General features: G+C 64.5%; 221 protein-coding genes, 2 tRNA genes, 3 pseudogenes and 1 riboswitch (2 of these 227 only partly in view). Of the genes and pseudogenes, 112 read left to right on the top strand and 114 right to left on the bottom strand.

Annotated features, from left to right (window positions below; genetic code table 11):
• Positions 1–672, top strand: the 3' portion of a protein-coding gene (locus IVA87_RS06935; RefSeq protein ID WP_247303123.1) for a thermonuclease family protein. Its footprint begins 117 nt before the window's first position; the window shows 672 of its 789 coding nt (coding positions 118–789); its start codon lies off the left edge, out of view; it ends in the stop codon at positions 670–672.
• Positions 673–890: 218 nt separating this feature from the next.
• Here IVA87_RS06935 and cyoD read toward each other — a convergent pair whose 3' ends face one another.
• From cyoD to IVA87_RS06915, 4 genes are read right to left on the bottom strand one after another with little or no spacing between them, the layout of a single operon-like run.
• A complete protein-coding gene (gene cyoD / locus IVA87_RS06930; protein ID WP_247303125.1) occupies positions 891–1,280 on the bottom strand; it encodes a cytochrome o ubiquinol oxidase subunit IV in 390 nt (129 codons plus the stop codon).
• Positions 1,277–1,918 (bottom strand): cytochrome (ubi)quinol oxidase subunit III, encoded by a 642-nt coding sequence (locus IVA87_RS06925; RefSeq protein ID WP_247303127.1) that lies wholly within the window; start codon positions 1,916–1,918, stop codon positions 1,277–1,279. Before IVA87_RS06925 ends, cyoD begins: the two co-directional genes overlap by 4 nt.
• Entirely contained in the window at positions 1,918–3,918 is a 2,001-nt protein-coding gene (cyoB, locus tag IVA87_RS06920; RefSeq protein WP_247333060.1) for a cytochrome o ubiquinol oxidase subunit I, read from the bottom strand. Before cyoB ends, IVA87_RS06925 begins: the two co-directional genes overlap by 1 nt.
• Positions 3,908–4,741, bottom strand: coding sequence for a cytochrome ubiquinol oxidase subunit II (locus IVA87_RS06915; RefSeq protein WP_247303131.1), 834 nt, complete (start codon positions 4,739–4,741; stop codon positions 3,908–3,910). The genes cyoB and IVA87_RS06915 overlap by 11 nt, the downstream gene beginning before the upstream one ends.
• Positions 4,742–4,996: 255 nt before the next feature.
• On the opposite strand from IVA87_RS06915, the gene IVA87_RS06910 reads away from it, so the two are divergent.
• Positions 4,997–5,797, top strand: a complete 801-nt coding sequence (locus IVA87_RS06910) for an SDR family NAD(P)-dependent oxidoreductase (RefSeq protein WP_247303133.1) — start codon at positions 4,997–4,999, stop codon at positions 5,795–5,797.
• A gap of 183 nt (positions 5,798–5,980) precedes the next feature.
• Here the strand turns inward: IVA87_RS06910 and IVA87_RS06905 are convergent, their stop codons facing one another.
• Positions 5,981–7,318 carry a sorbosone dehydrogenase family protein gene (locus IVA87_RS06905; RefSeq protein WP_247303135.1) on the bottom strand — a complete coding sequence of 446 codons (1,338 nt, stop codon included), beginning with the start codon at positions 7,316–7,318 and terminating at the stop codon, positions 5,981–5,983.
• Between the two features lie 230 nt (positions 7,319–7,548).
• Between IVA87_RS06905 and IVA87_RS06900 the strand changes: the two genes are divergently transcribed.
• Both IVA87_RS06900 and IVA87_RS06895 read left to right on the top strand, forming a co-directional pair.
• A complete protein-coding gene (locus IVA87_RS06900; protein ID WP_247303136.1) occupies positions 7,549–8,751 on the top strand; it encodes a urate hydroxylase PuuD in 1,203 nt (400 codons plus the stop codon).
• A 144-nt stretch (positions 8,752–8,895) separates the two neighbouring features.
• Entirely contained in the window at positions 8,896–9,753 is an 858-nt protein-coding gene (locus IVA87_RS06895; RefSeq protein WP_247303138.1) for a VOC family protein, read from the top strand.
• A gap of 142 nt (positions 9,754–9,895) precedes the next feature.
• Here IVA87_RS06895 and IVA87_RS06890 read toward each other — a convergent pair whose 3' ends face one another.
• Positions 9,896–10,930 (bottom strand): L,D-transpeptidase family protein, encoded by a 1,035-nt coding sequence (locus IVA87_RS06890; protein ID WP_247303141.1) that lies wholly within the window; start codon positions 10,928–10,930, stop codon positions 9,896–9,898.
• 182 nt (positions 10,931–11,112) lie between these two features.
• Between IVA87_RS06890 and IVA87_RS06885 the strand changes: the two genes are divergently transcribed.
• Entirely contained in the window at positions 11,113–12,075 is a 963-nt protein-coding gene (locus IVA87_RS06885; RefSeq protein WP_247303143.1) for a lytic transglycosylase domain-containing protein, read from the top strand.
• A 50-nt stretch (positions 12,076–12,125) separates the two neighbouring features.
• Here the strand turns inward: IVA87_RS06885 and IVA87_RS06880 are convergent, their stop codons facing one another.
• Positions 12,126–13,250, bottom strand: a complete 1,125-nt coding sequence (locus tag IVA87_RS06880) for a DUF1236 domain-containing protein (protein ID WP_247333059.1) — start codon at positions 13,248–13,250, stop codon at positions 12,126–12,128.
• Positions 13,251–13,353: 103 nt separating this feature from the next.
• Here IVA87_RS06880 and IVA87_RS06875 point away from each other — a divergent pair, with 103 nt between their 5' ends.
• Positions 13,354–13,815, top strand: coding sequence for an NUDIX domain-containing protein (locus IVA87_RS06875; protein WP_247303146.1), 462 nt, complete (start codon positions 13,354–13,356; stop codon positions 13,813–13,815).
• 42 nt (positions 13,816–13,857) lie between these two features.
• Here IVA87_RS06875 and IVA87_RS06870 read toward each other — a convergent pair whose 3' ends face one another.
• Entirely contained in the window at positions 13,858–14,832 is a 975-nt protein-coding gene (locus IVA87_RS06870) for a tripartite tricarboxylate transporter substrate binding protein (protein ID WP_247333058.1), read from the bottom strand.
• A gap of 154 nt (positions 14,833–14,986) precedes the next feature.
• On the opposite strand from IVA87_RS06870, the gene IVA87_RS06865 reads away from it, so the two are divergent.
• The 5 genes from IVA87_RS06865 (at position 14,987) to IVA87_RS06850 (ending at position 17,327) form a co-directional block, all read left to right on the top strand.
• On the top strand, positions 14,987–15,196 hold the full coding sequence (locus tag IVA87_RS06865; RefSeq protein WP_247333057.1) for a hypothetical protein: 210 nt from the start codon (positions 14,987–14,989) through the stop codon (positions 15,194–15,196).
• 81 nt (positions 15,197–15,277) lie between these two features.
• A complete protein-coding gene (locus IVA87_RS06860) occupies positions 15,278–15,925 on the top strand; it encodes a hypothetical protein (protein WP_247303154.1) in 648 nt (215 codons plus the stop codon).
• Positions 15,922–16,191, top strand: coding sequence for an HGGxSTG domain-containing protein (locus IVA87_RS35225; protein WP_346658340.1), 270 nt, complete (start codon positions 15,922–15,924; stop codon positions 16,189–16,191). The genes IVA87_RS06860 and IVA87_RS35225 overlap by 4 nt, the downstream gene beginning before the upstream one ends.
• A gap of 184 nt (positions 16,192–16,375) precedes the next feature.
• Positions 16,376–16,816, top strand: a complete 441-nt coding sequence (locus tag IVA87_RS06855) for a CBS domain-containing protein (protein WP_247333056.1) — start codon at positions 16,376–16,378, stop codon at positions 16,814–16,816.
• A 130-nt stretch (positions 16,817–16,946) separates the two neighbouring features.
• The gene (locus tag IVA87_RS06850; RefSeq protein WP_247333055.1) at positions 16,947–17,327 is read left to right on the top strand and encodes an avidin/streptavidin family protein; all 381 of its coding nucleotides are present in this window, start codon (positions 16,947–16,949) and stop codon (positions 17,325–17,327) included.
• 159 nt (positions 17,328–17,486) lie between these two features.
• Here IVA87_RS06850 and IVA87_RS06845 read toward each other — a convergent pair whose 3' ends face one another.
• The 3 genes from IVA87_RS06845 to IVA87_RS06835 form a co-directional block, all read right to left on the bottom strand.
• A complete protein-coding gene (locus IVA87_RS06845; RefSeq protein WP_247279223.1) occupies positions 17,487–17,666 on the bottom strand; it encodes a hypothetical protein in 180 nt (59 codons plus the stop codon).
• Between the two features lie 178 nt (positions 17,667–17,844).
• Positions 17,845–18,069 (bottom strand): DUF3606 domain-containing protein, encoded by a 225-nt coding sequence (locus IVA87_RS06840; RefSeq protein WP_247303160.1) that lies wholly within the window; start codon positions 18,067–18,069, stop codon positions 17,845–17,847.
• A gap of 161 nt (positions 18,070–18,230) precedes the next feature.
• Positions 18,231–19,661 carry a TAXI family TRAP transporter solute-binding subunit gene (locus IVA87_RS06835; RefSeq protein ID WP_247303163.1) on the bottom strand — a complete coding sequence of 477 codons (1,431 nt, stop codon included), beginning with the start codon at positions 19,659–19,661 and terminating at the stop codon, positions 18,231–18,233.
• Positions 19,662–19,963: 302 nt separating this feature from the next.
• Here IVA87_RS06835 and IVA87_RS06830 point away from each other — a divergent pair, with 302 nt between their 5' ends.
• The 4 genes from IVA87_RS06830 to IVA87_RS06815 all read left to right on the top strand — a co-directional run bounded on the left by IVA87_RS06830 (position 19,964) and on the right by IVA87_RS06815 (position 25,023).
• Positions 19,964–21,211 (top strand): MFS transporter, encoded by a 1,248-nt coding sequence (locus IVA87_RS06830; protein ID WP_247303165.1) that lies wholly within the window; start codon positions 19,964–19,966, stop codon positions 21,209–21,211.
• A 33-nt stretch (positions 21,212–21,244) separates the two neighbouring features.
• Positions 21,245–22,438 (top strand): M20/M25/M40 family metallo-hydrolase, encoded by a 1,194-nt coding sequence (locus tag IVA87_RS06825; RefSeq protein ID WP_247303167.1) that lies wholly within the window; start codon positions 21,245–21,247, stop codon positions 22,436–22,438.
• 74 nt (positions 22,439–22,512) lie between these two features.
• A complete protein-coding gene (locus IVA87_RS06820; protein ID WP_247303169.1) occupies positions 22,513–23,601 on the top strand; it encodes a mandelate racemase/muconate lactonizing enzyme family protein in 1,089 nt (362 codons plus the stop codon).
• A 273-nt stretch (positions 23,602–23,874) separates the two neighbouring features.
• Positions 23,875–25,023: an amidohydrolase gene (locus IVA87_RS06815; protein ID WP_247333054.1), complete on the top strand. Its 1,149-nt coding sequence runs from the start codon at positions 23,875–23,877 to the stop codon at positions 25,021–25,023.
• Between the two features lie 12 nt (positions 25,024–25,035).
• On the opposite strand, the gene IVA87_RS06810 is transcribed toward IVA87_RS06815, so the two are convergent.
• A complete protein-coding gene (locus IVA87_RS06810; RefSeq protein WP_247279216.1) occupies positions 25,036–25,254 on the bottom strand; it encodes a hypothetical protein in 219 nt (72 codons plus the stop codon).
• Positions 25,255–25,345: 91 nt separating this feature from the next.
• Between IVA87_RS06810 and IVA87_RS06805 the strand changes: the two genes are divergently transcribed.
• Positions 25,346–26,068: a DUF72 domain-containing protein gene (locus tag IVA87_RS06805; protein WP_247303174.1), complete on the top strand. Its 723-nt coding sequence runs from the start codon at positions 25,346–25,348 to the stop codon at positions 26,066–26,068.
• A 51-nt stretch (positions 26,069–26,119) separates the two neighbouring features.
• Here the strand turns inward: IVA87_RS06805 and IVA87_RS06800 are convergent, their stop codons facing one another.
• From IVA87_RS06800 to IVA87_RS06790, 3 genes are all read right to left on the bottom strand, one after another.
• Positions 26,120–26,299 carry a hypothetical protein gene (locus tag IVA87_RS06800; RefSeq protein ID WP_247279214.1) on the bottom strand — a complete coding sequence of 60 codons (180 nt, stop codon included), beginning with the start codon at positions 26,297–26,299 and terminating at the stop codon, positions 26,120–26,122.
• The gene (locus tag IVA87_RS06795; protein WP_247303396.1) at positions 26,296–26,520 is read right to left on the bottom strand and encodes a hypothetical protein; all 225 of its coding nucleotides are present in this window, start codon (positions 26,518–26,520) and stop codon (positions 26,296–26,298) included. Before IVA87_RS06795 ends, IVA87_RS06800 begins: the two co-directional genes overlap by 4 nt.
• 282 nt (positions 26,521–26,802) lie before the next feature.
• A complete protein-coding gene (locus tag IVA87_RS06790) occupies positions 26,803–27,990 on the bottom strand; it encodes a CoA transferase (RefSeq protein ID WP_247303176.1) in 1,188 nt (395 codons plus the stop codon).
• Positions 27,991–28,238: 248 nt separating this feature from the next.
• On the opposite strand from IVA87_RS06790, the gene IVA87_RS06785 reads away from it, so the two are divergent.
• Complete coding sequence (locus IVA87_RS06785) at positions 28,239–28,514, top strand: hypothetical protein (RefSeq protein ID WP_247303177.1); 276 nt, start codon at positions 28,239–28,241, stop codon at positions 28,512–28,514.
• Between the two features lie 245 nt (positions 28,515–28,759).
• Positions 28,760–30,601: an ATP-dependent zinc metalloprotease FtsH gene (gene ftsH, locus IVA87_RS06780; RefSeq protein ID WP_247303178.1), complete on the top strand. Its 1,842-nt coding sequence runs from the start codon at positions 28,760–28,762 to the stop codon at positions 30,599–30,601.
• 20 nt (positions 30,602–30,621) lie between these two features.
• Here ftsH and IVA87_RS06775 read toward each other — a convergent pair whose 3' ends face one another.
• Positions 30,622–30,855: a hypothetical protein gene (locus tag IVA87_RS06775; protein ID WP_247303179.1), complete on the bottom strand. Its 234-nt coding sequence runs from the start codon at positions 30,853–30,855 to the stop codon at positions 30,622–30,624.
• Between the two features lie 465 nt (positions 30,856–31,320).
• On the opposite strand from IVA87_RS06775, the gene rpoH reads away from it, so the two are divergent.
• Positions 31,321–32,208 carry an RNA polymerase sigma factor RpoH gene (gene rpoH, locus IVA87_RS06770; RefSeq protein ID WP_247303180.1) on the top strand — a complete coding sequence of 296 codons (888 nt, stop codon included), beginning with the start codon at positions 31,321–31,323 and terminating at the stop codon, positions 32,206–32,208.
• Between the two features lie 347 nt (positions 32,209–32,555).
• Here rpoH and IVA87_RS06765 read toward each other — a convergent pair whose 3' ends face one another.
• The 3 genes from IVA87_RS06765 to groES all read right to left on the bottom strand — a co-directional run bounded on the left by IVA87_RS06765 (position 32,556) and on the right by groES (position 34,950).
• The gene (locus IVA87_RS06765) at positions 32,556–32,891 is read right to left on the bottom strand and encodes a hypothetical protein (RefSeq protein ID WP_247333053.1); all 336 of its coding nucleotides are present in this window, start codon (positions 32,889–32,891) and stop codon (positions 32,556–32,558) included.
• 88 nt (positions 32,892–32,979) lie between these two features.
• On the bottom strand, positions 32,980–34,599 hold the full coding sequence (gene groL / locus IVA87_RS06760) for a chaperonin GroEL (RefSeq protein ID WP_247303182.1): 1,620 nt from the start codon (positions 34,597–34,599) through the stop codon (positions 32,980–32,982).
• 36 nt (positions 34,600–34,635) lie between these two features.
• Positions 34,636–34,950 (bottom strand): co-chaperone GroES, encoded by a 315-nt coding sequence (groES, locus tag IVA87_RS06755; protein WP_247279209.1) that lies wholly within the window; start codon positions 34,948–34,950, stop codon positions 34,636–34,638.
• A 280-nt stretch (positions 34,951–35,230) separates the two neighbouring features.
• Here groES and IVA87_RS35290 point away from each other — a divergent pair.
• Positions 35,231–36,117: pseudogene (locus tag IVA87_RS35290) on the top strand (hypothetical protein).
• Between the two features lie 185 nt (positions 36,118–36,302).
• On the opposite strand, the gene IVA87_RS06740 reads toward IVA87_RS35290, so the two are convergent.
• Genes IVA87_RS06740 through IVA87_RS06720 form a run of 5 tightly spaced genes read right to left on the bottom strand, consistent with a single transcriptional unit; the run spans position 36,303 to position 40,367 of the window.
• Positions 36,303–36,959: a hypothetical protein gene (locus IVA87_RS06740; RefSeq protein ID WP_247303185.1), complete on the bottom strand. Its 657-nt coding sequence runs from the start codon at positions 36,957–36,959 to the stop codon at positions 36,303–36,305.
• A gap of 15 nt (positions 36,960–36,974) precedes the next feature.
• Positions 36,975–37,472: a type II 3-dehydroquinate dehydratase gene (locus IVA87_RS06735; protein ID WP_247303186.1), complete on the bottom strand. Its 498-nt coding sequence runs from the start codon at positions 37,470–37,472 to the stop codon at positions 36,975–36,977.
• A gap of 27 nt (positions 37,473–37,499) precedes the next feature.
• Positions 37,500–38,780 carry a TRAP transporter large permease subunit gene (locus IVA87_RS06730; RefSeq protein WP_247333049.1) on the bottom strand — a complete coding sequence of 427 codons (1,281 nt, stop codon included), beginning with the start codon at positions 38,778–38,780 and terminating at the stop codon, positions 37,500–37,502.
• Positions 38,781–38,814: 34 nt separating this feature from the next.
• Positions 38,815–39,330: a TRAP transporter small permease gene (locus tag IVA87_RS06725; RefSeq protein ID WP_247303188.1), complete on the bottom strand. Its 516-nt coding sequence runs from the start codon at positions 39,328–39,330 to the stop codon at positions 38,815–38,817.
• 20 nt (positions 39,331–39,350) lie between these two features.
• The gene (locus IVA87_RS06720) at positions 39,351–40,367 is read right to left on the bottom strand and encodes a TRAP transporter substrate-binding protein (protein ID WP_247333047.1); all 1,017 of its coding nucleotides are present in this window, start codon (positions 40,365–40,367) and stop codon (positions 39,351–39,353) included.
• Between the two features lie 143 nt (positions 40,368–40,510).
• On the opposite strand from IVA87_RS06720, the gene IVA87_RS06715 reads away from it, so the two are divergent.
• Both IVA87_RS06715 and IVA87_RS06710 read left to right on the top strand, forming a co-directional pair.
• Entirely contained in the window at positions 40,511–41,179 is a 669-nt protein-coding gene (locus tag IVA87_RS06715; RefSeq protein WP_247303190.1) for a GntR family transcriptional regulator, read from the top strand.
• Positions 41,080–41,916, top strand: a pseudogene (locus IVA87_RS06710) (SMP-30/gluconolactonase/LRE family protein); the annotation flags it as partial. The gene IVA87_RS06715 and the pseudogene IVA87_RS06710, both read left to right, overlap by 100 nt.
• A gap of 205 nt (positions 41,917–42,121) precedes the next feature.
• On the opposite strand, the gene IVA87_RS06705 reads toward IVA87_RS06710, so the two are convergent.
• Positions 42,122–42,196: transfer RNA gene (locus tag IVA87_RS06705), tRNA-Gln, on the bottom strand.
• A 271-nt stretch (positions 42,197–42,467) separates the two neighbouring features.
• Between IVA87_RS06705 and IVA87_RS06700 the strand changes: the two genes are divergently transcribed.
• From IVA87_RS06700 to IVA87_RS06660, 9 genes are all read left to right on the top strand, one after another.
• On the top strand, positions 42,468–44,246 hold the full coding sequence (locus IVA87_RS06700; RefSeq protein ID WP_247303191.1) for an acyl-CoA dehydrogenase: 1,779 nt from the start codon (positions 42,468–42,470) through the stop codon (positions 44,244–44,246).
• Between the two features lie 544 nt (positions 44,247–44,790).
• Complete coding sequence (locus tag IVA87_RS06695; RefSeq protein WP_247303192.1) at positions 44,791–45,549, top strand: enoyl-CoA hydratase-related protein; 759 nt, start codon at positions 44,791–44,793, stop codon at positions 45,547–45,549.
• Positions 45,550–45,810: 261 nt separating this feature from the next.
• Positions 45,811–47,466 (top strand): bifunctional metallophosphatase/5'-nucleotidase, encoded by a 1,656-nt coding sequence (locus tag IVA87_RS06690; RefSeq protein ID WP_247303193.1) that lies wholly within the window; start codon positions 45,811–45,813, stop codon positions 47,464–47,466.
• Positions 47,467–47,602: 136 nt separating this feature from the next.
• Positions 47,603–48,532, top strand: a complete 930-nt coding sequence (locus IVA87_RS06685) for a histone deacetylase family protein (protein WP_247303194.1) — start codon at positions 47,603–47,605, stop codon at positions 48,530–48,532.
• A gap of 73 nt (positions 48,533–48,605) precedes the next feature.
• Positions 48,606–48,857: an exodeoxyribonuclease VII small subunit gene (locus tag IVA87_RS06680; protein ID WP_008551229.1), complete on the top strand. Its 252-nt coding sequence runs from the start codon at positions 48,606–48,608 to the stop codon at positions 48,855–48,857.
• A 590-nt stretch (positions 48,858–49,447) separates the two neighbouring features.
• Positions 49,448–51,376, top strand: a complete 1,929-nt coding sequence (gene dxs, locus IVA87_RS06675; protein ID WP_247279195.1) for a 1-deoxy-D-xylulose-5-phosphate synthase — start codon at positions 49,448–49,450, stop codon at positions 51,374–51,376.
• Positions 51,377–51,555: 179 nt separating this feature from the next.
• Positions 51,556–52,110 carry a nucleoside 2-deoxyribosyltransferase gene (locus IVA87_RS06670; protein WP_247303195.1) on the top strand — a complete coding sequence of 185 codons (555 nt, stop codon included), beginning with the start codon at positions 51,556–51,558 and terminating at the stop codon, positions 52,108–52,110.
• 28 nt (positions 52,111–52,138) lie between these two features.
• Positions 52,139–52,873 (top strand): TlyA family RNA methyltransferase, encoded by a 735-nt coding sequence (locus tag IVA87_RS06665; protein ID WP_247303196.1) that lies wholly within the window; start codon positions 52,139–52,141, stop codon positions 52,871–52,873.
• On the top strand, positions 52,866–54,113 hold the full coding sequence (locus IVA87_RS06660; protein ID WP_247303198.1) for a methyltransferase: 1,248 nt from the start codon (positions 52,866–52,868) through the stop codon (positions 54,111–54,113). The genes IVA87_RS06665 and IVA87_RS06660 overlap by 8 nt, the downstream gene beginning before the upstream one ends.
• Before the next feature lie 93 nt (positions 54,114–54,206).
• On the opposite strand, the gene IVA87_RS06655 is transcribed toward IVA87_RS06660, so the two are convergent.
• Entirely contained in the window at positions 54,207–54,806 is a 600-nt protein-coding gene (locus tag IVA87_RS06655; protein ID WP_247303200.1) for a hypothetical protein, read from the bottom strand.
• Between the two features lie 108 nt (positions 54,807–54,914).
• Between IVA87_RS06655 and IVA87_RS35090 the strand changes: the two genes are divergently transcribed.
• Positions 54,915–55,082 (top strand): nucleotidyltransferase domain-containing protein, encoded by a 168-nt coding sequence (locus tag IVA87_RS35090; RefSeq protein ID WP_247303202.1) that lies wholly within the window; start codon positions 54,915–54,917, stop codon positions 55,080–55,082.
• Positions 55,083–55,124: 42 nt separating this feature from the next.
• On the opposite strand, the gene IVA87_RS06650 is transcribed toward IVA87_RS35090, so the two are convergent.
• Entirely contained in the window at positions 55,125–55,760 is a 636-nt protein-coding gene (locus tag IVA87_RS06650) for a hypothetical protein (RefSeq protein ID WP_247303204.1), read from the bottom strand.
• Between the two features lie 179 nt (positions 55,761–55,939).
• Positions 55,940–56,803: a DUF1194 domain-containing protein gene (locus tag IVA87_RS06645; protein WP_247303206.1), complete on the bottom strand. Its 864-nt coding sequence runs from the start codon at positions 56,801–56,803 to the stop codon at positions 55,940–55,942.
• 273 nt (positions 56,804–57,076) lie between these two features.
• A riboswitch (Fluoride riboswitch) is annotated at positions 57,077–57,154 on the top strand.
• 115 nt (positions 57,155–57,269) lie between these two features.
• Here IVA87_RS06645 and IVA87_RS06640 point away from each other — a divergent pair.
• The 6 genes from IVA87_RS06640 (at position 57,270) to IVA87_RS06615 (ending at position 60,851) form a co-directional block, all read left to right on the top strand.
• Positions 57,270–58,475: an MFS transporter gene (locus IVA87_RS06640; RefSeq protein ID WP_247303207.1), complete on the top strand. Its 1,206-nt coding sequence runs from the start codon at positions 57,270–57,272 to the stop codon at positions 58,473–58,475.
• A 19-nt stretch (positions 58,476–58,494) separates the two neighbouring features.
• Positions 58,495–58,884, top strand: a complete 390-nt coding sequence (gene crcB / locus IVA87_RS06635; RefSeq protein ID WP_247303210.1) for a fluoride efflux transporter CrcB — start codon at positions 58,495–58,497, stop codon at positions 58,882–58,884.
• Positions 58,885–58,890: 6 nt separating this feature from the next.
• Complete coding sequence (gene crcB / locus IVA87_RS06630) at positions 58,891–59,319, top strand: fluoride efflux transporter CrcB (RefSeq protein WP_247333044.1); 429 nt, start codon at positions 58,891–58,893, stop codon at positions 59,317–59,319.
• A gap of 2 nt (positions 59,320–59,321) precedes the next feature.
• Entirely contained in the window at positions 59,322–59,663 is a 342-nt protein-coding gene (locus IVA87_RS06625; RefSeq protein ID WP_247303213.1) for a DUF190 domain-containing protein, read from the top strand.
• A gap of 43 nt (positions 59,664–59,706) precedes the next feature.
• Positions 59,707–60,012, top strand: a complete 306-nt coding sequence (gene clpS, locus IVA87_RS06620; protein WP_057753578.1) for an ATP-dependent Clp protease adapter ClpS — start codon at positions 59,707–59,709, stop codon at positions 60,010–60,012.
• A 77-nt stretch (positions 60,013–60,089) separates the two neighbouring features.
• A complete protein-coding gene (locus IVA87_RS06615) occupies positions 60,090–60,851 on the top strand; it encodes a hypothetical protein (protein WP_247303215.1) in 762 nt (253 codons plus the stop codon).
• 120 nt (positions 60,852–60,971) lie between these two features.
• Here the strand turns inward: IVA87_RS06615 and IVA87_RS06610 are convergent, their stop codons facing one another.
• The 4 genes from IVA87_RS06610 to fabI form a co-directional block, all read right to left on the bottom strand.
• Positions 60,972–62,162 (bottom strand): adenylate/guanylate cyclase domain-containing protein, encoded by a 1,191-nt coding sequence (locus IVA87_RS06610; protein ID WP_247303216.1) that lies wholly within the window; start codon positions 62,160–62,162, stop codon positions 60,972–60,974.
• Between the two features lie 112 nt (positions 62,163–62,274).
• On the bottom strand, positions 62,275–63,363 hold the full coding sequence (gene aroC / locus IVA87_RS06605; protein ID WP_247303217.1) for a chorismate synthase: 1,089 nt from the start codon (positions 63,361–63,363) through the stop codon (positions 62,275–62,277).
• 176 nt (positions 63,364–63,539) lie between these two features.
• Positions 63,540–64,139 carry a histidine phosphatase family protein gene (locus IVA87_RS06600; RefSeq protein ID WP_247303218.1) on the bottom strand — a complete coding sequence of 200 codons (600 nt, stop codon included), beginning with the start codon at positions 64,137–64,139 and terminating at the stop codon, positions 63,540–63,542.
• A gap of 12 nt (positions 64,140–64,151) precedes the next feature.
• Positions 64,152–64,967 (bottom strand): enoyl-ACP reductase FabI, encoded by an 816-nt coding sequence (fabI, locus tag IVA87_RS06595; protein WP_247303219.1) that lies wholly within the window; start codon positions 64,965–64,967, stop codon positions 64,152–64,154.
• A gap of 170 nt (positions 64,968–65,137) precedes the next feature.
• On the opposite strand from fabI, the gene IVA87_RS06590 reads away from it, so the two are divergent.
• Complete coding sequence (locus IVA87_RS06590) at positions 65,138–65,626, top strand: RNA polymerase sigma factor (protein WP_247303220.1); 489 nt, start codon at positions 65,138–65,140, stop codon at positions 65,624–65,626.
• Between the two features lie 103 nt (positions 65,627–65,729).
• On the top strand, positions 65,730–66,500 hold the full coding sequence (locus IVA87_RS06585) for an anti-sigma factor (protein WP_247333042.1): 771 nt from the start codon (positions 65,730–65,732) through the stop codon (positions 66,498–66,500).
• A gap of 378 nt (positions 66,501–66,878) precedes the next feature.
• Here IVA87_RS06585 and IVA87_RS06580 read toward each other — a convergent pair whose 3' ends face one another.
• Positions 66,879–67,841: a J domain-containing protein gene (locus IVA87_RS06580; RefSeq protein WP_247303222.1), complete on the bottom strand. Its 963-nt coding sequence runs from the start codon at positions 67,839–67,841 to the stop codon at positions 66,879–66,881.
• A gap of 186 nt (positions 67,842–68,027) precedes the next feature.
• Positions 68,028–68,435 carry an RT0821/Lpp0805 family surface protein gene (locus IVA87_RS06575; RefSeq protein WP_247303223.1) on the bottom strand — a complete coding sequence of 136 codons (408 nt, stop codon included), beginning with the start codon at positions 68,433–68,435 and terminating at the stop codon, positions 68,028–68,030.
• Between the two features lie 113 nt (positions 68,436–68,548).
• Here IVA87_RS06575 and pdxH point away from each other — a divergent pair, with 113 nt between their 5' ends.
• Positions 68,549–69,190, top strand: a complete 642-nt coding sequence (pdxH, locus tag IVA87_RS06570; RefSeq protein ID WP_247333039.1) for a pyridoxamine 5'-phosphate oxidase — start codon at positions 68,549–68,551, stop codon at positions 69,188–69,190.
• Positions 69,191–69,225: 35 nt separating this feature from the next.
• Entirely contained in the window at positions 69,226–69,978 is a 753-nt protein-coding gene (locus IVA87_RS06565) for an SDR family oxidoreductase (protein ID WP_247303227.1), read from the top strand.
• Positions 69,979–70,074: 96 nt separating this feature from the next.
• On the opposite strand, the gene IVA87_RS06560 is transcribed toward IVA87_RS06565, so the two are convergent.
• Together IVA87_RS06560 and IVA87_RS06555 are read right to left on the bottom strand one after the other, a co-directional pair.
• Positions 70,075–70,293: a hypothetical protein gene (locus tag IVA87_RS06560; protein ID WP_247279174.1), complete on the bottom strand. Its 219-nt coding sequence runs from the start codon at positions 70,291–70,293 to the stop codon at positions 70,075–70,077.
• Between the two features lie 290 nt (positions 70,294–70,583).
• Positions 70,584–71,561: a magnesium transporter CorA family protein gene (locus IVA87_RS06555; protein ID WP_247333038.1), complete on the bottom strand. Its 978-nt coding sequence runs from the start codon at positions 71,559–71,561 to the stop codon at positions 70,584–70,586.
• A 341-nt stretch (positions 71,562–71,902) separates the two neighbouring features.
• Between IVA87_RS06555 and IVA87_RS06550 the strand changes: the two genes are divergently transcribed.
• On the top strand, positions 71,903–72,589 hold the full coding sequence (locus IVA87_RS06550) for a L,D-transpeptidase (protein WP_247303231.1): 687 nt from the start codon (positions 71,903–71,905) through the stop codon (positions 72,587–72,589).
• On the opposite strand, the gene IVA87_RS06545 is transcribed toward IVA87_RS06550, so the two are convergent.
• Positions 72,480–73,700, bottom strand: coding sequence for an extensin family protein (locus tag IVA87_RS06545; RefSeq protein WP_247333037.1), 1,221 nt, complete (start codon positions 73,698–73,700; stop codon positions 72,480–72,482). The two genes, IVA87_RS06550 and IVA87_RS06545, sit on opposite strands and share 110 nt — an antisense overlap.
• A gap of 65 nt (positions 73,701–73,765) precedes the next feature.
• On the opposite strand from IVA87_RS06545, the gene IVA87_RS06540 reads away from it, so the two are divergent.
• Both IVA87_RS06540 and IVA87_RS06535 read left to right on the top strand, forming a co-directional pair.
• The gene (locus IVA87_RS06540; RefSeq protein WP_247303235.1) at positions 73,766–75,394 is read left to right on the top strand and encodes a fatty-acid--CoA ligase; all 1,629 of its coding nucleotides are present in this window, start codon (positions 73,766–73,768) and stop codon (positions 75,392–75,394) included.
• Between the two features lie 204 nt (positions 75,395–75,598).
• Positions 75,599–76,453 (top strand): DUF1499 domain-containing protein, encoded by an 855-nt coding sequence (locus tag IVA87_RS06535; protein WP_247303236.1) that lies wholly within the window; start codon positions 75,599–75,601, stop codon positions 76,451–76,453.
• Positions 76,454–76,524: 71 nt separating this feature from the next.
• On the opposite strand, the gene IVA87_RS06530 is transcribed toward IVA87_RS06535, so the two are convergent.
• From IVA87_RS06530 to IVA87_RS06515, 4 genes are all read right to left on the bottom strand, one after another.
• Positions 76,525–77,442, bottom strand: coding sequence for an MBL fold metallo-hydrolase (locus tag IVA87_RS06530; RefSeq protein ID WP_247333036.1), 918 nt, complete (start codon positions 77,440–77,442; stop codon positions 76,525–76,527).
• A 180-nt stretch (positions 77,443–77,622) separates the two neighbouring features.
• Positions 77,623–78,837, bottom strand: a complete 1,215-nt coding sequence (locus IVA87_RS06525) for an acyl-CoA dehydrogenase (protein ID WP_247303240.1) — start codon at positions 78,835–78,837, stop codon at positions 77,623–77,625.
• A gap of 189 nt (positions 78,838–79,026) precedes the next feature.
• Positions 79,027–80,103, bottom strand: a complete 1,077-nt coding sequence (gene ribB / locus IVA87_RS06520; RefSeq protein WP_247303242.1) for a 3,4-dihydroxy-2-butanone-4-phosphate synthase — start codon at positions 80,101–80,103, stop codon at positions 79,027–79,029.
• Between the two features lie 171 nt (positions 80,104–80,274).
• Entirely contained in the window at positions 80,275–82,005 is a 1,731-nt protein-coding gene (locus tag IVA87_RS06515) for a cation:proton antiporter (protein WP_247333035.1), read from the bottom strand.
• Positions 82,006–82,072: 67 nt separating this feature from the next.
• Here IVA87_RS06515 and IVA87_RS06510 point away from each other — a divergent pair, with 67 nt between their 5' ends.
• The 4 genes from IVA87_RS06510 to IVA87_RS06495 all read left to right on the top strand — a co-directional run bounded on the left by IVA87_RS06510 (position 82,073) and on the right by IVA87_RS06495 (position 84,962).
• Positions 82,073–82,600, top strand: coding sequence for a DUF3124 domain-containing protein (locus IVA87_RS06510; protein WP_247303246.1), 528 nt, complete (start codon positions 82,073–82,075; stop codon positions 82,598–82,600).
• A 52-nt stretch (positions 82,601–82,652) separates the two neighbouring features.
• Positions 82,653–83,885, top strand: a complete 1,233-nt coding sequence (locus IVA87_RS06505) for a PLP-dependent aminotransferase family protein (protein WP_247303248.1) — start codon at positions 82,653–82,655, stop codon at positions 83,883–83,885.
• Positions 83,886–84,189: 304 nt separating this feature from the next.
• The gene (locus tag IVA87_RS06500; protein WP_247303250.1) at positions 84,190–84,642 is read left to right on the top strand and encodes a hypothetical protein; all 453 of its coding nucleotides are present in this window, start codon (positions 84,190–84,192) and stop codon (positions 84,640–84,642) included.
• An 86-nt stretch (positions 84,643–84,728) separates the two neighbouring features.
• Positions 84,729–84,962 carry a hypothetical protein gene (locus IVA87_RS06495; protein WP_247303252.1) on the top strand — a complete coding sequence of 78 codons (234 nt, stop codon included), beginning with the start codon at positions 84,729–84,731 and terminating at the stop codon, positions 84,960–84,962.
• Between the two features lie 66 nt (positions 84,963–85,028).
• Here the strand turns inward: IVA87_RS06495 and IVA87_RS06490 are convergent, their stop codons facing one another.
• The 7 genes from IVA87_RS06490 to IVA87_RS06460 form a co-directional block, all read right to left on the bottom strand.
• The gene (locus tag IVA87_RS06490; protein WP_247303254.1) at positions 85,029–85,847 is read right to left on the bottom strand and encodes an aldo/keto reductase; all 819 of its coding nucleotides are present in this window, start codon (positions 85,845–85,847) and stop codon (positions 85,029–85,031) included.
• Between the two features lie 133 nt (positions 85,848–85,980).
• Complete coding sequence (locus IVA87_RS06485; RefSeq protein ID WP_247333034.1) at positions 85,981–87,555, bottom strand: alkaline phosphatase D family protein; 1,575 nt, start codon at positions 87,553–87,555, stop codon at positions 85,981–85,983.
• 190 nt (positions 87,556–87,745) lie between these two features.
• A complete protein-coding gene (locus IVA87_RS06480) occupies positions 87,746–88,165 on the bottom strand; it encodes a hypothetical protein (protein ID WP_247333033.1) in 420 nt (139 codons plus the stop codon).
• Positions 88,166–88,269: 104 nt separating this feature from the next.
• Positions 88,270–89,271 carry a nitronate monooxygenase family protein gene (locus tag IVA87_RS06475; protein WP_247303260.1) on the bottom strand — a complete coding sequence of 334 codons (1,002 nt, stop codon included), beginning with the start codon at positions 89,269–89,271 and terminating at the stop codon, positions 88,270–88,272.
• A gap of 94 nt (positions 89,272–89,365) precedes the next feature.
• Complete coding sequence (locus tag IVA87_RS06470; protein ID WP_247303261.1) at positions 89,366–90,985, bottom strand: DHA2 family efflux MFS transporter permease subunit; 1,620 nt, start codon at positions 90,983–90,985, stop codon at positions 89,366–89,368.
• Positions 90,982–92,136 (bottom strand): HlyD family secretion protein, encoded by a 1,155-nt coding sequence (locus IVA87_RS06465; protein ID WP_247303262.1) that lies wholly within the window; start codon positions 92,134–92,136, stop codon positions 90,982–90,984. Before IVA87_RS06465 ends, IVA87_RS06470 begins: the two co-directional genes overlap by 4 nt.
• A 362-nt stretch (positions 92,137–92,498) precedes the next feature.
• Positions 92,499–92,873 (bottom strand): PRC-barrel domain-containing protein, encoded by a 375-nt coding sequence (locus IVA87_RS06460; RefSeq protein WP_247333031.1) that lies wholly within the window; start codon positions 92,871–92,873, stop codon positions 92,499–92,501.
• Positions 92,874–93,017: 144 nt separating this feature from the next.
• Between IVA87_RS06460 and IVA87_RS06455 the strand changes: the two genes are divergently transcribed.
• The 8 genes and pseudogenes from IVA87_RS06455 (at position 93,018) to IVA87_RS06425 (ending at position 98,214) form a co-directional block, all read left to right on the top strand.
• Positions 93,018–94,805 carry a thiamine pyrophosphate-requiring protein gene (locus IVA87_RS06455; protein ID WP_247303265.1) on the top strand — a complete coding sequence of 596 codons (1,788 nt, stop codon included), beginning with the start codon at positions 93,018–93,020 and terminating at the stop codon, positions 94,803–94,805.
• Positions 94,806–94,813: 8 nt separating this feature from the next.
• A complete protein-coding gene (locus IVA87_RS06450) occupies positions 94,814–95,041 on the top strand; it encodes a hypothetical protein (protein WP_247333030.1) in 228 nt (75 codons plus the stop codon).
• An 86-nt stretch (positions 95,042–95,127) separates the two neighbouring features.
• The gene (locus IVA87_RS06445; RefSeq protein WP_247279153.1) at positions 95,128–95,679 is read left to right on the top strand and encodes a DUF4142 domain-containing protein; all 552 of its coding nucleotides are present in this window, start codon (positions 95,128–95,130) and stop codon (positions 95,677–95,679) included.
• 162 nt (positions 95,680–95,841) lie between these two features.
• Positions 95,842–96,234 (top strand): annotated as a pseudogene (locus IVA87_RS35285) (hypothetical protein); the annotation flags it as partial.
• A 77-nt stretch (positions 96,235–96,311) separates the two neighbouring features.
• The gene (locus tag IVA87_RS06440; protein WP_247303267.1) at positions 96,312–96,899 is read left to right on the top strand and encodes a phosphatase PAP2 family protein; all 588 of its coding nucleotides are present in this window, start codon (positions 96,312–96,314) and stop codon (positions 96,897–96,899) included.
• On the top strand, positions 96,896–97,243 hold the full coding sequence (locus IVA87_RS06435; protein ID WP_247303268.1) for a DUF3147 family protein: 348 nt from the start codon (positions 96,896–96,898) through the stop codon (positions 97,241–97,243). The genes IVA87_RS06440 and IVA87_RS06435 overlap by 4 nt, the downstream gene beginning before the upstream one ends.
• Positions 97,243–97,728, top strand: coding sequence for a DUF3147 family protein (locus IVA87_RS06430; protein WP_247333029.1), 486 nt, complete (start codon positions 97,243–97,245; stop codon positions 97,726–97,728). The genes IVA87_RS06435 and IVA87_RS06430 overlap by 1 nt, the downstream gene beginning before the upstream one ends.
• 237 nt (positions 97,729–97,965) lie before the next feature.
• The gene (locus IVA87_RS06425) at positions 97,966–98,214 is read left to right on the top strand and encodes a hypothetical protein (RefSeq protein WP_247303273.1); all 249 of its coding nucleotides are present in this window, start codon (positions 97,966–97,968) and stop codon (positions 98,212–98,214) included.
• A gap of 134 nt (positions 98,215–98,348) precedes the next feature.
• On the opposite strand, the gene IVA87_RS06420 is transcribed toward IVA87_RS06425, so the two are convergent.
• The 3 genes from IVA87_RS06420 to IVA87_RS06415 all read right to left on the bottom strand — a co-directional run bounded on the left by IVA87_RS06420 (position 98,349) and on the right by IVA87_RS06415 (position 99,077).
• Positions 98,349–98,552 (bottom strand): hypothetical protein, encoded by a 204-nt coding sequence (locus tag IVA87_RS06420; RefSeq protein WP_247303275.1) that lies wholly within the window; start codon positions 98,550–98,552, stop codon positions 98,349–98,351.
• A gap of 79 nt (positions 98,553–98,631) precedes the next feature.
• Positions 98,632–98,763, bottom strand: a complete 132-nt coding sequence (locus IVA87_RS35085) for a hypothetical protein (RefSeq protein ID WP_256466455.1) — start codon at positions 98,761–98,763, stop codon at positions 98,632–98,634.
• 119 nt (positions 98,764–98,882) lie between these two features.
• The gene (locus IVA87_RS06415; protein WP_247303277.1) at positions 98,883–99,077 is read right to left on the bottom strand and encodes a hypothetical protein; all 195 of its coding nucleotides are present in this window, start codon (positions 99,075–99,077) and stop codon (positions 98,883–98,885) included.
• A gap of 94 nt (positions 99,078–99,171) precedes the next feature.
• Here IVA87_RS06415 and IVA87_RS06410 point away from each other — a divergent pair, with 94 nt between their 5' ends.
• Positions 99,172–99,684, top strand: a complete 513-nt coding sequence (locus IVA87_RS06410; protein ID WP_247303279.1) for a DUF4142 domain-containing protein — start codon at positions 99,172–99,174, stop codon at positions 99,682–99,684.
• A 6-nt stretch (positions 99,685–99,690) separates the two neighbouring features.
• Here the strand turns inward: IVA87_RS06410 and IVA87_RS06405 are convergent, their stop codons facing one another.
• Positions 99,691–99,984 (bottom strand): hypothetical protein, encoded by a 294-nt coding sequence (locus tag IVA87_RS06405; RefSeq protein ID WP_247303281.1) that lies wholly within the window; start codon positions 99,982–99,984, stop codon positions 99,691–99,693.
• Positions 99,985–100,266: 282 nt separating this feature from the next.
• Between IVA87_RS06405 and IVA87_RS06400 the strand changes: the two genes are divergently transcribed.
• A complete protein-coding gene (locus IVA87_RS06400; protein WP_247303283.1) occupies positions 100,267–106,563 on the top strand; it encodes a HAMP domain-containing protein in 6,297 nt (2,098 codons plus the stop codon).
• A gap of 13 nt (positions 106,564–106,576) precedes the next feature.
• On the top strand, positions 106,577–108,064 hold the full coding sequence (locus tag IVA87_RS06395; protein WP_247303284.1) for an HWE histidine kinase domain-containing protein: 1,488 nt from the start codon (positions 106,577–106,579) through the stop codon (positions 108,062–108,064).
• Positions 108,065–108,154: 90 nt separating this feature from the next.
• Here IVA87_RS06395 and IVA87_RS06390 read toward each other — a convergent pair whose 3' ends face one another.
• The gene (locus tag IVA87_RS06390) at positions 108,155–108,376 is read right to left on the bottom strand and encodes a hypothetical protein (RefSeq protein ID WP_247279142.1); all 222 of its coding nucleotides are present in this window, start codon (positions 108,374–108,376) and stop codon (positions 108,155–108,157) included.
• Between the two features lie 140 nt (positions 108,377–108,516).
• Here IVA87_RS06390 and IVA87_RS06385 point away from each other — a divergent pair, with 140 nt between their 5' ends.
• Positions 108,517–108,774, top strand: coding sequence for a hypothetical protein (locus IVA87_RS06385; protein ID WP_247303286.1), 258 nt, complete (start codon positions 108,517–108,519; stop codon positions 108,772–108,774).
• A 94-nt stretch (positions 108,775–108,868) separates the two neighbouring features.
• Positions 108,869–109,111: a hypothetical protein gene (locus IVA87_RS06380; protein WP_247303288.1), complete on the top strand. Its 243-nt coding sequence runs from the start codon at positions 108,869–108,871 to the stop codon at positions 109,109–109,111.
• A 217-nt stretch (positions 109,112–109,328) separates the two neighbouring features.
• On the opposite strand, the gene IVA87_RS06375 is transcribed toward IVA87_RS06380, so the two are convergent.
• Positions 109,329–109,496 carry a hypothetical protein gene (locus IVA87_RS06375; RefSeq protein WP_247303290.1) on the bottom strand — a complete coding sequence of 56 codons (168 nt, stop codon included), beginning with the start codon at positions 109,494–109,496 and terminating at the stop codon, positions 109,329–109,331.
• A 17-nt stretch (positions 109,497–109,513) separates the two neighbouring features.
• Positions 109,514–109,735 (bottom strand): hypothetical protein, encoded by a 222-nt coding sequence (locus IVA87_RS06370; RefSeq protein ID WP_247303292.1) that lies wholly within the window; start codon positions 109,733–109,735, stop codon positions 109,514–109,516.
• A 115-nt stretch (positions 109,736–109,850) separates the two neighbouring features.
• On the opposite strand from IVA87_RS06370, the gene IVA87_RS06365 reads away from it, so the two are divergent.
• Positions 109,851–110,045: a DUF3072 domain-containing protein gene (locus IVA87_RS06365; protein ID WP_247303294.1), complete on the top strand. Its 195-nt coding sequence runs from the start codon at positions 109,851–109,853 to the stop codon at positions 110,043–110,045.
• A gap of 90 nt (positions 110,046–110,135) precedes the next feature.
• A complete protein-coding gene (locus tag IVA87_RS06360) occupies positions 110,136–110,456 on the top strand; it encodes a DUF6496 domain-containing protein (protein WP_247303296.1) in 321 nt (106 codons plus the stop codon).
• A gap of 6 nt (positions 110,457–110,462) precedes the next feature.
• On the opposite strand, the gene IVA87_RS06355 is transcribed toward IVA87_RS06360, so the two are convergent.
• The 11 genes from IVA87_RS06355 to IVA87_RS06305 form a co-directional block, all read right to left on the bottom strand.
• Positions 110,463–110,825 (bottom strand): hypothetical protein, encoded by a 363-nt coding sequence (locus IVA87_RS06355; protein ID WP_247303298.1) that lies wholly within the window; start codon positions 110,823–110,825, stop codon positions 110,463–110,465.
• A 275-nt stretch (positions 110,826–111,100) separates the two neighbouring features.
• Positions 111,101–112,642 carry a Do family serine endopeptidase gene (locus IVA87_RS06350; RefSeq protein ID WP_247333028.1) on the bottom strand — a complete coding sequence of 514 codons (1,542 nt, stop codon included), beginning with the start codon at positions 112,640–112,642 and terminating at the stop codon, positions 111,101–111,103.
• Positions 112,643–112,899: 257 nt separating this feature from the next.
• A complete protein-coding gene (locus tag IVA87_RS06345) occupies positions 112,900–113,112 on the bottom strand; it encodes a hypothetical protein (protein ID WP_247303301.1) in 213 nt (70 codons plus the stop codon).
• A gap of 212 nt (positions 113,113–113,324) precedes the next feature.
• Positions 113,325–114,062 (bottom strand): ribulose-phosphate 3-epimerase, encoded by a 738-nt coding sequence (gene rpe / locus IVA87_RS06340; protein WP_247303303.1) that lies wholly within the window; start codon positions 114,060–114,062, stop codon positions 113,325–113,327.
• On the bottom strand, positions 114,059–114,988 hold the full coding sequence (gene cbbX / locus IVA87_RS06335) for a CbbX protein (RefSeq protein ID WP_247303305.1): 930 nt from the start codon (positions 114,986–114,988) through the stop codon (positions 114,059–114,061). Before cbbX ends, rpe begins: the two co-directional genes overlap by 4 nt.
• Before the next feature lie 98 nt (positions 114,989–115,086).
• Positions 115,087–115,494, bottom strand: coding sequence for a ribulose bisphosphate carboxylase small subunit (locus IVA87_RS06330; RefSeq protein ID WP_247303307.1), 408 nt, complete (start codon positions 115,492–115,494; stop codon positions 115,087–115,089).
• Positions 115,495–115,504: 10 nt separating this feature from the next.
• Complete coding sequence (locus IVA87_RS06325; RefSeq protein WP_247303309.1) at positions 115,505–116,965, bottom strand: form I ribulose bisphosphate carboxylase large subunit; 1,461 nt, start codon at positions 116,963–116,965, stop codon at positions 115,505–115,507.
• 31 nt (positions 116,966–116,996) lie between these two features.
• Positions 116,997–118,082, bottom strand: coding sequence for a class II fructose-bisphosphate aldolase (gene fba, locus IVA87_RS06320; protein WP_247303312.1), 1,086 nt, complete (start codon positions 118,080–118,082; stop codon positions 116,997–116,999).
• Between the two features lie 12 nt (positions 118,083–118,094).
• Entirely contained in the window at positions 118,095–120,113 is a 2,019-nt protein-coding gene (tkt, locus tag IVA87_RS06315) for a transketolase (RefSeq protein ID WP_247333027.1), read from the bottom strand.
• Between the two features lie 26 nt (positions 120,114–120,139).
• Complete coding sequence (locus tag IVA87_RS06310) at positions 120,140–121,015, bottom strand: phosphoribulokinase (RefSeq protein WP_247303316.1); 876 nt, start codon at positions 121,013–121,015, stop codon at positions 120,140–120,142.
• A 12-nt stretch (positions 121,016–121,027) separates the two neighbouring features.
• Positions 121,028–122,065 carry a class 1 fructose-bisphosphatase gene (locus IVA87_RS06305; RefSeq protein WP_247303318.1) on the bottom strand — a complete coding sequence of 346 codons (1,038 nt, stop codon included), beginning with the start codon at positions 122,063–122,065 and terminating at the stop codon, positions 121,028–121,030.
• A 118-nt stretch (positions 122,066–122,183) separates the two neighbouring features.
• Between IVA87_RS06305 and IVA87_RS06300 the strand changes: the two genes are divergently transcribed.
• Positions 122,184–123,161, top strand: coding sequence for a LysR family transcriptional regulator (locus IVA87_RS06300; protein ID WP_247333026.1), 978 nt, complete (start codon positions 122,184–122,186; stop codon positions 123,159–123,161).
• 257 nt (positions 123,162–123,418) lie between these two features.
• Here the strand turns inward: IVA87_RS06300 and IVA87_RS06295 are convergent, their stop codons facing one another.
• The 4 genes from IVA87_RS06295 to IVA87_RS06280 form a co-directional block, all read right to left on the bottom strand.
• Positions 123,419–123,628, bottom strand: coding sequence for a hypothetical protein (locus IVA87_RS06295; protein ID WP_247303322.1), 210 nt, complete (start codon positions 123,626–123,628; stop codon positions 123,419–123,421).
• 138 nt (positions 123,629–123,766) lie between these two features.
• Positions 123,767–124,186, bottom strand: a complete 420-nt coding sequence (locus IVA87_RS06290; RefSeq protein WP_247303323.1) for a DUF4118 domain-containing protein — start codon at positions 124,184–124,186, stop codon at positions 123,767–123,769.
• 138 nt (positions 124,187–124,324) lie between these two features.
• Positions 124,325–125,518, bottom strand: a complete 1,194-nt coding sequence (locus IVA87_RS06285; RefSeq protein ID WP_247333025.1) for an MFS transporter — start codon at positions 125,516–125,518, stop codon at positions 124,325–124,327.
• Between the two features lie 51 nt (positions 125,519–125,569).
• On the bottom strand, positions 125,570–126,187 hold the full coding sequence (locus IVA87_RS06280) for a TetR/AcrR family transcriptional regulator (RefSeq protein WP_346657738.1): 618 nt from the start codon (positions 126,185–126,187) through the stop codon (positions 125,570–125,572).
• A 1,292-nt stretch (positions 126,188–127,479) separates the two neighbouring features.
• Here IVA87_RS06280 and IVA87_RS06275 point away from each other — a divergent pair.
• Both IVA87_RS06275 and IVA87_RS06270 read left to right on the top strand, forming a co-directional pair.
• Positions 127,480–127,704 carry a hypothetical protein gene (locus IVA87_RS06275; RefSeq protein ID WP_247303329.1) on the top strand — a complete coding sequence of 75 codons (225 nt, stop codon included), beginning with the start codon at positions 127,480–127,482 and terminating at the stop codon, positions 127,702–127,704.
• 81 nt (positions 127,705–127,785) lie between these two features.
• Positions 127,786–128,151 (top strand): hypothetical protein, encoded by a 366-nt coding sequence (locus tag IVA87_RS06270; RefSeq protein ID WP_247333024.1) that lies wholly within the window; start codon positions 127,786–127,788, stop codon positions 128,149–128,151.
• A gap of 3 nt (positions 128,152–128,154) precedes the next feature.
• Here IVA87_RS06270 and IVA87_RS06265 read toward each other — a convergent pair whose 3' ends face one another.
• A complete protein-coding gene (locus IVA87_RS06265; RefSeq protein ID WP_247303332.1) occupies positions 128,155–128,403 on the bottom strand; it encodes a hypothetical protein in 249 nt (82 codons plus the stop codon).
• A gap of 308 nt (positions 128,404–128,711) precedes the next feature.
• A tRNA-Pro gene (locus IVA87_RS06260) sits at positions 128,712–128,788 on the bottom strand.
• 74 nt (positions 128,789–128,862) lie between these two features.
• On the opposite strand from IVA87_RS06260, the gene IVA87_RS06255 reads away from it, so the two are divergent.
• The 6 genes from IVA87_RS06255 to IVA87_RS06230 all read left to right on the top strand — a co-directional run bounded on the left by IVA87_RS06255 (position 128,863) and on the right by IVA87_RS06230 (position 134,851).
• Positions 128,863–129,846: an L-threonylcarbamoyladenylate synthase gene (locus IVA87_RS06255; protein ID WP_247303398.1), complete on the top strand. Its 984-nt coding sequence runs from the start codon at positions 128,863–128,865 to the stop codon at positions 129,844–129,846.
• 101 nt (positions 129,847–129,947) lie between these two features.
• A complete protein-coding gene (locus tag IVA87_RS06250; RefSeq protein WP_247303334.1) occupies positions 129,948–131,375 on the top strand; it encodes an FAD-binding oxidoreductase in 1,428 nt (475 codons plus the stop codon).
• Entirely contained in the window at positions 131,372–131,815 is a 444-nt protein-coding gene (locus tag IVA87_RS06245; RefSeq protein WP_247303336.1) for a GNAT family acetyltransferase, read from the top strand. Before IVA87_RS06250 ends, IVA87_RS06245 begins: the two co-directional genes overlap by 4 nt.
• A gap of 9 nt (positions 131,816–131,824) precedes the next feature.
• Positions 131,825–132,406: a GDP-mannose pyrophosphatase gene (locus IVA87_RS06240; protein ID WP_247303338.1), complete on the top strand. Its 582-nt coding sequence runs from the start codon at positions 131,825–131,827 to the stop codon at positions 132,404–132,406.
• Positions 132,407–132,691: 285 nt separating this feature from the next.
• On the top strand, positions 132,692–133,621 hold the full coding sequence (locus IVA87_RS06235; RefSeq protein ID WP_247303340.1) for a glycine reductase: 930 nt from the start codon (positions 132,692–132,694) through the stop codon (positions 133,619–133,621).
• 36 nt (positions 133,622–133,657) lie between these two features.
• Complete coding sequence (locus IVA87_RS06230; RefSeq protein WP_247303342.1) at positions 133,658–134,851, top strand: CoA transferase; 1,194 nt, start codon at positions 133,658–133,660, stop codon at positions 134,849–134,851.
• Between the two features lie 125 nt (positions 134,852–134,976).
• On the opposite strand, the gene IVA87_RS06225 is transcribed toward IVA87_RS06230, so the two are convergent.
• The gene (locus IVA87_RS06225; protein ID WP_247303344.1) at positions 134,977–135,735 is read right to left on the bottom strand and encodes an SOS response-associated peptidase; all 759 of its coding nucleotides are present in this window, start codon (positions 135,733–135,735) and stop codon (positions 134,977–134,979) included.
• Between the two features lie 63 nt (positions 135,736–135,798).
• On the opposite strand from IVA87_RS06225, the gene IVA87_RS06220 reads away from it, so the two are divergent.
• From IVA87_RS06220 to IVA87_RS06205, 4 genes are all read left to right on the top strand, one after another.
• Entirely contained in the window at positions 135,799–136,299 is a 501-nt protein-coding gene (locus IVA87_RS06220) for a hypothetical protein (RefSeq protein WP_247303346.1), read from the top strand.
• A 3-nt stretch (positions 136,300–136,302) separates the two neighbouring features.
• Complete coding sequence (locus IVA87_RS06215) at positions 136,303–136,737, top strand: NUDIX hydrolase (protein ID WP_247303348.1); 435 nt, start codon at positions 136,303–136,305, stop codon at positions 136,735–136,737.
• A gap of 46 nt (positions 136,738–136,783) precedes the next feature.
• Positions 136,784–137,161: a TIGR02301 family protein gene (locus tag IVA87_RS06210; RefSeq protein WP_247303351.1), complete on the top strand. Its 378-nt coding sequence runs from the start codon at positions 136,784–136,786 to the stop codon at positions 137,159–137,161.
• A 180-nt stretch (positions 137,162–137,341) separates the two neighbouring features.
• Positions 137,342–137,608, top strand: coding sequence for a hypothetical protein (locus tag IVA87_RS06205; RefSeq protein WP_247303353.1), 267 nt, complete (start codon positions 137,342–137,344; stop codon positions 137,606–137,608).
• Between the two features lie 175 nt (positions 137,609–137,783).
• Here the strand turns inward: IVA87_RS06205 and IVA87_RS06200 are convergent, their stop codons facing one another.
• From IVA87_RS06200 to IVA87_RS06180, 5 genes are all read right to left on the bottom strand, one after another.
• Positions 137,784–138,098, bottom strand: coding sequence for a cupredoxin family copper-binding protein (locus IVA87_RS06200; RefSeq protein ID WP_247303355.1), 315 nt, complete (start codon positions 138,096–138,098; stop codon positions 137,784–137,786).
• Positions 138,099–138,107: 9 nt separating this feature from the next.
• A complete protein-coding gene (locus tag IVA87_RS06195; protein WP_247303356.1) occupies positions 138,108–138,638 on the bottom strand; it encodes a DUF4142 domain-containing protein in 531 nt (176 codons plus the stop codon).
• 90 nt (positions 138,639–138,728) lie between these two features.
• A complete protein-coding gene (locus tag IVA87_RS06190; protein WP_247303357.1) occupies positions 138,729–139,418 on the bottom strand; it encodes an RNA polymerase sigma factor in 690 nt (229 codons plus the stop codon).
• 107 nt (positions 139,419–139,525) lie between these two features.
• Positions 139,526–140,395, bottom strand: coding sequence for a sulfurtransferase (locus tag IVA87_RS06185; RefSeq protein ID WP_247303358.1), 870 nt, complete (start codon positions 140,393–140,395; stop codon positions 139,526–139,528).
• Positions 140,396–140,564: 169 nt separating this feature from the next.
• Positions 140,565–141,899: a dihydroorotase gene (locus IVA87_RS06180; RefSeq protein WP_247303359.1), complete on the bottom strand. Its 1,335-nt coding sequence runs from the start codon at positions 141,897–141,899 to the stop codon at positions 140,565–140,567.
• Between the two features lie 101 nt (positions 141,900–142,000).
• Here IVA87_RS06180 and IVA87_RS06175 point away from each other — a divergent pair, with 101 nt between their 5' ends.
• The 6 genes from IVA87_RS06175 (at position 142,001) to IVA87_RS06150 (ending at position 148,741) form a co-directional block, all read left to right on the top strand.
• Positions 142,001–142,882: a folate-binding protein gene (locus IVA87_RS06175; RefSeq protein ID WP_247333021.1), complete on the top strand. Its 882-nt coding sequence runs from the start codon at positions 142,001–142,003 to the stop codon at positions 142,880–142,882.
• A complete protein-coding gene (locus IVA87_RS06170) occupies positions 142,879–143,505 on the top strand; it encodes a DNA-3-methyladenine glycosylase I (RefSeq protein ID WP_247303361.1) in 627 nt (208 codons plus the stop codon). Before IVA87_RS06175 ends, IVA87_RS06170 begins: the two co-directional genes overlap by 4 nt.
• Complete coding sequence (locus IVA87_RS06165) at positions 143,502–144,116, top strand: HD family hydrolase (RefSeq protein WP_247303362.1); 615 nt, start codon at positions 143,502–143,504, stop codon at positions 144,114–144,116. Before IVA87_RS06170 ends, IVA87_RS06165 begins: the two co-directional genes overlap by 4 nt.
• Before the next feature lie 180 nt (positions 144,117–144,296).
• Positions 144,297–144,803 carry a protein-tyrosine phosphatase family protein gene (locus tag IVA87_RS06160; RefSeq protein WP_247303364.1) on the top strand — a complete coding sequence of 169 codons (507 nt, stop codon included), beginning with the start codon at positions 144,297–144,299 and terminating at the stop codon, positions 144,801–144,803.
• A gap of 228 nt (positions 144,804–145,031) precedes the next feature.
• Positions 145,032–146,000, top strand: coding sequence for an NAD regulator (locus tag IVA87_RS06155; RefSeq protein WP_247303366.1), 969 nt, complete (start codon positions 145,032–145,034; stop codon positions 145,998–146,000).
• A gap of 47 nt (positions 146,001–146,047) precedes the next feature.
• The gene (locus IVA87_RS06150; RefSeq protein WP_247303368.1) at positions 146,048–148,741 is read left to right on the top strand and encodes a DUF2339 domain-containing protein; all 2,694 of its coding nucleotides are present in this window, start codon (positions 146,048–146,050) and stop codon (positions 148,739–148,741) included.
• A gap of 91 nt (positions 148,742–148,832) precedes the next feature.
• Here the strand turns inward: IVA87_RS06150 and IVA87_RS06145 are convergent, their stop codons facing one another.
• The gene (locus tag IVA87_RS06145) at positions 148,833–150,521 is read right to left on the bottom strand and encodes a methyl-accepting chemotaxis protein (protein ID WP_247303371.1); all 1,689 of its coding nucleotides are present in this window, start codon (positions 150,519–150,521) and stop codon (positions 148,833–148,835) included.
• Between IVA87_RS06145 and IVA87_RS06140 the strand changes: the two genes are divergently transcribed.
• Positions 150,496–150,786, top strand: coding sequence for a hypothetical protein (locus IVA87_RS06140; protein ID WP_247303373.1), 291 nt, complete (start codon positions 150,496–150,498; stop codon positions 150,784–150,786). The two genes, IVA87_RS06145 and IVA87_RS06140, sit on opposite strands and share 26 nt — an antisense overlap.
• Before the next feature lie 81 nt (positions 150,787–150,867).
• Here the strand turns inward: IVA87_RS06140 and IVA87_RS06135 are convergent, their stop codons facing one another.
• From IVA87_RS06135 to IVA87_RS06115, 5 genes are all read right to left on the bottom strand, one after another.
• Positions 150,868–152,610 carry a methyl-accepting chemotaxis protein gene (locus IVA87_RS06135; protein ID WP_247303375.1) on the bottom strand — a complete coding sequence of 581 codons (1,743 nt, stop codon included), beginning with the start codon at positions 152,608–152,610 and terminating at the stop codon, positions 150,868–150,870.
• A gap of 200 nt (positions 152,611–152,810) precedes the next feature.
• Complete coding sequence (locus IVA87_RS06130) at positions 152,811–153,056, bottom strand: hypothetical protein (protein WP_247280305.1); 246 nt, start codon at positions 153,054–153,056, stop codon at positions 152,811–152,813.
• 163 nt (positions 153,057–153,219) lie between these two features.
• Positions 153,220–153,819: a hypothetical protein gene (locus IVA87_RS06125; RefSeq protein ID WP_247303377.1), complete on the bottom strand. Its 600-nt coding sequence runs from the start codon at positions 153,817–153,819 to the stop codon at positions 153,220–153,222.
• A 115-nt stretch (positions 153,820–153,934) separates the two neighbouring features.
• The gene (locus IVA87_RS06120; RefSeq protein WP_247303379.1) at positions 153,935–154,921 is read right to left on the bottom strand and encodes an MDR family oxidoreductase; all 987 of its coding nucleotides are present in this window, start codon (positions 154,919–154,921) and stop codon (positions 153,935–153,937) included.
• 41 nt (positions 154,922–154,962) lie between these two features.
• Positions 154,963–156,216: an MFS transporter gene (locus tag IVA87_RS06115; RefSeq protein WP_247333020.1), complete on the bottom strand. Its 1,254-nt coding sequence runs from the start codon at positions 156,214–156,216 to the stop codon at positions 154,963–154,965.
• A gap of 332 nt (positions 156,217–156,548) precedes the next feature.
• Here IVA87_RS06115 and nadA point away from each other — a divergent pair, with 332 nt between their 5' ends.
• The 3 genes from nadA to nadC all read left to right on the top strand — a co-directional run bounded on the left by nadA (position 156,549) and on the right by nadC (position 160,350).
• Positions 156,549–157,682 (top strand): quinolinate synthase NadA, encoded by a 1,134-nt coding sequence (gene nadA / locus IVA87_RS06110; RefSeq protein ID WP_247303382.1) that lies wholly within the window; start codon positions 156,549–156,551, stop codon positions 157,680–157,682.
• Between the two features lie 171 nt (positions 157,683–157,853).
• Positions 157,854–159,461 carry an L-aspartate oxidase gene (locus IVA87_RS06105; RefSeq protein ID WP_247303384.1) on the top strand — a complete coding sequence of 536 codons (1,608 nt, stop codon included), beginning with the start codon at positions 157,854–157,856 and terminating at the stop codon, positions 159,459–159,461.
• A gap of 10 nt (positions 159,462–159,471) precedes the next feature.
• Entirely contained in the window at positions 159,472–160,350 is an 879-nt protein-coding gene (gene nadC / locus IVA87_RS06100; protein ID WP_247333019.1) for a carboxylating nicotinate-nucleotide diphosphorylase, read from the top strand.
• A gap of 41 nt (positions 160,351–160,391) precedes the next feature.
• Here nadC and IVA87_RS06095 read toward each other — a convergent pair whose 3' ends face one another.
• Positions 160,392–161,840, bottom strand: a complete 1,449-nt coding sequence (locus IVA87_RS06095) for a cell wall hydrolase (protein WP_247303388.1) — start codon at positions 161,838–161,840, stop codon at positions 160,392–160,394.
• Positions 161,841–162,054: 214 nt separating this feature from the next.
• On the opposite strand from IVA87_RS06095, the gene IVA87_RS06090 reads away from it, so the two are divergent.
• Entirely contained in the window at positions 162,055–162,357 is a 303-nt protein-coding gene (locus IVA87_RS06090) for a hypothetical protein (RefSeq protein ID WP_247333018.1), read from the top strand.
• A gap of 75 nt (positions 162,358–162,432) precedes the next feature.
• Here IVA87_RS06090 and ppdK read toward each other — a convergent pair whose 3' ends face one another.
• Both ppdK and IVA87_RS06080 read right to left on the bottom strand, forming a co-directional pair.
• On the bottom strand, positions 162,433–165,348 hold the full coding sequence (gene ppdK / locus IVA87_RS06085) for a pyruvate, phosphate dikinase (RefSeq protein WP_247333017.1): 2,916 nt from the start codon (positions 165,346–165,348) through the stop codon (positions 162,433–162,435).
• A gap of 95 nt (positions 165,349–165,443) precedes the next feature.
• Positions 165,444–165,599 carry a DUF3096 domain-containing protein gene (locus IVA87_RS06080; protein WP_008562090.1) on the bottom strand — a complete coding sequence of 52 codons (156 nt, stop codon included), beginning with the start codon at positions 165,597–165,599 and terminating at the stop codon, positions 165,444–165,446.
• Positions 165,600–165,822: 223 nt separating this feature from the next.
• Between IVA87_RS06080 and IVA87_RS06075 the strand changes: the two genes are divergently transcribed.
• Positions 165,823–166,176, top strand: a complete 354-nt coding sequence (locus IVA87_RS06075; RefSeq protein WP_247279670.1) for a DUF1236 domain-containing protein — start codon at positions 165,823–165,825, stop codon at positions 166,174–166,176.
• 209 nt (positions 166,177–166,385) lie between these two features.
• Here IVA87_RS06075 and glyS read toward each other — a convergent pair whose 3' ends face one another.
• From glyS to IVA87_RS06045, 6 genes are all read right to left on the bottom strand, one after another.
• Positions 166,386–168,497: a glycine--tRNA ligase subunit beta gene (gene glyS / locus IVA87_RS06070; RefSeq protein ID WP_247300859.1), complete on the bottom strand. Its 2,112-nt coding sequence runs from the start codon at positions 168,495–168,497 to the stop codon at positions 166,386–166,388.
• Positions 168,497–169,435, bottom strand: a complete 939-nt coding sequence (locus IVA87_RS06065; RefSeq protein ID WP_247300860.1) for a glycine--tRNA ligase subunit alpha — start codon at positions 169,433–169,435, stop codon at positions 168,497–168,499. The genes glyS and IVA87_RS06065 overlap by 1 nt, the downstream gene beginning before the upstream one ends.
• Positions 169,436–169,627: 192 nt before the next feature.
• A complete protein-coding gene (locus IVA87_RS06060; protein ID WP_247300861.1) occupies positions 169,628–169,819 on the bottom strand; it encodes a hypothetical protein in 192 nt (63 codons plus the stop codon).
• A gap of 105 nt (positions 169,820–169,924) precedes the next feature.
• Positions 169,925–170,833 carry a S49 family peptidase gene (locus IVA87_RS06055; protein WP_247300862.1) on the bottom strand — a complete coding sequence of 303 codons (909 nt, stop codon included), beginning with the start codon at positions 170,831–170,833 and terminating at the stop codon, positions 169,925–169,927.
• A 214-nt stretch (positions 170,834–171,047) separates the two neighbouring features.
• The gene (locus tag IVA87_RS06050) at positions 171,048–171,815 is read right to left on the bottom strand and encodes a methyltransferase (protein ID WP_247333016.1); all 768 of its coding nucleotides are present in this window, start codon (positions 171,813–171,815) and stop codon (positions 171,048–171,050) included.
• On the bottom strand, positions 171,808–172,035 hold the full coding sequence (locus IVA87_RS06045) for a DUF2007 domain-containing protein (RefSeq protein WP_166817884.1): 228 nt from the start codon (positions 172,033–172,035) through the stop codon (positions 171,808–171,810). The genes IVA87_RS06050 and IVA87_RS06045 overlap by 8 nt, the downstream gene beginning before the upstream one ends.
• 132 nt (positions 172,036–172,167) lie before the next feature.
• On the opposite strand from IVA87_RS06045, the gene IVA87_RS06040 reads away from it, so the two are divergent.
• From IVA87_RS06040 to IVA87_RS06020, 5 genes are all read left to right on the top strand, one after another.
• On the top strand, positions 172,168–173,175 hold the full coding sequence (locus IVA87_RS06040; RefSeq protein ID WP_247300864.1) for a polyprenyl synthetase family protein: 1,008 nt from the start codon (positions 172,168–172,170) through the stop codon (positions 173,173–173,175).
• A 374-nt stretch (positions 173,176–173,549) separates the two neighbouring features.
• On the top strand, positions 173,550–174,065 hold the full coding sequence (locus IVA87_RS06035; RefSeq protein WP_247300865.1) for a helix-turn-helix domain-containing protein: 516 nt from the start codon (positions 173,550–173,552) through the stop codon (positions 174,063–174,065).
• Between the two features lies 1 nt (position 174,066).
• Positions 174,067–175,329, top strand: a complete 1,263-nt coding sequence (gene fabF, locus IVA87_RS06030; protein ID WP_247300866.1) for a beta-ketoacyl-ACP synthase II — start codon at positions 174,067–174,069, stop codon at positions 175,327–175,329.
• A gap of 44 nt (positions 175,330–175,373) precedes the next feature.
• Entirely contained in the window at positions 175,374–176,006 is a 633-nt protein-coding gene (locus tag IVA87_RS06025; RefSeq protein WP_247300867.1) for a LysE family translocator, read from the top strand.
• A complete protein-coding gene (locus tag IVA87_RS06020) occupies positions 175,999–176,877 on the top strand; it encodes an alpha/beta hydrolase (protein WP_247300868.1) in 879 nt (292 codons plus the stop codon). The genes IVA87_RS06025 and IVA87_RS06020 overlap by 8 nt, the downstream gene beginning before the upstream one ends.
• Positions 176,878–176,985: 108 nt before the next feature.
• Here IVA87_RS06020 and IVA87_RS06015 read toward each other — a convergent pair whose 3' ends face one another.
• From IVA87_RS06015 to IVA87_RS06005, 3 genes are all read right to left on the bottom strand, one after another.
• Positions 176,986–177,870 carry a 4-(cytidine 5'-diphospho)-2-C-methyl-D-erythritol kinase gene (locus IVA87_RS06015; RefSeq protein WP_247300869.1) on the bottom strand — a complete coding sequence of 295 codons (885 nt, stop codon included), beginning with the start codon at positions 177,868–177,870 and terminating at the stop codon, positions 176,986–176,988.
• A gap of 86 nt (positions 177,871–177,956) precedes the next feature.
• Entirely contained in the window at positions 177,957–179,753 is a 1,797-nt protein-coding gene (locus tag IVA87_RS06010; protein WP_247300870.1) for a tetratricopeptide repeat protein, read from the bottom strand.
• A gap of 325 nt (positions 179,754–180,078) precedes the next feature.
• Positions 180,079–181,740, bottom strand: coding sequence for an electron transfer flavoprotein-ubiquinone oxidoreductase (locus IVA87_RS06005; RefSeq protein WP_247333015.1), 1,662 nt, complete (start codon positions 181,738–181,740; stop codon positions 180,079–180,081).
• A 135-nt stretch (positions 181,741–181,875) separates the two neighbouring features.
• Between IVA87_RS06005 and IVA87_RS06000 the strand changes: the two genes are divergently transcribed.
• Positions 181,876–182,691, top strand: coding sequence for a uracil-DNA glycosylase (locus IVA87_RS06000; protein WP_247333014.1), 816 nt, complete (start codon positions 181,876–181,878; stop codon positions 182,689–182,691).
• A 121-nt stretch (positions 182,692–182,812) separates the two neighbouring features.
• Here IVA87_RS06000 and IVA87_RS05995 read toward each other — a convergent pair whose 3' ends face one another.
• The 4 genes from IVA87_RS05995 to IVA87_RS05980 form a co-directional block, all read right to left on the bottom strand.
• Positions 182,813–184,321 carry a glycosyltransferase family 39 protein gene (locus tag IVA87_RS05995; RefSeq protein WP_247300873.1) on the bottom strand — a complete coding sequence of 503 codons (1,509 nt, stop codon included), beginning with the start codon at positions 184,319–184,321 and terminating at the stop codon, positions 182,813–182,815.
• A gap of 141 nt (positions 184,322–184,462) precedes the next feature.
• Complete coding sequence (locus tag IVA87_RS05990; protein WP_247333012.1) at positions 184,463–185,374, bottom strand: ribonuclease HII; 912 nt, start codon at positions 185,372–185,374, stop codon at positions 184,463–184,465.
• A gap of 77 nt (positions 185,375–185,451) precedes the next feature.
• Entirely contained in the window at positions 185,452–185,907 is a 456-nt protein-coding gene (locus IVA87_RS05985) for a VOC family protein (RefSeq protein WP_247300875.1), read from the bottom strand.
• A 23-nt stretch (positions 185,908–185,930) separates the two neighbouring features.
• Positions 185,931–187,106, bottom strand: coding sequence for a PA0069 family radical SAM protein (locus tag IVA87_RS05980; RefSeq protein ID WP_247300876.1), 1,176 nt, complete (start codon positions 187,104–187,106; stop codon positions 185,931–185,933).
• 208 nt (positions 187,107–187,314) lie between these two features.
• Here IVA87_RS05980 and IVA87_RS05975 point away from each other — a divergent pair, with 208 nt between their 5' ends.
• Together IVA87_RS05975 and IVA87_RS05970 are read left to right on the top strand one after the other, a co-directional pair.
• Positions 187,315–189,729, top strand: coding sequence for a phosphoketolase family protein (locus tag IVA87_RS05975; RefSeq protein ID WP_247333010.1), 2,415 nt, complete (start codon positions 187,315–187,317; stop codon positions 189,727–189,729).
• 4 nt (positions 189,730–189,733) lie between these two features.
• Positions 189,734–190,930 carry an acetate/propionate family kinase gene (locus tag IVA87_RS05970; RefSeq protein WP_247300878.1) on the top strand — a complete coding sequence of 399 codons (1,197 nt, stop codon included), beginning with the start codon at positions 189,734–189,736 and terminating at the stop codon, positions 190,928–190,930.
• A 270-nt stretch (positions 190,931–191,200) separates the two neighbouring features.
• Here IVA87_RS05970 and IVA87_RS05965 read toward each other — a convergent pair whose 3' ends face one another.
• Positions 191,201–192,040 (bottom strand): RMD1 family protein, encoded by an 840-nt coding sequence (locus tag IVA87_RS05965; protein ID WP_247300879.1) that lies wholly within the window; start codon positions 192,038–192,040, stop codon positions 191,201–191,203.
• A 322-nt stretch (positions 192,041–192,362) separates the two neighbouring features.
• Here IVA87_RS05965 and IVA87_RS05960 point away from each other — a divergent pair, with 322 nt between their 5' ends.
• Together IVA87_RS05960 and IVA87_RS05955 are read left to right on the top strand one after the other, a co-directional pair.
• A complete protein-coding gene (locus IVA87_RS05960) occupies positions 192,363–192,938 on the top strand; it encodes a glycosyl transferase (RefSeq protein WP_247300880.1) in 576 nt (191 codons plus the stop codon).
• 62 nt (positions 192,939–193,000) lie between these two features.
• Entirely contained in the window at positions 193,001–193,930 is a 930-nt protein-coding gene (locus tag IVA87_RS05955; protein ID WP_247333008.1) for a helix-turn-helix domain-containing GNAT family N-acetyltransferase, read from the top strand.
• A 186-nt stretch (positions 193,931–194,116) separates the two neighbouring features.
• Here the strand turns inward: IVA87_RS05955 and moaB are convergent, their stop codons facing one another.
• A complete protein-coding gene (moaB, locus tag IVA87_RS05950) occupies positions 194,117–194,680 on the bottom strand; it encodes a molybdenum cofactor biosynthesis protein B (protein ID WP_247300882.1) in 564 nt (187 codons plus the stop codon).
• A 107-nt stretch (positions 194,681–194,787) separates the two neighbouring features.
• Positions 194,788–195,726, bottom strand: a complete 939-nt coding sequence (locus tag IVA87_RS05945) for a neutral zinc metallopeptidase (protein WP_247279644.1) — start codon at positions 195,724–195,726, stop codon at positions 194,788–194,790.
• 419 nt (positions 195,727–196,145) lie between these two features.
• Here IVA87_RS05945 and IVA87_RS05940 point away from each other — a divergent pair, with 419 nt between their 5' ends.
• From IVA87_RS05940 to IVA87_RS05930, 3 genes are all read left to right on the top strand, one after another.
• Complete coding sequence (locus tag IVA87_RS05940; RefSeq protein ID WP_276576803.1) at positions 196,146–197,276, top strand: site-specific DNA-methyltransferase; 1,131 nt, start codon at positions 196,146–196,148, stop codon at positions 197,274–197,276.
• 379 nt (positions 197,277–197,655) lie between these two features.
• On the top strand, positions 197,656–197,793 hold the full coding sequence (locus tag IVA87_RS05935) for a hypothetical protein (protein ID WP_247300884.1): 138 nt from the start codon (positions 197,656–197,658) through the stop codon (positions 197,791–197,793).
• Between the two features lie 130 nt (positions 197,794–197,923).
• Complete coding sequence (locus IVA87_RS05930) at positions 197,924–198,604, top strand: glutathione S-transferase family protein (RefSeq protein ID WP_247300885.1); 681 nt, start codon at positions 197,924–197,926, stop codon at positions 198,602–198,604.
• Positions 198,605–198,656: 52 nt separating this feature from the next.
• On the opposite strand, the gene IVA87_RS05925 is transcribed toward IVA87_RS05930, so the two are convergent.
• From IVA87_RS05925 to IVA87_RS05915, 3 genes are all read right to left on the bottom strand, one after another.
• Positions 198,657–200,666: a HAMP domain-containing methyl-accepting chemotaxis protein gene (locus IVA87_RS05925; protein WP_247300886.1), complete on the bottom strand. Its 2,010-nt coding sequence runs from the start codon at positions 200,664–200,666 to the stop codon at positions 198,657–198,659.
• A 98-nt stretch (positions 200,667–200,764) separates the two neighbouring features.
• A complete protein-coding gene (locus IVA87_RS05920) occupies positions 200,765–201,103 on the bottom strand; it encodes a DUF1127 domain-containing protein (RefSeq protein WP_247333006.1) in 339 nt (112 codons plus the stop codon).
• A 59-nt stretch (positions 201,104–201,162) separates the two neighbouring features.
• On the bottom strand, positions 201,163–201,606 hold the full coding sequence (locus IVA87_RS05915; RefSeq protein ID WP_247300887.1) for a nuclear transport factor 2 family protein: 444 nt from the start codon (positions 201,604–201,606) through the stop codon (positions 201,163–201,165).
• Between the two features lie 91 nt (positions 201,607–201,697).
• Here IVA87_RS05915 and IVA87_RS05910 point away from each other — a divergent pair, with 91 nt between their 5' ends.
• Positions 201,698–202,621 carry a LysR family transcriptional regulator gene (locus IVA87_RS05910; protein WP_247300888.1) on the top strand — a complete coding sequence of 308 codons (924 nt, stop codon included), beginning with the start codon at positions 201,698–201,700 and terminating at the stop codon, positions 202,619–202,621.
• Between the two features lie 89 nt (positions 202,622–202,710).
• On the opposite strand, the gene IVA87_RS05905 is transcribed toward IVA87_RS05910, so the two are convergent.
• Positions 202,711–203,331: a glutathione S-transferase N-terminal domain-containing protein gene (locus IVA87_RS05905; RefSeq protein WP_247333004.1), complete on the bottom strand. Its 621-nt coding sequence runs from the start codon at positions 203,329–203,331 to the stop codon at positions 202,711–202,713.
• 128 nt (positions 203,332–203,459) lie between these two features.
• Between IVA87_RS05905 and IVA87_RS05900 the strand changes: the two genes are divergently transcribed.
• Positions 203,460–204,740 carry a flavin-dependent oxidoreductase gene (locus IVA87_RS05900; RefSeq protein ID WP_247300890.1) on the top strand — a complete coding sequence of 427 codons (1,281 nt, stop codon included), beginning with the start codon at positions 203,460–203,462 and terminating at the stop codon, positions 204,738–204,740.
• A gap of 263 nt (positions 204,741–205,003) precedes the next feature.
• Here the strand turns inward: IVA87_RS05900 and IVA87_RS05895 are convergent, their stop codons facing one another.
• Complete coding sequence (locus tag IVA87_RS05895; protein WP_247300891.1) at positions 205,004–205,423, bottom strand: PaaI family thioesterase; 420 nt, start codon at positions 205,421–205,423, stop codon at positions 205,004–205,006.
• 67 nt (positions 205,424–205,490) lie between these two features.
• Positions 205,491–206,591, bottom strand: coding sequence for an A/G-specific adenine glycosylase (gene mutY, locus IVA87_RS05890; RefSeq protein ID WP_247333063.1), 1,101 nt, complete (start codon positions 206,589–206,591; stop codon positions 205,491–205,493).
• A gap of 161 nt (positions 206,592–206,752) precedes the next feature.
• On the opposite strand from mutY, the gene IVA87_RS05885 reads away from it, so the two are divergent.
• The 8 genes from IVA87_RS05885 to IVA87_RS05850 all read left to right on the top strand — a co-directional run bounded on the left by IVA87_RS05885 (position 206,753) and on the right by IVA87_RS05850 (position 216,471).
• Positions 206,753–207,244, top strand: a complete 492-nt coding sequence (locus tag IVA87_RS05885) for a DciA family protein (RefSeq protein WP_247300892.1) — start codon at positions 206,753–206,755, stop codon at positions 207,242–207,244.
• Between the two features lie 138 nt (positions 207,245–207,382).
• A complete protein-coding gene (locus IVA87_RS05880) occupies positions 207,383–208,039 on the top strand; it encodes a DsbA family protein (RefSeq protein WP_247300893.1) in 657 nt (218 codons plus the stop codon).
• A 215-nt stretch (positions 208,040–208,254) separates the two neighbouring features.
• On the top strand, positions 208,255–211,719 hold the full coding sequence (gene smc / locus IVA87_RS05875) for a chromosome segregation protein SMC (RefSeq protein WP_247300894.1): 3,465 nt from the start codon (positions 208,255–208,257) through the stop codon (positions 211,717–211,719).
• Between the two features lie 130 nt (positions 211,720–211,849).
• On the top strand, positions 211,850–212,830 hold the full coding sequence (locus tag IVA87_RS05870; protein ID WP_247333002.1) for a small ribosomal subunit Rsm22 family protein: 981 nt from the start codon (positions 211,850–211,852) through the stop codon (positions 212,828–212,830).
• Positions 212,831–212,966: 136 nt separating this feature from the next.
• Positions 212,967–213,527 carry a LemA family protein gene (locus IVA87_RS05865; RefSeq protein ID WP_247300896.1) on the top strand — a complete coding sequence of 187 codons (561 nt, stop codon included), beginning with the start codon at positions 212,967–212,969 and terminating at the stop codon, positions 213,525–213,527.
• Between the two features lie 31 nt (positions 213,528–213,558).
• Entirely contained in the window at positions 213,559–214,794 is a 1,236-nt protein-coding gene (locus tag IVA87_RS05860; protein WP_247333000.1) for a M48 family metallopeptidase, read from the top strand.
• Positions 214,795–214,987: 193 nt separating this feature from the next.
• A complete protein-coding gene (locus tag IVA87_RS05855; protein ID WP_247279628.1) occupies positions 214,988–215,740 on the top strand; it encodes a hypothetical protein in 753 nt (250 codons plus the stop codon).
• A gap of 62 nt (positions 215,741–215,802) precedes the next feature.
• A complete protein-coding gene (locus IVA87_RS05850; RefSeq protein WP_247300898.1) occupies positions 215,803–216,471 on the top strand; it encodes a hypothetical protein in 669 nt (222 codons plus the stop codon).
• Positions 216,472–216,492: 21 nt separating this feature from the next.
• On the opposite strand, the gene IVA87_RS05845 is transcribed toward IVA87_RS05850, so the two are convergent.
• The 5 genes from IVA87_RS05845 to petA all read right to left on the bottom strand — a co-directional run.
• Positions 216,493–217,032, bottom strand: a complete 540-nt coding sequence (locus IVA87_RS05845; RefSeq protein ID WP_011085277.1) for an adenine phosphoribosyltransferase — start codon at positions 217,030–217,032, stop codon at positions 216,493–216,495.
• Between the two features lie 116 nt (positions 217,033–217,148).
• On the bottom strand, positions 217,149–219,314 hold the full coding sequence (locus IVA87_RS05840) for an anthranilate synthase component I (RefSeq protein WP_247300899.1): 2,166 nt from the start codon (positions 219,312–219,314) through the stop codon (positions 217,149–217,151).
• A 422-nt stretch (positions 219,315–219,736) separates the two neighbouring features.
• Positions 219,737–220,411 carry a dienelactone hydrolase family protein gene (locus tag IVA87_RS05835; RefSeq protein ID WP_247300900.1) on the bottom strand — a complete coding sequence of 225 codons (675 nt, stop codon included), beginning with the start codon at positions 220,409–220,411 and terminating at the stop codon, positions 219,737–219,739.
• Between the two features lie 176 nt (positions 220,412–220,587).
• Positions 220,588–222,660: a cytochrome b/c1 gene (gene fbcH / locus IVA87_RS05830; protein WP_247300901.1), complete on the bottom strand. Its 2,073-nt coding sequence runs from the start codon at positions 222,658–222,660 to the stop codon at positions 220,588–220,590.
• Between the two features lie 62 nt (positions 222,661–222,722).
• Positions 222,723–223,083, bottom strand: the 3' portion of a protein-coding gene (gene petA, locus IVA87_RS05825; protein WP_011085272.1) for a ubiquinol-cytochrome c reductase iron-sulfur subunit. It continues 170 nt past the right edge of the window; only the last 361 of its 531 coding nucleotides appear in the window; the start codon falls outside the window, past its right edge; it ends in the stop codon at positions 222,723–222,725.

Raw genomic sequence — 223,083 nt, 5'->3', positions numbered from 1 at the left:
GCCCGCGACGGCAACTCCATCCAGCTCGGCGACGTCACCTACCGGCTCGACGGCGTTGATGCGCCCGAACTTGATCAGGTCTGCATCGACGAGCACGCCGATTCCTGGAGCTGCGGCATCGAGGCCCGCGACCAGCTGACGAAACTGATCGGAAAACGGACGGTGCGCTGCGACGACGTCGGACCGGAAAAGAGTTTTGGCAAGCGGCACCGCGCCATCTGCACGGCCGAGGGCGACAAGGCCAGCTTGAACGAGCAGTTGATCAAGCTCGGCTTCGCCCTCGCGCGCGAGCCGATCAAGGCCAACGTCAAACCGGCGGCCACCGAGGCCAAGACGGCGGCCGCTGGGATCTGGAAGGGCTGCTTTGTTGCACCGCAAGATTTCCGCGCCGGCAAGAGGGATGGCGCGCTTCTCGGCGCCGCGTGCCGCCCCGACCGGGACAAGGAAATCCGCGCCGTGCTGTTCCCCGAGGAGCTGACGATGCCGCCGAGTTGCAGCATCAAGGGCAAGCTCGCGGTGCGCGCACGCGTCACCGGCAATATCGGCATCTATCATTTGCGGGGCTGCCCGAGCTATCCGGCGACGACGAAGCCCGACCGCTGGTTCTGCTCGGAGGACGACGCCCAGGCCGCCGGTTTCCGCAAGGCCTATAATTGCCGTCGGCCGAAGTGAACAATTCCTTCACACATCCGTGAGTAGTAGTCCGAGACCGTATTGATCCGGAATTGAAGTCTATCGGGAGTTGCGTCATTCGTATGCGTACGCAAGCGCTTTGCGCGAGCGTTTCCTTTGGCAGCAATCCGGCTTCGGTCCGATTGCCTTGCTCGGGCGTTTCCTCCCTTGACTTGGGCCGCTTGCCATCCAAGCGGCTCTTTCTTTTTGGGCGGGTCCTAAGTCCGCATCTGCATGATGTGGTCCATCGGTGGCATGTTGGCGTTCAGATGCGCCATAATCCAGACCGTTCCTCCGACCACCAGGAAGACAACCAGAAGCCCGAAGGCGAGCGCCAGCACGTTATTGGTGTTGTCCGGACCTGTGGTGATGTGCAGGAAGAACACGAGATGCACGCCCATCTGTGCGATCGCGAGCACGATCAGCGCGACAGGGATCGACGGCTGCCAGACCAGATCCGTACCGGCGATGAAGAACGACGTCGCCGTGAGCAGCAGGGCCAAGACAAGACCGACGACATAACCGAGGATGCGGGTGCCGACACTGTGTTGCTCTTCCTCGCCGGGCGCGAGGTCGTGTTTGACTAACCCATGGGTCTGATCACTCATGGCGCGCTCCCGAGCAGGTAGACCACGGAAAACACCGCGACCCAGATGATGTCGAGCGCGTGCCAGAACAGCGCAAAGCACATCATCCGCCGCAATATGTCGGCGCGAAAGCCCTTGGCGAACACCTGGGCCATCATGGTGAGCAGCCACAGCACTCCGGCCGAGACGTGCAGGCCATGACACCCGACCAGCGAGAAGAACGCGGTCAGGAACGCGCTGCGCGACGGGCCATAGCCACGGGCGACGAGGTCGGCGAATTCGCGGAACTCGATGGCGAGGAATATGAGGCCGAGCACACAGGTCACGGCCATGCCGAGATAGAACCAGAGCCGGTTGCGCACGTCGGCGGCAATGCTGGCCATGCCGCAGGTGAAGCTCGACAGCAACAGGCAGACCGTTTCGATCGCCACGTTCTTCGGCTCGAAGATCTCCGAGCCCTTCGGGCCGCCGGCGGTCTGGCCGGCCAGCACCGCATAGGCCGCAAAGAAGCAGGAGAACATCACGATGTCGGAGAGCAGGAAGATCCAGAAGCCGTAGGCGGTCACGATCCGCTTCGGCGCGGGTCCGGGATGCTCGATGATGAGCCCGATGTGATGTGGATCGGCGTGGGCGCGGCCGGCCGTGGCGGTCATCGACATCAGACTGCCCCCGCCATGCTGACGAGGCTGCGCCGCTCCTCGAGATTGATACGGTCGATGCGGGCGACCTCATCGGCCGGGATGACGTATTCGTCATGGTCGCGCCAGGCGAACACGACGAAGGTCGCGAAGGCACCCAGGCCGCCCAGGATCACCATCCACCAGATGTGCCAGATCAGCGCAAAGCCCATGATGGTGGCGAAGAACGCGCAGACGAAACCGGTGGGAGAATTCCGAGGCATCTCGATGTCCTGATATTCCGGCTCTTCGTGCTCGAGCAGTTGCTGCTTGGCGTGGGCCTTCATCTCCCAATAGGCGTCCTCGCCGCGCACGTCGGGGTGGAACGCGAAATTGAACACCGGCGGCGGCGACGAGGTCGCCCATTCCAGCGAGCGGCCGTCCCAGGGATCGCCGGTGCGGTCACGCAAGGCCTCGCGGTTGCGGATGCTGACCACGATCTGCACGATCTGGCAGATCACGCCGATCGTCAGCACCGCCATGCCCACCGCCGCCACCAGCATCCAGGGCCGCCAGGCCGCGACATCGTAATGCTGCATGCGCCGCGTCATGCCGAGCATGCCGGCGACATAGAGCGGCATGAAGGTGATGAAGAAGCCGAGGAAAGTGAACCAGAACGCAGCCTTGCCCCAGCGTTCGTCGAGGCGGAAACCGAACGCCTTCGGAAACCAATATTCGAAGCCGGCGAAGGCGCCGAACAGCACGCCGCCGATGATGACATTGTGGAAGTGCGCCACCAGGAACATGCTGTTGTGAAGCATGAAGTCGGCCGGCGGCACCGCGAGCAGGACGCCGGTCAATCCGCCGACGATGAACGTCACCATGAAGCCGACCGCCCACAGCATCGGCGTCGCAAAACGGATGCGGCCGCCATACATCGTGAACAGCCAATTGTAAATCTTCACCCCCGTCGGCACCGCGATGATCATGCTGGCGATGCCGAAGATGGCGTTGACGTCGGGGCCGGCACCCATCGTGAAGAAATGATGCAACCACACCATGAAGGAGATGACGCAGATCGCCATGGTCGCGAGCACCATCGAGCGATAGCCGAACAGCGCCTTGCCGGAGAAGGTCGAAACCACCTCGGAGAAGATGCCAAAGGCCGGCAGCACCAGGATGTAGACCTCGGGATGCCCCCAAGCCCAGATCAGGTTCATGAACATCATGACGTTGCCGCCGGCCTCGTTGGTGAAGAAGTGGAAGCCGAGGTAACGGTCGAGCAAGAGCATCGCCAGCGTGGCGGTGAGGATCGGGAACGCGGCGACGATGAGGAGGTTCGAGGCCAGCGTGGTCCAGCAGAACATCGGCATGCGCAGATAGTTCATGCCCTTGGTGCGCAGCTTCAGCACGGTGGTGACGAGATTGATGCCGGCGACCAGCGTGCCGACGCCGGAGATCTGGAGTGACCAGGCGTAATAGTCGACGCCGACCCCGGGCGAGTAGGACAGTTCTGAGAGTGGCGGAAAAGCGAGCCAGCCGGTGCGCGCGAATTCACCGACCACGAGCGAAATATTGACCAGCAGTGCGCCGGTCGCGGTCAGCCAGAACCCGACCGAATTGAGCGTCGGGAACGCGACATCGCGCACGCCGAGTTGGAGCGGCACGATCAGGTTCATCAGCCCGATCACGAACGGCATCGCCACGAAGAAGATCATGATGGTGCCGTGCGCGGAAAAAATCTGGTTGTAGTGCTCGGGCGGGAGATAGCCTTGCGACTGGTAGGCGACCGCCTGCTGGATTCGCATCATGATGGCATCGCTGCCGCCGCGCAGCAGCATCACCGAGGCCAGCAGCACATACATGACGCCGATGCGCTTGTGATCGACGCTGGTGATCCATTCGCTCCAGAGATAGGGCAGATGCCCCCTCACCACGACCCAGGCCAGCACGCCCAGGATGGCAACCAGCACCACCGCGCCGGCGACGAGCGGAATCGGCTGATCGAACGGAATGGCGGACCAATCGAGCTTACCGAGCATCGTGGCCTCCACTGTGCGACCGGCCGGCTTCGGATGCCAGCTCCGGTCCAGGACCCGGCGGAATGTGCTGGGTTGCGATCAGGTCGAACAGGCGCGGATCCTCGAGCCGATAGGTCGGCCGGCTCTTCTCGACCCCCTGCTGCATCAGCTTCTTGTAGCTGTCCGCATTCAGCACGGCATCGGTCTTCGCGGTGGTCGCCACCCAGTCCGGAAAAGCGAGCGGCGAGATCACGTTGACGTCGAACATCATGTCGGGGAAGCCGTCGCCGGAGAAATGCGCCGACAGGCCCTGGAGCCTGCCCTCGTGGTCGGCGCGCAAGTTCAGCTTCGTCACCATGCCGTTCATGGTGTAGATCATGCTGCCGAGTTGCGGGATAAAGAACGTGTTCATCACGCTCGACGACGTCAGCTGGAAATTCAGCTCGGCGCCGGCCGGCACCGTCAGCGTGTTGACGGTGGCGATGCGCTGATCCGGATAGATGAACAGCCATTTCCAGTCGAGCGAGACGGCCTGGATGCGCACCGGGCTGCCGGTGCCCGGCACCGGTGCTGCGGGATCAAGCTGATGCGAGCCAATCCAGGCGACGCCGCCGAGCAGGATGACGGTGAGCGCAGGGATCGCCCACACCACCATCTCGACGCGCCCGGAATAGACGAAGTGGGGCTGGTAACGCGCTTTCGGATTGGACGCGCGAAACCAGAACGCGAAGCCGAGTATCGCGGCGATGGTCGGCACCACGATCACGAGCATGATGAAGACGGAATCGATCAGGATGGTGCTGTTGGCCGCAGCCACAGGCCCTTGCGGATCGAGCAGATTCATCGGCAAGCCACTGGCGGTTGGAAAGCCCCGGGACAGAGCCTAGCGCGGGAAAGGCTCCGCAACAAACGCTGCGACCTCAGAACGGTTCCTGAACCGCTGGGGTCAGCCATGCGCGGTCGGCCGGCCGCAACATGCAATCGCATGTGATGTCAATGACATGAACGCGGGAGCGGCGCCCTTCTCTCCGGTCGAGGCGATTGCTAATCTGCACGAAAATATTGGATCAACAGGATCCGGGCCCGGGAGTAAACCGAGATGCGCTTGAAGGACAAGGTTGCGATCGTCGTCGGCGCGGGGCAGAGCCCGGGCGAGGGCATGGGCAACGGCCGCGCCACTGCGCTCACCTTCGCGCGGGAGGGTGCCAAGGTCCTGTGCGTCGATCATCATGTGGACTCGGCGCAGGAGACGGTCGCGATGATCACGGCGAAGCAGGGCACAGCCGCAGCCTTCAAGGCCGACGTGACCAAAGCCGCCGACATCAAGGCGATGGTCGCGGACGCGCAATCGCGCTGGGGCCGGATCGACGTGCTGCACAACAATGTCGGCGTCAGCCTTGCCGGCGGCGATGCAGAATTGTTGCAACTGACCGAAGAAGCGTTCGACCGCGTCGTCGCCATCAATCTGAAGAGCTGCATTCTCGCCGCGAAAGAGGTGATCCCGATCATGCGCACGCAGAGAGACGGCGCCATCATCAACATCTCCTCGATGGCGGCGATCACGACCTATCCTTACGTCGCCTACAAGGCGACGAAATCGGCGATGATCGCCTTCACCGAACAGCTCGCCTACCAGAATGCCGAATACGGCATCCGCGCCAATGTCATTTTGCCCGGCCTGATGAACACGCCGATGGCCGTCGATACCCGCGCCCGCGAATGGCACAAGACCCGCGCCGAAGTCGAAGCCGAACGCGACAGCAAGGTGCCGCTGCGCAGGAAGATGGGCACCGGATGGGACGTCGCGAATGCCGCGCTGTTCCTGGCTTCAGATGAAGCGAGCTTCATCACCGGCGTGACGCTGCCGGTGGATGGCGGTGCGAGCGTGAGACGGGGGTAGGGTTCTCTGTCACCTTCTCCGCTTGTGGGAGAAGGTGGCGCGAAGCGCCGGATGACGGGTTCTCTCCAATCGCCCAACCGTTCGTGAGGATGGAGACCCCCTCACCCGTCTCGCCGCTTCGCGGCGAGCCACCCTCTCCCACAAGGTCCCACAAGGGGAGAGGGGCAGCGTCACGCGGCGCGCTCAGCGCGAATATGTCACCCGCCAGATCGTGCCGTTGCCATCCTCCGACACCAGCAGCGATCCGTCCTTCGCCACAGCAACGCCAACCGGCCGTCCCCACACTTCAGTGTCGCTCACGACGAACCCCGTGACGAAATCCTCGTACTCGCCCGTCGGCTTGCCGTCCTTCATGCGGATGCGGATCACCTTGTAGCCGGTGCGCTTCGATCTGTTCCAGGAGCCGTGCTCGGCGGCGAAGGCGTCGCCCTGATACTCGGGCGGAAACTGCGTGCCCTGATAGAAGGTCATGCCGAGCGAGGCCGAATGCGGCTGGATCAGCACGTCCGGGACGGTCACCTTGTCCTTGAGGTCCGGCCGCGCGCCGGCGTGGCGCGGGTCTTCATTGTTGCCGATATAGAACCAGGGCCAGCCGTAGAAGCCGCCCTCCTTCACACTGGTCACGTAATCGGGCACGAGATCGTCGCCGAGGCCGTCGCGCTCGTTGGTCGAGCACCAGGGCAGCCCAGTCTGCGGCTGGATCGCAAGACCAACGCAATTGCGCAGGCCCGTGGCGTAGATCTTCCGCTCCTTGCCGTCGGGATTGAAGGCCAGCACGGCGGCGCGCTCCGTCTCGCTGGCCCAGGCAGCGCCAAGCGGTTGCGCTTTCGACCACGCCTCCAATCCACCCGGCGGCGTGCCCATGCCCTCGGCGACGTTGCTGAGCGAGCCAACCGACACCAGCATGCGTTTGTTGTCGGGCGTGAACACGATGTCGCGGGTGGAATGTCCGCCGTCATGCGGCAGGCTTGCCACGATCGTTTCCGCCTTGCCGCGTGCCTTGAGATCGCCGGCCTGGTAGGGAAAGCGAACGACGCTGTCGGTGTTGGCGACATAGACCCATTGCGGGTTGTCACCGCCCGGAAAGAAGGCGATGCCGAACGGCTGCCTCAGGCCGCCGGCAAACACCTCGTTGGTCGCGGCCTTGCCGCCATCGCCCGCGCGCAGCACGCGGATGGTGCCGGCCCGTGTTTCCGCGACGAAGACATCCCCATTTGGCGCGACCCGCACGATGCGCGGCGCGCGCAGGCCTTCGGCGAACAGCTCGATCTTGAATCCGGCCGGGACCTGGAGCGCGGCCTCCGCTGGACGCGACACCACACGCGACGAGCTCGCAACGGAGCGCGTCGCGCCGGGCCTGACCAGATCCTGTGGTCGGATCAACCTGACCGTGCCGGGCTTGTCGGCCCGCCAATCGCCGTAGGCATCCTTGCCCTGCAGCACCGGCTCACCTTGTGCGCTGGTGGCAGCCGCGACCAGCAATCCCGCGAACATCGCAACGGACCATATTCTGTTCTTCACGTCTTCCTCCCGGCCTGCGCGTCTCAAAGGTCAATACGCAAACGATCCGCGAACGTTCTGCGGCAGGTCATGCGCCTGCCAAATCCGACGTCAGTTCATGCCCGCACGATGGGCATCAGCCGCGGCCCATCGTACTGGAAAATGCGGCTGATCGGTGCGACACATTGCTGGGGCGCGACTGCCGGTTGTTCAAAGCTGCGGCATTGGTGTCGCGACCGATTGGGGTGATCATGTGGGGATCCGTCTTATCGGAATGGGCCAGCCTGCTGCTACGCTGGCTGCACGTGGTGGCGGCGATTGCCTGGATCGGCAGTTCCTTCTACTTCATCGCCCTCGACCTCGGCCTCAGGCCCAAGAGCGAGCCACCGGGCGACTTGCCTGACGGCGTGCAGGGCGAAGCCTGGCAGGTCCATGGCGGCGGCTTCTATCGGATCATGAAATATCTGGTCGCACCGAGCCAGATGCCGGACGAGCTGACCTGGTTCAAATGGGAGGCCTACACCACCTGGCTGTCCGGCTTCGCGCTGATGGTGGTGGTGTATTATCTCGAGGCCGATTTGTTCCTGGTCGACAGATCGATCCTCGACCTCACGCCGTTCCACGCCGGCCTGTTCAGCTTCTTCAGCCTCGCGCTGGCGTGGCTGCTTTATGAGGCTGCCTGTCGCACCGGGCTTGCGCGGCGCGAGCTGCCCTTTGCCATCGGCGGCTATCTGTTCCTGGTCGCGCTGACCTACGCCTTCACGCATGTGCTGAGCGGTCGCGGCGCCTTCAACCAGATCGGCGCGATCATTGGCACCATCATGGTCGCCAACGTCTTCGCGCTGATCATCCCGAACCAGAAGAAGATCGTAGCCAGCCTGATCGCTGGACAGGCGCCCGATCCCGGGCTCGGCAAGGCCAGCAAGGAACGCTCGGTCCACAACAATTATCTGACGCTGCCCGTGGTCGTGCTGATGATCAGCAACCACTATCCCCTGCTCTACGCCACGCGCTTCAACTGGATCATCGTCGCGATCATCCTGGCACTCGGCCCGGTGATCCGCCACTTCTTCAACGCGCGGCATGCGGGGCGCAAATCGCCGTGGTGGGTGTGGGGCGTGGCAGCGGTTGGCGTGATCGCGATCCTGTTCCTCTCCGCCGCCGGACCGCGCAACGTCAAGACCAGCGCCCTGCCGGCGCAGCCGACGCTCGCCGATGTCAAGGAGATCGTGATGTCCCGCTGTAGCATGTGCCACGCCGCCGAGCCGGTCTGGGCCGGTATCGTCGCCGCACCGAAAGGGATATTGCTCGACGCGCCCGAGCACATCCATCGCAACATCCGGCTGATCGGCCGCGTCGCGGCTTGGTCCAATGCGATGCCGCCGGGCAACATCACCGAGATGACCAGTGAGGAGCGCGCCATCCTCGCCGCTTACATCGAGCAGGCCCGTTGATGCCGCCGCGCATCGACAGCATTTCGCAGAATGAAATTTCCGCATGTTTCGCTGAATTGAAAATGACTTGACCGTCTATCAGGCGTAGACAGGACCGGCAGCCGCCGGAGCGGCCCAATTCAGCTCGCAATCGGGGAAAGAACAGTGGCCCTCAAGAACGTCATCGGTATCGACCACGCCGTGGTCATGGTGAAGGACCTCGACAAGGCCGCCGAGAACTATCGGCAGCTCGGCTTCACCGTCTCCCCGCGCGGCACCCACAGCGTCCATATGGGCACGGGCAACTACACCATCATGTTCGATCCCGACTATATGGAGCTGCTCGGCGTGCTCGCTACGACCGAGCTCAATGCCCCGGCGCGCGCTTTCCTCGACAAGCACGGCGAAGGCATCGAGCGCATCGCCTTCACCGCGGTCGATTCCGCCGCAGGCGCCGAAGAGATCCGTGCACGGGGCCTGGAGCCGATCGGCCCGACCGATTTCGAACGGCCCGTGACGCTGCCGAATGGCACGGTCTCGGCGGCAAAATTCCGCACCTTCATGTGGCCGACCGTGGAGGCGCCGGGCGGCGTCCGCATCTTCGCCTGCCAGCACAAGACCCGCGAGACGGTGTGGATTCCTGAATTGATGAAGCATGCCAATGCAGCCAGGCGGATCAAGCAGACGCTGATCGCAACGCGCGAGCCCGCGAAAGAAGCTGCGCATCTCGGCCAACTGATCGATCGCGAGCCGAAGGCAGAGGCGGACGGCGCGGTCACCGTGCCCTCCGGCGGCGATCGCGCCGATTTCGTCTATTTGACGCTGGACCAACTCGGCAAGCGCTATCCCGGCGTGCCGCTCGCGGGCCTCTCCGAGCGCGGCGGCGCGGCGCTGGTGCTCATCAGCGGCGACCTCGCGGCAACCGAGAAGGCGCTCGGTTCGGCAGCCATGCGCAGCCGCGACGCGATCTGCGTGCCGCCGGCCAAGGCCAACGGCACCCTGCTCGCCTTCGTTGCCGGCTGATCTGAATCAATTCTTTAACAAGCCTACCGGCAGCCCTGGTATTTCCCGGCTGTTTAGCGTTCAGCGTCCAAGCCAGCCTTCCAGACGGTGCTGCAGCCCCGGCGATGCCGCCGAGATCGCGATCCGCAAGATTTCCGAAAGATCAGTTCGAGGTCCGCCCGCCGGTCGGTCTGCTCCGCTGCTTGGAGGAGGATTCCGTCGGCGCATCGAGGAAGACGACGGGGGTACCGCGCTTCACGTTCTCGCCGAGCACACGAGCGTCCCAATTGGTGAGCCTGATGCAGCCGTGAGACGCGGACTTGCTGACCCTGTCGGGCTCTGCCGTTCCATGAATGCCGTAGCCCTGCGCCGACAGGCCGATCCAGTACGAACCCACCGGATTGTTCGGCCCCGGCTTGATGTCGAACGGCCTTTTGGATTTGACGCTCTTGAACTTGTACTCGGGATTGTAGTGATAGGTCGGCTGCTCGTTGGTGCCGGTTACCTTCAGCGTCCCCGTTGGCGTCGGGCGATCCGGACTGCCGATTGACGCCGGATAGAACGCGATGAGACGACCGGTGTCATCGAACGCCTTCAGTGTTGCGTTGGTCTTGTCGATCTCGACCCGCGCAATGCGCGGAAGCTCCCGTCGCGCCGGAACATTGGCCACGACAATCGTCTCACCGGCTTTGTCGAAGGCCTTTCTTGGATTGAGCGCCTTCAACAGCTCCTCGCTCATGTGGAATTTTTCCGCGAGCCCTTCGAGCGGACTGGTGTAGCTCAGCGCCTGCAGCGACTTCATGTCATCGAGCTTGGCCGGCAGCTTTTTGAGGAACGGCCCCTTCACATCTGCTTCGGTAATCTTGTAGTCGACGACGACAGGACCTTCGCTCGCCGTGCTCAGCCTCTCCCAGAGCTCCGGTGCTATGCCCGTGTCGGATGCGATCCCGTTCTGCTCGGCGAATGCCTTCAGCGCCTTCTGCGCGTTCTCGCCGAACTTGCCGTCGATCTGGCCGGGAGAGAATAGCGCACGATCGAGCAGGATCTGAAGCTTCAACACCGAAGCGTTGATCTTGTCGGTCGCCGGTTGCTTTTCAGGACGCGCAGCATCGTTCACCGCTGCTGCATCGAGATTGCCCGCGAATGCCGGGCAGAGCAACCAGAGCGACATCACCGCGCCAAGCATCCATCGCACCATGATCGCTCGTCCCAGCTCGCAACAGCGATCCGCAAACCCGCGGAGAGTTTCTCTGTGGGAACACCGTAGTAGCACCGACGGAACCCATGAGACCGCAGCTTTGCCGCAATCGCGCGATTAAGAACTCCTTATCGCCGGCGCATCGCTGGCCGCTCACCCCACAGTTCGAGGTTGTCCCAGTAATGCGATTTGTCGTCGCGGCTTGCGCCGCATTTCTGATTCTGATGTGCGATCTCGATCCGTCGGCGTCCCGGCAAACATCAACATTCGACACCACTGTTCTTCAGAACAATCATGCCTCGCCACTTGTTCCGGTGGTCGAGCTCTTCCTTGCCAGCGTGCAGGCGATCGAGCTCGCCAATGCACGCGCGGCCTATGAGGAGAAGAGCGATCCGCCGCGCGCGACCGAAACCGTCGCCGAGGGGCCCGTTTCACCGACAGACCGGTTCTGCCACGCGCTTCGTGAGGCGGCCGAAGCCAGCGGCATTCCGGTGCCGTTCTTCGCGCGTCTCATCTGGCAGGAGAGCCGCTTCAAGTCCAACGAGGTTAGCCACGCCGGCGCGCAGGGCGTCGCGCAATTCATGCCCGAGACCGCCGCCGAGGTCGGGCTCGACGATCCCTTCGATCCCATGAAGGCGCTGCCGGCATCGGCAAAATTCCTGCGCAAGCTCCGTGACGATTTCGGCAATCTGGGCCTCGCGGCCGCCGCCTACAACGCAGGCCCCGGCCGCATCCAGAAGTGGCTTGCAAAGGAGAGCGAGCTGCCGCGCGAGACACGCGACTATGTCCGCATCATCACCGGGACCAGGGCCGACGACTGGACCGAGCGCGCGGAAGCGCTTGCGATCCGGATCGACCTGCCGCGCGAAGCGCCGTGCGAAGGCGTCGGCAGCCTCTCAAAAGCCAAGGATGTCGCCTGGGTTCCGGTCAACCTGACGCCTTCGGTCACGACCATCATTCGCAAGGGCGAACAGCTTGCCGCGCGGCTGACCGCAAACCGCGCCCGCAAGCGGTTCGCGACCTTGCTGCGGAAGAACACTTCGGCTCACGGCAAGGCGCGCAGCATGATTGCAGCGCGCGCGGCCGCAAAGAGCGCGAAGGACCGCGCTATCCGTTTCGCCGCGCGCGAACGAACTTCGGGCTGATGCTCCGATTCGGAAGCCGCTCGATGGAGCGACTTCCGATCGGCGGGAGGCTAGTCGATCTCCTCGATCACGCGACGCTCGCGCGGCTCGATGACGTAGGTCCGCGTGTCACGGTGGAGGTAGCGATATTCCCGCAGGTCCGGCGCATCGCGATAGACGGTGCTCGGAAATTCTTCCACCTCGACGCTCTCAGGAACGCGGTCGCCGACGCGAAACTCGGTGCGTGCCGTGCTGCCGGTGGTCTGCCGTTCGCTCCGTCCTTCGGTGCGGGTCTTCACATGCTTACGGATCGCTTCACGATCGCGATCTGAAAACTTGCTCGCGCTACGCTCGCGCGTGGTCGTCGTCGTTGTTGCGGTGGACTGCCCCGAATATGGCAGCACCGTCACGATCTTGTAGGTCGCCGGATCGACCACGACGATCTGATCCTTCACCAGCGCGAAGCTGTAGCCGCGATATTGCGGCACGATCTCGACGACGTCAGGCGGCAATGTCGAGAGATGCACGTCGCGCGGCACCACGGTGCCGACATTCAGCGAGAAATTCACGTTGGTCAGCGGCCGCACGTTCAGGCGCGAGATTGAGGTACTGATCTTGGTCTCCTGCTGCTTGTTGAGGTTGACGTCGGTCTGGGCGGCCGCCTGTGAATTGGTGCCGGACCGCTCGCCCTGCGCCTGATTGCTGGCTGGCGCATTCGGCGACTGTTGCGCCTGGTTGGCCCCAGATGCCGCGGGCGCCTGCTGAGCCTGATTGGCCGGCGGCGGATTGGACCGATCCTGCGCCTGGTTGGTGTTCGCCGGTGGCGGGTTGGCGCCCTGCTGCGTCGCAGGCTGGTTGCCGGCCGTGTTCGAGCCTGCCGTGCCGCTCTGCGGCCGCGTGGACGTGTCCGTGCTGTTGGCAGCATTGGAGGTCCCGGAACCGGAGTTCGCAGGCCCGGAAGGCGGTGCGCTTGTCTGCGCATTCTGCGCCGAGTGTCCTGTCGGCGGTGATTGCTGCGGTTGCGATGTAGTCGACTGCTTGTCAGCCGCGCCCGATGGCGAGGTGGTGGACGGCGCGGTGGAATTTGATTGGGATTGCGGTGTCTGCTCGGACTTCGTGGTCGTGTTTGGCGATTGCGCAAGAGCGGCGCTCGCCAGCACCAGCCCTAAGGCGGTGGTTGCCAACAGGCGGATCATGGTTCACTCCATTTTATCAAATGAACATTGGCTACCAACTTGTATTACAACCCTCGGTTCCACTTTTTCCCGAGAGACGGACAGACCCCGCCACGGAACTGCGATGCCATCGAAGAGCGCCGGGATCATCGCCTATCGGAAGGGCCGCAGGCTCGAGGTTCTCCTGGTTCATCCCGGAGGCCCGTTCTGGCGCAACAAGGAACTCGGTGCATGGTCGATCCCAAAGGGGGAGTATGCGGACGAAGAAGAGGCGGAAATCGCCGCGCGGCGGGAGTTTGCCGAGGAGCTTGGACTCGAGCTGTCCGTGCCGCTGATCGCGCTTGGAGAGGTCAGGCAGCGCGGCGGCAAACTCGTCACCGCGTTCGCAGCCGAGTTCGACATCGACACGCGCAGCATACATAGCAACACGTTCGAGATGGAATGGCCGCCACGCAGCGGCAAACGGCAGACCTTCCCGGAGGTCGACCGTGCCGAATGGTTCACCCTCGAAGAGGCGCAGGCGAGGATCAACGCAGGACAACGCCCGCTGCTTGATCGGCTGAAGCGACTGGCCGGCGGCGAATAGGGGCCGTGGCGATGACGGCCATTTCAAGCCAAGCAGACTTTCCTATTCCGCCTTGATGTTCGCGGCCGCCACGACGTCGGCGAGCTCCTTGGTCTCCTTCGCGATCTTGGCGGCGTACTCGGTCGGGCTGAGCACACTGACCACGCCTTGCGAGCCGAGCTTATCCTCGACCGCCGGATCCCTGGCAGCAGTGATGATCTCCCGGTGCAGCGTCTCCAGGATCGGCGCGGGTGTCGCCTTCGGCATGAAGAAGCCGACCCAGAACGAGATATCGAAGCCGGGATAGCCGGCTTCCGCAACGGTCGGCACATCAGGCAGCGACGGCAGCCGCTCGGCTGAGGACACCGCGAGGGCGCGCAGCTTGCCGGCCTTCACCAGCGGCACCGCGGAGAGCGGATCGAACACCGCCAGCACCTCCTGAGCGAGCAGGGCGACCTCGGACGCCGAACCTCCGCGATAGGGCACATGGATCATCTTGATGCCGGCCTTCTGGCCGAGCAGCTCCATGGCGAGATGCGCGAGGTTGCCGTTGCCGCCCGAGCCGTAGGCGAGCGCGCCGGGCGCGGCCTTCGCGGCGGCGACGAGATCGGCCAGCGATTTGATGTTCGTCGTCTTGGGATTCTCGGGATTGACGACGAGCACGAGCGGTGCCGAGACCACCGTGGTGAGCGGCGCGAAGTCCTTCTCCGGATCGTAGCGGATATCCCTGAACAGCGTCTTGTTGAGCGTGATCGTGGACGAATTGCAGGCGAGGATGGTGTAGCCGTCCGCGTCCGCGCGCGCGACGCCTTCGGCCGCGATCATGCCGTTGGCGCCGGCGCGGTTCTCGACCACGAAGGGCTGTCCGAGCTTGTTGCTTAAGCGATCGCCGATGATGCGCGCGACGACGTCGACCGGGCCGCCGGCGCTGAAGCCGACCATGATCTTAACCGGCCGCGCCGGATATTTCTGCGCGAGCGCCTGTGTCGTCACGCACAATCCGGCGACAATCGCCAGCAGGCGAAGCGTTCGTTGCATTCGTTCCCTCCCCAGACCTCGTCGCGCCGCTTGTGCATGCTTGTTGGCGCGACGCGCTCGTAGTTCATGATGGGCGGCTCCGCCAAAATTCGCAATCACGTTTGCACGCAGGCATTCCGCCGCGCGGCACGAGAGAGCAGCTCTGCAACGAAAAATGCGAAAACAACCCATGCACAGTAGCGGACCGCTGTCGGAACAAGGGCTTGCGCAGCACGAGCGGAATTTCTGGTATTGCGAAATCGAATTGACTCGTCGGGCAAAACACTGGCAGAATGGCATCATCGCAGCAGCCGTGAGCGTCCAGGCCGTTCCAGCCCCCGGGCACATCGAGCTGGTTGCGCATAAGCCCTTCATCGACATCTGAAAATCGCAATCACCGCGCGCCCAGCGTGACGCGCCTTCGCGCGGCAAGCGCTCGCGCCTCTTCGGCCAAGGGATCCAGGACATGACGACATCTCTCAATTGCACCAGCACGGCACCCGCCGCGGCAACAACGGACCGCGGCAGACCCACGCCTCGCATCAAGCTCACCCGACGGCGCTTGACGATCCAACATCCCGACCCGCAAGCCGGCGAGCGGCTGCTGGCCGAGGCGCTCGGTGCCGTCGATCGCGACGCGCTGCATGGCATCCTCAAGCAATTGCTCAAGGCCAGCGTGATCAACCAAAAGCCGGACGAGGCCAATCTCGCCTTCATGATCTCGATGATGAAGAGCATCGGGCCTAGGGATTCCATCGAAACCATGCTGATGGCGCAGATGGTGTCCGTCCACGTCGCGGCGATGCGCTCCGCCTTTCGCCTCGCCCTCACCGACAATCTTCAGCAGCAGGAAGGCATCACCCGCGCATTGACCCGGTTGGCCCGCACGTTTGCAGCCCAGACCGAGGCGCTCAGCCGCCACCGCAGCAATGGCGAGCGCGCCATCACGGTGCAGAACGTGTCGGTGCAGGACGGCGGCAGCGCTATTGTGGGCAACGTCACCCAGCATGCGAGCGTGATCGTGGCGCAGCCAGGCGCGGCGGAGGCAGAAACGGCGCCGGCACGCGAGGGCGGACAAGACGGACTCGGCGTGGAAAATGACGCGAGCGCATGAGCAGCGAGCACGTCCGCAACACGGATGCAATGCAGTCGAGCCCGCGCTGCGGCGCACGGACGCGCAGCGGCACCGTCTGTCGTGCGCCGGCAATGCACGGCAAGGTCCGCTGCCGCATGCACGGCGGCGCACGGAGATCCGGCGCGCCGAAGGGAAATCAGAATGCGCGGAAGCACGGAATGTTCACAAAGGATAGTGTCGCCGAGCGACGGCAGGTTCAGGTCTTGCTGGATGAAGCATGGAAGCTTCTGAATGACTTAAAGTAAGTTGCAGTGCGCCCCACGCGCCAGATGGTCCGTGGCAGGTCAGTCAAATGCGCTGTCGCTCCCGAGAAACCTGCCATGGGCACGCCATCGCCACGTCATGAATTCGTCGCCTTCGGCGACCTGCTCCCGGAGGAACGACCGCCAGCGATTTTTGTTGGCGGCCTATCAGCGATGGAGGTTTCCAATGAGAGTTAGCGACGCAATGACCCACGACGTGCAGCTTTGCACACCCCAAGACACCATCAGGGAGGCCGCCGAGGCGATGGCGACGCTCAATGTCGGGCTGTTGCCGGTCACCGACGATGACCGCCTGGTCGGCATGATCTCAGATCGCGATATCGCCACGCGAGGTGTCGCGATGGGCTTGGGACCGGATGCGCCGGTCCGTGACGTCATGACGGCAGACGTCAAATATTGTTTCGACGACCAGGACATCGACGAGGTCACCCGCAACATGGCCGACATCCAGGTGCGGCGGCTGCCCGTGCTCAATCGAGACAAGCGGCTGGTCGGCATCATCTCGCTCGGCGACATCGCCGTGTGCAAGCCGGGCGACGGTGCCGCGAAGGCGCTGCATGGGATTTCACAGGCAGGCGGACAGCACGCGGGCGCGATCTCCGGCTGAAGCACCGTCGCGCCTCTCGAGGCGTTCGAAGGGGCAGCAAGATCAGCCAGAGCCGGGCGGCGTCGCGAAGGAAGTGGACAGGCTGCCCGGCTGCGCGCCGAGCCAAATGGACGAGCGTAGGAGAACCGGCATGGGAACCGAGATGGCCTGGGTCGGCAATTGGCGAAATCAATTCGGCTCCATCTTGCGCATCACTGATGATGCGAACGGCCGCATCGAGGGGAATTTCGAGACCGCGCTCGAAGACAGCGGCTTTTACGGGCAAGCGGTGCCGATCACCGGGTTTCACAAGGGCAATTGCATCGCCTTTGTCGCGGTGGGCTCGTCTGCGACGGGCGACCGGGCCGTCTCCTACACCGGACTGTTGCGTCACGGAAAGATGGAGACCGCCTGGGTCGTGATTGCAGACCAAGCGCTGAGCGCCTCCAGCGAGGGCGAGCCGGCGAAGCTGAAAGCGGTGAATTGGTGGCGCGCCGTGACAACGAACGTCGATACATTCGAACGGAGCTAGCGCTCAGCCCCGGATCCGACGATCCTGGCCGACAAATGACCCGACGGTGCCCCAAACGGTGCGCACATGTTCGATCTCGCGCCGAACGATGCACGGCTGCCGCCGCCGCCGCCAAGCCCGATCTCCACGCATCGAGCTAAATCCCCACCAGCGGCAGGGCTAGCGCGGCGTGATCTCATTGACGGCAGCAATCTGCAGCCCAGCCCCGTTCAGCGCTTCAGTGATCTGCTTGGCCAGCAGCTTGGCTTCTTCCGCTCCGATTTGGGCGTCAGGATGTCCCTTGAAGAACGCACAAATCGTCGTGGCTATGATGGTATTCACCTGGTGCGGATCAACCATTTGCTGCACGCGAAATTGCGAACGATTTCACCGGATCGGCGGTGCGTCAGCCTGCAGGACCGAGACCGTCATCGCAAGCCAAAGAACGAAAGAATGGCCGCGATCACAACGACTAGGCCTATGAGGTAAATCAGGCCGTTCATAGCAATTCTCCTTTTTCGACGGGATGACTCGAAATTTATTCGAGGGTCGTGGGCGCGTTCTTGGCATTACACTGCTGAACGGTGAGCTTTTCGAGCTCCACTTCCTTCTCTATGGCTGTTAGAGAGTTGCCGATCTTGTCGACGATCCTGACCAGATCGGTAGCTGAGATGCGAAGCCGCCTGCGTACAGACTTGACCTGCTCTGCGTTCGCAAGATCGAGCGTTGTGCGAATGGGCCGTGGCGGTTTTGAGGACAGCATGAGTAGGTCTCCTGACCGAGGTAAGAGCGACGATGTCTTTTTGGTTCCTGCGTCCGCCGACCGGAAGGCCACTCAAGAAGGGAAGTGAGTACGGCGAGGCGGCGAATGGCAGCCGTCGCAGGCGCCGCGGAGCCCGCTACGACAGGTTCAGATGGCTGCCCTTATCCGCGCGGCGTGACGCCATGGCTTGTTGCCGCGCCGCGAACGGTTTCGAAGCTAGCCCGTTGCAGCGCGGCTCGCCTCTCGGCAATGGCATTGCTCAAGAGGTCGAGCACCAGCCCGAATGCCGCGAGCTCCTCTTCCTCGATAGCACCGTCATCGTAGCACTCGAGCGTCTCGGCGATGATGGCATCGGCCTCACGCTGCAGGGCCAGTAGTTCCTGGTTGGATTCCGCGGTCCGCGCGCTGGAAACCATGGCCAGGATTCTCTTGCGATGGCTGGTGTTATCCTCCCTTTCGTCGCGGTTCAAATAGCGGCGCAACCAGGCGGCGGCCGAGCCGATTCCGGAGAGAAGCAGGAGCCCGAACCAGAAGTAATCGCCATAGCGATCGAGGAAGGTGCGTTCATTGCCGTCAATGACGGCGGCCGCTCCCCGATGTACCTGCAGCTCGGAGTCCTTCTCGAGGTCCGGCTTGGTGATGTGTGCCGCACCGGGGACCTGCCTCGCAATCGCCTGACGAACGGCAAAGAGCTGCCGGAAAAACGCGGCGACCGTCGTTTCGGGCAAGCTCTTTCTCGCCACGATGAGGTGGCTGACGCTGACCGTCTCAACTTTGTCATCCGGCCAAGCCGGATCAGCATTGAAGACGCTGGGCGGAATCTCCTCGGATTCATAGCGGGGGTGCTTCAGGGCGATCGCTTCCGATGTCTCGATGGGGAGAAACTTCGGCTCGCCGCGCACCCGCGCCGTTGCGGCCACCGCATCGGATGTGATCTTGCTGTCGAGGGGCCCGACCGCCATGAATGCATCCAGGGTGAGATCGCGTGCTAGTTCCTCGATTTGGTCAGTGCCAAATTGCGCCACCGCGACCTTGTCCGCCTGTACTCCGGACGCGCTCAGGATGACCCGCAGCAACGCGGCGTTCACCGGGGTCCGCCCGATCACGCCGACACGGCGTCCGGCGAGATCGGCGACTTCCTTGATTTTCGGCGAGGGTTTTCTTTTGGAGTTCTTGCCGGCAAGTCCAGACGGCGCCCATAGCACGACGAAATTCTTACGCACGACTGCAACGGTCTGCGCCTCGGCGGGCATTTCCAGATCGCCGCGGCCGACGGCAAGATCTGCCTTGCCCGCTCCAAGCAGGGCGAGAGACTCCACCGCCCCTTCGGTCTTGATCGGAGCCAGCCTGATCGTTCGGCTTTCGCTGCCGAAGGCATCGGCCATCGCCTGAATTGTTTTGTAGTCGTCGCTGCCCGGCGGTCCAACGGCGATCCGCAGAATGTCCGGCCGTAACGCATAATAGAGTGCACCCGCCGCGACGCCAAAAACAAGAAATCCAACGGCGAGGACCAACAGTAACGAATTGCTCCTTCTCCGCTCTCGGCGGGCCGCGTCGCTGGTCGTCTGACTTGGACTCTCGGACGAAGACATTGCCGCTGCTGCCGCAGATCATGGCGCTTCCTGCCTGGCAGGATACCACGTTTTTCCCGAGTATAACGTCCTGGCGTCCGTCCTGGTTCACAAACCGTCCGCAGCCTGAACGCCTGCCAAGCGCGTCGGCGTGACGGCCGGCGCTCGGCAAGCGCCATACTGATTGCCGGCTGTCTGCACCTGGTCATTTCGCGCGGTGATCCAGAAGCCACATTCCGGAATGAGGGGGTCCCGCTGCCGCCATTGGCGTCCGCCCGACGATCATGTACGCCGATCTGAAACCTTCCAGGGACGGGACGCTCATGACGACCGCTGCCACGGATGACGCGGGAGATGGCACCCGCGCGCTGATCTTCGCGCTGCTCGCGCTCGCCTGCGGGCACATGCTTTCCACGTTGCTGCGCACGATTCCTGCGGTCAGCCTCGACCTGATGGCGGCGGATTTCCATATCGAGCCGCAGGCGCTCGCCAGCCTCACCTCGGTCTATCCTTTCGCTTTTGCCGCGGCGCAGATCCCGGTCGGGGCGGCGATGGACCGCTTCGGTGTGCGCCCCGTTTCGCTCAGCCTGCTCGCGGGTACCGTGATCGGCGCCATCGCGTCGGGGTTTGCGGCCGGACCTGCGAGCTTTGCCGTCGGGCAGGTGCTGCTCGGCGTTGCCACCTCGGGCATGCTGATGTGCCCGATGACGCTGGCGGCCAAGCAATTGTCGGCAAGTCGCTTCGGCCTATGGTCTGGCGCGATCCTCTCGATCGGCAATATCGGCATGCTGTTGTCGTCGAGCCCGCTCGCCTTCGTGGTCGACACTTGGGGCTGGCGCGCCGGGTTCTGGATCTCCGCGGCTGGCGGCGTCGCGGTGGCGCTCGCCGTGGTCGCGCTGGTGCCGCACCAGGCGGCCGAGCACAAGGACGAGTCCTCGCCGCTGTCGCAGATGATCGAGGTGCTCCGGCTCGGACTGTCGCGGCCCCTGCGCGGCCTGATCGCACTGGCGCTGGTGTCGCTGGCGACCTCGCTGGTGCTGCGCGGCCTGTGGGGCGGGCCGTGGCTGATGCAGGTCAAGGACCTGTCGCGGGTCGAAGCCGGCAACCAGCTCGGCGCGTTCACGCTGGCGATGATCGCCGGCCCGCTGTGCATCGGTATGATCGACCGCAGGCTGGGCCGCCGCCGCGCGCTTGTGGCAGGCACGCATATGGTCGGGGCGCTGTTGTTAGCGCTGATGGCGTTGGGGGCACCGCATTACGCGGTCTCCGTGCTGTTCGGCCTTCCGGTGATGCCGCCGCAATACGATCTCGTGCTGTTCGTGCTCATTGGCCTTGCGACCTCTGCGCAGCCGCTGCTGTTCGGCATGTCCCGGCAGCTGGTCGATGCGCAGACAGCGGGCAAGGCGCTCGCAGCCGTGAACCTCGCGTTCTTTCTCGGCGCGGCCTTGATGCAGTCGGTCACCGGTGCGGTGGCGGCGCTCGCCGGGCTGCCGGCGGTGCTGCTGTTCATGGCTGCCATGCTCGCATTCGGCGTGCTGATCTTCTTGGCTTACACCGCGCCAAGCCCATAGGATGACGCGCCCCGCTCGCCAAAGGAATCATTCATGCCTGTCGACACCAAAGCCGCCACCGACCGCCTCATGCGCTTCCTCTCTGTCGAGGGCGTGACGGGACAGGAGGCGGCGATCGGGCGTGAGCTCGCGGCCGCGCTGAGGGAGAGCGGCGTGCCGGCGAAGGCGATCCGGCTCGACGATGCCAACACGCGCATTCCCGTGCCGACCGAGACCGGCAACCTCATCGTCGACCTGCCCGGCCGCGGCGCGCTGCACAACCAGCCACGCATCATGTTCATGACCCACATGGACACCGTGCCGCTCTGCGCCGGCGCCAAGCCGAAGAAATCGGGGCGCAAGATCGTGAACGAGGCCAGGACCGCGCTCGGCGGCGACAATCGCTGCGGCTGCGGCGTGCTGGTGACGCTGGCCGCGGAGCTTGCCAAGCAGAAGCTCGATCATCCGCCGATCACGCTGCTGTTCTGCGTGCGCGAGGAGAGCGGGCTCTACGGCGCGCGCCACGTCAAGCTCGACGAGCTCGGCGCGCCGGTGATGGCATTCAACTATGACGGCGGCTCGGCCTCCAACGTCGTCATCGGCGCGGTCGGCGCCGACCGTTGGACCGTCGAGATCTTCGGCCGCGCCTCGCATGCCGGCGTCGCGCCGGAGCGCGGCATCTCCTCGACGATGATCATGGCGGTCGCACTTGCCGAGGTGAAGGCCGGCGGCTGGTTCGGCAAGGTGGTGAAGGGCAAGCGGCAAGGCACCAGCAATGTCGGTCCCGTCACCGGCGGCGAGGGCCGCCCCGCCGGCGATGCCACCAATGTGGTCACAGACTACGTGCATGTGCGCGGCGAGAGCCGCAGCCACGACGGAAAATTCTTCAAAGAGATCACCAGGTCCTACAAGGCCGCGTTCGAGAAGGCCGCCAAGAAGGTCACCAACGCGCAAGGCAAGTCCGGTCGGGTCAAATTCAAGGCCGAGACCGACTATTATCCGTTCCGCATGAAGGAGAGCCTGCCCGTGGTCAAACGCGCGATCGCGGCGGTGTCCGCGATCGGCGGAACCCCGAACGTCCGCGCCGCCAATGGCGGCCTGGATGCCAACTGGATGGTCCGCCACGGCATTCCGACGGTGACCTTCGGCGCCGGCCAGAACGAGGCGCACACCATCGACGAGTGGATCAATCTTGACGAATACGACCGCGCCTGTGCGCTGGCCGTGCAGCTCGCGACGATGCGGTGAGCTGCCTTGCACGGTGCGCGCTTGCGGGGGCGCGCACATCGCCCTAGCCTGCGTGAAAAGCGCAGGAAGGAAACATGGCACGCATCGCGACGATCGAGACCGGACTGTTCCGGATCCCGCTGCCCGTTACGCTCTCCGATTCCATGCATGGCGAGATGGCGGCGTTCGAGCTGATCACCTGCCGCATCCGCGATGCTGACGGTGCCGAAGGCGTGGGCTACACTTACACGGTCGGACGCAATGGCGGGGCGACTGCGGATATCCTCAAGCGCGAAATTGCACCGCTCATCGAGGGCCGCGAGGCGGAGGACACCGAGGCGATATGGCATCATGTCTGGTGGGCCCTGCACTATGGCGGCCGCGGCGGGCCGGTGGTGCTGGCGCTCTCCGCGCTCGACATCGCGCTGTGGGATCTGAAGGCGCGGCGCGCGAAGCTGCCGCTGTTCCGTCTGCTCGGCGGTTTTGACGCTGCCGTGCCGTGCTATGCCGGCGGCATCGACCTCGATCTTTCCTTGGAGGCGCTGCTCAAGCAGACCGACGGCAATCTCGCCAAGGGATTTCGCGCCATCAAGATGAAGGTCGGCCGGCCCGACCTGAAATCCGACATCGCGCGCGTCTCCGCGATGCGACAACATCTCGGCGACGGTTTTCCGCTGATGGCGGACGCCAATATGAAATGGACCGTCGAGGAGGCCATCCGCGCCGCCCGCGCGCTTCAGCCCTTCGACCTCACCTGGCTCGAGGAGCCGATCATCCCCGATGACGTCGCAGGCCACGCGCGGATCATGCAGGAGGGCTGTGTGCCGATCGCAGCGGGCGAGAATCTGCGTTCGCTGTGGGAGTTCAAGAACTACATCGCCAATGCCGCGGTGTCCTATCCCGAGCCCGACGTCACCAATTGCGGCGGGGTGAGTGCGTTCATGAAGATCGCGCGGCTGGCGGAGGCCTTCAACCTGCCCGTCACCAGCCACGGCGCGCATGACATCACCGTGCATCTGCTCGCGGCCTGCCCGAACCGCTCCTATCTGGAGGCGCATGGTTTCGGGCTCGACGCCTATATCGAGCATCCGCTGGTGCTGAAGGACGGCATGGCACTGGCGCCGGATCGTCCCGGCCACGGCGTCGGTTTTGACTGGAAGGGGCTGGCGAAGCTGGCGGCGTAGGGCACAATCGCGGCCGCGAACGAGGTGCGCTCCCTCTCCCGCTTGCGGGAGAGGGTTGGGGAGACAACCCCCCAGGCGAAAGAACCCTCACCCGGCGCTAAGCGCCGACCTCTCCCGCAAAGGGGAGAGGTGAAGTGGAGCCCGCGCCACGATTGCTCCATCACCAATCATGCCGTTCATCGTTGCTGCACGCGTGCTATTCCCCCCTGCTAGATGCGTGGGTCGCAAATTTCGATATGATGGCGACAACCGACATCACTCAAGAGCCCTGCCTTGACACCCGAGCTGCACCAGAAACTGACCGCGTGGCGCCGCCACCTGCATGCGCATCCCGAATTGTCCCTGCAGGAGAAGGAGACCTCTGCCTTCGTGCAGGACAGGCTCACCGAGCTCGGCATTTCCTTCGTCTCAGGCATTGGCGGCCACGGCATCGTCGCGACGTTGATGCGCGGGCATGCGCAGAGGCGCGTCGGCCTGCGCGCCGACATGGATGCGCTGCCGATCACCGAGGACAGCGGCCTGCCCTACGCCTCAAAAACTCCCGGCGTGATGCATGCCTGCGGCCATGACGGGCATACCGCCTCGCTGCTCGGCGCAGCAGCACTGCTCGCCGCCGACACCGATTGGAGCGGCACGGTGGATTTCATCTTCCAGCCGGCCGAGGAAGGCTTTGGTGGCTCGCGCGCGATGGTCGCGGCCGGGCTGTTCGACCGCTTTCCGATGGAGCGGGTGTTCGGCTTTCACAACTGGCCGGGCCTTGCGGCCGGCACCATCGCGGTGCATGACGGCGTCGTCATGGCCTCGGGCGGGCGCATCACCATCACCATCGAGGGCCATGCCGGACATGCCGGCATGCCGCATCTGACGCGCGATCCGGTGGTGGCGGCCGGCCATCTGATCGTGGCGCTGCAATCGATCACCTCGCGCAGCGTCGATCCGCTCGACACCGCAGTGGTCTCGCTCTGCACCATCGAAGGCGGCACCGCGCCGAACCAGATCGCCGGACGCGTCGTGATCCGCGGCACGCTGCGGTACCATCGCGACGCGGTCAAGGACACCATCCTCGAGGGGATCGAGCGCACCTGCGCCGGGATTGCGACGAGCTTCGGCGTCACGGTCACGCCCGAGATCGTCTGGGGTGTGGGTGTGGTGATCAACACGCCGGCCGAAGCGGAGCTTGCTCGCATCGCCGCGGAGAAGGTGCAGGCTCCCGTGCGGCGCGACCTCGCGCCCAGCATGGCCGGCGAGGACTTTGCATTCTATCTCCAGCAGCGGCCGGGCGCCTTCGTCTGGATCGGCAACGGGGACTTGCGGGACGGTGCGGAGCTGCACGGCCCGCGCTACGATTTCAACGACGCGATCCTCCCCGTCGCATCTGGCTGGATGGCCGAGGTCGCCAAGATGGCGCTGGCGTCGAATTAGGCGCGGGCCTATTCAGGAGATCTCGCGCGGCAGCTTCCAGTCCGGCCGCGGCTCGCAAACCTCTTCCACCCGCTCGACATGATAGCCGGCAGGCAGCAGCCGGCCGCCGCCCTCCTCGTCGGCGACCGGGACGTCGGTCACCAATCCCTCGATCAAGGCGGCCTCCCACACCTCTTTCTCGGTCGGAAAGGGATCCCCGATCTGCTTGTTGCCTTCGAACAGCGCGTACATCGGTTCGGTCCTGCGTTGATCAAGCTCACGAGCAACGTATCGGCCGCGCGGACGTTCCCTCCGGCAAATGGCAACGGATGGCACGTGAAACATGGCGCGCGTTCTGATCGGCACCTCCGGCTGGCACTACGATTCCTGGCGAGGACCGTTCTTTCCCGAAGGCCTGCCGCTGAAGCAGCAGCTTGGCTACTACGCCGGACAGTTCGATACCACCGAGCTGAACGGCGTGTTTTACCGCACGCCGACGCCGGAAGCGGTGAAGGGGTGGCGCGAGCAGACCGGCCGCGATTTCGTGTTCGCCTGGAAGGCGTCGAAATTCATCACGCATTGGAAGCGCCTGTCGGACCGCTCCGTCAACAGCCTCGAGCTGATGGAGGATCGCATCTCACGGCTGGGCGGCAAGGCCGGCCCGATCCTGTTCCAGCTTCCGCCGCAATTCGAGGCGAACGCGGACCGCCTCGCCGCCTTCTTCAAGCTGTTGTCGAGGAAACGGCGCTACAGCTTCGAATTCCGTCATCCGAGCTGGTACCAGCCGCGCATCCTGCGCATGCTGGCCGACGAGAACATCTCGCTGTGCCTGTCGGATCATCACGATGCGCCGGCGCCCTGGAAGCGCACGGCGGATTTCGTCTATGTGCGCGGACACGGGCCGAGCGGGCGCTATCACGGGCACTATACCAAGGCCATGCTGGCGCAATGGGCGCGACGTATCAAATCGTGGAAGCGGCAGGGCTGCGACGTCTATGTTTATTTCGACAATGACCAGAAGAGCGCGGCGCCGGCGGATGCCCGGGCGTTGAAGCAATTGCTGTAGCGCCCGGCCACACTGCGCTGCACCTGATTGTCGCTACACCAGCGTGGGACCTCATGCCGCCGATCGCTGGGGGACACCGTCTTGCAGCGTCTCGAGCAGGCGCTGCTCTCGCTCGATCCGGCTCCGATAGAGCTGGCGCTCGCTTTCGGTCTTCGCGCTGGCCAGCAGCAGGCGATAGTGCTGGATCACCTTCTCGCTGCCGCGGATGAGGAGGTTGCGGACGTCGCTCATCGTTCCGCTCCCATCGCGGCGGAAGCCGATTGCATATTCGGCAGCGTGAACGCGGCGGGAAAAACATCGGCGGCAAGCGCCTCGAGCGCGGCCTGCTCTTCGGCGAGCCGTCGGTCGATGAACTGGCGTTCGATGTCTGAGAGCTTCGTCTTCAGCAGGCGCCGATAGCGCTGGAGGTTGCTTCGGTGCGCACGAATGCGGGCCAGATCCTGGTCGAGCATCATCGTCACTCCTGACGGTCTTTCCACGGTCCTCTTGATTTCGATATATCGAAAGACGGTTCTTCCGGCGTGAAAAATATTCCGGCTTGTCACGCTGTCAAGATGCTCCTTCGCCGCTCCCCGCCTCGTTCCGTTTGTCCGCCGGACGCGAGCGTCCGCGATCGATTTTTTTGCTCCCTCCTTGCAAGACCTTTGCGCCGCTCTAACCGGTTTTTCGCCGCGGAGTGTTCAGTGGCGGGCGTGCTCGCAGCCTTCGGATCGGCTGCGCCCTCCTGTCATGGTCTAGATGACGCCATCTCGCCGAAGCGCCGCGATCGCGGCCCCATCGTAGCCGAGCTCGGTGAGGACGAGATCGGTGTGCTCGCCCAGCGTCGGCGGGCGCGTTGCGATTTCGCCCGGCGTCTCCGACAGCCGCACGGCGGCGCGGGCGGTCGGTGCCGGCTTCGGCAGGCCCGGATAGTCGACGTCCTGCATGAAGCCGGCGGCGCGAATGTGCGGGTGGTCCAGCGCCTGTTGCGGGCTGAGGACAGGTCCGGTCGGAATCATGGCCTGGCCCAGGGTGTCGACCGCCTCCTGCGTGGTGCGCTCGGCGCACCAGCGCGCCATCCGCTCGCTGATGACGGGGCCGTTGTTGCCGCGGCTGATGTCGTCGGCAAAGCGCGGGTCGTTCAGCCACAGCTCCTCCTCGCCCATCAGCCTCGCCCAGCGCTTGAACAGCGGCTGACCCGTGACCTGGCACAGCACCCAGCCGTCCTTGGTGCGGTAGATGTCGGCTGGCGCCGCGGTCTGGCCGAGGTTGCCGGTCGGCACGCGATTGACGTTGATGACGGCCTGCTCGATCAAGGTGGCATTGGTGAAGGACAAAGCGGTTGCGAGCAGCGCGCCCTCGACGATCTGCCCGCACCCGGATTTGCCGCGCTCGATCAGCGCGGCAAGCGTTCCGAACGCGCAGTGCAGCGCCGTGCCGAAATCGACCCAGTTCACCGCGGCCCGATACGGCGGATCGCCTGCGCCGGTCATGTACACCGCCCCCGACATCACCTGCCCCACGCCATCGAAGCCGACCCGGTCGGACCAGGGCCCCGGCCCGCCGAACGCGGTCGCCGTGGTCAGAATGATGTCGGGCTTGATCGTCTGCAACGACGCGTAGTCGAGCTTCATCGCGCGCAGGGTCTGCGGCGGCAGATTGGCGACGACCACGTCCGCGGTGACAACCAGGCGGCGCATCACCTCCTGCCCCTCCTCCTTCATCGGATCGAGCGTGATGCATTTCTTGTTGCGGTTGATCTGGAGAAACAGCGCGCCTTCGCCATCTTCGCCGACCGGTGCCACGAAGCGATCCTCGCTGCCGTCGCGCTTTTCGACGCGAATGACCTCGGCGCCGAATTCGGCCAGCAATGTCGCGCAATAGGGCCCCGCGATATAGCGCCCGAAATCGAGCACGCGGACGCCTTGCAGAACTCCTCCCATCGATCGCTTCCCCCCTGATATTTGCGCTCCAAACTACAGCGGCTGGCCGCCACGGCAAAGGGAGGCCGAGCACGTTCGGCAGTGCGACCAAACGTCGGATCCGCAAAGGAGCAGAAAGCACGAGACTTGAACTCGCCCCGGCCAATCCTAAATTTTGATGCTGCCGGGCCGCGTGTTCGGCAAAACGGAACTCATGCAGAGGATTGGGAAGCCCGCGCTTTCGCGGGCGCGTAGTCGAGGGAAGTCACATGAGAAAGCTTGCTCTTGCAATCGCCGCGGCAGCAACGCTCCTCATCGGAACGGTTGCGCCGGCTTCGGCCCACTGGCGAGGCTATCATCACTGGGGTGGTCCAGGCATCGGTCCGGCCGTCGCGCTCGGCCTGTTCACCGGAGCATTGGCTGCCGCGACTGCACCGCCGGTTTATTATGAGCCGGTCTATGGTCCGCCGGTCTATTATGGACCCCGATACTATCGGACCGTCCGCTATTATCCGGCGGCGTATCCCTATTGGTATCCCTGGTGAGCTGAGATAAGGCCCGGCCTGCAACCGGGCCTTATCGCTATCTTACGTCGCCATGCCTGAACACGCCCCTGCGGATGCGAGTACCTCTCACCGCGAGCGCAGTTGGTCTGCCAGGAACAGATGGCGGCGGGAAAAGTTCTGTCGGTACGATGCAGGTCCGGATGCGTACCGGGCCCAAACGAGCGCGCTAAAAAACGCGCCTCGAGGCTACCCGGCTGCGCAACAATATCGCACCTGGCTTTCGCATGAACAAGAATGTCCGCTTCAATCTTGGGTATGCTGTCGCCGCAATCTTCGCGGTCTTCTTGATCCAGCACCTGATCTCCGCGGCCCACCAGATAGCCGTGATCCCCTTTAGCGAATACCAGCAGCTCCTGCGTCAGGGGAAGGTCGATAGCGTGGGCATCTCCGACCGCACCCTGCAGGGCACGCTGAAGGAGCCGCTGCCGGGCGGCCAGAAACAATTCGTCACCACGCGTGTCGACCAGGACGTTGCGCAGGAGCTGGAGAAATACAACGTCCGTTTCACCGGGCAGATCGAGAGCACGTTCCTGCGCGACCTTTTGTCGTGGGTCATGCCCGTGCTGCTGTTCTTCGGCCTGTGGTGGTACATCGGCCGCCGCATGGCGGAAGGCGGCGGGATCGGCGGCGGATTGATGGCCATCGGCAAGAGCAAGGCCAAGGTCTATGTCGAGTCCAATACCGGGGTCACCTTTGCCGACGTCGCCGGGGTCGACGAAGCCAAGGACGAGCTTCGCGAGGTCGTCGATTTCCTGAAGAACCCGACCGATTATAGCCGCCTCGGCGGCCGCATGCCGAAAGGCGTGCTTCTGGTCGGCCCGCCGGGCACAGGCAAGACCCTGCTGGCCAAGGCCGTCGCCGGCGAGGCCAGAGTGCCATTCTTCTCGATCTCGGGTTCGGAGTTCGTCGAGATGTTCGTCGGCGTCGGCGCCGCGCGTGTGCGGGACCTGTTCCAGCAGGCGCATGAGAAGGCGCCGGCCATCATCTTCATCGACGAGCTCGATGCGCTTGGCCGGGCCCGCGGCATCGGCCCTTTCGCCGGCGGCCATGATGAGAAGGAGCAAACGCTCAACCAGCTGCTCGTCGAGCTCGACGGTTTCGATTCGCGCTCCGGGCTCGTCATCCTCGCCGCCACCAACCGGCCCGAAATCCTCGATCCCGCCTTGCTCCGCGCCGGACGCTTCGACCGGCAGGTGCTGGTCGACCGGCCCGACAAAAAGGGCCGTATAGAGATCCTCAAGGTGCACATGAAGAAAGTGCGGCTGGCGGCAGGCGTCGATGCGGACGCCGTTGCCGCGCTCACCCCGGGTTTCACGGGTGCGGACCTCGCCAATCTGGTCAATGAAGCGGCGCTGCTGGCGACGCGCCGCGCGGCTGATGCGGTGAGCATGAGTGACTTCAACAATGCGGTCGAGCGCATGGTCGCCGGCCTCGAAAAACGCAATCGCCTGCTCAACGCCAAGGAACGCGAGATCGTCGCCTATCACGAGATGGGGCACGCCCTCGTCGCGCTGTCGCTGCCGGGGACGGATCCCGTGCACAAGGTCTCGATCATCCCGCGCGGTGTGGGCGCGCTCGGCTACACCATTCAGCGACCGATCGAAGACCGCTTCCTGATGACCAAGGAGGAGCTGGAGAACAAGATGGCGGTGCTGCTCGGCGGCCGCGCCGCGGAGCTGATCGTGTTCGGACACCTGTCCACCGGTGCGGCCGACGATCTGCGGCGCGTGACCGACATCGCCCGCAGCATGGTGACGCGGTACGGCATGTCCGAGAGACTGGGCAGCGTCGCCTATGAACGCGATCCCGGCAACTTCCTTGCCGGCGCCGACCGTCCCTATCCGGTTCGCGAGCGCGACTATGCGGAAGAAACTGCGGCCGCAGTCGACCGCGAGGTGAAAGCCATTGTCGATCAAGTCTTCCAGCGCACCCAGGGCATCCTGAACACGCGGCGGCCGATCCTGGACCGCGCCGCGAAGAAGCTTTTGGAACGGGAGACACTGGAGCAGAGCGATATCGATGCGCTGATCCACGAAATGCCCAAGGAGGGGCTGCGTGCGATTTGACCTTCATGGCGCAAGACAGCTCAAGTAGGCCGCTTCCGCCTGACCTCTGTTGATAATTCGATCATCTTCCCATTTGGCGGCGAGCCGTTCGAGAGGAGCGGCGAAGGCGAGCCTCCGCTCTTCGGCGCCTCGATCTCTATGCCGGGCTCGGCATGCCTGGCGTGCCATTCGATCAAGAGATGGCCGGCCACCAACATCACGCCGGCGCAGAACAGCGCAAGAGCCGCGCTGACAAGATCACGATAATCATCCATCCCACTAACCAGACATGCGCACCAGGCGAAGGGGGCCAACCGACCTGCCGGGCACGCGAATGGCATTCGCAGAACTCCACCACGTGCGTGGACCAAATTGGAACGAAGGCCTCAGGTTTCAAGAGGCTGTCTGCATCGGAGAAGGGGCAGGCCGCTCCTTTGCCAGTTTCAGCATGCAACATTCAAGTCGGAACCTTCCGCCGATTTTCAAATTCTAAATGCGTCCACCGGCCCGAGAGCGTCTGGGTGCCAAGTTCGGGCTCAGCGAGTGAGGCTGGTGGTGATTCTGACCATCTTGCTCGATTGAGGATTTGGACATGAAACCTGCCTGCGCTACGACCGCGCGGCCCGCCAAAATCGCCGCGCTCCCAGCTCTGCCGCTTTCGGCGCTTCTTCGCCACTCCCACATTGATCAGCAGCGCGCCCCCGATCGGCGCGAACGATGTTCGTGAGGGGGGGTGCGCGATGTTACTTGCCTCATCACTTCCCGCGATCCATTCCGAAGGCGGGCTATCCCGCTACCTAAAGGAGATCCATCGATTTCCGCTGCTCGAAGCGTCGGAAGAAGCCGAATACGCCCGGCGCTTGCGCGATTGCGGCGATCGTGACGCGGCCTATCGGCTGGTGACGAGCCACCTGCGGCTGGCAGCCAAGATTGCGCTGCAGCATCGCCGCTACGGCTTGGCAATCGCCGACCTCATCTCGGAGGCTAACGTCGGACTGATGCTCGCCGTCAAGCGGTTCGATCCGGAGAAAGGCTTCCGGCTTGCGACTTATGCCTCCTGGTGGATCAGGGCATCAGTGCAGGAATTCATCCTGAGATCATGGTCGCTGGTCAAGCTGGGCACCACCGCGGCGCAGAAGAAGCTTTTCTTCAATCTCCGCAAGCTGAAGCGCAGGCTTGGCATGGCCGAGGATGGCGATCTGCGCGCCGACCAGCTCAGATATATCGCCGATAGTCTCGAGGTGAAGGAGGACGACGTGGTCGAGATGAATGGCAGGTTGCGCGGCGACATCTCGCTCAACGTGCCGCTCAGCGTCGAGACAGAAGGCGATGAATGGCAGGATCGTCTCGTGGATCCCTCCCCCGATCCTGAAAGTCTGCTGCTGGAAGCAGCCGATCGTGAACGAAAGAAAGCTGCCCTCACGGACGCCATTGCTGCCCTGTCGCCACGGGAGCGCAGCATCATCGAAGCACGATTTTTGGACGAGCCGCACAAGACGTTGGACGCGCTCGCCGGCAAGTTCGGCATCTCGCGCGAGCGAATCCGCCAGATCGAGCAGCGCGCGTTGCAACGGATCAAGGCGAAGGTCTGCGCGGCCCTGGCCGATCCGACCCTTGCGATACATTAGATGAGCGCGAAACGGATGCTGATCGGCCAAGGCCGATCAGCATCCTCTGCAGATGTCGGGGACGATACGTTCCGCAGAAAAGTCAGCGCTTCTGCGCCCATTCTGGCGCACTTTTTCAGCATTGCTCCGAGACGTTGCAACGGAACTGGTAGCGAGCTGCCGGGCGGGCTCGGCCGAAATCCGCGCCTCTGCGCGCGGAGAGTCCGCCTCTTTGGCCTGAAGCGCATTGAGCATCCCCAACAAGGCAATGGCAGCGATAACGCCTCTCATCTCTGATCATCCTCCTTTCGGTTCGCGGCAGTGAGCGGCCGCGTGACGTCCGGAGCGGCCGGCCGGCCGCTCCGCTGTCAGCTCATGGCAGGCTGTGTTCGGACCCGATCCGGCGGCGCGAGATCGAGCCGGATGCCTGATGGTCCCAGGACCGGCGACAGCAATGTATCCACCTTCATGGTTGCATTGGCCCGCTCCCAATTCTGCCAGGGCATCGTGTCCAGGTACAGGATCGGCGGCAACGCGAGCTGTTCGAAACTGTCTGGCGCGTTCCTGACAGAACCGGGACTTTCGGCGCCGTAGGCCGCAAAGGGCACGAGGGAAAGGCCGGCACCAACGGCCAGCGCGGCGAGGTGCCGCAGCATTGTTCGGGCGTTCTCCGCGCGAGCGGAGAACGTACGATCCTTGATCATCTCATCCTCCTATCGTTCGAAAACAGATTCAATCGATCGTGACAGCTCATGGAGAACGAGCCCGGCCGCTGGGCCGGGCTCGCTCGTCTCAGAAGTCCATCGCGGGAGCGCTTGCCGCTTCCGTCTTCTTCGGCTGGTCGGCGACCAGCGCTTCGGTCGTGATGAGCAGCGAAGCAACCGAGGCCGCGTCCTGCAGGGCCGTGCGCACCACCTTGGCAGGATCGATCACGCCGGCCTGCACCATGTCCTGGTACTCGCCGGTCGCCGCATTGAAGCCCCAAGTGTAGGTCTGGTTCTCGAGGAGCTTGCCGACGATGACGGAGCCGTCCTCGCCTGCATTCTGCACGATCTGACGAGCCGGCACCTGGATTGCGCGACGCACGATATCCACGCCGGCCTTCTGGTCGGCATTGGCGGTGTTGACGCCCTCGAGCGCCTTGAGGGAGCGCAGCAGGGCCACGCCGCCGCCAGGCAGAATGCCCTCCTCGACCGCGGCCCGGGTCGCATGCAGCGCGTCGTCGACGCGGTCCTTGCGTTCCTTCACCTCGACCTCGGTCGCGCCGCCGACGCGGATCACCGCGACGCCGCCGGCGAGTTTGGCCAGCCGCTCCTGGAGCTTCTCGCGGTCGTAATCCGAGGTGGTTTCCTCGATCTGGGTCCTGATCTGCTGGCTTCTCGCCTCGATGTCCTTCTTGGCGCCGGCCCCGTCGACGATCGTGGTGTTCTCCTTGTCAATGACGACCTTCTTGGCGCGGCCCAGCATCTTCACCGAGACGTTCTCCAGCTTGATGCCGAGATCTTCGGAGATCACGGTGCCGCCGGTGAGGATCGCGATGTCCTCCAGCATCGCCTTGCGGCGGTCGCCAAAGCCCGGCGCCTTGACGGCGGCAACCTTCAGACCGCCGCGCAGACGGTTGACGACCAATGTCGCCAGCGCCTCGCCCTCGACCTCCTCTGCGATGATCAGCAGCGGCTTGCCCGATTGCACGACCTGTTCGAGCAGCGGCAGCATCGTCTGCAGGCCCGACAGCTTCTTCTCGTGGATCAGCACATAGGGGTCTTCGAGCTCGACCCGCATCTTCTCCGGATTGGTGACAAAGTAGGGCGAGACGTAGCCGCGATCGAACTGCATGCCCTCGACCACCTCGAGCTCGGTGTGGAGGCTCTTGGCTTCTTCGACCGTGATCACGCCCTCATTGCCGACCTTCTGCATGGCCTCGGCCAGGAAGCGCCCGATCTCGGTATCGCCATTGGCGGAAATGGTGCCGACCTGGGCAATCTCGTCGTTGGAGGTAACCTTCTTGGCGTGCGATTTGAGGTCCGTCACGATGGCATCCACGGCAAGGTCGATGCCGCGCTTGAGATCCATCGGGTTCATCCCGGCGGCGACTGCTTTGGCACCCTCCTTGACGATGGCCTGCGCCAGCACAGTCGCCGTCGTGGTGCCGTCTCCGGCAAGATCATTGGTCTTTGACGCGACCTCGCGCACCATCTGTGCGCCCATATTCTCGAACTTGTCCTCCAGTTCGATCTCCTTGGCGACGGTGACGCCATCCTTGGTGATGCGCGGCGCACCGAACGACTTTTCGATGACGACGTTGCGTCCCTTTGGACCGAGCGTGACCTTCACCGCATTCGCCAGTGTATCGACGCCCCGCAGCATGCGCTCGCGGGCCTCGGTCGCGAACTTCACGTCCTTGGCAGCCATTTTTGCAAACTCCTTTCCGTTCGATGACTGTCAGTGTTACGCCGCCTTCTTCAGCGTGCCGGCCTGTTCGACCACGCCGAGAAGATCGCTTTCCTTCATGATCAAGAGCTCCTCGCCGTCGATCTTGACCTCGGTGCCCGACCATTTGCCGAACAGCACCCGGTCACCGACCTTGACGTCGAGCGGCACGAGCTGGCCTTGCTCGTTACGCGCCCCCGGCCCAGCGGCGATGATCTCGCCCTGCTGCGGCTTCTCCTTGGCGGTGTCGGGAATGATGATGCCGCCGGCGGTCTTCTCCTCGGCATCGATGCGGCGCACGAGCACACGGTCGTGCAACGGGCGGAAATGCATGCACATCCTCCTTGCTAGGTTCAGCGATGTCCAAAATCCGGGTCCGGAACCGGCCCCCGGGCGGCAAACGACCTAGGAACAAAGCGATCTTTGTTCAAGGGGGCTCCGCAAAAATTTTTCCCCCGTCACACGCCGGCGCCTGCTCGCACGGTGCGGCCTGCAGCGACTGGCGACCCCAGCAAGGCTTGGCAATGGACATGATGCCCGTGCGCGAACAATTTCGACTGGCGGAGAAGTTTGCTCTAATATGAACTCCGTGCCCCAGCCAGTGCCCCCATCCATGCCGCAGCCATTCGATCGCTCCAAGGAAGATCTCGGCAACGCGATCCATTTCGAGCACGTCAACATCCAGGTCCCCGATCAGCGCCTCGCCACCCTGTTCTACGTGGCAGGACTCGGGCTGACCCGCGATCCCTATCTGATGGTGTCGGACACCAACATGTGGATCAACGCCGGACGGAGCCAGTTTCATTTGCCGAGCGGCAGGCCGCAGGTGCTGCGCGGCCATGTCGGGCTGGTCATTGCCGGCCGGAGGCGCTGCTCGCGCGGCTGGCTTCGGTCGCCAAAAAGCTAGAGGGCACCGCGTTCACCTTCGCCGAGCGCAACGACCATGTCGAGGCGGTTTGTCCATGGGGCAACCGCTTGCGCTGCTACGAGCCCGACGCCGCGCGCTTCGGGCGCATCGCGCTCGGGATTCCCTATGTCGAGTTCGACGTGCCGGTGGGATCGGCAACCGGCATCTGCGCGTTCTATCCTGAAGTCCTGGGCATGCCCGCCGACTTGCGAAACGGCGAGGGCAAGGTGGCCGCGGTGAAGACGGGCCGCGACCAGCACCTGTTGTTCCGCGAGACCGATCGGCCGCAGCCGGACTATGACGGCCACCATGTCCAGTTCTACATCACCGACTTCTCCGGTCCCTATCGCAAGCTCCTGGCCCGCGATCTGATTTCCCGCGAGGACAATCAATACCAGTACCGGTTTTGCGACATCGTCGACCTCGATAGCGGCAAGCGCCTCTTCACCGTCGAGCACGAGGTGCGCAGCGCGACCCACCCGATGTTCATGCGGCCGATGGTGAATCGCAACCCGGCGCTGACCAACCGGAACTATGCTTACGGACATGACGAGGCGGCCTGGGCGATGGGGCCGGATCAGTATGAGGGATAGGCTAAGCCTGCCGCATCATTGCCCACGGCGTAGCGCCTGCGCAGCAGGCGTACCGTTGCGGCAAGGACAGAATCACGCCGCTGCGCGCGCCGATCGCCACCTCTCCTGAAGGAGACACCACGCGCGCGCCATCGCCTATCCATCCTGGTGTCAGGCCGTTGGTTGCGAACGCCCGCTCGACCGCATCAGCTGAAATCCGCGATACGCGCATCGAGTGCGAAAATGCCTTGGTAAATTTCCGGATTCCCAAGGCGGCCAACGACATCAGGCGCCAGTTCGGCGGCCTTGTGCCAAGCGGCCTGGAGCGCCGTCTCGTCGAGAGCCTCGACCATCAGCAGGCCGGCAAAAATGCCTTCGCTCGTCCGCATACCCTTTTCGACCGTCGGAACTGAGGTCCGATCCTGATCCGTCGCACCGATCTGAACGGCGACCACGTCGTCGCAACCGGCAATGGCATTGGCAAACCCTGCCGGATCGTCCGGAGGCCGGTCGATCCGCAGCACCATCGCGGTGCCGCCTTCGCCGCGTCCGGCGCGAACTGTCACATTGCCCCCGCCGCGAACGAAATTGCCCAGCCGGGGCATGATGCGCCGCGACCAGGGCGTCGGTGAATTGAGGCGCGCCAGATAGGCCGGACCGTCCAGGACGTCAGGCGTTTCGAGCTCGTACAAGATGAAGAAGCGGTTGATATCGGCGCGCAACGCGCGGAAGACACGGCAGGCGAGAAAGCCCCGCGTCGTCACACGTTCCGTCGTATGCTCGCGGGTCAGCCAATGCCGATAATCTGTCAGGTCCTCAGACGCGATATCGCTCCAGATTGCCAGAAATCCCGCGCCGCGCATCCGCTCCTCCCTGCTCTACGCCTTGCTCCTCGGCTTCAAGCCGTGCAATGCAGCCGGAACAACGCCATCGGGCAATCGTCCGAGCCGCTGAACGGCCGCCAGAATGGCGGCGATATAGCCGTAAGGACCAAGCCCGCAGATCACGGCCGTCGACGCGCTGGACGTGATCGAATGCCGGTGCAGCTCATCGCGGGCGTGAATGTTGGAGATGTGCACTTCGATCGTGGGGCCATCGAAGATCTTCAAGGCATCGATCAAAGCAATCGAAGTGAACGAGAACGCCGCCGGGTTCATGATAATCGCATCCGCGTTGCCACGAGCCGATTGGATCAGGCCGACGAGCTCACCTTCGATATTCGATTGATGAAACGACAGCGAGACATCAAGGAGCCCGGCGAGCTCCAGGCAGCTTGCCTCGATTTCGCCAAGCGTCGTTGAGCCATAGATGTGTGGCTCCCTGATGCCGAGGAAATTGAGATTGGGGCCGTTCAGGATCATGATCCGGGTGGCCATGGGGCCGCTCCTTTCGACAGGATGTGACTAGCCACCGAACCATTTTGCCGGCTCCGTGACCAATTGGGGGAAAAGCACCATCAGAAGCAACACGGCGAGTTGCGCGATCAGGAAGGGCCAGACGCCCTTGATGACGTCCTCCATGCTGATCCGCGAGACGCCGCAGACGACGTTCAGCACGACGCCCACTGGCGGCGTTATCAGGCCGATCGCATTGTTGATGATGAACAGCACGCCAAAATAGACTGGATCGATCCCGGCCTGCTTGACGATCGGCATGAGGATCGGCGTCAGGATCAGGATAGTCGGCGCCATATCGAGCGCGGTGCCGACGATGACGACGAGGATCATGATCGCGAGCATCAACAGCGTCGGGCTGCCCATGAACGGGTGCACGAGATCGACGACCTGGGTCGCGATCTCGGCTACCGTGATGAGCCAGGACGAGACCAGCGCTGCCGCGACCAGAAACATCACGATGCTTGTGCTGAGCGCCGCCGAGACCATCACCTCGTAGAGCTGCGAGAGCTTCAGCTCCCGGTAGATGCAGGTGGCGACGAATAACGCATAGACCGCCACCACGACTGCCGCTTCGGTCGGCGTGAAAATGCCGAAACGCAAACCGACGACGATGATGACCGGCAGCATCAGCGCCCAAAATCCGTCGGACACCGCTTTCGCTATCTCACGAAAGGACTTGCGCGGCGGGCTTTCGATGTTCTCGTCACGGGCGACCCACCACCACGCAACACAAAGGCCGAGGCCGAGCAGCAGCCCGGGCACGATGCCGGCGAGAAACAGCTTCGAGATCGACACGCCGCCGGCGACACCGAACAAGACGAAGCCGATGCTCGGTGGGATGACAGGTGCGATGATCCCTCCCGCCGCGACCAGCCCGGCCGCGTACATCTTCTTGTGGCCTGCCGCGACCATCATCGGGACCAGCAGGGCGGCCAGCGCCGCAGCATCCGCCGCCGCCGATCCGGACAGCGAGGCGAGCGCGCAGGATGCCAGGATCGCGACATAGCCGAGCCCGCCCCGCACGTGGCCGACGACCGCGAACGCGATGTCCACGATTCGCCTGGCAAGCCCGCCCTTGTTCATGATTTCGCCGGCAAGCATGAAGAACGGTACCGCCATCAGCGGGAAACTGTCAGCGCCGTTGATGATGTTCTGCGCGACGATCTGGGAGTCGAATATGTCGAGGAAGTGCATCAAGGCGATGCCGCAGACGATCAGCGCAAACGCGATCGGCATGCCCAGCGCCACGGCGCCGAGGAGCGAGACTGTGAAGACGACAATCGTCATGGTGCAATCCGGCCGAGAACAGGGCTTGCGGAGCTCAGCTGTGCCCGTCGCTTTCCTTCACGGCAATGAGGTCTTCGCCGCTCGCCGCGCCGGTGACGACCTGGAAGAGATCGTAAGCGAGAATGGTGGCCGCCGAGACGCCGAAGACGAGCCCGGACGAGTAGAAGAAAAGCCCGACCGAGATACCCGACGCCGGCGCGGTGTCGCCGAAGGTCAGAACGGCTTGCTTCCAGCTTCCGAGCGTCAGCAGCCAATCGGCATAGAGCATCAGGAGGTAGCTGACCACGAAGCAGAGAATCCTGCCTCGCGGCGGCAGCGCACGCACGAGCGTATCGACGCCGAGATGTGCGTGCTGGCGCAGTGCGACGATGGCGCCGAGAAAGGTCAGCCACACCAGGAGCCAGCGCGACAGCTCCTCGGATACCGCGATACCCGAATTGAAGATGTAGCGCAGCACCACGTTGCTGAAAACGAGCACGACCATCGCAGCAAGGCAAACGGCGACCGCTGCCTTCAACACCTCGCAATAAGCGTCGAGGACCTTTGCCATTCGCTTTACCTACCGCCTCGTCACTTGATCGCGCTGCGAATGCGCGCGAGCTCGGCGTTGAAGAGCTTCACCTTGCCCGGATCGTATTCGCTGGAGAACTTCTCGATGACGGGCTTCACCGCCTCCTGCATCCGCGCATATTCCGCCGGCGCGATCTCGTTGAACTGCATGCCCTTGGCCTTCAGCTCGCCGAGCGCCCGATCGGCGGCGAGTTTGGTCTGCTCGCGCTGATACTGGACCGTCTCCGCGTAGGTGTCGCGGAACATCTTCTGCTCCTCGGGCGAGAGCTTGTCCCAGAACTTCTTGCTCACGATGATGATGTTCTGGGTGAACGTGTGGTTGGTCGCCGAGACGTATTTCTGCACCTCGTAGAATTTGTTGGACAGGATGACGCTGTAGGGATTTTCCTGACCGTCGACCGTCTTGTTCTCGAGGGCGGTGTAGAGCTCGCCGAACGCCATCGGCACCGGGTTGGCCTTGAAGGCCTTGAAGGTCTCCAAATAGACCGGGTTCGGAATCACACGCAGCTTCAGGCCGGCGAGATCTTCGAGCTTCGCCACCGGCCCTCTGCTGTTGGTGACGTTGCGGAAGCCCAGCCCCCAATAGCCGAGCGCGATCAGGTCCTTCTCGGGCAGGAGGTCCATCATCGTCTTGCCGAACGGTCCATCGGCAAGTGCGGTCGCCTGGTCGAAGGTGGCGACGCTGAAGGGGAAATCGAACAGGCCAAGATCCTTGACGACGCTGGCGAGCGAGGTGGTCGACGCCGAGAAGATTTCCTGGGTGCCGCCGCGGACGGCCGATTGCTGCTGCAATTCGTTTCCGAGCTGGGACGCGGCAAATTCGCGAATCTTCAGCTTGCCCCCGCTCTTGGCGGCCAGGACCTCGGCAAATTTCTGCACGCCGAGGCTGACGGGGTGGTCGGTGTTGTTGAGGTGCCCCCAGCGCATCGTCCGCTCCTGCACCTGCGCAACCGCAGGTAGCACGGCGAGAACTGCCCCCACCGCGATGACGGCCCAGCCCAGCATTTTCCTCTGCATGCCCACCTCCCTCGATCACGCCGCGATCTGAGGCCGCGGCTTATTGGGGAGCATAAACATAGGGTATTATCGGAGTCAAAGTATGAAATCACTTTCATCATATGAATTTCGAATTATCATATATTTGCATGGGAGACCGGACGATGCCCTTGATTGATAAAGAGGAATCAGCGATCGGCGAGGACTGCTATCGCAGAATCCGAGCTGACATCGTTTTCGGACGGCTGAAGCCAGCCCATCGGCTCAGGCTCGAAGCGCTGCGCGAGAGCTATGGCGTGAGCGTCAGCACGCTGCGCGAGATCCTGAGCCGGCTGGCGGCGGAAGGCTTCGTGGCCGCAGAAGGCAAGCGCGGCTTCGAAGTTGCCGGGGTGTCCGCCGATAATCTGCGCGAGCTCGCCGGCTTGCGGCTTTTGCTGGAGTCGCACGCCATGGCGATCTCTTTCGCCAGCGCCGACGTCGAATGGGAGGGACGCATCGTCTCGGCCCATCACAAGCTCGCCTCGACGGAGCGGCTGATGGACTCGGGGATCGGCGAGCCGGAGCAATGGAAGCGCTATGATGGCGAGTTTCACCAGGCGCTGATCTCGAATTGCGGGTCGCGCCTGCTGATGGAAACGCACAGCCTCGTCTTCGACAAATACTTCCGCTACCAGATGGTGGCTTTCCGCTATCGTGGCGCCGAGCCGGCCGAGCAGCACAGGGCACTGCTGGAATGCGCGCTGAAGCGCGACGCCGAGACGGCGCAGAAGGTGCTCTGCGCGCATGTCAACAACTGTGTTGCCGATGCGCTCGCCAACAGCGCGCTGCGCTGAAGGAGCGCACGGTGACGGCGAGGATCATCGCTGCCGACAAGGTGCAAACCGCGGTGCCGGCCGGCGACGTGCTGGGCGAGACGCCCTTGTGGTGCAGCCGCTTAAACAAGCTGTGGTGGATCGATATCGACCGCCAGCTTCATCAATCGTTCGATCCGTCGACCGGTGCTCACCGGACAACTCGCCACAATTGCCGGTTTCTCGGAAGCCAGGCGCTGGTGTCGGACGGCTCGCACATCCTCGCGCAGGATCTGGGGCTGTTTCGCTACGATGCTGCAAGCCGGCGATCGAGCCGCTTCTGCGAAGTCGAGACGGGACGCGACAATCGGCTCAACGACGGACGGGTCGATGCGCGCGGCCGCCTGTGGATCGGGACGATGGACAATGATCTGCACCGGCCGAACGGCTCGCTCTATCGCGTCGACGGCAGTGCAGCCACGCCGATGTTCGCGGGCGTCATCGTCAGCAACGGAGTTGCGTTTTCGCCGGACAATCGCACGCTCTACTTCACCGATACGCGGCGATACTGCACCTGGCAGTTCGACTTCGACCTTGATGATGGCGTGATCGGCAACAGAAGACTGTTCGCAGACTATACCGCCTCGAAAGAGCGACCGGACGGCGCCTGCGTCGACGTCAATGGCGGGCTCTGGACCGCGTTCTTCTCCGGCGGCCGGATCGTGCGCTATCGGCCGGACGGCCGGATCGACACGATCATTCCCCTCCCCGTGACCAATCCGACATGCGTTTGCTTCGGCGGTCGTGACCTGACCACCATGTTCATCACCACCGCAAGAAAATTCCTCGACCCCATGCAATTGGACCGGGAGTCCGAAGCCGGCCATCTGCTTGCCATTCACGCATCGCGCAGGGACTTGCCGAACACCGGTTCGCCGCTCGTTGATCCACGCAGCGGGGCAGGATCGGATCAAGCGGAGCTTCTGGCTGGGGCGGGAGGGATCGAACCTCCGAATGGCGGAATCAAAATCCGCTGCCTTACCGCTTGGCTACGCCCCAACTGGCGACCGGGGGCCGGCGGAAGAACTGGCTACCGCAGATTCCCTCGGGTCGCAGCCGGTCTATAGGGAGCGGGGCGGCATTTCAACCGCCTGGAGGGGCAAAATACCGCGGCCTGGGAAGACCGGCCGAAGCATCCGTGTCTCGCTCTACTCTATTAAGAGGCCCGACAACCGCCGGGTCCCGCCAGCCAGCGCCATCCCTCCCGGCCATTGAGACCGCCCCCGTTTCATGGGAATACGGCACCAATATTTGTCCACGGGAGTGAGCCATGACCTACCGCGCGCCGATCTCTGACATGCTGCTGTCGCTCAACCACGGCGCGGGCCTCAAGGCCGCCGTGGCGGCCGGCCATTACGGCGATTTCGACGCCGACATTGTCGCGGCCGTGCTGGAGGAAGCGGGGAAGTTCGCGTCCGACGTGCTGGCGCCGCTCAACCGCGTCGGCGACGAGCACGGCATCAAGCTGAGCGAGGGCAAGGTCACGACCGCGCCGGGCTGGCCGGATGCCTACAAGCGTTGGACCGAGGGCGGCTGGAACGCCGTCTCGGGCCCGGAAGGCTTTGGCGGCCAGGGCCTGCCACTCGCGATCAACGCCGCCTGCACCGAGATCTGGAGCGCCGCCAATATCGCCTTCGGCCTCTGCCCGCTGCTGACGGCCTCCGCGATCGAGGCGCTGGAGGCGCATGGCAGCGACGAGCTGAAAAAGATCTATCTCGAGAAGCTCGTCTCCGGCGAATGGACCGGCACGATGCAGCTCACCGAGCCGCAGGCCGGCTCCGACGTTGGCGCGCTGCGCACCCGCGCCGAGCGGCAGGCCGACGGCACCTATCGCATCAAGGGGACGAAGATCTTCATCACCTATGGCGAGCACGACATGACCGACAACATCGTGCATTTCGTGCTCGCGCGCCTGCCTGACGCGCCCGCCGGCACTAAGGGAATCTCGCTGTTCCTCGTGCCGAAGTTCATGGTCAACGAAGACGGCTCGCTGGGGCAGCGCAACGACATCTATGCGAGCGGCGTCGAGCACAAGCTCGGCATCCATGCTTCGCCGACCTGCACCATGACCATGGGCGATCACGGCGGGGCGATCGGTTTCCTGATCGGCGAAGAGAACCAGGGCATGCGCTGCATGTTCACGATGATGAACCAGGCCCGCCTCGGCGTCGGCCTGGAGGGCGTCGGGCTCGCCGATCGCGCCTACCAGCAGGCGCTGTCCTACGCCCAGGAGCGCAAGCAGGGCCGCGCGGTCGGCAACAAGGGCGACGGCGCGGATGCGATCTTCGTCCATCCCGACGTCAAGCGCATGCTGATGCGAATGCGGGCGCAGACCGCCGCCGCGCGCACCATCTGCTATGCGACCGCGGTCGCCATCGACGTGTCCAACCGCGCCAAGGACGCGAAGGTGCGGGCCGATGCGGCCGCACGCGCGGCGCTGCTGACGCCGATCGCCAAGGGTTATTCCACCGACATCGGCAACGAGGTCGCCTATCTCGGCGTGCAGGTTCATGGCGGCATGGGCTTCATCGAGGAGACCGGCGCTGCGCAGCATTATCGCGATTCCCGCATCACCGCGATCTACGAAGGCACCAACGGCATCCAGGCGATCGACCTCGTCATGCGCAAGCTCGCGGCCAATGGCGGCGCCTCGGTATGGACGCTGCTCGACGAGCTCTCGGCCACCGTCAGCCAGGTCGAGGCCTCCAACGATCCCAGCTTCGGCACCACGGGCACCAAGCTGCGCGAGGCGCTGGAGGCGCTGACGCGCACCAGCAAATGGCTTTTGGAGCGGGCTGCGTCCGCACCGAACGAGGCGCTTGCGGGAGCTACGCCCTATTTGCAGCAGTTCGGCGCCACGCTCGGCGGCTGCATGCTGGCCTCCGAAGCGCTCGCCGCCAAGGCCGACGGCATCACGGACGCCGCCCGCTACGTCTCGCTCGCCCGCTTCTTCGCAGAGAACATCACCGTGCAGGCGCCTTCGCTCGAGCGCACGGTGACGGAGAGCGCGGAATCGGTTGCGGCGGCGGATGCGGTGCTGCTGGGGTAGAAGGCGGCGGCTGCTGCCTGCCCCACAACCAATCTGTCCCGGCCTTCGTCGGGACGACACCGCGTTTTTGACGAGGGCCTTCCCTTGGCTCGCGAGTGGCTCGGCGCGACCGCATCGCCACCGGATGGACGTCCGGTCGGCCGATGCCAGCGAGGTCCCGGCGGGCCGACCGATGAACGTCACGACCACCGGCAACACCAGCCGCATCATCGCGAGCGTGACCGCCAGCATCGCGGAACGGAAGCCGATGCTGCCGGTCAGCGACAGCAGCTGCGGCAATCATTGATCGAGCAATCAATCAAAGGAAACGGCACCAGGCCCGATCATGCCCCACAACCAGCAGTTCTTCAAATGAAACATTGTATCCCAATGTTGTAACGCGCGACAGCGCGTAACGAGCGATGCGGCGCGCGGCCTGTGCTGACGACACAAGATCGGTATCGAAAAGCTTGAGCAGCGCATTGGCAGGCCTGCAAGATGATGTAGGCTGACCCTTCGTGAGACACGCCGAAGGCAAGCGCCGCGGCGACCGCAGGGGGCTCTCATGCCGAATGGCAATATCGTCGTCACCGAAGAGCGTGGAACGCGCGTAATCACCCTGCGTCGTCCGAGCAAGAAGAACGCGATCACGCAGCACATGTATCAGGAGATGAGCCGCGCGATCGACACCGCGCAGAACAACCCTGATATCCGCTGCATGATCATCACCGGTGGCTCCGGCGTGTTCACCGCCGGCGACGATATCGAGGATTTCCTGAAGGCCGACGCCTCGCACCCCGAAATGCTGTCGAACGGGGCCAAGTTTCTCTATTCGCTCGCCCTCAATGCCAAGCCGATCATCGCGGCCGTCGACGGCGTCTCGATCGGGATCGGCACCGTGATGCTGTTCCACTGCGACTATGTGCTCGCCTCGAACGCTGCGACCTTCTCCGCGCCCTACATCCATCTCGGGCTCGTCCCGGTCGGCGCGGCCAGCCTGCTGGTGCCGAACACGATGGGCTACCAGCGCGCCTTCGCGATGCTGGTGATGGGGCGGACTTTTTCCGCCGCGGAGGCGCATGCCGCAGGTTTCGTCAACACCGTGGTCTCGCCCGGACACACCGAGGTCGAGGCACGCAAGGTGGCGCGCGAGATCTGCCGGCTGCCGGCCGAGGCGGTCGCGACCTCGCGCAGACTGCTGCGCGCCCCGCCGGAGGAGTTGACCCGCCGCATCGACCAGGAAGCCCATTTGTTCGGCGAGCGGCTCAAGTCGGAAGAGGCGATTGCAGCGTTCAATGGGTTTGCGAACAGGAAGAAGCGGTAGGGCGAGCACTCGGCTGTCACCCTGACCCTGGAGGAGGGTCGCTCGCGCGAAGCGCGGGGCAGGGTGAGCCGCACGAAGACTCTCGCCGGGATACGAACCTCGCCAACACCTCCTCACGGGATGGTCTGTCGCCCCGCCCCGGTTCGCATTTCATGCGAGCCGACCCGCTCCCTCAAGGGGCGGGCGGGAGCGTGCGGCAGGCGCGGTGCTTCAACAAAAGAGTTTCGTGAAATCTTTGTGCGGACCGACTAATCTTGTTCCATGCGATACCCATCCATCCTTGCCGCCCTCGCTCTCGCCAGCACCCTCCCCGCCTCAGCCGAGACCGCAGCCCCGGTCGAGCTGCGCATCCTCGCGATCAACGATTTCCACGGCAATCTGCGGCCTTCGCCAGGGGGCATTCGCATCAATGATCCCGAGGACAAGGCCAGGAAGGTGATGGTGGCGGCCGGCGGCGCCGAATACATGGCGACGCTGGTGAAGCAGCTGCGCGAAGGACACAGGAACACGATCTTCGTCGCCGCAGGCGATCTGATCGGCGCGAGCCCGTTCCTGTCGGCGATGTTTCACGACGAGCCTTCAATCGAGTCGCTCTCGAAGATGGGTCTTGCGATCAGTTCGATCGGCAATCACGAATTCGACGAGGGCAAGGCCGAGCTCTTGCGGATGCAGAACGGCGGCTGCCATCCGGTCGACGGCTGCCAGGGGCCGCATCCCTTCACGGGCGCCAAATTCCACTATCTCGCGGCCTCGACCATCGAGACCGCCACCGGCAACAGCGTGCTGCCGCCGTACGAGATCAGGGAGTTCGACGGCGTTCCCGTCGGCTTCATCGGACTGACGCTGAAGGGCACCGCCGGCATCGTCTCGCCCGCCGGCATCGCCGGTCTCGAATTTCGCGACGAAGCCGAGACAGTCAATGCGCTCGTGCCGCAATTGAAGGCGCGTGGGGTGGAAGCGATCGTCGTGCTGATCCACGAAGGCGGCGAGCCCACCGGCGACTACAACGAATGTCCCGGCATCTCGGGTCCGATCGTCGACATCGTGAAGAAATTCGACCGGGCCGTCGACATCGTCGTCAGCGGCCACACCCACCGCGCCTATGTCTGCGATATCGATGGACGCCTCGTCACCAGCGGCGACAAATACGGCACGCTGGTCACCGCGATCGATCTCAAGCTCGATCCCGCAAGCCGCGACATCGTCAGCGCCAGGGCCGAGAACGTCGTCGTCGCCAATGCCTCGCTTGCGAAAGATCCGGATCAGACCGCGCTGATCGAGGCCTACGACAAGCTGTCGGCGCCAATCGCCAACCGGCCGGCCGGATCGGTGACCCAGACGCTGTCGCGCATTCCGAACGAGGCCGGCGAAAGCGCGCTCGGCGACGTCATTGCCGATGCGCAATTGCTTGCAACCCGCGATGCCAAGGACGGCGGCGCCGTGATCGCGCTCACCAATCCCGGCGGCATCCGCACCGACATCGTTCCCAAGGAGAATGGCGCGATCACGTTCGGCGATGTCTTCGCCAGCCAACCGTTTCGCAACCGCCTCGTCACCATGACGCTCACGGGCCGCCTGCTCAAGGACTTGCTCGAGCAGCAATGGTTGGACCCGAAGCGGCCACGGATCCTCCAGGTGTCGAACGGGTTCAGCTATGCCTGGGATGCGGCGAAGCCATTAGGCGAGCGCGTGATCACCGACAGGATGAGTCTCGGCGGCAGGCCGATCGAACCTGGAAGCGGCTACCGCGTCACCCTCAACGATTACCTCGCCGTCGGCGGCGACGGCTTTACCGTCGCCAAACAGGGCACCGCGCCACAATATGGCGGTTACGACGCGGACGCGCTGTTCGCGTTCTTCCGAGCGCATGGGCCGATTGGACCGCTGCCGCCTACCCGCATCCTGCGCGTGAATTGATCCGGATCGAACGGGACGGCCCGGGACGGCCCATTGCCGTTGCCGCCCAAACGCCTAGATTTGGGTTTTGCATTTGCGTTTTGGCGCCGGATGCGCCAAGCGACGCCAAGAGCCCGCATCCCATGAGGCCGACCTGATGAGCACGCTTCTCCTCTCCCACAAGGCCTGCCTCGACCACGTCACGCCGCCGGGACATCCTGAAAGGCCGGATCGCCTGCGCGCGGTGGAGGAAGCGCTGTCGCACGAGCGTTTCCAGTTTCTGGTGCGCGACCAGGCCCCGGAGGGCGATCTCGATCTGGTCACGCTGTGCCACAACGAGCATTACGTCACCGAGTTGCGCCACATCGCGCCGACCAGCGGCCAAGTCTACATCGACGGCGACACCTCGATGTCGCCGGGCACGTGGGAAGCGGTGATGCGCGGCGTCGGCGGCGCGGTCGCGGCAACCGAAGCCGTGATGACGGGCCAGCATCGCAACGCCTTCGTCGCGGTGCGCCCGCCCGGACATCACGCCGAGATCGGCAAGCCGATGGGCTTCTGCTTCTTCGACAATGTCGCTATCGCGGCGCGCCATGCGCAGCGCAAATACGGCATCAAGCGCGCGGCGATCGTCGATTTCGACGTGCATCACGGCAACGGCACGCAGGACATCTTCTGGTCGGACCCGACCGTGATGTACTGCTCGACGCACCAGATGCCACTGTTCCCGGGTACCGGAGCCAAGAGCGAGCGCGGCGACCACGACACCATCGTCAATGCGCCGCTCGCGTCGGAGGACGGCGGGCCGGAATTCCGTTCCGCGTTCGAGCATTTGATCCTGCCGCAGCTCGAAAAATTCAGCCCCGAGCTGCTCATCATCTCAGCAGGTTTCGACGCGCATTACCGCGACCCGCTCGCCTCGCTGAACCTGCGCGCCGAGGACTATTCCTGGGTGACGCGCAAGCTGATGGACCTCGCCGACAAGACCGCAGGAGGCCGCATTGTTTCGGTGCTCGAGGGCGGCTATGACCTGCAAGGACTGAAAGAATCTGTTACGGCGCATGTCGGTGCCCTGATGGGCGCATGACGCACCCGCCACATTAAGCCCGCAAAAGTCTGCTTTTTCTCATGTGAAGCGAACCGGGCAATCGGAAACGGATATGGCCGAAAATACCCAAATCGACGTCTCCAGGCTCACCTTCGAGCGCGCGATCGAGGAACTCGAAACGATCGTGAAGCGGCTCGAAGACGGCAAGGTGCCGCTCGAGGAATCCGTGACGATCTATGAGCGCGGCGAGGCCCTGAAGCGCCGCTGCGAGGATCTACTGCGGCAGGCCGAGGCGCGCGTCGACAAGATCACCACCGATGCCAGCGGCCAGGCCACCGGCACCGCGCCGCTCGACGTCCAATAAGCCAAAGGCTTCCCCACGGTTTCTGACCCGGTCGGCCCTGTAACAGGGCAGGTTGGAGCGTAGCTGCACCTTTCGTGATCGCACCCTCGCCGTTCCACGAACGTGACGGTTCCAACCGGTGCGGCCGGTACCAGATTCCTACCCTGAGAGACCAAAAAGACCCGATTCTGGCCAAAAAAGCCCGCGAAGGACCCGGCAGGCCCGGAACCCTGCGTCACGGGCCGCAGTTAACCACTCCGGCCCGCCGGTTGCACCTGCATACCCCCAATCGGCCCAGCGGGTTGGCTTTGGCCAAAGGTTTGGTGTAAAGCTGCGCGGAGTGTGGCTTTTTGTAAGCCTTGCGTGGGCATCGATTACCGACGACAAGGGCTTCAAACTGCTAAAGAAATGGGCTGAGACGGGCGAAGCCGATCTAAGTGACAGGGATCACAGAGACTGAACCGGAGCGCACTTAAGCTTACCTAAGCTGAAGACGGGGCCTTGCCCCATGCAGGTGGCTCCGACGGTTTGAGGACTCGCGCTGCGCCGATATTGAGCAAACCCATCGCGCACCGGAATGACCTTCCGGCGCTGACAAATTGGAAATCGCCGTGAACGCATACAGTAAAACGCCGCTTCTCGACACCATCCGGACGCCGGAAGACCTGCGCAAGCTGAAGATCGAGCAGGTTCGCCAGGTCGCCGACGAGCTGCGGCAGGAGACCATCGATGCCGTCTCGGTGACCGGGGGTCACTTCGGCGCGGGTCTCGGCGTCGTCGAACTCACGACCGCGATCCATTACGTCTTCGACACGCCGCGCGACCGGCTGATCTGGGACGTCGGCCATCAGGCCTATCCGCACAAGATCCTCACCGGCCGGCGCGACCGCATCCGCACGCTGCGCACCGGCGGCGGCCTGTCCGGCTTCACCAAGCGCAGCGAGAGCGATTACGATCCGTTCGGCGCGGCGCATTCCTCGACCTCGATCTCGGCCGGCCTCGGCATGGCCGTGGCACGCGATCTCTCCGGCGGCAAGAACAACGTGATCGCCGTGATCGGTGATGGCGCGATGTCGGCGGGCATGGCCTACGAGGCCATGAACAATGCCGGTGCGATGAACTCGCGCCTGATCGTCATCCTCAACGACAACGACATGTCGATCGCGCCGCCGGTCGGCGCCATGAGCGCCTATCTGTCGCGCCTCTACTCCGGCAAGACCTATCGCACGCTGCGCGATGCGGCCAAGCAGATCAACAAGCGCCTGCCCAAGATCATCGCCAACCGCGCCAACCGTGTCGAGGAGTACTCCCGCGGCTTCATGATGGATGGCGGCACGCTGTTCGAGGAGCTCGGCTTCTATTACGTCGGCCCGATCGACGGTCACAATCTCGATCACCTTCTGCCCGTGCTGAAGAACGTGCGCGACATGGAGGAGGGACCGATCCTGGTCCACGTGGTGACGCAGAAGGGCAAGGGCTATGGCCCGGCGGAAGCGTCCGCCGACAAGTACCATGCCGTCGTCAAGTTCGACGTCGCGACCGGCACGCAGGCCAAAGCCAAGCCGAACGCGCCGGCCTACCAGAACGTGTTCGGCCAGAGCCTCGTCAAGGAAGCGCAGAAGGACGACAAGATCGTAGCCATCACCGCGGCCATGCCGTCGGGCACCGGCGTCGACATCTTCAACAAGGCGTTCCCCGACCGCACCTTCGACGTCGGCATCGCCGAGCAGCATGCGGTGACGTTCGCCGCCGGTCTTGCGACCGAAGGCTACAAGCCGTTCTGCGCGATCTACTCGACCTTCCTCCAGCGCGGCTACGACCAGATCGTGCATGACGTCGCAATTCAGAGCCTGCCCGTCCGCTTCGCCATCGACCGCGCAGGCCTGGTCGGCGCCGACGGCGCGACCCATGCCGGCTCGTTCGACAACGCCTATCTCGGCTGCCTGCCAAACATGGTGATCATGGCGGCGGCGGACGAGGCCGAGCTCGTGCATATGGTGGCGACGCAGGTCGCGATCGATGACCGTCCGAGCTCGTTGCGCTATCCGCGCGGCGAAGGCCGCGGCATCGAGATGCCCGAAGTCGGCATTCCGCTCGAAATCGGCAAGGGCCGCATGATCCGCCAGGGCAGCAAGATCGCCCTGCTCTCGTTCGGCACGCGCCTCGCCGAATGCGAGAAGGCGGCCGACGAGCTCGCAGCCCACGGCCTGTCGACCTCGATTGCGGATGCGCGCTTCATGAAGCCGCTCGACACCGAGCTGGTGCTCAAGCTCGCCCGCGACCATGAGATCCTGATCACGATCGAAGAAGGCTCGATCGGCGGCTTTGGCTCGCATGTCGCCCAGTTCCTGACCGATCAGGGCGTGCTGGACACCGGCATGGTCAAGTTCCGCTCGATGGTGCTGCCCGACGTGTTCCTGGATCACGACACGCCCGCCGCGATGTACGCCCGCGCCGGTCTCGACGCCAAGGGCATCGTCGCCAAGGTGTTCGAAGCGCTCGGCAAGGACGTCAAGGCCGAGACGGTCAAGCTGGCTTGATGTTCACCTCTCCCGTTTGCGGGAGCGGTCGACGCGAAGCGTCGCGTGAGGGCTCTTTCCTCTCGGGGGTTCTCGATCGAGGAGACACCCTCTCCCCAGTCCTTCCCCGCAAGCGGGGGAGGGAGCAGAGCACGCCCCGCGGCTCGGGTCTCGATCCATGATTTTCGGGCTTTGATCCCATGAAAATCTATCTTGCAGGCCCCGACGTGTTCCTGCCGGACGCGATCGAGATCGGCCGCCGCAAGATCGATATCTGCACGGCTCACGGTCTCACCGGCCTCTATCCGCTCGACAACGCGATCGACCTCACTGCGCCCGACGCTTCGCGGCAGATCTTTTGTGGCAACGAGGCGATGATGAACGAGGCCGATGCCATCATCGCCAATCTCACCCCGTTCCGCGGCGCAGGCGCCGATCCCGGTACCGTCTACGAACTCGGCTACATGGCCGGGCGGCGTAAATTCTGCCTCGCCTATTCCAATGATGGCGCCGCCTATGCCGACCGCGTCGGCCGTTTTATGGAGGTCGCCTCCGAGGATGGACGGCTGGTCGATGCGCAGGGACTGACGGTCGAGGATTTCGGCCTGGTCGACAACCTCATGATGATCCATGCGCTGGAGCGGCATGGCTGCCCGCTGGTGACGCCGGCCGAGATGCCAATCGATGTCTGGCACGATCTCGCCGCGTTCGAGGCTTGCGTCCGGATGGCGGCTGCGCGATTGATCGCTACATAAGCAGCTCAGTCGTGCCCATGAGAGCGTAATGTCCACTCCCCGCAAGCGCGCGGACGTATTGCTGGTCGAGCGCGGCCTGTTCGAAAGCCGGGCGCGGGCGCGCGCGGCGATCGAGGCCGGGCTGGTCACGGCCGATGACAAGCAGGTGACCAAGCCATCGGAGACGATCGCCGAGGACGCGGTGATCCAGGCCGAGCCGGCCCACCCCTATGTTTCCCGCGGCGGCGTCAAGCTCGCTGGCGCGCTCGAGCATTACCCGATTGAAATCGAGGATCATGTCTGCCTCGACGTCGGCGCCTCCACCGGCGGCTTCACCGAGGTGCTGCTGGCGAACGGGGCCAGCCTGGTGTTCGCCATCGACGTCGGCACCAGCCAGTTGCATCCCTCGCTGCGCGATCATCCCAAGATCGTGTCGATGGAGGAGACCGACATCCGGTCCTACGAAGGCAAGCGCCTGCCGGCGCGGCCCGATATCGTCGTCATCGACGTCAGCTTCATTTCGCTCAAGGCGGTGCTGCCGGTGGCGCTGTCGCTGGCAGCGGCGCCCATGAGCCTGCTGGCGCTGATCAAGCCGCAATTCGAGGCCGACCGGAAGCACAACAAGAAAGGCATCATCCGCGACACCGTCGTGCACCGGGAGATCTGTGACGACATCGCAGCGTTCGCGGCCTCGCTCGGCTGCACCGACATCGATGTGTTTCCGTCATCGATCACGGGGGGTGACGGCAACATCGAATTCTTCCTGGGCGCGCGGCGTGGTTGAGCGCCTGACGATCGATCACGTCGGCCATCGCGGCGACGGCGTCTCGCTGGCGACGGGCGAAGCGATCTATGTGCCCTATACGCTTCGAGGCGAGACCGTCGAGGTCGATCACGCCGCAGGCCATCATCCCGATCGCCGCAAGCTGCTCGCGGTGGACGTCGCAAGCCCCGAGCGCATCGAGCCGTTCTGCCCGCATTTCGGCGTCTGCGGCGGCTGCGCCATCCAGCATTGGGCGGCCGAGCCCTATCGCGCCTGGAAGCGCGGCATCGTGGTCGAGACGCTGGCGCAGGCCGGCGTGGATTGCGAAGTGGCGCCGCTGGTCGATGCGCACGGCGCGGGGCGCAGACGCATCACGCTGCACGGCCGGTTCGGCACGCATGACATCCTCAAGGTCGGCTTCTCCGCGGCGAGCTCGCACGACGTCATTCCGATCCATCGCTGCCCCATCCTTGATCCCGCGCTCGCCGGCGCGCTCGATGCCGCCTGGGCGCTCGCCGAGCCGCTGACGTCCAAGATGCCGGTGACGAAACCGCTCGACATCCAGGTCACCGCCACGGCCAACGGCCTCGATATCGACGTGCGCGGCTCCGGCCCGCTGCCGACGCCGCTGGTCACGGCGCTGTCGCGCGTCGCCGATCAGCACCGCTTGGCACGACTGACGCGGCATGGCGAGCTGGTGCTGCAACGCCTGCCGCCGACGGTGAAGATGGGCCGCGCGGAGGTGACGCTGCCGCCGGGCTCGTTCCTGCAGGCGACGGTCGCGGGCGAAGAGACGCTGGCGGCGCTCGTCGCCGAGCGCGTCGGCAAGGCCAAGGAAGTTCTCGACCTCTTCTGCGGCGTCGGCCCGTTTGCGTTGAGGCTCGCCGAGAAGGCCCGCGTCACTGCCTATGACAGCGACGCCGGCGCGATCGCCGCGCTCGCGAAAGCGGCGCGCACGCCCGGCCTGAAGCCAATCAAAGCCGAGCCACGCGACCTGTTCCGCCGTCCCCTGGTCCCGCCGGAGCTGCGCGACTTCGACGCGGTGGTGTTCGACCCGCCGCGCCAGGGCGCGCAGGCCCAGGCGCTGAAGCTCGCCGCTAGCAAGGTGCCTGTCGTGATCGCCGTGTCCTGCAACGTCGCGACCTTTGCCCGCGATGCGCGACTGCTGATCGACGGCGGCTATCGGCTGGAGGCGGTGGTGCCGGTCGACCAGTTCCGGCACACGCCGCATGTGGAGCTGGTGGCGCGGCTTACGCGCTAAAGCGCAATGAGAGCAGGATGAACCGCCGCGCTTTAGGTTTTGTTTTGAGCATGATCTTTTCGGAAAACGGCTTCGCACTTTCCGGATCATGCTCTAGCGCCGCAGGCCGCCCAAAACCGGCGACTCGCCGGGGAGCATCGAGGAGTTGATGTCGCTGTCCATGCGTCCCGATTGCTGCTGGCTGAAACCGGCGCCGAACGACAGGCTGAGGTTGGGGGTCGGCTTGAACTCGACACCCGCGAACGCACCATAACCGGGCGTGGCGGTGGAGGTCAGCGGCGCCAGCGAGCTGCCGATGCCATTGCCGTACTTCAACGTATCGAAACCGGCGAAGAACGTGACAGGCAAACCACCTGCCGCCTTGGTGGTGTAGCCGAACTGCGTGCTGTCATAGGACAGCGCGCTGAAATTGGCGGCCGAACCAGCCTGGTTGAAGCCGCTCAAACCAAAATTGCCGCGCTCGCTGCCGACGAAGAAACCATTCGCATAGCTGGTGCGCCAAGCCGCATCGCCGGCATTGAAGCTCGAGAAGCTGCCGTAAGTATCGGAGTTCTGGTCCGCACCGTTACCAAGGCCGAAAGGCCCGCCGGGTATCCAATATCTCAGCGGCGCAACCTGCGCATGAACAGGTGCGCCGGTCAGGCAGAGCACTGCGAGAGTTGCAAGAGCACATGAATCTGCGACGTTGAACATTCAGATGACCGTCAAGAGTTTTGCAAATTATACTCGCCGGACCTTACCAATGCCAGCGGAGCGATCCGGCCGACGTCACGGCGCGGGCCTTCCGGAGAGTTGCACCTGATGTTCCTCGATCCCTTGCTCACCCGCCTGACCCCCATTCTTGCGGAGGTACCGGGCGTTCAGGCCGTGGTGCTCGGCGGCTCACGCGCGCGGGGCAGCGTGCATCCCTCCTCCGACTACGACATCGGGCTATGCCGAGCTCGCGGCCGCACGCGCAGGAGGGCTTGAGGGCGTTCGTGGAGCGGCCGCCGAAATGGCGAAAGGCAGCTTTCAGGCCGTCTTGTCGATCGAAGACGAGGAGTCCGCCGGCGGATATTTCGTCACCGGCACCATGAAAGATTTTGTGCCGACCTGATAGATGACCTTGCCATTCTGTCCGTCGTCGGTTGCGATCTGCGCCTGCCCGAACATGATGACGTTCTTGTAGACGGTGCCGGTGCCCTGGCGGGTGACGCCGTCGGTGGTGACGCTGACCTGGGCTTCCTTGCCGTTGACCGAGAGCACCTTGAAGCTCGCGCTCTTGCCGTTATCGCTGGAATAGCCGCCCCAGCTTCCCATGAGGCGGCTGTCGGAAGCCGGCGGTTCCTGCTTCTCGAGATTGGCGCTCTGCTTGCCAGCGCCGCCCGCCGAGAACAACAGCACCATGCTCTTACCGTCCTTGGTGCCGACCGTGACCCCGCCGAAGGTGATCAGCGAGCCATTGACCTCGGCAAAGCCCCGCTCGGTATGCCCGTTATGAGTGTACTCGACCTGCGCCCGGGCACCGCGGATGTTCACGACCTTGAAGCTGACAGGCTGGTTGTTGCCGACCCAATTGCCCTTCCATTCACCGAGCAATTTGCTCTGGTGAAAGACCCGCTCATTGGCGGGCGAAATCTGGCTGGTGCTCGAGGCGACGATGGCCATTGGTCTGCTCGGTGGACGGGTTCGACGAACCCCCGCTCTCGATCGCGCCCGACAGCAGGGTCAAAACAGCAATCGGAAACGAACTGAAGCAGTCGAATTAGGGCCATGTGCCGGTTAACGAGCGGTTAAATTCAACCGTCGGGCGGGATGAGGCGAAAGGTCCCAATCGCCGTGCGCCATTAGCGGCCCCAGCGGTCCGACCAGATCTTCTCGCCGATCATGCAATTGACGCGCGGCTCCTTGTCCGCAACCCGCATCACGGGGCGCTCCGGCGTGCGGCCGGCGACCTCCATCAGCAGCTTGGTGCGGATCGCTTCCTTGAACTTGTCGCGGTCCTTGATCGTGATGACGAAAGAGCCGGGACCGCCGATGACGCAGTCCTCGTAGTAGAAGTCGAGATTGTCGATATCCATGGTCGAATAGGATGGCTCCTTGACCATGATTGGCAGACCGTTGATGACGATGCCCTTCTCGAGCGCGGCATCGCGCGCCACCGTGACCGGGCCGCCATTGTTGTTGGGGCCGTCGCCGGAAACGTCGATCACGCGACGCAAGCCCCGGTAGGGATCCTCGTCGAACAGCGGCATCGCGAACGTGATCGCGCCGGAGATCGAGGTGCGCGAGGCGCGCCGGATCGGCGTCTTCATGATCTCGGCGGCGACCGCATCCGCGGTCTCGGGGCCGTCGATCAGCCGCCAGGGGATGATGATCTTCTGGTCGCTGGAAGCGGCCCACTCGAAATAGGTCACGGCGATGCGGCCGTTCGGACCGAGCTTCAGCGCCTGGAGGAATTCCTTCGACTGGATCGCCTGCGCGTAGCCTTCGCGCTGGATCGCGAGCTCGTCCATGTCCATGGAGTAGGACACGTCGACGGCGAGGATCAGTTCGACGTCGACCGTCTGCGCATCCTTGTCGGCAACCGGCCGCTGCGCCTGATTCTCGGGCAGCTCGAATTTTGGTCCTGGCGCCGCGATGCCCGCGACTTCCCCTCCGGCAAGCACGCCGGCCACCAGTACAGCCCCGATCGAGAACAGCAAGCGCATCGCACCAGTCTCCCGTCGTATGACGCGATGGTGACATGCAATCGCCTTGCCGCAAAGTGCGAAGATCGCTTGCGCTTCACATTCGAGTTAGGATCGGCCCAATTTGCGCAAAGCTGCCGCGCTGTTGCCGCGCTCGCGCCGCCGGAACACGAGCGGTCATATACGCACCGGCACTCCGGGGCGCTTCGCAGAGCCAAGCCCGGATGTAATGATGTGGTGTGTAGGCACACTTCCCCGCCCACTTGTCCGGCGCAATTTCCATGCTAGGCTGGACCCACAGATGGGGATGGAGTCCCCCGACAACCGCCCGGCGGTCGATGATCGTAGTGGGCTGATGACTCCTGCTTGAGGTGGGGCAATCGTTAGGCCTTCGCCTTTGGTGGGAGCATGGACCAACCCGCCGATGGCGGGTTTTTTGTTGCCTGGTGACGAAGGCCAGCAAGCCAGGGCAGGAGAAGGCGAAGACGTGACGACGACGACACCGAATGCCGCGCGCGCCTCACTGCCCAGGGGAATCTGGGTGCTCGGCTTCGTCTCGATGCTGATGGACATCTCCTCCGAGATGATCCATGCGCTGCTGCCGGTCTATCTCGTCACCGTGCTCGGCGCCTCCACGCTCACGGTCGGTTTCATCGAGGGCATTGCCGAGGCGACCGCCTCGATCACGAAAATCTTCTCCGGCGCCCTGTCGGACTGGCTTGGTCGGCGCAAGCTGCTCGCCGCGCTCGGCTATGGGCTAGCCGCTTTCACCAAACCGCTGTTTCCGCTCGCGTCGAGCGTCGGGTGGCTGGTGGCGGCGCGCTTCATCGATCGCGTCGGCAAGGGCATTCGCGGCGCGCCGCGCGATGCCCTGATCGCCGACATCGCTCCCATCGGCCTGCGCGGCGCGAGCTTTGGCCTGCGACAATCGCTCGACACGATCGGTGCCTTCGTCGGGCCGCTCGCGGCCATCGGCCTGATGTGGTGGACGGCGGACAATTTTACGATCGTGTTCTGGGTTGCGGTGCTGCCGGCCTTCCTGTCCTTCGGACTGATCGCACTTGCCGTGCACGAGCCGGCGGATCCGAGCCGGGAGCCTGCGAAGAACCCGCTCAATCTTGCCGCGATGCGGCAGCTCGGATCGGTCTACTGGCGCGTCGTCGCGGTCGGCGTCGTCTTCACGCTCGCGCGCTTCAGCGAGGCCTTCCTGATCCTGCGCGCGCAGAACATCGGGCTCAATGCGATGTGGGTGCCGGCGGTGCTGGTGCTGATGAACGTCGCTTATGCACTGTCGGCCTATCCGGCCGGCGTGCTGTCGGACCGGATCAACCGAACCGGCCTGCTCGCGCTCGGCCTCATCTTCCTTGCCGGGGCCGACCTCGCGCTGGCATTGCTCCCGAGCCTTGCAGGCCTCGCGCTCGGCGTCGTGCTGTGGGGGCTGCATATGGGATTGACGCAAGGCCTGCTCTCGGCCCTCGTCGCCGACGCCGCGCCGCCGAGCCTGCGCGGCACCGCGTTCGGCTATTTCAACCTGTTCACGGGCCTCGCCTTGTTAGCCGCGAGCGTGATCGCCGGCGCGTTGTGGGATGCCTACGGTCCGGCAGGCACGTTTCTGGCAGGGCTCGGCTTTGCGCTGATCTCGCTCGTAGGACTGCTTGCCGTCGGCAACGGTCTGGCAGCGGAGCAAAAATGATGAGGGGGAGCTTTTCGTCGTGCTGAGTGGAGTGCTTGCGATCATGATCGGGAGCGTGCTCGGCGGCTGCGCGCGCTATTTCGTGTCCGGCGCGATCGCGCGGCGGCTGGGCGAGACGTTTCCGTGGGGCACCATGACGATCAACGTCACCGGCGCCTTCCTGATCGGCATTGTTGGCGCGCTCGCGGCCCATCCCGGCTCGGTTTTCGCCACGCCCAACCCTTGGCTGTTCGCGGTGACCGGCTTTCTCGGCTGCTACACCACGGTGTCCTCGTTCAGCCTGCAAACCCTGACGCTGGCGCGGAGCGGCGAGCCAATGCACGCACTCGGCAACGTCGTGTTCTCGGTCGGGCTGTGCCTCGCCGCCGTTAGTTGCGGCTTTCTCCTTGCGGACAGTCTTGGAGGATAGCAGCACATGAGCGTCCCCTCCTCCGCCGATCGCTGGCGTAGCGCGATACTTTACACCTGGGTTGCCGGCGGCAGCATCGTCGGCGGGCTGACGCGTTATCTGGTCGGTCTCGCGCTCGACACCGGGCCGGGCTTTCCCTTCGCCACGCTGTTCATCAACGCGACGGGATCGTTGATCATCGGCTTCTACGCGACGCTGACCGGCCCCGACGGCCGCGTGCTGGCGCGGCCCGAGCACCGACAGTTCGTCATGACCGGGTTCTGCGGCGGCTACACCACGTTCTCCACCTTCAGCCTGGAGACCTTCCGCCTGCTCCACGGCGGCATGAAATACACCGCGCTCGCCTACATTGCCGCGTCCGTGATCTGCTGGCTGGTGTCGGTCTGGATCGGCCATATGATGGCGAGCCGCTATAACGGCTTGACAAGGAGCTGACCATGCAAATCCCCGCTCAGGCAGTTTCGCTCCGGATCTTCATCGGCGAGAGCGACCATTTCGACGGCAAGCCGCTCTATGAAGCGATCGTGATGACGGCGCGCGAGCGGCACCTCGCCGGCGCCACCGTGCTGCGCGGTCCGATGGGCTTCGGCAGGTCGAGCCGGCTGCACACGTCGAAGATCCTGCGACTTTCGGAAGACCTGCCGCTGCTGATCGAGATCGTCGACAGCGAGGACAACATCAACGCATTCCTGCCCATCCTCGATGGCATGATGTCGAGCGGGCTGATCACCTTGGAGAAGGTGCAGGTCCTGCAATATGGTGCGAAGGTCGCGAGCTGATCCCTCCAGCAGGAACCCGAGCCCGCCGTGTCCGGGAGGCGGAATGAACGATACCGTTACCACACCGAAAACCAGGACGAAGACCAAGGTCGAGCGGCCGAAGCTGCACAAGGTCATCCTGATCAACGATGACTACACGCCGCGCGAATTCGTCACGATGGTGCTCAAGGCCGAATTCCGCATGACCGAGGATCAGGCCTACAAGGTGATGATCACCGCGCACAAGCTGGGCGCCTGCGTCGTCGCCGTGTTCACCAAGGACGTCGCCGAGACCAAGGCGACGCGCGCCACCGATGCCGGACGCGCCAAGGGTTATCCGCTGCTGTTCACGACGGAGCCGGAGGAATAGGCGCCGCCTGCCCGCTTCGGGTCAATTTTAGCGATCCGTGCTACCGCAGGTTTAATCTCCTGTGTCACCACCATGCGATGACAGTCACACTGCGCAAACAACTCGAGCTCAAGCCGGCCCGCCCCGAAACCTCGTTCGGTCCGTTCAGGCTGCTGCATGCCCTGCCCTGGCTGATCCTGGCGGCCGCGATGCGTGTGATCGCGTTCGGCGGCGGCGCCGTGGCGTTGCCCGCAATCATCGTTTCCGACATTTCGGTGCTGCTGGCCTTCTTTGCGACGGCGCAACAATCGATCGAGGCGGCGGGTGGCCAATCCTCGCTGGGTGCGCTGACAATGGGCGAGCAGTTCAAGCTTTCCTTCTCGATCCTGTGGCGGATCATGCTCGTGATGATCGCAGCTGCGCTCAGCGCCGCAGCGGCCGGTTACGGAGCTACGTATCATCTCATGGCCGGCCTCGACGGCATGGCGTTCGATCAGTTCACCCATCCCGGACGTTTCTGGAGCGCATGGATCGCCGCGATCGTGCTGCTCATGATCGTGCGTGCCGAGCGCGACGACGGCAGGGTCGCCCTGTTTGCGGCGATCGGCGAATTCGCACGACGCGGGCTGTGGCTCGGCGCCGCCGTCATCGCCCTCGGCGTCATCAACGTGGCTCTCGCCTATGGACAGGAGGCGGTGCGTACCGCGATCTGGAACTTCTGGCAGACCTCGTCCTCGACGCAGTTCACCAAGAACCTGATCTATTTCGTCTTCATCTTCAGCTTCGCCATGCTGCGGCTGTGGATCACCTTGAGGGTGCTGACTCTCGGTCTGAAACAGTCTTATGTTCGCGACAGCTAGAGCCGCCGGCAGCGCCAGCCCTAGAGCGCGATGCGAATAGAACGAATCGTCATCGCGCTTTAGATTGTTGTTGAACATGATCTCTTCGGAAAACCGCTGCGCACCTTTCCGGATCATGCTTTAGGCCATCACCACCGGCGTCTCTTCCGCCAGCCCGTACACGCGCTGCGCCTTGGAAAAGCCCGCGATCGGAAACTCGCCGAGCTCGTGCCAGTGGTGGTGGCAGACATTGGCAAAACCCTCCGAGGCGACGACGGTCCGGCCCAGCCGCCCCGTGATCTTCTCCAGCCGGGCCGCGAGATTGACGGCGGGGCCAATGCAGGTGAAGTCCAGCCGGTTGCCGCCGCCGATATTGCCGTAGAGGATGTTGCCGACGTGCAGCGCGACCCCGAAACGGAAGCGCTCGACGGCATCGCCGACCGGAAACGCGAGCGACTCCACGCTGGCGCGCGCTTCGCGCGCGGCCTCCAGCACGCGCGCGCAGACATGGGCAGCATCGCCGACATATTCGTCGATCGGAAACACCGCGAGCAGGCCGTCGCCCATGAATTTCAGCACCTCGCCGCCATGGCCCCGGATCGCGGTGACCTGGCAATCGAAATAATGGTTGAGGATCGCGACCACCGTCTCGGCCGGCAGCCGGTCCGACAGCGCGGTGAAGCCGCGCAGGTCCGACAGCCAGATCACCGCCTGCATGGTGTCGGTGTGGCCACGGCGAATCTGGCCCCCGAGAATGCGCGCGCCGGCGCGGTTGCCGACATAGGTGTCGAGCAGCATCTCGGCGGTGCGCCGCAGGCTGATGATCTCGCTGACGCGCGCCAGCGGCGCTATGATGGTTCGGATCGCCGCGATGTCGTCGTCGCTGAAGCCGCCGGGATGCTGCGTGATCCAGCTCGTCGCGTGGATGGATCCGTCGAGAAACGGCACCGGCACCGCGATATAGTCGGTCGCGCCTTCGGCACGCATGTCGTCGAGGAACGGAAATCGCTTGCTGTCAGGATCGCTCGCGCGTCCCCTGACCTCCAGCCTCTGCTCGAACACGATGCGGAGCGGGCTGCGGGCGAATTCGGGCGTGTCCAGAATATCGAAATCGACGCTGCCGATTTCGACCTCCTCGCCCTGCCGCCATATGAAGTTGCGACCGAAGATTTCCGGATGCAGCGTGCGGATGAAGATACCGAACCGCCACAGCGGCAGGCCGGCCGCGACCAGACGTTCGCAGAAATCGGCGATCATCTCGGCCGGCTCTTGCGACGTCCAAGCGCCGTCGATCAGCCAGTTGGTAATGCGCTGGAGCTCGGAGCTGTTCATGTCCGCATTTGCGGACGAAGTTGCGGGCCCGTCAAGCTGCGCGGAGAGCTTGTGGTGCGACACGAACGCCGGCGGCGGCGTTCAGCTCTACCGGTCGGGGAGAGGTGAAAAACTAGCGTCCGACTTGGCCGCGATCGCGCAAAAAGTGGTCGGCCAGCACGCAGGCCATCATGGCCTCACCGACGGGGACGGCACGGATGCCGACGCAGGGGTCGTGGCGGCCCTTGGTGAAGATCTCGGTATCAGTGCCCTTGCGGTCGACGGTGAGGCGCGGCTGCAGGATCGACGAGGTCGGCTTCACTGCGAAGCGCACCACCACCGGCTGTCCGGTGGAGATGCCGCCCAGAACGCCGCCGGCATGGTTGGAGAGAAAGCGCGTGCCGTCGTTGCCGGTGCGCATCTCGTCGGCGTTCTCCTCGCCGGTCAATTCGGCCGCGCCAAAGCCGGCGCCGATCTCGACGCCCTTCACGGCGTTGATGGTCATCATCGCGGCGGCCAGATCGGAGTCGAGCTTGGCATAGATCGGCGCGCCAAGGCCTGCCGGCACGCCTTCGGCGACAACCTCGATCACCGCGCCGATCGAGGAGCCGCTCTTGCGGATGCCGTCGAGATAGGTCTCGAAGAAGGCGGCCTTGTCCTTGTCGGGACAGAAGAACGGATTTTTCCCGATCTCGTCCCAGTCCCATTTGGTGCGGTCGATCTTGTGCGGGCCCATCTGCACCAGCGCGCCGCGCACCTTGACGTCGGGCAGCACTTTTCGCGCGATCGCACCGGCGGCAACGCGCGTCGCGGTCTCGCGCGCCGAGGAGCGCCCGCCGCCGCGATAGTCGCGCAGGCCGTACTTCGCCTCATAGGTGAAGTCGGCATGACCAGGCCGAAACTTGTCCTTGATCTCGGAATAGTCCTTCGAGCGCTGGTCGGTGTTCTCGATCAGGAGCCCGATCGGGGTGCCCGTCGTTACCTGCACGCCGGTCTCCGGATGCGCCATCACGCCGGACAGGATCTTCACCTGGTCCGGCTCCTGGCGCTGGGTGGTGAAGCGCGACTGGCCCGGCCGGCGGCGGTCGAGGTCGCCCTGGATGTCGCTCTCGCTGAGCGGGATCATGGGAGGACAGCCGTCGACCACGCAGCCGATCGCCACTCCGTGGCTCTCGCCGAAGGTGGTGACACGGAACATGTGGCCGAAGGTGTTGAAGGACATGCTTGGCTGTCGCCTGTGCTTACTTTTTACATAAACGTTGTATGTCAACGTCGTAGCCCCGAGGGCCACGGCATTCAAGCCTAGTTCCGTCACTCCGGGGCGATGCAGAGCATCGAACCCGGAATCTCGAGATTCCCGGTTCGCCCTTCGGGCGCCCCGGGATGACGAAATCTCGCCTAATAAAACTTCTCCAGCCGGCCGTCGCGGAACACGTAGACGGCGCCCTGCTGGATATAGAGGTCGGCGGCGCTGGCGGGGGTCTCGATGCCCAAAGCCACCATCAGGGCCCGGCAGGTGCCGCCATGGGCGACCGCGACGGTATCGACCAGAAGCGACTCGTACCAATCGAGGACGCGCAGCTGTACGGCCGCATAGGTCTCGCCGCCAGCGGGCGCGACCGTCCATTTGTCGGCGAGGCGCCTTGCATAGACATCAGGATCGGAGGCCTCGCTTTCGGCCAATGTCAGCCCCTCCCACGTGCCGTAGCCGATCTCCCGCAGGCGGTCGTCGAGCGAGTAATCGGCAAGCGGCAATTCAAGCTTGCGGCGGACCAGTTCCATGGTCTGGCGCGCACGCCCGAGCGGGCTCGAGACGTAGGGCAGCGCCGCCTTGTCCTTGCCGTCGCGCCTGAACAGATCGGCCAGAACGTCAGCCGCGTGCGCGGCCTGGCTGCGGCCACGTGCGTTCAGCGGGATGTCCTGGGTGCCCTGAAGCCGCCCGAGCGCGTTCCACTCGGTCTCGCCGTGGCGCAGAAAGTAGATCGTAGGCACGGGCATTGCCGCTGAAAGTTAGTCCTTGCCACCCAGCGAGATATCAGGCGCGTCCGGGCGCTTCATGCCGAGCACGTGATAGCCGGAATCGACGTGGTGAACCTCGCCGGTCACGCCGCGCGACAAGTCGGAGAGGAAATACAGCGCGCTGCCACCGACGTCTTCGGTCGAAACGTTGCGCCGCATCGGCGCGTTGTACTCGTTCCACTTCAGGATATAGCGGAAATCGCCGATGCCGGACGCGGCGAGCGTCTTGATGGGACCTGCCGAGATCGCGTTGACGCGGATGTTTTTCTCGCCGAGATCGGCGGCGAGATAGCGCACGCTGGCTTCCAGCGCGGCCTTGGCCACGCCCATGACGTTGTAATGCGGCATCCATTTCTCGGCACCGTAATAGCTGAGCGTGATGAGCGAGCCGCCGTCCGTCATCAGCTTCTCGGCGCGCTGCGCCACCGCGGTGAACGAGTAGCAGGAGATCAGCATCGACTTCGAAAAATTCTCCTGCGTGGTGTCGACGTAGCGACCGTCGAGCTGCTCGCCATAGGCGATCGCGTGCACCAGGAAGTCGATCTTGCCCCATTTCTCCTTCAGCACCGCGAAGGCGGCGTCGATGGTGGCAGCGTCGGTGACGTCGCAATGGCCGAGCACGAGACCGCCGACCTCCGCGGCGAGCGGCTCGACGCGCTTCTTCAGCGCATCGCCCTGATAGGTGAAGGCGAGCTCGGCACCGGCCGCGCGGCATGCCTTGGCGATGCCCCAGGCGATCGAGCGGTTGTTGGCAACACCGAGGATCACGCCCCGTTTGCCCTGCATCAGACCTGAATTCTGCGCCATTTCTCAACGTCCCATCGAGCGGGTTAAGGTCTGGAGGTACACCAGCCCTCCTTCGCGGTACAGTCCTAATGCACGGCGTTAACGCTGTTTCGAGCGCCGGAATAGCCGTTTCATTCGGGTGTTATGATCGTTGAGGCGCTCGCGCCGGACACTGGGACGTGAAAACCGCAATGAATGCGTTTCGCCAGAGTGTGGAAGCCATGATCCCGGCGTTGCGCCGCTATGCCCGCGCGCTCACGCGCGATGGGGATGCGGCCGACGATCTGGTGCAGGATACGTTGGTGCGCGCGCTGCGCTCCGAGCGCCTGTTCCTCGGAGGCGACGTCAGGAGCTGGCTCTACACGATCCTGACCAACCTCAACAAGAACCGGCGGCGCTCACTGGCGAGGCGGCCGCAATTGATGCCGCTGACCGAAAACAATCCGGACGCCAGCGGGACCGAGGCCGAAGGACGCGATATCGAGAAGGCGCTGGCCACCCTCGTCGAGGAGCAGCGTTCGGTGCTGCTGCTGGTGATGCTGGAGGGCATGAGCTATCGCGAGGTCGCCGACATTCAGGGCGTGCCGATCGGCACCGTGATGTCGCGCCTGGCGCGCGCCCGCGCCCACGTCAAAGCCTCGCTGAACGGCGAGCGCCCGGCGCTCAGGCGGGTGAAATGATGGCAGAGTTGATGCATCGCGTGTTGTCCGCCCACATGCCGATGGAGCGAGCGACATTGAGCCACGAAGAACATTTTGGGCCCCAGAGCCAGAGACAACCGATATGAACGATCGCAAGATCCCGGTGACCGAAGACGAGCTGCACGCCTATGTCGACGGCGAGCTGCCGGCCGAACGTCGCGCCGATGTCGAGGCCTGGCTTGCCGCCAACCCTGGCGAGGCCGAGCGTGTGCAGTCGTGGCGCGCCATGACCGAGATGCTGCACGCCCGCTACGATTCCATCGCCCACGAGCCGGTGCCGGCACGGCTGGAGCTTGAGCGGCTGGAGCGCCGCCCGCGGCAATGGCTCTATGGCGCCGCCGCGGCTGTGCTGGTTGCCTTCGTTGCCGGCGGCACAGCCGGGTGGGTGGCGCATGGCGCCGCCAACGCGCCCTCGACCTTCCAGAGCTTCACGGCCGACGCGCTCGACGCCCACCGCCTCTACGTCGTCGAGGTCCGCCACCCTGTCGAGGTCGGCGGCAACGAGCGTGACCACCTGCAGGCTTGGCTGACACGGCGCTGCGGCTGGACTGTGTTCGCTCCGAACCTGGAGGCGAGCGGGCTGAAGCTCGTCGGCGGCCGGCTCTTGCCGGGCCCGAACGGTCCGGCGTCGTTCCTGATGTATGAAGGCGCCTCCGGCGAGCGGTACACGATCTACGCCGCCAAGACCGAGAACGGCGCGACACAGATGCGCTATGCCAAGACGGATAAGGACGGTGCGCTGTTCTGGGCCGAACGTGGAGTTGGCTACGTCGTCAGCGGCGGTACCGATCGTGACCGGCTGACCAAGGTGGCCCAGGCCGTGTACGACCAAGCCGAGAAGAACGGGAGGTAGACAACCCGAGCAAACGCGTGCCTCGATTCCGTCATTGAAAATTTGGAATCACGACATCGGCGCGTCTCATTATCGCACCGGATGATCACGCGAAAATGCGCAGCGTTCGATCCGCCGATCGACGCGGGCGGCCTCGATTGGGGTTTTTGGTACCGCGCTGGTCCCCCTCTCGAGGCCGCACCTTTTTGTCGGCTGCCCCGCCGGACAGCTGACACGTCTCAAACATCTGCGTCGAAGCGCGACTACGCTTCAGGCGTGGGTTGAGCATCATCCTTTCGGGAAGAGAATGCTCCGATCGTCGAGGCGGGCTCGGATAGCGCCCTGTCGTTCGCGCATAACCTTTTCAAAAAACCGCTGCGCCGTTTTCCGGATCGTGCGTTAGCCGAGTCCGCTCCGTGGATTGTAGCGGTGTTGGTCCCGCCACTTTTCCATCAATGCTTCAAGCTCAGCGTCGTTCCCGTCCGGTAGCATAATCCTGATTGTCACGAAGAGATCCCCGGTTCCACCCGCCTTCGGCAGCCCTTTGCCCTTGAGGCGGAAGGTCCGACCGCTGGAGGTGTTTTTCGGCACCGAGAGCTCCACGGCGTTGCCGAGCGTAGGCACGCGGACCTTGGCGCCGAGCACCGCCTCGTACAGAGTGACCGGCAGATCGATGCGCAAGTCGGCGCCTTCGACCTTAAAGTAGGGGTGGGGCGCGATGTTGATGGTGATCAGGAGATCGCCGGGCGGATGGCCTTGCGCACTTTCGCCCTGCCCCCGCAGCCGGATCTGCTGGCCTTCGGTGACGCCAGCCGGAATCTTGACATTAAGCTCCTTGCCCGTCGGCAGCCGGACGCGCTTCTCGCCGCCCTTGACCGCCTCTTCCAGCGAGACGGACATGGCAACGTTCACGTCGAGATCGAGTCCGATCCCGCCGGTGTCGAAGTCGAACTGGGCCGCCCCAGCCCCAGGGCGCGCGCCACGCATCCCACCCCCGAACATGCTGTTGAGGATATCCTCGAACGCACCGCCGCCAGGGGCGCCACCCGCACCGCCGCTCCGGAATGTATAGCTCTCGAAACCGCCGGGCCCTGCGCGGCCGCGCGGCCCGCCGCCACCCGGAAAGCCCTGGAAGCGCGGCTTGCCCTCGGCGTCGATCTCGCCGCGGTCGAACTGCTTGCGCTTGTCCTCGTCGCCCAGAATCTCGTTGGCCGAATTGATCTCGGCGAAGCGCTCGGCGGCCTTCGGGTCACCCTTGTTGTTGTCGGGATGATGCCTCTTGGCAAGCTTGCGATAGGCGCTCTTGATGGCGGCAGCGCTGGCGCTCCGCGGCACCCCCAAGACCTCATAGGGGTCGCGCATCCGTCACGTCTCCTTCAAGAAATCGAATTGTTCAAAGGGCTCCCTGCCCCACCTGCCAGTCATGTGGGGAGAGAGTGGCATTTTTGCAACTAGGGGCGCGTGCTGACTCTAGATGGTTCGAGCATGATCTTAGCGGAAGACCGGTTCCCACATTCGCGAGGGTGGCCCTTCGCGTCCGGATCATGCTCAGCTCCGCCACGGCTTTAGCGTATGAATCTCCCAACGGCCATGGCTGCTTTGGCAGCCGGCGCCCTGGAGCCAGCTTTCGGTATTGCCGTTGACATAGCTTGCCAGAAAGTCGCGGCACTTGCGGCCGTCTTCGGCGGCATAGGATTGCGCGATCGGGGTGACCGAGCCGCGCGCGCCGGTCTCCGGGTTCTCCCAGTGCTGGCTCGAATCCTTGTCGCCCTTGCTGAGGACGTCCGAGGCAGCGTTGCGGGCGAAGGCGAGATCAGTCTCGGTCGGCGGGGCGTCCTTCGCCGGCCGCGCGATCGATCCAGTCAGGTCGCTGTCGTCGGCCCTGGCATAGGCGCTGCTGTCGTTGCGCGAAAAGCTGCAGCCGCCGGCACCAAGCCCGATCAGAATCAGCGTCATGACGAAGCCGGACGGTCGGATCGTCGATAGGCCAACGCGTCGCCATGCCCTATATAGGGCCGTAGCGGACAACAGCGCGTTTTGGGCCGCGGGACGCAATTCGGACTCCAGACATGACCGACACGACCTCGATGAAACACCAGACACCCTTAACATCCGGTGATTTCACCACCGCCGACGAGCCATTTGCGCTGTTCGAGGCCTGGCTGAACGAGGCGATCAAGAGCGAGCCGAACGATCCGAACGCGATGGCGCTCGCGACCGTGGACGCGGACGGGCTTCCGGACGTGCGCATGGTGCTGATGAAGGGCTTCGATACCGAGGGTTTCGTCTTCTACAGCCACATCGCAAGCCAGAAGGGCCGCGAACTCGCCGCAAATCCTAAGGCAGCATTACTTTTCCACTGGAAGTCACTGCGCCGTCAGGTCCGCATCCGCGGCAACGTGACGCCGGTGACCGACGCCGAGGCCGATGCCTATTTCGCCACCCGCCCCAAGCAGGCGCAGATCGGCGCCTGGGCGAGCAAGCAGTCCGAGCCGCTGGAGAGCCGCTTCGCGTTCGAACAGGCCATCGCAAAAGTCGCGGCCAAATACGTCATCGGCGAGGTGCCGCGGCCGCCGGGCTGGAGCGGCTGGCGCATCGCGCCGATGCGGATCGAGTTTTGGCACGACCGCCCATTCCGCCTACACGACCGCATCGAATTTCGCCGTGACGCGGCCGGTCGACCGTGGTCCAAGACGCGGATGTATCCTTGAGCCTTGTCTCCAGCTTTCCGACCTGAAAGATGTCCATGCCGCATTCATCCAATGTGCCGCGTCGTACGCTGCTCCTGACCGGAGCCAGCCGCGGCATCGGCCACGCCACCGTGATCCGGTTCTCCTCGGCCGGCTGGCGCGTCATCACCTGCTCACGGCATCCTTTCCCGGAAGACTGCCCGTGGGACGCAGGCCCCGAGGACCACATCCAGGTCGACCTCGGCGATCCCCAGGATACCGCGCGCGCGATCACCGAGATCCGGCGCCGGCTCGAGGGCGGCACGCTGCATGCGCTGGTGAACAACGCCGCGATCTCGCCGAAGGGCCCGGACGGCGCGCGGCTCGGTTCGGTCGACACCGACCTCGATACCTGGACGCACGTCTTCAACGTCAACTTTTTCGCGCCGATCAGGATGGCGCGCGGACTCATCGAAGAGCTGAAGGCGGCAAAAGGATCAGTCGTCAACGTCACCTCGATCGCGGGCTCGCGCGTCCATCCCTTCGCCGGCGCCGCCTACGCGACGTCCAAGGCTGCGCTCGCCTCGCTGACGCGCGAGATGGCTTCCGACTTCGGCCGCATCGGCGTGCGCGTCAACGCGATCGCGCCGGGCGAGATCGACACCTCGATCCTGTCACCCGGCACCGAGAAGATCGTCGAGCAGCAGATCCCGATGCACCGGCTCGGCACGCCTGACGAGGTTGCCAAGATCATCTACGTGCTGTGCACGGACACCAGTTCCTACGTCAACGGCGCCGAGATCCACATCAACGGCGGCCAGCACGTGTGATTGCTTTTGCCGATGATTGGGCTGTTAGCTGCTTAGGCAAGCAAGGCGATCCAGACAACGCCGCCGCAAGACCTGGATCGCCCTTCCTTCCGTTCCTCAATCGAGTCGAATCCGACGCGACCTCTCGCGCGGCCGTGGAGCGGCCGCGTTGAATGCTGTCGAGCAGTCGTCGTCGTTCTCGCCGTCGAGCAGCGGAGCACCACAGTGCCGGCACATGCGTGCCGACAATGACGGCGCCTTGCCGCTCGTCACGACCTGTCGATAGTTCGCCAGATCGATAACGTTGCGGGGCGTCGTTATGTGTTTTTCAACCATGGCTGTTCCTCGCGGCTAACACGCTGCTTATCGCAGACAAGTTTCGCGCAAACGTTCAGCCCACCGCTCAAATTTTACCGGAGGAATTGGGGCACAGAGCACAGGTCACCGCACCGCCTCAATCCCGCTCTATTCTGCGACACGATCGACTATGTCTGTGCGACTGGCGTAAGGTCTCGGTAGGGATCTTTGCTTGAGCATGATCTCGGCGCAAACGCGTTCGCGTTTGTCGCGAGGGAAAACCGCCGCACATTTTGCGCTAACGCGGCCCTCCGGGTCGGATCATGCTCCTACAGCCACTTCTTCCACTTGAAGATCCAGTACGGGACGATCGCCGCGATCAACATCATCACCAGCGCCATCGGATAGCCGTGGACCCATTCGAGTTCCGGCATGATCTTGAAATTCATGCCGTAGATCGAGGCGATCAGCGTCGGCGGCATCAGGACGACGGCCATGACCGAGAACAGCTTGATGATGTTGTTCTGCTCGAGATTGACGACGCCGAGCATGGCGTCGAGCACGAAAGTGATCTTGTTGGAGAGATAGGATGCGTGATCGGTCAGCGAGGCCACGTCGCGCTGCATGGTCTTGAGCTGCTCGCGCATATCCTTCGACCATTTCACGCCTTCGACCACTGCGGACAAGAAGGTCACGACGCGGCCGATCGACACCAGGCTCTCGCGAACCTTCGAGGTCAGATCGCCCTTGCGGCCGATCGAGATCAGGATCTGTGAAAATCGCTTGGCCTGTCCGTGGCGCTCGCTCTCGGGCTCGAAGATGTCGTGCGAGACCTGGTCGATCTCGGCGCCGCAGCGCTCCAGAATGTCGGCGCAGCGGTCGATCACCGCGTCCAGGAGTTCCATCAGCACCATCTCGCCGGTGATCGCCGGCGTGCAGGAGCGGGCGAGCTTGGCCTCGACCAGGGCGAACGGCTTTGGCAAGTCATACCGCACCGTCACCAGGCGGTGGTCGCCGAGGATGAAGGTCACTGCCGTGGTCCGGGGCATATCGGTATCGGAGTGGCACATCAGCGTCGCGGTCATGTAGCGCGCGCCGTTCTCGATATAGAGCCGGCTGGAGATCTCGATCTCCTGCATGTCTTCGCGGGTCGGGATCGCGATTCCCGCCAGCCGCTCCACCGCCTTGTCCTCGGCCGCACTCGGGTTGACGAGGTCGATCCAGACCGCGCTCTCAGGCAGCGCAGTGAGATCCTCGATGACGGCCTTCTTGAGGGAGGCCTCGGAGGGAATAAACACCGAAAACATGACAACTCCAGAGAACCTGCGACGGAATGACAGCCACGCCCTTAGCGCGATTCTGACAAGTTCACGATGACAGTCGGATTAACGGAGCGTTGGTATGTGGGGCGGGGCCGCGGCTCAACTGTGGCACGGAATCGACAGTCCCGGGCGCCTTTGCCGCAAAACTCACACAGCACCGTAAAACTTGCGGCAGAAAAGCCACAGCTTGGCTCTTGCAGCGCGGGATAAGGGCTTCTGTGCTGGAATTGTGGCAGATTTCAACCATAATGGGATTAGCGGAATCGAGGAATTTGGGCGCCAAGCTCGGGCCTTCCGCACGGTATTGTTTTGATTGGAACCAAACCATGTCGTCGCTGAAAGTTAAATTTGGGATTTTGGCCGCTGGCCTGATGCTGTCGGGCTGCATGCAGGCTACGCATTTCGAGGCGACGGACACCAAGGCCTTCAAGCCGAAGGACAAGGAACTCCTGGCCAAGGTCAAATACGAGAACACTCCGGTCGCAGAGCCGTTCCGCCGCGCCATCGTCGAGTATCACCGTAAGGAATCGCCGGGCTCGATCGTGGTCGATTCCGACAATCACTACCTCTACTACGTGCTGGAGGGCGGCAAGGCGATCCGCTACGGCATCACCGTCGGTGAAGAAGCCATGGCTTGGTCGGGCATCGCCAAGGTCGGCAGCATGACCGAGTGGCCGGCCTGGCATCCGACCCCCGGCGAGATTTCGCGCCTGGGCGTGCCGACCTATGTCGCGCCGGGACCGGACAATCCGATGGGCTCCCGCGCCATGTATCTCTATTCGGGCGGCAAGGACACGCTGTTCCGCATCCACGGCACCAACCAGCCGGAATATATCGGCGCCTCGATCTCGTCGGGCTGCATCCGCCTGACCAATGAGGACGCGATCGATCTCTACAACCGCGTCAAGGTCGGCACCATCGTCGTGGTCCTCGAGCCGAAGCATGGCGACTCGCCGTATAATTCGCGGCTGGCGCTCGGCAGCAGCCAAACTGGCCAGGCTGGCAGCTACTGATCGGCTTCGATCTCTGACATTCAAAAGCGCCGGTTTCACCGGCGTTTTTTGTTGCCGGCTTGTGCGACCGGGCTTTGCTGCCAGTAGCGGTCGGTTTGTCCGCGGGCGGTTTCTCCGCCCCGTCGCCCGCGTCCTCGTTCGCTTCGGGCTTGGCCGCGACCTCGCGCGGCGGCGCCTCCTCGGGACGTTCCGCCGGCAGCAGCGGGGCGACCTGCGGCAAGGGATCCCAGACGTTCCACTGGCAGATCCGATAGTCATTGCGCCGCTGCGCCAAATCGAGATGGATGTGGTCCTCGTGGTACCAGTCCGAGCCCGGACCGAGCACGGTAGAAAAGCGCGCGCATACGGACTGCAGCACGCGCTCGCGCACCTCGCGCGACATGGTCCGGTCGGTGAGGCCGATCGACTGCCCGTTGGCGAGCTTGATCGCGCGGACGTCGAGCGCATTGGCCTTGCCGTGCTCGGACAGCATCGCGCCGACGACGCGGTTACGGCCGCGGCACTCGAAGCTGTCGAAATTGTCGAGGTCGCTGATGGCAGAGCCGAGGCTCGCGGCCAGTGGCGCCATGTCCTTGCGCACCCAATCGGCGACCGCCGATGCCATGGTGCAACGGAGGATCGCCGCCGGTTTGACCGCCACCTTGCGCTTGTCCGGCAGCACGATGGCCTCCAACCGCACCAGATCCTCGCCGCGGCAGGCGCCGGGGCCGCGGATATCCGGAATGGAGGGCGCGATCGCGATCTCCTCGGTCAGCGCTAGCCGGCAGGCCGAGACCTGCTTCTCGGGCGACGGCGCAGCTTCGGCGGGCTTGTCAGCGCTTGGCTTGTCGGCAGAGGCCTTGTCTTCCGCGTCCGACGCCCCCTCGTCCGCTGCCTTGGGGGCCTCCTCAGGGCGGGGTCGCGGCAATGGAATCTTGGCGGGACGAACGGCTGCGCGCGGCCGTGGTGTACCAAGGCCGAAGATATCCAGCGGCGCAGGAGATTTCCGCGCCTCCGCCCCCTCGGCGAGCACAAGCGACAGCCCGATCGCAGCGGTAAGCATTGCTGCGCCGGCGGACATATAGCCGCGACAAGACCATTTGCGGCGAAAGTCCGGCAGGCTAAAACTCATGACAATTCTTTGGCCCAACGCTGAGAGCGATAACGCGCCCAGCGACTTCTCGGAGGAACGTCAGAATGCTCGGTTTGATGCAAGATTGGCCCCTGCTCTGCCACCGGATCATCGAACACGCTGCCAGGATTCATGGCAAGCAAGAGGTGGTGACGCGCTCGGTCGAAGGACCGATCCATCGCACCAACTACGCCCAAATCCATCAGCGCGCGCTCAAGGTCTCGCAGATGCTGGAGCGCGACGGCATCAAGCTCGGTGCCCGCGTCGCCACGATCGCCTGGAACACCTGGCGCCATCTCGAGGTGTGGTACGGCATCATGGGAATCGGCGCCATCTGCCATACCGTCAATCCTCGCCTTTTCCCCGAGCAGATCGCCTGGATCATCAACCATGCGCAGGACCGCATCGTGGTGACCGACATCACCTTCGTTCCGATCCTGGAGAAGATCGCCGACAAACTTCCGAGCGTGGAACGCTACGTCGTACTCACCGACAAAGCGCATATGCCGGAAACCACGCTGAAGAATGTGGTCGCCTACGAGGACTGGATTGCGCAGGCCGACGGCAAATTCAAATGGAAGGACTTTGACGAGAACACGGCAGCCGCGATGTGCTACACGTCGGGCACGACGGGCGACCCAAAGGGTGTGCTGTATTCGCATCGCTCCAACGTGTTGCACGCGCTGATGGCCAACAATGTCGACGCGCTCGGCACCAGCGCCTCCGAGACGATGCTGCCGGTCGTGCCGCTGTTCCACGCCAACAGCTGGGGCATCGCCTTCTCCGCGCCCTCGCAGGGCACCAAGCTGGTGATGCCCGGCGCCAAGCTCGACGGTGCCTCCGTCTACGAGTTGCTCTCGACCGAGAAGGTGACGCACACGGCCGGCGTGCCTACTGTGTGGCTGATGCTGCTCCAGCACATGAGCGCCAACAACCTGAAGCTGCCGGACCTGAAGATGGTGATCTGCGGCGGCTCGGCGATGCCGCGCTCGATGATCAAGGCCTTCCTCGACATGGGCTCGAACGTCCGCCACGCCTGGGGCATGACCGAGATGAGCCCGATCGGCAGCGTCGCGGCGCTGAAGCCGCCGTTCCAGAACGCGACCGGCGAGGCGCGGCTCGACGTGCTCCAGATGCAGGGCTACGCGCCATTTGGGGTGCAGATGAAGATCACCGACGATGCCGGCAAGGAACTGCCCTGGGACGGCAAGACCTTCGGCCGCCTCAAGGTCGCCGGCCCGGCCGTTGCCAAGGCCTATTACCGGGTCGACGCCAACATCCTCGACGAGGACGGCTTCTTCGACACCGGCGACGTCTCGACCATCGACGAGGACGGCTACATGCGCATTACCGACCGCTCTAAGGACGTGATCAAGTCCGGCGGCGAGTGGATCTCCTCGATCGAGCTCGAAAACCTCGCGGTCGGCCATCCGGCCGTGGCCGAAGCCGCAGTGATCGGCGTGTTCCACCCGAAATGGGACGAGCGGCCGCTCCTGATCGTGCAGCTCAAGCAGGGCCAGCAGGCCACGCGCGAGGACATCCTGAAGTTCATGGACGGCAAGATCGCCAAATGGTGGATGCCCGACGACGTCGCCTTCGTCGACGGCATCCCGCATACCGCGACGGGCAAGATCCTCAAGACGGCGTTGCGCGACCAGTTCAAGGATTACCGCTTCCCGAACGCGGCGGCGTAGGACATTACGCGCGTCATTCCGGGCGGCTCAAAGAGCCGATCCGGAATCTGGAGATTCCGGGTTCGATGCTCCGCATCGCCCCGGAATGGCGGGCCGTAACAGTCCGGTCTCCCTTGAATTTGCCCCCGGGCCATGGTCTCAACGGCGCATCGTCGCGCCAGATCTGGCCGGCACCGCCTTCAGAACCCCGGCAGAGCTCACCCGATGGCCCGCAGGTTTTCCGCTCCCTATCAGTCGGAGCCCGTGTCCAGCCTCGCAAGCTGGGCGCGTAATCTGGCCGTGTTCGCGGTGGTGGCGGTGGTGGTCTCGATCATCATCGTCCGCTTCGACTTCCTGGAGATGAAGCCCGCGCTGATGGCCTTCTTCGGCGGGCTCGCGATCGCCGTCCTCTCGATCCTGTTCGGGCTCGCCGGCTTTGCCGCGATCTGGCAGAACGGCTCGCGCGGCATGGGGCGCATCCTGCTCGCTTTCCTGATCGACGGCGCGATCCTCGCCTATCCGGCCTATCTTGGCCTGCAATACCGCAAGCTGCCGGCGATCCACGACATCACCACCAACCCAATCGACCCGCCGCGCTTCGACGCGCTGGCGCCCGTACGCACCGGCGATGGCACCAACACCGCGGTCTATGCCGGCCTCTATTCGGCTGAGCAGCAACGCCAGTTTTATCCCGACATCGAGCCGATCGAGCTGGAGATCCCGGTGGACCGCGCCTATGCGATCGCGCGTCAGCTCGTCAATAAGCGCAAATGGCTCGTCATCGACGAGCGCGCGCCGCAGCCGCCGCGCCGTATCGGCCGCATCGAGGCAGTCGCGCGCACGCCGATCATGGGGTTCCGCGAGGACGTCTCGATACGGATCGTGCCTGATGGCGATGATTCGCGTGTCGATATCCGCTCTGCCTCGCGTTATTTCGAGAGCGACCTCGGCAGTAACGCTGCCCGCGTCAAGAAATTCATTGATGATCTCAACACCGCCGCCGATGCCGATGCGCTCAAGCCGGTGAAGAAGGCCCCGGTCGCGCCGCCAAAGACGCCGGCGAAGACGGTGAAGAAGTGAAATTGGCGAATGGGGAATAGCGAATAGCGAATGGAGCCGTCCATTCGCCATTCCCCATTCGCTATTCGCCCTCAGGCCATCCGGTACGTGCCGCCGATCACGGGATCGCCGTCCGTCGCAACCACGCCCCGCGCGACCAGGTCCTCCAGGTGCGCCAGCACGGAGTAGCCGGCGGCGGTCGTCAGCCTGGGGTCGATCCCGATATAGATCGCACGCACCATGGTCGGGATGTCAGTCTCGCCCTTGGCGAGGCGATGCAGGATCGAGGCCTCGCGCGCCTTGCGATGACGGATCAGGAAGCGCACGAAGCGCGGGCCGTCCGGAATCTCCGGGCCGTGGCCGGAGAAGTAGAGATCCTCCTCGCGGGACGCGAGACGGTCCAGCGAGTCCATATAGTCGATCATCGAGCCGTCGGGCGGCGCCACGATCGATGTCGACCATCCCATGACGTGATCGCCGACGAAGTTGAATTTCCGCTCGGGCCAGGCAAAGGCGAGATGGTTTGCGGTGTGGCCGGGCGTCGCCACCGCCTCGAGCCGCCAACCGGCGCCTTCGATGACGTCGCCATGGGCGATCCTGACATCGGGCGTGAAATCGCGATCGGCGCCGGATTCCGGATTGTGCTTCTCACTCTCGAAGCGTGGGCGCGAGGCACGGTGCGGGCCTTCGGCATAAACGGGCGCGCTTGTTACCTGCTTGATCCGCGCGGTGTTCGGCGAGTGATCGCGGTGGGTGTGGGTGACGAAGATGTGGCTCACCGTCTCGCCGCGCACGGCCTCCAGCAGCGCCGCCGCATGCGCCTCGTCGTCCGGGCCGGGGTCGATGATGGCGACGTTGCCCTTGCCCACGATGTAGCTGACCGTGCCGGTGAAGGTGAACGGGCTCGGATTGTTGCAGAGCAAGCGCCGCACGCCGGGGCGGACCTCCTCGACGATTCCGGGCGTTAGCGGAAAGTTGCGGTTGAACGGGACGTCGTCATTGTCGGACATGGGACTTCCTGTGCACTGCCGACCCTCGCCGTCATACCCCGCGAAGGGGGTATCCAGTACGCCGCGGCGTCTGTGGCGAAAGGCGCGATCTCTGGAATACTGGATCGCCCGCCCCAGTGCGCAACTGCGCACAAGGCGGGCGATGACAGCTGAGCAAGATAATGGCCACCGAAGACGTGGTTAGAAAAAAGCCTGAATGCCCGTGATCGCGCGGCCCAGGATCAGGGCGTGGACGTCGTGGGTGCCCTCGTAGGTGTTGACCGTCTCGAGATTCTGGACGTGGCGCATCACGTGGTACTCGATCGAGATGCCGTTGCCGCCGTGCATGTCGCGGGCGGTGCGGGCGATGTCGAGCGCCTTGCCGCAATTGTTGCGCTTCATGAGCGAGATCATCTCGGGCGCGAACTTGCCCTCGTCCATCAGGCGGCCGACGCGAAGCGAGCCCTGAAGGCCGAGCGCGATCTCGGTCTCCATGTCGGCGAGCTTCTTCTGCACCAGCTGGGTCGCGGCAAGCGGCTTGCCGAACTGCTTGCGGTCGAGCGTGTACTGGCGGGCGCGGTGCATGCAGTCTTCAGCGGCCCCTAGCGCACCCCAGGAGATACCGTAACGGGCGCGGTTGAGACAGCCGAACGGGCCCTTCAGGCCGGAGACGTTGGGCAGCAGGGCGTCCTCGGGAACCACGACGCCGTCCATCACGATCTCGCCGGTAATTGAGGCGCGAAGCGACAGCTTGCCCCCGATCTTCGGCGCGGAGAGACCCTTCATGCCCTTCTCCAGCACGAAGCCGCGGATCTGGTTGTCGTGCGCCGCCGACTTGGCCCACACCACGAACACATCGGCGATCGGCGCGTTCGAGATCCACATCTTGCTGCCAGTGAGGCGATAGCCGTCCGAAACCTTCTCGGCACGGGTCTTCATGCCGGCGGGGTCGGAGCCGGCGTCGGGCTCGGTCAGGCCGAAGCAGCCGACCCACTCGCCGCTGGCGAGCTTCGGCAGGTATTTCTTGCGCTGGTTCTCGTCGCCATAGGCGTAGATCGGATACATCACCAGCGAGGACTGCACCGAGTTCATCGAGCGATAGCCGGAATCGACCCGCTCGATCTCGCGCGCGACGAGGCCATAGGCGACGTAGCTCGCATTGGCGCAGCCATATTCCTCCGGCAAGGTGATGCCGATCAGGCCGAGTTCACCCATTTCGTTGAAGATCTCGCGGTCCGTCTTCTCTTCGAGATAGGCCTGGGAGACGCGTGGCAGCAGCTTGTCCTGGGCATAGGCGCGAGCGGTGTCGCGCACCATGCGCTCGTCTTCGGTGAGTTGCTCGTCGAGCAGGAACGGATCGTCCCACTGGAATGAAGCCGCAGCCGGCTTGTCCTTGGCCTGAGGGCGCACGCTCATGAAACGTCCTTTCGCGTCTGGTTCCGTCATAAATTGCCGGACAAATTAGAGCGCCGCGGCAACAAGTGCAATTGCATCCTGGTTTCGATCGATGCGAGGCGAAGCATCGAACCCGGAATCTCCTCGCTTCTACGACATCGAGATTCGGCGTCTGGCGCTTTCAGCGCAATCCCGGAATGACACTGCGTGTCAGCTTTCGAGCTGCTCGTTGGCGACGATCTCGATGCCGAAGCCCGACAGGCCTTTGTAGTCGTGCACCGAGGACGTGAGGTGCCGGATCGAAGTGACGCCGAGATCGCGCAGGATCTGCGCGCCGACGCCGACCTCACGCCATTGGCGGTTGCGGTCAGCTTCCGTGGACGACTCGTCCGGCAGCGGCGCCACGGGCACACCGGCTGCGCCGTCGCGCAGGTAGACCAGCACGCCACGGCCGGATTTCTTGAAATGCTCGAGCACCGCCGCCATGCGCTTATGGCCCGTGAAAGTGTCCTTGACGATGTTCGGCTTGTGGAAGCGCGTCAGCACGTTCTTGCCGTCGCCAACGCCATTGTAGACGAAGGCGACGTGGGCGATGGAATCGAACGGCGAGCGGTAGGCATAGCCCTGCAAGGGTCCGATCGGGCTCTCGGTGATGAAGGTCGAGACCCGCTCGATCAGCTTCTCGCGCGCCTGGCGGTAGGCGATCATATCCGCGATGGTGACGTGCTTGAGCTTGTGCTCGGCGGCGAAGCGGGCGACTTGCTCACCCTTCATCACGCTGCCGTCGTCGTTCATGAGCTCGCTGATGACACCCACCGGCGGCAGGCCGGAGAGCTTGCAGAGGTCAACCGCGGCTTCAGTGTGGCCGGAGCGCAGCAGCACGCCGCCGTCCTTGGCAATCAGCGGGAAGATGTGGCCAGGCCGGGCGAAGTCGTTAGCGCCGACATTGGGATTGGCCAGCGCGCGACAGCACGAGGCACGTTCCTCGGCCGAGATGCCGGTGCCGCCATCGGGCTTGTAGTCGATTGAGACCGTGAACGCGGTGGTGTGCGCCGAATCGTTGTGGGCGACCATCGGATCGAGCCGCAGACGGCGCGCGTCCTCGGTGGTCACGGGCGCGCAGACGATGCCGGAGGTATGGCGGATGATGAACGCCATCTTCTCGGCGGTGCAGAGCGAGGCGGCGACGATCAGATCGCCCTCGCCCTCGCGATCCTCATCATCGGTGACGACGACGAGCTCGCCTCGGGCAAAGGCCTGCAAGACTTCCTGGACGCTATCGGGCATTTCCCAATCTCTATCGGTTATAGCCGGGAGGCTTAGCCGGACTTGGGCCGGGGCGCTAGTCTCCCCAGCGCAACCACATATGCCAGGCGGCAGGCCTGCCAGGGTCATTCAGGCTTGCAGCGAAGATATCAAGGATATAGGCGGCGCGCGCCGGAGAGGAAGGCCGGCCGGTCAGGGTAGCACTTCGCGCCGCTCGCCGAGCCGTTGATCGAGCTCGGCGCGCTTGTCGGCCAGAAGGCCAGCCTGGGCGGCTTCGATCACCGTGAACAGCTCGTGGGCGTCGCTGAGCCGGGTCACCGTGACATAGCTGGCGCCGGCCTCGTAGAGTTCGCCGACGTCGGCCAGGAGGTCGGCCGTGGCCACGATCAGGGCGGTGGGGTTGAGCGCGCGGACGTGGCGGACCAGCTTCTCGTTGGTGGCGCCTTTCAGCAGCGAATCCGGCACACTGAGGATGATGATCTCGGACTTGGCGATGCCGGCATGGAGTAGCGTGTCGACATTGCTGATGTCGCCATAGATCACGTGCAGTCCCCGCGAGAGCAGGGTCTGGTACACATTCGGGTTGAAATCGACCACCGTGATCTGCTCCAGCAGCACCGGAGCCTGCCGCTCGATCTCGGCTAGCAACGCGCTCGCCGCACGGAAAAAGCCGAGGATGACGATGCGGCGGGCCTCGCCGTGGCCGCCCTCATGGGCCTCCTCGGCATGGCCACTGCCATGATCGAGGTCGCGCAGGCCAATCCGCTTCAGGGGCCCAATCATCCAGCGGGTGATCTCGTCACTGCGCGTCATCACGAAGGTCGAGAGCACGGCCAGAACCACGAAGGCAAAGGAGGCCGCGTTCGCCGTCTCGGCTGCGATGTGATGGTCGGCGATGCCGGTCTGGATCACCACCAGCGAGAACTCGGAGATCTGGGCGAGGTTGAGGGCCGGCAACAGGCTGGCGCGCAGCCCCTGTTTCATCAGATAAAGCGGAGTAAAGGTGGTCACGAGCCGGCTCACCACGGTAAACGCCGCGATCATCAAAGCGAGCCCGATCACGGAGAGGCCGGGCACGGGGATGGTCATGCCGAGTGCGACGAAGAACAGGGTGATGAAGAAGTCGCGGAGCGTGGTGACCTTGGCCGTGACATCGAGCGCATAGGGAAAGGTCGAAAGCGAGACGCCGGCGATCAGGGCGCCCATCTCGCGCGACAGCGACAGCCGCTCCGCCATCTCGGCGACGAGAAAGCACCAGGCCAGCGCGCCGAGCAGGATCAGCTCGGGCCGCCGGGCGATCTGGTGAAACAGGCGCGGCAGCACGTAGCGGCTGACCAACAGCGCGGCGGCGACCAGCACTGCGACGCGGCCGATCGAGAGCAGGATGACGCTGACTTGCAGATTAGCCAGGCTCGGCTGCACCGCCAGGAACAGGATGGCGAAGATATCCTGGAGCACCAGCACGCCGAGGGTGATACGCCCTGGCAGCGTGTCGAGCTCGCGCTTCTCGTAGAGCACCTTGACGATGATGACGGTGCTCGACAACGCGCAGGCGACACAGAGATAGACAGCATCGAAATGCCCGCTGCCGAGGGACAAGCCAATGCCGACGAAGAACAGGACCCCGAGCAGGCAGCCCCCGAGCAGCTGGCCGGCTGCCGCGAACAGGATCACCTTTCCCGCCCGCACGATCTTCTTCAGGTCGATCTCCAGCCCGATCATGAACAGCATGAAAATCAGGCCGAGCTCGGAGATGACGCTGATCGATTCCTGCGATTTGACCCAGCCGGCGCCGAATGGACCTATGCAGAAACCGGCGATAAGGTAGGCCAGGATCAGGGGCTGCCGGGAGAAATGGGCGAGCAGGCCCAGCATCCAGGCAAACAGAATACAGAGAGTGATGTCGCGAATGAGCTCGTGCATGCCAAATTGGTCCGTTTTGCCGCACCCTAGAGATGGGTCGCGGTGCGGCAAGCGAGCAATTCGTCACATGCGCGAAGGGCTCTTCGCAGCAATGCTGCTATGCCCCCTCGCCTATGCCGTGCCCACCGCCGCGCAATCGAAAATCAGTATCGAACAAAGCTTTGCCGATTCGCTCACCGCGCTGCCGAAGGACGAACTCGCCGTATCCGGCGGGTTCTACGTGCCCGCCTATTCCAGCGTCGCGATGAGCCAGGGCAAGCTGCGTGTCGACTTCTCGGTGACGCTGAGCGTGCACAACGCCTCCGAGACCCAGCCGCTGGTGGTCAAACGCATCGCCTATTTCGACACCGCAGGCAAGCAGGTCGAGAGCTATCTGAAGGCGCCGGTCGCCTTGAGACCGCTCGCCACCGTCTCGATCTTCATTCCGACCGACGACGTACGGGGCGGGACTGGAGCCAATTTTCTCGTCGACTGGGCCGCGCCAAGCGAGATCGCCGAGCCCGTGGTCGAAGCCTTGATGGTTGGCGGCGTCGCCAATGCGCATTACGCTTTCATCAGCCAGGGACGTCCGACCCGGACGGCCGGCAAGAAGTAAGAGAGGCCGGTGCACGCCGACCGCCCCAACAAGAACAAGACGAGGAACGCCCATGACGTCCAGCTTCGATTTCGCACCCCTGTTTCCCGCGGGGCTGCCGGCCCCCTCCGCGCGCTGGACGGGCCTTGCCAAATACAGCTTCGTCGGCGGCAACAACGACTCCGAACAGGTGCCGCTCGAGGGCCTGATCGAGGCGACAAACCTGGCACTACAGCGCGAGGGCCGCTCGCTCGCCACCTATGGGCTGGCGCATGGACCTCAGGGGTATTTGCCCTTGCGCGAATTCCTGGTGACCAAGCTCAAGCGCGATGCCGGCATCACCTGCACGGTCGACGACCTCCTGATCGTCTCCGGCTCGCTTCAGGCGCTCGATCTCGTCAACGCCACGCTGCTAGCGCGCGGCGACACCGTCATTTTCGAGCAGGAGAGCTATCAGGGCTCGCTGACCCGCCTGGCGCGGCTCGGCGTCAACGTGGTGGGCATCCCCCTCGACAAGGACGGCATGCGCATGGACGTGCTGGCCTCCACTCTCGCCGATCTGAAGAGCCGCGGCATCCGGCCGAAATACATCTACACGATTCCGACCGTGCAGAACCCGACCGGCAGCATCATGCCAGAGAGCCGACGCGCCGAGCTGCTGCGCCTGTCATCCGAATACGGCGTGCCGATCTTCGAAGACGATTGCTATGCGGACCTCGTCTGGTCCGGGCAGCGGCCGCCGGCGATCCATGCGATGAGCCGAAACGGCGGCGTGATCCATATCGGCTCGTTCTCGAAATCGATCGCGCCGGCGCTGCGCGTCGGCTTCGTCGTAGCACCCTGGGATGTGATGTCGCGGATGCTGGCGCTGAAGACGGATGCCGGCTCGGGCGCGCTGGAGCAGATGGTGCTCGCGACCTATTGCAAGCCGCACTTCGCGAGCCATGTGCCGGCACTGACGAAAGCGTTGCGCACCAAGCTCGATACGTTGATGGAGGCCCTCAACGAGCAGTTCGGGACGGCGGCCGAGTTCGATGAGCCCAAGGGCGGCATCTTCCTCTGGGTGAAACTGCCCGACCAGGTCGATACGCTCAAACTGTATCAAGCCGCGCTTGCCGCCGGTGTCTCGATCAATCCGGGGCCGGAATGGTCGACCAACAAGAACCATTCCAGCTCACGACTGAGGCTCTGCTTTGCGAGCCCTACGCATCAGCAGATCCGTGAGGGCGTCGCCGTACTGGCCGAGGTTTGCCGCAAGGAATTTGGCGTGCCGGCCCGCAGTGCCAATATCGAGAAGAGGGCCTGATACCAAGCCAGCTGGGGCTGGCTGCCGCGGATGCGGAGGCTAGCCGCAGCAAGAGGACCACCGAGATGTTGCTCTTACCGGCCTCGATCTGGACGACGTAACGCTCAAAAATCCCTTCGCCCGCAAAATTGACGACTTGATTCAGCAGTGGTCTATCCACGTTCGCCTCCGGAAAGTGCATCCTACCCGGAAGCGGCCGGCCTCATTGACGCGGATCCGATTCGCGCGCGATCGGCAGCCAGCGTGGGCGGCCGTGAGCGGGATGCTGTACTTTGAAATTCTTCGAGGCGGGGCTTGCCAGGACATGACGCGTTGCTTGAGCCGCTGGATCGCGGCTGCGCTGCCGTGGGTCGCACTCGTGTCCGCGGCGCATGCCGAGACGCTTGCGGTAAGGGTCGAACAATGGGGCCTGCTCGGCTCTTGGGCGGTCGACTGCGCGGCTCGGCCCGACCGCGACAAGGGCGCACGGTTGACTTACGAGATCACGAAGGACGGCCGGGTGATGTACCGGCGCAATTTCGGCGACGCCAGGGACGAGAACGAGGTGGTCTCCGCCACGGTCGATGCCGAAGGCCTGCTCAATGTGATGGTGTTCTTCCCCTCGCTCCATCAGACGCGCGAATTCGGACTCCTCTTGCAGGAGGATGGCAGCCTGCGCGCGATCTACAATCGCAGCGAGCGCGGCGAGTACACGATCAGAGACGGCAAATACGTCGCGACCGGCGCGCCAACACCGGCGCAGCAACGCTGTGATTAACAGCCGTTCAGAATTCTCCCGCCGTTCCTCCGGAACGTTCGCGTGCATGTACGGTTTAGATGTGCATTCGATTGGAGGAGGACATCATGAAGAAGCGTGGTTATGTGGTTGCAGCTCTCGGCGCGCTCGTGATCGCAGGGCCGACTCTGGCGAGCGCCGAGACGGTGGTGATCAAGCGCGGTCATCATCATCACGGCCCGTACGCTGCCCGCGCCGAATACGGCATGCATCGTGACCACGGCTGGCATCGCGGCTGGCACCATCGCGGCGACAAGGTCGTCGTAATCAAGCGCAGTCATCGCCACCATCACTGGGACTAAAGCGCAACGCAGCATGGAGATGGCCCCTCGCGGGGCCATTTTCTGCGCGTTCGAAAGCACTCGGGGCTAATCCCACGCCGGCGCAAAGCCGGGATTGACGCAGCGCCTGTCCTTCGGCAGTGCGGCGATCTTGTTGCGGTCGGCATCGTCGAGCGTGATCTTCAGGGCATCGAGATTGGCCTGCTGGCTCTCGCGCCGCGACGCCTTCGGGATCGCCACGACGCCGTCTTGATCGAGCAACCATTTCAGCGCCACTTGAGCCGCGGTCGCGTTGTGCTTAACGCCGATCTCGCTCAGCACCGGATCTGTTGCGAAGCGCCCCTGCGCCAGCGGACAATAGGCGACCAGCGGAATCCTCCTGGCACTGAGATAGGCCAACACCTTCGATTGATCGAGCATGGCGTGATATTCGACCTGGTTGCAGGCGATTGGCGCCTTGATGTCCTCGACGGCAATCTTGAGCAGCGCGGTGGTAAAGTTCGCAACGCCGATCGCCCGCGTCCGCCCCTCCTCCTTGAGCTTCATCAGGGTCTCGAACACCGCGCCCCAATTGGCGATTTTCGACGGCCAGTGCACGAGATAGAGGTCGACATGGTCGAGCCTGAGCTTCTTTAGGCTGGCATCGAAAGCGCGACGGATCGCCTCCGGCGCCAGATTCTCGTGCCAGACCTTTGTGGTGATGTGCAGTTCGCCGCGCGGCAGGCGGGAAGCGGCGATGGCCGAGCCGATCGACTCCTCATTGGCGTACATCTCGGCGGTGTCGATGTGGCGATAGCCAATCGACAGGGCGCTCTCGACCGCGGCCCGGCAGGCATCGCCCTGCATGCGGAAGGTGCCGAGGCCGAGCTTGGGCATGCTAATGCCCTGTGTCTGCAGATGGTGCATGAAACAGGCTCCTGACGTAGTTCATCGCGCCAGACGCGCGGTGACAGACTCTTCGGTGATGGAAAGGAAGTGGCAGGAGCAGCGACCATAGCGCGGGAGACGCCGGGCGGCCAATCAAGATCGAGTTAATGGCCTACGAATGCTGAGCCACGACGGCCGGTCGTGCCTGCTGCTGCGGCTGGATATCGACTGACCAGAGATCGCGGTTATCGACGTCCTTCAAGGTCACTCTCATCACACCGCTGCGGCCGTCGATGTCGACCCGGCCGAAGAACTGCAAGCCGAAGCACGGCGCCAGATTCTCGCCCTGCGCAGCGCTACAGCCGTGCTGGTACATTGCGACCGGACCAAACGTGTCATCGAGTTCGCCCGGGCTCCAGGTGCCGGCATGCAGCGGGCCGGAGACGAACTCCCAGAACGGATCGAAGTCCTGGAATTGCGCCTTGTTGGGATCGTAATAGTGCGCGGCGGTGTAGTGCATGTCGGCAGTGAGCCAGACGATGTTGCGGATTCCGGCGCGCTTGATGAACGCCAGCAGATCGGCGATCTCGTGCTCACGCCGGTCGGGCGGCCCATTGCCGAGCGCAACGGCGTCCAGGCTGATCAGGCCGATCGGCAAATCGGCCGCAATCACCTTCCAGGTCGCGCGTGAGGCAGCGAGCTCGCGCTTCAACCAGGCGAGCTGCTCGGTGCCGACGATCCAGCCGCGATGGTCGCATCCCTTGTTCCAGGTGCCATCGCGATAGCTACGCATGTCGATCATGAAAACGTCGAGCAGCGGGCCGTAAGCGATCTTGCGATAGACCCGACCCTGCCGCGCGCCAACGTCGCGGATCGGCACGAAATCGAAGAAGGCGCGGCGGGCGCGCGCGACCAAGAGCGGCGTGCCGTCGTCCTCGTAACCGGCGGCGTCGTAGCTGCCGGTCGGCGACCAGTCGTTGGTGACCTCGTGATCATCCCACTGCGCCAACATCGGCACCTCGGCATGGAAGGCGCGAAAGTGTTCGTCGAGGTGGTTGTATTTGTAATTGCCGCGGAACTGCGCCAGCGTGTGCGCGACCTCGGATTTTTCCTCAGTGACGATGTTGCGCCAAATTCCGCCGTTCGGCAGGTTTTGTTCGGCAGGAATCGTGCAGTCTGCATAGATGTGGTCGCCGGAATGGATGAAGAAATCCGGGCGGTTGTCGAGCATGGTGCGATAGCTGCGATATCCGCCGCGCGAGACGTCGATGCCCCAGCCCTGCCCCGCGGTGTCGCCGGACCACAGGAACGAGATCGACTGGCCCGCAGCCGGCGCGGTGCGGAAATGGCCGACGCGGCTTTCGCCGGCAATCCCGGTCGCGGCGTCGTCTAAGCGGACGCGGTAGAAGATGTCCTGCCCGGGAGGCAGATCGTTCAGCAGTAGTTTTGAGGTGAAATCGGCCTCGGGCAGCGCATCGCCGGAGGCCGACGCGACGATCGCCTTGAAGCTCTCGAGGGTCGAGCACTCCACCCGCATCCGCGCCGCTCGGTCGGCACGCGCCCAGATCACGGCGGAGGCTCCAGAGACATCGCCGGACTGGATGCCGCTCGTGATCTGCGGACGGTCGGCAGCGCGACTGAGATGCGGCTTTGCGAGCGTCCCAAGCGAGGCGACGGCGAGACTGGAGGTTGAATGGACCAAAAATTGCCGCCGGGTCCATGCCCGCGCGGCGCGGAGCGTTGCCATTCAGGAAACCTTCGTCGAATCGCAACGGAAGGTGCCTGCGCTCCTTGACTCTATCCTTACGGTTTCTTGACTTCGCGCCTACGATTTTACGACGCGCGGATGACGGTTTCGACTGGCAAGCGTAACCACGGTGCAGGTGCGCTTCCTCGCCCGCTTGCGGCGGCGAGGTGAAGAGGCAGCAGCGCTGCGACTAACGCTTCCAATTGCAGATGCCGCCGGAGCGGCATGGCCAAGTCTGGATACGCGTGTCCAGCGCCTGTGCGTCGAGCGGATTGCCGTGGCGATGCGAGAGTTTGGTGCGGGCCGTACCGCGCGGCTGAACGCTCCGGCCATGGCCGACCTTGGGCTCGGCCACTTGCACGCGTTCGGCGGCAACCTTCTTCGGCACGTGGATCGGCTCGGCGCGCGCCTGCGCCTCGTTGCCGCCGCGTGCCTCCAAAGCGACCGGCGCGAACTGCGTCTCAGGACCAAGCCGCTTCGGCGACAGCACGGCCTTGGACAGATCGAGACCCAGATATTCGTCAGGCTTGTAGTCGTCAGCACTCGCGAGGCCCGCCGCTGCGAGCACGAGCGCCATCGCAATTGCAAAGGGAACGCTTTTCAGGACCACGAGCACCTCCTGAAATTGATGAAGGGGTAATTTACCCCTATTTAGGAGGCGCCACGCGCAATTCCAGCGGCCAATTGCCGCCGTGGTTAAGAAGTTTGGCGGAGTCAGGCGACTTTTCGCGTCGTCTCCGTCCCATCCAGGAACCCGATCAGGCGGCTGCGGATGATGGTTTCCGCCTCACTCATGATGCGGTCGACGAGCTCCTTGCAGGAGGGAATGTCGTGGATGAGGCCTGCGACCATGCCGCAGCTCCAGGCGCCCGCGTCCATCTGACCGTCCAGCATGATCCTGGGATAGACACCCGCGACCTGGTCGTGAATGTCGTCGATGGTGAGCTTGGTGCCCTTCTCGCGCTCGATCTCGAGCAGGCGGTCGACATTGGCGTTCTTCAGGACGCGCTCGGTATTGCGCAGCGCCCGCATGATCAGGCGGGTGTCGAGTTCGGTGGCGGCGACCAGCGCGTTCTTGACGTTCTGATGCACCGGCGCTTCCTTGGTGGCGATGAAGCGAGTGCCCATGTTCATGCCGGCTGCGCCGAGTGACAACGCCGCGACCAGGCTGCGCCCGTCGGCCATGCCCCCGGAGGCGACGAAGGGAATCTTCAACTCTTCCGCCGCGCGCGGCAGCAGGATCATGTTGGGAACGTCGTCCTCGCCGGGATGGCCGCCGCATTCAAAGCCGTCGACGCTGACGGCGTCGCAGCCGATCCGCTCCGCCTTCAGGGAGTGGCGCACCGAGGTGCATTTGTGGATGACCTTGATGCCGGCCGCCTTCAGCGCCGGCATGTATGCTTCCGGGCTGCGGCCCGCTGTCTCCACCGCTTTGATGCCACCTTCGACGATGGCCGCGATGTATTCCGGATAAGGCGGCGCCGAGAAGGTCGGCAGGAAGGTGAGATTCACGCCGAACGGCTTGTCCGTCATGTCGCGGCAGCGCGCGATCTCCTTGGCCAGCAGCTCGGGCGTCTTCTGCGTAAGCCCGGTGATGATGCCGAGCCCGCCGGCATTGGAGACGGCGGCGGCCAGCTCGGCAAAGCCGACGAAATGCATGCCGCCCTGGATGATCGGGTGCTCGATGCCGAACAGTTCGGTGATCGCGGTCTTCACGTCAGTTTCCTCCCAGGGCTTTGCTTGATGTCAGGTTCAGTCTAGCCGCAGTCTCGTGCCGCGGTCACCCCTTCTCTCTGAACGGGAGAGCCCGTCAGTGCCCCCGCGCCGGCGCGCTCAAATCGATCCTGCGGAGCACGGCTGCGGTGGGGATCATCAGCAGGGCGATAATCGCAAGCGTCCAGAACACGTCGATATAGGCGAGGAGGTCGACCTGCTGCTGCAAGGTCTTGCCAACCCATGCGACCGCCTGCGACGCGGCATCGCTTGCATTGGAGCCCTGCGCTTGGAAGTAACGTGTCATGGCGTCGATGGTCTGCTGGTAGCCGAGATCGGACGGCGCTGCGTGCTCGATCAGGCGGCTCTGGTGGAATTGCTGGCGCTGCGCCAGAATGGTCTGCGCCAGCGCGACACCCATGGAGCCGCCGATATTGCGGGCGACATTGATCAGCGCCGAGGCCTGGTTGGTCCTGTCCGGCGGGATGCCGTCATAGGACGCGGTCGTCACCGGCAGGAACAGGAAGGGGAGACCGAGCGCAAGGAAGATGCGCGACAGCGCAGCGTAGCCGTAGGTGATGTCGCCGGTCAGCCCGGTGAGATGCCACATCGAGAACGCGACGATGGCGGCACCACACATGATGAGATATTTCGGCTGCACGATGCCGACGAGGCGGCCAACCACCGGCATCAGCACCAGCGTCGCGACGCCGCCGGGCGACAACGCGAGACCGGCCAGCATCGCGGTGTAGTTCAGCTCGGTCTGGAGCAGTTGCGGCAGGAGCTGCGTCGTCGAGATCAGCACCGCGCCGGTGCCGAGCATGACGAGGAAGCAGGCGGCGAACTGACGGCGGCCAAGCAGGCGAAGGTCGACGATGGGCTGCTCCCGCGTCAGCTCCCAGGGAATGAGCGAGAGCAGCGAGACGGCCGCGAGCACCGCGAAGACGACGATCATGTTCGATCCGAACCAGTCATTGCGCTGGCCTTCGTCGAGCACGAATTCGAGCGAGCCGAGCCCGATCGCAACGAGGGCGAAACCGACATAGTCGACGCGCAGACCCTTGCTGAGCAGCTTCTCCCTCTCCTCCTCTGCGCCCGACGGCTCTTTGACCAGCGTGCCGACCAGGAACAACGACAGCAATCCCATGGGAACGTTGATCAGGAACACCCAGTGCCAAGTATACGTATCGGTAATCCAGCCGCCGAGCGTCGGCCCGATCACTGGCGCGACCACGACGGCGACGCCGTAGATGGCAAAGGCCTGGCCACGCTTATGCGGTGGGAAGGAATCGGCGAGGATCGCCTGCTCGCTGGTCGCCATGCCGCCGCCACCAAGGCCTTGCAAGATCCGGAACAGTACCAGCGATTGCAAATTCCAGGCGAAGCCGCACAGGAGCGACGCGATCGAGAACGTCGCGACGCACATCATGTAGAAGCGCTTGCGGCCGATCACGGTCGACAGCCAGCCCGAGATCGACAGCACGACGGCGTTGGCGACGAGATAGCTGGTGATGACGTAGGTGCTCTCGTCGATGCCGACCGCGAGCCCGCCGGCAATGTGGCGCAAGGCGACGTTGGCGATGGTGGTGTCGAGCACCTCCATGAAGGTCGCGATCGAGACCACGAAGGCGATCAGATAGGGATTGTGCCCGCCCGCCGCCGACCGCTCCGGCGACCAACCCCCGGCGGACGCGCCGCCTTGCGTGACGTCCGTCATCGCACCCTGGTCCAGGGCACGACCGACATGCCCGGTCCGACCGGCAGATCGGGCGGCCAGTTGTCGACCACGATCTTCACCGGCACACGCTGCACCACCTTGACGTAGTTGCCGGTGGCATTCTCCGCCGGCAGCAGGCTGAACGCGGTGCCTGAGCCCGGCTGCACCGAATCGACGTGGCCGGTCAGCTTGCGGCCGGGATAGGCATCGATGCGCATCTCTACCGGCTGGCCTGGCCGCATGTCGTTGAGCTGTGTTTCTTTATAGTTGGCGACGATCCAGACCTCGTCGGGCACGAACATCATCAGGCTCTGGCCGGCGGTGACGAATGTGCCCTTGGCGGCGGAGAGCTTGACGACGCGACCGGACTGCGCCGCAACGACGCTGGTATATTGCAGGTTCAGCTTGGCCTGATCGAGCTGCGCCTGCGATTGCCCGAGCTGCGCCTTGGCGCCTTCGAGCTGCGCTTGTAGCGATTTGATGCTCAGTTGCGCGGCCGTCACCGCGGTCTTGGCGCGCTCGGTGTTGGCCTGCTGCGCCTGAAGGTCGGAACGGGTCTGTTGCTGGCGCTGCACGGTTCCGGCTCCCTTTTCGACCAGATCCTGGGCGCGCGCGAATTCTTCCTGCGAGAACTGGAGTTGGGCCTCAGCCTGTTCGAGCTGCGCCTGGGCCTGCTTGATCTGCTCCTGCTGGGAGTCGATTTGCGCCCCGACATTGGCGATGTTCGCTTTGGCCGCCGCGACCTGCGCATCGGCTTGATCGATGGCGATGCGATAGTCGCGCTCGTCGAGCTTGGCGAGAAGGTCGCCGGCATTGACGTGCTGGTTGTCCGTGACCGGGATGTCGGTCACGTAACCACCGACCTTCGAAGCCACCGAAAAACTGCGCGCGGCGACGAAAGCGTCGTCGGTGGATTCGTAATGGCGGACCTCAAGCCAATAGAGCAGACCGCCGACGAGCGCCGCGATCAGCACGATGGCGCCGACAGTTGCCAACAGCCAATGCTGGCGAAGCCTCGCGCGCAACGGCGGCGCCGGTTCGCCCGACTGCTCCTTGACGTCGCGGGATTGATCAGGATTCGTTCTCGGAGCTTCCTTCGTCCACTGCGGCTGCTCCGCGGACGGCCCACGCTCCCGGGTTTGAGCATCCACGCTGACCACCTTTTATCGGGACTACCGGTCGCAAGCCAATTGAGCCAAGCTTGCGCGCCGGCAGCCCAACCGCAGCGCCGAAGCATGGTTCCGACTTGCTGGAGCACCGCTGTCATTCGTGAATGCGGTGCTCAGAAAGCGCGGCACCGCCGCGCTGCGCTTCTCGATCGCTCTTACGGAAAGTGGACGTTAGTGCGTCTTGGTCTCGTGCCATTTCTCGAGGTCGGGCTTTACTTTGTCCGATCCCTGCTCTTTTTCCGGATTGCCCTTCCAAGGCTTGTCCGTCTGCCTGTGCGAACCCCAGTCGCTCTCAGTCCGGGGATCATCGGTAGGCCGTTCCTTACTCATCGTATCGTCCTTTGCTACGCGAAGGGAACGCCGTAATAGGCATTGATACCGCGTACGGCAGCATCATCACCCCAGTTCCACTCAGCCTTCTCACCATATTTCGGAGCGCCTTCCAGATCCTTCGCGGTAATCGCGGTAACATAGCCGCCGAGCTCGGTGTCGTATTTCAGGGACTGCCAGGGCAACGGGTAATGATCATTGCCGAGGCCGAGAAATCCGCCGAAGCCAAGCACTGCGTAAGAGACCTTGCCGCTGATCTTGTCGATCATGACGCGTTCGATTGAACCGATCCGGTTTCGATCGGCCCCATAGACCGATGTTCCTTCGACCTTGTCACTTCCGATCAGCCGGCCCATCTCGTTTTGGTCCAGTTCACCCTGATCCAGCATCGTCATTCTCCACTCAGCCATTTGTGAATCAACGGCGCGAGGTCAGCGATCGTTCCGACGCGGTTCCGCAAGAGCCAAGGAACATCGCCGGAAACAACAGGTTCTCTGAGTCTAACCAGGTCCGAACCGAGAGAGCCGCCCGTAATGTCTCAGACCGTCTCAGACTTCATCGTTCAGCGCCTGCATCAATGGGGCGTGCGTCACATCTTCGGTTACCCCGGAGACGGCATTAACGGCGTGTTCGGCGCCATGAACCGGGCTGAAGGCCAGATCGGCTTCGTGCAGGCGCGGCACGAGGAGATGGCGGCATTCATGGCGACCGCCTACGCGAAATTCGCGGGCCAGCTCGGCGTCTGTATCGCGACCTCGGGGCCCGGCGCTTCGCACCTCGTCACCGGTCTCTACGATGCACTGCTGGATCACCAGCCGGTGCTCGCCATCGTCGGCCAGCAGGCGCGCAATGCGCTGGGTGGGAGCTACCAGCAGGAACTTGACCTGGTGTCGATGTTCAAGGACGTCGCCGGCGCCTATGTCGCACAAGCCTCTTCGCCCGCGCAGGTCCGGCACTTGATCGATCGCGCCGTGCGGATCGCCCTGGCGAGACGAGTCCCGACAGCGATCATCCTGCCCAACGACATCCAGGAAGAGCCTTACGAGGACCCGCCCCGTGCGCACGGCACGTTGCATTCTGGCATCGGCTACAGCGCGCCCAGCATCACGCCGCGTGACGCCGATCTCGACCGCGCGGCGGACATCCTCAATGCCGGCAATAAGGTTGCGATGCTCGTCGGGGCCGGCGCGCTTGGCGCCACCGACGAAGTCATCGCGGTCGCCGACCGGCTGTCGGCCGGCTGCGCCAAGGCGCTGCTCGGCAAGGCCGCACTCCCGGACGACCTGCCATGGGTCACCGGCTCGATCGGCCTGCTCGGCACCGAGCCCAGCTACAACATGATGATGGAATGCGATACGCTGCTGATGATAGGCTCCGCCTTTCCTTACGCCGAATTCCTGCCCAAGGAAGGTGCGGCGCGCGGCGTGCAGATCGATATCGATGCCAGCATGATGTCGATCCGTTTTCCGATGGAGGTCGGCCTCGTCGGCGACGCCGCCGAAACATTGCGCGCGCTGCTGCCGCGGCTCGCGCCAAAGAGCGACGGCGCCTGGCGCAAGGCCATCGAGCAGGACGTCGCGACCTGGTGGAAAACGCTGGACGACCGCGCGCATCAGCCCGCCGCGCCCGTCAATCCCCAGCTCGTCGCCTGGGAATTGTCTCCGCGCCTGCCCGACCGCGCCATCATCACCAGCGATTCCGGCTCCTGTGCCAACTGGTTTGCGCGCGATCTGAAGATGCGCCGCGGCATGACGGCCTCGCTTTCTGGCGGCCTCGCCTCGATGGGCGCTGCGGTGCCTTACGCGCTCGCCGCCAAATATGCCAATCCGGACCGGCCGGTGATCGCATTGGTCGGCGACGGCGCCATGCAAATGAACAACATGGCCGAGTTGATCACGGCCGCGAAATACTGGCGCTCTTGGCGAGATCCGCACTTCATCGTCTGCGTCTTCAACAACGAAGACCTCAACCAAGTCACTTGGGAGCAGCGCATCATCAACGGCGATCCCAAGTTCGAAGCCTCGCAGCGCATTCCTGACGTCTCCTATTCACGCTTCGCTGAGCTGATCGGCCTGCGCGGCATCTTCGTCGACAGTCCCCAGCTGCTCGGCTCGGCCTGGGAGCAGGCGCTGGCGAGCGATATGCCTGTCGTTCTGGAAGTGAAAACCGATCCCGAGGTGCCGCCGCTGCCGCCGCACATCACCTTGCAGCAGGCGAAGAATTTTTCGCTCGCCCTGATGAAGGGCGATCCGAACGAAAGCGGGATGATCAAGGGAGCTGCGCGGCAGGTGTTGGAATCGATTCTGCCCGGCAAGCAATGAGGTGAACCATGAGTGACTTCCGCGATGTTCAGCACGGCGTCAATGACCCGGTCGACGGCGTCGACGTGAAGTGGCATTTCAACGACAACCGGACACCGCATGAGCGGGCGCAGCGGCATGCCGACGTGCGCGCCGACGCCACCGCCGCGCCGGCCGAGCCGTTTCTGCCCGAGCGGCTTCGGCGCAAGCCGACCGAGCCCATCAATCCGCGCACTGGGCGTAATCCCACGGACTAGTCGTTAGGAACCTCGGCCCTCGCGGCGTGTTGATCGGCGCAACACGGCGCGGCAGGTGGCCGCGCGACCAATTGGAGAGACGGACCATGAAACGAACCATCGTCGCCATTGCTTGCGTGCTTCTCGCAGGTCCCGCATTGGCCCAATCGCTGGGCGAGAAGACCGGCGTCAATTCGGCACTCGGCGTCGCGCCGGCAACCGCCGACTTCGTCAAGGAGGTCGCCATCAGCGACATGTTCGAGATCGAGTCGGGCAAGCTCGCCGAGCAGAAGGGCAATGCGCAGGAGAAATCGTTCGCCCAGCAGATGGTGACCGATCACACCAAGACCAGCAGCGAACTGAAGGGACTGGTCGGCAACGGCAAGGTCCAGGCGACGCTGCCGACGGCGCTCGACAGTTCGCACCAAAGCAAGCTCGACAAGCTCAAGAGCGCGACCGGCAAGGACTTCAGTTCCGACTACAATTCCTACCAGGTCAGCGCCCATGAGGACGCCGTCTCCCTGTTCGAGCGGTATGCGAAGGGCGGCGATAATGCCGCGTTGAAGGATTGGGCCGGCAAGACGCTGCCGGCGCTCAAGCACCATCTCGACATGGCCAAGGAGCTCGGTAAGGCGCCGAGCGTCGGTCAGTCCAAGTAGGCAGCGGCCGAGGACGGCGGCTCCGCCGGCGTCCTCCTCGTCTGAGCCTCGACGCCATTCTCCGCACGTTGGATCGCAGAATCGCGGAGCGCAGCAAGACAACACCTCGATATCCTGCCGGCACAATGCCACGCCGCGAGCGCAACGCTCGCGGCGGCTTCGCTGGCATCCCCAACGGCGCAAGGAGATGCCCCACAGCCGAGCACGACTCGATCCATCCCGTCAGCCGGTATCCGAAGCCGCCGTTCAAGAAGCACTCGCAGCCCTGGCCGGGCCCTGCCGGCGAGATGGAGCCGCGGCCGGATCATGGCGAGACCAGCTCCTAAGGCTCCGGCCGGCTCAGCCCGCCACAGGTCGCGCCCGGAGCGATCTGAATGCCGCTCCAGGTTGCCGGCGGCGCCACCATGGAGAAGCTGGAAAAGTTCGGCGGCATGACATCGCCCGGTCGTCCCGGTAGCCTGTCGAGCTAGCCTCGATCTACGTGCAGCTTGCCGCGGCAGACGCAGCTATGCGACAGGCCATGTCTACGGCGCCGCGAAGGGCTCTGGACAACCCTGGCAACGACGCCCGCTGGAACCTTCATTGTCATACAGAATTTACAAAACAGTCATGAAGGATAGCTCGCCAGACCGATGGCCCTCGTAGAAGTAAAACCCACTCGGATCGATCAGGCGCTCGCACACGAGATTGCGGACCACACCAATTCGGGGATCGAGCAAACCGCGCAGACTTTGACGTGGGCTGCGGACGAGCACGTGATGCTTGCGCTCGCCGCGGCTGGATGGCTCTACGCGCAGCTTCGACGGCCCGAGGCGCGACCTGCTGCAAATCACGTATTGGCAGTTTCCGTGGCCACTGCAGTGCTCCCGCACCTGCTAAAGTCCGTGTTCGATCAGACAAGACCCGATCGCCTGACGCTGCGCGGCCATTTGCACGGTATCCCTATCTCCGGAAAACCACGTGATGCGTTTCCGTCCGGCCATGCTCTGCACATGGGCGCGCTCGCCTCGGCGGCTGGGCTGCTGGCCCCTGCTCCCCGCCGGCTGGTGCGCTCCCTTGCCGTGGCGCTGTCGTTGACGCGCGTCGCGGTGCTTGCACATTGGGCCAGCGACGTGGTGGCGGGGTTCACCCTCGGGATCGTCGTCGAGCGACTGTTCAGGCCATTTACGTTCGGAAAATCGCAGCGGCAGCGGCATCAAGCCTCGCGAGTAGGATCATGACGGAATATCTCCTGCGCTTCGTCGCGGGCGGCATCATCGTCTCCGCCTTCGCGATCTTCGGAGACATGCTCAAGCCGAAGAGCTTTGCCGGGCTTCTCGGCGCGGCGCCGTCGGTCGCACTCGCCACGCTTGGCATCGCGGTCGTTCAGCACGGCGCTCAATATGCCGCGGCCGAGAGCTGGACCATGATCTACGGCGCTGTTGCCCTCGGCTGCTACAGCCTCGTCGTCTGTCACCTGCTGATGAGATTTCGTCTCGCGGCGCTGCCGGCTACCATCCTCGCATTTGTGGTTTGGCTCGTGGTCGCCTTCGGTCTGCTCGCAGGTTTCGGAGGCGCCGCCTGATGCTGGTCAAGCTGTCATCCTCCACGCTGAAGCAGACGCATTGGTACGAATACGTGGTGCGCTTCGTGCTGGGCGGCCTCGCGACGGTAGCGGCAGGCCTCATCGGCAGCCATTTTGGCCTCGCGATCGGCGGACTATTTCTCGCGCTTCCCGCCATCTTCTGTGCCAGCGCGACGCTGATCGAACGTCATGAGCGCCGCGCCAAGGAAAAAGCCGGATTCAGCGGGCGAAGACGCGGGCAGCAGGCCGCAGCGTTGGACGCTGCGGGCGCGGGCCTCGGAAGTATCGGCCTCGCCGCGTTCGCAGCGGCTTTCTACGCCGTGGTGTCGGCAAGCATCACCGGGGCATTCGCCGCCGCCATCCTGGCCTGGGCCATGGTGGCGGTGTCGGCATGGTGGTTGAGGCGGAAGCTGCGCACCACCTCAAGCCGCCCGCAGCCCGAGCGCGGGGCACGATCAGCGAGAGGCTGGAGTTTCCTGCCGTAGCAGCAGGCAACCGAGCACTCACGTCCTTAATGACCTCTGGGGCTCGGACGACCGGCTTCTGTGCTTTCTACAGAAAGCTTCGTCAGGCGCTGATCCAGCGCGCAGCTGACTTCCATCAAATTATTGTTTTACTGATTTATATTGCCGAATGAATGATTTTTTCTGACTCTTGTGGAACTCCCACTTCGTTCGTCCATTGAGTAATCTACTCAACTTGCTCAATTTGCATGATCGACCATGAACGACCTTCGCGCCGAACGCCTTCAGGTCATGCTCTCCCCGGAAGAGTTGGCCGCTGTTGACGATTTCCGGTTCAAACATCGCATGCCGACGCGAGCGGCAGCCGTCCGCGAACTCCTCAAGTTCGGGCTGGCCGCAGCGGATGTCGATGCGGCAGCCGGCGTGAAGTCGAGCAATTTCGGCGTATTCGGCCGCGGACCCGGCGGACATGTTCAGGGCGAGCCGGACGGCGAGACTAACCCATAGGACGGTCCAAAAACAAACGACCCCGGCACGGGGGTGCCAGGGCCGTCCTTGGAGATTGCTTCCGGCGCACCGGGGGCATGACAACCGGAAGCAATCCGTCGACTCTTCCCGTGGAGATTCGTTCCTCCCGAGAACTAGCCTGTTGCATCTCCTGAATCGTCAGGAATCGCGCCGGCGCCCGGTGTTTTGCCATCGTCGTTCAGCTTGGGATCGCGTGTCGCTTCCCGCGACGGTGAGCCTTTGGGATCGCTCTTGTGCACGGATTGCGCACGCTGCTTGTCACGCGGCTGCTCCTCCGCCCGCTTGTCCTTGACGATTCCGTGGTCGGAATGGGCCATGATCTGCTCTCGCCTCTCTTGATGTTTCGCAGCGGTTACGCGCGGGCACGTCGATTGTTCCGGGCGGGAGCCCCCGACGCTAACTGCGTGCCGCGTGGATCGCAGCCGATGCGTTTTCCAGATGCACCTGCCGCACCGTCGTGACCGTCGCGAAGGCGACCGAAACGCCAAAAGCGAGAATCAGTGAAAGAAGAACCAGACGTGGAGCCATTGCGAAAACCTCCTTCTGGAATCGAAAAGCAACGCGATCGGCTGCTCACGGATGATCCTGGATTGGTCTCCTGCATTCCGTGCGCGGTCTCACACGCGGCTTCACCGGGACGAGAGCGTCTACCTATCCAGCTTTTGAGGGATATGGACCGCCACGGGCGGGATTTCTCCATCGAGCCAATCCTGCTCCCTCGCAAGCGCAATCCAGGCGTCCGCCATGCGCGAATAGCGCTTGTGAGCGGGTTGCCCTTCCGCGCGCTCGGCGAGCTGAAGACAATTGTCGGCGTTGTCCCTGAAAATGTCAGACTGTTTCATACCGAAGACGTGGGGGCGGAACTCTCGGGTCGCAATGCCCTTACCGGATCGTAACGTCCGGGGAACTTCGCATGTCATCCGTCATTGATAATCGATGCGAGTTCTCGCCGCGATAGTCCTGGTGTTCATCAGCACCGCAGCGCCTGCCGATAGCACTGGCGAGCGACAGCTTGGTGACCGCACGCCGAGCGCAACCGACGTCATCAGCGGCCTCTACGCCTTCAGCCGATTCCAGCAGGGTCTGCTTGAGAGCACCGACCTGAAGGGCAACACGGAGGTCAAGAACCTTGCCGCGCTACGCGCCGAAGAAGCGGCCAAGCGCGACAAGGCGCTGAAACAGATCCAGGAGACTATTGGTGCGGAGCCGCGCGTCAGCAAAGCCGCCTCGGCAAGCGCGAGTCTCGTCGAACCCGAAACTTCGGACGGACCAACTTACGTCAGAAGCTTTTATGCCTCGCAGATTCCCGAATATGAAGCGGCCATCAACCTGCTCGAATGCTATCTGAAGGCGCCCGACAACATTGCGCTTGCAGCGTTGGCGCGCGAGCAGCTCCCGACGCTGCGTGCGCAGGTCAAGGCGGCCGAGCGCACCATGGCGGACAAGTAGCCGTCTTTATTTGTCGTTCAGATGATGTTGCTGACTCTCCGGCCGCACGTTGCGGTTGCTCTCCGGCATCCTGTCCCGGCCCGCATCGCCGTTGTCATCCCTGCCGCCCGACGTGGAGGTGCCGCTCCCGCTCGGGTTGGATCGGGTCGCCGTCCCCGTGGTCGACGTATCCGCCTGAGGCGTGGCCGAGCTTGCGGCGGGATCGCCGGTCACGGCCCCTCGGCCGCTGGGCGCCCCGCCCTGGGCGAAGGCCGATCCGGCAAGCAACATGACGACGACCGCGGCCAATCCAGCTTTCATCTGCGCTCTCCCTGTCTTTGCGGGCTAACCGCAGGGCTGCCGCTCCGTTCCGAAAGGCGTGGTGCGCGGGGGCGCTCATCCAGGGTGTCCGCCGAGGGCCGAATTCTCGACTTTCCGTGGAACCGATCCGATTGTTCGCAGTTAATGCTGTTGGGCTGAGCAAAGCAGGTTCCATTTTCGGTGCGCCGCAACCTTGGCGCTTGATTTCGAATTTGGCTGACGCTCTATTTTGACCAAACGCCTCTTGCCATAGATTCGGCCGGCGCCTGCGGGGGAATCAGTATGAGCGACCTCGATCCCGGAACTGCATCACGCTCCGGTCGTCGCGTCCCAAAGCCAAAGACCAACGGTACGTCGGATCCGGATTCCCGGGCGGAATTGCTGCTCGCTTTGCAGGCGATGCGCAGTGGCGATTTCTCCGTGCGGATGAGCGGCGATTATCTCGGCATCGACGGCAAGATCGCCGACACTTTTAACGAAATCATCGCCGCCAATCAGCGCATGGCGCAGCAGCTCGAGCTGGTCGGCCAGGTGGTCGGCCGCGAGGGCAAGACCCGCCAGCGCGTGAAATTCGGCCTCGCATCTGGCTCTTGGGCCGACATGGAAGGGTCCGTCAACACGCTGATCGACGACCTGTTGTGGCCCACCCGTGAGGTGACGCGTGCAGTCGCGGCGGTGGCGCAAGGTGACCTGCTCCAGACCGTCAAGCTCGACGTCGACGGCCGCCCCCTGCGCGGCGAGTTCTTGCAGTCGGCGACCATCGTCAACACCATGATCAAGCAGCTCGGCGTGTTCACCTCCGAGGTGACGCGCGTGGCGCGCGAGGTCGGCACCGAAGGCAAGCTCGGCGGCCAGGCCCAGGTGCCTGAGGTGACCGGCGTCTGGAAGGACCTCACCGAGAGCGTCAACTCGATGGCGAACAACCTGACTAACCAGGTTCGCAACATCGCCGAGGTGACGATCGCGGTCGCCAATGGCGACCTGTCGAAGAAGATCACCGTCGACGTCCGCGGCGAGATCCTCCAGCTCAAGGAAGCCATCAACACGATGGTGGATCAGCTCCGCTCCTTCGCCTCCGAAGTGACGCGCGTGGCGCGCGAGGTCGGCACCGACGGCAAGCTCGGCGGCCAGGCGATCGTGCCCGGCGTCGCCGGCACCTGGAAGGACCTCACCGATAGCGTCAACGCGATGTGCGGTAATCTGACCGCACAGGTGCGCAACATCGCCAATGTGACGACTGCCGTGGCGCGCGGCGACCTGTCGCGCAAGATTACCGTGGATGTGCGCGGCGAGATCCTGGAGCTAAAGGACACCATCAACACCATGGTGGACCAGCTCAATTCGTTTGCCTCCGAAGTGACGCGCGTCGCACGCGAGGTCGGCACCGAAGGCAAGCTCGGCGGCCAGGCCCAGGTGCCAGGCGTCGCCGGCACCTGGAAGGACCTCACCGACAACGTCAACTTCATGGCGTCGAACCTGACCGCGCAGGTCCGCAACATCGCCGATGTCGCCACCGCGATCGCCAGCGGCGACCTGTCGAAGAAGATCACCGTCAACGTCTCGGGCGAGATCCTTCAGCTGAAGGAGACGCTCAACACCATGGTGGATCAGCTCAACGCCTTCGCCGGCGAAGTGACGCGCGTCGCCCGCGAGGTCGGCACCGAGGGGCGGCTCGGCGGTCAGGCCAACGTGCTCGGCGTCGCCGGCACCTGGAAGGACCTGACCGAGAGCGTCAACTCGATGGCCTCGAACCTGACCGCGCAGGTCCGCAACATCGCGGAGGTGACGACGGCGGTCGCCGGCGGCGACCTGTCGAAGAAGATCACCGTGGACGTGCGCGGCGAGATCCTGGAGCTGAAGGACACCATCAACACCATGGTGGACCAGCTCAACGCCTTCGCCGGTGAGGTGACGCGCGTGGCGCGCGAGGTTGGAACCGAAGGCAAGCTCGGCGGCCAGGCCGTCGTGCGCGGCGTCGGCGGCACCTGGAAAGACCTCACCGATAGCGTCAATTCGATGGCCTCGAACCTGACCGGACAGGTCCGCAACATCGCCGAAGTCGCGACCGCGGTGGCGAAGGGGGATTTGTCGAAGAAGATCACCGTGAACGTATCGGGCGAAATCCTTCAGCTGAAGGAAACGCTCAACACCATGGTCGACCAGCTCAACGCCTTCGCCGGCGAAGTGACGCGCGTCGCCCGCGAGGTCGGCACCGACGGCAAGCTCGGCGGCCAGGCCGGCGTGCCCGGCGTCGCCGGCACCTGGAAGGATCTGACCGATTCCGTGAACTCGATGGCGGGCAATTTGACCGCCCAGGTGCGCAACATCGCCGAAGTCGCGACCGCGATCGCCGGCGGCGACCTCTCGCGCAAGATCACCGTCGACGTGCGTGGCGAGATCCTACAGCTCAAGGACACCCTGAACACGATGGTCGACCAGCTCAACCGCTTCGCGGGCGAGGTGACGCGCGTGGCGCGCGAGGTCGGCACCGAAGGCCGCCTAGGTGGTCAGGCCAACGTGCCCGGCGTCGCCGGCACCTGGAAGGACCTCACCGACAGCGTGAACTCGATGGCGGGCAACCTCACGGCCCAGGTCCGCAACATCGCCGAAGTCACCACCGCCGTGGCGCGAGGCGACCTGTCGCGCAAGATCACGGTGGACGTGAAGGGCGAGATCCTCGAGCTGAAGAATACCATCAATACCATGGTGGACCAGCTCAATGGCTTTGCGGGCGAAGTCACGCGCGTGGCTCGCGAGGTCGGCACCGAAGGCAAGCTCGGCGGTCAGGCCGAGGTGCCCGGCGTCGCCGGCACCTGGAAGGACCTGACCGACAACGTCAACTTCATGGCCTCCAACCTGACGGCCCAGGTCCGCAACATCGCCGAGGTCGCGACCGCGATCGCCGGCGGCGACCTCTCGAAGAAGATCACGGTGGATGTGCGCGGCGAAATCCTTCTCTTGAAGGACACGCTGAATACCATGGTCGAGCAGCTCCGCTCCTTCGCCGCCGAAGTCACGCGCGTGGCGCGCGAGGTCGGCACCGAGGGCCGGCTCGGCGGTCAGGCCGTCGTGCCCGGCGTCGGGGGCACCTGGAAGGACCTCACCGACAACGTCAACCTGCTCGCCGCGAACCTCACCACGCAAGTCCGCAACATCGCCGAAGTCACCACGGCGGTCGCGCGCGGCGACCTCTCGCGCAAGATCACGGTCGACGTGAAGGGCGAAATCCTCGAGCTGAAGAACACCATCAACACCATGGTGGACCAGCTCAACGCCTTCGCCGGCGAAGTCACGCGCGTGGCGCGCGAGGTCGGCACCGAAGGCAAGCTCGGCGGCCAGGCGCAGGTGCCCGGCGTCGCCGGCACCTGGAAGGATCTCACCGACACCGTAAACTTCATGGCGGCAAACCTGACCGAGCAGGTCCGCGGCATCGTCAAGGTCGTCACGGCCGTCGCGAACGGCGATCTGAAGCAGAACCTCACCGTGAAATCGAAGGGCGAGGTCGCGGCGCTCGCCGACACCATCAACAACATGACCGAGACGCTCGCAACCTTCGCCGATCAGGTGACGTCGGTGGCGCGCGAGGTCGGCGTCGAGGGGCGCCTCGGCGGCCAGGCCAACGTGCCCGGCGCCGCCGGCACTTGGAAGGACCTGACCGGCAACGTCAACCTGCTCGCGGCCAACCTGACCTCACAGGTGCGCGCGATCGCGGAAGTCGCGACTGCCGTGACCAAAGGCGACCTGACGCGCTCGATCCAGGTCGACGCCCGCGGCGAAGTCGCTGAGCTGAAAGACAACATCAACACGATGATCACGAATCTCCGTCTGACGACGGACGTGAACACCGAGCAGGACTGGCTGAAGACCAACCTCGCGAAATTCACCAACATGCTCCAGGGCCAGCGTGACCTCACCACCGTCGGCCGGCTGCTGCTCACCGAATTGTCGCCACTGGTGAACGCCCATACCGGCGTGATCTACCAGGTCGAGAACGAGAACGATCCGCAGCTCCTGCTGCTCGCTTCTTACGCCAGCGACGGCGTCTATCCCTATCAGCGCGTGCTTCAGTTCGGCGAAGGCCTGATCGGCCAGTGCGCCCTCGACAAGCGGCCGCGCGTGATCGCCGACATTCCGCCCGACGTGGTGCCGATCAACTCGGCGCTGCTTCGTGTCGCGCCGAAGAACCTGGTGGTGCTGCCGGTGCTGTTCGAGAGCCAGGTCAAGGCCGTGATCGAACTTGCTTCGCTGACATCGTTCACGACATCGCAGATGACGTTCCTGGAGCAGCTCACCGACTCCATCGGCATCGTGCTCAACTCGATCGAGGCGACGATGCAGACCGAAGGCCTGCTCAAGCAGTCGCAGCAGCTCGCCGGCGAGCTGCAGACGCAGCAGCGCGAATTGCAGCAGACCAACGACCAGCTCGAACAGAAGGCGCAGCAGCTCGCCGAGCGCAACGTCGAGGTCGAGCGCAAGAACCAGGAGATCGAGCAGGCCCGCCGCGCGCTGGAGGAAAAGGCGACCGAGCTCGCACTGACTTCGAAGTACAAGTCCGAATTCCTCGCCAATATGAGCCACGAGCTGCGCACGCCGCTGAACTCGATCCTGATCCTCGGACAGCAGCTCACCGACAATCCGGACGGCAACCTCTCGGCCAAGCAGGTCGAATTCGCCCGCACCATCCACGGCGCCGGCACCGACCTGCTCAATCTCATCAGCGACATTCTCGATCTGTCCAAGATCGAGTCCGGCACGGTGACGGTCGACGCTGAGGAAATCCTGACCGCGAATCTGCTCGAGACCGTGGGCCGGCCGTTCCGGCACGAGGCGGAAAACCGCAATCTGTCGTTCAAGATCGACATCGATCCGAACCTGCCCCGCAGCATCGTCACCGATTCCAAGCGCCTGCAACAGGTGCTGAAGAACCTGCTGTCCAATGCCTTCAAGTTCACCGCCGAAGGCGAGGTGCGCCTGAAGGTCGCCAGCGCGGTCGGCGGCTGGGGGACGGATCATCCGGTACTGAACTCGGCACCAGCCGTGATCGCCTTCGAGGTGTCCGATACCGGGATCGGCATTCCCCTGGAGAAGCAGAAGCTGATCTTCGAAGCGTTCCAACAAGCTGACGCCGGCACCAGCCGCAAATATGGCGGTACGGGCCTCGGGCTTGCGATCAGCCGCGAGCTTGCAAGCCTGCTCGGCGGCGAAATCCACCTGCGCAGCTCGCCGGGCAAGGGCTCGTCCTTCACGATTTATCTGCCGCTGAAATATTCCGGCCCGACGCTCGCACCGCGTGCTGCGCCCGCGCCACAGCAACACGCCCAGCCGCCAGCGCTACAGCCGGCCGCACCTGACCAGCAGCGCGTCATCGAGCAGCTTCCCGACGACCGACTCAACATCGAGCCGGGCGACACCATCCTCCTGATTGTGGAGGACGATCCGCACTATGCGCGCGTGCTGGTCGATCTCGCCCGCGACAAGGGCTTCAAGGTCCTGGTTGCGGCCCGCGGCGCCGAAGCGCTGGAGCTCGCCAAACAGTACCAGCCGACGGCGGTCTCCCTGGACGTGTTCCTGCCCGACATGCTGGGCTGGACGGTGCTGAGCCAGCTCAAGCACAATCCGCTCACCCGCCACATTCCCGTCCAGATCATCACGCTCGACGAGGACCGCCAGCACGCGCTGGCGCGGGGGGCCTTCTCCTTCGTCAACAAGCCGACGACGACGGAAGGCGTCTCCGCCGCGCTGACGCAGATCAAGGAATATGCGCGGCCGCGGCGCAAACGACTCCTGATAGTCGAGGACAACGAGGCCGAACAACTCTCGATCCGCGAGCTGCTGCACCACGACGACATCGAGATCGTGGTTACCGACACCGGCGCCGGCGCTCTCTCGACGCTGCGCGAGCAGCCTTGCGATTGCGTGGTGCTCGACCTGCGGCTGCCCGACATGAGCGGCTTCGAGGTGCTCGACGAGATCCGCAATGACGAGGCGCTGTCGAACATCCCGGTCGTGGTGTTCACCGGCCGCGAGCTCTCGGCGGAGGAGGATGCAGAACTCCACACCATGGCGCGCAGCATCGTGGTCAAGGGCGTGGAATCGCCGGAGCGCCTGCTCGACGAGACCGCACTGTTCCTGCACCGTGTCATCACGGAACTGCCGGTCGAGAAGCAGCGCATGCTGGAGAAGCTGAACAGTTCCGACGAGGACCTGATCGGCAAGACGGCCCTGCTCGTCGACGACGACGCCCGTAACATCTTCGCGCTGTCGAGCGTGTTGGAACGGCGCGGCATGAAGGTGTTGACGGCCACGACCGGCAGCGAGGCGGTCGCGCTGGTCGAATCCAATCCGGAAATCGCCATCGTGCTGATGGACATCATGATGCCGCAGATGGATGGCTATCAGACCATGGGTGTGATCCGCGAGAACCCGGCCTTCGCGCGATTGCCGATCATCGCGCTGACCGCCAAGGCGATGAAGGGTGATCGGGAGAAATGCCTGGAGGCCGGCGCGTCCGACTATCTCGCCAAACCCGTCAACACCGATCAATTGCTGCTTGCGATCCGCATGTGGCTGCACCGCTGAGTTGGATCCGCGAATGGACCACGAAAAGGTCAACATCCTGCTCGTCGACGACCAGCCGGCCAAGCTGCTCGCCTATGAGGTGATCCTGAAAGATCTCGGCGAGAATCTCGTGATCGCCTCGTCCGGCCGCGAGGCGCTGGAGGTTCTGCTCAAGACCGAGATCGCGGTCATCCTGGTCGACGTCTGCATGCCCGAACTCGACGGCTTCGAGCTCGCCGCGATGATCCGCGAGCATCCGCGCTTCCAGAAGACCGCAATGATCTTCATCTCTGCCATTCAGGTGAGCGACATCGACCGGTTGCGGGGCTACGAGATGGGCGCCGTCGACTACGTTCCGGTGCCTGTCGTGCCGGAGGTGCTGCGCGCCAAGATCAAGGTGTTCGCCGAACTCTATCGTAAGACCCGCGAGCTCGAACGACTGAATCAGGAGCTCGAGGACCGCGTCCGCGCACGCACCGCCGAGCTGGAGAATTCCACCGCCAAGCTTCGCGAGAGCGAGCAGCGGCGCAGCATGGCAATCGCCGCCGGCAAGATGGGGTCTTGGGATTGGGACTGGATCACCGGCGACTGGATGTGGGACGAGGGACAATATCGCATCTTTGGGGTTAGCCCGGAGAGCTTCGAGGTCAACCCGGCCAACGTTCAGGCGCTGTTGCATCCCGATGACGTCGATCAGTTGCGCAAGGCGATCGCCGAGTTCAACAGCGGCACGCGCTCCTATGAAACGGAGTTCCGCATTGTGCGGCCCGATGGTGAGGTACGCTGGTGCGTCGGCACAGCGGCCGCAACGGTCGACCATAGCAGCCGCGTGGTGCGGGTGAGCGGCGTTACGGTGGACATTACCGAACGCAAGCGCGCCGAAGAGCAGCAGAACCTTCTCGCGCGGGAAGTCGATCATCGCGCCAAGAACGCGCTGGCATTGGCGCAATCGATCGTGCGCCTCACCCGTGCCGACGAGGTCAAGGCCTATGTCAATGCCGTCGAGGGACGCATCAATGCGCTCGCGCGCGTGCACACCATCCTGTCGCTGTCGAGCTGGCAGGGAGCCGAGCTCTCCAAGCTGATCGACGAGGAGCTGGCACCCTACTCGCCGAGTGGCCAGATCAGGTTGGCGGGCCCCGAGGTTCAATTGCTGCCGACGACTGCCCAGACACTCGCGCTCGCTCTGCACGAGCTTTTCACCAACTCGGCAAAATATGGCGCGCTTTCGACGCGATCCGGGCGGCTCATGATCGGGTGGCAGGTCGATGACGAGCTCCTCACGCTGACCTGGGAGGAAACTGGCGGCCCGCTCGTCAGGACGCCGAAATCCCGAGGCTTCGGAACGCGGAGCCTGCTCGCGAGCGTCGAGTCCCAGCTCGGCGGACAGGCGAAATTCGATTGGCGCGCTGAGGGACTGTTGTGCCGCCTCGAGGTACCCTTGACACGCAAGCCGGCGGCGACGGCACCGAGCAAATTTGATGCCGCCGCGGCGGCCGAGTTGCAGCGCGCATCCGGTTAGAGCGTTTTCCAGCGAAGTGGTGACCGGTTCGCGTCAAGAAAACGCGTCAAGCCAAGAATCGAGAGCTTCCCTCAATCGGAACGGAGAGCTTTAGCCGGACGCCGTGTTCGTCATGCGCTGCTCCGTCCTTGGGTCGCGCGCGATGCGTCCTTCGAGCCAAGCTTCCGTTCGAGCGAGATCACGCAACGCCTTCGCGTAGCGCCGGGCCGCGCTTCGCTCCGCGCCGCGCGGGAGCTTGCGCGCCTTGCGCAAGATGTCTGCGGCCGCGTTGCGATAGGCCAGCGAGCGGTACAGAAAGACTACCTTGCCCATATCCAATGTCCCGTGTTGATGGCGCTCATGTTCGCAAGCCGGGCATGAACGTCGGATGAAGCTGGCGATGAAAATTCCTTCATCCAGATGGAACCAATGACTATTGCGCGCGTTTGCGGGCCAAATCGGGACATAGTTCCATGCGCGCGAAGAAGTCGTCGGGCCTGGTCTCTCCCACCGGCCTCATCAAGCTGATGACACATGCGATGATGGGTGCAGCCCTCGGCCTCGCCTTCAGCCTCACACTCATTCTGTCCAATCCAGCCGTCGCCAATCTGCTGAGTCATGGCGGAAGCCAAGCCGCTCTTGGGTTCGCTCTCACACTGGGGACGACCTTCGCGATCGGCGCGACGCTCACGGGCATCGTGTTCATCCTGGAAGAGAACAAGCAATCTTGAAGCGCGCGTGACCCTAGGGGAAGCTTTGTCGGGAACTCCTGCGAGGAACGGCAGTTGGCCGCCTGCGTCAATTTAACTCAGGGAGTTCCTCCATATGAAAACAGTCAAGCTCGCCTTCGCCGCAATGTTGGCAACCGGCCTCGCTGCCGCGCCGTTCGCCGCGCAGGCGAAGTCGCACAAGGCCAAACATGGATCCTCAATGTCATCGTCGCAGACCACGGGCGCGAACACCAAGTCCTCCAAGGGTGCCGATCCCTCCGGTCAAGGCGGCTCTGGCCCCGGCTCCGACCAGGGCGGCACGATGACGAACAAGGGTGGCATGAGCAACACCAAGTGAGCTCTGCGCGGTAACGTGAGAGTCCCGCGTTCAGCGCGGGGCCTTCACCAAAGCACGATGACGATTCATCCAGTCCCTCGCGCCATAAAGCGCAATGAGATTGGATGAACCGTCATTGCGCTTCAGATTGTTGTTTGAGCATCATCTTCTCGGAAAACCGCTACTACTTTAGCGCCACAGGTCGGCGCGCTGACCAGCGTATCGCCGCCGGCCCGCTTCACCTCTTCCAGGCATAGCGATCGCCGCATAAAGCCTCGCGCAACATCGCGGTCACGCGCCGGCGCGTCATCACGTCGGACGAAGGAACGTTGCCGCAGATTTCGTCCGGCACGGCCCGCACAGCGCGGCCCGTTAGGTGTCCGAGGGCATCGACAATCGGCAGCATGTCGCTTGCGCGCACGCTTAGTGACCGGCCAACACGCGCGCCGCCTTGTCGACATTCTTCACGGAGCGAAGACGCATCTGGCCGCGGACGTCAGGCAGGACGTCACCGCCCCCAGCCGCCTTCCATTCATCGATCAGCAGGTTGATTTTCCGGCGCAGATCGATCTGCGCCAGAGTTCGTTCGGTGCAGTCGCAATCGCCGTTGACGAGATCGCGCACAGACGCCTCGACCTCGGCCATTTCCAACCTCAAGGCGCTGATTTTACGCCGAATTTCGTTAATTCTGTTGTCCATGGCTTGTTAGAACAAAATAAGAACATATAGTCAAATCATGTTTTCAAACCGGAGGAGCTACATGCAGGTTCAGGCCAAATACGACGCCAGGGTTTTTCTTAGTGAGCAGATGACACGGGCGCAGGGACTGAGATTGAAGCGGCTGAGCGAAGAAGCGTATCAGCCGACACAATATGCGCGGGATCTCTCCTTCGCCGAGGCTGCGCGGCGCATCCAGGTGCTGGAGGCGGAGATCGAACTGGCGAATTCGTTCTAAGGCTGGCTTCACCGCCGGGAACATTGCAGGCGTGCTGTTCGGAACCATGCCGGTGTCCGACGGTTCTTCCTCGGCCAAGGGAGAAAAGGCATGGCACGTAAGGCAAAGAAGCGCCGCTACTCGCGCAGCTCCGGCAGCGATGTCGAAAGCGAGATGCGGCGTTACAAGAAAGGTACCGCGAAGAGCGGACGTGGCGGTCGCGGCGGACGCGTGAAGAGCCGCAAGCAAGCGATTGCGATCGGACTGTCGAAGGCACGCAAGAAGGGCAAGAAAGTCCCGAAGAAGGCCTCCAAGCGGAAGACGTCCAAGAAGAAGACGTCCAAGAAATCTGCCAAGAAATCTTCCAAGAAATCTTCCAAGAAATCTTCCCGGGCATCGTCAAAGCGCAAATCCACCAAGCGGTCGCGCTGACCTCGGTCAGATCATGCTGCCCGGCATGAAGCAGCGGATCGAAATCCCGAACGCAGTCTTCACCGGCCACACCATGGTGCGGCCGGCGCGGTTCGGCTCGGTGATGACGGCTTCATCCGGCACCTCGACCCATTGCCCGTCCAGCCGAACACGGTAATGCCCGTTGTGCGATTCCCAATCGGGATCGGAGACGGCAAAGCCGTCCGCATCCGAGCAGCACGGACCGAGGTGGCTGCGCAGGCTGTCGAACCATGGCTTCAGGGGCGAGTTCGCATAGCGGCCATCGTCGCGCCCGAGCGCGTTTCCTGCCGGCAGGATGAACCACGCGACGAGCAGCGTACTTATCAGCGAGAGCTTCAATCGATCCATGTCGGCACCGATCAAATGCGAACCACCGGCCAGTTCCACAAAGCGGTCGGGGGGTTCGAAGTTCCACGCTCGCAAACCCGATTCACGGCTTCATTGCCGCCGAGCAGATGCGCGGCCAGAAAGTCTGATGGCCGAACACGGCTTTTTCGGACGAACCGGGTCACCCACCCTGCCGTTAACGAGAATGTTATCGGTGGCCCGTGGGGGGTCTTGGATACGAATGCGAAAGGCGGCCGGAAGGCCGCCTTTTTGGATTGAAGCGATCCAAGCTCGCCTTACGCCAGTGGCACCGCGACGAATCGGGTGGCATCCGCGCTTCTGACCTGCAACAGCACGCTGCGCTTGCCGGACGATTTGGCCTGCGCCAGCTCCGAACGGACTTCGGCGACATTGCTGACAGCCTTGCCACCGACATTGAGGATGACGTCTCCGGTCTGGATGCCGCGCTGCGCCGCCGGTCCTTCCGGATCAACCTCCGTGACGACGACACCCTCCCGGCCGGCGCCCTGCACATCGCCGGCGGGAGCCAGACCAAGCCCAAGGCGCGGCGTGCCGGCGCCCGGCGGCACCTTGCCGTCATAGGCCTTGCCCTGCGCCTGCCGTTCGTTCGGCAGCTCGCCGAGCGCCAGCGTCACAGTCTTGCTTTCGCCCTTGTGGAAGACGTCGAGCTTGACTGAGCTGCCGGGCGCCAGGGTGGCGATGGTGCGGGCGAGATCGCGGGAATCCTTGACCGCCGTGCCGTTGACCGCGGTGATAACGTCGCCCGCCTCAATGCCGGCCTTCGCCGCCGGGCTGGCGGGTTGCGGATTGTCGACGATCGCCCCGCGCGCCTCCTTGAGGCCAAGGCTGTCGGCAATATCCGGCGTCACCGGCTGCACCTGCACGCCGAGCCAGCCGCGGGTGACTGCGCCCTTGTCCTTCAATTGCGCCACCACGAGCTTTGCGGTCGTGGCCGGAATATCGAAGCCGATACCGACCGAGCCGCCTGAGGGCGAGAAGATCGCGGTGTTCACGCCGATCACGTTGCCGCTCATATCGAAAGCCGGACCACCCGAATTGCCCTTGTTGATCGGCGCGTCGATCTGGATGAAGTCGTCATAGGGACCATTGCCGATGTCGCGGCCGCTGGCCGAGACGATACCCGCGGTGACGGTGCCGCCGAGGCCGAATGGATTGCCGACCGCAACGACCCAATCGCCGATGCGCGGCTTCTGGTCGGAGAATTTGACGAACGGAAAATCTTTCTTGCCCTCGACCTTGATCAGCGCGAGATCGGTCTTCGGATCTGTGCCGACGACCTTCGCGGTATAGGTCGTGCCGTCGTCCATGGTCACCTGCACGGACTCGGCGTGATCGACGACATGGTTGTTAGTTACGGCATAACCGTCGGCGGAGATGAAGAAGCCGGAGCCTTCGCCCGTGATCATTTGGCGGCGCTGACGCGGCATGCCGTTCATGCCACCCGGAAAGCGGAAACCGAACTGCCGCGAGAACTGGTCGAGCGGCGAGTCTTCGTCCGAATCCATCCGGTTCTGTTGCAGCATCGCGCCCTTGTCGTTGCTCTGGTCAATTCTGACCCGCACCGAGATGACGGCGGGTTTGACCTTGGCCACGAGATCGCCGAAGCCCGGCGGGGTCGCAGCCGTTTCGGCGGCCTGCGCCGGCGCGGCGAAGGAGGTTATCCCGAACGGCAAAGCGCCGGGAGCAGCCGCCAGCACGGCCGCGCCAAGCGCGGCCACGGTGCCGAGCAGCGCGAGCCTGCGCGTTCTCAGGATCTTGCGGGAGGTGGTGATGTCGGAATTGACGCGATCGTTCATGTCGAGATGTCCATGTTGAGCAGCTGTCGCCTTGCGCCCAACATGGTCGTTGCCACCTTACGGCGTCCCGTCCACGCGATTAAATCTTGGCAAAGATTTGGGGACCGGCCAGCGCGGCGAGACGATCAACGAAGACGATGCGGTCTGCGCGAAGCTTCAGCGCCCGATCTGGCAAGACATGTCGGCCGGGCTCTCGATCCGCACGGTCGGCCTGTCGGTCGCCCGCGCCGACATTGAGCCGAGCCGGCCCGCCACCGTCACGCCGCGGCAGGTGACTTCCAGGCCACGGCTTCCGGGGCGTCCTCGCCGCCTTGTGCATTGCACGCGTCGAAATGCGCCTTGAGCTCGACTTCCGCGAGATATTCGAAATGTTCGGCTTGGCCGAGAAGCTCCCAGTTCTGGAGCGGCCTATAGGCTGCCTGCTGACGACAGAGGGACGCGAGCGCCCGGTAGCGACGTACGTTCTCCATGAGACCCTCCCTCGCATTCCCAGGGCTTATTGCCCCGATTTGCGTCAGGCCGATGGCGGTCATGCAAAAGTTTTGCTGCGCCCGCCGCGCGCCAGCCTCGGTTAGTTCTAGCAAATGCGGATGGGAGCCAAAGTTCCAGTCGGCGCGGATTCGCACGCTGAATTCTCGCCGCCCGCCAAGGCAGGCGTAGAGGCGGCGATCGATGACGTAGTCTACCGGACAGGGCCTCCATCGCTTACGCGCATCCGCTGCGCAGACCTGTCTTGCGGCTTTGGAAGCAAGCTGGCGTCGGCGGCGGCGCGAATGGCCGCAATATTGGCCGCGTATTCCGCGGCGCCTTTGCCGCGAAACACCGCGGAACCCGCCACGAGCGTATCGGCGCCCGCGGCAGCCACGGCAGCAGCATTGTCGCGCGTGATACCGCCGTCGACCTCGAGCCGGATCGGCCGGTTGCCAATCATGGTCTTGATCCGTGCGATCTTCGCCAACTGGGAGTCGAGGAAGGACTGGCCGCCGAAGCCGGGATTGACCGTCATCACCAGCACGAGGTCGAGATGATCGAGCACATATTCGATGACACTCTCCGCCGTCGCCGGACACAGACTCACGCCGGCTTTCCTGCCGAGCGCGCGGATCGCCTGAAGCGAACGATCCAGATGCGGGCCGGCTTCTGCGTGCACCGTAATGACGTCCGCACCGGCCTTCGCGAACGCCTCGAGATAAGGATCAACAGGCGCGATCATGAGATGCACGTCGAAGACCTTCTTCGTCAGCGGCCGGATCGCCTTGATGACGTCGGGGCCAAAGCTGATGTTGGGCACGAAGTGTCCGTCCATAACGTCGCAATGGATCCAGTCGGCCCCGGCCGCATCGATCGCCGCGATCTCCTCGCCGAGACGCGCGAAATCCGCCGCCAGAATTGAAGGAGCAATGATCACCTCTCTCGTCATGACCTTGCACTCCGCGCGTCGGCGCCGCCGCTGAAGACGCGGCTCGCCAGGACGTCGATGGGATCGATGGTTTCGAGGTCGGCGATGTCGAGCATGCGGTCGAGATCGGACACCAGACGATCGGCCTGCCGCAGGCGGATACGGTCAACGGCGTTGCGGATCGACCGCGCGTTGGAGAAGAACGGCTGGGTCCGGCGCAGCGCGATGTATTTTTCGAACGCCTCGCGCGCGGCCGCCGAGAAGCGATAACCGCGTTCCTTCAGCATCAGCTCGGCGATGACGAGCAGCTCGGCTTCAGCATAGTCTGGAAATTCGATATGGTGCGCGATGCGCGAGCGGAAGCCGGGATTGGAGGCGAAGAAGCTCGTCATCCGCTCGCCATAGCCGGCGAGGATCACGACCAGGTCTTCGCGCTGGTTCTCCATCACCTGGAGCAGGATCTCGATCGCCTCCTGGCCGTAGTCGCGCTCGTTGTCGGGCCGGTGCAGATAATAGGCCTCGTCGATGAACAGCACGCCGCCCATCGCCTTCTTCAATATTTCCTTGGTCTTCGGAGCGGTGTGGCCGATATACTGGCCGACGAGATCGTCGCGCGTGACCGAGATCACCTGCCCGCGCCGCACGAAGCCGAGGCCATGCAGGATCTTGGCCATGCGCAGCGCTACCGTGGTCTTGCCGGTGCCGGGATTGCCTGTAAACGACATGTGCAGCGTCGGCGGCGCGGAGGCCAATCCCGCCCGCTGCCTGATACGTTCGATCAACAGCAGCGAGGCGATCTGGCGCACGCGGTTCTTCACAGGCTTCAATCCGACCAGCTCCTGCTCGAGCTGTTGCAGCGTGTCGGTGATCCCGGCCGCTTCAGCTTCCTTCCGGAGATCGAAGTTGGTCTCGCTCTGTCCGGTTGTTGCGTGGGGAATATCCAGCATCGGCACCTCGAAGAAAAGAGCTTCGCCGCAAGGAAGCGGCGAAGCAGTGGTCCGCCAAGGAAACGGAGCAGGGAGTGCTCCGCGCGGAGAGGAATTGCTTACACGGACGCCTGAGCGGCCGGCTTTCGTACCGTGGTGTAGCGGATCGCGCGGCCGCCGACCTCGTGCCGCACCAGCTCGAACTCCGCCTCCTGCGGTGGCCGGTTGACGAGGAAGGAGATGCGTACCGATTCCCAGCCATGGCTGGAATCGAAACCGCTGATGCGGATGTAGCGGTCGCCGTACACCCTGCGGCACTCGGCGAGCTCCATCATCACGCCCGCGGCGTCCTGGAGATCGAACATCGGCAGGCCCCACATCTCCCAATAGGTGTTGCGGGGATGCGGATCGTCGGTGAACTCGATGTTCACCGCCCAGCCATTGGCGAGGCAGTACTGCACCTGGCTGTAGATCTGGTCGTCGGTCAGATCGGGCAGGTATGAGAAGCAGCCCTGGGTCAGTTTCATGTGAATCTCCTCAAACGGTTTCCAGCGCCGTCGGCACGAAGTCCGGCGTGTCGGTGGATTGATAGTTGAAGGTGACGTCCTTCCAGACTTCGAGCGCGGCCTTCAGTGGCGTGCAGGTCTCGGCCGCCTTGGCGAGGATCTCCGGCCCTTCGTGGATATAGTCGCGGCCCTCGTTGCGGGCGAGGATCATCGCTTCCAGCGCCACGCGATTGGCGGTCGCGCCGGCTGCAATGCCCATGGGATGGCCGATGGTGCCGCCGCCGAATTGCAGCACGACGTCCTCGCCCAAGAGGTCGAGCAACTGGTGCATCTGCCCGGCATGGATGCCGCCGGAGGCCACCGGCATCATCTTGTTCAGGCTCGCCCAGGATTGGTCGAAGAACAGCCCGTGCTCGAGCTTGGTTGGATTGAAGTCCTCGCGGCAGACGTCGTAGTAGCCGCGCGTTGTGTGGGGGTCGCCTTCGAGCTTGCCAACCACCGTACCGGCATGAATGTGGTCGACGCCGGCAAGCCGCATCCATTTGGCGATGACGCGGAACGACACGCCGTGGCTCTTCTGCCGCGTATAGGTCGAGTGGCCGGCGCGATGCAGATGCAGGATCATGTCGTTGCGCCGCGCCCACTTGGCCATCGACTGAATCGCGGTGTAGCCGATCACGAGGTCGATCATGACGATGCACGACCCGAGCTCTTTGGCGAACTCGGCGCGCTCGTACATGTCCTCCATCGTGCCTGCGGTGACGTTCAGGTAGGTGCCCTTGACCTCGCCGGAGGCCGCCTGCGCACGGTTCACCGCCTCCATGCAGTAGAGGAAACGGTCGCGCCAGTGCATGAAAGGCTGCGAGTTGATGTTCTCGTCGTCCTTGGTGAAGTCGAGCCCGCCCTTCAGCGCCTCGTAGACCACGCGGCCGTAATTGCGGCCCGAAAGCCCGAGCTTCGGCTTCACGGTCGCGCCCAGCAGCGGCCGGCCGAACTTGTCGAGCCGCTCGCGCTCGACCACGATGCCGGTCGCCGGTCCCTGGAACGTCTTCACATAAGCGACCGGGAAGCGCATGTCCTCCAGCCGCAGCGCCTTCAGCGGCTTGAAGCCGAACACGTTGCCGATGATCGAGGCCGAGAGGTTGGCGATCGAGCCCGGCTCGAACAGATCGAGGTCATAGGCGATGTAGGCGAAGTAGGAGCCGGGCGAGCCCGGGACCGGATCGACGCGATAGCATTTCGCGCGATATTTCTCCGCGGCTGTCAACCGATCGGTCCACACCACGGTCCAGGTCGCGGTCGAGGATTCACCGGCGACCGCAGCCGACGCCTCGATCGGGTCGACGCCCTCCTGCGGCGTCACGCGAAACAGCGCGATGACGTCGGTGTCCTTTGGCGTGTAGTCGGGCTCCCAATAGCCCATGCGCTTATATTCCATCACGCCCGAGCGATATCTTTCCTTGCCGCGGACGGTTCCTGCGTGTGCATTCATGACTCTCTCCTGCTCTTCTCTCTCTGAACGACTAGGCTGCGACCGGTTCGCGGGCGTCGATGCGCGGATCAAGTTCGCCGGCGCGATAGCGCCGCGCCATCTCGCTCATCGGAACCACCTTGATCTTGCTCGCGTGGCCAGCCGTGCCGAACTGCTCGAAGCGCTCGCGGCAAAGCTCGCGCATCGCATCCATCGCCGGCTTGAGAAACTTTCGTGGGTCGAATTCGGAGCGCGCCTGCGCGGCGACCTTGCGGAACACCGCGGTCATTGCGAGACGGCAGTCGGTATCGATATTGACCTTGCGCACGCCGCTTCCGATGCCGCGTACGATCTCCTCGACCGGCACGCCCCAGGTCTGCGGCATCTCGCCGCCGAACTGATTGAACATGTCCTGCAGCGGCTGCGGCACCGACGATGAGCCGTGCATGACGAGATGCGTGTTCGGCAACCGGCGATGGATCTCCTCGACTACCCGCATCGCCAGGATGTCACCATCTGGCTTGCGGCTGAACTTGTAGGCGCCGTGCGAGGTGCCCATCGCGATCGCCAGGGCATCGACCTTCGTCGCGCGGACAAAGTCGACGGCTTGGTCCGGATCGGTCAGCAACTGGTCGTGGCCGACCTTGCCCTCGACGCCGTGGCCGTCCTCCTGCTCGCCGCCGCCATGCTCGAGCGAGCCGAGCACGCCGAGCTCACCTTCGACGGAGGCGCCGACCCAGTGGGCGAGATCGACGACGCGGCGGGTGATCGCGACGTTGTATTCGTACTCGGCCGCAGTCTTTGCGTCGGCTTTCAGCGAGCCGTCCATCATCACCGAAGTGAAGCCGTGGGCGATCGCGGAGGCGCAGGTCGCTTCGTCATTGCCGTGGTCCTGGTGCATGCAGAGCGGGATGTCCGGATAGGTCCGCTCCAGCGCGTCGATCATGTGCGAGAGCATGAAATCGCCGGCATAGCTGCGCGCACCGCGCGAGGCCTGGATGATGACCGGTGCGTCGACCTCTGCCGCCGCCTGCATGATCGCGATGCCCTGCTCCATGTTGTTGATGTTGAACGCCGGCACCGCGTAGCCGTGGCTGGCGGCGTGATCGAGCAGTTGTCGAAGGGTGATACGAGCCACGATTAATCCTCCTTATTGTCGCTTGCGAGCGATCGCCCGTCGGGCGGCTTCCGCAATGCTTTGCGGTGTGATGCCGAACTCGCTGTACAGTACGGGCGCCGGCGCCGAGGCGCCGAAGCCGCGCATGCCGACGAACTCGCCCTCGGTGCCGATCCAGCGCGGCCAGTCGCCCGCTACGGCCGCCTCGATCCCGACGCGCGGCGCAGTGCCGAGCACGGTGGCTCGGTAATCGTCCGGTTGTTGCTCGAACAGCGCGAAGCAGGGTGCGGACACGACGGCGGCACGGATGTGCTCGGTCGCGAGCAGGCGCGCCGCCTCCAGCGCGATCGACACTTCCGAGCCGGTTGCGATCAACGTCACATCGCGGCCGCCGTCAGGCGAGACGACGAGATAGGCGCCGCGCGCGACGCGGTTTCTGCCGCGAGCATCGCTGCGGAAGGTCGGCAAGGCCTGACGCGACAGGCACAACACGGACGGACGGCTCTCGGAATTGAGTGCGCAGTCCCAGGCCTCCAGCGTCTCCACCGCGTCGGCGGGACGGAACACCAGAAGGTTCGGAATCACCCGCAGCGCGGCGAGATGCTCGACCGGCTGGTGCGTCGGGCCGTCCTCGCCGAGGCCGATGGAGTCGTGGGTCATCACATGGATGACGCGCAGCCGCATCATGGCCGCAAGACGAATCGCCGGCCGGCTGTAGTCGGAGAAGGCGAGGAAGGTACCGCCATAGGGGATGAAGCCGCCATGCAGCGCGAGGCCATTCATCGCGGCGGCCATGCCGTGCTCGCGAATGCCGTAATGGATGTAATCGCCGGCGAACGTCCCACGCGTGACGGGAGCCTGCACCTTGGCGTGCGTCAGGTTCGAATGCGTCAGGTCGGCCGAGCCGCCGACGAAACCGGGAATCGTCCCGGCGACACCGTCGAGCACCTGTTGCGAGGCCTGTCGCGTCGCGATCTTCGGGCGCTCGCTGGCGAAGCGCTCGCGCAACTTCGCCGCCGCCAGCGCATAGGCGCCCGGCAAGGCGACGGCCTTGCCCTCGATGAACAGGTCGCGCTGCTCTGGCGTCGCACGTTCATAACGATCGAGCCAGGCGAGACGATCCACCTGCCCGCGCTGTCCGATCATCCGCCACGCCTTCAGGATCGGAAGTGGCACCACGAAGGGCTGATAATCCCAGCCCAGCATCCGGCGCGCAGCGGCCGTCTGCTCGGCTCCGAGCGGCGCACCATGCGCCTTCTCAGTGCCCTGGCGGTCCGGCGCGCCATAGCCGATGATGGTGCGGCAGGCGATCAGCGATGGTTTTGTCGTCTCACGCTCTTGCGCAATCGCCTGCGCAACGGCCTCGGGATCGTGGCCGTCAACGCGGCGCACCGACCAGCCGGAGGCGGCGAAGCGCGCAAGCTGGTCGTCGGAGATTGCCAGCGAGGTCGGCCCGTCGATGGAGATTCCGTTGTCGTCAAACAGCACGATCAGGCGGCCGAGCTGGAGATGGCCGGCCAGCGAAATCGCCTCCTGGCTGATACCCTCCATCAGGCAGCCGTCGCCGGCGATCACATAGGTGAAGTGATCGACGAGGCCATCGCCATGCCGCGCATTGGCCATGCGCTCGGCGAGCGCCATGCCGACAGCCGTCGCGATCCCCTGCCCGAGCGGTCCAGTCGTGGTCTCGACCCCCGGCGTGTGGCCGTATTCGGGGTGACCCGGTGTCTTCGAGCCCCATTGCCGGAACGCCTTGATGTCATCGAGGCTGACATCACCGCCGGTCAAATGCAGCAGCGCGTAGAGCAGCATCGAGCCGTGCCCGGCCGACAGCACGAAGCGGTCGCGGTCGGGCCAGTTCGGGTGCGCCGAGTCGAATTTGAGAAAGCGTGAGAACAGCACGGTCGCGACGTCGGCCATACCCATGGGCAGGCCGGGATGGCCGGACTGCGCGGTCTCGATGGCGTCGACCGCGAGGAAGCGGACGGCGTTGGCGAGATCGTTGTGCGTGACTGCCGTAAGGTCGGCTTCGGCATGAACCGAGACGTTCATCGGGCCCTCCCGTTATCGTCGTTGCTTCACTTCAGGTTTCGCTTGCGTTCGATCAGCTGCATGATCAGCGGCGTCAGGATCAGCTGCATCGCGAGATCGAGCTTCGCGCCGGGGCAGACGATCGAATTCGCGCGCGACATCCAGCTTTGCGGCAACATCGACAGCAGGTAGGGGAAGTCGATGCCCCGCGGATTCTTGAAGCGGATCACGACCATCGATTCGTCTGGCGTCGGGATCCAGCGCGCGATGAACGGATTAGAGGTGTCCACCGTCGGCACGCGCTGGAAGTTGATGTCGGTCTCGGTGAATTGCGGGCAGATGTAATGGATGTAATCGGGCATCCGCCGCAGGATGGTGTCGGTGACGGCCTCGGTCGAATAGCCGCGCGCGCTGCGATCGCGGTGCAGCTTCTGGATCCATTCGAGATTGATCACGGGCACGACGCCGATCTTGAGGTCGGCATAGCGCGCGACATTCACCTTGTCAGTAACGACGGCGCCGTGCAGGCCCTCGTAGAACAGCAGGTCCGAATTCTCGGGTAGCCGCTCCCAATCGGTGAAGGTGCCGGGAGGCGCGCCGTGCAACGCGGATTCCTCGGCATCGTGGACATAGTGACGCGTCACCGCCGTGCCGGTCTCGCCATAGTCGCGGAACGCGCGCTCCAGCTCCTCGAACAGGTTGGTCTCGGGGCTGAAATGGCTGAAATGCTTGTTGCCGCGCTCGGCCTCGTTCGCCATCTGCGCGCGCATCTCGGCGCGGTCGTAACGATGGAACGCGTCGCCCTCGATGTAGACGGCGTTGACCTTCTCGCGGAAGAATATCTGCTCGAAGGTCTTCTTGACCGAGGTGGTGCCGGCGCCGGAGGAGCCGGTGATGGAGATAATGGGATGCTTCCTGGACATGGGACGCCTCGCTCAGAGCCGGAAGAATCCGCGCCGCGCGAACAGCGGCGCGGAGACGCTGGCGACCAGCAGCGGATCGCAATGCAATTCCTCGACCCGCCGCACCTCGTTGCTCGAGCCCATCATCAGCGGCACGCGCTGGTGCAGGCTTTGCGCAGACAGCTCGAGGATGCGCTCGCGCCCGGTCGAGGCCGAGCCGCCGGCCTGCTCGATGATCATGGCCATCGGATGCGCTTCGTAGGTCAGGCGCAGGCGGCCGTCGCCATAGCCGGGGCGGGCGTCCGAGGGATAGAGGAACACACCGCCGCGGGTGAGGATGCGATAGGCTTCCGCGACCAGCGAGCCGATCCAGCGCATGTTGAAATCGTGGTTGGCGGGGCCTTCGACACCGGCGAGGCATTCGTCAATGAAAGCGCGCACTGGCGGATCCCAGTGCCGGCGATTGGACGCGTTGATCGCGAACTCGTCGCAAGCCTCGGAGATCTGCACGCCGCTGCGCGCGAGGCGGAAGCAGCCGGACTTGCGGTCGAGGGTGAAGATGTCGACGCCGTCGCCGAGCGTCAGCACCAGCGAGGTCTGTGGACCGTAGGTGACGAAGCCCGCCGCAAGCTGGGCCGAGCCGCGCTGATGGAAGGCGAGTGAGAGATCAACGGGTGCCGGCAGGATCGAGAAGATCGTGCCGACGGTCATGTTGATGTCGATGTTGGAGGAGCCGTCGAGCGGATCGATCGCGACGCAGATGCGGCCGTCACGGTCGACAATCTGGGCCTCGCGCATCTCCTCCGACGCCAGGGCAGCAAGCGGCAGCCTGCTAAGGCAGCGGCGCAGGATCGCATCGGCCTGAACGTCGAGATCGCGCTGGAGGTCGCCGTCGCTGTTGCGGCCCGTGGTCAGGCCCGAGGCGTCGGCGAGATCGCCGGAGGCGATGACATCGGCGATCTGGATCGCCGCTGCCGCGATGGCGTCGACTGCGGCCGCCACGGCGAGCGCATGCGGCGCGGTCTCAGAGTACCGCTGAAGGTGGTCGTCCAACCTGAGTTGCCCGGTCATCTGCGTCCATCCCATTGCTGGCGCCGCATCTATTTCCCTCCCCGTGGAGGTCGGTGCGGTCAGTCCCAGCACGATGAGATTGACAGGGACGGCTTAATAAGGAAAATTTCTATTCATAATGAGCTCCAAAGAATTTTCTTATAATGGCCCCGGCCACGGGGCGACCCAGCTCCGGCATCTGACGATCCGGCAGCTGCGCTCGCTTGCGGCGCTTTCGGCCAAGGGCAGCGTGACGGCGGCGTCCGGCCATCTCGGGCTGACGCAGCCCGCCGTGACCCAGCAGCTTCGGCAGCTTCAGGACCTCGCCGGCCTGCCGCTGGTGCAGCGGACCGGTGACGGCATGCTGCTGACGGAGGCCGGCAAGGAGGTGCTGGCGCTGGCCGAACGGGTCGAGGCCGCGATCATGGACTGCCAGGGCGCGCTCGACCTGCTGGCGGGGCGGACCGGCGGCACGGTGCAGCTCGGTGCGGTCTCGACCGCAAAGTACTTCGTGCCGCACGCGATCGCGGCGTTCTCCAAGCGCTATCCCAAGATCGAGATCAAGCTCACCATCGGCAATCGCGAGGAGATCCGCGAGGCCATGCACGGCTACGACCTCGATTTCGCCGTGATGGGTCGGCCACCCGCGGACGTCACTGTCGACGTCCGTCAGCTCGGGCGCAATCCGCACATCATCGTGGCGCGCAAGGGGCACTGGCTGGAGAAGGATTCGGGCCTTAACCTGACCGATCTCGTGCACGAGACCTTCCTCACCCGCGAACGGGGCTCGGGCACGCGGACGCTGATGGAAGGCATGTTCCAGAAGTCGGATCTCGAGCCGATCATCGGCATGGAGATGAGCAGCAACGAGACCATCAAACAGGCGGTGATCGCCGGGCTCGGCATCGCCTTCATCTCGGCGCACACCGTGGCGCATGAGCTCGCCGAGGGCCGGCTGATCGTGCTCGATGTCGCCGGCCTGCCGATCGTGCGGCAATGGTACGTGATCCGCCGCAGCGACAAGGTGCTGCTGCCGCCGGCGCAGGCGATGTTCGATTTTCTGGGTTCGGAGGGATCGAACTATCTGCCCGACGTGCCCGAGCTCGGCGGGCGATAAGTCGCCGAAGTTCAGCCCATCAGCTTCATCGCGATCGTCGCGGCCAGGATCACGATGATCTGGAGTAGACGCTCCGTCGTGAAGATGCGGTTGAAGGTGGTCATCGCGTGCCCCGGCCGACGTGAAGAATCTCGTTGAGCCGTTGCTAGCACAGGCGCTTGCCGAGGCAACTCCGTAATTGCACCGTGATGTCCCGTGCACGATCCGACGATCGCACCTTCGGCAAGCTGGACCGAGGCCGTGCCGATGGTTGACGATCAGGCCGCGAGCGGGGCGGCGTAGTCTGCGCGCGCCGCGAAATAGGCTTCCAGCTCCAGTAGCGCCCGCGCTTCCCAATCCCTCGCCTGCTCCAACAACGACCAGCTCTGGCCCGGGCGGAATGCAGCGGTCTGGCGGTAGAGCGATGCGATGCCGCGGTAGCGGCGCACGTTCTCCAAGATGGCGTGACCGGTTATTTGGCCATTCATGTCCGAAAACTCCCTCGTCATTCCCGCGGGAGAAATTGCGGCCAAATCTTTTTCGAAAAGTTAGCGGCGCACGGCAAGCTCGCGGATGGTTGCCGAACTGTTGCGCGCGCGCAACGCGCATGCGCGTGCACAGTCGATCTATTGCGGGTTCGTTGCCGTGCTCTCGCCCGGGCGCTTCAGCCCGCCGCGGCTGACGATCGCCATCGTCTCGCGGCAGAGATCGGCGAGGCCGATCACCAGCACGGCCAGCAGGCAGAACAGGTTGATGGAATCGGCATTCGCGCTGGTCAGCGAATTGAACTCGAAAAAGGGCGGCATGAACGCCCACCATACCAGCGGAATGGTCAGCAGTGCGGCGAGCGCCGCCGCCGGCACGCCCGCGACAAGCCCGAGCAGGAAGACGCCGGGCAGGAATGCGGCGAAATACAGTTTTGCGCCGAGCGCGACACAAATTCCCTGAAGCACCGCCGACATCGCCACGATGACAAGCCCCAGCAGAAACGCCTGCCACGACCATGGCCGTACCCGCGGTACGCCAAACAGTCCCGTACGCCTCATCAGCCTCCCCCTGCCGCCTGTTAACCAGGTCCGCTTGCGACCAAAGTACTACAGCGGCGAGCGGACCGCGAGGCGGAAATTGCGTCCTCGCGCGGTTGGTAAATGGGCCGCACCGCATAATTGCGGCCATGCCGGCGGCTACTCGCTCGCCGCATAGAGCAGGCCAGCGACGGGCAGGGCAAGGCCAATGGCCGATGCCAGGGTCCAGCCGCCCTGTGCGAAGGCGAAGGCGCCGAGCGCGGAGCCGGCAGCACCTGCGGCGAAGAACGTCGCCATGTAGAGCCCGTTGAGGCGGCTGCGGTGCTCGTGCCCGAGCGCGAAAATGGCACGGAAGCCGAGCACGACATTGCCCTGCACCCCGATATCGATGGCAATCGCGGCCACCACCAGGCAGGCGAGGTTCAGCACCGATCCGGCCGCGCCGATCTGCGTGATCAGGAATCCGGCGGCTGCGAGCAGCATCGCCACCAGCGTCGCGAGGCGACTACGGCCGCGATCGGCGAGCCGTCCTGCGATCGGGGCCGCGAACACGCCGGCAACGCCGGCGAGCGCGAACAGCGCGATGCCGCGCTGGGAGAAGCCGAACGCGCTCGCGAGCTGGAGCGGCGCCACCGTCCAGAACAGCGTAAAGCAGCCGAACAGGCTCGCCTGGTAGAGCGCGCGGCGGCGCAGCAGCGGCGTGGTGCGCACCAGCTGCGGCATCGACAGCAGCAACGCGCCATAATGCATGCGCGCGACCGGATTGCGCTGCGGCAGCGTCATCCAGAGCACGGCTGCGAGCACGATCATCAGCCCGGCCGAGCCGAAGAACACCGCGTGCCACGACAGCGCCGCCGTGACGAAGCTCGACACCGGGCGCGCCAGCATGATGCCGAGCATCAGGCCGGTCGAGACATTGCCGACGACGCGGCCGCGGATGGCCTCGGGCGCCAAATGCGCGGCATAGGGAATGATGATCTGCACCGCGACCGAGCCGAGCCCGATGAACAGCGCGGCGATCAGGAACGGCAGCGCGTGAGTGGCGAACGCCGCGGCGAGCAGGGCCGCCGCCCCAAGCGCAATGACCGAGCAGATCAGCGTGCGGTTTTCGACGAGGTCGCCGAGCGGTACGATGAAGAGAAGCCCGACACCGTAGCCGATCTGCGTCATGGTGACGATCAGCCCGCTAGCTGCATGCGACAGGCCGAGCGCAGCGCTGATCGGCGCGATCAGCGGCTGGGCGTAATAGATGTTGGCGGCGACCATGCCACAGGCCGCGGCAAGCACGAAGGTCAGGCGCTGCGACACCGCATCCGGTCCGGGCGCGGTCTCGATCGTGGCATTCATCGTCATTCGCTTAGACTCCAGGAATAGGGAATGACCATTCCCTATTATGACAAAAATTCAGGCGAGCAGCTTCATAGCGACGGCGACGAGGCGCGTCCCGTCGAGCGGCAGGCGTGCCTTGCCGGCGACGCGCATGCCTTGCGTGATGCAGATCATCAGCCGCGCGGTGTCGTCGGCATCGACGTGACGGGGAATCGACCCATCGGCCTGCCCCTGGCGAATGAGGCCGGCGATGAAGCTCTCGTTCGTTTTGAGCTGCGCATTCACGCGGGCGCCGACCACGGGATCGAGCGCGGACAGTTCGACCGCACTGCCGACGACCAGGCAGCCGCGCCGCCCCTCGGTGCCCTGGGAATGCTCGACATAGGACAAGAGCACGTTGCGGATTTGCTCGCGGCCGTTTACACCGCGCGCCGCTGCGCTGCGCGTCTGCTCCTGGCGCAGCGTGGTGTAGCGTTCGAAGGCGGCGAGAAACACGGCATGCTTGTCGCGAAACGCCTTGTAGACGCTCCCCGTAGCCAGCCGCATCGCCGCGGTGAGATCGCCGATCGAGGTGGCATGATAACCGCGCTCGCGAAACACGCGCACGGCCCTGTCGAGCGCGGTGTTCATGTCGAACTCCCGGGGACGGCCGGGAGAACGGGCGGGCTGAGATCGGCGGGCGGCCTTTTGCATGGCGGGATAATAGGGAATGATTGTTTCCGAATAAAGACACTTGGTTGTGAATGGGAGTGGATAAAGGCTGGCTGATGGAGAGCAGAAACCTCGGAGATCGCGTCCCAGATAAGCTGCAACGCCCAAGCGTTGCGGCGCAGAGCCGGGGGCCAGAAAGCGACACGGCAAAATGCGGAGAGATGGGCCGCGGCTCTGCAGCGCATCGCTAAAGGGCGCTGCGCTGCGTCCGGGGCACGAGAGGAGAGTGAGGCATGATCTCTCCACACGTCATTGCGAGCGCAGCGAAGCAATCCAGAATCCCGCCGCGGAAAGACTCTGGATTTGCTTCGCTGCGCTCGCAATGACGGAGCAAGGTGCACGGACTCATTTTCAAACGCGCACTTTACGCAGACACGCCTTCGCATTCTCGTGGCGGATTTCGCCCGAGCTTTGCTTCGTCGCTCCACCCTCTCAAGCCAAGAGGGCGCAGGGAAGGCCGGGTGCCGGCTGGCACCCACGGTCCGCTGTGCGAAAGGCACACGCAGAAGAACTGCACAGCGGCATACAGGTGAAGCCCAACACACGGCCTTCCCTGCGCAGTGGTTTGACGGCTTATGCCGCGCTCTCCCGGGAGCCGAGTTCGTTCTGGCCTCCCTCGCCCTCGTGGAAGTCACGGACACCGCGCCGGTTGACGCCAATGCCCGCATCCGCAAGAGCTTGACCGTAGCAACGACGGCCAGGACCACACGGTTTTGCCGTACGCGCGGCTCGCCTGCGCCGCAGGGTTCCACGGCGTTGTGCACCTTGCCATCGACATGCTGGCGCGACGAACCTGACAGCGCCGTCCGTCTGCGCGAAGCCTCGAGGGCTCACGGAGAGCAATCCGCCCTGCCCCTGACTTATCGCGCCCGACGCTGCCGCGTCCACCGCAAGCCCGGCTCCGCGATCATCACGACACATGATCGCCCCTCTCGGATGAGCCGGGATGGGCGACACATGCGCCATTTCCGAATTTCGGTAAAGCGGAATATTTTTGCGCGACGGGATTGACAGAGCCGCGACACAGGCGCGGCAGCGTCGCCCGGCTGGAGTGGAAGCGCAATTCAGCGCCGTGCGCGCAACCAGAGGCCCGGGTTACACTGCGTTCCATCGGGTTACGAGAGGAGCTACGTGCAAGTGAGTGCGGGCGACCTCGCCGCTGCGATCGTTGCGAATATGCAACGGTTCCCCACGGTCTGAAGCCGGTCAAAAGAAACTCCCATTACGGCCACGAACCGCTCTCACAACGTCGTGAGACTAGCAGGGGAACTACGATGCGTGCACAGCGCGTTTGGAAAGTGAATGGGGCCGCCAGCATCGGGCAGCTCCAATCGAGACTGGATGACCTGAACAAGCGGCTTGGCCAGCTCGAAGGCCAGCATCCCGAGAGCTGGAAGATCGAAGAGCTGAGATCGAGCGCGCTCAGGCTGTCGCGCGAAATCGACGATATCCGCTGCGCCGAGGCGACGGCCGCGCTGAGCGAGTTGCTGCGCAAGTAATCAGGCCTATCGCAATTCGCTCGCCGGCCAAGGAACCAACCTCGCGCACCACCATTTCCATGCTGAGCATGGAGCAAGACCATGACGGCATCGCGCGCCTCGCACCGTGAGGGATTTCGCATGACGTCCGATCCCGAAGAGTCGGTGAGGCTGCAAGGCTATGGCGAGATGACGTTGCGCACCGCGATCGCGACGCTGATGGCGCTGGCGCCGCGCGAGCGATCCGACGCTCCCATCTTCCGCATCCGCGACGGCTCGCGCCTTGCCAGGCGCGAGATCACCGACCTCGCATCGGAATTGGGCATGGCGCTGCTCGCCGACGTCAGGTCTCCAAGACTCGTCCCGGAGCAGCACTGGCAGGACATCGTCCGCGGCATGGTGCGCGAGGCGCCGCTGCCCTCGCTGATGGTGGCGTTCTTGGTCGGCGTGCTTGTGGCGCGGCGTTGATCCTCACGCGGCGGCGCGGACCGATTTCGCGCGTTGCTCCAGCGCATTGATCGTCAACACGAGATTCTCACGTCGCGCGCGAAGGTTTGTCGCGAGCAGCGGATAGGACGGGTCCTTCACGTCAAACGCTCCGGCCTTGGCCTCTTCTTCGAGGATGTCGGAATTCATGAGCTGAACGCGCCACCACAAATCCGCAATCAGCGCGCTGAGCCGAAGCTCTCCAGTGGAGCCAAAACGGGACACTTCTTTCATTGTTTGCCTCACCCTGAAACAGTCCCTCCGCTGGGGACTGCCGATGGTCCTGACTGAGCAAACGGAATGCCAAGGCTGCAGGCCGGTCTAATACGCCGACCTGCACAACTTCTGGCCTGTACAGGGTCGACCGCAACCGGCGCGACCGAAAGGCGCGTTGATCGGCGTGAGCCATGCCACCCCGACAGACGTCCCTGCTAGGCCAAATCGACCGTGGACCCGCCCCGAAAATCGTTGCAAAAAGGCGCTCCCGAAGCGCCGGCGGCCGGTCTGCCAAGCCTTTAGGAATACGTCGACTTTTGGAAGAATGGTCGGAGTGGCAGGATTCGAACCTGCGACCCCTGCGTCCCGAACGCAGTGCTCTACCGGGCTGAGCCACACTCCGACAAGAAGGCGGCTTATAGCGTCGGGTTTGGCGCACCGCAAGCGGCCGAGTTGAGGAATTTTATCCCTGTGAAAATGGGTCTCGAAACGCTGATTTTGCCGGCCGGAGAGGCTGCGGCCGCGGCCGCGGCCCGAGCGCTCGCGGCCGGCGGGCTGGTCGCGTTTCCGACCGAGACGGTCTATGGGCTCGGGGCCGATGCCGCCAATGCCGCTGCAATCGCCCATCTCTACGCCGCCAAGGGCCGTCCTGCCTTCAATCCGCTGATCGCCCATGTCGCGGACGTTGCCGCCGCGCGGCGGATCGGGCGGCTCGATGCGCGCGCCCTTAAGCTTGCAGAGGCGTTCTGGCCGGGGCCGCTGACGCTGGTGGTGCCGAAGACGGAGAACTGCCCGGTAGCAGAGCTCGCGACCGCCGGTCTCGATACGGTCGCGATCCGCATCCCCGCCCATCCGGTGGCGCAGGCGATCCTGCACGCCTTTGGCGGGGCGGTGGTGGCGCCGTCCGCAAACATCTCCGGCCATGTCTCGCCGACGCTGGCCGACCATGTCGAAAGCGACCTTGCCGGACGGATCGACCTGATCGTCGACGGCGGGCCGGTCGAGGTCGGCGTCGAATCGACGATCGTCGGCTGCTTCGAGACCTTGATGCTGCTCCGCCCGGGCGGGCTGTCGCGCGAGCGTATCGAGGCCGTGCTCGGCGCATCCCTGGCGCGGCCACCCGCGGAGACCGAGAGCGGGGACAGCCAGCCGCTGGCGCCGGGCATGCTGGCTTCGCATTACGCGCCGCGCGCCCATGTACGGCTCAATGCGCACGAGGTGAAGCCGGACGAAGCGCTGCTGGCATTCGGCCCGGGGCGCCTGCCCGGCTTTGAAGCCGCCGCCGCTGTCATGAACTTGTCGCCCGCCGGCGATCTCGATGAAGCCGCCGCCAATCTGTTCGGCTATCTTCGCAGCCTCGATGCCAGGGGGCCACGCGCGATCGCCGTGATGGCGATCCCCGAAGAAGGACTTGGCGAAGCGATCAACGACCGGCTGCGCCGGGCGGCGGTTGCCCGATAGCGGATGATCCGGACTCTAAGGGACGCGTTAGCGAAAAGTGTGCGGCGGTTTTCCGATCAGATCATGCGCAAGGTATAAGTAGCGGAATGAAAGACGACCACATGAACATCAACACATCCGCCACCCCGCCGCTTGCGCCTGATTTGATCGAACAATTCCGCAAGATCGTCGGCGAGCGCCACGCGATCACCGATGCCGCCGACATCGAGGCTTACGTCACCGAGGAACGCAATTTGTTTCACGGCCGCTCGCCACTGGTGCTGCGTCCGGGCTCGACGGCGGAAGTCTCGGAGATCTGCAAGCTCGCCTCCGCGCACAGGATCGCGCTGGTGCCGCAGGGCGGCAATACCGGCCTCGTCGGCGGGCAGACGCCGCACAATGGCGAAGTGGTGGTGTCGCTGCGGCGGCTCGACAAGATCCGCGAGGTCGACACCGCCTCCAACACCATGACCTGCGAGGCCGGCGTCGTGCTGCAAATCGCGCAGCAGAAGGCGGCGGAGGTCAACCGGCTGTTTCCGCTCTCGTTAGGTGCCGAAGGCAGCTGCACTATTGGCGGCAATCTCTCGACCAATGCCGGCGGCACCGCCGCGCTCGCCTATGGCGTCGCGCGCGAGATGGCGCTGGGGCTCGAAGTGGTGCTGGCCGACGGACGCGTGCTGAACGTGCTGTCGAAGCTGAAAAAGGACAACACCGGCTACAATCTGCACAACCTCTTCATCGGCGCGGAAGGCACGCTCGGCATCATCACGGCGGCGACTTTAAAACTGTTTCCGAAGCCGCGGGCGGTCGAGACCGCCTTCGTCGGGCTGAAGTCGCCGGCCGCGGCGCTCAAACTGCTGACGATCGCGCAAGGTGAGGCCGCGAATGCGCTGACCAGCTTCGAGCTGCTGTCGCAGATGGCGGTCGACTTCTCCATCCGCCACGGCGTCGACGTGCGCGATCCGCTCGCAGAAAAGCATCCCTGGTACGTGCTGATGGAATTGTCTTCGCCGGGCGAGGATGCCCGCACGCCGCTGGAGACGATCCTGACCCGCGCCATGGAAGAGGAGATCGTCGACGACGCCGTGATCGCGGCCAATCTCACCCAGCGTGCCGGCTTCTGGAAGCTGCGCGACGAGATGTCGGCGGCGCAGAAGCCGGAAGGCGGCTCGATCAAGCACGACATCTCCGTCCCCGTCGCGGCCGTGCCCGCCTTCATCGCCGAGGCGGATGCCGCGGTGGTGAAGCTGATCCCCGGCGCGCGGCCGGTGCCGTTCGGTCACCTCGGCGACGGCAATCTGCACTACAACGTCAGCCAGCCGGTCGGCGCCAACAGTGCGGACTTTCTGGCCCGCTGGCACGAGATGAACGCGGTGGTGTTCGAGATCGTGCTGCGCATGGGCGGCTCGATCTCGGCCGAGCACGGCATCGGCGTGCTCAAGCGCGACGAACTGCCCGAGGTGAAGGACAAGACCGCGATCGAGCTGATGCGATCGATCAAGGCGATGCTCGATCCGCTGGGAATCATGAATCCGGGGAAGGTGCTGTGAGCGCTCTTGCGATCGACGCCATCGAGGACGCCGATGTCGAGCCGGTGGTGGCGCTGTGGCAGCGCTGCGGCCTGACCCGGCCGTGGAACGACCCGCGTGCCGACATCGCACTGGCGCGCCGCCGTGACAATTCCACGGTGCTGGTCGGCCGCGAGGGCGGCGCGATCGTCGCCACAATCATGGTCGGCCATGACGGCCATCGCGGCTGGGTCTATTACGTCGCCGTCGATCCTGATCGCCGCAAGCACGGCTACGGCCGCATCATCATGGCAGCAGCCGAGGACTGGCTGCGCGCGGCCGGAATTCTCAAGCTCCAGCTCCTGATCCGGCGCGAGAACGCGCAGGCCAATGCCTTCTACCAGTCACTGGGCTTTACGGAATCCACCTCGGTGATGTTCCAGAAGTGGCTCGACGGCCGCGAGACGACTCCAAGCAACTGAGATCGAGCCATGACCATTTCCGACCGTGTCCGCATCAAGGACGTCCGCGTGCTCTCGGACAACTGGGCGCCGCTGAAGAACACCACGTTCGAGTACCGGCGCGCCAATGGCGAGTGGCAGACGCAGCACCGGGAAACCTATGAGCGCGACAACGCCGCAGCCGTGCTGCCGTATAATCGCGTGCGGCGCACGGTGATCCTGGTGCGCCAGTTCCGCTTGCCGGCGTTCATTCGCGGCTATGACGATCTGCTGATCGAAGCCGCCGCCGGCGTGCTGGATGACGCCGCCCCCGAGGTCCGCATCCGCGCCGAGGCCGAGGAGGAAACCGGCTATCGCCTGCACGACGTCCACAAGGTGTTCGAGGCCTTCATGAGCCCGGGCGCCATCACCGAGAAGCTGCATTTCTTCATCGCCGAATACGAGCCGGAGATGCGGGTCAGCGACGGTGGCGGCCTCGCGCACGAGGGCGAGGACATCGAGGTGCTCGAGCTTGCCATCGACGAAGCGCTGGCGATGATCGGCGACGGCCGCATCATCGACGCCAAGGCGATCATGCTGCTGCAATATGTGGCGTTGCACGTGTTCAGGTGAGCTTGCGGCTGGCTTCTTCCCTTCTCCCCTTGGGAGAAGGTGGCGCGAAGCGCCGGATGAGGGGTATGCTTCCCCGAACTCCTGAGGGAGTTGGGCTCGCGGAGAGATACCCCTCACCCGTCTCGCCGCGACGCGGCGAGCCACCCACTCCCACAAGGAGAGAGGGGAAGAGCGCGGCTCGCTCTATCAAGCCTGCAATCCTGTCCCGCGTCCTCCTCGCCCCCATTGAGCGCCCCCAAATCTATCTCTAGTCTGGCCCCTAACCAAGAACCAGGAGACGCGCCCATGTCCGCTCCGCGCGACGACGAATTCGGCTTTGCGCCCGACTACGATTCTCCCGTCCCTTACATGCAGCGCACGCGCGACTATTACGCGGCGATCGGCTACACCACGCCGTATCGCTGGGCGCATTACACGGAGGCACCGTTCCAGCCGCTGAAGAAGAAAGTGGCGCAGTCGCGCGTCACGATCATCACCACGGCCGCACCGTTCGACCCGAGCAAGGGCGACCAGGGGCCGGGCGCGGCGTATAATGGCGGCGCGAAGTTTTACCAGGTCTATGACGGTGATACGTCGAAGCAGCACGATCTGCGCATCTCGCACATCGGCTACGACCGCAAGCACACCAGCGCGACCGACAGCGGCACCTGGTTTCCGCTGCCGCAGCTGCTGAAGGCCAGCGCCGCAGGCCGCATCGGCGAGGTCGCCCCGCGCTTCTTCGGCGCGCCGACCAACCGCAGCCATCGCGTCACGCTCGACACCGACGCGCCCGAAATCCTGGCGCGCTGCCTCGCGGATGCGGTTGATGTCGCGGTGCTAGTGCCGAACTGCCCGGTCTGCCACCAGACCACGGCGCTGGTGGCGCGGCACCTGGAGCGGAACGGCATTGCCACCGTGATCATGGGCTGCGCCAAGGACATCATCGAGCACGCCGCCGTGCCGCGCTTCCTCTTCTCGGATTTCCCACTCGGCAATTCCGCCGGCAAGCCGCATGACATCGCCTCGCAGGCGCAGACGCTGGAGCTGGCACTGCGGCTGCTGGAGACCGCAAGCGGCCCGCAGACGACGATGCAATCGCCGCTGCGCTGGAGCGAGGATGCCTCCTGGAAGCTCGACTACAACAACGTGGCGCAGCTTTCGCCGGAAGAGCTGGCGCGCCGGCGCGCCGAATTCGACAAGCAGAAGGAGATCGCGCGCGGCAACCGCGCCGCCTGACGTCCTCCACCAAAGAAAGAAAAAAGGGAGAGCGACGTGACGCGACCGTTCGAGGGCGTGAAGATCCTGGACTTCACGCAAGTGCTGGCCGGCCCCTATGCGAGCTATCAGCTCGCGCTGCTGGGCGCCGACGTCATCAAGGTCGAGCGGCGCGAGGGCGAGGACATGCGCCGCACGCCGCTCAGCCGCGAATGGGCCGAGCGCGGGCTGGCGCCGGCGTTCCAGGCCATCAACGGCAACAAACGCAGCCTGACGCTGGACCTGCAAAAGCCCGAGGCGATCGCGATCGTGAAGAAGCTCGCGAGCCAGGTCGACGTCGTCATGGAAAATTTCCGTCCCGGCGTGATGGACAAGCTCGGCATCGGCTACGAGGCGCTATCCGCCATCAATCCGAAGCTGATCTATTGCGCGGTGTCAGGCTTCGGCCAGACCGGGCCGGACCGCCTGCGGCCCGGCTATGACGGCAAGATGCAGGCGTTGTCGGGCATCATGGCGATCACCGGCCATCCCGAGACCGGACCGACGCGCGCGGGCTTTGCGGTGTGCGACGTGCTGTCGGGCGCGACCGCGGCGTTCGGCGTGTCGAGCGCACTGTATCAGCGCGACCGCACCGGCAAGGGCCAGCTCATCGACGTCTCCATGCTGGAGGCGACGCTGGCCTTCCTCTCGGGCCAGATCGCGGATTGGTCCGTTGCAGGCCATCGTCAAACACTCTCGGGCAACCAGGCGGTGAGCCGCAGGACCACGGCCAACCTGTTCAAATGCGGCGATGGTCACATCCTGCTCGCCGTCAACAACGAGAAGCAGTACCGCGCGCTCATGGTTGCGCTCGGCCGCGAGGACGCGCTGAGCGATCCGCGCTTCGCCGACTGGTTCTCCCGCAACGAGAACGAGGGCGCGCTTCGCGCCATCATCGAGGCAGCGCTGGCGGCACGGCCGGCGCGCGAATGGGAGACGATCCTGGAAGATGCCGGCGCACCCTGCGCCAGCATCTGGAAGGTCGAGGAGGTGATCGACCACCCGCAAATCAAGGCGCGCGGCGCGATCCAGGAGCTGGACACGCCTTATGGCCGCCTGCGCTTTGCCGGCAGCGGATTCAAGCTCGCCCATGGCGGCGGCAAGCTGGACCGCATGGCGCCGGAGCTTGGGGCGGATACGGATGCGGTGCTGGGCGAGTTGGGGTTCGATGCGGCGGAGATCGCGGCGCTGAGGGCGAAGGAGATCGTGTAAGCCGCGACATATGCCGCTGCCGTAGGGAGTGGGCAAAGGCGCAACGCGCCGTGCCCACCACCTGTCGATTTCTTGGCGCACGACGGTGGGCATGCTTCGCTTCGCCCACCCTACGGCATCGGCGATCAGAATAACGACCCCTGCCCGTCATCCACCGACCCAACCGCCGCCTTCCGCACTCCCTTCTTCGGCTTCACGACGTCCGCCTCCATCTCCTCGGCGCTGATCGGCAACAGCAACTGCTCGTCGTCATTGGCGACGCGGTTGACGCGGGTGGAGACCGGGTGCCAGGCGAATTCGCCAATGCGCGGAGCGGTCATCAGCGGCAGGATCGCGTCGATCTCGTCGCTGCGGCAATCGAGCCAGCGCTCGAAATCGCGCGGGCTGATGGTGACGGGCACGCGGTCATGCAGCGCCGCGAGATCTTCGCCGGCCGCTGCCGTGACGATGGCGACCGTGTCGAGCTCCTCGCCGTTCGGCCCAATCCAGGTTTCGAACAAAGCGGCAAAGCCGAGCGGCGCGCCATCGGCGCGATGGATGAAGAAGGGCTGCTTGCGGCCGCCCTCCACCTTCCACTCGAAATAGCCGTCCGCCGGGATGAGGCCGCGCCGGCGGCGAATCGCGTGTCTGAAGGCGGGCTTCTCCAGCACCGTCTCGCAGCGGGCGTTGATCAGGAGCGTAAACCCGCGAGGATCCTTGACCCAGCCCGGCAAAAACCCCCAACGCATCAGGCGGAAATGGCGCGCGCCGTTCTCGATCCATACGACCGGAATCGGCTGCGTCGGAGCCACGTTGTATCGGGGCGGAAAATTCGGCTGCTCGATATAGCCGAACAATTGCCGCAAAGCCGCGGGGGCCGAAGTTATGACAAAGCGTCCACACATCCCAGGGGGTCTATATAGGGTCCGTTCAGGTCCTTTTAACCCCGAACGTTAACACTGCGGCGAATGAGCTCAACGGCCTCCCAGCCCGCGCGGACGCATGTACAGACGGGCCCCGAGGCCGCCGCCTGGGCCGAGCGGCTGCGCGTCGCCAACATCAACCCGCGGACGGGGCTTGCCACCGACTATCTCAACCATTTCAATGAAGCGGTGATGCTGCTGGAAATGGTCCCTGACATGCCGGAATGCGCGGAAGATTTTCTGACCTGGACGCCGCTATCCTATGCCGAGCATTTCACGGCGTCGAATTTTAAGGCGCGCGACCTCGCCATCGAGGCTTATGAGAAGGCCGATCCCAAGGTGCGGGCCCAGTTCGACCACATCACGGACACCATGACCTCGATCCTGACCGCGGTCGGCTCGGCCATGCGCGAGGTCGACAAGGACACGACGCGCGTTCGGCTCGCCGAGCAGGCCACGGCATGGGTCAAGCCGCTGATCGCGGCCTGCGGCGGCATCATCAATGGCGGCGCGGAAGCCGACATCGACACCATCATGGCGAACTGAGCCGTGGCTTCCGCGGTCCAGCCGTCCCATCCCCAGATCGCGGTCAGTGCAGCGATTTTTCGCGACGGCAAGGTGCTTCTGACCCGCCGCGCCCGTTCGCCCGCAAAGGGGTTCTATTCGCTGCCCGGGGGTCGGGTCGAGTTCGGCGAATCGCTGCACCAGGCCCTGCTGCGCGAAGTCGACGAGGAGACCGGGCTTGCCATCGACATCATTGGCCTCGCCGGCTGGCGCGAGGTGCTGCCGGCCGCAGCCGGAGCCGGTCATTACCTGATCATGTCCTTTGCCGCCCGCTGGGTGGCCAAAGAACCGGTTCTGAACGACGAGCTCGACGACTACCGCTGGATCGCCCCGGATGCCATCGCAGGCCTGGGCGAGCTCAAGCTGACCGGCGGACTGGAGGAGGTCATCCAATCCGCCGCACGCCTGATCGGAGACTGACGCTCCGCCTTGCGTGCAACGCCCCGAGGAGGCATACACCCCGCCAATGTCCATGCGACTTCTGGCCATTTTCGCCCTGATTCTCGCTTGCGCCTCTGCGCCCGGCCGGGCTCAGGACGTGGCGGCGCCGTTTGACGGCGATTTGCAGCGGCTGGCGGAGATCCTCGGCGGGCTGCATTATCTGCGCGGCATCTGCGGGTCCAACGAGGGCAACAAATGGCGCAGCGAGATGCAGGCGCTGATCGATGCCGAAACCCCCTCCGGCGATCGCCGCACCCGCATGATCGCCGCCTTCAACCGCGGCTATAACGGCTTTCAGCAGACCTACCGGAGCTGCACGCCGGCAGCGACGGTGGCGATCCGCCGCTATATCGAGGAAGGCTCCAAGATCTCGCGCGATCTCACGGCGCGTTACGCGAACTGAGCTCTCCGTCCGGTTCGCACTGCGCGCGGCCCGGAAATGACGCGGATGGAACTCCGTCATCGACTTTGTTCACAGGCGTTAACCGTTCTTAAAGATGTGGCCTAGCGGTCGTTAACGCCCGTGCTACACCTCTCGCACAGCGCATCGCCGTGGATCGCGCCCCAGCCCTGACCGAGTTTCATGAGCCAGCCGATTTCCTACGCCCCCGCCCGCGCGCCGCTGCCCGATCACGAGCAGAAGCAGGCTGCGCTGAGCTATCTCAATGAGGCCTGGGCCGAGGCGCGCCACGACGGCGTCGACGGCGATTGCCTGGCGCAGGCGAGCCTGTTCGCGGCCTTTGCCGAGCTCGTCGGCACCTATGGCGAGGACGCGGTGGCGAAGTTCGTCGAGAGCTTTCCTGGCCGCATTCGCAATGGCGAGTTCTCGGTCGGAATCTCCAGACAATAACCTGTTCGAAAAATAACCCCGCCACGGCACGGGGCCGGTTGACGGATGAATGACTCTGCGACGTGCTCGCGAAGTCTGCCGCGTTTTATCGCACGGAAGCGATTGAGCGCGGACAAGCTTAGTCTGGCGATGACCGGGAGACATTCCCGATGCGATCGGGAATGCGCCCCCGGCGTCAGGGCTCGACATTCAGAGTCGCCTTCATATTGGGATGGTAGCGACAATAGTAATCGACCGTTCCCGCTTTCTTCACCACGAACGTCGCGGACTTCTTCGGCGGCAGAGGGACGTCAAAATCGCCGTTGGTCGCGGTGGCTGTGTGAGCGAAGATGTCCTTGTTGATCCACTCAACGGTGTCACCGACTTTTGCCGACATTTCGGCCGGTGAGATCACGAGATTGTCCATCGTGATTTGAATGGTCGCCGCACGCGCCGGGACGACCAGCAACATGACCGCAAGCGCGATCGAAGCGAGGCGTCCCGGCTTCATCGCACTCTCCTATTTTAGCTCGGCCGCGACGTGCTCGGCGTGCTGCTGATGACCCTGGAAGATCTTCAGGCCGGTCTGCAACAGGCTCTTCAGCTCGTTATTGCTCGCGGACGGAATGAGCTGGGTCTCCAGCGCGGCGTTGACCGCCTTGTGGTAGGCGACCTCGTTCTGGACATAGGCCTTGTCGAAGGCGGCGCCGCTCAGCTTGTCGAGCTCAGCCAGCTTGTCGGTTGCCTGCTTGGACAGCGCGCGGCTGGTGTCGTTGTCTTCAGGCGTGACGTTCAGCTTCTTGACCAGCGCGAGCGCCTGCTTGTTGACGGCCTCATGGTCGCGCACCATGTCCTCGGCGAAGGCCTTGACGTCCTTGTTCTTGGCCTTCTTCATCGCCTGCTTCGCTGCGTTGATGTCGATCACGCCCGCGGTGTAGGCAATATGGGCGATCTGCGGATCGGTGGGCTTGTCGGCTGCACTCGCGCCTTGCAGCAGCCCAAAACTCGACAACAAAAGGGCTGCGGCGGCCGCGCTCCATCGAATGAACATGGTTTGATACTCCTGTGGTGCCGGACGTTTGGCCGGCGCGTTGCTTCACAGGAATTGGATGGGTATTTCGCGCAAACGTTCCCGAAAACTTTAGCCGCTGAAGCCGAGCCGCTTCAGCACTGATACGGTCAAGCGCTCACATCGCCATCCGGCGAACGGGAACGCATTCATCACCACCGGCCCGATCTCCTTCTCGACATTCTCGCGCAGCATGGTGCGGGCGCGGTGCAGCCGCGTCTTCACGGTCTCGGGCTTTACGCCGAGCAAATCGGCGGTCTCCTCGATGGTCATCCCCTCCATGACCCGGGCAACGAAGACCATGCGGAAGACATCCGGCAACTCGTCAATTGCGCGTTCGACCACGCGCTGGATTTCACGTTGGGCCATGGTCCTTTCCGGATCGCCTGCGGGAGAAACGGGAAACTTGATGATCTGCGCATCGAGCGCGGCATTAGGTATCGCGCCGAGCTCGACATCGGGCTTTCGGCTGCGCATCCGGCCGAGCGCCTCGTTGATGGCGATGCGCGACAGCCAGGTCGACAACCCGGCCTCGCCCCGAAAACCGTCGAGGTGGGTGAAGGCCCGGACATACGTCTCCTGCACCACATCCTCGGCCTCGCTGTCACTGCGCAGGATGCCGCGCGCGAGGCGGTAGAGCCTGCGGTTGTTGGCCTGCATGATCTCGCGCAAGGCGGCCTCGTCACGGCCCCGCGCTCGGTCGATCAGCTCTGCTTCCGCGGTTCTAACGCCGGCGGACAGGCCGGCTGCGGTCGGTTGCATTGCGGTTACCCATCTCCGTTCGATCTGGCTATTGGATGCAGGCTCTGAGGAAAGGTTCCCGAGTTTCTTAGGCTCCACTGGAGCCGAGAAGATAAGAAGCGCCTTTCTTAATCCGTCTCGATCGGCAAGGCGGGATCCCTCGCCCATTCGCCCATCGAGGCGTCATAGAGCGTGAGCTTGTCATAGCCGAGCTGGGTCAGCAGGAACAGGTCGATCGTCGCCGAGATGCCGCCGCCGCAATACAGGATCACATTCTTATCGCGCGTAACGCCTTGGGCGGTGAATTTGTGCTCGGCATCGGCCAGTGTCGTCAGCGTTTTGTCGGCATTGGTGAGCGTCGCGGCGGGAACGTTGACGCTGCCGGGAACGCGGCCTGGCCGGCCGTAGCGGCTCGGCTCGAGACCGCGGTGAAACTGCGGACCGAGCGCGTTGACGATCACCGTCGCGGGATCGCCGATCCGCGCCTTCACGATGTTCTTGTCGACGAAGTAGCCTGGGCGAGGTGCAGCCTGGAACGTGGTGGTCGGATAGCCCTTCGGTACGCCTGATACGACCGGCCGCCCCTCGTCCTTCCATTTGTCGAAACCGCCGTCGAGCACAAGCGCATCGACGCCGAGCGAGCGCAGCATCCACCAGAACCGCGTCGACCACATCATCGTGCCGATACTGTAGAGCACGATGGTTTTGTTCGCGTCGAGGCCGTGGCGGCCGAAGGCGGCCTCCAGCTGGGCCAGATCCGGCATCATGAAAAACTGCTGCGCCGAGGCGTCGGAGAACTCGCCTTGCAGATCGAGGAAATCGGCGCCCGGAATGTGGCCGGCCGCAAACGTCTTGTCGCCTGGCACCGCGCGATAAGGCAGGTCGCTGCCCGGCGGCACCGGCTCGTTGTAGGTCGTACAGTCGTAGAGGCGAAGGTTGGGATTGTCGAGGATGGCTGCGAGTTGCTCGGTGGTGATGAGGGGTGTCCGTGGGGACATTACTCTCTCCCAATTGAACTTGCGCTTCCGGGCACGCTGTCGTCGCCTGCGAAGCGGGCAATCCAGTATTCCAAAGGCGGCAATCGTATCAGCCAATTATCGCGGCGGATTACTGGATGCCACGCCTTCGCGTGGCATGACAACGGAAGGAAAGGTTTGACCGAACTCTCTACGCCCTCAAGGTCTCCAGAAACCGCACCGGCTCGCCTTGCGAGGCCGTCACCAGCTCGCCTTGCCACATCACGCGGCGGCCGCGGATGAAGGTGCCGACGGGCCAGCCGGTGACGCGCAACCCGTCGTAGGGGGTCCACCCGGCTTTGGAAGCCACCCATTTGTTGGTGATGGTCTCGCTGCGCTTTAAGTCGACGATGGTGAAGTCGGCATCGTAGCCGGCCGCGATGCGGCCCTTGCAGGCTATGTTGTAGAGCCGCGCGGGACCGGCGCTGGTGAGATCGACGAACCTCGCCAGCGACAGCCGGCCGGCATTGACGTGATCGAGCATAATCGGCACCAGCGTCTGCACGCCGGTCATGCCGGAGGGCGAAGCCGGATAAGTCTTCTGCTTCTCTTCCAGCGTATGCGGGGCGTGGTCGGAGCCGAGCACATCGATGATGCCCTGCTCGATGCCGCGCCAGATGCCGGCGCGGTGATCTGCCCCGCGCACCGGAGGATTCATCTGCGCCAGCGTGCCGAGCCGCTCGTAGCATTCCGGCGCGACCAGCGTGAGATGATGCGGCGTCGCCTCGCAGGAGGCGACGTCCTTGTGATCGCGCAGGAACTCAATCTCTTCCTTGGTCGAGATGTGCAGCACGTGGATGCGCTTGCCGGTCTCGTGCGCGAGCTTGACGAGGCGCTGCGTCGCCATCAGCGCCGCGGTCTCGTCGCGCCAGATCGGATGCGAGCGCGCGTCGCCCTCGATGCGCAGCGACTTGCGGTCGTTGAGGCGATACTCGTCCTCGGCGTGGAACGCGGCGCGGCGACGGATGACCTGAAAGATGCGGCGGAGGCTCTCGTCGTCCTCCACCAGCAGCGCGCCGGTTGAGGAGCCGATGAACACCTTGACGCCCGCGCAACCGGGCGCGCGCTCCAGCACCGGCAGGTCCTGTACGTTCTCGCGGGTGCCGCCGATGAAGAAGGCGAAATCGCAATGCATGCGGTGATGGGCCCGCTTCACCTTGTCGGTGAATTCGGCTTCCGTTACCGTTAACGGAGAGGTGTTCGGCATCTCGAACACGGCGGTGATGCCGCCCATCACGGCACTGCGCGAACCCGTCTCGAGGTCTTCCTTGTGGGTCAGCCCGGGCTCGCGGAAATGCACCTGCGTGTCCATCACGCCGGGCAGGATGTGCAAGCCCTGGCAGTCGATCACCTCCGCTGCGCTGGATTGCGACAGCGCGCCGATCTCGGCGATGCGGCCGCCCGTGATGCCGATGTCGCGCAAGCCCTCGCCGTCCTGGTTGACGACGGTGCCGCCTTTGAGGATCACGTCGAAACGCTGGGTCATGGCTAAGGGCCTCTCTCATCCCCAAGCGCAGGGCTCGAGGTCTTGTCGTTTATGGCTTGCGGGCTTACGTTCCGCAGCAACATGTCGCAAGAGATTTTCGTATGAAATCAGCGTTTCTTCCCGACCGGGGCGTGGTCAAGGTCGCGGGCGAGGATGCGCGCAACTTCCTCAACGGCCTCGTCACCACCGATCTCGACAGGCTCAAGCCGGGCCTGGGGCGATTCGGTGCGCTGCTGACGCCGCAGGGCAAGATCATCGTCGATTTCCTGATCACGGAGGTGCCCGCCGGCCATGGCGGCGGGTTCCTGATCGATTGCCCTAAAGCGCTGGCCGAAGGCCTCGCCACCAAGCTGAAATTCTACAAGCTGCGCGCCAACGTCACGGTGGAAAACCTCTCCGATGCGCTGGGCGTGCTCGCGGCCTGGGACGGCCAGCCTGCCGCTCAGCCCGATCTCGGCTTCGCCGATCCGCGCCATAGCGAGCTCGGCTACCGCATCCTAATCCCCGAGGATCTCAGGCAGAAGCTGTCCGATCTCATCGGCGCCGAGCTCGTCGATGCCAGCGAATACGACGCCCACCGTATCGCGCTCGGCGTGCCGCGCGGCGGGCTGGATTTCATGTACAGCGACGCGTTCCCACACGAGACCAACATGGACCGGCTTGCCGGCGTTGATTTCGACAAGGGCTGCTATGTCGGCCAGGAGGTCGTCTCGCGCATGCAGCATCGCGGCACCGCGCGAACCCGCAGCGTCAAGGTGTTGCTCGATGGCCCCTCGCCCGAGATTGGCGCCACCATTCTCGCCGGCGACAAGCCGGTCGGCACCATCGGCTCGACCGCCGGCGGCAAAGGCATCGCGCTGGTGCGCGTCGACCGCGTCGCCGATGCGCTCGATGCGGGCCAGCCCCTCACCGCGGGCGGCCTCGCGCTGACACTCGCCGAACCCGACATCGTGCGCACTCCAACGAAGCAACCCATCGCATGAGCCGCGCCCCTCGCCTGCATCCCGACGGCCTGACACGCTGCCCCTGGCCCGGCGAAGATCCGCTCTATGTCGCCTATCACGACACCGAATGGGGCGTGCCGGAATATGACGACCGCGCACTGTACGAAAAGCTGATGCTCGACGGCTTCCAGGCCGGCCTTTCCTGGATCACGATCCTGCGCAAGCGCGACAATTTCCGCAAAGCCTTCGATGATTTCCAGCCGGAGAAGATCGCGCGCTACACGCCCAAGAAGGTGCACGCGCTGATGAACGACGCCGGAATCGTGCGCAACAAGGCCAAGATCGACGGCGCGATCCTGAGCGCAAAGTCCTATCTCGATATCATGGAGAAGGGGCCGGGCTTCTCGAAGCTCCTCTGGGACTTCATGGACGGAGAGCCTAAGGTCAACCATTTCAAGACCACGGCGAGCGTACCGGCCTCGACGCCGCTGTCGGTGCAGATCTCCAAGGAGCTGTCCGCGCGCGGCTTCAAGTTCGTCGGCCCGACCATCGTCTATGCCTTCATGCAGGCGACCGGCATGGTCAACGACCATCTGGTCGACTGCCATTGTCATGCAACCTGCGGCAAGACGCAGCGCAAGCCGCGCCTCAAGGTCAAATGACGGCGAAGAAGACCGCGCGCGATGCGCAGTCCCGCGCCTGGCAGCGCATGCTGTCGGGACGGCGGCTCGACCTGCTCGATCCCTCCCCGCTCGATGTCGAGATCGCCGACATCGCGCATGGACTGGCGCGGGTGGCGCGCTGGAACGGGCAGACCGTTGGCGCGCATATCTTCTCGGTCGCGCAGCACACGCTGCTGGTGGAGACGGTGATGCGGCACGAGATGCCGCGCGTGGATCCACGCATACGGCTGGCGGCCCTGCTGCATGACGCGCCCGAATATGTGATCGGCGACATGATCTCGCCGTTCAAGGCCGTGCTCGACGGCCATTACAAGGCGGTCGAAAAGCGCCTGCTCGGCGCCATCCACATCCGCTTCGGCTTGCCGCCGGTGCTGCCAGAGGAAATCACGCAAGCCATCAAGGCCGCCGATCGCGGTGCGGCCTATCTGGAGGCAACCGAGCTCGCCGGCTTCAGCGAAAGCGAGGCAAGGCGCCTGTTCGGCCGCGATCCGGGCCTGCCCGACAACGTCCGGCGCGACTATCTCACGCCCTGGACCGCGGCGCGGGCCGAGAAGCAGTTTTTGGAGCGGTTCAACGCGGTCTTTGCGTAACATCATCCCTTCGTGGGGTAGGCAAAGCGACTTGTCCGCCGTAACCCGCAGAGCGAAGGCGGGAGCGTGCCGACCAACAAGGCGAGATTGTACGCAGCGCGAAACAACGGTGGGCATGGCGCGATGCGCCTTTGCCCACCCTACGGCCGCTCGCTATAATCGACGCCAAAAAGGTCCGCCATGATCCACGTCTGTTCCCTCGCCGCGCTTCCCGAAACCGTCCGCCTGACCGGCGCCAGCCACGTGCTGACGGTGATGGCCAATGTCGAGCAGGTGGCGCGGCCCGTGTCCGTGCTGCCGGCCAATCATCTCAAGGTGTCGATGGACGACATCACCGAGCAGATGGACGGCTTCGTCGCACCGTCAGAGACGCATATCGAGCAGGTGTTGACCTTCGTGCGCGGCTGGGACCGCAGCGCGCCGCTGGTGGTGCATTGCTACGCCGGCATCAGCCGCTCCACGGCGAGCGCGTTTGCCGCGGTATGCGCACTCAATCCGAACCGCGACGAGATAGAGATCGCCAGGAAGATCCGCGCAGCCTCGCCGATCGCCTCGCCCAACCGGCGCATCGTCGGCCTCGCCGACCGTGCATTGGGACGCGACGGCCGCATGCTGCGCGCGCTCGACGAGATGGGCCCGGGCGCGATGATGGTCGAGGGCCGTCCGTTCGTGATCGAGCTCGAATGAGGCGAGAGCCGAATAGCAGCGGCTATGGGACTGCGCCCCCTCTCCTGCTTGCGGGAGAGGGTTGCGGAGAGGGTGCTTCCGCATCGGGGTTCTCCCGGCGTGGAGAAAGCCCTCACCTGCGTCTTTGGCGCGACCTCTCTCGCGAGCGGGAGAGGTGCAGCGAGCTCGCGGCGAGATTTGTTCAATGAGCCGACATATCTTTCTCACGACTCCCGCGACATTTGCCGCATGAGCGAGACGCTCCTGACGCCGATCGAGATTGGCCTGACCGCGGCCATCGTCGCGATCGAGGACCACGAGCCGCTGATCCTCACTGCGCGCGGCGGTGACGGGCTTGCCGGCCTGCCGTTCGGGCCGTTCGATGCGCTCGCCCATCGCACCTTCGAGATCGGCCTGCGCGCCTGGGTCGAGCAACAGACGGGCCTGCGGCTCGGCTATGTCGAGCAGCTCTACACCTTCGGCGACCGCGGCCGTCATGCCGATGCCGGCGACACCGGCCCGCATATGGTGTCGATCGGCTATCTCGCGCTGACGCGCGCCGCCAGCGGCGAGCTCGCCGCGACCGGTGCGAGCTTCGAGCCATGGTATCGCTTCTTCCCCTGGGAAGACTGGCGCGAGCAGCCGCCAGAGATCATCGCCCGCGACATCATACCGGCCCTGACGAAATGGGCCGAGGAGGAGACGCCGCAGACGACGCGGGCGCTGCCACGAAAGGATCGCGTGCGGTTCTATTTCGGTCTCGACGGTGCGCCCTGGGACGAGGAGCGCGTGCTCGATCGCTATGAGCTCCTGTACGAGGCCGGGATGATCGAGGAGGCGCGGCGCGACGGCAGGCCTGCGGCATTAGCGCGCAAGACGCTTCCTGCGCTCGGGACCTCGATGCGGTTCGATCATCGGCGCATCCTCGCCACAGCCATCGCACGGCTGCGCGCAAAACTGAAGTATCGTCCTGTTGTTTTTGAACTTTTGCCGGCCGAATTCACACTCACGGAATTGCAGCATACGGTGGAGGCCATCTCCGGCCGGCACCTGCACAAACAGAATTTCCGCCGCCTCGTCGAAATGGAAGCCCTGGTCGAACCGACCGGGGCGATGTCGACACAGACCGGCGGACGCCCGGCGGCACTCTATCGCTTCCGCCGCGAAGTACTCCAGGAGCGGCCCGCGCCGGGCTTGCGCGTACGCTCCCGGCGCTAGATTAAGAATTTGCGATCGGCCCTGCCCGCCGGTTGCCTGGAGGCTTCATGTTCGACGGCCCGTTTGACGTCTTTGCGTTGATCCTTGCGATCGCCGCCTTCCTGATCGCGATCAAGGCCTCCAGTCAGGCGGCTGAGTTGCGCCGCCGGCTGAGCTCGCTCGAAGAGATGTTTGACGCGCAGCGGCAAGTTAAGCCGCCGCCACTTACGCCGACTTGGGAGCAGGCGCCCGCAACCGCGACGGCCGCCGCGGAGCCGCCGCCGCTTGCGCCGGAAGCCGAGCAGGCGCCCCCGGCCCTCACCGAACCCGTTTCGCCGCCGCCGCTCGAAACGAGCACCGAGGCCGATGCACCGCCACCCCTGCCTGCACCCGCACCCGGCTTCGAGGAGCGACTCGGCACGCGCTGGGTGGTGTGGATCGGCGGGCTTGCGCTCGCGCTCGGCGGCTTCTTCATGGTGCGCTATTCGATCGAGGCCGGCCTCGTCGGGCCCGGCGTGCGCGTGTTCCTCGGCGGCCTGTTCGCGCTGGCGCTGCTCGGTGCCGGCGAATGGACACGGCGCAAGGAGAGCATCTCCAGCATCGCGGCGCTGCCGATCGCCAACATCCCCGCGATCCTCACCGCGGCCGGCACGGCGGTGGCGTTCGCGACCATCTATGCAGCCTACGCGCTCTACAGTTTCCTGTTGCCCGCCACCGCCTTCGTGCTGCTCGGCCTCGTCGCGCTCGGCACGCTGGCCGCCGCGCTGCTGCACGGGCCCGCGCTCGCCGGCCTCGGCGTCGTCGGCGCGTTCGTGACGCCGGTCCTCGTCTCCAGCGGCAAGCCGGACTATTGGGCGCTCTACATCTATCTTGCCATCGTCACCGCAGCGAGCTTCGGCCTTGCCCGCATCCGGCTATGGCGCTGGCTCGCGGTGACTACGATCGTCTTCGCGGTGCTCTGGACGTTCATGGGGCTCGAGCTCGAGCTGCAGGTGGCCCCGCACGCCTTCCACGTCATTGCGGGCTTCACGCTCGCTGCGCTTCTCGTCGTCTGCGGTTTCATGTTCGGCCCGACCATCGAGGACGGCGAGATCGAGCCGGTGTCGTCGAGCTCGCTCGGCGCCTATCTGTTCGCGGCAATGATCATCGTGCTGTCGAGCGCGCATGCCGATCTGGCGCTCACTGCCTTCACCCTACTGGTCGCAGGGACGCTGTTTGTCGCCTGGCGCGCGCCGGCGGCAACGGGTGCACTGGGCGCGGCTGCGGCGACCGTCTTCATCGTGTTCGCCGAATGGGCGGTGCGGGCCAATCCCGACATGCTGGTGCTGCCGGGCGGCCCCATGGCCGGCATCGGTCCTGTCCCCACCGATAGTTCGGTGACACTGCATCTGGTCACGGCCGCGATCTTCGCCGCGGGCTTCGGCACGGCAGGCTTCCTCGCGCAGGGCCGGTCCAATTCGGCGATCATCCCGGTGGTGTGGTCGGCAAGTGCGGTCGCGACGCCGATCGCGATCCTGGTTGCGCTCCACGCCCGCATCGCCCATCTCGATCGCTCGATCCCGTTTGCGATTCTCGCCGTGCTGCTCGCCGCCGCCTTTGGCGCTGCGACCGAATCGCTGACACGGCGCGAGACCCGGCCGGGCGCCATGATCTCGACGGCGCTGTTCGCGACCGGCACGCTCGGCGCGCTGGCGCTGGCGCTGACCTTCGCGCTGGAGAAGGGCTGGCTCACCATCGCGCTCGCGCTGATGTCGCTCGGCACCGCCTGGATCTCGATGCAGCGGCCGATCCCGTTCCTGCGCTGGCTCGCCGCCATCTTCGCCGGCATCGTCACGGCACGCATCGTCTATGATCCCTGCATCGTCGGCGATGCCGTCGGCACCACGCCGATTCTGAACTGGCTGTTGTGGGGCTATGGCCTGCCGGCGCTGTCGTTCTGGGGCGCGAGCATGTTCCTGCGCCGCCGCGCCGACGATGCGCCGCTGCGCATGGTCGAGACTGCGGCCGTCCTGTTCACCGCGCTGCTCGCCTTCATGGAAATCCGGCACCTTGCGACCGGCGGCCGCATGACCTCGCCGCCTTCGCTGCTGGAATTCGCGCTGCAAGTCTGCGTCACGCTGGCGATGGCGATCGGGCTGGAGCGCCTGCGGCTGCGTAGCCACAGCATCGTGCACAATGTCGGCGCGGTCGCGCTCACCGCGATCGCCGGGCTCATCAGCGTGTTCGGCCTGCTGATCCTGGAGAACCCGCTGCTGCTCTCCAGCGTCAATGTCGGCGGCCTTGTGTTCAACCTGCTGCTGCTCGGCTATGCGCTCCCCGCGGTGCTGATGCTGCTGTTGTCCTATGCAATGGCGGGCCATCGCCCCGTCGCCTATGCCAATACGATTGCGGGCGGGGCACTTGTGTTCGCGCTCACCTACGTGACGCTGGAGATCCGCCGCTTCTATCACGGCCCGGTCCTGCTCTACGGCGGCACCACGGGCGCGGAGCAATACACCTATTCGACCGGCTGGCTTGCCTTCGGCGTGGTGCTGCTCGGCATCGGCATCCTGGTCAATTCGGAGCGGGCGCGACTCGCCTCTGCCGCCGTCATCGCGCTGACGATCCTGAAGGCCTTCGTCATCGACATGTCGACGCTGACAGGCGTCTACCGCGCGCTGTCGTTCATGTGCCTCGGCGTCGTGCTGGTCGCGATCGGCTGGCTCTACCAGCGCATCCTGTTCCGGCGGCAAACCCCGTCGGCTCCGCAGACGAGCGCGTAGGGATCGGTGGAGCTCTCCTCACCTGGATCGCATCTTCGATGCGATCCGACCTCTCCGTTCGGGAGAGGTAAGCCAAGAGCCTGCGCCGCTGTTAGGCCGCGCGGACCGACTCCAGGAACTGCGCGACTTCGACCCTCAGACGGGTGCTGTCGGTCGCCAGTGATTTCGCCGCCGACAGCACTTCGGTCGAGGCCGAGCCGGTTTCGATCGCCCCGCGCTGCACGTTGGTGATGTTCGACGATACTTCCTGGGTGCCGAGCGAGGCCTGCTGGACGTTGCGCGATATCTCCTGCGTGGCCGCGCCCTGTTCTTCGACCGCAGCGGCGATCGCAGCGGAGACTTCGGACAGGCGCTCGATGGTGCCGCCGATCTCCTGGATGGCGCTGACGGATTCCTGCGTGGCGGCCTGAATCCCTGCGACCTGCGCACCGATCTCGCCGGTGGCTTTCGCGGTCTGCTCGGCGAGCGCCTTCACTTCCGAGGCAACGACGGCGAAGCCGCGGCCGGCCTCGCCGGCGCGTGCGGCCTCTATGGTGGCGTTCAGCGCCAACAGGTTGGTCTGGCCCGCGATGGTATTGATGAGCTCGACGACGTCGCCGATGCGCGAGGCTGCCTGCGACAGCGCGTTGACGCGCTCGTTGGTCCGCGCCGCCTGCTCGACGGCTTCTGCGGCCATCCGCGCCGAGTCCTGCACGCGGCGGCTGATCTCGGTGATGGAGGAGGACAGCTCCTCCGAGGCGGAAGCCACCGCCTGGACGTTGGTGGAGGCTTCCTCCGAGGCGGCGGCGACGACGGTCGCGAGCTCCTGGCCGCGCTGGGCGGTGCCGGTCAGCGTCGCTGCCGATGCTTCGAGCTCGGTCGAGGCTGATGACACGGTCTCGACCACCTCGCCGATCATGGCCTCGAAATTGCGCGTGATGGCATCGACGCGGCGGCCGCGCTCGATCTTGGCTTCGGCATCGCGCGCCGCTGCCTCGTCGGCGGCTTTCTTGGCGATCAGCGCCTCCTTGAAGATCTGGAGCGCATCGGCCATGGCGCCGATCTCGGTCTTGTCGCCGCGATGCGGCACGTCGGCCGAGAGGTCGCCCTGGCCGAGCGACTGCATCGGACGGATGATCGAAGCAATGCCACGAGAGACGTCGCGCACGAGATAATACGCGGCGCCGATCGCGATCACGACCGAAAACACGATGATGCCGACCAGGACGCGGAAGATCGTGGCGTAACTGTCGGACGCCTGCTTGGTCTCCAGCTCGGCGCCCTGATTGTTCAACTCGATGCCCTTCTGGAGCAGCGGATCGGCGGCCTGGGCCATTTTCGCGACCTTGGTCTGCAACAGCTCGTTGGCATCGGTCGGGAAGCGGCCGACGCTCTTGCGCGACAGCGCCATCACCTCCTGAACGCCACTCAGATACTCGGCCCACGCCTTCGCCCATTGTTCGTAGAGCGCGCGCTCCTCGGCGGCAGTGATCAGCGGCTCGTAGACCTTGCGGGTCTTCTCGATGCGTTCGCGGAGCGAGGCGAGGCGCTTCTCGGCGGCATCCTTGCCTTCAGCACTATCCTGCATCAGGTGCAAACGAAGTGCGACGCGCAGCTCGTTGATGTCGGCGCGCATCGAGCCGAGCGCACGCACGCTCGGCAGCCAGCTCTGCGCAATCTCGACGGTGTGGGCGTTGATGTTCTGCATCGTGCCGATCGCCGTCACGCCGACACCGGCGAGCGAGAGCACGAGGACTGACAACACGGTCAGCAGCTTGAAGACGATCGACAATTTCGACATCACAACAAATCCCAACGATGCCTGGCAACGCGCACATCACCTGCGCCACAAGCGTCACGACGGACGACCGGGCGGAGGTCAGTTCAACAATGCTGGCTGGTTCTTATCCCGTAAGATTGCGCTCTATCCTCGCAAGCAGGCGTTAACATCGTCCTACGTAAAACTACCGGGCGGGCCGACATTCGTTGTTGTCTGCAATCATCCGCTGCACCTGCACGGATCTCGCGCTGCGCCGCGCTCGATGGAGCAACATCTCCAATGCTAACGCTCGCGGGGCGAAATACGAACGCGCGCGACCGCCGCAGGTTCGCGCGCGGCGGCTGCAAGCGACGCTTGTTGAACGTCGTCAGCCGGCGCGCACAGAGCCGAGAAACTTGCCGACCTCGAGCTTGAGACGGTTGCTGTCGCCGGACAGCACTTGCGCAGCAGACAGGATCTGAGAAGACGCCGAGCCGGTCTCGCTTGCGGCGCGCTGCACGTCGGTGATGTTGGACGATACCTGATGAGTGCCCGCCGCCGCCTGCTGCACGTTGCGGGAAATTTCCTGCGTTGCGGCGCCCTGCTCTTCCACGGCGGCCGCAATCGTCGAGGAGATTTCCGACAGCTTCTCGATGGTATCGCTGATGGCCTTGATGGCACCGACCGAATGTTCGGTCGCGGACTGGATGCTGGCTATCTGCTGCCCGATCTCGCCAGTCGCCTTCGCAGTCTGCTCGGCAAGCGCCTTGACCTCGGAGGCAACCACCGCAAACCCCTTGCCGGCTTCGCCAGCGCGGGCCGCCTCGATCGTGGCGTTGAGTGCGAGCAGATTGGTCTGGCCCGCAATCGTATTGATCAGCTCGACCACGTCGCCGATGCGCGTCGCGGCCTTGGACAACACGCTGACCCGCTCGGTCGTGGCACGGGCCTGGCCGACCGCCTCGTTGGCCACCCGCGCGGACTGCTGAACCTGGCGACTGATCTCGTTGATCGACGAGGACAGTTCCTCGGTCGCAGATGCCACCGACTGCACGTTGGTCGAGGCCTCTTCGGAGGCAGCAGCGACCACCGTGCTCAAGCCCTGCGCGCGCTCGGCAGTCGAAGTGAGCGTCGAAGCCGATGCCTCGAGCTCGGTGGAGGCCGAAGAGACAGTCTCGACGATCTCGCCGATGGCGGATTCGAAACGGTCGGCCAGTTTGTGCATCTCGGCCTTGCGTCGCGCGGCCCCGATCTGGTCCTGCCTGATCTTTGTTTCGGCCTCCTCGCGCGCCTTCTGCTCGGACACGATCTTGAACTTTTCGACTGCAGCGGCAACACCGCCCACCTCGTCCTTGCGGCCGAGACCGGGCAGCACCACGGAGAAGTCGCCGCCGGCGAGCTTGTCCATGGCGACAGTGAGCGCGCGGATCGGCCGCGCGATGGTGAGGAACGAGATGAGCCAGGAGCCGATCAGAACGAGCGCCGCGAAGGCGCCGACCGCCGTTCCGATCTGCTCGCTCGATCTCATCTGAGCGGCAGCCGCGGCGTTGTCCTCGTCGGATTTGTGTTTCGCATGGTCGGCGATCTCTCTGATCAGTGCGTCGAGTTGGGCTGCGATCGGCAGCGTAACCTCCCGCGCGATGCGAATGCCTTCTTCATTGAGCTTCGCGGCGCGCGTCGCGCCGTCCGAGCCAGACGCGGCAAGTGCGACGGCTTCGCCGCGCACGCTCGCAATCTGCTGTGCAGCTTTGCCATAGTCCGCCGCGAGCGATCCCAGTTTCTCTATATGGACACGGTTCTCGGCCGCGTGAGAAAGCCTCAGCATCGCCTCGACCAGCGCGCCCGTCGATTTCTGTTGATCGCTCAGAGTCTGGGTGGCCTTCTGAAGATCGGCCGCACTATTGGCCAGGCGAAGATCTCGCACGGCGAGTTGCATATCGCGAACTGCGACCTCGGCCCTGACTGCGTCGCGCGCGATCTCCTGCTGTGCAAGTGCGCTTTGGCTGGTGTCGCGGATGCTCGCATTGCCGAGCATCTGGCTCGCAATCATTGCTCCAACCAGGAGCGCTCCGAGAGCCGAAGCGATCGCCAGCTTGGTTCCGATCTGCATGTCCCGAAACAGGCTCAACATGGTACGTTCCCAGCAAACGAGCTGCCAAGTCATTGCTGGCCGCCTGGACGTTGATCGCCCTTAGCTGTGAAAGCTATCGGTCAGAGTTCCACCTTTGGTTAACGAGCGCCCTCGCAGAAGTACTGACTTTACGCGCTAAATAATTGAAATTGAAAGAAGAAGGTCTCGTCATAGTTGTAAATTGCAGCCTCAAGTCGGACCTAGGAAGCTTTGCATCCGACGGTCTCTCCAACAAGGCTGACGCGAAAGACCGGCTGCTTGTTCTCGTCGAGCAGCTCCATGCGCCACTCGGCATTCGGCTTCAGGCCGCGGGCGATGCCGCCGAGCAGATTGGCACAAACCTCAGTCATCTCGGTCCAGGCCGCTGCGCGGTCCTCGAACTCGTACGGCTGATCGGCGGCGCCGGAATAGCGACCGGTGCTGATGCGGAAGAAGTACAGCGACATCGTTGAACTCTTGCCTCGGGCCGCGTCCCCCGGCCGTACGCAAACTGGGACGCGAACAGCTACCAAGGCATGAAAGCCGCCGTCCGTATGACTACGGCGCGGCGGCTTCGTGCTCGATCGACTCTTTCAACGAAAAACGGTGCGGCTGTCCTATGCAGCCAACTCACTGCGTCGAGCGGCGCAGCTCCAGCGGAGCCTCGGCCTTCGCGGGTTCCGGCTTGGCTTCCGCCTTCACCGGCTCGAGGCGACCGCTCTCGACACGCGGCGTCTCGACGCGTGCGGCGACTTCGGTGTTGGGTGCAGCGACCGAACCGGTGCGGTCCGAGCCGCGCAACGAGCGCGGACGCGCGGCGGCGCGCGCCATCAGCATCTGATTGCCGCCCTGATGGTGGAAGTCGCAATAGGCGAAGCCCATGCCCGACACCGAGCCGCGGAAGCTGCGATCATCGGTCTTTTCCAGGTTGAAGCAGGGCTCGAACGGAATCCCCTTGATCGAGGCGCAGACGTTCTGACCGCGGATCTGGAGCGTATTGCCGGGCAGGCGAAGATGCTTCACCGGGCCCGCGCCCGAGAACTGCACCGCCCCGGCGGCACCGAGGTCGTCGAGGATGCGGCCCGCACCGCGGGTGCCGTCGAAACAGGTGAAGGCGAACACCTTGCCGGCGACGAAACGGCGCGCCTCGTCAGCATTCATGCTCCCGGCAATGGCCGGCGCAAACGTCGCTGCCGCCGTGACAGCCCCCAACACAATACGCGCAAGCATGCTCAACTCCGAACCAACCCCCGCAGCGGGCGATGCCTTATCTCTCTTTACCCGCTGCTTACCATACCAACCATGGCAACATTGGAGCAGCTTGGTTGGTAAAGTCTGAACGCCGTCAGACAATTTTTACCACGATGCGGCCGCGGACCGCGCCCGCCAGAATTTTCGCGCCCCAGTCGGGCACCTCGGCGAGAGGAATTTCCTGAGTGATTTCAGACAGTTTTGTCCGGTCCAGATCGGATGCCAGGCGCTGCCAGGCGGCTTTCCGCGGCTCGATCGGGCACATCACCGAATCGATGCCGAGAAGGCACACTCCGCGCAAAATGAACGGCGCGACAGAAGATGGCAGGTCCATGCCGGCCGCCAGGCCGCACGCCGCGATCGCTCCACCGTATTTCGTCATCGACAGCAGGTTGGCGAGCGTGGTCGAGCCGACGCTGTCGACGCCACCCGCCCAGCGCTCCTTGGCCAGAGGCTTCGCCGGCGCCGACAATTCGTTGCGGTCGATCACCTCGGCTGCGCCCAGATGCTTCAGATAATCTGCCTCCGCGGCGCGACCGGTCGAGGCGATGACGTGGTAGCCGAGCTTCGACAGGACGGCGGTCGCAACCGAGCCGACGCCGCCGGCGGCGCCCGTCACCACCACCGGGCCACTCTTCGGCGAGAGGCCGTGTTTCTCCAGCGCCATGACCGCGAGCATCGCGGTGAAGCCGGCGGTGCCGATCGCCATGGCGTCGCGCGCCGACAGGCCCTGCGGCAGCGCCACCAGCCAGTCGCCCTTCACCCGCGCCTTCTCGGCATAGGCGCCGAGATGGGTTTCGCCCATGCCCCAGCCGGTGCAGACCACCTTGTCGCCCGCCTTCCACTGCGGATGCGAGGACGCTTCGACCGTGCCGGCGAAATCGATGCCGGCGATCATTGGGAAGCGGCGCACCACCGGCGCCTTGCCGGTGAGTGCGAGGCCGTCCTTGTAGTTCAGCGTCGACCATTCCACACGCACGGTGACGTCGCCGTCCATCAGCTCGGCTTCATCGAACTGCGTCAGCTGTGCGGTGGTGCCCTTGTCCGCCTTGTCGATCCGGATCGCCTTGAACGTGGCCACGACTAAACTCCCTGACTTGTTTGTCGGGGATGTTTAGCCGATCAGGCCGGCTGCGCAACCGCCCGTGTCACCGGTTTCTCCACGATCGGAAGATTGATCAGTGCAGAAAGCACGCCGAATACGATCGAGAGCCACCAGATCGGCGTATAGGAACCGAAGCGCTCGAATACAATGCCGCCGAGCCAGACGCCGAGGAAGCCGCCGACCTGATGGCTGACGAAGGCAAAGCCATAGAGCGTTGCGAGCCAGCGCGTGCCGAACATCAGCGCCACCAGCGCCGAGGTCGGCGGCACCGTCGACAGCCAGGTCAGGCCGGAGATCGCACCGAACGCGATCGCCGAGAACGGCGTGATCGGGAACGAGATGAAGGCAAGGGTCGCGAGCGCGCGAGTGAAGTAGATGGTCGAGAGGATGTAGCGTTTGGGCAGATAGTTCTGGAGGTAGCCGACGCTGAGCGAGCCCACGATGTTGAACAGGCCGATCGCCGCGATGACCCAGCCGCCGGTTTGCGCCGAGATGCCACGATCGACCAGGAAGGCCGGCAGATGCACGGTGATGAAGGCGAGCTGGAAACCGCAGGTGAAGAAGCCGAGCACCAAGAGCACGTAGGAGCGGTGACCGAAGGCTTCCGCCAGCGCCTTGGTGAAGCTCTGCTCATCCGCAGGCGCCGCGGTTGCCGTGCTTGCGACCGGCGGCGTCGAGAGCGCCAGCGACAGCGGGATGATCAGCAGCATCAGGAAGCCGAACACGGAGAGCGCCTGCTGCCAGCCGAAATTGTCGATCAGCGCGACGCCGATCGGCGCGAACAGGAATTGCCCGAACGATCCCGCCGCGGTGCCGGCGCCGAGCGCAAGGCCGCGCTTCTCGGCCGGCAGCAGCTTGCTGAAGGCCGACAGCACCAGGTTGAACGAGCAGCCGGCAAGACCGAAGCCGACCATCACGCCGGCGCCGATGTTGAGCGACAGCGGCGTCGAGGAGTAGCGCATCAGGAGCAGGCCGCCGGCATAGAGCAGAGCGCCGACACACATCACCCGGAACAGGCCAAAGCGATCCGCCACCGCCCCGGCGAGAGGCTGACCCAAGCCCCACAGCAGGTTCTGCACGGCGATCGCGAGGCCGAACACGTCGCGGCCCCAGGTGAACTCATGGCTCATCGGCTGCACGAAGAAGCCGAGCGCCGAGCGCGGACCGAAGCCGAGCATGCCGATGGCGCAGCCGCAGAGAATGATCACAGCCGGGGTGCGCCAGTTCGAGGAACGTGAGGCCGGAGCGAGCTCGCCGATCTGTGTCGACATGGTGGTCCTCGTCTGTCGTTGGCGGTTCTGCAAATCGGCAGCCGCGAATGAGCCCGGTTTAATGCACCTGCATGAAAATCCCAAGTCAAAAACGATTGCATTCCACGGGGAGCTGCCACCGGAGCATTGCATTTCACGCGGCCTCGCCTGACGGGCACTTGACGGGAATGTGTGCGGCAGCGCCTAGCCGTCCCTGCAAAAGCATGCTATCCTTGATTTACTCAGATTGAGCATATTAAACCTGCCTGACATCCCGCTCCGGCCTTCTCGGCCGGACTATTCAGGACCTTTATATACTCAAACTGAGTATAAACGATGCGAGGGAGGCTTCGATGCCGATCACTGGAATTTACGGCCCCGATGATTTTGCCAACCGGCCGTCCGGCGAAATCAATGGCCATCAAGTCAATGACCACGTCGTCAGCTCCCCTCCCGCCGCGCCGAGCCGGCCGGGGCTTGCGTTGCCGATGCCCTCGCTGGACTGGACGCCGGAGGTCGAGCGCGCCACGGCATCCCTGTATGAGCGCGTGAAGCAGGTGATCCCGCCGATCGAATGGCCGCTGATGGCGCCGACGATCAAGGCGATCAACGAGCTGAAGGCCGCGCGGGGCGCGGTGATCCTCGCGCACAACTACCAGGCCCCGGAAATCTTTCACTGCGTCGCCGACATCGGCGGCGACTCGCTCCAGCTCGCGGTCGAAGCCACCAAGGTGAAGGCCGGCATCATCGTCCAGTGCGGCGTGCACTTCATGGCGGAGACGTCAAAGCTGCTCAACCCGGATAAGACGGTGCTGATTCCGGACTCCCGCGCAGGCTGCTCACTGGCCGCCAGCATCACCGGCGCAGACGTTCGCCTGCTGCGCGAGAAATTCCCTGGCGTGCCGGTCGTTGCCTACGTCAACACCTCGGCCGAGGTGAAGGCTGAGGTCGACATCTGCTGCACCTCGTCGAACGCGGTGCAGGTGGTCGAGAGCTTGAATGCGCCTAGCGTGATCTTCCTGCCCGACCGCTATCTCGCCACCTACGTGGCCTCGAAGACCGACGTGAAGATTATTGCCTGGAAGGGCGCCTGCGAAGTGCACGAGCGCTTCACGGGTGAAGAGCTGCGCAGCCTTCGCGATGACGATCCCTCGGTGCAGATCATCGCGCATCCCGAATGCCCGCCGGACGTGTTGGCGGAGGCCGACTTCACCGGCTCGACCGCGCACATGATCAGCTGGGTGCGCAACAAGCGGCCGCGGCGGCTGGTGATGATCACGGAATGCTCGATGGCCGACAATGTGCGGGCCGAGCTGCCCGACGTGGAGATGCTGCGCCCCTGCAATCTCTGCCCGCACATGAAGCGCATCACGCTTGCCAATATCCTGGAGAGTCTGCTGACGCTCCGCGAGGAAGTGACGATCGATCCCGCGCTCGCGGAGCGCGCACGGCGCTCGGTCGAGCGGATGATCAATTTGAAGAATTGAGAGCGAGAAGCAGCAACACACCCGTCGTCTCAGACAAGCGCGCCTTCAAGCGCGCGCAGATCCGGGACCGAAAGGACGCGAGTATTGGCACGCTGGTGGTCCCGGCCTGCTGCAACAACAAACAGTCGGGGCAATCGTTCTGGCTCTCGCCAGGACGACAATGGAGAAACCATGCAAGACAAAATCGAAAATCTCACCCGCACCACCGACGACGTGGTCATCGTCGGCGGCGGCCTTGCCGGATTATTCTGCGCGCTGAAGCTCGCGCCGCGGCCCGTGACGCTGATCTCGGCTGCACCGCTCGGACAGGGCGCGTCCTCCGCATGGGCACAAGGCGGCATCGCGGCGGCGGTGGCCGAAGGCGATACTCCGGAAGCGCATACCGAGGATACGATTGCCGTCGGGGGCGGTCTCGTCGATGAAGCCGTTGCACTGGGGATGGCGCGGGAAGCGGCGCCGCGAATCCATGATCTTCTCGCCTTTGGCGTCCCATTCGATCGCGACCTAGAAGGAAAGCTCGCTGTCGGACGCGAAGCCGCGCACTCGGCCCGGCGCATCGTACATGTGCGCGGCGACGGAGCCGGTGCCGCGATCATCGCGGCCTTGAGCGAAGCGGTGCGCCACACGCCGTCGATCCGTGTCATCGAAGGTCTGGTCGCCGAAGCATTGTTGACCGAGCACGGTGCCGTCACGGGCATTCAACTGCGCGAGGCCGGCCGTCCCTCTGCACGGCCGATCACCCTCGCCTCGCGCGCGATCGTGCTGGCCACCGGCGGCCTTGGGCATCTCTATGCCGTCACCACCAATCCGCTCGAGGCCAGCGGCTCGGGCCTTGCGATCGCCGCACGCGCCGGTGCGGTAATCGCCGATCCGGAATTCGTGCAATTCCATCCGACCGCCATCAGGGTCGGGCGCGATCCGGCACCGCTTGCGACCGAGGCGCTGCGCGGCGAAGGCGCGACGCTCATCAACGGCAATGGCGAGCGTTTTATGGCGGCGCGCCATCCGCTCGCCGAGCTCGCACCGCGCGACATCGTCGCCCGCGGCGTCTTTGCCGAAATCGCGGCCGGACGCGGTGCCTTCCTCGATGCGCGCCAGGCGCTGGGTGCGCGCTTCGCCGACAAATTTCCGACCGTGCATGCAAGCTGCCTCGCCGCCGGAATCGATCCCGCGGCAGAGGCCATCCCGATCGCGCCGGCCGCGCACTATCACATGGGCGGCATCGCGGTGGACGCGCGCGGCCGCAGCTCGATCGACGGGCTCTGGGCCGGCGGCGAAGTGGCCTCCACTGGCGCCCATGGCGCCAACCGGCTCGCTTCCAATTCGTTGCTGGAGGCCGTGGTCTACGCCGCGCGCATCGCTGAGGACATCGCCGGCTGCGCCCTCCCCGCGCCTGCCCGGCTTCCGGACGCATTGGTGACGCCGCGCGGCGGCGCGCCGGAGGCTACGGCCGTGAAGCGGCTGCGAGCGATGATGAACACACGCGTCGGCGTCATCCGCGACGCCGACGGATTGGCGGAGGCCGTCCGCAGCTTCGCCGCGCTTGAACGCGAGGCCGGCAACATCACGCTGCGCAACATGGCGACCTCCGCGCTGCTGGTAGCCGCTGCTGCCTGGAGCCGGCGCGAGAGCCGCGGCGCGCATTTCCGCGCCGACCATCCGGCGGATGTCCCTGCCCTGGCGCAACGAACGATGACCACGCTCGACGCTGTGCGCGAAGTGGCCGACGGCCTCGCCGATCGCCCAATGCCACCCACCGCGCAACCCATCATGGCCTGACGGAGCTCTCATGATCACCGCAACCTCGCTGCTCTATCCCGACGCCTTTCTCTCGCCCCTCGCAATTGACGAGGCCGTGCAGCGTGCACTCGACGAAGATCTCGGTCGCGCCGGCGACGTCACCTCGCTGGCAACGATTCCGGAAGCAACGACGGCGCAGGCGATTCTGGTCGCGCGCCAGTCCGGCGTGATCGCCGGATTGCCGCTGGCGCTGGCGACGCTGCAAAAGCTCTCGCCCGACATCGACGTGCGTGCGCATGTCCGCGACGCCGCACGGGTTGCCCGCGGGCAGCAGGTGTTGACGATCTCAGGGCCCGCGCGCGCCATTCTCACGTCGGAGCGGACCGCACTGAACTTCGTCGGCCGCCTGTCGGGTATCGCGACGCTGACGGCCGCCTACGTCGCGCGCACCGAAGGCACGCGGATGCGCATCTGCTGCACGCGAAAGACCACGCCGGGATTGCGGGCGCTGGAAAAGTATGCCGTGCGCTGCGGCGGCGGTTTCAATCACCGCTTCGGCCTCGACGATGCGATCCTGATCAAGGACAATCACATCGCGGTCGCCGGCGGCATCCGCCCCGTGCTGGAGCGCGCCCGCGCTCATGCCGGCCATCTCGTCAAGATCGAGATCGAGGTGGACACGCTTGCGCAACTGCGCGAGGTGCTGGCCACCGGAATGGCCGACGCGGTGCTGCTCGACAACATGGATATCGCGACGTTGCGCGAGGCGGCGCGGATCAACGAGGGCCGCCTCAAGCTGGAAGCGTCCGGCGGCGTCACACTGGACTCGATCGCGGCGATCGCCGCCACCGGCGTCGACTACGCCTCGGCCGGCGCGCTGACGCATTCGGCGCCGAATTTCGACTGTGCGCTGGATATCGAGGCGTGATGGTCCTTGCTTCTCCCTGCAAGCGGGGCGAGGGAAGAAAACTACCGCCGCTCGCCCATCTCCGCGGAACTCTTGGCTTCCTGCGCGAGCGCGGCGGAAAGCGCTGCGGTCTGCGCCGGCGTGCCCCAGCTTGGCTCCTCGCTGCCATCGCCCCAGGCGCGCGGACGGTAGAAGGTGTGCACGCCGGTCTTGTACATCTTCTTCATCTCGGCGACCCAGGACGGGCGCACCCAATAGGCATGGTAGTGCGTGGACTTGCCGACCTCGGGCAGCCAGATCTGGCCATCGAGCATCGCCTTCGAAATCTTCTTGGCGCGCTCCCACATCTCGGGCTCGCGGATCACGTCGGCGTTGTTGTCGCAGGCGAAGGTGAACTGGCAGGCCAGGTGGCGGTATTTGTTCTGATAGACCACGCCGCACACGGTGTCGGGATATTTTCCCGAGAACACGCGGTTCATCACGACCTGCGCGACCGCCATCTGGCCGCGCACGGCCTCGCCGCGCGATTCGAAATAGACCGCTTCGGCGAGACACTTCTCGGACTTGGCGCGCGACTTGTCGTCGAGCGCGAGCCGCTCCGCGGGCGATCTGGCGCGCTGGTTGTCGGCGTTGACCTCGCCCTTCGGCGCGACGCTCTCGCCGCTCTCGATGTCCTTGGCGATCTCGGCTGCCGGCGGCGACAGCGAGGCCGTCACCTTCATATCGGGATCAGGCATCACGATCAGCGGCTCGGCCCCGGGCTGCCAGCTCTCGATGCTCTCGAGACTACCGCCGAGCGAGGAGCTGCCGAAGAACAGGTTCGACGTCTTGACGCTGAAGGGATCGCGCGCCGGGGCGGCCGGCGTCGTGGCCCGCTTCAGCGCTTCCAGCGGCTGCACCGCCAACGCGCGCGCGGCATCGCTGGCCTGCGGCGCATTGGTATATTGCGGCAGCGGCGGCGCACGGAGCGCTTCCTGGAGCTCGGGATCGAGCGCGGCCGCGGACTCCGGCGACATCGGCGGCGGTAAGGCGGCGGTCTTGGCACCGAACACCGAGCTGTTCGAGGTCGCGGGATTTTCCTGCGCGGGCGCTGCCGGCGGCGCAGCCGCCTCGGGAGGTGTCGTCGGGGTCATGATCGCGAGGCGATCACCCTTCATCGAGCGATCGACCTTTGGAAAATCGGCGGCCTGGTAGCGCGGCGGCGTCTGCGCCGCCGGATTGCGGCTGATCGCACCCGTGACGTCGCGGCCATCGATGCTGGCGAGGCGAACCATCGCGCTCTGCGGAACCGAAGTGCCGATCGGTCGGGAAAAACTGTAGGTGGCGAGCTGGATCGAGGACGCCGCGGAATACACCTGCTTCTGCCAACGCTCGGCGACGCCGGGTTGGCGCGCCAGCAGCGAGGCAATGTCCTGATAGCCGGTCTCTCTCGGCATCAATGCGAAGATGCAGAGACCGATGCCGAAGGACGCGAACCGCGCGCCCTTCGGATGGTTACGCAACACTGACATCGATACGCTCACGCTACGCTTACGCCAGTTCGATCGAACGTCAGTACATCCGTGCAATTCGATCTTGATTGTAAGTATCCAATTTAGGTTGCCGGGGCGTTAATCGACGTTGCGCGCCCGGCACACTCAAGCAAACACGGGTGTTTTCAGGGGGCGATCGCGCACGGTGGTAAATGCGTCGTCACATCGAGCGGTAAACAACCGGTCAACGCGAATGGTGAAGGAACTCTTGCGCACATGTATCAATACGGGACGCGCGATCATTATGCTGTTTCGCGTTTGCGCAAAGCGTTCCCCCATCACGGGTGTCACGCTCCGCGAAAGCGGGGCATCCAGTACGCCGCGTCGTCGCCATTCATCACGACCGCTCGGCGTACTGGATCGCCTGGTCAAGCCGGGCGATCACAGCGAGAAAGTGGCGAGCCCGTCCCATAACCTCGTCATTGCGAGCGCAGCGAAGCAAATCCAGTCTGCCTCCGCGGAACGATTCTGGATTGCTTCGCTGCGCTCGCAATGACAGCAGGGATACAGCATCACGCAAAAAGAGGCGGGGTTTGTCCCGCCTCTCTCGCACTCATCATTTCAATTCTGCTTACGCCTGGCTCGCGATTGCCTTGCCGAGCGCGGCTTGCGCCGCAGCCAGGCGGGCGATCGGCACGCGGTAGGGCGAGCAGGAGACGTAGTCGAGGCCGATCGTGTGGCAGAAGGCGACCGAGGCGGGATCGCCGCCGTGCTCGCCGCAGATGCCGACCTTGAGCGAGGCCCGCGTCTTGCGGCCGCGCGCGACGCCGATCTTGACGAGCTCACCGACGCCCTCTTGATCAAGCGCGATGAAGGGATCGACCGAGAGGATGCCCTTTGCCACGTAGGGACCGAGGAAGCTCGCCGCGTCGTCGCGGCTGATGCCGTACGTCGTCTGCGTGAGATCGTTGGTGCCGAACGAGAAGAACTCGGCGCTCTCCGCGATCTCGGCTGCGAGCAGACAGGCGCGCGGCAGCTCGATCATGGTGCCGACCTGATAGGCGAGCTTCGTATTCGTCTCGCGCATCACCGCCTGCGCAGTCGCATCGATCCGCGCCTTGACGAGGTCGAGCTCGGCCTTGGTCGCGATCAGCGGGACCATCACCTCGAGACCGATGGCCTTGCCGGTGCGCCTCTGCGCCTCGACCGCGGCCTCGAAGATCGCGCGCGCCTGCATCTCGGCTATTTCAGGATAGGCAATCGCGATGCGGCAGCCGCGGAAGCCGAGCATCGGATTGAACTCCGAGAGCTCGCGGGCGCGGTCGGCCAGGCGCCGCGGATCGGTGTTCATGGCGCGCGCCACCTCCTCGACCTCGGCATGGGTGTGCGGCAGGAACTCGTGCAGCGGCGGATCAAGCAGGCGGATCGTGACGGGAAGACCCTTCATGATCTCGAACAGCTCGACGAAGTCGGCGCGCTGCATCGGCAGCAGCTTGGCGAGCGCGGCACGGCGCGCCTGCTCGTCTTCGGAGAGGATCATTTCGCGCACCGTGCGGATGCGCGTCTCCTCGAAGAACATGTGCTCGGTTCGGCACAGGCCGATGCCTTCGGCGCCGAACTTGATCGCGGTGCGGGCATCCTCGGGCGTATCGGCATTGACGCGCACGCCGATCTTGCGGACCTGGTCGGCCCAGTTCATCAACGTGCCGAACTCGCCGGACAGCTCCGGCTCGATCATCGGCATGCGGCCGGCGAGCACCTGGCCGAGCGAACCGTCGATGGTGATGACGTCGCCGGTCTTGAAGGTGCGCGAGCCGATGCTCATGGTACCGCGGCCGTAGTCGACGCGGATGGTGCCGCAGCCGGAGACGCAGGGCTTGCCCATGCCGCGCGCGACCACCGCTGCGTGCGAGGTCATGCCGCCGCGCGTGGTCAAGATGCCTTCGGCGGCGTGCATGCCGTGGATGTCTTCCGGGCTGGTCTCGATCCGAACCAGGATCACCTTGCGTCCGTCGGCCTGGAGCTTGGCCGCCTCGTCCGAGGAGAACACGATCTCGCCGGAGGCCGCTCCCGGCGAGGCCGGCAGGCCGGTCGCGATCACGTCGCGCTTGGCATCGGGATCGATGGTCGGATGCAACAGCTGATCGAGCGAGGCTGGATCGATCCGGGTCACCGCTTCCCTTTTCGAAATCAGGCCTTCATTGGCGAGCTCGACCGCGATGCGCAGCGCCGCTTTCGCAGTGCGCTTGCCGCTGCGGGTCTGGAGCATCCAGAGCTTGCCCTGCTCGACCGTGAACTCCATGTCCTGCATGTCGCGGTAGTGCTTCTCGAGCAGCGTGTAGATCCGCGTCAGCTCCTTGAAGGCCTCCGGCATCGCCGATTCCATCGACGCCTTGTCGGAGCCCGATTCCTTCCGCGCCTCCTCGGTGATGTCCTGCGGCGTGCGGATACCCGCCACCACGTCCTCGCCTTGCGCGTTGATCAGGAATTCGCCGTAGAGCTTGCTCTCGCCGGTCGAGGGATTGCGCGTGAAGGCAACGCCGGTCGCGGAGGTATCGCCCATATTGCCGAACACCATGGCCTGCACGTTGACCGCGGTGCCCCAGGATTCTGGAATGTCGTGCAGCTTGCGGTAGGTCACCGCGCGCGCGTTCATCCAGGAGGAAAACACCGCGCCGATCGCGCCCCAGAGCTGGTCGTGCGGATCCTGCGGGAATTCCTTGCCGGTCTCGCGCGCGACCGCGTCCTTGTACTTGCCGACCAGCTCGACCCAGTCGTCTGCGGACAGATCGGTGTCGAGCGTGTAGCCCTGGCTGTCCTTGAAGGTGTCGAGGATTTCCTCGAAATGATGATGCTCGAAGCCGAGCACCACGTCCGAATACATGGTGATGAAGCGGCGATAGCTGTCATAGGCAAAGCGGCGGTCACCCGACAGCTCGGCCAGCGCTTCCACGGTCTGATCGTTGAGGCCGAGATTGAGCACGGTGTCCATCATGCCCGGCATCGAGGCGCGCGCGCCGGAACGCACGGAGACGAGCAGCGGGTTCTTGGTGTCGCCGAACACTTTGCCGGTCAACTTGCCGACATGCTCCAGCGCCTTCTCAACCTGCGACTGCAGTTCCTTCGGATAGGTCTTGTCGTGTGCGTAGAAGTAGGTGCAGACCGAGGTCGGGATGGTGAAGCCCGGAGGTACCGGCAGGCCGAGATTGGCCATCTCGGCGAGGTTGGCGCCCTTGCCGCCGAGCAGGTCACGCATTTCCGAGCGGCCTTCGGCCTTGCCGTCACCAAATGTGAACACCCATTTGCCGGCCTTGGCCGCTGCTGGCGCCGCCTTGGCGGACGGAGTCTTCTTGGGTGCGGGCTTTGCAGCGACCTTCGGCAGAGCCGCCCTGGTCACAGCTTTTGCCGCCGGCTTGGCAGCGGGCTTTGCGACCGGCTTCGGCGCGCTTTTGGCCAGCGCCTTGCGGGCCCGCGGCGCAGCCTTTGCGGCGGTGGAGGACTTTGATTTCGCTGGCATTTTTTTGGGCTTCGAGGCGGCTTTGGCCATAGCTTGCACACAACCTGCGAGAGGAATGGGAAATCGCGGGCCTTACACCACTTTGGGCGGCCCGCGCAAGTCGGACAGTTCCGAAAAGTGAACGCCTAGAAGCGGAGCCACTTCAGGAGCCCAAGCCCGATCGCGCCATTCACGATGAGAAAGATCGCGACGATCAGATTGAGGAGTCGCGGCATGATCAGGATGAGCACGCCCGCAATCAACGACAGGATCGGCGAAATGTGGGCGACGGTGATGTGCATGAATTATCTTTCTGTGGAGGTGGACGAATCGCGGGCGGATCATAGCGGCCCCGGTTCCGCGAGTAGAGACGCGGAAAGCCGATGCGAGTTCCCGGCTTCTCGAAAACTGCCCGAAATTGCCGCGGATACGGCAGGCCTTTTCCCGGAACATTGCGAAGTCGCATGCATTGGCCACCGGTTGCGCCACTGGCGCTTGCCAAACATCACATCGAAGGAGTTGCCCATGCGGAACAGGATTCTTGCCCTTGCAGCGCTGGGCGTTGCGATCGGCTCGCCCCTTGCGGCACAGGCGCAAAGCGATGTCACGGTGGGACGCGCGCCTACCGTGGTCGACAGCGCCCCCAGCATTGCCGTCGACCAGCGGCCGGCCTTCCGCGACTATGTCGTCGAACAACGTGTGCCGCCCTTCCGCATTCCGGATCGCGTGGTGGTCGGTGCCACCTTACCCGAGAGCGGCGTCACGTATTATGACGTGCCGCAGCGTTTCGGCGCCACCACCTATCGCTACACCGTCGTGAACGGCGAGACCGTGCTGGTCGAACCGCGCTCGCGCCGCATCGTCGAGGTACTGGACTGAGACTGAGATCGACTACTTGAGATCGACTAGATGTCCGGCGCGCCACATCAGGCTGGCGCGAGCAGTGTTAAATCGGACATCAGGCCCCGCCCGGTCCTCCCCCCGCCGGGCGGGGCACTTTTTGCGTGCCACATCAACAGCCGTCATTCCGGGCTCGCGCCAAGTGGCGCGCCCCGGAATGACAGCGGTGGTAAAGGCGCTACTGCCCGTCAATCCTGGATCTTCGAGAAATCCGCCACCGCCCGCGTGGCGCTGCGAATCTCGTTCAGCAGCTTCAACCGATTCTCGCGCACCTTCCCATCGTCGTCATTGACGCGAACCTTTTCGAAAAACGAATCCACGGGCGGACGCAATTTCGCCAGAGCGCTCATGGCCGCGGCAAAGTCTTCCTTGGCGACGGCAGCGCTCGCCTCCGCCTTGACCTCGCCGATCGCTTTCGCCAGCGCCTTCTCTTCATCGAGGCTGTAGAGCGCAGCATCCGGCGCCCCGTCGAACGTGCGCTTGTCCTTCTTCTCCTCGATCGAGAGGATGTTGCTGGCGCGCTTGGTGCCGGCCAGCAGGTTCTTGCCGTCGTCACTGTCGAGAAACTTGCCCAGCGCCTCGACGCGGCGCACGATCATCAGAAGATCGTCCTGGCCGCCGAGCGCGAACACGGCATCGACGAGATCGTGGCGCGCGCCCTGCTCGCGGAGCTGGACCTTGAGGCGGTCGGCGAAAAAGGCGAGCAGGTCTATCGGAAGCTTTTGCGCATCGGCCGGCTTGACCGACAAACCGGCGAGTGCGGACGCCGCCACCTTCATGACCGACAAACGCAGCGCGTTCTCGGCAATCAACCGGATCACCCCGAGGGCAGCTCTCCGCAGCGCATACGGATCCTTGCTCCCCGTCGGCTTTTCGTCGATAGCCCAAAAGCCAACGAGCGTATCCATCTTATCGGCGAGCGCCACAGCAACGCTGACCGGATCAGTCGGCACGCGATCGGCAGGGCCTTGCGGCTTGTAGTGCTCCTCGCAGGCGGCGGCGACCGAGGCGTCCTCGCCCTGCGCCAACGCATAATACTTGCCCATCAATCCCTGCACCTCGGGGAATTCGCCGACGACTTCGGTCAGCAGATCCGCCTTGGCCAGATGCGCGGCGCGCGTTGCCTTGCCGACGCCGGCGCCGACCAGCGGCGCGATCTCGGCCGCCAGGCGCTCGATGCGCTTGATGCGCGCGGCCTGCGTGCCGAGCTTCTCGTGGAACACGATCTGCTCGAATTTCGGCAGCCGCTCCTCAAGCTTGGTCTTCAGATCCGTTTCATAGAAGAACTTCGCATCACTGAGCCGCGCGCGGATGACGCGCTCGTTGCCGGCGATGATGGTCTTGCCGCCGTCCGTCGCCTCGATATTGGCGACGAGGATGAACTTATTGGCGAGCTTTCCGGCGTTATCCGTATTCTTGGGATCGCTGACGACGAAGCACTTCTGGTTGTTGCGGATGGTGGCGCGGATGACTTCCGCGGGCGTTGTCAAGAATTCCGGCTCGAACGAGCCCATCAGTACGACCGGCCATTCGACGAGGCCGGCGACCTCGTCGAGCAGGTTCTGGTCCTCGACGAGCTCGAACCCTTGCGCGAAGGCGAGCTGCTTGGCGTCGGTGAGGATCGCATCCTTGCGGCGCTCAGGGTCGAGCACGACCTTTGCGGCGAGAAGTTTGGCCTCGTAATCCTCGAAACGACGCACGGAAATCGCCGCGGGTGCGAGGAAGCGATGGCCGTAAGTGGTTTGGCCGGCCTCGATGCCGTCGACCGAGAACTTCACGACGTCGGGCTGTTCCGTCTCGAGCCCGAAAGTCGCGGTGATTGCGTGCAGCGGACGCACCCAGTTCAGCGATCCGGGTTTGCCGGAGCGCGCGCCCCAGCGCATCGCTTTCGGCCAGGGGAAGGTGCGGATGATCACCGGCAGGATTTCCGCGAGCACGTCGATCGCGGCGCGGCCGGGCTTCTCGATCAGCGCAATATAGAAGTCGCCCTTCGGATCCCGTTGGATCTTGGCTTCGTCGAGCGAACTCAAACCGGTAGCCTTCAGAAAACCCTGCACGGCCGCATCGGGCGCGCCAATTTTCGGTCCGCGGCGTTCGGTCTTGAGGTCCGGCTGGCGCGCAGGGATGCCGTGCACGGTCAGCGCGAGGCGGCGCGGCGTCGCGAACGCCTTTGCGCCCTCGTAGACGAGGCCTTCGGCGACCAGCTTGTCGGTGACCATGCGGCGCAGATCGTCGGCCGCCTTGGCCTGCATGCGCGCGGGGATTTCTTCCGAGAACAGTTCGAGCAAAAGATCGGGCATCAGGCAGCTCCGCCCGCTTCAGTATGGATCCAGGCTTCGCCACAGGCCTTGGCCAGCTCGCGCACGCGCAGAATGTAGCTCTGCCGCTCGGTCACGGAGATCACGCCGCGTGCATCGAGCAGGTTGAAGACGTGGCTCGCCTTGATGCACTGGTCATAGGCCGGCAGCGCCATCAGATGCTGCTTGCTGTTGCCGCCTTCGCGCCAGCCGGCCTCGAGATATTTCCTGCAGGCCGCTTCGGCCATCCTGAACTGCTCGAACAGCATCGCGGTGTCGGCATGTTCAAAGTTGTGCCGCGAATATTCCTGCTCGGCTTGCAGGAAGACGTCGCCATAGGTGACCCTGGCGGCGCCATCGCGGCCGTTGAAGTTGAGGTCGTAGACGCGATCGACGCCCTGCACATACATCGCCAGGCGCTCGAGCCCGTAGGTGAGCTCGCCCGCCACCGGCGCGCATTCGAAGCCCGCGACCTGCTGGAAATAGGTGAACTGGCTGACTTCCATACCGTCGCACCAGCATTCCCACCCGAGGCCCCAGGCGCCCAGCGTCGGGCTCTCCCAATCGTCCTCGACGAAGCGGATATCGTGCACGGCGGAATCGATGCCGATCGCGGCGAGCGACTTCAGGTACAGCTCCTGAAGGTTCGGCGGCGACGGTTTCATGATCACCTGGAACTGGTAGTAGTGCTGCATCCGGTTCGGGTTTTCGCCGTAGCGACCGTCCTTGGGTCGGCGCGAGGGCTGCACATAGGCCGCGTTCCACGGCTTTGGCCCGAGCGCGCGCAGGGTGGTCGCCGGATGAAAGGTGCCCGCGCCCATCTCCATGTCATAGGGCTGCAGGATCACGCAGCCCTGCTCGGCCCAGAACCGCTGGAGCGCGAGGATGAAGCCCTGGAACGAGCGTTCCGGGCGCATATGGGCGGGCAAGGAGGCGTCCATCGTCAGATCAGGCTCTCGCGGGGGGTTTTGATTCGCGCGGGACCGTATCGGCGGCGGGGATGAGAATCAAGGCGAAGGGGGAGAAATGGCAGTCATTCCGGGGCGATGCGCAGCATCGAACCCGGAATCTCGAGATTCCGGGTTCGCCCTAGGGCGCCCCGGAATGACGGTGCGTGTGAAAGCCAGAACCACCTATCCCGGGCGGTAAGCTCCGGTCACGGGGTCACGTTTCAGCGTCGGGATGTCCCCCATATGGGCGGCTTCGGTGACGCGCGACAAGCGCATCTCCTCCAGCTCCTGGTTGATCCGGACAGCGGTCTTGTAGGCCCAGCGGACCACGGCAAGCCCGCCCAGCACGCCCGCGAAAGCGACGAACGGCGGCATCGGTCGATCCTTGTCTAGTGCTCAGCCCCCACGCGCATTGTTGCGCAGATGGACCTGCGCCGCAATCGGAGGGTCGAGGGGCCAAATGGCGCGGGAGTGCGAGCCCTAGAACCCGAATTTCGCCCAAATCGCCCGCGTCTCGACCGCCGAGATCAGCTCATCCGGCAGACCGGCCATTGATTCCAGCGCCGAAAGCTGACCCGCCCCGGGCGATTTCCGGCCCAGAAGACCGGACAACAGACCGGTCGGCTGCGCGATCACAGGGGTGAGAACCTTCTCGCCGTAGCGGGCACGAAGAGTTGAGCGGAGATCGCCGATGCTGTCGGCGAGCCCCAGCGCGACTGCGCTCTCGCCCGCCCAATATTCGCCCGTGAACAGGGTGTCGTCGGTGCCTCTCAGGCGCCCGCCGCGGCTGTCCTTTACCAGGGCAATGAAGATCTGGTGGATCTCGCGCTGGATCGCCTTCAGCTTCGCTACGTCATCAGGATTTTCCGGGAGGAACGGATCGAGCATCGCCTTATGGGCGCCGGCGGTGTAGAGGCGCCGCTCGACGCCGAGCCGCTTGATCGCCTCCTGGAAACCAAAACTGCCACCGACCACGCCGATCGAACCGAGGATCGAAGAGGGATCGCAGATGATCTCATCGCCGGCACAGGCGATCATGTAGCCGCCTGAGGCGGCGACGTCCTCGACGAAGACCAGCACGGGCAGCTTCTTCTCCGCCGCGAGCTGCTTGATGCGCAGGTAGATCTGGCGCGACTGCACCGGCGAGCCGCCGGGCGAATTGATCACCAGCGCCACCGCCTTGGCGTTGCGATGTGAAAACGCCCGCTCCAGCACGCGCGCTATGCCCGCGAGCGTCATGCCAGGGCGCAGCGGCGTCACTGCGCCGATCACGCCGGACAGCCGCACCACGGGCACAATTGCCGTGCCGGGCCGGAAACGCGCCGGCAGATATTGCATGAGCTTGTCGGCCAGGCCGGAACTCTCACGATCGTTCAAATCTTCGGCCATGCCGTTACCTCTGTTTAACCATTTTTTATCACGCGACTGTCATTGGAAGTGCCTGGAACGTGTTTTGCAGATTTCCCGTTGGGAGGCTGCAATGAGGCAGCGGAGAACGCCATGAAAATCTATTTGCTGATGCTGCTGATCGGTGCGCTGTTCATGGCGATCCGCCTGACGACGCCGCAGGAACAGCAGTCGGAATCGCTTCCGCAATAAGCGATCACGGCTCCGCCAGCGGCAAGACCGCCCTTCCCTCCAGAATCTCCTTCACCTCTTTTTTAGGCACGCCCGACTCGTCATTGAGCATGAGGCCCGGCAGCACTCGCGCCGGCGCCCGGCCGCCTTTGACCGCGCGCACCAGCACCCGGATCGCCGGCCGCCCCGCCTCACCGTGAACTGGCAGGATCGACAGACTGCCGAAGCCGCGTGACAGCGCTGCCAGGACGTCGGCGATCCCATCTGCACGCCAGATCAACGTCAGCACGCCGTTCGATCGGAGGATGCGCCGCGCCGCATGCACCCATGCATTCAGCGTCTCGTCGCGCGCGACATGGGCGGTGTGACGTGCCTGGTCCGGCGACCCGCGATGCCGAACCGGATCGTTGAAAGGCGGGTTCATCAGCACCACGTCGACGCTGTCGGGCACGAGACCATTTGCCGCAAACGCCTGCGCATCGGCAGTGACGTCGAGCACGATCGTCTCGGCGGCAATTCCATTCGCCGCCGCGTTGGACCGCGCAAGCTCTGCCAGCACCGGATCGATCTCGACCAGGCCGAGCCGCAATCCAGCCACGCGCCTGGCAAGCGCGAGGCCCGCCACACCGATGCCGGCGCCGAGATCGATCGCGCGATCGCCCGCCTTGGCCGTGGTCGCCGCCGCAAGCAGGATGGCGTCGTGTCCGGCGCGATGGCCGGATCGCTTCTGCTTCAGGCGCAGCTGCCCGCCGAGAAAGGCGTCTTCGGTGATATCGGCTACGGCCTCAATCATCGCCGCGCAATTCGTGGCTGAGGCCGGCCTCGGTGAGAAGCTGGCGGGCCTCGACGGCGTCATCCTCATGGACCAGGATCCGCCGCGGCAGAATGCCGAGCGAGCCCTCGATGATGCTCATGTTCTGGTCAAGCACCAGATGATGGATATTGGCACCGTCGAGCAGCGCGCCGATCGCTGACACCAGCACCATGTCGTTGGTCCGAACCAGTTCACGCAAACGCAGGTCTCCTGCCTGAAAAAGAGGGAAGCGGCAAATGTCAATGGTTCCGCGGCACTTGCCGCATCCGCCACCAGTTTCTATTGTCTTTCCATCAGAATAGCCCTTCCGGGGCAAATATTGGAGACCGGCGTGGCCGTCATCGTACCTTTCGAAACTCCGGGCGCGTCGATCGAAGAGCTGGTTGCCCTTGTCGCCGGTGACATGGAGCGCGTCAACGCCACGATCCTGTCGCGGACCGGTTCTGATGTGACCATGATCCCTGAGGTCGCCAATCATTTGATCTCCTCCGGGGGAAAACGCCTGCGGCCAATGCTGACGCTCGCCATGGCCAACCTCGCCGGCTACACCGGCGACGGCCACATCAAGCTCGCCGCCTCCGTCGAGTTCATGCATACCGCGACCCTGCTCCACGACGACGTCGTCGACGAAAGCGAGATGCGCCGAGGCAAGCTGTCTGCGCGCATGCTCTGGGGCAACGAGGCGAGCGTGCTGGTCGGCGACTTCCTGCTCGGCCAAGCCTTCCGCATGATGGTCGAGGTCGGCTCGCTGCGCGCGCTGGACATCCTCTCTGCGGCCGCCGCGACCATCGCCGAGGGCGAGGTGATGCAGCTCGCCGCGGCCAAGAACACCGCGACCACCGAGGACGAATATCTCGCCGTGATCCGCGGCAAGACGGCCGAGCTGTTCGCCGCCGCCTGCGAGGTCGGCCCCGTGATCGCCAACCGCCCGAAGGCGGAACAGACTGCCTGCCGCTCGGTCGGCATGAATCTCGGCATCGCCTTCCAGCTCGTCGACGACGTGCTCGACTATGGCGGCAAGAGCGCCAAACTCGGCAAGAACACCGGCGACGATTTCCGCGAAGGCAAGATCACGCTGCCGGTCGTGCTCGCCTTCCGCCGCGGCAACGACACCGAGCGCGCCTTCTGGATTCGGGCACTGGAGCGCGGCGACGTCGGCGATTCCGATCTCGATCACGCCATCGGCCTGATGAACAAGCACCGCGCGCTGGAGGACACGCTGAGCCGCGCCCAGCACTACGGCGCCATGGCTGTGGACGCGCTGGCACTGTTCCCGTCCTCGCCGATGAAGAGCGCGCTGGAACAGGTCGTGGCGTTCTGTCTGGCGCGATCACATTAGGCGTGACCGCCCGACGCGCTCTCCACTCGTCAACTGCCGCGGTGACGATCTGGATTGCTGCTTCGCTCCGCTCCCAATGCCGGAGCGTTAGAGGCAGCATCGCACTCCCTTCCGTGTCCCGGACTGCAACGCTCGTCGCGTGGCCGCGCAGGGCCGGGACCCACGCGGCACGCGCAGCTCTCAGCAAGATGGGCCCCGGCGCTGCGCTGCGTCCGGGCGCGAGAGCGGTCCGGCAAGTGCCCGCCGCACATTCCGACCAGACGCGCTGTCTCCCACCGAACCGCTTTAGCCATCATATCACTTACGCTGCTCGCGCCTGCTGCTGCCTGCCCCAGTCACTTGCCTTTTGCAAGTCACTCACCTACCTTGCTGCCATGCAGCCCAAATCTCCCTCCATCCTGGAATGCCCTGTCGGCCGCGCCGTGGAGACGGTCGGCGAATGGTGGAGCATTTTGATCCTGCGCGATGCGTTTCAGGGCGCGACGAAATTCGACGAGTTTTCGCAAAGCCTCGGGATCGCGCCGAACATCCTGTCGCGGCGGCTCGCCCATCTCACCGAGAACGGCATGTTTGTTCGCCGCCGCTATCATGAGCGGCCGCCGCGCTACGAATATGCGCTGACGGACAAGGCGCGGGATTTCTTTCCCGTGATCGTGGCGCTGCTCGCCTGGGGCAACAAGCATCTCGCTCCGAAGGGCGAAGCCATCCTGCTGGCGAGCCGAGACGAGATCCGCCCGTTCGATCCTGTCGTCGTCGATGCCGCCGACCTGCGTCCGATCACGCTCACCAATGCAGTCGTCATCGCCGGTCCACGCGCCAGCCGCGGGATGCGCAAACGACTCGCTTCACTCAAGGCCATGAACCCGGCCGTCGCGCCGTCTGGAGACTGACATGCGTCGTATCGTCGTGACGGGAATGGGCGCGGTGTCGCCGCTTGGCTGCGGTGTCGAGCGGTCTTGGCGCCGGCTGTTGGCCGGTCAAAGCGGGCTGCGCCCTCTGCCCGAATGGGCGCAGGTACTGCCGGCGCACATCGCCGGGCTCGTGCCCGACAAGGCCGATGATGCCGAAGCCGGCTTCGATCCCGCACAGGCGGCTGCGCCAAAAGACCAGCGCAAGATGGACCGCTTCATCCTGTTCGCGCTGCTCGCCACCGCAGAAGCAGTGTCGCAGGCCAAATGGATGCCGCAGGACGCCGCGGCGCTGGCACGGACCGCGACGATCATCGCTTCCGGCGTCGGCGGCTTTCCGGCGATAGCAGAGGCGGTGCGCATCACGGAGCAGCGCGGCGCGCGCCGGCTCTCGCCCTTCACGATCCCCTCGTTCCTCGCCAATCTCGCCGCTGGCCACGTCTCGATCAGATACGGCTACAAGGGACCGCTGGGCACGCCCGTCACCGCCTGCGCGGCCGGGGTCCAGGCGATCGGCGATGCCGCGCGCATGATCCGCGCCGACGAGATCGACGTCGCAATCTGCGGCGGTGCGGAGGCCTGTATCGATATCGTCAGCCTCGGTGGCTTTGCTGCGGCACGTGCGCTGTCGAGCGGCTTCAACGATGAGCCTGCACGCGCCTCGCGCCCGTTCGATCGCGACCGCGACGGTTTTGTGATGGGCGAAGGCGCCGGCATCCTGGTGATCGAGGAACTGGAGCATGCTCTGGCGCGCGGCGCGGCGCCGATCGCGGAGATCGTCGGCTACGGCACGACCGCGGATGCCTATCACATGACCTCGGGTCCGCCCGATGGTGATGGCGCCCGCCGCGCGATGGAGATCGCGCTTCGGCAGGCGAACCTTGCGCCCGCGGATGTACAGCACCTCAATGCCCATGCGACATCAACGCCCGCCGGCGACGAGAGCGAGCTTGGCGCTATCGCCGCGCTGTTCGGCCGTGACCGCGGCATTGCCGTAAGCGCGACCAAATCGGCCACCGGCCATCTGCTCGGCGCCGCCGGCGGATTGGAGGCGATCTTCACCGTGCTCGCTTTACGCGACCAGATCGCGCCGCCGACGCTCAATCTCGAAAACCCGGATCCTGGCGCTGATGGCATCGACATCGTCGCCGGCGCAGCGCGGCCGATGCCGATGCAGAGCGCCATCTCGAACGGCTTCGGCTTTGGCGGGGTCAATGCCAGCGTGATCTTCCGCCGGATCGGCTAAACGAGGGGCCTTGCAATCGCGTCAGGCTTCGCTACCAAAACACAATGATCACGACGAATTTCTGGCTGTTCCTGGCGGCAGCTTGTCTCATTGCCGCCGTTCCCGGCCCCGGCATCTTCTATGTCGCGGCACGGACATTATCGGAGGGACGCGTCAGCGGTTTCGCATCGACTGCGGGCACGGCGCTGGGCGGACTGGTTCATGTGGTGGCGGGTAGCCTCGGCATCTCCGCGATCATCCTGGCCAGCGCCGAACTGTTCGCCGCAGTGAAATTTATCGGCGCGCTCTATCTGGTCTGGCTCGGTATCAAAACTTTTCGCAGCACCGGCCGGGCGCTGTCGCTCGCGAGCGAGCCCATCGGCGACAATCGCGCCTTTCGCGACGGTGTGCTGGTGGAGGCGCTGAACCCGAAGACCGCCGCCTTCTTCCTCGCCTTCATTCCACAGTTCCTCGATCCCGCAGGATCGGACCCCACGCTGCAATTCGTCCTCCTCGGCGCAATCTCGGTGACGCTGAATACGCTCGCCGATGTGGTGGTGGTGCTGATGGCAGCAGCGACGCGCAAGCAGCTGATCGGAAGGCCGCATCTGATGCGGCGCCTCACGCAGGGCTCGGGCGTCTTCATCGCCGGCCTCGGCCTGTCGCTCGCGCTGGCACGGCGGCCGGCAAATGGCTAGCGCCCCGCAAAGCCGGTTCTATGAATCGCACGGCCTGCGGCTGCATTGCGCAGACTGGGGCAACGAGGGCGCACCCATCGCCATCCTCGTCCATGGCGGCCGCGATCATTGCCGGAGCTGGGACGTCATCGCCGGATCGCTGCAGCCGCATTTCCACGTGCTCGCACCCGACCTGCGCGGACACGGCGATTCCGATTGGACCCGAGGCGGCAGCTACGCGCTGACGGAATATGTCTACGATCTTGCCCAGCTCGTCCGCATCATTGCTGCGCCGCAGGTGACGCTCATCGGCCATTCGATGGGCGGCATGGTCAGTCTGATCTTTTCGGGCTCATTCCCCGAGCTGGTCTCCAAGCTCGTCGTCCTCGACGGCGTGACCATGTTGCCGGACACGCCGAAGCCGCCGGTGCATGAGCGCATCGGCAAATGGGTGGCGCAGCTCGACAAGCTGCACGACCGCACGCCGCGCCGCTATTCGACGCTCCAGGCCGCAGCCGCGCAGATGATGCTTCACAACAAGCGGCTGTCCCGCGACCTCGCGCTGCATCTCGCCACGCATGGCGCGCGGCAGAACGAGGACGGCACCTATAGCTGGAAGTTCGATCACTACCAGCGCGCCAGTGCGCCGCACCGGCTCTGGCCAGACGACCACATCGAACTGTGGGCGCGCATCGCCTGCCCGACGCTGCTGCTCAATGCCGGCGAAAGTTTTCTGGCCGGCGCAAAGGCAGCGGGCCTGGAGAGGTATTTCCAGAACGCGCGCATCGAGACCGTCGCCGGGGCGGGACACTGGCTGCAGCATGACAAGCCGCAAGAGGTGCTGACTGAGATCCGGCGGTTTCTCGGGCTCGACGAGCAAAGTGCGGATTAGCTTGCTATCGTAGCCTTCATGAGCGCAGCGACATGCAGGGCGCGGCAAGAAAGAGGCCCGGATCGCCTCGCTCATCCGGGCTGCGCAGCGTCTCCAGGAAAATACTAGCTAGCTCAACGTTCCCGCATGCACCCACCAGCCGGGATGATCGCGCCGGATCTTTTCGGCGGCGGCATAGGCATCGGCCGGCGTGCCATAGATCGCAAAGCACGTCGCCCCGGAGCCGGACATGCGGGCGAGCTTGACGCCGGCAGAGGCACGCAAGGCTTGCAGTACCTTGCCGATCACCGGCTCGATGCGCATCGCGGGCGCTTCGAGGTCGTTGGCGACGGTCTCGAGAACGTTGACCCAGTCAGCGATCGAGGCGCCCTCCTCCGGCCAGGCCGGAGCGCGGATGACGTCGGTGACGCCGACCAGGAGCTCGCCGTTGCGCAGACCCAGCGCCTGGAACACGTCCTTGGTCGCGACCGGCACCCGCGGATTGACCATGACGCAGGGCATGCTCGGCAGCGCGAGCGGCAGCAGTTGCTCGCCGACTCCGGTCATGTCGCAGGCGCGCGAGAGCAGGCACACCGGCACGTCGGCGCCAGTTGCGAGCGCGACCTTCTGGAGACGGGGATCATCGAGCGATAAGTCGTTAAGACGGGCCAAGAGCCGAAGCGCCGCCGCGGCATCCGCCGAGCCACCGCCGATGCCGGCCGCGACGGGGAGCACCTTGTCGAGCACGAAGGCGCCCAGCTTCAGGCCCGGTACGGCCTCGGCCAGAAGCTTGGCCGCCTTGAGCACGAGATTGTCGGCGTTATCGCCGCAGGCTGTGGCCAGCGGTCCGGTGGTGGTGAGCTTCAACTCGCCGCCGGGCTCCAGCGTCAGCCGGTCGGCGCAGTCGGCAAACGCAACCACGCTTTCGAGATCATGATAGCCGTCGGCACGACGGCCGACGACGCGAAGGCTCAGATTGACCTTCGCCCGCCCCTCTTCAATCAACGCCGACATCGGCGACACGCCCCCAGAACCTACGTCTTTCCTTCACATGATCTTGCCGAAAAAGCGCTACACGATTTCCGGATCACGCGCTCAGCTCAGCCGCCCTTGCCGTCATCCTTCTTCTTCTCGGCCTGCGCCGCCGAAGAGTTCGAATTGTCGTCCGGCAGACCGTTGGCGATCTTGGCCTCGATCTTCGGCAGTTCTTCCGGCTCGGGCTTGAGATCGCGCGCATGCGACCACTGGAATTTTGCTTCCAGCGTGCGGCCGACGCGCCAGTAGGCGTCGCCGAGGTGATCGTTGATGGTGGGATCCTCGGGCTTGAGATCGATCGCGCGTTCGAGGTTCTTCACCGCCTCCTCGTAATTGCCGATGCGGTAATAGGCCCAGCCGAGGGAGTCCACGATATAGCCGTCGTCGGGACGCTGCTCGACGGCGCGCTTGATCATCTTCATGCCTTCGTCGAGATTCACGCCCTGGTCGATCCAGGAATAGCCGAGATAGTTGAGGACGTGCGGCTGGTCGGGCTGAAGCTCGAGCGCCTTCTTCATGTCGGCTTCGGCCTTGGCCCACTGCTTGGAGCGCTCCTCGCAGATGCCGCGATAGTAATACCAGACGCTGTTGGCCTTGTCGTTGCCGGGCGGCAGCACCTCGATGCCTTGCGAATAGGTCGCGCCGCAGTCGCCGAACCGCTTGCGGCCGCGCTCGATATTGCCGAGCGCCATGATGGCTTCGAGGTCCTTGGAATCCTCCGACGTGACGCCCTTGAGGATCTTGATCGCCTCATCGGTGCGGTCGGCGGAATCGAGGTCGATGGCGAGCTGGATCTGCGCGTTGCGCTTGAGCGGCGAGGACGAGGGCACGCGCTCATAGACCTTGATCGCCATCTGCGGCCGCTTCACCGATTCATAGAGGTCGGCAAGCGAGAGCAGCGCCAGCGGATGGCTGGGCTGGAGGTAGAGCGAGAGCTGGAGATAGACCAACGCCAGATCCTCGCCGCCGCGGCGGGTCAGCGTGGCGCCGATGCCGTAGAGCGCTTCGGCGGCGCCGGCTTGCGCGGAATCGACGAGCGGCGGCATCTTCTTGCCGGCCTTGGTCTCGCGCAGGCCTTCCAAGATCAGCGGATGACGGGCGAGCTTCTTGTCGAAAGCCTGGTAGACGGTGGTCGCCGCGGCGGAATCCTTGTTGCGCGACAGCCAGCGCGCATAGGCCTCGGTGATGCGCAGCATGGAATCGTCGAGCTTGTAAGCGCGCTCGAAGCGGGTGCCGGCGTCCTTCTCCTTGCCGGAGAGCTCGAGGATCATGCCGGCGTGCAGATCCTTGAACAGCGGATACCATTCCGGACCGGCCAGCTTGTCGATGGCGGCGACACCGCCCTTGGCATCGCCCGCACCATAGGCGGCCCAGCCCGACAACAGCGTGGCGACGAGATCGGTGATCGGGCCGCGGATCGACTGGTTGATGTTGGTTTGCGCCGCCGCGTACTTCTTCAGCTTGAGATCGTGAACGCCGACGACGAGCCGCGCGACGCGGTTGGTCTTGTCGATGGTGAGGATGCGCTCGGCGAGTTTGACCGCCTCGTCGATGTCGCCGTCGGCGACCGAGGAGATGAAGGCACGGTCGAGCAGTTCGTTGTTCTTCGGATCGGTGCGCAGGGCCGAGCGGTAGAACGCCGCGGCCGAGGTCGCGTCGCGCTCGACGCTGGCGTGGCGGGCGGCGAGATAGCTGCCGGCGCCGGTGAGCGACTTCAGATCGTTCCGGGTCGGAAACTGCGCCGCCGTGTTCTCCGGGTGATCCGGCGTCTGCGCTAGGACCGCGCCGGGGACCGCTACGATCGCGGTGCCCATGAAGGCGATGGCGGCAGCAGTCCAGCGGTTGAAACGATTTGAAAACATCAGGGCTCGCCTTGAGTTGGTAGTGCCTGGGTTTGCAGCAGAGGCCATGTCGCATGCGAACGCGGCCGGTGGCATCGGGACCCGGAACCGTCAGGCCGACAATGCCGCTTTTGGCGCCTCGCCGCAAGGATTCGGACCGGGCGATCCCCGCCGCACGTCCCAACGCGGCCAAGTGAATCCGCCACCAGCGCCCCAAGACGCCGCTACTATGGCCTTATCGTGGCCGCCGGCCGCTCCGGCGGCCCCCGGTTTCACGCGAACGTGCGTCACATTGCCGGGGGTCGCGTAACCCCGGCCACATCCGGTCTGGATACGTGATCCCGGCTTACATTGCCTCGTAATTCGGGCCGCCACCGCCCTCCGGGGGAACCCAGGTAATGTTGCCGTTGGGGTCCTTCACGTCGCAGGTTTTGCAGTGGACGCAATTCTGGGCGTTGATCTGGAAACGCGGGCCAGACCCCTCCTCAATCCACTCATAGACGCCGGCCGGGCAATAGCGGCTCGAGGGACCGGCAAACACGTCGTGCTCCGAGGTCTTCTGGAGGTTCATGTCAGCGACCTTGAGATGGATCGGCTGGTCCTCCTCGTGATTGGTGTTGGACAAGAACACCGAGGACAGCTTGTCGAAGGTGATCTTGCCATCCGGCTTCGGATAGTTCTTCGGTGCATGCTGCTTGGCCGGATCGAGCGTGGCGCGGTCATGCTTGAGATGCGATTGCGTGCCGAACAGCGAGGCCCCGAACAGCGTGTTGCACCACATGTCGAAGCCGCCCAGCGCGACGCCGAGCACGGTGCCGAACTTCGACCACAGCGGCTTGACGTTGCGGACCAGGAACAAATCCTTGCCGACCGACGAGGAACGCCAGGCGTTCTCGTATTCCACGAGCTCGTCATTGGCGCGCTCGGCCGCGATCGCCGCGGCGACGTGCTCGGCGGCGAGCATGCCGGTGCCCATCGCATTGTGCACACCCTTGATGCGCGGCACGTTGACGAAACCGGCCGCGCAGCCGATCAGCGCGCCGCCGGGGAAGCTCAGCTTCGGCACCGACTGGTAGCCGCCCTCGGTGATGGCGCGCGCCCCGTAAGCGAGCCGCTTGGCGCCATCGAAAGTGCCGCGGATCGAGGGATGGGTCTTGAAGCGCTGGAATTCGTCGAATGGGGACAGATAGGGATCGTCGTAATTCAGATGTACGACGAAGCCAACGGCGACGAGATTGTCGTCGTAGTGATAGAGGAATGAGCCACCGCCGGTCTTCATATCGAGCGGCCAGCCGAAGGAATGCTGAATCAAGCCCTTCTGGTGCTTGGCGGGATCGATCTGCCAGACCTCCTTGAGCCCGATGCCGAATTTGGGCGGTTCGGCCTTGGCGTCGAGCGCGAATTTGTTGATGAGCTGCTTGGTCAGGCTGCCGCGCGCGCCTTCGGCGAACAGCGTGTACTTGCCGAGCAATTCCATGCCGCGGGTGAAGGAGTCCTTCGGCTTGCCGTCCCGGCCGATGCCCATGTCGCCGGTGGCGATGCCCTTGACCTTGCCCTCCTCGTCATAGAGCACTTCGGCCGCCGCAAAGCCCGGATAGATCTCGACGCCGAGCGCCTCGGCCTTGCGCGCCAGCCAGCGGCAGACATTGCCGAGCGAGCCGATGTAGCAATGATGATTGTCCATCAGCGGCGGCATCATGAAGTTCGGCAGCTTGATCGCGCCGCCGGCCGTCATCCAATAGAAGCGATCGTCCTTCACCTGGGTTTTCAGCGGGCAGTCGGCATCCTCGCGCCAGTCCGGAACGAGCTTGTCGAGCCCGGCCGGGTCGATCACGGCGCCGGAGAGAATGTGCGCGCCGACCTCGGAGCCCTTCTCCACGACGACCACGTTGAGATCGGCGTTGATCTGCTTCAGCCGGATCGCAGCCGACAGGCCCGAGGGGCCGGCGCCGACGATGACGACGTCGAATTCCATGGATTCGCGAGGAGAGAGTTCTTCGGTGCTCATCTGATCTCAGCCCTTGAGACGGTCCTTGGTCGATTGCGCCCTCTTGTTTCCGATTTTTCCGGGTAGGACAACCTCGGAAATACGTTTCGCCGGGGTGCAAGACCGCCCAAGCTGATATAAAAGTCAGACTTTCCCATGATCCCCGAACCCGCACCCACCATCCGCGAGCTTCTCGCCTTCTATCTGGAGGCGGGTGTCGACTGCGCGCTCGCCGAGGAACCGATCGACCGCCTGGCGGAATTAGAAGCCCCGCCACCGGCCCCGCGCGTGGCACCGCCGGTCGAGCCATCGCGGCCCGCCGCCGCGCCGACGCTCATGCGCGGCGAGACAGCCCCTGCGCCCGACGTCGCGATTGCTTCCGCACGCGAGGCCGCGCGCACGGCGCCGACGCTGGATGCACTGCGCGAACTGATGCAGAGCTTCGAGGGCTGCGCGCTGAAGCACACCGCGACGCGGCTGGTGTTCGCCGACGGCAATCCTAAGGCGCGCATCATGTTCGTCGGTGAGGCGCCCGGGCGCGACGAGGACATCGAGGGACTGCCCTTCGTCGGGCGCAGCGGCAAGCTGCTCGATCTCATGATCGGCGCAATCGGGCTCAACCGCACCACCGCCTATATCGCCAACGTCATTCCCTGGCGGCCGCCCGGCAATCGGACGCCGACGCCGCAGGAGACGCAGATCTGTCTGCCCTTCATCCAGCGTCAGATCGAGCTGGTCAATCCGGATGTGCTGGTGACGCTCGGCAATCCCTCGACGCAGACGCTGCTCGGAACGCGCGAAGGCATCATGCGCACCCGGGGCCGCTGGTTCGACTACGACACCGGCCAGCGCACCATCCGTGCGCTGCCGACATTTCACCCGGCGTACCTGCTGCGCTCGCCGTCCTACAAGCGGCTGGCCTGGCAGGATCTGCGCGCGGTTGCGAAGGTGCTGGCGCAAGGCGCGGTGTAACCACACCCACCCGTCATTCCGGGGCTCGCGAAGCGAGAGCCCGGAATCCATCGAGCGGCAGAGTGAGCGGATGAATGGATTCCCGGCTCGCGGCTTCGCCGCGCCCCGGAATGACACTGACCTACGCCCCCTTCGGCCGCACGATGGCCCAGCCGATGCGCAAAAGCTGCTGGCGGCCGGTTACCAGCCATTCGAAGGCGCGCGGGACTTCCGGGACGATGTTGGGAAATCGTTTGAGGATCTCCGGCGGCGGGGTGCCGGCGGTGTCGGAGGCGCGCCAGACCACGACGCCGCCGGTCTCGCTGAACTTGGCCTGATTCATCCACGGCGTGCGCGCAGGATCGGCGTCGATGAAGAGGTGCGGCCGGCCGGAATGCAGCGCGATCAGGCTCGCAAGCTGGGTCTCGCCGGCGACCGCGCGCAGGCGATGATTGGTGCGGCGGGCGAAGCTCTCGTCGAAGAAATCCGAGATCGCGCGCGCCGGCATCGAGGTTGCGATCTCGCCGGTGCCAGTCCAAGGCATGATCAGGACGGCGAGCACGACGCCGATGGCGGGCGCGATGATTGCGGCGGCCCAGACCATGCGCAGCATCCGCGCGCGGCGCATCGCGATGAGATCCCCTGCGGCGACCATCACGGCAAGCCCGGACATGACCAGCATGACACCGGCGCCGCCGACGACGGATTCGAGCCCGAGCAGGCCGGAGATCAGCACCGCGCCGAGTGGCGGCGCCAGCGCGAAGAAATAGACGAAGTTGCTCGCGAGCGGCTCGACCGGCGGGCGATAGATGATCGGCGGCTCCTCGCCCTTGCCGGCGAACATCCCGGTGTTGAGGAAGATCAGCGCCGGAATCGCCGCCGCCCCAAGCACGAGCCCGCCGAGCAGCCAGGCTGCGTGCAGGACGCCGGCGTTGAGCTCCGAAAGTTGCGGCAAGGCCGGCATCGTCAATGTCTCGGCGCGCATCAGCCACATCGCATAGGGCAGCGCCAGCACGGCGACGACGATCAGCGCGAATAGCGGATCGAGCCCGCGCAGCGCCCTGCGGCCGCCCGCGGTCGAAATCGCGAAGACGACGATCAGGAGGAGGAGGAAGATCGCGGCGGGCGTCGTGAGCAACAACAGGCCGGCCTCGATCGACCAGGCGAACCAGGCATTGCTGCGGCGCTGGCCGATGATCTGCCAGGAGTGCAGCAGCAGCAGCGCCCAGAGCGGCCGTGCCAGCACCAAGGGTCCGAAGTCGAGCGCGGACGAGGAGAAGGCCAGCACGGTCATGGTCAGCAGCACGGCCAGCACCGCCTGCTGTGAGCCGACGACGGCACGAGACAGATGAAAGAGCGCGATGAAGGTCGCGATCTCGCAGAGCTCAGCGAGCACATACACGCCGAACATGTGACCGCCGGCGACGCGATAGGCCATGTCGGCGAGCCAGACCGGCAGCGGCGGGCCGAGATCGGTGCCGACCTGGTACTCGCGGCCGAAGGCCAGCAGCGTCGCCAGACTGCCGGGCGGGCTGCGGTAGAACACCAGCGCCACGAACAGCCACATCGCCGCCTGGAGCAGCACGGCGATCCACACGATCAGCCGCGGCCGGGCGCGAATGAGCTCGATGACCAGGGAGGTAAACCGCATGCAACGTCCGAAAGATGCAGCCAACCCGTCCAGCCGGCCCTGTTCGCTCACACCTGTTTTGATAAAGGGCGCTGCGCGTCGTGGCAACCGCCGCAAGTCGTCATGCCGGGCTTGACGGATGGGGGAAGCTGCGGAGGAAACCTAGAGATTCGCAGACGCGTCGATCTCGATTTGGGCTTCCACCTGCACCTCGACCTCCGCGACAGAGAACAGATCCTGCGCCGGCTCGACGGTCCAGGGCATGTGCTTGGCGCGGGCGGCGGCGACGGGGGCGAAGAAGCTGCGGTGGTGGATGGAGGGGCCGAGGCGATCCAGCGCGTCGAGATGCTCGGGGACAGCGTAGCCCTTGTGCTGCTCGAAGCCGTAGCCGGGGCAGTCCTGCGCCAGCGCGCACATCAGCCGGTCCCGCGTCACCTTGGCAACGATGGAGGCGGCCGCGATCGACAGCACGATGCCGTCACCACCGATCACGGCCTCGCAGTCGCATTCCGTATCGAGCCGGTCGCGGCCGTCGACGAAGACGTGGCGCGGCGCCTCGGGCAGCGCCACCACCGCGCGCTTCAGCGCCCATAGCGAAGCACGCAGGATGTTGTCGCGGTCGATCCGCGCGGGCGAAGCCACCGCGACCGAGACCTGCGCGGTGGCGCAGATCTTGTCGAACAGTTTTTCGCGCTCCTCGGCCGTCAGGCGCTTGGAATCATCGATGCCACGGGGAATGCGGTCGGGATCAAGGATCACCGCCGCCGCCACCACGGGGCCGGCGAGCGGTCCGCGACCGGCCTCGTCGCAGCCTGCGACCGGCCAGACGCCGCGCTTGATCAGCGCGCGCTCACGACGGAAGCTCGGCGGGGCCACGGCAATGATGCCTTTCCGGCCGGCGCTTTTGCCGGTTAAAGCCTGAACCTCCGACGCCTTGGTTTCCGACGACTTGGCTTGCGGAGCCTTGGCTTGCGACGCCTTGCCTTCCGACGTGTTGGCAGGCGCAGCTTTCTTCGCACCGTCTTTTTTAGGCGTGTCTTTGGCCGGCTTCTTGGCGGACTTGTCCCGAATCATGGTGGGGATCGTGCGCAAGCGGCTTCGCCAGCGCAACCTGGAACCCGAGACAATTCCCGTTATTCAGGTGGGCCGCCCTATTCCGCCAAATGCACCCGTCGGTCCTCGCCCACCTCGATGCCGGGTGCGATCACGACTTCCCAGGGGTGGCCATCGGGATCGGTGAAATAGCCGGAATAGCCGCCGTAACCGGTCTCGTGCGCCGCTTTCAGCAGCGCTGCACCCTTGTCGACAGCGAAAGCCAGCACCGTATCGACCTCCTCGCGCGTCCGGCAGTTCCAGGCGAGCGTCATCCCACGAAATGCCGGCGGTCTTGGATTGTCCGGCAACCCGGCGTCGGCGGCGAGCTGATCCCAGGGATACAAGGCGAGCACCGGACCACCGGTGTCGTAGAATGCGACCGCCTCACCGGTCGCCTTGAGCAGGCGCGAGAAACCGAGCGCCTCGTAAAAGGCGATGCTGGCGCGGATGTCGCTGACACCGAGCGTGACGACGGTCAGCCGCGGCACCGGCACGGTGGCTTCCTCACTCATGCTACGCCTCGTCCACTTCGCGATCACAACAGGCTGAGCTGATCGCCGTTCCGCTTCGGCCGCGCGAAGTGATCGGTGGTCAGCTTGGAGCGCCGCTTGTTGAGGCCGAGCCGGTCGCAGGCGATCTCGAAGCGACGGCCGATGGTCCAGGCCATCGGGCCGGTCCCCTTCATCCGCTCGCCCCATTTCGCATCGTAGTCGCGGCCGCCGCGCATGTCGCGGATCAGCGTGAAGACGTGGCGGTAGCGGTCTGGATAATTCGCCATCAGCCATTCGCGGAACAGATCGCGGACCTCGAGCGGCAGCCGCAGCAGCACGTAGGAGGCTTCCTTGACGCCGGCATGGGCTGCGGCATCAAGAATGCGCTCGATCTCGGAATCGTTCAGCGCGGGGATCACGGGCGCGACCATCACCGTCGTCGGAATGCCCGCCTCCGAGAGCTGCTTGAGCGCTTCCAGTCGCTTCGGTGGCGTCGCCGCCCGCGGCTCCATGGTGCGCGCGAGCTTCGGATCGAGCGAGGTAACCGAGATCGCGACCTTGGCGAGGTTACGCTTGGCCATCCGCGCGAGAATGTCGATATCGCGCACCACCAGCGCCGATTTGGTGACGATGCCGACGGGATGCCCGGCGCGCTCCAGCACCTCTAGGATGCCTCGCATGATCTTTCGCTCGCGCTCGATCGGCTGATAGGGATCGGTGTTGGTGCCGATCGCGATCATCCGCGGCTCGTAGCCGCTGGCAGCGAGCTCCTTCTCGAGCAGCGCCGGCGCCTCGGGTTTGGCAAACAGTTTTGACTCGAAGTCGAGCCCGGGAGACAGGCCGAGATAGGCGTGCGTCGGCCGCGCGAAGCAATAGACGCAGCCGTGCTCGCAGCCGCGATAGGGATTGATCGAGCGGTCGAAACCGATGTCGGGGGAATCGTTGCGGGTGATCACCTTGCGCGAGGTATCGATCCCGACCGTGGTCTTGAACGGAGGCAGTTCCTCCAGGCTCTGCCAGCCATCGTCGAAGGCGACGCGGGCCTCGGCCTCGTAACGGCCGCTCGCGTTGGACTGGGCGCCCCGCCCTCGCCTGCGTGCGCGGTCGATGGCAACGCCAAGCTCGGGAAAATCGGCAGGAAAATCAGAAGGCGCACCCGCCGGCTCGGAGGGCGCCGTAACCGGCGGGTGCTTGAGGGCACGAGAAGATGCTCGACTCATGAAGCCAACATAGCATGCGCCCGGAACAAATCAAGAACAAGAGCAAAAACGCGAAAACAACCCCATGCACAGTAGCGCTGCCCAAACTTCGGGCGCGCGCCCTTGACCTGACGCAACACCGGCGGGCGGCGATCCCGTTTCATGGCGAAGGGATCAATCGCGCCGGAACAATGTTGGTGACGATCGCTGGGTGAAGGTCGGCAAGAACATGACAAATCAACGACAACTGCGCGCCGCGAGCAGCGAACTCGATCTCCTCGATCGCTACTGGCGTGCCGCCAACTACCTCTCCGTCGGGCAAATTTATCTCCTCGACAATCCGCTGCTGCGCGAGCCGCTGCGACCCGAGCACATCAAGCCGCGCCTGCTCGGCCATTGGGGCACGACGCCCGGCTTGAACTTCATCTATGCCCATCTCAATCGGGTCATCCGTGCGCTCGACCTCAACGTGATCTACGTCTGCGGTCCCGGCCATGGCGGCCCGGGCATGGTTGCAAACACCTATCTGGAAGGCAGCTACAGCGAGATCTATCCCGACATCGCGCGCGATACTGAGGGATTGCGCAAGCTGTTCAGGCAGTTCTCCTTCCCAGGCGGCATTCCGAGCCACGCGGCGCCGGAAACGCCGGGCTCGATCCACGAGGGCGGCGAGCTCGGCTATGCGCTGGTGCACGCCTATGGCGCGGCATTCGACAATCCCGACCTCATCGTCGCCTGCGTCGTCGGCGACGGCGAGGCCGAAACCGGCCCGCTAGCGGCGTCGTGGCACTCGAACAAGTTCTTGAACCCCGCCCATGACGGCGCGGTGCTGCCGATCCTGCACCTCAACGGCTACAAGATCGCCAACCCCACTGTGCTCGGGCGGATGCGCAACGAAGAGATCCGCGAGCTCTTCCGCGGGCTCGGCCATGAGCCGCTGTTCGTCGAAGGCGACGATCCCAAATTGATGCTCCAGGCCATGGCGGATGCGCTAGACGTCGCGCTCGTCAGCATCCGCTCGATCCAGCAGCACGCCCGCGACGGGCGCAAAGGCGTCGAGCGACCGCGCTGGCCGATGATCGTGCTGCGCAGTCCCAAGGGCTGGACCGGCCCGAAGGAGGTTGACGGCAAGAAGGTCGAAGGTTTTTGGCGCGCGCATCAGGTGCCCGTTGCGAGCTGCCGCGAGAATCCGGCGCATCTGAAGGTGCTCGAAGACTGGATGCGCAGCTATGAGCCGGACAAGCTGTTCGACCCCAGCGGAGCGCTGATTCCCGAGCTTCAGGCGCTCGCGCCCGAAGGCCAGCGGCGAATGGGCACCAATCCGCATGCCAATGGCGGGCTGTTGAAGAAGGAGCTGAAGCTGCCGGACTTCCGCAGCTTCGCTGTCGAGGTACCGCAGCCCGGCGGTGTCGTGGCGGAAGCCACACGCGAGCTCGGCAAATTTCTGCGCGACGTCGTTCGCCTGAACGCCGAGGCGCGCAATTTCCGCATCATGGGCCCGGACGAGACGGCATCAAACCGGTTAGACGCGGTGTTCGAGGCAACCGAACGCGTCTGGATGGAGCCAACCGAACCTTACGACGTGCATCTCGCGCAGGACGGCCGCGTGATGGAGGTCCTGAGCGAGCATCTCTGTCAAGGCTGGCTCGAAGGCTATCTGCTCACCGGCAGGCACGGCTTCTTCTCCTGCTACGAGGCCTTCATCCACATCGTCGATTCCATGTTCAACCAGCACGCCAAATGGCTGAAGGTGACGCGCGATCTGCCATGGCGCCGCCCGATCGCCTCGCTCAACTATCTCTTGACCTCGCATGTCTGGCGCCAGGATCACAACGGCTTTAGCCATCAGGATCCTGGTTTCGTCGATCTCGTCGCCAACAAGAAGGCTGACATCGTCCGCATCTATTTCCCGCCTGATACCAACACGCTGTTGTGGATCGTCGATCATTGCCTGCGCACCTACAACCGCATCAACGTCATTGTCGCGGGCAAGCAGCCGGCGCCGCAATGGCTGTCGATGCAGGAGGCGGCTACGCATTGCGACGCCGGCATCGGCATCTGGAGCTGGGCGGGCACGGAGGAGGCAAACGCAGAGCCCGACGTCGTGATGGCCTGCGCGGGCGACGTGCCGACACTGGAGACGCTCGCCGCCGTCGACCTGCTGCGCAAGGCGCTGCCCGAGTTGAAGATCCGCGTCGTCAACGTCGTCGACCTCATGACGCTGCAACCTCGGGCGCAGCATCCGCACGGCCTCTCCGACCGCGACTTCGACAGCCTGTTCACATCGGACAAGCCGGTGATCTTCGCCTATCACGGCTATCCTTATCTCATTCACCGGCTGACTTATAACCGCACCAATCATACCGGCATGCATGTGCGCGGATTTGCCGAGGAAGGCACCACGACGACGCCGTTCGACATGGTCGTGCTCAACGGGCTCGACCGCTACCATCTCGCGATCGAGGCGATCGAGCGCGTGCCGGGGCTTGCGACCAGGGCTGCGCAGGTCAAGCAACAGTTCCGCGACAAGCTGATCGAACATTCCCGCTACGTCCGCGAGCATGGCGAGGACATGCCTGAGGTCCGCGACTGGGTCTGGCCGAACAGCGCCGGCGGCAACACGCCAGCCGAAGCCGGCGACTGAAGCCATGTCGGACACTGTCCTTGTGCTCAACTCCGGATCGTCGAGCATCAAGTTCGGGCTGTTCGAGCTGCCGGCGTCCGGCCCCGCCCTGCTCTGCAACGGCTTGCTCGACGAGTACGAGGCAACGCCCCGCCTCGTGCTGAAGCGCCCGGCGGGCGAGAAGCTGTTCGAGACGCGAAGGGACGCGTCGGATACGGACAGCGGTCATCTGTTCGCCGACGTGCTGACCTTCGTAGACCAGCATTTCCGCGAGCATCGCCTGCGCGCCATCGGCCACCGCATCGTCCACGGCGGGCCGGACTACTCCGGCCCCGTCGCGCTAACGGACGACGTCTATGCCAAGCTGGAGGCGCTGACCCCGCTGGCCCCGCTGCACCAGCCGCGTTGCCTGGAGCCGATCCGCATCATCCAGGCGACCCGCCCCGCTCTGACGCAGATCGCCTGTTTCGACACCGCCTTCCACCACAGCCTGTCGCCGCCCGCGCGCCGCTTCGCCATTCCGAGGCGCTATGAGGAGCGCGGCGTGCGGCGCTATGGCTTTCACGGCCTCTCCTTCGAATATGTCGCGGGGCGCCTCGCGGCAATCGCGCCGCAGCTCGCCGCAAAGCGCACCGTCATCGCCCATCTCGGCAATGGCGCGAGCCTGTGCGCGCTGCACGATGGCCGCAGTATCGACACCACGATGGGGCTGACGCCGCTCGACGGCCTCGTGATGGGAACGCGCTGCGGCACGATCGATCCCGGCGTGCTGCTCTATCTGCAACAGCACGAGAACATGCCGGTCGACGACCTCCAAGATTTGCTCTATCACGAGTCAGGCCTGCTCGGCGTCTCCGGCATCTCCGCGGACATGCGCACGCTGCTGGCGAGCAGCGAGGCCGCAGCGCGGGAGGCGGTCGATCTCTTCGTACTCCGCGCGACGCAGCAGATCGTCATGCTGGCGACTACGCTTGGAGGGTTGGACTGCCTGATCTTCACGGGCGGCATAGGCGAGCATGCGAAGGAAATCCGGTTCGCAATTAGTGAACGCCTCGCCTGGCTCGGCATGCGGATCGATGCCGCTGCAAATGATGCCGCGCGCGAGCGCATCAGCCGGGGCGATAGCGCTATTGAGGTGTTCATCATTCCAACGAATGAGGAACTAACGATCGCGCGGCACTGCGCGACGGTGCTGCAGATAATAGAGGGCGCATCGGATTAGCCTTTGATGGCTGTCAATCCGTCATTGATGGCCGTCAATCCGTCATTGCGAGCGAAGCGAAGCAATCCAGACTGGCTCTTCGGCGGGACACTGGATTGTTTCGCTTCGCTCGCAATGACGAAGAATGCGGTAAAGCAGCGCATCACAACGCACCGGCGAGCGTGGGGAGAACCTCTCACCCAAGTGAGTTTGCAAGTGAGCTTGTGCCGACCAGCGGCGCTGCCCACAAGGAGAGAGGGCGCAGCAGTCACGCGCATCTCGCTCTCCTTTCTAATGCGTCCCCGACCAGATCTGGAAGCACCCGATCGCGACCTCGATCACGATCAGCACCACCACCGCGATCTCGAGGCGGAGCGAGCGCTGGGTGTCGATGATGTCGGTCAGCGCGTTGGCGGTCTCCGACACCGCCGTGAGCTTGCGCTCGAGCGTGTCGAGGCGCTCCTTCAGCTCATACTCGTCCTCGAGACGGGCGTAGAGCCGGTCGAGCTCGGGCTTCTCCCAGAGCACGTCGGGTTTTTCCGCGACGGCAACACGGCCCGCGACACGCTGCTGGACGAGAAGCGCGTTGCCGATCAGCCGTAATATACCTTTGCGCCGGCGCGGTGTACGGCCGCGCTCGGCGAGCTCCCGCGCAAACGGCTCGATCACGTCGAAGACCGCGGCGACGCGCCGCTCGTCGCGGGCCAGCGACGTGCTCTTGGCGAGCGCATCCGCGATCAGGAGCAGCCGGTCGTCGGAGAATTTGGCGAGGCAGATCGGCCCGCCGGGCTGGATCGCCTCGGCATTCTCGTCCTTGCAGAGCTGCGCCTGCGCGGTCTCTTCCTCATACGGACTGAACTCGCCGATCACCCGCGGCTTCAGGCTGTCGATCAGCACCTTCTCCTCGGAGGGCAGAAGTCCGATCAGCACCACGACGCCATAGCGGAAGATCACGACAAGCCCGGCATGGACGCGAAAGGCGGCCGGCGTCGAGGACACCAGCGTGCCGATCTCGAGGCCGGAGGCATTGATGCGGTCGCCCAGCATCAGGGCGCGAACCCGCAGGGTCGGCGCGGCGTCCTGCTTCGGCGTTGCTGCCGTCGCGTTGACAGCGAGTTGATCGGCGTTCATGCGAAGCCTCCGTCACCACCCAATCGGCACCCAAGTCGCACATCTTTCCCGTTCGGCGGCTGGTTGCAGCCGATCCTCAACTGGACGATTGCGAACTGCCCTGCGCCGCGCAATATCGCTCCGGGTTGATACGGTCCGGATGAGCTTGTGCCGAACATTCAACAATAATACCATCGCGCACGCGACACATTTGGGCGATGGCGGGTTTACCAATTGCATGCCGAAACCCCGCCGAAAAGTTGCACTCGGCAACGCCACGTGTTTATGACAACATCATGAACAGCTACGCTTCTTCCGAAGTGCAGATATTGAAGCTTCAATCATGCTGAGCGTCATCATCCCGACCGAAGGCGTCGAGCAGACGGCAGTCGCAACGCTGGCCGCGCTCGTCCCCGGCGCCGCGGCCGGCGTCATCCGGGAAGTGCTCCTGGTCGATGGCACCGGCAACGGTGTCATCGAGCGCGTCGCCGATGTCGCAGGTTGCCGCTTCATCGGCTTCGAGGGATCTTCGCAAGGCGCCGCGCGCGCCGCCGGCGCCCTCCAGGCCCGGTCGCCATGGCTGATGTTCCTCCCCGCTGGCGCGGTGCTGGAAACCGGCTGGATCGAGGAGACCACCCAGTTCATCCAGGCCGTCTCGAGCAGCGGCCGCGATCGCGCGGCGGTGTTTCGCTATGCGCGCTCGCCGTACGCCAACACCGGGCTCCGCGACATTTTCCACGCCGCGGCGCGCAAGCTCGTGGGGCCGCTCGGCGATCAGGGGCTTTTAATCGCACGTGATCACTACGACCGGATCGGCGGCTACTCGCCGCAGGCCCGCCGTTCCGAGGCCCGGCTGCTCCGGCGGCTCGGCCGCTCGTCCCGGACCATGCTGCGCAGCCGGATCGTCATGGTCGGCTGAAGCCGCCCGATACTTGTCAAAGTCAAATAATTGTTTGACAATGGCAAGTATCGAGGTGACCCATGTCAATTGCCGCTACCGACGACCACATTGCAGCGGTCCGCGCCTTCAACCGCTTCTATACCCGCAAGCTTGGTGTGCTCGACCAGCACCTTGGAAAAAGCCCATTTTCGCTCAGCGAGGCCCGGGTACTCTATGAGCTCGCGCATCGCGACGACCTGGCGGCCAAAGAGATCGGAAACGAGCTTGGTCTCGACCCCGGCTATCTCAGCCGCATCATACAAAGCTTCGATGAAAAGGGGCTGATCACGCGAAGGCCCCTGCCCGCAGATCGCAGGCAATACCAGCTCAGCCTCACCGCCAAGGGCCGCCAGGCCTTCGCCAAGCTGAACCTGAGCTCGCAAAATGAGGTCGCCGCAATGCTGGCTCAGCTTTCCGCCAGCGATGCAACGCGTCTCACGCAGGCCATGGCGACCATTGACGCCGTGCTGGAGCAACGTCGAAGCCAGCCCGCGCCTTTCATGCTGCGCAGCCATCGCGTCGGTGACATGGGCTGGGTCATCTCCCGACAGGCCGCCGCCTATGCCGCGGACTATAATTGGGACATCAGCTACGAGGCGCTGGTCGCCGAGATCTGCGCAGAGTTCATCAAGAACTACGACGCCGCGCGCGAGCACTGCTGGATCGCGGAAGTCGGCGGCGAGCCGGTCGGCTCGATCTTTCTGGTCAAGGCCACGGACGAGATCGCCAAGCTGCGCCTGTTGCAGGTGGAGAAGAAGGCGCGAGGGCTCGGCGTCGGCCGCGCGCTGGTCGAACAATGCATCCAAGGCGCACGCGAGAGGGGCTATAGCAAGATGACACTGTGGACGCAGAGCATCCTCGTGGCCGCGCGGAGCATCTATCAAAGTGCAGGCTTCAAGCTCGTGAAGGAAGAGAAGCACCACAGCTTCGGTGCCGATCTGGTCGGCGAGACGTGGGAGCTGGATCTATAACGCTCTTGCAGCAAGCGAGGTGCGCATAAATGTGCCCTCGCCACTTGCGGGAGAGGGCATGTCAACTGTCAGACACGGGCTCGCTTGGGTGAGCGGTATCTCCCTGGGCAGCCGTGCGGAAAGATACCCCTCATCCGGCGCTTCGCGCCACCTTCTCCCACAAGGGGAGAAGGGAAGAAAGTATGGCTACACCGTCGCGCCTTGCGCTTTCGGCCGGCGCAAGTGCTCGTCCAACCGCGGCATGATCTCGACAAAATTGCAGGGCCGCGTGCGGTAGTCGAGCTGGGCGGCAAGGATGCCGTCCCAGCCGTCGCGGCAGGCGCCAGGGGAGCCGGGCAGGCAGAAGATGTAGGTCGCCCCCGCAACGCCCGCAGTGGCGCGGCTCTGGATCGTCGACGCGCCGATCTTGGCATGGCTCAGCATGTGGAATGCGATGGAGAAACCGTCCATGCGCTTCTCGAACAACGGCTCGATCGCCTCCGGCGTGACGTCGCGCCCGGTGAAGCCGGTGCCGCCGGTGGTGATGACGACGTCTATGCCGGCATCCGCAATCCAGCGGCGGATCACGGCGCGGATCGCCTCGATGTCGTCGGTGACGATCTCGCGCGCGGCGAGCTGATGGCCGGCGGCGGTGAGACGGTCGGCCAGCGTCTGCCCCGACTTGTCGTCGGCGAGGGCGCGCGTGTCGGACACGGTGAGCACCGCGATGTTGAGCGGGATGAACTGCTTTGTCTCGTCGATTGAGGCCATTCTTCACTCTCGCTCGTCGTTCCGGGGCTCGCGGAGCGAGAACCCGGAACCTCGCGCCGCAACTTCTGGATTCCGGGTTCGCGCTACGCGCGCCCCGGAATGACGGCTTACAACGCGCCGGCACCGAACGTGTTGCAGGCCTGCACCGTGCCCTGCTGGTAGCCGGTCATGAACCACTGCTTGCGTTGGGCCGCCGAGCCGTGGGTGAAGGAATCTGGCACGACGCGGCCCGTCGCCTGGCGCTGGAGCGTATCGTCGCCGATCGCGCTCGCCGTGGTCAGCGCGGCGTCGATGTCGCCGGGCTCGAGGAAGTTCGGACGCTTCTTGGCCTCGCGGTTGACCCAGACGCCGGACAGGCAGTCGGCCTGCAATTCCACCTTCACCTGAAGCGCGTTCGCCTCGGCCTTGCTGCCAGCCTGTTGCTGCAGCCGCGTCACGCGCGGAATGATGCCGAGCAGGTTCTGGATGTGATGGCCGGCCTCGTGCGCAATGATGTAGGCGGTCGTGAAGTTACAGGCGGACTTGCCGGAGCAGCCGCGGAAGCGCGTCTCGACCTCGCGGAAGAAGCCGGTGTCGAGGAAGATGGTGCGATCCGGCGGGCAATAGAACGGCCCCATCGCCGATTGCGCCATGCCGCAGCGGCCGCCATTGGTGGCATTGCGGAACAGCACGATCTTCGGGCCGGTGTAGGACTGGCCGGAGGCCTGGAAGATCTCGCTCCACCGATCGTCGATCTCGCCGAGGATGCCGGAGATCATGCTGCCCATCTCGTCGGTCGGCGCGCCGCGCTTGCCGGAGGACGCCTGGCGGTCGGTCTGGTAGGTCGGTGCATGGCCGCCGCCGGTGAGGATCTCGGCGCCGCCGATCAGGATGCGCGGGTCGATGCCGAAGGCATAGCCGACCAAGCCGAGGATGATGATGGTGCCGATACCAAGCCCGCCGCCGCCCATCGGCAGCCCGAACCCGCCTCCTCCGCCGCCAAAGCCACCACCCTCGTCGCGACGATCCTCGATGTCGTCGCTTCGGCGGAAGTCGTCGTAACGCATGGCGGCTTTTCCCCCTGGGGGTCCCTGATTCGAATTCGGCGGCCCGGATGACTGCTGAAGCTCAACGCGCCACACACGTAAAATTTCCGTTGCTTTTATCAATATCGTGGCCGGCAAAAATTGCCTAGTGCGACACCATGCCGATGCCAGCAAATTTTTCCGAGGCTCGAGCAACTTTTTCCGAGAGAAATTTGGAGCCTTCCTGGAGCCTCGACTGCTTCCGCGACGCGAAGAAGCACGAATTGCACTATAAAACAGGGGGAATGCGCGCGACGTCCCGCACGCAATTCGCGATGCGGAGGCTGCTCACGAAAGCGGCGGGTTAAGTCGATTTTTACTTTGCCGCTTCAATGTAACGGTCAGTCGGTTGTTTGGTCCCGCGTCGCCGACAGCGTCGCCTGAGTCAGAGTTCTTGAGTCATGGTAGAGTCGCGTCGCGGGGCGTCTGCAAGGGCGCCCCGCACAAATTTTGAGTCCCCTTCGCATCGTATCATTCTCGGTGATTGCGTCGCCGAGATGTCGAAGCTTCAGGCCGGTTCGGTCGACCTCGTGTTTGCCGATCCGCCCTACAATCTTCAACTCAAGGGCGATCTCAAGCGCCCTGACGAATCCCATGTCGATGCCGTCGACGACGACTGGGACAAGTTCGATTCGTTCTCCGCCTATGACGATTTCACCCGCGCCTGGCTGCTTGCCGCCCGCCGCGCGATGAAGCCGTCGGCGACGATCTGGGTGATCGGCTCCTACCACAACATCTTCCGTGTCGGCGCCATCATGCAGGATCTCGGCTTCTGGCTCCTCAACGACATCGTCTGGCGCAAGACCAACCCGATGCCGAATTTCCGCGGCCGCCGTTTCACCAACGCGCACGAGACCATGATCTGGGCCGCGCGCGACGAGAAGGCCAAGGGCTACACGTTCAACTACGAGGCCCTGAAAGCCGCGAACGAGGACGTGCAGGCGCGTTCCGACTGGCTGATTCCGCTCTGCACCGGCGAGGAGCGCCTCAAGGGCGCCGACGGCAAGAAAGTTCATCCGACGCAGAAGCCGGAAGGCCTGCTCGCGCGTGTGCTGCTGTCCTCCTCCAGGCCCGGCGATCTCGTGATCGATCCCTTCAACGGCACCGGCACCACCGGCGCGGTCGCAAAACGTCTCGGCCGCTCCTATATCGGGTTCGAACGCGACAAGACCTATGCGAAGGCGGCCGAAGCCCGCATCGCGGCCGTCGAGCCGCTGCCGGAAGAGAGCCTGGCCCCGTTCATGACCGCGCGCGAAGCGCCGCGGGTGGCGTTCTCCGAGCTGATCGAGCGCGGCATGATCATGCCCGGCACGAAGCTGTTCGACGCCAAGAAGAAGCTCGGCGCTCTCGTGCGTGCCGACGGCGCCATCATGTTAGGGGACAAGGTCGGCTCGATCCACCGCATCGGCGCCGTGGCGCAAGGCTCGGCCGCGTGCAACGGCTGGACTTACTGGCACGTCGAGACCAAGAAGGGCCTCAAGCTGATCGACGAGCTCCGCGCCGAGATCCGCGCCGGCATGGCGGCGGAGTAGTTTCCCCTCTCGATGGTCATTCCGGAGCGCGCCTCTTGGCGCGAACCCGGAATCCATTGGCCCCCGTGCCCCCGTTGACGATGGATTCCCGGCCCGCGCTTCGCGCGCCCCGGAACGACGAGCGTAGTTGAACGCGCCCGCCGTCAGGACTAGGATCAGCACATCGCACCCCGTCCTGGTCCAGATCCCATGCGACGACAGTCCGAGACATTGCTGCTGGTGCCGCTGCTGCCGATCTTCCTGCTCGGCATGTTTCCGATGTTCCTGATCGCGCTCTTGGGATTTTTTGGCCTCGCCCTGTTCGGAGTGCTCGTGGTCTGCGTCGGGCTTGCCAGCAGCAACGAGGCCCACGACAACTTCAACCACGATATCATCGTGCATGGCTACGCGCGCGGATCGGAGCGCAAGGCGCGGGGCCTCCGACATGCATCTCGCGACCAAGCTCGGGCTGCGCCTGGAAGCGGTCGGCGCGGCGATGGTCATTACGGCGGCGATCGGTCTTTGTTACGCCGGCTGATCTGCGCCGCGCGCAGATACCGCCCGGCAAACTCGCCGGTTGCGCATCCGCATGGTTCGGGTCAGACAAAGCGGCCTCGCGGCAATGATGCAGCGCCGCTCTCGGCAACGAACCCCTGGGGAGATGATCGATGCTCAAATTCTATTTCAACGGGTCGCCGAACCCGACCAAGGTCGCGCTTTATCTCGAAGAGTCCGGCCTGCCCTTCGAGCCGGTTGCGATCGACACCCGCAAAGGCGAGCAATTCACGCCGGAATTTCTCAAGATCAATCCGAACGGCAAGGTGCCGGCGATCGATGACAATGGCACCATCGTGTTCGATTCGAATGCCATCCTGCTCTATCTCGCCGAGAAGACCGGCAAATTCCTGCCCGCCAATCGCGCCGAACTCCTGTCCTGGCTGATGTTCGTGGCGACCGGTGTCGGCCCCTATTCGGGCCAGGCCGTGCACTTCAAGCATTTTGCGCCGAAGGACCAGAACCACGACTACGCCCACAACCGCTACCAGTACGAGACCGATCGCCACTACAAGATTCTCGACGGTCACCTCAAAGGCCGCCGCTACATGGTCGGCGACGACTATTCGATCGTCGACATGGCGCTTTGGGGCTGGGCCCGAATGGTGCCGTTCAAGCTCGGCGACGACGCGTTTGCGCGATACCCGAACGTGAAACGCCTCGTGGACGAGATCTCGGCGCGCCCCGCGGCTGCGCGTGCCATCGCGTTGAAGGACAAGTTCACCTTCAAGGCCGAGATGGACGACGAGGCCCGCGCCAACATGTTCAAGCACATGACGGCGAAAGTGGCCTGATCGCGCCGCGCCGGTCCACGAGGCCACGCACATGCGCGTGGCCTTTTGCGACTCAGGCGGCGTGGACCGAGTTCAGGAACCTGGCGACCTCGACCTTCAAGCGGTTGCTGTCCGCCGACAGCGAGCGCGCCGCCGAGAGCACCTGCGATGAGGCCGAGCCGGTCTCGGACGCCCCGCGCTGCACGTCACCGATATTGATCGAGACGCGCTGGGTCCCGTGCGCGGCCTGCTGCACGTTGCGGGAGATTTCCTGCGTGGCGGCGCCCTGCTCTTCCACGGCGGCGGCGACCGCCGAGGAAATCTCCGACAGCCGCTCGATGGTGCCGCTGATCTCCCTGATGGCGCCGACCGATTGCTCGGTGGCGCCTTGGATGTTGGCAATCTGCTGGCCGATCTCGCCGGTCGCCCTCGCCGTCTGCTCCGCGAGCGCCTTGACCTCGGAGGCGACGACGGCAAAGCCGCGGCCGGCCTCGCCCGCGCGCGCCGCCTCTATGGTGGCGTTGAGTGCGAGGAGATTGGTTTGCCCGGCGATCGTGCTGATCAGCTCGACGACATCGCCGATCCGGGCGGCCGCCTTGGAGAGCTCGCCGACACGGTCATTGGTCCTGCTCGCCTGACCCACGGCCTCGCCCGCGATGCGGGCGGATTCCTGCACCTGGCGTGCGATCTCGCTGACCGACGAGGACAGCTCCTCGGTGGCGGAGGCGACCGCCTGCACGTTGGCGGTGGCTTCCTGCGATGCGGATGCCACTTCAGTCGACAGATCCTGGGCGCGCGAGGCGGTCGTGGTCAGCGTGCCGGCGGACGCTTCCAGCTCGTTCGACGCCGATGACACGGTGTTGACGATCTCGCCGACGGCCCGCTCGAACTGGTCGGCAAGCCTGACCATATCTCTCTTGCGGTTTTCGGCCTGACGCGCCTCGAGTTCGACCTGCTCGGTGCGCATGCGCTCGGTGTCGATCATGTTGTCCTTGAATACCTGGATCGCTTTGGCCATGTCGCCGATCTCGTCCGCCTTGCCGCTCCCGGGAATGTCGACATCGAGATTGCCGCCGGCCAGCCGGCCCATCGCGCGCGTCATCGAGGTCAGGGGCCCGACGATGCTGCGGGCGATCAGGAAGGCGACGATGCCGCCGAACAGGATGGCGAGGCCGCCGGCGATCTCCTGAATGGCCGTCGTGCCGGCGATCACAGCTTCGGCATGGTTACGCGATTCCTGATAGTCTTTCTTCAGCGTCGCTTCCGCGGCCTTGAGCCTGGCGATACTGTCGACGATGAGGGGCGCGAGACTCTTGTGATAGATCTCGTCGGCCTGAAGCATCGCGGCCGATGTCGTCTCGAACGCGGATTTGTAGATTCCGAGCGAGGTCTTCACCGGCGCAAGCGTGGCGCGCAAGTCCGTCGCCTGTGGACTTTTCTCGATCGCGGCGAGCCGTTGCGCTGCCCTGTCCACGCTCGCCCTGAAATTCGCCGGCCCCTGCGCGTCACGCACTGCCAGAAAACGCCAGTTTGCGACCCGGACAAGGAGGATTCTGGATTCGAGGTCGGCGACCAGGGCTGCGGTGTCCTCGTCGGCCGAGGCGCGCGCCGCATCGACCAGCTTGCCCATTTTGACGGCCAGTTCCTCCCCGCTCGGCAGCAGCGTCGCCTTGCCCGTTCTTGCCTCGTTGACGGCGTCTCCGAGATTGTCACGCAGCCGTCGCATTTTGGCGATGTCGTCGATGAGGCCGTTGTAGAGCGCTCGCCGCTCCTCCGAGCGCGTTCCTTTCGCCCCGACCTGCAACAGCTCGGTCGCCGCGGTCTCCCGCTCTTGCGCCTCTTTCATCGCCGGCTCGTTGGCGTCGTAGACGTAACGCAGATTGGCGCGCTGAATCGCCTGAAGATGGGCCGATATCTCCAGCACCCGCGCCGTGCTGTCCGAGAGCGCGGATTGTCTTGCGACCTGATCCTGCACCGCCCGCAAATTCCAGACGGCGACCACCGTCATCACCAGACCGACCGCCACAAGGGCCATGAAGCCTGCGTACAGGCGTCCCCTGATCCGCAAACGAAACTTCGGCATTCCCACTGTCCACCCAGATGCATTTCACTTCGAGCGGCCGAACAATTCCGGCGATCGTCACGGGCCACCCCGGCAGCCGCGCGTCGCGTCTTTGCGACTCACGCTGCACCGCGACACAATGGGGGACACTCGTTAATTGAACCTTCCAATTTTTCACGCAGCGCCGCGGCAACGCCGACGAAACCTGCTGATTTTGTCGGCAGTTGCGCAAGGTTCTGGCGTGCGTCCCGCACCGACTTGCAGATCGCTGCATGGGATGCCCTGGACCCGCTCTCTCTATTTCCGCCGACAGCCTTCTTCAGCTCGTAGGCGATCTCTGCCCGGGTTATCCCACAGTCCTGAAGCTCCCGTTCGGTCATGGCGGCGAGCTGACACCGTGCCTGAGACCGCTCGCGCCTGAGGCGGGCCATTTCGACCAGCGTCTGCCAGGTCTGCACGATCGTTATCGGCTCTGGCGGACGAGATCGGCCGGCGGAGGTGACGCGGCTCGATCCATTCAGCTCGCTGCCCTCCTGCCCGCTTGCGGAAAAGGACCGAGCGCCTTCTCGGTCAGGACCGAGTCGCAATATTCCCGGATCTCCTTGATCTTGCCGTTCTCCAGGCGAAACACGAGACAATAATCGTTGTCGTAACGGACGCCTTCGGGCGTGACGTTGTCGCCCTTGGCTTCCACCACGACGATATCGCCATCGGCAATGAAGCGGTGGGCGACCGTGCGCGTGCGGTCACGCAGGCGGGTGCGGACATAGCCGTGCAGATCGTTGAGGATCGCCTCCTTGCCCGCGAAGGTGCGCGACCAGGAATATTGCCCGGTCACGACCCATTTGGCGTCGTCGGCAAGGCTCGCGGCGAACAGCACGCGGTCGCGCGCAGCGGGATCAGGGTTTGCGGCGGCGGCAAAGATATCCTGCATCAGTTTCTTGTTGGCGCTCGCGCTCATGGCGGCATCTCCTTGTGGTGACATCGGGAAGATCATCGCCGTCCGAACACAATTCTTCAAATCGATAGCTAATATGATATCTATTCACCTCATGAATTTGAATTCGCTTGATCTCAACCTCCTGACCGCTCTCGATGCATTGCTGCGCGAGGCCAATGTCAGCCGCGCCGCACTTCGGATCGGCCTGTCGCAACCGGCGGCGAGCCATGCGCTCCAGCGCCTGCGTGACATCTTTGGCGATCCGCTTTTGGTGCGTACCGGCGCGCGCATGGAGCTGACGCCACGGGCCGAGGCGCTCCGCGCACCGCTGGCCCACGCGCTCGACCAGGTGCGTGGGTTGTTCGTGCCTGAGGACTTCGACGCGGCGCGTAGCGAACGGCAATTTCGCCTGATGATGCCGGACTTGGCGGTCGAGCTGTTGATGCCGCCGTTGATGGAGAAGGTGACACGCCTTGCGCCCAACGTCCGCATCGAAATCGTGCCATGGCGGGGACCTGCGATCTTCCACGCCGAGTTCGCCCGCACCATCGATCTCGTGATCTCGATCGGCAACGCCTTCAAGGGATTTCACCGCCAGCTGCTTTACACCGACAGCGATGCGCTGGCGGTGCGGCGCGGCCATCCCATGGGGGCGAAGCTGAAGCGCCGCGAGGCGTTCCTAGCTGCGCGTCATGTCGGCGTGATCATCCGCGGCCAGAGCGAGGATCTGATCGATACCTGGCTGCGCAGCAAAGGCATCGAGCGGGACGTCTCGCTGGTCGTGCCTGGATACCTCGAAGCCCTGCACGTCGCCGCCCGCACCGACCTCGTCGCCTTCGTGCCGCGCCGGTTGATCGCGGCGCTGTCGAGCCAGCTCGGCCTCGTCACGGTGACGCCGCCGCTCGACCCCGGCATCGACGAGCAGTTCATGTTCTATCCGACCCGCGCGCAGATGGATCCGGGATCGGTCTGGCTGCGGCGGCTGATGCTGGACACGGGACGGGAGCTGGAGAAAGCCAAGCGCAAGCTCCCGTAGGGGTCGGCAAAGCGAAGGTGCCCACCGTCTCGCGGCTTGGAAATGGCTGGGCACGGCACTTCGCGCCTTTGCCCACCCAACAAGGCCGCTTACGCCTTCTGCGCCTCCATCACCTTGCGCACGGCAGGGCGGTCGGACATGCGCTTGAAGTGATCCGCGATCTTCGGCGTCGCGTTGATGTCGACGCTGTCGCCTTCGAGCCAGGTCGAGAGGGTGTAGAGATAGGGATCGCAGATCGTGTACTGCTCGCCCATCACCCACGGACCCCGAAACATCTTCTGCTCGATCAGTGAGAAGGAGGCACCCATGGTCTTCGGGACCATCGCCTTCATGTCGGCGAACGAGCTCTCCTGCGTCGCCCAGCGCGGGCCGCGCATCTTGTGGGCATGGTTGATGTGTACGGTCGAGCAGAGATAGGAGTTGAACGACTGCACCTGGGCGAAGTCGAATGGATCGTCGAGCGGCGCGAGCTTCGCCTTGGGGAAGGTCTGCGCGGTGTAGGCCAGCATCGCCGGCGTCTCGGTCAGGACGCCGCGATCAGTCAGAAGCGCCGGCACGCGGCCCTTCGGATTGATCGCGAGATAGTCCGGGCTGTTCTGCTGGTTATCCTTGAAGCTCAGCCGTTCGGCCGTGTAGTCGGCACCAGCCTCCTCCAGGGTGATGTAGGTGGCGAGCGCGCAGGTGCCGGTGGCGTAGTAGAGCTTGAGCATGTCGGACCTCATGGGAAAGCTGGAAACTAACGGCTGCCGGCCCCCACGTCCATAGCACGATACCCTCTTCGCAGTTGCCCACCGCCGCCCGCCTGTGCCAAGACGCCGGCAACAGGAGGGGGTTTGTCATGACGGTACTCATCGCCGGTGGCGGCATCGGCGGGCTGACGCTCGCGCTCAGCCTGCACGGAATCGGCGTTCCCGTAAAAGTGTTCGAGAGCGTCGCGGAATTGAAGCCGCTCGGCGTCGGCATCAACGTGCTGCCGCATGCGGTGCGCGAGCTGATCGAGCTCGGACTGATGGAAAAGCTCGACGCCAGCGGCGTGCGCACCCGCGAGCTCGCCTATTTCTCCAAGCATGGTAAGCCGATCTGGAGCGAGCCGCGCGGGCTGGAGGCCGGCTACAAATGGCCGCAATTCTCGATCCATCGCGGTACGCTCCAGCAGCTCCTGCTCGACACTGCGGTCGAGCGGCTCGGCCGCGAGAACATTCTCACCAGCCATCATCTGACCGGCTGGACCGAGACGGCGGGTGGCGTGCGCGCCGACTTCATCGACAGGGCGACCGGCAAAGCCGCAGGCAGCTACGACGGCGCGATCCTAATCGCCGCCGATGGCATCCATTCCGCCGCGCGCGAAAAGCTCTATCCGAACGAAGGCCCGCCGATCTGGAACGGCCGCATCCTCTGGCGGGGCGTCACGCCGGCGAAGGCCTTCCTCACCGGCCGCACCATGATCATGGCCGGCCACGAGATCCTGAAATTCGTCTGCTACCCGATCTCGAAAGAGCCGGATGCGGCGGGCAATCACCTCATCAACTGGGTCGCCGAGCGCCACATGCCGCCGACCTATCAATGGCGCCGCGAGGACTATAACCGCACGGCGCGGCTGGAGGAGTTTCTGCCCTGGTTCGAGAGCTGGCGGTTCGACTGGCTCGACGTGCCCGGCCTGATCAAGAACTGCCCGCACGCCTACGAATATCCGCTGGTCGACCGTGATCCGGTGTCGCAATGGTCGTTCGGCCCTGTCACGCTGATGGGCGATGCCGCACATCCCATGTATCCGATCGGATCGAATGGCGCCTCGCAGGCGATCCTCGATGCCCGCGTCATCACCCGTGAAGTCCTGGCGCATGGACCGACGCAGGCAGCGCTGCTCGCCTATGAGGCCGAGCGCAGGCCCGCGACCACCGACCTCGTCCTGCTCAACCGCAAGAACGGCCCCGAGCAGGTGATGCAGTTGGTCGAGGAGCGCGCGCCCGAGGGCTTTGAGGTCGTCACCGACGTGCTGTCGCAACAGGAGCTGGAAGACATCGCCGCCAACTACAAGCGGGTCGCGGGTTTCCAGGTCGAGGCGTTGAATGCCAAGCCGGCGATCGTGAGCAAAGACGCGAAGCGGATCGGAGCGTGACGCTCTCGCTCGAGGCGAGACGCATGTTACTGTGCCCTCGCCCCTTGTGGGAGAGGGCAGTTCCGCTGGTAGACACGGTCTCACTTGGGTGAGGGGTCTGTCTCGGCGCACTCATCTCGCTGTTAGAGCTCGCGGATAGAACCCCTCATCCGGCGCCAAAGCCGAAGCTTCGCTTCGGCGTCTTTTAAGCACGGCCGCCGGAGGCGGCCTATGCCACCTTCTCCCACAAGGGGAGAAGGGAAGTGGAGCGCGTGGCTACCGCCTTACCGCACCACCCTCGCCGCCTCCAGCAGCCGCTCGGTCGCACTTGCCGCCGCCAGCACCGTGCCGTCCTCGGCCATCAGCTTGCCTTCGACGAAGGCGATGGTCTTACCGAGCTGCGTCACCCGGGCCTCGCCGAGGATCGGGCCGGGCTTTGCCGGCGACAGAAAATTCACGGTCATGCTGATGGTGGTGGTGTAGAGCCGGCCCTCGCTCATCACCAGCACGGCGGGGCCCATCGTGTCGTCGAGCATGGCCGAGAGCATGCCGCCCTGAATGAAACCTGCTGGATTGCAGAACTCCGGCTTGCCCTCGAAACCGAGCTTGATCCAGCCCTCCTGCGGGCGGGCATCGAGCAGGCGCCAGCCCAATAGCTCGGCGCAGGGCGGCTTTCGAAAGTTATCGAGCGCAGTCTTGACCATGCGAACCTCCGTTGCCGAACGGGGATAACGCAGGCCTGCTGCCAGCATGATGTCAGCAGACTGGGCGCTAGAGATCCAATCCATGCGCGATGACCTTGCGCATGACGTTGGGCAGCGCTTCGCCGGTAAGCGTGGCGATCGGCACCCACCGCATGCCCTCGGGCGCGCGCGTGCGGGCTTCCACCTCCGCCGTGTAGACCACCAGCTCCAGCGGAAAATGCGTGAAGACGTGGGTGACGACGCCCATCTTGCGCTGCCAGCGCGTCAGCCCTTTCAGCTCCGGCGCCTGCTGCTTCGCGGTTGTATCGTCCTGGCCGGCGAGCCAATCCGAGCACGGCACCTCGGTCATGCCGCCGAGCAGGCCCTTTTCCCGTCGGCTGCGGACGAGCAGTTCATCGCCGCGGGTGACGACGAAGGCGGCACCGCGCCGCAACGTTCCGCTCTTCTTCGGCGCCTTGCGCGGAAATGTTTCCTGCGTCCCCAGCGCACGTGCGACGCAATCCTCGTTGAGCGGACACAGCGAGCAGGCCGGCTTCTTCGGCGTGCAGATCGAGGCACCGAGGTCCATCAGCGCCTGTGCGCTGTCGCCGGCGCGAGCGTCTGCGAGCAGCGTCGTTGCCAGTTGCTGGATCAGCGGCTTGGCCTGCGGCAGCTCCTGCTCGACGGCGAACAGGCGCGAGACCACGCGCTCGATATTGCCGTCGACCGGCATGGTGCGGCGGTCGAATGCGATCGCCGCAATCGCAGCTGCTGTGTACGGGCCGATTCCTGGCAGCGCACGCAGGCCCTCCTCGGTGTCGGGAAAGACGCCGCCATGCTCGCGCGTGACCGCGACCGCGCAGGCGTGGAGGTTACGCGCGCGCGAATAGTAACCGAGCCCGGCCCACATCCGCAGCACGTCGTCGAGCGAAGCCCGGCCGAGCGCCGTGACGTCCCGCCAGCGCGTCACGAATTTCTCGAAATAGGGCCCGACTGCCTTCACCGTGGTCTGCTGGAGCATGATCTCCGACAGCCAGACGCGGTAAGGGTCTGATGCCTCGCCGGGCGCCGCGCGCCAAGGCAGACGGCGGCGGTGGCGGTCATACCAATGAAGGAGCGCCAGAGGACGAGCCAGATGTTCCGGTTGGATTGGTTCCGATTTCGTCTTGCGGGCCGATTTGGAGGGCATGCTCGCACTGTAACGATGTGGGGCCGGTCTCTCCATGTCCCGCCCGCGCTTGCCGCGGGCATCCACGTCTTTCTTCGCGGCAAGGCGTGGCTGGCCGGAAGAAAGCCCGGCCATGGCGGTAGCAGTTCCTGGCGCGTCGGGCACAGTGCTATAAGGTCGCCATGTCCAAATTCCCGCCCAAACCCGGCCCTATCAGCGCAAAGCCGCTTTCGCTCCTGCTGAACGACGTCTTCGCCGAGGCGTATGCCAAGCAGGGCTTTGCGGCGCGCGAGCTGGTGACGCGGTGGGCGCAGATTGCGGGGCCGGAGATCGCGGCCCACGCCGAGCCGCTGAAGATGCAATGGCCGAGGCCGGTGGAGGGCCAGCCGCAGGAGCCGGCGACGCTGGTGCTGCGGGTCGAGGGGCCGATGGCGCTGGAGATCCAGCACTCCGCCGACGTGATCCTGGAACGGGTCAACCGCTTCTTCGGCTGGAGCGCGGTCGGCAAGCTGGCCTTCCGTCAGGCCCCGCTGTCGCGTACCCGGCGGCCGGCTCGGCCGGGCCCGCCCGATCCCAAATCGGTGGCCAAGGTGGCGGAGAGCTTGGGCGACATCGAAGATGAACAGCTCAAGACGGCGCTGGCGCGGCTCGGAGCCGCCATCAAGCGAAATTGAGCCTCATTCCCTAGCTAATCTGGACCTCGACTTGTCGCTCGCCATTGCCTCAATCGACGTTTCAAGCTAGCGACAGGCCGCCCGGGCGGGAACTCGATAGAATCCTCGGGCGACACTTTGCCAATCCGGGAGCCGACCGTGATCATCACCCGCCGCGCCTTCACAACGATGCTGTCGCTGACCGGGCTTGCCGCGCTCGCCGGGTTCTCGCCGCTGCGGTTGATGTCCGAGGCCATGGCCCAGTCCGCCGCTGATGTGGCGAAGCCCGTGTCGCTTCCCGACATGGCGCTCGGCCCGAACGATGCCGCCGTCACCATCATCGAATACGCCTCGATGACCTGCCCGCATTGCGCGGCCTTCAACGAGCAGGTGTTCCCCAAGATCAAGAAGGAATACATCGACACCGGCAAGGTGCGTTACATCTTCCGCGAGTTCCCACTCGACATCAAAGCCGCCGCAGGCTCGATGCTGTCGCGCTGCATCGCCAATGGCGACGCACCGAAATATTTTGCGGTCACCGACATGCTGTTCCGCCAGCAGAACGACTGGGTGGTGAAGAACACCACCGAGACCCTGACACGGATCGGCAAGCAGGCCGGTCTCACCCAGCAGCAGGTCGAGGCCTGCCTGAAGGACCAGGCGCTGCTCGACAAGATCGCCGCCGACCAGAAATACGCCAGCGACGTTCTGAAGGTGGATTCGACGCCGACGTTCTTCATCAACGGCGAGAAGATCAAGGGCGAGGCCTCGTTCGAGGAGTTCGCCAAGAAGATCAATGCGCTGCTGAAGAGCTGATTCGCACGCCACAATTCTGATTCGCGCATCTAAAGCCGTATCATTCCTGGCGTAAATCCCTTGGGAAAAGCGGCTTTCGCCGGTTGCCCTCGCGGCGCACCGCGGCCATTGTCCGCCGCACGAGCCGCCTCGCGCGACTCGCCCAGACAGCGACAATGCCTTCCATGGTATTGTCCGGGCAGGGGATTCGCGCCTGCCAACAGAGATGCGTGTTTATGAAAATCACCCGCCTGCGCCTTCACGGCTTCAAGTCCTTCGTTGAGCCCACGGACTTCGTTATCGAGCCCGGCCTGACCGGCGTGGTCGGCCCCAATGGCTGCGGCAAGTCGAATCTGGTCGAGGCGCTGCGCTGGGCGATGGGTGAGACATCATACAAGTCGCTGCGCGCCGCCGATATGGACGCGGTGATCTTCGCCGGCTCCGGCAACCGCCCGGCGCGCAACCACGCCGAAGTGACGATGACGATCGACAATGCCGATCGCACCGCGCCGGCGGCGATGAACGACAGTCAGATCCTCGAAATCTCCCGCCGCATCGAGCGCGAGGCCGGCTCGGTCTATCGCATCAACGGCCGCGATGTGCGCGCCCGCGACGTGCAGATCCTGTTCGCCGACGCCGCCACCGGCGCGCGCTCGCCGGCGCTCGTCCACCAGGGCAAGATCGGCGAAATCATCCAGGCCAAGCCCGAGCAGCGCCGCCGCGTGCTGGAAGATGCCGCCGGCGTCGCCGGCCTGCACGCGCGCCGTCACGAGGCCGAACTGCGGCTGAAGGCGGCCGAAACCAACCTCACCCGCGTCGAGGACGTGATCGGGCAGCTCTCCGGCCAGATGGAAGGCCTGAAGAAGCAGGCCCGCCAGGCGGTGCGCTACCGCGAGGTCGCGGCCAAGGTGCGCAAGGCCGAGGCCACGCTGTATCACCTGCGCTGGCTCGGCGCCCATGCCGACGTCAACGAGTCCGGGCAGACGCACGATCTCGCGGTCCGCGAGATGGCCGAGCGCACCCAGCACCAGGCCGAAGCCGCCCGCATCCAGGCCATCCGCGCCGCCGAGATGCCGGCGCTGCGCGATGCCGAAGCGCGCGCCGCGGCCGGGCTCCAGCGCCTCACCAATGCCCGCGAGCAGCTCGACCGTGAGGAAGAGCGCGCCAAGGAGCGCGTCGCCGAGCTCGAACGCCGTCTCGCCCAGTTCGAGGGCGACATCTCGCGCGCCCAGCAGCAGACCATGGACGCCGACGTGGCGCTGCAGCGACTCGACGCCGAAGACGCCGAGCTGAAGGAAGAGATCAAGTCGCGGGTCGAGAAGCGCTCCGGTGTCGATGAGCGCGTCGCGGAAGCCGAGGCGGTGCTGACCGAAACGGAGCAGCGCTTCGCCGAGCTCACCACCGCGCTCGCCGACCTCACCGCCAAGCGCAACCAGTTAGAGGCCAACGTCCGCACCCATCGCGACAAGCTCGCCCGGCTCGACCAGGAGATCGCGAATGTCGCGGCGGAAGAGCAGAAGCTTGCGCAGGAGACCGGCGGCTTCGGCGATCTCGATGAGCTGACCGCTCTGGTCGAGATCGCAGAGCAGACGCTGGCGGCTTCCGAAGCCGCAGCGCAGGCAAGCGAAGCCGCGCATGTCGCCGCGCGCCAGACGCTGGAATCCTCGCGCTCGCCGCTGGTCGAAGCCGACAAGCGCGTGCAGCGGCTCGAGACCGAGGCGCGCACGATCTCCAAGATCGTCAACGGCGAGACCAAGAACCTGTGGCCGCCGATCATCGACGGCATCACCGTCGACAAGGGATTTGAAAAGGCGATCGGCGCCGCGCTCGGCGACGATCTCGACGCGCCGGTCGATCCCTCGGCGCCGATGCGCTGGACCAATGCCGGCGTCACCGACGGCGATCCGGAGCTGCCCGAAGGCGTCGTTCCGCTTGCCAACCACGTGCAGGCGCCGGCTGAGCTGGCCCGCCGCCTGGCGCAGATCGGCGTCGTGCCGCGCGAGCGCGGCGCCGAGCTGGTCTCGCAGCTCAAGACCGGCCAGCGGTTGGTTTCGCCCGAGGGCGATGTCTGGCGCTGGGACGGCTTTGTCGCCGCAGCTCATGCCCCGACGGGTGCCGCGCGGCGCCTCGCGGAGCGCGCCCGCCTCGTCGACATCGAGAACGAGCTGGAGCAGGCCCGCATCGACGCGCAGATCAAGCGCCAGGCGCTCGAGAATGCCGAGTCCGAGTTGCAGATGGCGGCCAGCACCGAAGGCGCCAGCCGCGAAGCCTGGCGTGCCGCGCAGCGCGAGCTCAACGTCGCGCGCGAGCGCCATGCCACCGCCGAGCGCGAGATCAGCCGCCATGCCGCGCGCAAGGCGACGCTGTCGGAAGCGCACAGCCGCCTCGCCGCCGACCGCGCCGAGGCCGAGGCCGCCTACGAATACGCCGAAGCCGGCATTGGCGAGCTGCCGTCGAGCGAGGACACCGAGACCCGTCTCGCCGCCGTCCGCAGCGACATTGAGGGCCATCGCCGCATGGCCGCCCAGGTCCGCGCCGAGGCGCAGGCACTGGCGCGCGAAGCCGAGCTCGCCGACCGCCGCGTGCAGGCGATCCTCGCCGAACGCACCGAGTGGCAGAACCGCAAGGAGAGCGCGGCCTCCCACATCGACACCATCCAGGCCCGCATCGCCGAACTGACGATCGAGCGCGGCGAGCTCGAAAACGCACCGGCATTGTTCGCCGAGAAGCGCAGCGCGCTGATCACCGAGATCGAATACGCCGAGAACGAGCGCCGCATGGCCGCCGACGCGCTCGCCGCCGCCGAAACCGCGATGGCGGAGACCGACCGCGTCGCGAAGCTGACGTTAGAGGCGCTCTCCAGCGCGCGCGAGGCCACCGCGCGCGCCGAGGAACGCATGGAAGGCGCGCGGCGCCGGCTCGAGGACATCGAGCGCGAGATCCGCGACATGCTCGAAGTCGAGCCGCAGGCCGTCGCCGGCCTCGCCGAGATCGAGCCCGGTGCCGAGCTGCCGCCGCTGCACGACATCGAGGAAGAGCTCGAAAAGATGCGCCGCGACCGCGAGCGCCTCGGCGCAGTCAACCTGCGCGCCGAGGAAGAGCTGCGCGAGGTCGAGACCCAGCACACCGGCCTCGTCACCGAGCGTGACGACCTGGTTGAGGCCATCAAGCGGCTGCGCCAAGGCATCCAGAGCCTCAACAAGGAGGCGCGCGAGCGGCTCCTGACCTCGTTCGAGGTCGTCAACAGCCACTTCAAGCGCCTGTTCGTCGAACTGTTCGGCGGCGGCGAGGCCGCACTGCATCTGATCGAGAGCGACGACCCGCTCGAAGCCGGTCTCGAAATCATCGCCAAGCCGCCGGGCAAGAAGCCGCAGACGCTGTCGCTGCTCTCGGGCGGTGAGCAGGCGCTGACCGCGATGGCGCTGATCTTCGCGGTGTTCCTCACCAATCCCTCGCCGATCTGCGTGCTGGACGAAGTCGACGCGCCGCTCGACGACCACAATGTCGAGCGCTACTGCAACCTGTTGCACGAGATGACCGGCTCGACCGACACCCGCTTCATCATCATCACACACAACCCGATCACGATGGCGCGCATGAACCGGCTGTTCGGCGTCACCATGGCCGAGCGCGGCGTCTCGCAGCTGGTGTCGGTGAGCCTGCAAGAGGCGGTGGATATTCTCGACCAGAACGTGGCGTGACGCGCGATCCCTCCATACCCATTGACGTCATCATCCGCGCAGGCGGATGATCCAGTACGCCGCGGCTTCTCGGCTTGACGGCACCGTCTCGGAGTACTGGATGCCCCGCCTACGCGGGGCATGACCGCGGATGATAATCTCACCCACCCTCCCCGCTGAACTCAAGGCGGCCCTCGATGCGAGGCTGCAGGGCTTTTCGCGCACCGAGGCAGCACAGCGCTCGCAAAAGATATCCAAAACCTATCGCTCAGGTGGCGGCTCGAGCGCGATCAAGTCGGAAGCCGATGCGCTTGCCTACGCGCTGGCGCGCATGCCGGCGACGTATGCGGCGGTGGCCGCAAGCCTGAATGCGCTGACCGCGATCGCACCGGACCTCGCTCCGGAAAGCCTGCTCGACATCGGCGCAGGTCCAGGCACCGCGAGCTGGGCCGCCGCAGAGGCGTTTGCCTCGCTTCAGGATTTTACCCTGCTCGACGCCAACGCCACTCTCAGCCGGCTCGCGCTCGAACTCGCACACGACAGTACCCGCCTCGCGGACTGCCGCTATCTGCCGGGCGACGCCGGCGCGAACCTCGCCGAGGTCTCGCAAGCCGATCTCGTCGTTGCGAGCTACGTCATCGGCGAGCTCAACGAAGGCGACCAGCGCAAGCTCGCGGCGGCCATGTGGACCAAAGCGCGGCACGCGCTGGTGGTGATCGAGCCCGGCACGCCCGCCGGCTACACGCGCATTCTCGCGCTGCGCCAGCAACTGATCGCGGCAGGCGCCTACGTCGCCGCACCCTGTCCGCACGACAAGCCGTGCCCGCTCATCGCGCCCGACTGGTGCCATTTCAGCCAGCGCCTGCCGCGCTCGCAGGCGCACCGCCAGATCAAGGGCGCCGAGGTGCCGTTCGAAGACGAGCGCTTCATCTACGTCGCCCTGACCCGCACGCCGCCTGCGCCGCGCGCCTCGCGCGTGCTGGCGCCACCGGACCTCGGCAAGGCGGAGATCACGGCAAAGCTCTGCACCGAGACTGGGGTCGCGCTGACGAAAGTCCCACGACGCGACAAGCCCGCCTATGCGCAGGCCCGGCGCTGGCGCTGGGGCGATGCGATCATGTCCGAAAGTTAACCTCGATCGCCCCTCTGGCCTTGAACTCAGATGGTTCCTCGTCCGACCAAGCCTTACCTCCCCGCGCCGGGGCTCTCGCCCTGCGCCAATTTGGTCTAGGCTGCGCCCGCCTTCTTCCCCTCTCCAGGAGTTCTCCATGTCGATCGGCTGGATCGTTCTCGGCGTCATCGTCGTCCTCGTGCTGCTCGCCTTCAGCGCCTACAACCGCCTGGTGGCGCTGAGCCAGCGCGTCGGCCAGGCCTTTGCCGACATCGACGTGCAGCTCAAGCAACGGCACGACCTGATCCCGAACCTGGTCGAGACCGTGAAGGGCTACGCCTCGCACGAGCGCGGCACGCTCGACGACGTCATCAAGGCGCGCAATTCGGCGATGTCGGCGCAGGGACCGGCGCAGGTATCCGCGGCCGAGAACCAGCTCTCCGGCGCACTCGGCCGGCTGATCGCGCTGTCGGAGGCCTATCCCGACCTCAAGGCCAACGCCAATTTCCAGCAACTCGCCAGCGAGCTCTCCGACCTCGAGAACAAGATCGCGGCGAGCCGACGCTTCTTCAACAACGCGGTCCAGGAATACAACACCGGCATCCAGCAGATGCCTGCCGCTTTGTTCGCCGGCATGTTCGGCTTCACCCGGAAGGAGTTCTTCGATCTCGGCGCCAGCCGCACCGAAGTCGAAATCGCGCCGCAGGTGAAGTTCTGAGTTGAGCCGATAGACCGGCAGGGCACGCGTCATGGCCGCGTATGGTCTCTACACGCACATCGCCTCGAACAAGTTTCGTTCGATGCTGCTGCTCGCCGGCCTGTTCATGCTGGTCTACGTGCTGGTCTATGCGGGCGCGCTGATTGCCGAGGTCGTCATCAACGGCAATGGCACGGTGGCCTACTATCTGAGCCGCGCCTTCGCCGACCTGCTCAAAGCCGCACCTTTCGCGACCGTCGCGGCGATCGCCTGGATCACGATCGCCTATTTCTTCCACCAGTCGATGATCGACGCCGTCACCGGCGGTCACGACGTCGCCCGGCAGGAGCAGCCGCGGCTCTACAACCTGCTCGAAAACCTCTGCATCTCGCGCGGCATCACCATGCCGAAGCTGAAGATCATGGAGAGCCCGGCGCTGAACGCGTTCGCGGCCGGCCTCAATCCGCGGCAATATTCGATCACCGTCACCACCGGTCTCCTCGATGCGCTGAACGACAAGGAGATCGAGGCAGTGCTGGGCCACGAGCTGACCCACATCAAGAACGGCGACGTGCAGCTCATGGTCGTCGCCGTCATCATCGCCGGCGTGGTCGGCTTCTTCGGCGAATTGTTCTTCCGCCTGTTCACGAATCTCAACTGGAGCTCCGGCTCGGGTGGCTCGTGGTCCTCGGGCTCCTCCTCGTCGTCGCGATCGTCCTCGTCGTCGAGCGACAGCAAGAGCTCCGGCGGTGGCGCAATCATCGTCATCATCATTGCGATCGTGCTGCTCGTGGTGGCCTGGCTGCTGTCGCAGGTGGTCAAGCTGGCGCTGTCGCGGTCACGCGAATATCTCGCCGACGCCGGCTCGGTCGAGCTGACGAAAAACCCCGACTCGATGATCTCGGCGCTGCGCAAGATCGAGAATCGCGGCGAATTGCCCGGCGCGACCTCGGCCGTGATGGAGCTCTGCGTCGACAATCCGCGCGAGGGCTTTGCCGATCTGTTTGCAACCCACCCTTCGGTGCAGTCGCGGGTCGACGCGCTGATCAAGTTTGCCGGGGGCCGCGACCCCGGTCCAATGCCGACTCTTACTGACCAGACGAAAGAGCCGGGGGCGCAAGCCGGCCGGCAGGATGCCCCGCCGCCGCTGCGCCATGGCCCATGGGATGATGCCGACGGATCGGGGAGCCCGCCGCCCGTGCCCGCAGCCAGTCCCTCCGGAACCGCAGGCAGCAACCCGGAGGGCAATCCCATGGGTAATTCTGTGGGTCCTTGGGGCCGTCATTGAGCACCTGATTCCCGCCATGCGCGGCGAGTTTCTCCGCGATTGGGAAAAACCTCGGGATTTGCCGTAACTGGGACCTCCGGAATTGAATTCTCCCTTGTTTCTGCCATGTTCGCGCCCAACAGCAGACTCGGGACATCGATTTGGGGCCCGGCCGATTGCGACCTCGCGATCGGGGGCGCGTTAGGGGACAGCAATGGCAAAGCCGGCAGTGGTTGTGGTGGGCGCAGACAAGGGCGGGGTCGGCAAGACCACGGTGTCGCGTACCTTGCTCGATTATTTTTCCGCCAACAACGTGCCGACGCGGGCGTTCGACACGGAGTCGCCGCGCGGAACCCTGAAGCGCTTCCACCCCGACATCACCGAGATCGTCGACATGACGACGACGTCGGATCAGATGAAGATTTTCGATACCCTCAACGCGGTGAGCCCGTCGGTGACCGTGATCGACGTCCGCGCCGGCCTGCTCTCGCCAGCGCTGGCTTCGCTCCGCGACATCGGCTTCCTCGACGCAGCCAAGGCCGGCCAGATTACCTTTGCCGTGTTCCACATCCTCGGGCCCTCGATCGCCTCGCTGGAGGAGATCGCGGAGACCGCCGGCTTCATGGGCGGCGCGAAATATTTCCTGGTGAAGAACTTCATCAACGACACCCAGTTCTTCCAGTGGGACCAGGCGACCTACAATTCCTATTTCCACCGCATCAAGGACGCGACCGAGCTGACCATCCCCAAGCTCAACGAAATGGCCTATGAGCAGGTCGAGGTCTCCTCCGTTCCGTTCCTGAAGTTCGTCGCCAACAAGGGCCTCAACGACGACGCCGCGAACTACTCGTTCGTGCTGCGCGGCTATGTCCGGCACTGGCTGGCCAATGTCTGGAGCGAGTTCGACCGGATCCGGCTGACCGACATCGTCGGTTCGAAATCCGCCACCCGCAACAGCGAAAAATAGTTGCGCAAGCGAGGCTGATACGGCTGGATTGGGCGGCGAGTTCGCTCAGATAATAGTTCGTGATGCCCGCGACACCCGTCTACATCATATGCTCGCCCCGCCCGCAGGTCGGCAAGACCCTGCTGGCGCGGCTGCTCACCGAATTCCTGCTGCTCAAGAACGGTAACGTCGCGGCCTTTGACGTCAACCTGAAGGAGCCGTCGCTGCTCGATTACTTGCCTGCTGTCACCGAGACCGCGGACGTGATCGACACCTACGGCAAGATGCAGCTGATGGACCGCGTCATCATCGATGACGGCCTTGCCAAGGTGATCGACCTCGGCTTCCACGCCTTCGACGAGTTCTTCAAGATGACCGAGGAGATCGGCCTGCTCAAGGAGGCGGCCCGCCGCCACGTCGCGCCTCAGATCCTGTTCGTCGCCGATACCGACCGCACCTCGGCGCGGGGCCATGAGATGCTGCGCGGGCAAATCCCGCGCGTGAACCTGATCACGGTGGACAACGAATATATCGTGCGCGGCGAGCTGCCGCCCGCGATGGCCGGCGGCCGCCTGTTCCGCCTGCCGGCCCTGCCGGGCTTCCTCAAGACCTATATCGACCGGCTGAACTTCTCCTTCACCGGCTATTTGCGCCAGGAAAAGGACGCCTCGACCGAGCTGCACCAGTGGACCCGGCGGAACTACATTGCGTTCCGCGAACTCGAACTCAGCTTGATCCTGCAGCGGTCGTAGCCTGGAATTACCAGGGCTTGCTCAATGCCCCTCGAACGTCATCAGCGTGCGCACCGGCACGTCCATGGCGCGCAGCTTGGCAGCGCCGCCGAGCTCGGGCAGGTCGATGATGAAGCAGGCCGCGACGACATTGGCGCCGATCTGGCGCAACAGCTTCACCGCGCCTTCCGCGGTGCCGCCGGTGGCAATGAGGTCGTCGACCAGGATCACGCGCTCGCCGGGCTGGATGGCGTCGACATGCATTTCCATCTCGTCGATGCCATATTCGAGGGAGTAAGCGATGCGCACGGTGGTGTGCGGCAGCTTGCCCTTTTTCCGGATCGGCACAAATCCCGCCGAGAGCTGATGCGCCACCGCGCCGCCGATGATGAAGCCGCGCGCCTCCATGCCGGCAACCTTGTCGATCTTGTTGCCGGCCCAGGGATTAACTAGCTCATCGACCGCGCGGCGGAACGCGCGCGCGTCCGCGAGCAGCGTGGTGATGTCGCGGAACATGATCCCTGGCTTCGGATAGTCCGGGATGGTGCGAACGCTCGCCTTCAGATCGTGGTCAAAGGTCATCGATGTCTCATCTCAGTTGTCATCCGGGGCGCGCAAAGCGCGAACCCGGAATCTCGAGATTCCGGGTTCGGCTCTTCGAGCCGCCCCGGAATGACGAAATATGAAATATCCTGCGCTCAATTTGCTCCCGCATCCAGCCGGAACGCATTCTCGACAATTCGCAAACCCACCTCGCCACCGAGCGACATCAGCGATTCCGGGTGGAATTGCACGCCGGCGACCGGCAGGGTCTTATGCTCGAGCGCCATGGCGACGCCGTCCTCGGTGCTGGCGGTCACGCTCAGAACTTCGGGCATGCTGTCGCGCTCGACAAATAACGAATGATACCGGCCAATGACGATCTCGTTCGGCAGATTGCGCATCAGTCGCCCGCCGCGCACCTGCACCCGCGAGGGCCGGCCGTGGGCGGGATGGGTGAGCTGCCCGAGCTCGCCGCCAAAATATTCGCCGATCGCCTGCACGCCGAGGCAGACGCCGAACACCGGCAGCTTCTTCTCCAGCGCCGCATCGATGGTTTTCTTGATTGCGAAATCCTCCGGCCTGCCGGGGCCCGGCGACAGCACCAGCAAGTCCCACCTCTTCTGCTTGAGCATGTCGAGCGCATGCACATAGCGGACCACGGTGACGCTGGCGCCGACCTGGCGAAAATAGTCGGCGAGCATGTGCACGAAGCTGTCGTCGTGATCGATCAACAGCACCTGCTTGCCCGAGCCGGTCGCATCGGGCGCGAAGGTCGAGAGCGGTTTTGGCGGATCGCCGCGCAGCGCCTGGAACAGCGCGGCGGCCTTGACCTGGCACTCGCGGTCTTCGGCGGCGGGATCGGAATCGAACAGGCAGGTCGCGCCGACGCGCACCTCGGCGAGGCCATCCTTCATGCGGATGGTGCGGATGGTGAGGCCGGTGTTGATGCTGCCGTCGAAATTCACCGCGCCGATCGCGCCGGCGTACCAGCGCCGAGGCGAGCGTTCGTGATCTTCTACGAACTGCATCGCCCAGAGCTTTGGGGCGCCGGTCACGGTCACTGCCCAGGCGTGGGTGAGAAAGGCATCGAGAGCGTCGAAGCCGGGACGCAGCATGCCCTCCACGTGGTCGACGGTGTGGAACAGCTTTGAGTAGGTCTCGATCTGCCGCCGCGCCAGCACCTTGATCGTGCCGGGCACGCAGACGCGCGCCTTGTCGTTGCGGTCGACGTCGGTGCACATGTTGAGCTCGAACTCGTCCTTCTCCGAGTTCAGGAGCTGGCGGATCTGCTCGGCGTCGCCGATCGCATCGAGGCCGCGCGCGATCGTGCCTGATATCGGGCAGGTCTCGACGCGGCGTCCGTCCGAGCGCACGAACATCTCCGGCGAGGCCGATACCAGGAATTCGCCCTCGCCGAGATTCATCAGCGCGCCGTAAGGCGACGGGTTGATGACGCAGAGGCGCTGGAACACTTCGGCCGGCGAGCGGTCGCAGGGCTCGGCGAAGAGCTGCCCCGGCACCGCCTCGAACAGATCGCCACGGGCGAAGGCTGCGCGCGCCGTCTCGACCGTGGCCTGATATTCGCCGGGGGCGTGATCGGCAAATCCTTGCCGCGGCGTCTTCAGATACGGGCTGTCGGCGGTCTCGCGCGGCAGGCCTTCGGTGGACTTGCCGTTCCAGGCGAAATCGTAAGTGAGCACCACGCCTCGGCCGGTGGCGCGGTCATAGGCCAGCAGGCGATCGGGCACGTAGAGCACGATGTCGCGCTGGTCGCTTTCGCGCGGCCGCTTCTGCACGAGGTCCTCGATCTGGAACACGAGGTCGTAGGCGAAGGCGCCGAACAGGCCGAGCAGGCCGTCGTCATTGGCGGAGAACGCGGCGACGAGATCGCGCACCAGCGACATCACGCTGGCGCGCCGGGTGCGTTGGTCCTCCTCGACCGGGGCGTCGCCACGGATGATGTGGCCGGCAAGGCGCGTCGCCGTCTTCTCCGAGATCACCACGCAGGGCTCGCGCAGGACCTCAGTGAGGAAAGCGATCAGCACCTGCCCGCGCACGTTCAGCGCTTCCAGCTTGAAATTGACGCCTGTGGTCTCGAGCTTGAGCGGCGGGTCGGAGAAGCCGAGATCGAAGCTCTCGTAGCGGCCGGGCACGGTCGTGCCCGAGGACAGCACCACGCCGCGACGGCGGTCGAGCAGGTTGATGAGATCATCGAGCCGGTTGGCTCCGCCGGTAAATTGCTCCGCCACGCGCGTGATCGCAAGACCTGCACGGGTCACGTAGTCACTTCTGGCCGGGAGGGCAAAGACTGTCCTGTTCATGTGGTCCTCTTACGAAACTTGCCGAGGGAACGCCACACAGGACAAACGATCAGGCCGCCGCACTGCGTGGGCGACCTCAGACGATTTGGGAAAGGAAAATCGCACCGGCCACCTCGTTAGGAGGTGCGCCACCAGAGACGGGCTGCGCGGACGGCGATGCTCATGGGCGGATACTCACCATGGCGCGGGGGCGGCGTCAAGGGCGGTCACGTGGTGGCCGCCTGATGGTCAGCGCTGTGGGATACGGGGCGCTCCGACTTCGACCTCCGCCGTCATCCTGCCGAAGGGCCGGGATCGATAGCCACATGAATTGGTTTGACGAAGACTAGTGGTTACAAGCTCGCGCCATAACTCCTCCTGGGGTTATGCGTCCCGGCCTTCGCCGCGACATCGAAAATGTGGCGCGACTGATGGCGCTCCACCTATCCCAGATGCTTTCGGAAAAACTCCGTCGCCCTGCCCCAGGCGAGCTCGGCGGCTTCGCGGTCGTGCACGGCCTGGCGCTGCTCGTTGACGAAGGCGTGCTCGGCGTCATAGCGGAACAGCTCCAGCGACTTGCCGGCGGCCTTCATGGCCTTCTCGAATCCATTGACCAGCTCCGGCGTGCACCAATCGTCCTTCTTGGCGAAGTGGGCCTGGAGCGGGATCTTGACATCGGCGGGCTTGGCCGCCTGCTCCGGCGGGATGCCGTAGAACACGACGCCGGCCGCGAGCTCCGGGATCTTGGTCGCGCCGATGATGGTGACGGCGCCGCCGAGGCAGAAGCCTGTTAGCCCGACCTTGGCGCCGTTGCGCGACAGATATTGCGCGGCGCCGCGCACCGTCTGCGTGGTGGCATCCATGAAGTCGAGCGAGTTCATCTCGTTGTTGGCGCTCTCGGTGTCGTGATAGGGCACCACCTTGCCCTTGTAGAGATCAGGTGCCAGCGCATCGAAGCCGGCGAGCGCGAAGCGGTCGCACAGGCCCTTGATCTGGTCCGACAGGCCCCACCATTCCTGGATCACGACCACGCCCGGCGCGTTGCCGCGCGCGGCATTGGCGAGATAGCCCGAGGCGTCCTTGCCGTCCGGGCGCTTGAAGGTGATGGTGGTTCCCATGGTGTCCTCCGACGCGTTTTCTGAGGGAGCAATTGGCGGTATTTTGGCTGCTGAGAGCGCGCGGCGCAATCCACACTCACGTCATTCCGGGGCGCGCGTAGCGCGAGCCCTTGACCATCCAAAAAAAGCCCCCTCGCGGGGGGCTTCTTCACTCGTCTCGTCTCGTCTCGCGCCGCTCAGTGCGAGTCGGCCCAGACCTTCTTCTTGGTGAAGTACATCAGGATCGCGAAGATGATCAGGAACACGAACACCTGGAAACCGAGGCGCTTGCGCGCTTCCATGTGCGGCTCGGCGGTCCACATCAGGAACGTGGTGACGTCCTTGGCATATTGCGCGACCGTGGTCGGCGAGCCGTCATCAAAGGTCACCTGGCCGTCGCTGAGCGGCTTCGGCATCTTGATGGCGTGGCCCGGGAAGTACTTGTTGTAGTACGAGCCCTCCGGGATGGTGACGCCCTCGGGGGCCTTGTCCTCGAAGCCCTGGAGCACGGCCGCGACGTAGTCCGGACCCTGCTCCTGGTACTGGGTGAAGAAGTCGACGATGAACCAGGGGAAGCCGCGCTTGTAAGAACGCGCCTTGGTGATCAGGGACAGGTCCGGGGGCGCCGCACCGCCATTCGCGGCACGCGCCGCCTGCTCGTTCGGGAATGGCGAGGGGAAATAGTCCGCCGGCCGGCCCGCACGCTCGAACATGTCACCAGCATCGTTCGGGCCGTCCTTGACCTTGTACTCGGAGGCAAACGCCGAGGCCTGCGCCACCGAATAGCCGGGCCCGCCGGGCTCGGCGAGGTTGCGGAAGGCGACGTAGGACAGGCCGTGGCAGCTGGCGCAGACCTCCTTATAGACCTTCAGGCCGCGCTGGAGCGCGCCGCGGTCAAACTTACCGAAGGGGCCCGAGAACGACCATTTGATTGACGGCGGCTGGTCGCCACCCTCGGACGCCTTCGCGCTGTCGATCGAGCCCGCGAACAATGAACCGGCGAGCGCCAGCATTATCGCGGTCGACACCATCGGGGTCGACCTGCTCCCGGTTTTGGCCAACACCGCATCCGAGATCGAATTCGGTACCGGTCGCGGCTTTTCGATGCGCGCGAGCAGCGGCAGCACGATCAGGAAGTAGGCGAAGTAGCAGACCGTCAGGACCCGGCCGGCAACGACGTAAATGCCCTCCGGCGGCTGCGCGCCGAGATAGCCGAGCAGGATACAGACCGCGACGAAGATCCAGAAGAACTGCTTGGCCAGCGGACGGTACTTCGATGACTTCGTCCTGGCGCTATCGAGCCAGGGCAGGAAGCACAGGATGATGATCGCCCCGAACATCGCGATGACCCCCGCGAGCTTGTTCGGTATCGAGCGCAGGATCGCGTAGAACGGCAGGTAATACCATTCCGGCACGATGTGCGGCGGCGTCACGCCCGGGTTCGCCGGGATGTAGTTGTCGGCGTCGCCGAGATAGTTCGGCATGTAGAAGATGAACCAGGCGTAGAGCAGCATGAAGCAGGTGACGCCGAACATGTCCTTGATGGTCGCGTGCGGCGTGAACGGCACCGTGTCCTTTTCCGTCTTCGGCTCGACGCCGTCGGGGTTGTTCTGTCCGGCGACGTGCAGCGCCCAGACGTGGAGCACGACGACGCCCGCGATCAGGAACGGCAGCAGATAGTGCAGCGAGAAGAAGCGGTTCAGCGTCGGGTTGCCGACCGAATAGCCGCCCCATAACAGCGTCACGATGCTCTCGCCGACATAGGGAATGGCGGAGAACAGATTGGTAATGACGGTGGCGCCCCAGAAGCTCATCTGGCCCCAAGGCAGCACGTAGCCCATGAAGCCCGTGGCCATCATCAGCAGGTAGATGATGACGCCGAGGATCCACAGCACCTCGCGCGGCTCCTTGTACGACCCGTAGTAAAGGCCGCGGAACATGTGGACGTAGACGGCGACAAAGAACATCGAGGCGCCGACCGCGTGCATGTTGCGCAACAGCCAGCCGTAATTGACGTCACGGACGATCAGCTCGACCGACTTGAAGGCGAGATCGGCATGCGGCGTGTAGTGCATCGCCAGGATCACACCGGTGAGGATTTGCATCCCCAGCATGAAGGAGAGGATGGCGCCGAAGGTCCACCAATAGTTCAGGTTGCGCGGGGTGGGATAGGCGACGAAGGAGGAATGGATGAGACCAAAGATCGGCAGACGCCGCTCGATCCATTGCAGGGCCGGATTGCTCGGCTGGTAGTCGGATGGTCCGCTCATGATGCGATCCTGAGGAAATAGTACGACGAGACGGCACGAAGCTTCGGACGTCGGTCCGAGGCTCAGCCGATCTGGATTTTGGTGTCGGAAACGAACTGGTACGGCGGCACCGGCAGGTTCGCGGGCGCGGGCCCCTGGCGGATGCGGCCGGACGAATCGTACTGCGACCCATGGCAGGGGCAGAAGAAGCCGTCGTAGTTGCCTTCATGAGCGATCGGGATACAGCCGAGATGGGTGCAGATGCCGATAACGACCAGCCACTGCTCATGGCCGGACTTAACCCGGGCCTCGTCGCTCTGCGGATCGGGCAGGCTCGCCACGTTGACGGCGCGCGCTTCGTCGATCTGCTTTTTGGTACGGTGGCTGATGTAGATCGGTTTGCCGCGCCAGAACACCTTGATGTCCTGGCCTTCGGCGATCGGG

The sequence above is a fragment of the Bradyrhizobium sp. 147 genome (assembly GCF_023073935.1).
Classification (GTDB): domain Bacteria; phylum Pseudomonadota; class Alphaproteobacteria; order Rhizobiales; family Xanthobacteraceae; genus Bradyrhizobium.
Note: the sequence above shows the minus strand (reverse complement) of the source record. Positions and strands in the feature narration are given on the sequence as shown.

Excerpts from the sequence above, each read along its gene's own strand:
- cyoD (WP_247303125.1), bottom strand. The coding sequence starts at position 1,280 with ATGAGTGATCAGACCCATGGGTTAGTCAAACACGACCTCGCGCCCGGC.
- IVA87_RS06925 (WP_247303127.1), bottom strand. The coding sequence starts at position 1,918 with ATGTCGATGACCGCCACGGCCGGCCGCGCCCACGCCGATCCACATCAC.
- cyoB (WP_247333060.1), bottom strand. The coding sequence starts at position 3,918 with ATGCTCGGTAAGCTCGATTGGTCCGCCATTCCGTTCGATCAGCCGATT.
- IVA87_RS06915 (WP_247303131.1), bottom strand. The coding sequence starts at position 4,741 with ATGAATCTGCTCGATCCGCAAGGGCCTGTGGCTGCGGCCAACAGCACC.
- IVA87_RS06910 (WP_247303133.1), top strand. The coding sequence starts at position 4,997 with ATGCGCTTGAAGGACAAGGTTGCGATCGTCGTCGGCGCGGGGCAGAGC.
- IVA87_RS06900 (WP_247303136.1), top strand. The coding sequence starts at position 7,549 with ATGTGGGGATCCGTCTTATCGGAATGGGCCAGCCTGCTGCTACGCTGG.
- IVA87_RS06890 (WP_247303141.1), bottom strand. The coding sequence starts at position 10,930 with ATGGTGCGATGGATGCTTGGCGCGGTGATGTCGCTCTGGTTGCTCTGC.
- IVA87_RS06885 (WP_247303143.1), top strand. The coding sequence starts at position 11,113 with ATGCGATTTGTCGTCGCGGCTTGCGCCGCATTTCTGATTCTGATGTGC.
- IVA87_RS06880 (WP_247333059.1), bottom strand. The coding sequence starts at position 13,250 with ATGATCCGCCTGTTGGCAACCACCGCCTTAGGGCTGGTGCTGGCGAGC.
- IVA87_RS06875 (WP_247303146.1), top strand. The coding sequence starts at position 13,354 with ATGCCATCGAAGAGCGCCGGGATCATCGCCTATCGGAAGGGCCGCAGG.
- IVA87_RS06870 (WP_247333058.1), bottom strand. The coding sequence starts at position 14,832 with ATGCAACGAACGCTTCGCCTGCTGGCGATTGTCGCCGGATTGTGCGTG.
- IVA87_RS06865 (WP_247333057.1), top strand. The coding sequence starts at position 14,987 with ATGCGAAAACAACCCATGCACAGTAGCGGACCGCTGTCGGAACAAGGG.
- IVA87_RS06860 (WP_247303154.1), top strand. The coding sequence starts at position 15,278 with ATGACGACATCTCTCAATTGCACCAGCACGGCACCCGCCGCGGCAACA.
- IVA87_RS35225 (WP_346658340.1), top strand. The coding sequence starts at position 15,922 with ATGAGCAGCGAGCACGTCCGCAACACGGATGCAATGCAGTCGAGCCCG.
- IVA87_RS06855 (WP_247333056.1), top strand. The coding sequence starts at position 16,376 with ATGAGAGTTAGCGACGCAATGACCCACGACGTGCAGCTTTGCACACCC.
- IVA87_RS06850 (WP_247333055.1), top strand. The coding sequence starts at position 16,947 with ATGGGAACCGAGATGGCCTGGGTCGGCAATTGGCGAAATCAATTCGGC.
- IVA87_RS06845 (WP_247279223.1), bottom strand. The coding sequence starts at position 17,666 with ATGGTTGATCCGCACCAGGTGAATACCATCATAGCCACGACGATTTGT.
- IVA87_RS06840 (WP_247303160.1), bottom strand. The coding sequence starts at position 18,069 with ATGCTGTCCTCAAAACCGCCACGGCCCATTCGCACAACGCTCGATCTT.
- IVA87_RS06835 (WP_247303163.1), bottom strand. The coding sequence starts at position 19,661 with ATGTCTTCGTCCGAGAGTCCAAGTCAGACGACCAGCGACGCGGCCCGC.
- IVA87_RS06830 (WP_247303165.1), top strand. The coding sequence starts at position 19,964 with ATGACGACCGCTGCCACGGATGACGCGGGAGATGGCACCCGCGCGCTG.
- IVA87_RS06825 (WP_247303167.1), top strand. The coding sequence starts at position 21,245 with ATGCCTGTCGACACCAAAGCCGCCACCGACCGCCTCATGCGCTTCCTC.
- IVA87_RS06820 (WP_247303169.1), top strand. The coding sequence starts at position 22,513 with ATGGCACGCATCGCGACGATCGAGACCGGACTGTTCCGGATCCCGCTG.
- IVA87_RS06810 (WP_247279216.1), bottom strand. The coding sequence starts at position 25,254 with ATGTACGCGCTGTTCGAAGGCAACAAGCAGATCGGGGATCCCTTTCCG.
- IVA87_RS06805 (WP_247303174.1), top strand. The coding sequence starts at position 25,346 with ATGGCGCGCGTTCTGATCGGCACCTCCGGCTGGCACTACGATTCCTGG.
- IVA87_RS06800 (WP_247279214.1), bottom strand. The coding sequence starts at position 26,299 with ATGAGCGACGTCCGCAACCTCCTCATCCGCGGCAGCGAGAAGGTGATC.
- IVA87_RS06795 (WP_247303396.1), bottom strand. The coding sequence starts at position 26,520 with ATGCTCGACCAGGATCTGGCCCGCATTCGTGCGCACCGAAGCAACCTC.
- IVA87_RS06790 (WP_247303176.1), bottom strand. The coding sequence starts at position 27,990 with ATGGGAGGAGTTCTGCAAGGCGTCCGCGTGCTCGATTTCGGGCGCTAT.
- IVA87_RS06785 (WP_247303177.1), top strand. The coding sequence starts at position 28,239 with ATGAGAAAGCTTGCTCTTGCAATCGCCGCGGCAGCAACGCTCCTCATC.
- ftsH (WP_247303178.1), top strand. The coding sequence starts at position 28,760 with ATGAACAAGAATGTCCGCTTCAATCTTGGGTATGCTGTCGCCGCAATC.
- IVA87_RS06775 (WP_247303179.1), bottom strand. The coding sequence starts at position 30,855 with ATGGATGATTATCGTGATCTTGTCAGCGCGGCTCTTGCGCTGTTCTGC.
- rpoH (WP_247303180.1), top strand. The coding sequence starts at position 31,321 with ATGTTACTTGCCTCATCACTTCCCGCGATCCATTCCGAAGGCGGGCTA.
- IVA87_RS06765 (WP_247333053.1), bottom strand. The coding sequence starts at position 32,891 with ATGATCAAGGATCGTACGTTCTCCGCTCGCGCGGAGAACGCCCGAACA.
- groL (WP_247303182.1), bottom strand. The coding sequence starts at position 34,599 with ATGGCTGCCAAGGACGTGAAGTTCGCGACCGAGGCCCGCGAGCGCATG.
- groES (WP_247279209.1), bottom strand. The coding sequence starts at position 34,950 with ATGCATTTCCGCCCGTTGCACGACCGTGTGCTCGTGCGCCGCATCGAT.
- IVA87_RS06740 (WP_247303185.1), bottom strand. The coding sequence starts at position 36,959 with ATGCGCGGCGCGGGATTTCTGGCAATCTGGAGCGATATCGCGTCTGAG.
- IVA87_RS06735 (WP_247303186.1), bottom strand. The coding sequence starts at position 37,472 with ATGGCCACCCGGATCATGATCCTGAACGGCCCCAATCTCAATTTCCTC.
- IVA87_RS06730 (WP_247333049.1), bottom strand. The coding sequence starts at position 38,780 with ATGACGATTGTCGTCTTCACAGTCTCGCTCCTCGGCGCCGTGGCGCTG.
- IVA87_RS06725 (WP_247303188.1), bottom strand. The coding sequence starts at position 39,330 with ATGGCAAAGGTCCTCGACGCTTATTGCGAGGTGTTGAAGGCAGCGGTC.
- IVA87_RS06720 (WP_247333047.1), bottom strand. The coding sequence starts at position 40,367 with ATGCAGAGGAAAATGCTGGGCTGGGCCGTCATCGCGGTGGGGGCAGTT.
- IVA87_RS06715 (WP_247303190.1), top strand. The coding sequence starts at position 40,511 with ATGCCCTTGATTGATAAAGAGGAATCAGCGATCGGCGAGGACTGCTAT.
- IVA87_RS06700 (WP_247303191.1), top strand. The coding sequence starts at position 42,468 with ATGACCTACCGCGCGCCGATCTCTGACATGCTGCTGTCGCTCAACCAC.
- IVA87_RS06695 (WP_247303192.1), top strand. The coding sequence starts at position 44,791 with ATGCCGAATGGCAATATCGTCGTCACCGAAGAGCGTGGAACGCGCGTA.
- IVA87_RS06690 (WP_247303193.1), top strand. The coding sequence starts at position 45,811 with ATGCGATACCCATCCATCCTTGCCGCCCTCGCTCTCGCCAGCACCCTC.
- IVA87_RS06685 (WP_247303194.1), top strand. The coding sequence starts at position 47,603 with ATGAGCACGCTTCTCCTCTCCCACAAGGCCTGCCTCGACCACGTCACG.
- IVA87_RS06680 (WP_008551229.1), top strand. The coding sequence starts at position 48,606 with ATGGCCGAAAATACCCAAATCGACGTCTCCAGGCTCACCTTCGAGCGC.
- IVA87_RS06670 (WP_247303195.1), top strand. The coding sequence starts at position 51,556 with ATGAAAATCTATCTTGCAGGCCCCGACGTGTTCCTGCCGGACGCGATC.
- IVA87_RS06665 (WP_247303196.1), top strand. The coding sequence starts at position 52,139 with ATGTCCACTCCCCGCAAGCGCGCGGACGTATTGCTGGTCGAGCGCGGC.
- IVA87_RS06655 (WP_247303200.1), bottom strand. The coding sequence starts at position 54,806 with ATGTTCAACGTCGCAGATTCATGTGCTCTTGCAACTCTCGCAGTGCTC.
- IVA87_RS35090 (WP_247303202.1), top strand. The coding sequence starts at position 54,915 with ATGTTCCTCGATCCCTTGCTCACCCGCCTGACCCCCATTCTTGCGGAG.
- IVA87_RS06650 (WP_247303204.1), bottom strand. The coding sequence starts at position 55,760 with ATGGCCATCGTCGCCTCGAGCACCAGCCAGATTTCGCCCGCCAATGAG.
- IVA87_RS06645 (WP_247303206.1), bottom strand. The coding sequence starts at position 56,803 with ATGCGCTTGCTGTTCTCGATCGGGGCTGTACTGGTGGCCGGCGTGCTT.
- crcB (WP_247333044.1), top strand. The coding sequence starts at position 58,891 with ATGAGCGTCCCCTCCTCCGCCGATCGCTGGCGTAGCGCGATACTTTAC.
- IVA87_RS06625 (WP_247303213.1), top strand. The coding sequence starts at position 59,322 with ATGCAAATCCCCGCTCAGGCAGTTTCGCTCCGGATCTTCATCGGCGAG.
- clpS (WP_057753578.1), top strand. The coding sequence starts at position 59,707 with ATGAACGATACCGTTACCACACCGAAAACCAGGACGAAGACCAAGGTC.
- IVA87_RS06615 (WP_247303215.1), top strand. The coding sequence starts at position 60,090 with ATGACAGTCACACTGCGCAAACAACTCGAGCTCAAGCCGGCCCGCCCC.
- IVA87_RS06610 (WP_247303216.1), bottom strand. The coding sequence starts at position 62,162 with ATGAACAGCTCCGAGCTCCAGCGCATTACCAACTGGCTGATCGACGGC.
- aroC (WP_247303217.1), bottom strand. The coding sequence starts at position 63,363 with ATGTCCTTCAACACCTTCGGCCACATGTTCCGTGTCACCACCTTCGGC.
- IVA87_RS06600 (WP_247303218.1), bottom strand. The coding sequence starts at position 64,139 with ATGCCCGTGCCTACGATCTACTTTCTGCGCCACGGCGAGACCGAGTGG.
- fabI (WP_247303219.1), bottom strand. The coding sequence starts at position 64,967 with ATGGCGCAGAATTCAGGTCTGATGCAGGGCAAACGGGGCGTGATCCTC.
- IVA87_RS06590 (WP_247303220.1), top strand. The coding sequence starts at position 65,138 with ATGAATGCGTTTCGCCAGAGTGTGGAAGCCATGATCCCGGCGTTGCGC.
- IVA87_RS06585 (WP_247333042.1), top strand. The coding sequence starts at position 65,730 with ATGAACGATCGCAAGATCCCGGTGACCGAAGACGAGCTGCACGCCTAT.
- IVA87_RS06580 (WP_247303222.1), bottom strand. The coding sequence starts at position 67,841 with ATGCGCGACCCCTATGAGGTCTTGGGGGTGCCGCGGAGCGCCAGCGCT.
- IVA87_RS06575 (WP_247303223.1), bottom strand. The coding sequence starts at position 68,435 with ATGACGCTGATTCTGATCGGGCTTGGTGCCGGCGGCTGCAGCTTTTCG.
- pdxH (WP_247333039.1), top strand. The coding sequence starts at position 68,549 with ATGACCGACACGACCTCGATGAAACACCAGACACCCTTAACATCCGGT.
- IVA87_RS06565 (WP_247303227.1), top strand. The coding sequence starts at position 69,226 with ATGCCGCATTCATCCAATGTGCCGCGTCGTACGCTGCTCCTGACCGGA.
- IVA87_RS06560 (WP_247279174.1), bottom strand. The coding sequence starts at position 70,293 with ATGGTTGAAAAACACATAACGACGCCCCGCAACGTTATCGATCTGGCG.
- IVA87_RS06555 (WP_247333038.1), bottom strand. The coding sequence starts at position 71,561 with ATGTTTTCGGTGTTTATTCCCTCCGAGGCCTCCCTCAAGAAGGCCGTC.
- IVA87_RS06550 (WP_247303231.1), top strand. The coding sequence starts at position 71,903 with ATGTCGTCGCTGAAAGTTAAATTTGGGATTTTGGCCGCTGGCCTGATG.
- IVA87_RS06545 (WP_247333037.1), bottom strand. The coding sequence starts at position 73,700 with ATGAGTTTTAGCCTGCCGGACTTTCGCCGCAAATGGTCTTGTCGCGGC.
- IVA87_RS06540 (WP_247303235.1), top strand. The coding sequence starts at position 73,766 with ATGCTCGGTTTGATGCAAGATTGGCCCCTGCTCTGCCACCGGATCATC.
- IVA87_RS06535 (WP_247303236.1), top strand. The coding sequence starts at position 75,599 with ATGGCCCGCAGGTTTTCCGCTCCCTATCAGTCGGAGCCCGTGTCCAGC.
- IVA87_RS06530 (WP_247333036.1), bottom strand. The coding sequence starts at position 77,442 with ATGTCCGACAATGACGACGTCCCGTTCAACCGCAACTTTCCGCTAACG.
- IVA87_RS06525 (WP_247303240.1), bottom strand. The coding sequence starts at position 78,837 with ATGAGCGTGCGCCCTCAGGCCAAGGACAAGCCGGCTGCGGCTTCATTC.
- ribB (WP_247303242.1), bottom strand. The coding sequence starts at position 80,103 with ATGCCCGATAGCGTCCAGGAAGTCTTGCAGGCCTTTGCCCGAGGCGAG.
- IVA87_RS06515 (WP_247333035.1), bottom strand. The coding sequence starts at position 82,005 with ATGCACGAGCTCATTCGCGACATCACTCTCTGTATTCTGTTTGCCTGG.
- IVA87_RS06510 (WP_247303246.1), top strand. The coding sequence starts at position 82,073 with ATGCGCGAAGGGCTCTTCGCAGCAATGCTGCTATGCCCCCTCGCCTAT.
- IVA87_RS06505 (WP_247303248.1), top strand. The coding sequence starts at position 82,653 with ATGACGTCCAGCTTCGATTTCGCACCCCTGTTTCCCGCGGGGCTGCCG.
- IVA87_RS06500 (WP_247303250.1), top strand. The coding sequence starts at position 84,190 with ATGACGCGTTGCTTGAGCCGCTGGATCGCGGCTGCGCTGCCGTGGGTC.
- IVA87_RS06495 (WP_247303252.1), top strand. The coding sequence starts at position 84,729 with ATGAAGAAGCGTGGTTATGTGGTTGCAGCTCTCGGCGCGCTCGTGATC.
- IVA87_RS06490 (WP_247303254.1), bottom strand. The coding sequence starts at position 85,847 with ATGCACCATCTGCAGACACAGGGCATTAGCATGCCCAAGCTCGGCCTC.
- IVA87_RS06485 (WP_247333034.1), bottom strand. The coding sequence starts at position 87,555 with ATGGCAACGCTCCGCGCCGCGCGGGCATGGACCCGGCGGCAATTTTTG.
- IVA87_RS06470 (WP_247303261.1), bottom strand. The coding sequence starts at position 90,985 with ATGACGGACGTCACGCAAGGCGGCGCGTCCGCCGGGGGTTGGTCGCCG.
- IVA87_RS06460 (WP_247333031.1), bottom strand. The coding sequence starts at position 92,873 with ATGCTGGATCAGGGTGAACTGGACCAAAACGAGATGGGCCGGCTGATC.
- IVA87_RS06455 (WP_247303265.1), top strand. The coding sequence starts at position 93,018 with ATGTCTCAGACCGTCTCAGACTTCATCGTTCAGCGCCTGCATCAATGG.
- IVA87_RS06450 (WP_247333030.1), top strand. The coding sequence starts at position 94,814 with ATGAGTGACTTCCGCGATGTTCAGCACGGCGTCAATGACCCGGTCGAC.
- IVA87_RS06445 (WP_247279153.1), top strand. The coding sequence starts at position 95,128 with ATGAAACGAACCATCGTCGCCATTGCTTGCGTGCTTCTCGCAGGTCCC.
- IVA87_RS06440 (WP_247303267.1), top strand. The coding sequence starts at position 96,312 with ATGGCCCTCGTAGAAGTAAAACCCACTCGGATCGATCAGGCGCTCGCA.
- IVA87_RS06435 (WP_247303268.1), top strand. The coding sequence starts at position 96,896 with ATGACGGAATATCTCCTGCGCTTCGTCGCGGGCGGCATCATCGTCTCC.
- IVA87_RS06430 (WP_247333029.1), top strand. The coding sequence starts at position 97,243 with ATGCTGGTCAAGCTGTCATCCTCCACGCTGAAGCAGACGCATTGGTAC.
- IVA87_RS06425 (WP_247303273.1), top strand. The coding sequence starts at position 97,966 with ATGAACGACCTTCGCGCCGAACGCCTTCAGGTCATGCTCTCCCCGGAA.
- IVA87_RS06420 (WP_247303275.1), bottom strand. The coding sequence starts at position 98,552 with ATGGCCCATTCCGACCACGGAATCGTCAAGGACAAGCGGGCGGAGGAG.
- IVA87_RS35085 (WP_256466455.1), bottom strand. The coding sequence starts at position 98,763 with ATGGCTCCACGTCTGGTTCTTCTTTCACTGATTCTCGCTTTTGGCGTT.
- IVA87_RS06415 (WP_247303277.1), bottom strand. The coding sequence starts at position 99,077 with ATGAAACAGTCTGACATTTTCAGGGACAACGCCGACAATTGTCTTCAG.
- IVA87_RS06410 (WP_247303279.1), top strand. The coding sequence starts at position 99,172 with ATGCGAGTTCTCGCCGCGATAGTCCTGGTGTTCATCAGCACCGCAGCG.
- IVA87_RS06405 (WP_247303281.1), bottom strand. The coding sequence starts at position 99,984 with ATGAAAGCTGGATTGGCCGCGGTCGTCGTCATGTTGCTTGCCGGATCG.
- IVA87_RS06400 (WP_247303283.1), top strand. The coding sequence starts at position 100,267 with ATGAGCGACCTCGATCCCGGAACTGCATCACGCTCCGGTCGTCGCGTC.
- IVA87_RS06395 (WP_247303284.1), top strand. The coding sequence starts at position 106,577 with ATGGACCACGAAAAGGTCAACATCCTGCTCGTCGACGACCAGCCGGCC.
- IVA87_RS06390 (WP_247279142.1), bottom strand. The coding sequence starts at position 108,376 with ATGGGCAAGGTAGTCTTTCTGTACCGCTCGCTGGCCTATCGCAACGCG.
- IVA87_RS06385 (WP_247303286.1), top strand. The coding sequence starts at position 108,517 with ATGCGCGCGAAGAAGTCGTCGGGCCTGGTCTCTCCCACCGGCCTCATC.
- IVA87_RS06380 (WP_247303288.1), top strand. The coding sequence starts at position 108,869 with ATGAAAACAGTCAAGCTCGCCTTCGCCGCAATGTTGGCAACCGGCCTC.
- IVA87_RS06375 (WP_247303290.1), bottom strand. The coding sequence starts at position 109,496 with ATGCTGCCGATTGTCGATGCCCTCGGACACCTAACGGGCCGCGCTGTG.
- IVA87_RS06370 (WP_247303292.1), bottom strand. The coding sequence starts at position 109,735 with ATGGCCGAGGTCGAGGCGTCTGTGCGCGATCTCGTCAACGGCGATTGC.
- IVA87_RS06365 (WP_247303294.1), top strand. The coding sequence starts at position 109,851 with ATGCAGGTTCAGGCCAAATACGACGCCAGGGTTTTTCTTAGTGAGCAG.
- IVA87_RS06360 (WP_247303296.1), top strand. The coding sequence starts at position 110,136 with ATGGCACGTAAGGCAAAGAAGCGCCGCTACTCGCGCAGCTCCGGCAGC.
- IVA87_RS06355 (WP_247303298.1), bottom strand. The coding sequence starts at position 110,825 with ATGGATCGATTGAAGCTCTCGCTGATAAGTACGCTGCTCGTCGCGTGG.
- IVA87_RS06350 (WP_247333028.1), bottom strand. The coding sequence starts at position 112,642 with ATGAACGATCGCGTCAATTCCGACATCACCACCTCCCGCAAGATCCTG.
- IVA87_RS06345 (WP_247303301.1), bottom strand. The coding sequence starts at position 113,112 with ATGGAGAACGTACGTCGCTACCGGGCGCTCGCGTCCCTCTGTCGTCAG.
- rpe (WP_247303303.1), bottom strand. The coding sequence starts at position 114,062 with ATGACGAGAGAGGTGATCATTGCTCCTTCAATTCTGGCGGCGGATTTC.
- cbbX (WP_247303305.1), bottom strand. The coding sequence starts at position 114,988 with ATGCTGGATATTCCCCACGCAACAACCGGACAGAGCGAGACCAACTTC.
- IVA87_RS06330 (WP_247303307.1), bottom strand. The coding sequence starts at position 115,494 with ATGAAACTGACCCAGGGCTGCTTCTCATACCTGCCCGATCTGACCGAC.
- IVA87_RS06325 (WP_247303309.1), bottom strand. The coding sequence starts at position 116,965 with ATGAATGCACACGCAGGAACCGTCCGCGGCAAGGAAAGATATCGCTCG.
- tkt (WP_247333027.1), bottom strand. The coding sequence starts at position 120,113 with ATGAACGTCTCGGTTCATGCCGAAGCCGACCTTACGGCAGTCACGCAC.
- IVA87_RS06310 (WP_247303316.1), bottom strand. The coding sequence starts at position 121,015 with ATGTCCAGGAAGCATCCCATTATCTCCATCACCGGCTCCTCCGGCGCC.
- IVA87_RS06305 (WP_247303318.1), bottom strand. The coding sequence starts at position 122,065 with ATGACCGGGCAACTCAGGTTGGACGACCACCTTCAGCGGTACTCTGAG.
- IVA87_RS06300 (WP_247333026.1), top strand. The coding sequence starts at position 122,184 with ATGAGCTCCAAAGAATTTTCTTATAATGGCCCCGGCCACGGGGCGACC.
- IVA87_RS06295 (WP_247303322.1), bottom strand. The coding sequence starts at position 123,628 with ATGAATGGCCAAATAACCGGTCACGCCATCTTGGAGAACGTGCGCCGC.
- IVA87_RS06290 (WP_247303323.1), bottom strand. The coding sequence starts at position 124,186 with ATGAGGCGTACGGGACTGTTTGGCGTACCGCGGGTACGGCCATGGTCG.
- IVA87_RS06285 (WP_247333025.1), bottom strand. The coding sequence starts at position 125,518 with ATGACGATGAATGCCACGATCGAGACCGCGCCCGGACCGGATGCGGTG.
- IVA87_RS06280 (WP_346657738.1), bottom strand. The coding sequence starts at position 126,187 with ATGCAAAAGGCCGCCCGCCGATCTCAGCCCGCCCGTTCTCCCGGCCGT.
- IVA87_RS06275 (WP_247303329.1), top strand. The coding sequence starts at position 127,480 with ATGCGTGCACAGCGCGTTTGGAAAGTGAATGGGGCCGCCAGCATCGGG.
- IVA87_RS06270 (WP_247333024.1), top strand. The coding sequence starts at position 127,786 with ATGACGGCATCGCGCGCCTCGCACCGTGAGGGATTTCGCATGACGTCC.
- IVA87_RS06265 (WP_247303332.1), bottom strand. The coding sequence starts at position 128,403 with ATGAAAGAAGTGTCCCGTTTTGGCTCCACTGGAGAGCTTCGGCTCAGC.
- IVA87_RS06255 (WP_247303398.1), top strand. The coding sequence starts at position 128,863 with ATGGGTCTCGAAACGCTGATTTTGCCGGCCGGAGAGGCTGCGGCCGCG.
- IVA87_RS06250 (WP_247303334.1), top strand. The coding sequence starts at position 129,948 with ATGAACATCAACACATCCGCCACCCCGCCGCTTGCGCCTGATTTGATC.
- IVA87_RS06240 (WP_247303338.1), top strand. The coding sequence starts at position 131,825 with ATGACCATTTCCGACCGTGTCCGCATCAAGGACGTCCGCGTGCTCTCG.
- IVA87_RS06235 (WP_247303340.1), top strand. The coding sequence starts at position 132,692 with ATGTCCGCTCCGCGCGACGACGAATTCGGCTTTGCGCCCGACTACGAT.
- IVA87_RS06225 (WP_247303344.1), bottom strand. The coding sequence starts at position 135,735 with ATGTGTGGACGCTTTGTCATAACTTCGGCCCCCGCGGCTTTGCGGCAA.
- IVA87_RS06220 (WP_247303346.1), top strand. The coding sequence starts at position 135,799 with ATGAGCTCAACGGCCTCCCAGCCCGCGCGGACGCATGTACAGACGGGC.
- IVA87_RS06210 (WP_247303351.1), top strand. The coding sequence starts at position 136,784 with ATGTCCATGCGACTTCTGGCCATTTTCGCCCTGATTCTCGCTTGCGCC.
- IVA87_RS06205 (WP_247303353.1), top strand. The coding sequence starts at position 137,342 with ATGAGCCAGCCGATTTCCTACGCCCCCGCCCGCGCGCCGCTGCCCGAT.
- IVA87_RS06200 (WP_247303355.1), bottom strand. The coding sequence starts at position 138,098 with ATGAAGCCGGGACGCCTCGCTTCGATCGCGCTTGCGGTCATGTTGCTG.
- IVA87_RS06195 (WP_247303356.1), bottom strand. The coding sequence starts at position 138,638 with ATGTTCATTCGATGGAGCGCGGCCGCCGCAGCCCTTTTGTTGTCGAGT.
- IVA87_RS06190 (WP_247303357.1), bottom strand. The coding sequence starts at position 139,418 with ATGCAACCGACCGCAGCCGGCCTGTCCGCCGGCGTTAGAACCGCGGAA.
- IVA87_RS06185 (WP_247303358.1), bottom strand. The coding sequence starts at position 140,395 with ATGTCCCCACGGACACCCCTCATCACCACCGAGCAACTCGCAGCCATC.
- IVA87_RS06180 (WP_247303359.1), bottom strand. The coding sequence starts at position 141,899 with ATGACCCAGCGTTTCGACGTGATCCTCAAAGGCGGCACCGTCGTCAAC.
- IVA87_RS06175 (WP_247333021.1), top strand. The coding sequence starts at position 142,001 with ATGAAATCAGCGTTTCTTCCCGACCGGGGCGTGGTCAAGGTCGCGGGC.
- IVA87_RS06170 (WP_247303361.1), top strand. The coding sequence starts at position 142,879 with ATGAGCCGCGCCCCTCGCCTGCATCCCGACGGCCTGACACGCTGCCCC.
- IVA87_RS06165 (WP_247303362.1), top strand. The coding sequence starts at position 143,502 with ATGACGGCGAAGAAGACCGCGCGCGATGCGCAGTCCCGCGCCTGGCAG.
- IVA87_RS06160 (WP_247303364.1), top strand. The coding sequence starts at position 144,297 with ATGATCCACGTCTGTTCCCTCGCCGCGCTTCCCGAAACCGTCCGCCTG.
- IVA87_RS06155 (WP_247303366.1), top strand. The coding sequence starts at position 145,032 with ATGAGCGAGACGCTCCTGACGCCGATCGAGATTGGCCTGACCGCGGCC.
- IVA87_RS06150 (WP_247303368.1), top strand. The coding sequence starts at position 146,048 with ATGTTCGACGGCCCGTTTGACGTCTTTGCGTTGATCCTTGCGATCGCC.
- IVA87_RS06145 (WP_247303371.1), bottom strand. The coding sequence starts at position 150,521 with ATGTCGAAATTGTCGATCGTCTTCAAGCTGCTGACCGTGTTGTCAGTC.
- IVA87_RS06135 (WP_247303375.1), bottom strand. The coding sequence starts at position 152,610 with ATGTTGAGCCTGTTTCGGGACATGCAGATCGGAACCAAGCTGGCGATC.
- IVA87_RS06130 (WP_247280305.1), bottom strand. The coding sequence starts at position 153,056 with ATGTCGCTGTACTTCTTCCGCATCAGCACCGGTCGCTATTCCGGCGCC.
- IVA87_RS06125 (WP_247303377.1), bottom strand. The coding sequence starts at position 153,819 with ATGCTTGCGCGTATTGTGTTGGGGGCTGTCACGGCGGCAGCGACGTTT.
- IVA87_RS06115 (WP_247333020.1), bottom strand. The coding sequence starts at position 156,216 with ATGTCGACACAGATCGGCGAGCTCGCTCCGGCCTCACGTTCCTCGAAC.
- nadA (WP_247303382.1), top strand. The coding sequence starts at position 156,549 with ATGCCGATCACTGGAATTTACGGCCCCGATGATTTTGCCAACCGGCCG.
- IVA87_RS06105 (WP_247303384.1), top strand. The coding sequence starts at position 157,854 with ATGCAAGACAAAATCGAAAATCTCACCCGCACCACCGACGACGTGGTC.
- nadC (WP_247333019.1), top strand. The coding sequence starts at position 159,472 with ATGATCACCGCAACCTCGCTGCTCTATCCCGACGCCTTTCTCTCGCCC.
- IVA87_RS06095 (WP_247303388.1), bottom strand. The coding sequence starts at position 161,840 with ATGTCAGTGTTGCGTAACCATCCGAAGGGCGCGCGGTTCGCGTCCTTC.
- IVA87_RS06090 (WP_247333018.1), top strand. The coding sequence starts at position 162,055 with ATGGTGAAGGAACTCTTGCGCACATGTATCAATACGGGACGCGCGATC.
- ppdK (WP_247333017.1), bottom strand. The coding sequence starts at position 165,348 with ATGGCCAAAGCCGCCTCGAAGCCCAAAAAAATGCCAGCGAAATCAAAG.
- IVA87_RS06080 (WP_008562090.1), bottom strand. The coding sequence starts at position 165,599 with ATGCACATCACCGTCGCCCACATTTCGCCGATCCTGTCGTTGATTGCG.
- IVA87_RS06075 (WP_247279670.1), top strand. The coding sequence starts at position 165,823 with ATGCGGAACAGGATTCTTGCCCTTGCAGCGCTGGGCGTTGCGATCGGC.
- glyS (WP_247300859.1), bottom strand. The coding sequence starts at position 168,497 with ATGCCCGATCTTTTGCTCGAACTGTTCTCGGAAGAAATCCCCGCGCGC.
- IVA87_RS06065 (WP_247300860.1), bottom strand. The coding sequence starts at position 169,435 with ATGGACGCCTCCTTGCCCGCCCATATGCGCCCGGAACGCTCGTTCCAG.
- IVA87_RS06060 (WP_247300861.1), bottom strand. The coding sequence starts at position 169,819 with ATGCCGCCGTTCGTCGCTTTCGCGGGCGTGCTGGGCGGGCTTGCCGTG.
- IVA87_RS06055 (WP_247300862.1), bottom strand. The coding sequence starts at position 170,833 with ATGGCCGAAGATTTGAACGATCGTGAGAGTTCCGGCCTGGCCGACAAG.
- IVA87_RS06050 (WP_247333016.1), bottom strand. The coding sequence starts at position 171,815 with ATGATTGAGGCCGTAGCCGATATCACCGAAGACGCCTTTCTCGGCGGG.
- IVA87_RS06035 (WP_247300865.1), top strand. The coding sequence starts at position 173,550 with ATGCAGCCCAAATCTCCCTCCATCCTGGAATGCCCTGTCGGCCGCGCC.
- fabF (WP_247300866.1), top strand. The coding sequence starts at position 174,067 with ATGCGTCGTATCGTCGTGACGGGAATGGGCGCGGTGTCGCCGCTTGGC.
- IVA87_RS06025 (WP_247300867.1), top strand. The coding sequence starts at position 175,374 with ATGATCACGACGAATTTCTGGCTGTTCCTGGCGGCAGCTTGTCTCATT.
- IVA87_RS06020 (WP_247300868.1), top strand. The coding sequence starts at position 175,999 with ATGGCTAGCGCCCCGCAAAGCCGGTTCTATGAATCGCACGGCCTGCGG.
- IVA87_RS06015 (WP_247300869.1), bottom strand. The coding sequence starts at position 177,870 with ATGTCGGCGTTGATTGAAGAGGGGCGGGCGAAGGTCAATCTGAGCCTT.
- IVA87_RS06010 (WP_247300870.1), bottom strand. The coding sequence starts at position 179,753 with ATGTTTTCAAATCGTTTCAACCGCTGGACTGCTGCCGCCATCGCCTTC.
- IVA87_RS06005 (WP_247333015.1), bottom strand. The coding sequence starts at position 181,740 with ATGAGCACCGAAGAACTCTCTCCTCGCGAATCCATGGAATTCGACGTC.
- IVA87_RS06000 (WP_247333014.1), top strand. The coding sequence starts at position 181,876 with ATGATCCCCGAACCCGCACCCACCATCCGCGAGCTTCTCGCCTTCTAT.
- IVA87_RS05995 (WP_247300873.1), bottom strand. The coding sequence starts at position 184,321 with ATGCGGTTTACCTCCCTGGTCATCGAGCTCATTCGCGCCCGGCCGCGG.
- IVA87_RS05990 (WP_247333012.1), bottom strand. The coding sequence starts at position 185,374 with ATGATTCGGGACAAGTCCGCCAAGAAGCCGGCCAAAGACACGCCTAAA.
- IVA87_RS05985 (WP_247300875.1), bottom strand. The coding sequence starts at position 185,907 with ATGAGTGAGGAAGCCACCGTGCCGGTGCCGCGGCTGACCGTCGTCACG.
- IVA87_RS05980 (WP_247300876.1), bottom strand. The coding sequence starts at position 187,106 with ATGAGTCGAGCATCTTCTCGTGCCCTCAAGCACCCGCCGGTTACGGCG.
- IVA87_RS05975 (WP_247333010.1), top strand. The coding sequence starts at position 187,315 with ATGACAAATCAACGACAACTGCGCGCCGCGAGCAGCGAACTCGATCTC.
- IVA87_RS05970 (WP_247300878.1), top strand. The coding sequence starts at position 189,734 with ATGTCGGACACTGTCCTTGTGCTCAACTCCGGATCGTCGAGCATCAAG.
- IVA87_RS05965 (WP_247300879.1), bottom strand. The coding sequence starts at position 192,040 with ATGAACGCCGATCAACTCGCTGTCAACGCGACGGCAGCAACGCCGAAG.
- IVA87_RS05960 (WP_247300880.1), top strand. The coding sequence starts at position 192,363 with ATGCTGAGCGTCATCATCCCGACCGAAGGCGTCGAGCAGACGGCAGTC.
- IVA87_RS05955 (WP_247333008.1), top strand. The coding sequence starts at position 193,001 with ATGTCAATTGCCGCTACCGACGACCACATTGCAGCGGTCCGCGCCTTC.
- moaB (WP_247300882.1), bottom strand. The coding sequence starts at position 194,680 with ATGGCCTCAATCGACGAGACAAAGCAGTTCATCCCGCTCAACATCGCG.
- IVA87_RS05945 (WP_247279644.1), bottom strand. The coding sequence starts at position 195,726 with ATGCGTTACGACGACTTCCGCCGAAGCGACGACATCGAGGATCGTCGC.
- IVA87_RS05940 (WP_276576803.1), top strand. The coding sequence starts at position 196,146 with ATGGTAGAGTCGCGTCGCGGGGCGTCTGCAAGGGCGCCCCGCACAAAT.
- IVA87_RS05935 (WP_247300884.1), top strand. The coding sequence starts at position 197,656 with ATGGCTACGCGCGCGGATCGGAGCGCAAGGCGCGGGGCCTCCGACATG.
- IVA87_RS05930 (WP_247300885.1), top strand. The coding sequence starts at position 197,924 with ATGCTCAAATTCTATTTCAACGGGTCGCCGAACCCGACCAAGGTCGCG.
- IVA87_RS05925 (WP_247300886.1), bottom strand. The coding sequence starts at position 200,666 with ATGCCGAAGTTTCGTTTGCGGATCAGGGGACGCCTGTACGCAGGCTTC.
- IVA87_RS05915 (WP_247300887.1), bottom strand. The coding sequence starts at position 201,606 with ATGAGCGCGAGCGCCAACAAGAAACTGATGCAGGATATCTTTGCCGCC.
- IVA87_RS05910 (WP_247300888.1), top strand. The coding sequence starts at position 201,698 with ATGAATTTGAATTCGCTTGATCTCAACCTCCTGACCGCTCTCGATGCA.
- IVA87_RS05905 (WP_247333004.1), bottom strand. The coding sequence starts at position 203,331 with ATGCTCAAGCTCTACTACGCCACCGGCACCTGCGCGCTCGCCACCTAC.
- IVA87_RS05900 (WP_247300890.1), top strand. The coding sequence starts at position 203,460 with ATGACGGTACTCATCGCCGGTGGCGGCATCGGCGGGCTGACGCTCGCG.
- IVA87_RS05895 (WP_247300891.1), bottom strand. The coding sequence starts at position 205,423 with ATGGTCAAGACTGCGCTCGATAACTTTCGAAAGCCGCCCTGCGCCGAG.
- mutY (WP_247333063.1), bottom strand. The coding sequence starts at position 206,591 with ATGCCCTCCAAATCGGCCCGCAAGACGAAATCGGAACCAATCCAACCG.
- IVA87_RS05885 (WP_247300892.1), top strand. The coding sequence starts at position 206,753 with ATGTCCAAATTCCCGCCCAAACCCGGCCCTATCAGCGCAAAGCCGCTT.
- smc (WP_247300894.1), top strand. The coding sequence starts at position 208,255 with ATGAAAATCACCCGCCTGCGCCTTCACGGCTTCAAGTCCTTCGTTGAG.
- IVA87_RS05870 (WP_247333002.1), top strand. The coding sequence starts at position 211,850 with ATGATAATCTCACCCACCCTCCCCGCTGAACTCAAGGCGGCCCTCGAT.
- IVA87_RS05865 (WP_247300896.1), top strand. The coding sequence starts at position 212,967 with ATGTCGATCGGCTGGATCGTTCTCGGCGTCATCGTCGTCCTCGTGCTG.
- IVA87_RS05860 (WP_247333000.1), top strand. The coding sequence starts at position 213,559 with ATGGCCGCGTATGGTCTCTACACGCACATCGCCTCGAACAAGTTTCGT.
- IVA87_RS05855 (WP_247279628.1), top strand. The coding sequence starts at position 214,988 with ATGGCAAAGCCGGCAGTGGTTGTGGTGGGCGCAGACAAGGGCGGGGTC.
- IVA87_RS05850 (WP_247300898.1), top strand. The coding sequence starts at position 215,803 with ATGCCCGCGACACCCGTCTACATCATATGCTCGCCCCGCCCGCAGGTC.
- IVA87_RS05845 (WP_011085277.1), bottom strand. The coding sequence starts at position 217,032 with ATGACCTTTGACCACGATCTGAAGGCGAGCGTTCGCACCATCCCGGAC.
- IVA87_RS05840 (WP_247300899.1), bottom strand. The coding sequence starts at position 219,314 with ATGAACAGGACAGTCTTTGCCCTCCCGGCCAGAAGTGACTACGTGACC.
- IVA87_RS05835 (WP_247300900.1), bottom strand. The coding sequence starts at position 220,411 with ATGGGAACCACCATCACCTTCAAGCGCCCGGACGGCAAGGACGCCTCG.
- fbcH (WP_247300901.1), bottom strand. The coding sequence starts at position 222,660 with ATGAGCGGACCATCCGACTACCAGCCGAGCAATCCGGCCCTGCAATGG.